Source organism: Aurantibacter crassamenti, assembly GCF_016811105.1.
GTDB lineage: Bacteria > Bacteroidota > Bacteroidia > Flavobacteriales > Flavobacteriaceae > Aurantibacter_A > Aurantibacter_A crassamenti.
Genome location: NZ_JAFBGM010000001.1, coordinates 2299526 through 2530211, shown reverse-complemented (window position 1 = coordinate 2530211; position 230686 = coordinate 2299526). Strand labels below are relative to the sequence as shown.

The window sequence follows — 230686 nt, the reverse complement described above, 5'->3', positions numbered from 1 at the left end:
GGTATACCAGTAAAGTCCATGATTTTCAGCGAATGCATTTGGGACGATTCCGTCAGGCAATTGTTCTGTAAATAACAACTTGTAGTACGTAGGTGCAAACAACGTTGAAGATTGTCCTTTTATACCTCGAGTCATATCTAATAAATACTTGCCTAAATCTTGATTTGTAGTATGAACACTTCCTTCAGGATACCCATGATTACCATAAAATGGAAGAGGTCTGTTATTATCAATGTATGGAATTGCCATGCGGTCAAAATCTACCTCAACTACATCATAAGTGGACGAACTCATTTGTAAAGGAGCGAAAATATTTTCTTTAACATACTCATCGAATGACTGATTTACTGTGGATTCTATTACAAAACCCATTAAGGCCGTTGCTACATTTGAGTAAGTCCACGTGGTTCCTGGCGTTATGTCTAAATAGTTAGAATCTCCATAAAAGAAACCATCTTCCATAAAATATTCAGCTAAATAATCAATAAGTGGTATGGGATTCGAAATTTCTAATCCAATGCCATTAAGTAGAATATCGGCTCCAGTTCCCGAAACATCTTGGTTTGGCAATACTGTGTAGTTCCCTATTGTATAATTTTCAGGATTATCTAAAATGCCTGAAGTGTGTGTAACAAGATGCCTAACCAAAATAATGGCTTCGGGTCGTTGTAAATTGACAATATTTACAGGTAATACCTCATTAATTGGCGTATCAAGTGTAAAATAACCTTGTTCAATAGCTTTCGCTGTTGCTGCGCCAACAAAAGTTTTACTTAAAGATGCAATACCATTATGGGTTTCATTGGTGTACAATTTTTGGTTTTGTATATCTGCAAATCCAAAACCATTTTGAAAGGTAATGGCATCATTTTTAACTATTGTCACTGCAAATCCGGGTATATTTTCTGCGTGAATAAGCGATTCAAAATAAGTAGTCAACTCTGATGATGTCATCGTGTTTGATGGTTCAGGAAGTAAGACCATGTCATTATCATCACTTGAACAGGAGGTCAATGCGATAAGTAAGCTAATTAAAATTAATCCGATAATTCTAGATACTGTTGTCATAATTCTTTTGTTTTTTTGATTGATGTTATTTTTAATTATTCTGATGCAAATATTCGGTGGAATCTGCTGCTAATCGTTCGCAATTATTATTCGGAACTTTTTTAACCCCTATTATCAATAAATAAAGACAAAGCGAAAATTCTCCGATATCCGCGGGTATGGTTAAGTAGGATGACAGAACTTCACTCTTCTCTGGAAAAATGAAATAGATGCCAAAAGCAGTTAAATAACCTAAGCAGCCTATCATTAGGAATACGCCAATAAATTTTGGAAATAGTCCAGACTTAAAGGTTAAATACCCTAATGGTAGTAACCAAATTCCAAAAAATATTTGTGCGATATGATAACCATGACTATGAAGGGTTAAATAGAACAAAACTTGATTTTGAATTTGTACTGAATTGAATCCTTCGCTGTTTATTAAAAGTAAAGGGGCGTAATGGTTTAGCATATTTATGCACATGATTGCTACTGCCACCGAAACACATAAGACCATAATTTGTGCAAGCCATTTGTTCGCCTTCTTCAATATTCGATACAGTAATACGGGTAATAAAAAGTATGCGGATTGCATTAACAAATCGCTTACAAACCCCAATCGATATAGTAATTCATTTTGTGAAATATTTATTATGGTTTGAGCTCCATCGTTAAAATCTACTAACCTAATTCTAACATACTTCTCTGCGAAAATTCCACATACGATAACTATAAGGTATAGTATACCTGCTACTCTTGCTGTTAATTTGATTGATTGCATGATGAATAAACTCCTAAGTTTTACTTGTATTCAATTGGGAAAGTGCTGTTATCTAATTCTTCCCAAAGCGCCATATCTCTCTTTTTTGCCTTGGTAAGCGGATTTGTTTTCCACTTTTTAGCCAGCAGAATATTCATGTTGAAATAGCGATTATACATGTCCGTTCCATTGCCCATATCAACCATTCCATAGTGATAGCGGAAATCAAATAACAATCTAGATTTCTTCAATTGAAATTCATACCCCAAACCAAATTGAAACCCAGCATCCCATCTACTATACGTACCTGGGTCCGACCCAAAATTCATCTTTGTTTTACCGCCAGACATAGTTTCATTAGCCTCGTTTTTTATTCGTCCATGAATATTATAACTAACCACAGGGCCCACATTTAAATAGAGGTTACACAGATGTAATCGAGCTAAAACAGGCAAGTCTATTGTATTAAAGCGGATGCGAGTTTCTTGACCTGTAAGTGGATTATTGTTCTCTAGCTTAGTCCCTTTCATAACAAAATATAGTTCTGGGACTAGAGAAAAATACTCGTTGACCCCCATTTGAAATGATGCTCCTGCTTGAAGCCCCCAGTACCCATCTTTAAAATCTTTTAAAGCTTTGTTATTGTTTCCAAAATTCATGGTTGTTGGCGTGTAGTTGATGACTACATCTAAATAAGTCTCTTGAGCTATTGTGCTAAAAGTCACTAGCAAAAATGTAATGCATAAAAATGTTTGTTTTTTCATCTTGTTTGATTGTTTAAAAAATTAATGATGGGCCAAAGATGAAAATGAAGATGGGGCCAAGCGCCCGTATTTATGTATCAGAACTTCTAAATGAAATTTCGAACTTTTTAAAGCTTATTAAGCGGGTTCTTTGATTAAGATTATTGCGTATTATTATTTAAAAGAATCACTAAATTGTAATTTCTTTAGTAAGCGTAAAATTTGATACTAACAGCCAACACAAAAAGAAACATCCTTAGAGTTATTCCATTCGGAATCATCTGGTTGGTCTTTGGGGCATTATTTTTATGGATAGAATATGCCGCATTAGACAACCAGAAAAACATAGCAGATACTGCCATACAAATGAAAACCGATGTTGTTGTTTTTGCGTTGATTGGTATCACCTTTGTAGGGTTTTTGGTGGGATTTATAGAATTGATTTATTTGAACCGACTTTTCGAGAAGCAAAGTTTTTTGGTAAAAATTATTTCTAAATTTTTAATCTACTCGTTATTTTTTGTGGTGGTTATTCTTATAACTTTTCCTATTGCAGCAAGCTTAGAATTAAACACATCTATTTTTGACAATCGTGTTTGGAATAGGTACGGAGCGTTCTTTTTTAGTATCACTAACGCAAGTACCATTATACAGCTTTCCTTCTCCCTGTTAGTCTCTTTGTTATATGCAGAAATAAGTGAAAATATAGGGCAAAATGTTTTGCTGAATTTCTTTACCGGTAAATACCACAAGCCCGTAACGGAGAATCGAATTTTTATGTTTGCAGACATGAAGTCTTCAACTACCATTGCTGAAGAATTAGGACATATTAAGTACTTTGAATTATTACGCTCGTACTATTTTGACCTATCCAATGCAATTGTCAAAAATCAAGGTGAAGTGTATCAATATATTGGAGATGAAATTGTTATCTCATGGAAGCTAAAAAATGGATTAAAAAACAACCAATGCCTTCATTGTTTTTATGACATGAAATCAGATTTAAAAGCACTAAAAAATAAATACCTGAAAAAATTTGGAGTCTTTCCTGATTTTAAAGCCGCTTTGCATTTTGGTGAAGTTACAACTGGTGAAATTGGCGCTTTGAAAAAGGAAATATTTTTTACTGGAGATGTATTAAATACTACAGCGAGAATTCAGGGTCTTTGTCAAGATTATGGAGTAGACTTACTGCTATCTAAAACCCTAATGGATCGACTCTATTTAAATGATACATTTACCGTAGAACCGATGGGAAAACCGCAGCTCAAAGGAAAAATTGATAGCTTAGAATTAGTAACAACTACTTTTAATAGGACTTAAAATTGAAGTAATAGAAAGCCATGTAACTTAACCCTCAATTTTTTTCAATATGTTGGTCAATTTCATTAGTATATATGTTGTTTGCACTCATTTAGACTGTTTTTGTAATTCACCTAAAAAGCTATTTATTTAATTAATCATTGAAGTTGTAAAAAATCACACTTTTTACTTTTCAACACTGTATTCTTTGCATAACGATTGTTAAGCAAATATGACATTAAAGATGAAGTATTCGTTCTGAATTATATTTTAGAACTTTTTAGAAGCATAAAAATTTGGTTAAACGTTCGCCTTCACCCATTGCTTTGGGGTCATGCCAGTTTCTTTTTTAAAAAAAGTATTAAAAACGGTTTTTGAGTTAAAGCCACTATCATAAGCTAGCCCAAGCAGGGTAATGTTTTTATTTTCAGGGGTTATCGCTAGGCGCTGGAATTCTTTTATGCGATATTGATTGACAAAATCATTGAAGTTTTTTCCAAAATGATTGTTCAGAAGCCATGATAATTTATTAGGATGTAGTTCTATACACCCTGCCAAGGCTTTTAGGCTCAGTTCAGGATTTAGGAAGGGCTTGTCCTCATCCATTTCGGTATTAAGATGCTTTATAAAAGTTGATAGTTCTTCTTTTTCGAAAGGGCTAGTGTTTAATTGATTTTTTTTAATTGATTTTATTTCGAAATCTTTAGCATTGCTGAAGACAGCTGATTCGATCTCTTTATATTCGTCATATCCGCTCAAGGGTTTCACAAAGGGATCATTTGTAAAATTTATATATTGCCCTGTACGAAGCTTTGCATGGTTTTTTAGGTTTTTTAGGGCTTTCTGATGGTTTCCATTATAAATGGTCAAGTAAAACGACCACGGTAAATGAGTGCCTGTTGATTGAAAATTATCGTAATCAAAATTTACTATACTATTTTTATAGTAATCTGTGCCATTGACCAAATCAAATAATTGGGCGCATAGTTGCGGTCTTTCCAGTTGTGGGCTCCGATCCATATGTTCACGGAAGGCAACTTGATCGTTTTTCTGAATCAGACAAGCTGTCTTCAATTCAATCGATAGAATAAAATTAGGGTCGATTTTTAATGAGGTATCAAGAAATCTAATTGCTTTTTCATAATGCCCCAGCAGGTAATATATATTTCCTTTTGTATAATAGTGATTTGGAGACAATGGGTTGATTTCTAATGCTTTATTAATGGCTTCTTTTGCCAAGTTGAATTGACCCAAGGCGGAATAAATTTCTGAAATTGCCTCCAAGGCTTCCGTAAATTTTGGGTTGCTTTCTAGGCTTTTTTGCAAATGGGCCAAACCTTCTTCATATTTCCAATTGCCCCAAAAACTTATTGTTGCATTACCAAAATGACCAGTTGCCGATTCAGGATTTAGTGCTATTCCTTTATTCAAATACTTTGCTGCATTTGCCAATCCCTCTGAATGATCTATAAATTGCCAACTCCCAAGAATACCATAGCACCAACCTATTCCAATATAGGCATCGGCAAATAAAGGGTCAAATTCTACACTTTTTTTGTAAAAGGAAATAGCGGTGTTAATGTCTTCTAAATTCCAAGTTAACTGGTGTGACCGACCTTTAAGAAATAACTTATAAGCCTCAATGTTTTTAGTTGGTTTTGAAACCAAATGTTCTTGAAGTTCAAAATGTCCGAAATTCTCGCGAATCTTATCCGCAATTAACAGGCTTATTTCATCTTGTAGTTCGAAAATATCGGAAAGATTGCGGTCAAAATTCTCTGACCAAATATGAAATCCATTATCTGTACGAATTAATTGTGCTGTAATGCGAACACGCTCATTTATAATTCTTGCGCTACCTTCAAGCAAAGTTTCTACCCCCAACTCATTTCCTATTTTTCGGGCATCAAGAGGTTTATTTTTATAGAAAAAAGAAGAAGTTCGTGCGGTAACTTTTAACCCATCAATTTTGGTGAGCGCATTGATTATTTCCTCTGTAATTCCATCAGAAAAATATTCATTCTCCTCTTTTCCGATGTTTAAAAATGGAAGTACTGCTATAGATTTAGAATTAAACGACGTTCGCAAAAGCTTAAATTCTGTTATAATTTAATAAGGGGAGACGCTTTAAAAATACAAAAAATAAGAAAAAATGAAGCCAAATTGAAGTCTAGAAATAAATTAACTAGTTCAAACGCTTTAATTGGTTGCCAAAATCAAAAAGAAGAAATAAAACTGGATTAGTCTTGCTACCTAATTTTTCTGCCAAAATCTTAAAAGCCCTAGTTATATGACCCTCAACAGTTTTAATTGACACATTAAGATGTTCAGATATTTCTGTATGGGTAAGTCCATCTTTCTTATTTAATAGAAAAATACGTTTGCATTTTGGTGGTAGCATCTCAATTTCATTATCTACCAAATGCATTAACCTCTCAAGTTCTTCATGATTGTTCTCTACTATAATATCTATAGCTTCAATGTATTTTTTTTCTAAATAAACTACGGGCTTATTCTTTCTATACTGATTGATAAATTCGTTGTAAACCGATTTATAGATATAATTCTTAATTGATAATCCTGGGTTAATCTTTTTCCTTTTTTCCCAAATAGAAACAAAAACACTCTGAACAATGTCTTCGGCATTCGCATGATCATGAGTTAAAGTATAAGCATATGTGCACAAAACTGGGTAATAGCAATCCATTAAATATTCAAATGCTTTGCCATTACCTGCACGAAGCTCACTTGAAAGCCAAAAATCGTTTTCGTAGTTTTTATCCAAATTGAATATTTATTAAGAACTTTTATAAACATATATAAAAAAAAGTTAAAAATAATAGAGGGGTTCATAAAATTTAAACGTAATACATAATATATACGTAAAATGAGTCAGCCCGAAATCGATACAATTATTGTTAAATTCCTTAATAGGGAGGCGGATATTCATGAATTAGAGTCGCTCGACTCAACACTTAAAAACAAGCGTAATATTCAGGTTTTTCAAAACTTGGTAAAAACATATTACATAACTGAACGATGCATGCATAACTACGATGTTGATAAAGCCAAAAAATTAATTAAGAATAGATTGAAGGTTAGTAAGCGTCAAAAACGTTTGAATGCAATCAAAAAAATATCAATAGCGGCTTCAGTTTTAATTCTATTGGGCACTTCTTTTTTTGTTATTTGGAACCAATCAGAATTAACAATTGAAACTACCGAAAAAGTAACCGAACATCAGCTTAAATCTGGTGCGAATAAAGCCGTACTTACTTTAGAGGATGGTAATCAAATAGCGCTCGAAAAAGGTAAAGACTTCACTACAAACAAAATACAATCAAATGGTGAAGAAATAGTTTATAAAACTGAAGACAAAGATGAGAGTTTAGTAAAAGAAACCTTGTACAACTATCTCACAATACCACGCGGAGGTCAATTCTTTGTGCAATTGTCTGATGGTTCTAAAGTATGGCTGAATTCAGACACAAAATTGAAGTATCCCGTGAAATTTCAAGTTGGCCAAACAAGAGAAGTAGAACTTGTTTATGGAGAAGCTTATTTTGAGGTCTCACCACATTCTGAACACCAAGGTGCTAAGTTTCTTGTTTTATCTAAGTCGCAAAAAATCGAAGTCTTAGGCACCAAATTTAACTTAAAAGCCTACGACGGCGAAAATTCAATTTCAACTACTTTGGTTGAAGGAAAAGTTAATGTTAGTGCAGGAAATAGCAGTAAAATTTTAATACCAAACCAACAATCAAGGTTCAGTTTAAATACTGATTCAATACAAGTTGTTGATGTAGATGTCTCTGAAGAAATTTCATGGATTGACGGAATTTTCACTTTTAATGAAATGCCGTTAGACGAAATGATGCGCGTATTATCAAGATGGTATGATGCAGAAGTTTTCTTTAAAACTATGGAACATAAAAGCTTTGTTTTCACTGGAAAATTAGAGCGAACAAAATCTGTCAGGGAAATCTTAGAACTAATCGAAGCGACCAGTGAAGGTCAAATATCTTTTGAAGTCAAAAACAAAACAATAATAATAGAATAATAAAAGGAAAAGGCTAGCACCTTCCACAGCAATAGCCTTTTTCCAAACTAGATTAATTAAAACTATGTCTAACTAAACCACTCAAATTTATGGAATTTAAATTAACGGGGGAACAATCCAAGCATTGTGTAAAAGTCCTCTTAAAGTTTATTATGAAAAGTTTTCTTCTTTTATGCTGTACTGTCACTTTTGCATTTAGCCCAAAATGGGGCATAGCGCAAAATGCAAATATTAAAATTAAAGAAGATGTAAAGCTAAATGTAAAACAGGCCTTTCGGCTTATTAACAAACAAACGGACTATAAATTTATTTATAGGCATGACTTAATTAAAATGGCACCAAACCTCGAGTTAAAGAAAGGGGTTATTAAGGCTAGCGCATTGCTAGAGAGATACTTATCGCCTATTGATTTTACTTATGAGTTTACCAATAAAGGCACCATAATTGTCAAAAAAGCACCTGTAGTTGCACCTATAAATTCAGAAAGTCAAATTGCCCAAATGCAAATTAGCGGTACCATTACTGATGAGAGTGGTATTCCACTCGCTGGAGCTACTGTTTTAGAATCAGGCACTACTAATGGGGTCTCGGCTGATTTTGATGGTAATTACGTAATTACCCCTATTGGCGATTCGCCAGTATTAGAAATCACCTACATAGGTTATGCAACGCAAACGGTGAGTGTTAATGGCCGAGCTACTATCAACATTGTTTTAGTTGAAGATACCAATGAATTGGATGAGGTAGTTGTTACTGCCTTGGGTATCAAAAAAGATGCTAAAGCACTTGGTTACTCAGTTACCAAAGTAGATAATGACCGTATACTTGCAAGTGGTACACCTGTAAATGCTTTACAATCATTATACGGTACTGCGGCTGGGGTAACAGTCGCTGGAACAGCCACTGGGCCTTCTGGTGGATTTAAAATAAATATTCGAAATGCTGTTTCCTTTGATGAAAGTTCTACAACAAGACCTTTAATAGTTGTTGATGGAATTCCAATTTTTGATGAAAATTCTAACATCGGCTATAATGACCGTACTGACCGTGATAATGGTACAGGAATTAATGATATAAATCCTGATGATATAGAATCGATGGATATCTTAAAAGGAGCAAAAGCTTCTGTACTATATGGTAGCGAAGGTGCAAATGGTGTTATTTTAATAACGACAAAAAGTGGTTCAAGAAGTCGTGGACTTGGTATTTCAGCATCTCTAACAACTTCAATAGAAAACAGTGCATTTGCTGCTGAAATTCAAGACCAATATGGTTCTGGTCGAAGTGCAAGTGTTAGCGCTACAGATGATCAAGGATATTATATTAACGAAAAGGGCGAAAGAGCATTAGATATCACAGGTGCAGCATTTGGACCCAAATTTGATCCAAATGTAAATCTTAGATGGTGGGATGGATCAATACGACCATGGCAGGCCAATCGTCGATCAGTTAATGATCAATTGTTTCAAACAGGAATACAACGAACAGCGAATGTTGCTGTTAGTTCTGGTGGTGAACGAGGTTCTGTACGATTTTCGTATACAAACATGAATTATACCCCAATAATACCAGGAGGTAAGTACGATAAAAATAGTTTTAGCTTTAACGCATCATATGATTTAAATGATTTTGTTTCCTTGAAATATGTAGGCAACTATTATGTTACTGGAAACTTAAATGCAGCATATGCAGGTTCTTTAGATGCGCAAGGGTCACGTTCAGGATTAGGAGCATATTCTAGAGATATTGATGTTGATTTGATTAGAAGTGCCTTAGTGACTGACAATGGGTACAACTACTTTCAAGATGAAGATAGAAGACAGAATTTTATTTCTGGTGGACGAGCATCTGTAGCTGGATCGCTTTGGGATTGGACACAAAATGAATCGAATTTTGATCGTATTCACGGAATTCAATCACTAACATTAGATTTCAAATTAAATAAAGTTTTTAGCGCACAGATTTTAGCCGGACTTGATAATACAACTGAAAGAAGCACCTTTAAAGGGAAACTACAAGATCCGAGTTTAATTGGCCCGAACAGTGGCTCTGTGTTTAGAGATGTTAATCGTATTATTCGTAAAACATATGGTCAAGCAACCTTAAACTTTAATACTGGATTTAATGATTTTAACTTTTCAGGATTTGTCGGAGGTGTAATTCGCGATAATTATTTAGAAGAAAGAGGTCATGAGAAAATTGGTGGAATGGTGATTCCTAACTTTTTCTCATTCACCAACTTGCCATCAGGTGTTAACCCGTCAGCTATAGTAGACAATGGTCGTGATAAATTATACGGTTTATTAGGATCGATGCAACTTGACTGGAAAGATCAAATATTTGTTGAAGTACAGGCTCGTAATGACTGGTCTTCAATACTTCCACCAGATAACAATAGCTATTTTTATCCTGGTGCTAGTGCTACTTGGATAGCCTCTAATTCGTTGAACTTACCTTCAGCTATTAAATTTTTAAAGCTAAGAACTTCATGGGCTGATGTAGGTAGACCTGGCCCATTATACTTTGGTAACGTAAACTTAGGTGTTTCGCAATCGGGTAATGGTTTTATTTTATCGCCACCGAATGATTTACCACCAATTGACATTAATGATAATTTCAGACAAAATTTAGAGCCTGAAAATAAACGTGAATTTGAAGTAGGTCTTGAGGGTTATTTCTTTGAAAATCAAAGATTAGGTCTTGACTTCTCAGTTTATCGTGCCAATACGTACAACCAAATAATGAGAATTACTGCTCCTCCAGGCCTTGGTGTAAATACCATTCGTTTGAATGCTGGCGATGTACAGAACACGGGTTGGGAACTTGGTCTAAAGACTAAACCTGTTCTTACCGATAATATCGAATGGAACCTAAATATGACTTTTGCAGCAAGTAAAACTAAAGTTATAAAACTTGATGACGAGCTTACTTCAATGGAATTATTCGGAATTGCAGGAGGCTTAAGCGCCATAGCACAAGTGGGTGGTGAATATGGTCTTATAGTTCAACAACAAGGTGTACAAAACTATATCAATCCATCTGATGATAACGATCCAAACAATGGTGAACTTATTGTAGACGCAAATGGGCAGCGATATGCCTATTCTAGAGCAAGCAATCGAGTAGTCGGAAAAATTTTGCCTGACCTTACAGGTGGCGTATTCAACAGATTCAGGTATAAAAACTTTAGTCTGGTTGCTAATATTGATTATTCATTTGGGGCCACCTTTATCAATGAAGCTGAGACCTATATGATGGCTGCTGGTGTTTTAACAGAAAGCTTACCATATAGAGACGCTGAGAGTGGTGGTATTGCTTATTTCTTAAATGACGAAGGTGCTAAAGTTGCGGGTGTAAACCCTGGTAATGGCCCAACATATAATGATGGTGTTCTATTAGACGGCGTTAGACCTGATGGCACCGCAAATAGTCAAGTTTCTTCAGCTGAAGATTACTATGCATCATCATACTTTTCTAATGGATTTTTCCCTGAAGATCGAATTTTCAAAAGCGATTATATAGCCCTTAGAAATGTGTCTTTAGAATACAGAATTCCTGAGATTTCTAAAAAGATAGGCTTAACTGATATTGTACTTTCGGTATTTGCCAACAATTTAGCTTATCTGTATAAAGCAGCACCGAATACGATTCCAGAATCTTCAAACGGTACAGGTTGGGGTGATGGTGCTTTTGGAACGACTGCACTACCTGCACAACGTTCATTCGGACTTTCAGTAAGGGCTAAACTTTAACTAAAAAAAATACTATAATGAGAAATTTAATATTCAAATTGATCTTATCGTGCATGATTCTGCTGAGTTCAGTAGGTTGTGAAGACGAATTAACCAAATTATACCAAGACCCAGATGGGTTTTCGAAAACTCAGGCCGATGAAGCTGGTGTGAGTATTATAGCTGGGTATTTTACCTCGCAATTAACTAGAGGGTTTTTATTGCGTGGTGACTATGGATCACATTATCACCAATTAAGAAGTGGTTCACGTGTTATGGGTAGTGGGGTTCAACTTTACTACACAACTAATACTCAAGGGGTTGCTTATACTTTACAGAATGTTGAAAATGATTGGGGTTCTAACGGTTTTAATCAATCTGTGTTTAACCAATTAAATAGTAATTGGGTTAAACAAATACTTTGGGGTCAAAAAGAATTCAACAATATTCCTGAAGCTGAGCGTACAGATCTTGATGTACTTTTTATGCGATTATTGCATGTACTTAAAGCTTACGCGTATCAAAGAGGTATTGACGGCTATGATGAAGTTCCATATTTCGAAACGGGATCTGCCGGTGCATTAGAAGGAGAAAAAGCAGACTTTTTAGGTCAAGAAGAAATTTACCCTAAAATTATCGCAGAACTTGGTGAAATTGAAACCTACCTATCTACAGTTGAATTAAGTGCTAGTGACCAAACTGTTTTTCAGTCTCAAGATGTAATTTTTGACGGAAATTTAATGCAATGGCGAAAGTATATTAATTCACTTCGTCTTCGTTGGGCAATGACCGTGAGCGAGAGATTGCCTGAGTTGACAACCGCGACCATTAATGAATTATCAGGTAAGCCTTTATTTGTAGAAGCCAACGATGTAGCCGGTCTGGCAGATATCGCAATTGTTGAACCCAGCCGCTTGCAAGGGGAATTAGGAATTACGCGTTCATTTCGCGAACGTGGCGATGAAAGTCGTGCACCAAAACGTTATTTAGATGATATTATGAACTGTGTTCCTGTTGAAAAAAGTATTGTTGTAGAAGGTGCAACATTGCTTTATTTTGAAGCTGGATCTGATTGTAGTGAAGGTTTAGAAAATGGAACGGTTGACCCAAGAATTGCATATTTATTTTCAAAAGATATTTTAGGAAGATATGTAGGCGCTGGTACGGGTTACGATAATGGATCTGACCCAAATAGTTATTTTAATAAAACTATGAGAGCTTATTATATTACGCATCCCATTATGACAGATGTAAGTGTAACTGAGATTTCTTTCGGTACAGAGGCAGATGAACAAATCATTCAATTAAGTGAAGAATTGCAAAGTACACTTAATGGTAGAGAAGCTTTTCTATTAAATGCGTTTAGAGATTACATAGGTAATTATAGAGATACGAATTACACAATCGGAACAAATAGTAACCTGATTTCAGAATTTAATACTCGACCGCAATATAATTTTGATATTAGGTACCCTACCCTACATGCAGTTGAAACAGAACTTTCTTTGGCAGAAGCAGCCGTTAGAGGTTTTGGAAATGCTGGGTCGGCTCGCCAACATTATGCAAGAGCAATCGAATTATCATGTCAGTATTGGTACAGTATTAATGTAGATAATAAATATTCAAAACAAACAGTACCATCTTTTCCTAGTAATATGGATCAATCGAGAATCGATCGTGATAGGCCTTCTCAAGAGTATAATGCAGGGGCTTATGCACAATTCGAAGCACAACGTTTTGACGGACTTTCTGCTGAAGGTAAAGTGAATGCTATATTCAATCAGTTACAATTGCATTATAATATGTTCAATTTTGAAACACCATGGACAGCTGCTCGTAGATTGGTAAACTATCTCGGTGACAACCCGGGTTCACCGTATGAAATTTTTCAATGGAAAGAAAGATTTTTGTATAACCCAAACATTCAAGCTACTGACCCAGAAGCATGGGCAAGAATTAGCCAACATGACAATCCTGATATACCAGTTTGGTTCACAGGTCGTGATACTAAATGGAAAAACGTATTGGAATAAAATCTTTAAAAACTAAAAAATATTATAAGACATGAAAAATATATTCTTTTTAATGGCCCTTACGTTGCTATTATCATGCAGTAAAGATAATGAAGGTTCAATTTTTGGCGTTGCAAGTGCCGATAATGAAAATCAACTTACAGGTATTACTGTAAAATTATATACTGAAGAAGCCGCTCTAATTTCTACAACTTCAACCGATGCAGAAGGTAGCTTCTTTTTTAACGGACTTGAATCTGGCAATTACTATATTGGAGCTACAACAGTAATTCGAGACACAATATGGGATACCGGTAATACACCACAGATAGTTTATGTAGGTGATGAAATTGCTAAGGAGGTCGCTCTAACGCTTAACAAAAAAGAGTAATAAGTCAATTAAACTTTTGAGTTAGTTTAGTTCGAAATGGTCGGTCTTTAAAGGCCGGCCATTACTTTTTTATAAGGCATTTTTCGTTCAATTTAATAGCAAGCAAATAGATATACTTTTTTAATGCAGTAGAATTTGAGATATTCACCATATTCAATTGGGATAGAATATTTGTACATTATTCATCGCGAATAGTAAGATAACAAGATTGACGAAACTTTTACTAAATAAACTTATTTGTTAACGATGCTTCTCCAAATTATTTCGCAGATACAGTTGATTCCCGCACTATCAATTCATTGCGAATAATTATAGTTTCAGATACTATATTTTCGTCATTATTCTCAATTTGTTTGATAAGCAATCGTGCAGAAGCTTGGCCCATTTCAAAAGCATGATCATCTATAGTTGTTAAAGCAGGATTAATAATATTAGAAATTGGAGTATTACTAAATCCAATGACAGCAATATCTGAAGGAACTAATACTTTTCTGATTAGGGCTGTTTGAATAAAGCTTGCTGCTGATAAATCATTAGCACAAAAAACCCCATCAGGTCTTGATTTCATATCTAACAATTGATTAGCAAATTCATGCCCCTCCTCTTTGCTCAAAATATTCCCATATAAAATCAAGTCTTCATCTATCGTTATGTTGTTTTCTAGCAATGCAGCTTTATACCCCTCTAGCCGAGCTTTAAATATTGATGAATTTAAATTCCCAGCAATATGTGCAATTTTTTTACAGCCAATTTTAGCTAGATGGTCACAGGCCTTAAATGCGGCATCATAGTCATTAATTAAAACCTTACTAGCCCCTAAATCGTCACGCACGCGATCAAATAACACCAAAGGTATAGCAGAATTCGCCAATTGTCGATAATGATTAACATTAGATGTTTCCAAAGCTAAACATGCAATGATACCATCAGCCTTATTAGACATTAATATTTCAACGCTTTCTACTTCCTTTTTGTACGAATCTTTAGTTTGGAAAATTGACACGTAATATCCAGCTTCATTTGCAACTTCTTCAATTCCACTAATCGCAGATGAATGAAAATATCGATCTATTCTAGGTACTATTACCCCTATATGATTGGTTTTTCTTCTTCTTAAATTTGAAGCAACAGAATTGGGAATATACCCTAGATTTAAAGCTGTTTTTTTTATTTTTTCACGCGTCTCCTCCCCAATGCTATGATGATCCTTTAATGCTCTTGAAATAGTTGATGTAGAGACATTCAAGATTTTGGCGAGCTCTATCATCGTAATACGATTCTTCCTCATAACGTAAAAGTATTAAAAATTTACATTGCATTTTAACACAAACGTATGCGTATATATACACATTAATCCTGATTTTAGCTATTTCGAAATAGATAATGCAAATAATAATTACGCTATACAAACACCTATAAACCCTATAAATAAAGGAATAAATACATACTTGTACAATTTATGTTAAAAATATTGAATTAAAAAAGTTACGCAATCGTTTGTGTATATATTTTGTTTTTAATAGATTTAGTCCAACTTATTAATAGAAACGTAGTCGTAGTGTTTGAATTATAGTTTATGTATTTCATTATGAAACATATTTTTTGAAATGTTCATACAGTAATAAACTACCAGAAAATTAAAAGTGAATAACTAAACAAAGTGCCGCCAACTAAATGAAAAATCAAACCAGAAGAAATTTTATCAAATTATCAGCTTTAAGTACAGGCTTTTTAGGACTTTCAGCACATGGTGTTTTGGGTCAAGATGAAGTACAGAAAAGAATTGCAAGCCTTAGTGACATCCCCCAAGCTATTGGTAATTCTGTAATTGGTTTAAAACACGACCCCATAAAGCAGGTACGCATTGGTATCATAGGTGTTGGCAATAGAGGGTTTGGCCATGTGAAAAATATAAATTCACTACAGCCTAATGCGAAAATAGTAGCCATTGCCGATGTACGGGAAAGCAGAGCTAAAAGAGCACTAAAACTTTTAAATGAATTAAACAAAAAAGAAGAGGGTATTGATCTGTATTTCGGAAATGAAGAAATATGGAAAGATATGGTAAAACGAAATGACCTTGATTTAATAGTCGTTGCCACCCCACCTACCGAACATGCACGCATGGCAGTTTATGCAATGGAGCAAAATAAACATGTTGTATCTGAAGTGCCAATAGCACTGACTATCAAAGAATCATGGGATATAATTAACACAGCTGAAAAAACGCAACGTCATTGTATGATGCTTGAAAATTGCTGCTATGGAGAAGAAGAACTTTGGGTTCTAAACATGGTTAAAAACAACGTTTTTGGTTCGTTAACCCATGCTGAAGGAGCCTACATTCATTCGTTGTTGCAAAAATTATTTGTAAAAAGTGATGATCCAAAATCTAGAGCTTATTACAAACAATGGCGATTAAGATTACATGCAGAAATGAATGGTAACCTGTACCCTACGCATGGTTTAGGACCTATTGCCAATTATATGGATATAGGTAATGGAGATCGTTTTGATTTTCTTGTTTCTATGGACTCTTCAGAGGAGTCATTACATCAATACGCTACCCAATCTTCACCAGATAATGATTTCTATAATCAAAAAAACTTTTCTCATGGTGACATGAACAGTTCAATGATTAAAACGGCGAAAGGGCGTTCTATCTTGCTTCAGCATGATGTTGTTTCCCCCCGCCCCTATAGCCGTATTAATGCCTTATCAGGAAGCAAAGCATATCATGAAGGTTATCCTAGCCGCTTATCTATGTACGATGAAGACCGTGGACATGATTGGCTTAATGATGAGAAGTTTAAAGCGATGCAAAAAAAATATGAGCACCCAATTTGGAGTAAAATGAAAAAAGAGGCTCAAGAGCAAGGAGGCCACGGCGGTATGGATTATATCATGTTCTATCGTTTAATTAACAATCTAAACAATGGGTACCCTATGGACATGAATGTTTATAACGGAGTAGACTGGTCTGCAATTTTACCCCTCACAAAATTATCGGTTGAACTAGGGAGCATCCCGATTAAATTTCCTGATTTCACCAGAGGTAATTGGAAAGAAGAAAGAGCATCAGCCTTTTTTCAAAACATATAAAACAAAACCAAAAAATAAATGCTTAAAGTATGAAGATTGTAATTTCAAATGACAAAAACGAATTGGGTTTAAGTGCAGCAAAAAGGGGTGCAGAATTGATTCGAAAAGCTATTGAAAAAGATGGAGAAGCAAATATAATTGTAGCCACAGGTGCATCACAGTTTGAGATGCTTTCTGTACTTGTAAATGAAGACCTAGACTGGACAAAAGTAACAGGGTTTCATCTTGATGAATATGTAGGCATGTCAGATACTCATAAGGCATCTTTCAGAAAATATTTAAAAGAAAGATTTGTTGATTTAGTTCCGCTTAAAAAATTCTATTACATCAATGGTGATGTTGAAAACCCATTAGACGAATGCACTAGAATTGACAAAATTATTTCAGATGTGAAAATTCATGTTGCATTTGTTGGCATTGGCGAAAATGGACATTTAGCATTTAACGATCCACCGGCAAATTTTGACAGAGAAGAAGCCTATTTCGTAGCTAATTTAGATAAGGCGTGTAGAGAACAACAACTTGGTGAAGGTTGGTTTGACACTTTAGAAGATGTTCCAAAACAAGCCATTAGTATGTCTGTAAAACAAGTGTTGAAATCTGAAGCGATAATTGCGAGTGTACCTGATAGCCGAAAGGCGATGGCTATAAAAAATTCAGTCGAGTCAGAAATCACTCCAGACGTACCAGCTACAGCATTGAAATTACATGACAAAACTTGGTTGTACTTAGATAAGGCTTCTGCATCACTTTTAAGTGAGTCTCAGCAGACTATTATTTAAAGGTGGAATTTGGCGAAACAGAATGAATAAAATACACAAACTAAAAATATGGATAATGAACTTAACTGGTTAGACACTTTAGTAAGTGCTAGATATTTTTACGAAGATGGAGATGATATTCCAATACATTACATATAGTTGATGAATTCACTTTCAAAAAGTTTTCCGCATAATTCAGCGTTACTAAATATCGGTTTTAATTCATCACAATAAATGGATAAAACAATAAAAGATTTGATCAGTTTTTCAATGCAGCGAAAATAGTTTCCCAAAAGAAAATATATAAATAGCCCCTAGCAACACTGCACTGAAAAACGTCATTCAAAATAACTTTTTTTTCCAAACAAATAAATAACTAACTCATAACAAAGAAACTATGGAAATTAAATTAAACCAAGTGCTTGTTCGCGAACAAAACAAGCTGCTAATTAACATGATGAGAATCTTTCTCTTTATGTGTGTTACAACAGTTTTTAGTTTTACACCAAATTCGGTTGTTTTTGAAAACAATATACAACAACAGGTTAACGGTACTGTACTTGATCAAAACGGACAACCTTTGCCTGGTGCTAATATTCTTGAAAAAGGAACAACCAACGGTACACAGACAGATTTTGATGGAAATTTTTCAATTCAAATAGGAAGTCAAAACGCTACACTTATGGTCTCTTATCTGGGTTTTGTGACTAAAGAAATTGAAGTATCCAATCAATCTCACTTAGATATAACTTTAGAAGAAGATGCAAATAATCTAGATGAAGTTGTTGTGGTTGGATACGGTACAATGAAAAAAAGTGACCTTACTGGATCTGTGGCAAATGTAAGCTCAGAAACTTACCAAGATCAACATATGACACAGATTACTGATATGTTGCAAGGTACTGTTGCCGGTTTAAACATGAGTCAATCATCAAGTGCTTCAGGCGAAGGATCAATTGAAGTAAGGGGTGCTAATTCATTGAATGCATCAACCCAACCAATGATTGTTGTTGATGGTTCTATTTACAACGGAAGCATTCGTGATATAAATCCGGCTGATGTAAAATCAATTGATATTTTGAAAGATGCAAGTTCTGCCGCAGTTTACGGATCTCGAGCATCTTCAGGTGTAATTTTAATTACGACAAAAGGTGGTACTAAAGGAAAAACAACTATCAATTTCACATCACAACTTGGCGTTGTTAGCGCAACCAATAAATTTGCTTCAAACAATGCAGAAGAATACTTATCATTTCGTCAAGATGTAAAGCGAGCATTAGACACAAGCTCTCCTGCTTACTATTATGACAACCCAAACCAATTACCTGATGGTGTAGGCATTGATCAATGGAGAAATGCAAGTAATAATCCAAATGCTGATAATACAAGAGAATGGTTAACCAGGTTAACATTTTTTCCTGTTGAAATGGAAAATTATATCAATGGAAATTCAATTGATTGGTATGATAAAACAATACGTAGTGGTGCAATTCAACAGAAATATGATTTGAGTATAAATGGTGGAACTGATGAGGTCACCTATTTTTGGTCTATGGGGTACCAAGAAAATGAAGGTATTCTTTTGGGTGATGACTATTCTGCAATTACAACAAGATTGAACTTGAATTTTAAACCTACCAAATGGATGGATATTGGGATGAATACCCAATTTACAAATAGGGACGAAGGAGCTGTTTCTGTAGATCAAAATAGTGGTTCAAATGTAAATTTATCTAACATGCTTCGCATGAGTCCTTATGGTTCTGAGTATAATGAAGATGGTACTATTAAAAGATATCCTAATGATTTTACCATTGAGAATCCTTTACTTAACTATTATGGGCAACAACGCACGAATAAAATTAACTCGTTGTTTAGTACATTGTATACTAATATTCAATTACCCTTCGGTATTAAATATAAATTATCATTCCAACCAAGATTTGAATCATATGGAGATTATAATTTTTGGTCTTCTGAAACAATACCAGGTGGTCAAAGTGGATTTGGTACGAGAGAAGAGTATTCTTCATACAATTGGATATTCGACAATATACTAACTTGGAAAAAAGAATTCGGTAAGCATTCTTTTGATTTAACATTACTGCAAAGTGCAGAACAAAATAAATCTTCATTCTCTTATTTACAAAATGAACAGTTCACACCCAATGAAAATCTCGGATTTCATGGTCTTCAGTATGGTGTAAACCCTGCAGTAAGTACAGATGATAGAGAATCAACTGCAGATGCCTCAATGGCACGTTTAAATTATGTTTTTAATGACAAATATCTTTTAACAGCCTCTGTGAGAAGAGATGGGTATTCTGCATTTGGACAGGAAAATCCAAGAGCTGTTTTTCCTGCGGTAGCTTTAGCATGGAAAGTTTCAGATGAAGGTTTTTTCAATATTGATGCTGTGAATCAAATGAAGCTAAGAGCTTCTTGGGGAATAAATGGTAACCGTGATATCGATATATATGGTTCATTGGCACAAACTGAATCTGATATTTATTATGATGGTACTAATACTCAGGTAGGTGTATTCAATAGTACTTTAGCTAATCGTTCGCTACGATGGGAGAAAACAGAATCACTCAATTTCGGTCTTGATTTAAGCTTATATCAAAACAGAATAACTTTTGCAGCAGATGTATATTCTATGTCAACAGTTGACCTTTTGATGGAGCGAAAATTACCTGAAATTACAGGGTATGAATCAATCTTAGCAAACCTTGGTGAGTTACAAAATACGGGGGTAGAATTTACATTAAATACGGTAAATGTTAGCAATGAGAATTTAACTTGGAAAACGAATCTGACCTTCGCACTTAACCGTAACAAGATCAAAAAGTTATTTAGCAACTTTGATGAAGATGGTGTTGAATTACCAGATTATACCAATCAATGGTTCCCAGGGCATGCTATAGATGCGGTATGGGATTATAAAACTTTAGGTATTTGGCAAGTTGATGAAGCTGCTGCCGCTGCCGCTGTAGGATTAGAACCTGGTGATTGGAAAGCAGAAGATGTAGACGGTGACAATATTTATGAAGAATTAAAAGATAAACAGTTCATTGGTAACACAGAGCCTCGTTTTAGAATGGGAATGAGAAATCAGTTTAATTTCTTAAAGAACTTTACTGCTTCAGTTTTTCTAAGAGGTGAATTCGGACAAATAGATGCTTTTTCTTATGCGTTACGTCAAGGCGGAAGTGATACCTATGACAGAAGAAACGAAGTGAACATTCCATATTGGACCCCAGAAAATCCAATAAATGATTATCCTCGACTTATCGCTAATAATACAGTTTATGGCGGTGGCTTACAAATCTACAAGAAGAGCTCTTTTATTAGAATTCAAGATGTAACCTTATCATACAACGTTCCTTCTGATTTTATGGATCGTTACGGTATTTCTAGTGCTAGACTTTTCTTTTCCGGACACAATCTAGCTTATTTTTCAAAATGGCCTGGTTGGGATCCTGAATCTCTAAACAATCCAATGACAAAGACTTTTTCATTAGGATTTAGTTTAACATTATAATAACCTTAAATAATCTTGAAGATGAAAAAAATACAAAAACAACTCGCAATATTAGGTTTGGTTATGTTAGTCATGATTACATCATGTTCTAAAGACTGGTTAGATCCACAACCAAAATCTTTTTTCAGCCCTGAAAATGTTTATGTTGATAAAGATGGCTTTGAATCAATGCTTTTTACCTTGAGAAAAGCATTAAAATCTGAAAATACTGGATATTTAAATTCTATAGCTGCTGAGTATTCAGCATCTGATTTGGCATCACCTTGGTCTCAGTTAGATTTTCACAAACTAACACCCAATCAATCGCAATACTATCCTTTCTTAGATTTTTTTACTGAGACATTTGGACATATTAAAAATGCAAATGTTGCGATATCTAGAATCGATGATATTGAATGGGTCAATCAAGAAGATCGAAATGTAATTTTAGCCGAAGCTTTATGGCACAAATCATATTGGTACTATCGTCTAGTACATACATATGGAGATGTACCGTTTGTAAATGAGGAAATCACAGGCGAAAAACTAGATTTTCAATCAACAAGCAGGTTGACCATTTTAGCAAAATTGCAGGAAGACTTAGAGTTTGCTGCGCAATGGTTACCAGCAAGTGTAGGGCCTGGTGATATTTCTCAAGGTGCGGCAAATTATTTATTGACAAAAGTTTATTTAGCAAGTAACGAATTCGACAAGGCTCTTGCCACAATAAACAAGGTAATTGAAGGACCTTACTCATTAATGGAAAGTAGATTTGGTGTTGATGTAGCTGATACAAAACGTAACCTAATCTGGGATCTTCACCGCCCTAAAAACTTCAACACTCCTGAAAACAGAGAAACAATTCTTGCAGTAGTTGATCGCTATGAAGCTCCGTCTGATGCAAGGTCTGATGGATTATTTACAATGCGTAATTACAACGCACAATGGTTTCAACCAGCGGTTTTAGATAGTCAAGGTGCTCCTGGAATGACTACTGACGGTACTGGTAAAGTTATGTATGATTCATTAGGTAGAGGTAACTGTAATGTTCGCCTTACACATCATTACCAATATAAATTATGGAATTATGGTGGACAGACTTGGGATAACACGCAAGATTTAAGACGTGCTGATATTAACTGGACAGATAAGGATGAATTACTATACAACAACCCTGCTTCGGTAGATTTCGGAAAACCTGTGAATGAAGCATATTTTGCTCAAGAACTGGATACTTTTAAATACATATATGCAATGCCATATTATATTATGCATGTTCCACAAGATGACCCAACTGCAAGACCGATGGGTGGAAATGGAGATTGGTATTTATTCAGATTGGCTGGGGCTTACTTACTTAGAGCTGAGGCGTATTACTGGAAAGATGATTTTGCAAATGCTGCAAATGATATTAACAAAGTAAGGGCAAGAGCCAACGCTTTACCTATAACATCAAGTGATGTTACGCTTGATTTCATTTTTGATGAACGAGCTAGAGAACTTTTTGCTGAAGCACCAAGACACTCAGAATTAGTTCGGGCATCTTATATACTTGCGCAACTGAATAGAGATGGTTATAGCCTTAGTACGTTTGGAGATAAGAATTACTATTATGACCGTGTTATGAGGTATAATAAAACCTATGAAAAGAAAGTAACTTTATTAGGCAACACAGCTGGTATGGAACCATTTCATGCCCTCTGGCCAGTACCTTCTAAAATTATAACAGCTAATACACTAGGTGTTATCAACCAAAATTATGGTTATGATGGCTATGCTGGTAACGTTCCCCCATTAGAAATAATTGAATAATTATAATGAATGGAGTAAAATGAATATTCCTTAAATGGAAATTGACCAAAATTCGAAAATCAAATAGAATGATGGTTACTAAACTATTTTAAAGTAGTTGATTGAGTTAATTGAGTTGTAAAGGGGTGCTAAATTTTTAGCACCCTTTTATTTTTTAATAAGTGCAACTAATACTGCTTTTAATATTAGATTGTAATAATTTTTGAACGCAGATAATGCCTTATATCTTATTTCACTATTTACAAAAGCAACATTAATAGTTTAATTCTATATTAAACAAAATCCATTTCTTCCAGCCTATTCAAACCATTATATCAATGAAATGAAAATGGCTAAAAATACCTAAAACAGCCACCTAGGTTCCTGTTTCTCTTTGAAACGCAAATTACTTTTGCATAAGTATTTTAGATAAAACTCACTAAATTTTGAATACATATTTAATGTACCTTCATCATAAAAACAGTTAAGATGAATTTAAGGGATGGCGTAAAAAACGCTGACAATAAAACATCGTTAGAAAGCAATAGGTTATCCAATTTTGTAAAGGATAAAAGCAAATCTTTGGTGGACAGATTAGAGTGTTTTGAAGATATTATTAGCTTAGAAGTTGGCGATACCGGACTCTCAAGAGCTAAATCCTTTGAAAGAGAATTCAACATAAGACAACTATTCATTAAATATGAAGGTGACAACCCCACGGGTACACAAAAAGATCGAATTGCTTTTGCACAAATTTATGATGCATTAAGACGTGAGTTTAATACTGTTTCACTAGCAACCTGTGGTAATTATGGTGTTGCTATAGCACTAGCTTCTAATTTAGGCGGTATACATTGTAAAATATATATTCCTGAAAGTTATCATACTGATAGGGTATTAGAAATGGAATTACTAGGTGCTGAAATTATTAGGCTGCCAGGCAGTTATGAAGATGTAGTTAAATCAAGTAGCGTATTAGCACAAAAACATGATTGGTATGATGCCAACCCTGGCGGGGCAAATACGCCGCTTCAAATTTCTGCTTATGCTCAGATTGCCTATGAGATTTATGAAGATTTAGGCGATGCACCAAAATATTGTGCAGCGCCAGTTTCTAACGGTACTTTGTTTGCTGGTATTTACAGAGGGTTTGCAAGTCTTTATAAAAAAGGCAAGACCTCAAGAATACCTAAAATGATAGCTGCGTCGTCTACTAGAAAAAACCCTATTATACAGTCTTTTGTGCAAGGATTAGACCATTGTAAAGATCTAAAACCAGAAATTATAAAAGAAACTAAGTACAACGAACCACTAATTAATTGGCACAGTTTTGATGGTGAAGAGGCACTTTATGCAATTCGAGAATCCAAAGGCGAAGCTTATAACGTAAGTGATAAAAAAATGAAGGAAATGACATCCTTCTTATTAAAAAAAGAGGGGTTCAAAATTCTTCCAGCGTCAACTGCAGGACTAATCGGCTTATTAGATATGCATGAAAAAATGAATTTTGAACCAGACCGTTTTGTGGCGGTTTTAACAGCAAAAAATTAAAAGTAAATGAAGAAAAAAATAGATGGTAAAGCACTGGTATTTTGTGAAGGTGCTTTTAATACGCCAAATGGAAAAACTGCACATGGCTTAGTTAGGTTCACTGAACGATATCAAATTGTTGGTGTTATAGATAGTACCTATGCTGGAAAAGATGCCGGAAAAGTTTTAGATGGTAAAAACAATGGAACTCCAATTTTCAAAGGAATTGAATCTGCTATTAAAGAACTTAAAGAAACAGGTAGTATGCCTAAAACATTAGTTGTGGGTTTGGCTCCAGATGGTGGTCGATTACCAAACGAAGCTAAGGCTACATTAGAAAAAGTGTTGCGCTTGGGTTGGAATATTGACAGTGGTCTTCATGACTTTATAAGCAATGACAAAAAGTTAATGACTATTGCCGATGAAAATAACTGTCGTGTGCGCGATATTCGAAAAACACCAGATAGAGATACACTTCATTTTTTCTCAGGAGAAATTGAAAAAGTAGATTGTTTAAAACTGGCAGTTTTAGGAACAGACTCTGCTATCGGAAAACGCACTACTGCTTGGCTTATTGTCAAAGGGTTTAGAGACCATAATTATAGTGCTCAAATGATTGGCACGGGTCAAACAGCTTGGATGCAAGGTGCAAAATACAGTATGGTTATGGACAGTTGTATCAATGATTTTGTTTCAGGTGAAATTGAGCACGCAGTTGTTAGTGCCTATAAAAATGAAAAACCAGATGTTGTTGTAATTGAAGGACAAGGAAGCTTAATGAATCCGGCATACCCCGGAGGTTTTGAGATTTTGGCAGCAGGTCGCCCAGACTTCGTGGTATTGCAACACGCTCCAAAACGTATAGAATATGATGGGTTTCCAGGTTACAAATTACACACATTAAAAAAACAGATTAGTGCAATTGAGATGATTTCTGGAAAGAAAGTAATTGCCATAACAGTAAACCATGAAGGAATGACTAAAGATGAAATACTACCGGCTTGTGCAGAGATTACAAAGCAAACAGGGTTGCCAGCTTTTGATGTACTTGCAAATGGTGTAGATGGTTTAATTAAAGTTCTCGAAAAGCAACTGAATATTTATAAAAAGTAAGCATGAGAATTACAAAAGTGTCTTACGAACGGTTAAACTTGAAGCTTTCAGAACCTTATACTATAGCTTATGAAACCATTTCAAAGACCACTAATTTTATTTTAAAAATAGAAACTGATTCCTCATTAGTTGGCTATGGTTGTGCTGCACCTGATATAGAAGTGACACAAGAAACAGCCGCGGATGTTGAACAAGCCATTAACCAAACTATAATTCCTTATTTGATAAATGAAAACCCATTTCATTATGCTAGAATAATTGATGACCTTAGGGGATTACTCAAAGTAAAATCTTCAGCCATTGCAATGGTCGATTTGGCACTTTTAGACTTGGTAGCCAAAAAATGCGATGTGCCTTTATATCAATTTTTGGGCGGCTACCGAACTGAAATTGCAACTAGTATTACTATCGGTATTCTTCCCTTGGATAAAACTTTAGAACAAGCCTCAGATTTTATAGCAAGAGGATTTTCGATTATAAAGGTGAAAGGTGGATTAAGCCTAGAAGAAGACATTCAAAAGATGATTCGGTTACGCGAAAATCATCCTAAATTAATTCTTCGCTTTGATGGTAATCAAGGATATAGTGTTGAAGATTCTTTGGCATTTGTAAAGGCTACAGAAAATGTCGGAATTGAAATTTTCGAACAACCTACAAAAGTGGGTAAAGATGAACGAATGGGCGAAGTGACCAATCAAGTAGCCATTCCTGTTATGGCAGATGAAAGCTTAAAAACCCTCAAAGATGCTTTTCGTTTAGCCCAAAACGAACGTTTAGATATGGTCAATATTAAACTACAAAAAGTTGGAGGAATACTTGAAGGAATGCATATCAACTCAGTTGCTAAATCAGCAAAGCTAGAAGCTATGGTAGGGTGTATTGATGAATGCGGATTAGGTATTTCTGCTGGGTTACATTTTGCCTTATCAAGACCCAATATTAAATATGCGGATCTTGATGGACATTTAGACATAGAAGAAGATCCTTTCAAGAAACTATTTCGACTTGAGAAAGGAATATTATACCCTAGTGAATATCCTGGGTTAGGTAAAATCACCTTATAATTTTGGAAGTAGCAGTTATTTATTTAGGATTCCTAATTACGGCGTATGCCGTTATTGCGAATGACGTTATTCAGACCTTAGGAACATTTATTGCATCTAACCATAAAACCAAATGGTGGTATTTATGGACTTTTGCATCATTTATTCTTGTAATTACCTTGTGTTACGGTTGGTTCAACAATGCAGGTGATGTATCGTATGGCAGATTAGATAATATTCCACTACCAGAGCATATACCGTGGTGGTATCTACTTGCTCCCCTATCACTACTAATTATAACCCGCTTCGGAATACCCGTAAGTACTACGTTTATGATTTTGAGTGTTTTTTCTTCAGGACAAGTTATTGAGAAAATGATTTTAAAGTCTGTTTTAGGGTATTCCCTAGCTTTTACATCAGCATTAATTCTCTATTACTTTATAGCCAAACGTTTTGAATCAAAAGCTTCTTTACGGCTGATGGATAAGAAAAAACAAAAGCCATATTGGATCATAGCGCAGTGGTTTTCAACGGGCTTCTTGTGGTCACAATGGCTTATACAAGATTTTGCCAATATTTTTGTTTTTCTTCCACGAAGGCTAAACTTGCAAGAATTAATAGTGTCAATTGGTGCTATTTTACTAATAATGGCATACATTTTCAATAAAAGAGGTGGAAAAATTCAAGGTATCATAAATCAAAAATCAAATATTCAGCATATTCGATCAGCCACTTTAATTGATTTATGTTACGGTTTACTCCTTTACTTTTTAGGAACTTTGAGTTCTATACCAATGAGCACCACGTGGACCTTTATTGGTATTTTAGCTGGAAGAGAAATAGCTATTAATTATTTACTGGATAGAGATAAATTAAAAATATCGTATGCACATATACTCAAAGACTTCGGTAAAGTAAATATGGGTTTGATTGTCAGCGTTATTATTGCATATGCAATACAATATTTTAAATAAGTATCTTCTTTAAGTAAGACCCTTAGTATTTAATTTTATGCCCTTTTTTTAATAAAAATCTTACTAAAGTTAGCAGCTGTTTTATGGCACACTTAAATATCCGTTAAATACTTAAATAAGATTCGTTTTTTTACCTAAAAACCTACTAAATACGCTTTTTTCACGTTATTTTTGAAAGGGTTTCTTTATTTCAATTTTAAACTGAATTTTTTAAGGTTGAAATAAAATTTTACGGCCTAAAAGTATTTAAATAAACACCGTTTTAATGATCAAATTTTTGTTCCCTAAATTTAATTTACTTCCAATAAAATTAAAATTTAAAGTAGCATTCTTCCTTCTGGCACTAGTGGTATCATTTTCTTCTTGTAATTCAACATCTTTTGAAGAACCATTTATTAGTTTAGAAAATTATCAAATAGAAGAAGGTTTTGATTTACAAGTCATTGCATCAGAGCCATTTTTGGAAGCACCAGTTGCAATCGATTTTGATAATTCTGGTCGTATGTGGGCTGTTGAATTAAAGGGGTATATGCCCAACCTTGAAGGCACCGGAGATCATTTACCTAGTGGAAGTATTACTATTTTAGAAGACTTAGATAATGATGGAGTTACTGATCACTCAAAAGTATTTTTAGATAGTCTTGTTTTACCACGTGCTATTGCACATGTGTATGACGGTTTGTTATATGCAGTACCGCCAAATCTATGGTTTGTCGAAATTAAAGATGATAAACCCGAAAACAGAATATTGGTTGATTCTGTATATTCTGAAGGTGGTAATGTAGAACATCAACCAAATGGGTTAATGATGCATACTGACAATTGGATTTATAGTGCTAAATCTAATTACAGATACCAAAGAAAAAACGGGAAATGGTTAAAAGAGTCTACCACATTACGTGGCCAATGGGGAATCACTAAAGACAATTTTGGAAGATTATATTACAACAACAATTCAACCCAATTAATTGGTGATTATGTACTTCCGAATACTATAATTCAAAATGAATATTTTAAACCTAAAGCTGCTTTAAACCATTCGCTAACACCCAATCAAAGAGTATATCCATTACATGCTACTTCTGTAAATAGAGGTTACCAAAAGGGTATTTTAAATAAAGACAGTATTTTAATAAATGTTACATCGGCATGTGGCCCACTTATTTATAGAGGTGGCTTATTTGGAGATGAGTACAAAGAAAATGCTTTTGTACCTGTACCAGAAGGGAACCTTATAAAACGGCTTAAGCTTTCTTTTGACTCATTAAAAACAACAGCAACACCTGTGTGGGAAAACAAAGAATTTATTGCTTCAACAGATGAAGGATTTCGCCCAGTTAACATGTTTAATGGCCCTGATGGTAATATGTATATTGTTGATATGCATAGAGGCATTATTCAAGACAAAGCTTTTTTAACCCCCTATCTCCACGATCACATGGCAGCTAAAAAATTAGATACCATTGTGGGAATGGGTCGAATATTAAAAGTTACAAGCAAAAGTAATCCGGCTAAGAAAATAAAAGCAATTGATAAATTATCAATTGCAGAATTAGTTGATTTATTAGAAGGTTCAAATGGTTGGTTGCGCGACAGAGCACAACAGTTATTAGTTTTTAAGAATGAAAAAGAGGCAATACCGCGCTTAGAAGAAATACTGAAAAATAAAGAAAACTCAATAGCACAAATTCATGCCATGTATACTTTGGCAGGCATGGATGCTTTAGACTTTGACACTTTAAATAGTATACTTACTTCAAACAATGACAGCTCAGTTATTAGTCATGCATTAGTCTTAATCGAAAATTATGCATCTGCTAATCATGTAAATTCTATGATTAAAATAGTTGACGAATTACGTCAAAAGAACAACCCACAAATTGATTTGTACATAGCATTAACTGCTGGAAAATGGATAGAGTTCGATGAAGAACATTTTTTTTCAATCGTATTAGAATTAACAAATTCGTATGAAGAAAATGATATTTATCAGGAGGCCATTGTAAGTAGTTTAGGTAATTCGGAAAGGAAATTTTTAGCGTACGCAGAAACTAATAAAATTAATGATTCTACTGCCTTAATTGACTTGTTAGACGGTACGCTAACCAATATTAGTAAAAATAAAAAGAACTCAATTTACACCAGTACTTCTGTGGGTACTGATTCTAGAACTGCCGGTTATAAGATATTTAGGAATTATTGTGCTACTTGTCATGGAGTTGATGGCGAAGGTATTGATGGTCTAGCACCACCATTAAAAAACTCGGAGTATGTTACCGAATCGTCTAAAAAGCTAGCTCTAATAATTCTTCATGGTCTCGCAGGACCAATACATGTAAATGGTAAGCTATATGAACTTAATAACACAATGCCTGGCTTAGCTAACAACCGAGATTTCACAGATAAAGATATTCGGAATATTATAAGTTATATGAATAATGCTTTCCCAAGTACATCTAAGAGAATAAAGGTTGAAGACATAAAAGAACTTCGGAATCAAAAGCCAAAAAACGGTGTGTTTAGCGAAAAGGAATTATTGGAAATTGAAGATTAAAAAAATAACAACTAATTTACTTTAATTCAGTTTCAAAATTGTTTTCTATTTTTTTAGTTCATTCTATGAACCTATTATTATTCTTAATAGGATTATTCACTTTATACTATCTTCAGAAAAATCTATATTTTTATAGATAACTACCGACTAATATTTAAACTTTCTGAGTACCATTATTCCAAAGATGTAATTCATTTGCTTTGCTGTAGAATTCGTTTTTAAGATGACTATTGTTTTTTAAGTTCATCCTAAAAAACGCAATCGGAAAAGAAAATTGTTTGCGCAGAAAACTTTTGCTTGCACTACTCCCCTACTTACTAAATTTGATTTTCAACTACTTTTAAATTTTAATAGTAACTTATAGAAGTAAATTAATTACTATAAGAAATATTCACTGCAAATATTTATGAGTAAAAAGAACTTCATTTTAAAATCTAGTATTTCAGGACTCCTTCTTGTTTTTCTGATGGTGATTTTTGCTTCAAATAATAAAATAGAAACCTACGAAGCACTGCCGAAACTAAACAGCAACTGTCCGCCTGGTTTTAAAAAAAATGTAAATAATGAGTGCATTGCGCAGAATTTATACATGCAATACAATTCATCAAATAATAAAGGTGTTGGAGGGTTGCAAACGGGACTTCCAAAAATACGTGATGGATTTTCGCCACAAGAAATTGACTTAGGTCGATATTTATTTTTTGACCCCATTCTGTCTGGTGACGGTACTATGTCTTGTGCAAGTTGCCATGACCCATCCAAAGGTTTTAGTGACGGACAGAAAACAAGCACCGGAAATAATAAACAAAAATTAAAGCGTGCAGCTCCTTCACTTTGGAATGTAGCTTATTTAAAAAACCTATTTTGGGATGGTCGGGCTACCACCTTAGAGGAGCAAATGCAAGAACCGTTATTTTCTAAAATAGAAATGAATAATTCGCCAGAAAATCTTGTGCAAATTATAAACTCTATCGAAGAATACAGAAATATGTTTACTGAAGCTTACCCTAAAAAAGATGAAAATTCATTTATTGAGCTAAATGAAATTTATAAAGCTCTTGCTGCATTTCAATCCTCATTAATTTCTTTAAACAGTAAGTATGACCGTTATGCTCATGGTTATCATGAAGCTTTAAATAAAAATGAAATTGAAGGTATGAATGTCTTTCGCTCATTTGTAGCGAGATGCGCAGAGTGTCACACTCCACCACTATTTACTAACCAGCAGTTTGCAGTTATTGGTTCTCCCGAACCAAATGGTCTACCCCTAGATCCAGGTGCCCAAATACCATTTAATGATAGTACGCTTAGAGGGGCCTTTAAAGTTCCTAGTTTAAGAAACATCGAAAAAACTGCTCCATATATGCATTCAGGTAATTTTGCAACGCTACGAGAAACGGTTGAATTTTACACAAAAGGTCGTGGTCATGCTGTACCCAAAAATGAAAATCTAATAATTCATTGGCATATTTGGGAGCCTGAATTAAGTGATTATGAATTAGATCGTCTTGTTGACTTTTTAAAATCCTTGACCGACGAAACTTTTACACCAAAAATTCCTGAGACATTACCTTCAGGATTAAACCCTTCTGTTTAACAAAAAACGTACACATGAAATCTACCGTCTTAAAATTTATCAGTGCAATTGTCATATTGGCAATTGGTGTTTTTTTAGGGAAATCGCTTTTCTCATCTGTTTCTGAAACAACAGCACCTTTACCATCTACAATGACTTACAGAAACGCAGGTTTATCAAGTGATACTACTCAAATTGCGCAAAGCAAAACCTTCACTGGTGAGATTTTAGAAGTTAAAAACGGAAGCTCAATTCAAGAAGCAGTTACAAAAGCAAAACCAGGAGATTTAATTCGTGTTTTTCCTGGCACCTATTCTGAAAATGTATTTATTGATAAAGATGATATTAGTTTACAAGGTGTGGTTATCAAAGGTGAGTGGCCTACACTAAATGGCAAAAAAGAAATTAACGACGCCATACTTTATTCAGGAAACGGCATTTTAATAGAGAATTTTAAAATTGTCAATTACAAAGGAAATGCCATTATGGGGCAAGCCGGAAATAATTTTGTGATTCGTAATAACTGGATAATTGATACGGGTGTCTACGGCATATTTCCGCAATATGGTAAAAACGGACTTATAGAACATAATGTATTAAGTAAAATTGCAGATGCTGCTATTTATGTAGGCATGTGCGATAATGTTGATGTTTTACACAATGAAGTATTTGATAATGTTGCGGGTATCGAAATTGAGAATTCTAGGCATTGTTTAGTTGAAAATAATTATGCGCATAACAATACTGGTGGTCTTCTGGCTTTTGTAACTCCAGGGCTTCCAATAAAAACAACCTTTGATGTTATCTTAAGAAACAACTTTGTAGTAAATAATAATCACGAAAATTTTGGAGCTCCAGGTTCAACTGTTTCCGGTATTCCAGCAGGAACAGGTATTTTAATAATGGCTGCTGATGATGTGATTGTTGAAAATAACATTATTACAGGCAACAACAATACAGGTATTACAATTGTTGATTTAGCCACGGGTGACCCCAAAGCAAATGATCCTAATTCTGAAGGAAATCCTGATCGGGTGACCATTTTAGATAACATCATGTTTGAAAATGGTAATGATCCCACAGGAGAAATTAAAGCTATTATGCTTACTCAATTGGACACTAAAGGCCCTGATATTTTTGCGTATGGTGGCGGTACCGGAAGTACAATTAGAGACAAAAACAGATACCGAACTTTTGGCCTTGATGGTTATGGTATAGCACAAATAACCGACACAAAAGATATACCCACAATGATGACGCCATCTCCTGTTCCCCCTAGATCAGTTTCCAAACAAGAACTTGGCGAATTAACCTATTATGGAGTATGTGCTGGGTGTCACGCCTTTGGTACTCGACTGATTGGACCACCTACTGAAATCATTCAAGCCATTCATAATGACAACCCACAAGGTATTGTAGACTATATTACAAAGCCTAAGAATTTGCGTGATGATTATCCTGAAATGCCTCCACAAGATTACTTATCAAATGAAGCGAAAATGGCTGTGGCAGAATACATCTTGTCAATCAAACAATAGGAATTAAATTATAGCGCAGATTAAATTATTCAAAGACTATCTTTATACGATACTTGGATGATTATATTTAAGGAAATGTGATAATTAAAATGGCAATGGAAGTATTAGAAAAACAACGTGAATTTTTCGCTAGTCAAAAAACGAAGGATGTTGCCTTTCGTAAAAAAACTTTACAGCGACTACAGAAAGAAATTACGCTACGTGAGGATGCTATTGCCGAAGCTATTTACAAAGATTTTAAAAAGCCAAAATTTGAAACCTTAGCAGCCGAAACACAATTTGTTTTGGCTGAACTAAGAACAACTATTAAAAAAATTAAATATTGGGCAAGTCCGGAAAGAAAATCAGCAAGCCTATTGAACTGGCCATCTTCTGATTGGATTTATAAAGAGCCCTACGGTGCCGTACTTGTAATAGCACCTTGGAACTATCCGTTTCAACTTGCATTTGCGCCACTAATAAGTGCTATAGCCGCAGGCAACACTGTTGTATTGAAACCTTCTGAAGCTACGCCTCATACATCTGCAATTACAGCAGAAATAATTAATACTGTTTTTGAACCTGAACATGCTACAGTTATTGAAGGTGGTGTGGAAGTATCACAACGGCTATTAAATGAACAATGGGATTATATATTCTTTACAGGAAGTTCACGCGTAGGTCAAATTGTATATGAGAGCGCCGCAAAACACTTAACACCAGTAACACTTGAATTGGGAGGAAAAAATCCGACTATAATTGATGAAACAGCCGCTATAAATTTAGCAGCTAAACGCATCGTTTGGGGTAAGTTTTTGAATGCCGGACAAACGTGTATTGCTACGGATTATATTTTGGTTCACACAAATGTAAAAGCAAAACTCATTGAGGCATTAAAACAGCATATCACAAAATGTTACGGAGAAAATATTCAAGAATCATCTGATTACGCACGTACGGTTAACGCAGAGCACTACAATAACCTTAAGACAATGTTAGAAGGCCAAGAGATACTTTTTGGTGGTGAATGCAATGACAAAGACAACTACCTCGCTCCTACTTTAGTAAACGAACCAAGTCTAGATTCTAAATTGATGCACGGTGAAATATTCGGTCCGATTCTTCCAATAATTGCGTACGAAACTGAGGCTGATATTCGCAAACATATACTGAATTATGGCAAACCTTTGGCCACTTATGTTTTCTCAAAACGAAAGAAATTTCAAGAGAAAATATTGAATAGCTATAGTTTTGGCGGTGGTGCTATTAATGATACCGTAATTCAAATAACAAATAAAAATTTACCTTTTGGTGGGGTTGGTGCAAGTGGAATCGGTGCTTACCACGGTAGATTGTCATTTGATATGTTTTCACACCAAAAAGCAATCATAAAGAAAGCCAATTGGTTTGATGCTCCATTACGTTATCCTCCTTACAATTTACCAATGCAGCTAGTAAAGAAGATAAAACATCTCTTTTAAATCAGTAACTAAAAATTAGTTTCTAATCAATCAATCCAAATGTTCTAGGAAGCCAAAGTGAAATTTCAGGAAAATAGGTGATTAACATTAGTACGAACACCATCACACCTAATAGTGGTAATAGTGGTTTAATAACTTTTGTCACCGGCACTTTTGCCACACCACTACCCACAAAGAGTAAGGTTCCTACAGGCGGAGTACAAACACCAATACACAAATTCAAAACGATTATCATTCCAAATTGAACTGGGTGCATACCTAAAGCCATTGCAACTGGTAAAAATATTGGTGTAAAAATTAAGACTGCTGGAGTCATATCCATAAAAGTACCTACGATCAATAAAATAATGTTTATCATTAAGAAAATGATAATTGGGTTACTCACATTATCCAATAAGGCAGAGGTCAGCATTTGCGGAATTCCTTCAAAAGAAAATAACCATGACATTGCCATTGAAGTAGCAATTAAAAACATAACAATTGCCGTTGTTCTAGCACTTCGTAAAAGAACAGGTTTAAAGTCACTAAACTTAAGTTCTCTATTAATAAAGCCTAATAGCATCGCATAGACTACGGCTATAGCAGCTGCTTCTGTTGCTGTAAAAACACCTATTACTATACCACCAACAACAATAATTAATAAGGTTAAACTTAAAATTGCTCTTCTGAAATCTAAAAACAATTGCTTAAAACTTACTCTATCTGCTTTAGGTAAACCCTTTCGAATAGCATAGATATAAACCATTATCATTAGTGCCAACCCTACTAAAAGCCCAGGAATGTAGCCCGCTATAAAAAGCGCTGCTACAGATGCTGTACCCCCACTGGCAAGTGCAAATATGATTAACACATTACTCGGTGGTATTAATAAACCTGTTGTTGATGAGCTAATATTAACGGCTGCACTAAACTCTCTTGGGTAGCCTTCACTTTCCATCTTTTCGGTTAAGGTACTTCCTATTGCTGATGCTGCTGCAACTGCAGAACCTGAAATTGCTCCAAATAACATAGCAGCAATAATATTTACAAATGCCAATCCGCCAGGTAAACTACCAATGAGCGATTTTGCAAAGTCTATGAGTCGTTTTGCTATGCCACCCGTATTCATGAGTTCACCTGCCAATATGAAGAAAGGTATTGCTAGTAATGCAAAATTATCTATACCCGTAGTCATTCGTTGCGCAGCGGTTGTAGTAGCTGGTAAAAATGCAATATTCAAAACCAATGTAATGGTAGTTGAAATACCAATTGCATATGCCACAGGAACGCCGTAAGCCAATAATCCTATAAAACTTAGAAAAAGAACAAGTATGCTAATAGTTTCGATGCTCATATTAAAAGTTTAATTTCTTGATATTATAGATGGAAAAAAATAAAATCATTATACCTGAGATAGGTACAATTGCATAAACGATGCCTAATGGAAGTTGAAGCGCTGATGAAACTTGCCCTAAACTCAAGGTGGTGTATACCAAATTTCCACCGCCAACAATCATAATAATGAATGCAAAAAGTGCCATTAATATTTGAATGATTTTCTTTCTGCCGTTTCGCTTTTCCTCAGTCAGTTTTGACAATAGAAAATCCATTGAGAGGTGACCTTCTTTTTGTCCATTAATATATGCTGCACCTAAAACAGTTAGCCATATTAATGCGAAACGTGCAAATTCTTCTGTGAATGAACTCGATTGCCCTACCACATAACGTGACACTACTTGCCAGACTACGTCAATGACCAATAGCCCAAATATCACTACCAATAGGGTTTCTATAATTTTGTTCAACAAATGATACGTCTTCTCCATTAGTTGGAATTTATTTTATCTATGATTGGTTTCAATTTCGGGTTTTGCATCAAACGTTCCATTACAGGTTTAGACTTCTCTACAAAAGGTGCTTTATCAGGATAAATAAATTCTACCCCAGCCTCTTTTAACATTTTCATATTTTCTTCAACAGTTTCTGCCCAATATACTTTTTGCTTGGCAACACTTTCTTTTGCTGCAGCTTCTAACCATCCTTTTTCTTCGTCTGATAATAAATCCCAAAATTTAGTGCCTATAATTACAACATCAGGTACCATGGTATGCTCATCAAAAATATAATACTTACATACCTCAAAATGATTGGAACTTACAAATGAAGGAATATTGTTCTCTGCACCGTCTACAACATTTTGTTGTAATGCAGTGTACAATTCACCAAAAGACATTGGCGTAGCAGAAGCCCCTAAGGAATTTGCCATGCTTACTGACATTTGATCATTTTGTACGCGTACTTTTAAGCCATCTAAATCATCTGGCGAATGTACTGGTCTATCTTTGGTGTAAAAACTTCTAGCACCAGCATCATAAAAACAAATGCCGCGTAACAAATATTCAGAGCCACCTTCTAATAACTGTTTACCTACCTCACCTTCTAGATTACGAAACAAATGATCACTATCTCTAAATAGGTAAGGAATAACAGTTATTTGATACTCTGGCGCAAAATTTGAAAGTGCAGAAGCACTAACCTTAGTCATGGCAATACTCCCAATTTGTAAAAGCTCTAAGGCTTCACGTTCAGAACCTAACTGACCATCAGGAAATATTTTTATCTGCAACTTGCCATCAGACTTTTCATTTAATGCTTCTTGCATGGCCACAATACCTTTGTGCACGGGATGTGACATGGGTAATGAGTGCGCAAAATAAAGCAGTTTTGAATCTTTTGTAGATGAACAAGATTGAAATGTTGATGCTGCTACAACAAGCAGCATCAACGAAAACAATTTTCTAAATTCAATAATTTTTAAAAATTTAGCCACGGACTATTTATTTTTAAGGCGTTTGATTAATGCTAGCGTACTTTTTACTGTTTCTTCCAGTTGCGCAAAATCACCTGCTGCAAGTACATCTTTACTAATTAGCTGAGAACCCATACCAACACAGGTTACACCCGCATCAAACCATCCTTTGAGATTAGATTCTTCAGTTGAAACTCCACCAGTTGGCATAACACTCGTCCATGGTTGAGGCCCCTTAATTGCTTTTACAAAACCAGGACCATAAGTAGAACCCGGAAATAATTTTACAATTTCACAACCCAATTCTTCAGCATTATTTATTTCTGTTAATGAACCACACCCTGGTGACCATAAAACTTTTCTGCGATTACAAACTACTGCAATATCTTCTCTTAAAGAAGGTGTTACAATAAAATTTGCTCCCATTTGCATAAATAATGAAGCAGCTGCTGCATCGGTAATTGAACCTACGCCCATAATCATTCCGGGAAGTTCTTTAATTGCATATTTGTTTAACTCTAGAAAAACTTCATATGCAAAATCACCTCTAGCAGTGAATTCTAACAAACGTGCACCACCATCATAACAAGCTTTAAGCACCTTTTTGCCTAATTCAATATCGGGATGATAAAACAAAGGCACCATGCCTGTTTCTTTCATTACCGTTGCTACTTCTATTCTTGAGTATTGTGCCATTAACTATTGTTTTTTATATAATATTATCTTGCTACTCTTCCGGAAGCATCGCCACCCATTAATTTTTCAACTTCTGAAACAGTTGCCAAATTAGCATCACCTTGAATTGTGTGTTTCAAACATGAAGCTGCAACTGCAAAATCTAATGCGTTTTGATCATCTTCAGGATATTTAAGTAATCCGTAAATCAATCCACCCATAAATGAATCACCACCACCTACTCTATCAACTATATGTGTAATTTGATATTCGCGTGATTTCAACATTTTCTCTCCATCATAAAGAACCCCTGCCCATGTATTATGTGATGCAGAAATTGATCCTCTTAAAGTAGTAATTACTTTTTTAGCATTCGGGAATTTTTTCATCATTTGTTGACAAACTGAAAGAAAAGCTTCAGCCTTTACATGTTCACCTTGTGTAGTAATATCAAGTCCTTCTGGTTTTATGCCAAAGTGCTTTTCTGCATCTTCTTCATTTCCGAGAATTATATCACAATACGATGTAAGCTCAGTCATTATTCCTTCTGGCTCAACCCCGTAATTCCATAATTTAGCGCGGTAATTCAAATCGGTAGAAATAGTAACGCCCATTTTACGGGCTACTTTTACTGCCTCAAGACAAGCATCTGCAGCACCTTGAGAAATTGCAGGTGTAATACCTGTCCAGTGAAACCACTCAACACCTTCAAAGGCTTTTTCCCAATCAATCATGCCTTTTTCAATTTCAGCAATTGCAGAATGATCACGATCATAAACAACTTTACTACCACGAGTAACTGCACCTGTTTCTAAGAAATAGATGCCTAAACGATCACCACCATAAATAATTTTATCTGTGCCAACGCCTCTTTTACGCATTTCCATTAATGCACATTCTCCAATATCATTTTTAGGCAATCGAGTTACAAAATCTACAGGCACACCATAATTAGCTAATGATACTGCAACATTGCTTTCACCACCACCATATACTACATCAAAACTATTTGCTTGTGAAAACCTTAAAAAACCAGGAGGTGATAATCTTAACATTATCTCACCAAAAGTCACTACTTTTTTCATTCTTAATTAATTCTAGTTATAAACTTTATTACAATATCGGAAATAGTAAGTTATAAAAAACTTTCTTATATAGAAGCATGAATACCATGCTCTAATCCTCTTAACTCTGCCAATCCTCTCAATCTTCCAATACCTGAATAACCAGGATTGGTTTTCTTATGAAGATCATCTAGCATTTGGTGACCATGATCTGGACGCATCGGAATTGAAGCATCTGCCCTTCCTTCACTAACTCTTCTTTTCTGCTCGGTTAGAATTGCTTTTACAACACCGAACATATCAACATCACCTTCTAAGTGATTTGCTTCATAGAAATTACCTTGTTCATCACGTTGCGTACTTCTTAAATGTAAAAAATGTACGCGATCCGCAAATCTATTGAAGATCTGAACAAGATTATTATCAGCTCTTACCCCTAAAGATCCCGTACAAAAGGTAATACCATTTGCAATATTTGGTACTTGTTCAAAAAGGTATGCATAATCTTCTTCAGTGCTTACAACTCTTGGAAGCCCCAAAATTGGATATGGTGGATCATCAGGATGAATACACATCACCACTTTGTTCTCAGCTGCTACAGGCACAATATCTTTTAAGAAAGACACTAAATTCTCTCTTAATTTTTGTGCATCTATTTCTGCATACGTATCTAATATTTGTTGAAATTGGTCAAGTGTATACCCTTCTTCAGCGCCTGGCAAACCAGCAATTATATTTTTTACGAGTACTGTTTTATCATCTTCAGATAAAGAATCAAAATACAATTTAGCTTTTTGCTGTTGATCTTCTGTATAGCTATTTTCTGCTCCAGGTCTTTTTAATAAATGCAACTCAAAAGCTGCAAAAGCAATAACATCAAAACGCAAAGCTTTAGACCCATCTTCAACTTCATAATCTAATGAGGTTCTTGTCCAATCTAAAACTGGCATAAAGTTGTAGCATACGATATGAATACCACAGCTAGCCAAGTTGCGTATGCTAGTTTTATAATTTTCAATATATATTTGAAAATTACCAGATTGGGTTTTTATATTCTCGTGTACCGGAATACTTTCAACTACGCTCCATTCAAGGCCGGCAGATTCAATTATACTTTTACGTTCTTTAATTGCTTCAACTGTCCAAATTTCTCCATTTGGAATCTGATGAAGTGCAGAAACAACACCTGTTGCACCTGCTTGTACTATATCATTTAAGGAGACTGGATCATTAGGACCATACCATCTCCATGTTTGTTGCATCTTCATGTGTACTTTCTATTAAATTATACTCCGCTAAAAGCGCTAAACCCTCCATCAATTGGTACAATAGTACCTGTTACAAATGATGCGGCATCACTCATTAACCAGTGAATAGCACCGTTTAATTCATCAGCATCACCAAAACGTTTCATAGGAGTGTTTGCTATAATTGTATTTCCTCTATCCGTGTAGCTTCCATCCTCGTTTGTCAATAAAGCACGGTTTTGATTTCCAATAAAAAAACCAGGGGCAATAGCATTTACTCTTACGCTACCTTCAAATTTAAGTGCCATTTCTGTAGCCATCCATTTTGTGAAAATATCTATCGCAGCTTTAGATGCCGAATAGCCTACTACTCTAGTTACCGCCTGTGTAGCAGTCATTGATGATATATTTATGATACTTCCTGAGCGCTGATTTGCCATTACTTCACCAAAAACCATTGAAGGTAAAACTGAACCATTTAGGTTCAATTCTGACACCTTTTTAAAATCGTCCATTTTTAAATCAAAAATAGTTTGATCAACACCAATGGTTGCACCTGGCATGTTTCCGCCAGCAGCATTAATCAACACATCTATTTTCCCCCATTTATCAAGAATTTCAGATTTTGCTTTTCCTAGATGCTCTTGATCTAAAACACTGCCTGCTATTCCAATAACATCTGAGCTTATTTCCTTTAATTCGCCTACTCTTTTTTCAACGCTTTCAGGAAACAAATCAAGAATTACAACCTTCGCTCCTTGGGCCAATAAATAGGCTGCCATATTACCACCCAAAGCACCTGCACCACCTGTAATAACTATGATTTTACCAGAAATATCAAATAAGTTAATCTTCTCCATTCTATACAATAAATTATATTTAAATACCTTTTTCTACTTTCAATCCAACATATATTGAATAGACCATTTTAAGTTAATCAACCTTGTATCAGATGCTTAAAATTTATTACCAAAAAATGTTGATTTAAAATCAACAATTATCAAAAAAGTACATTTTTCGTTAACGTTAACGCAAATATAGATATCTTTTCAAGAATCAAAAGTAAAACTGCTATTTTATACAATAAAAGCGAAGTCTGTTGCGAATTCTATGTTTTAGGCCGTTAAAATACTAACAAAAATGAAGTCTGTTTATTTGGCACCGAGTGTACCTTAATAGTACCGCCATGTAAATGCATAATCTGTTTAGACAGACTCAAACCTATACCTGTACCCGTATCTTTGGTCGTGAAAAATGGAACAAAAATTTCATCAATCAACTCTGGTTCAATTCCAGGACCGTTATCAAGAATTTGAATATACTTTTCACCGCCCGTTGAAAGCGCAGCAATTATTTTTATTATTCCATTTTCTTGTCCCTTTAAAGATTGAAGGGCATTTTTTGAAAGGTTGATTAATATTTGTAGAATTTGTTTTTCATCAATATAAAATTCTAAATCTAATGGATTTACGATGATTTCAAATTTCACTTTTGAATCATCATTTTCTTGATCCATCAATACTTTAATTTTATCTAAAAGTCGATCTGCTTTTATAAGTGCTTTATCAGGTTTCGGCAAACTAAGAAAGCTTCGGTATGACTGAACAAATTCCATTAAATCTCCACCCTGTTGTTTAATAACTTCTAAGCCCTTAGTTGTGTTTTTAATATGACTTTCTTCTATATTCTCTATGGGTATTAATCCCTTATCTGTTTTATAATATTTTAAAATGGATTCAGAAATAGAAGTTATTGGGGTAATCGTATTCATTATTTCATGAGTAAGCACACGAATTAATTTTACCCAAGAATCTGTTTCTTTTTCATCAAGTTCTTTATCAATATCTTGAACAACCACTAACAAAAGATCTTGTTTTTCGAAAGAAATAGCAGTTGATTTTAAAGCTAACTGCTTCTTCTCTCTCTCATTAGTTAACTGTACCAATTTTCTTTCAAAGGGCTTTAAATCATTAAATAGTTCATACAAATCTTCATCTACCTGCCTTAATTGTTTTATATGATTTAGTGGGGTATAATTGAATAACTTCTCAATGGTAGCATTAGCGAATAATATATGCCCCTTATCATTTATCGTTAAAATACCAATATCTGCTTGTTTAATTATTTCTTGATAATATTGTTCTTGCGCTTGCTTTTTTAAATGAATTTCTTGAATCATCTCGTTTAACATATTTAAACTATGATTCAATTCTTCTAACGATTTTACGCTCAACTTTTCGGGAAAACGAAGCGTGAAATCTTCGTTCTTAATAGCATCAAAAAAATAAGCAATCTTTCTATTGGTCTGATTTACATAATGAATTAAAGAAGTAGTTAATAGAATTAAAATGAATACAGCTACCCCACATAAAATATATTGCTCATTAAAGAAGAAAAAACCAAACCCAAGTCCCGCAACTGGTATTAACAGAATACGTAAAATCAACTGTAAATAAATATGCCTACTTACCATCTATAAAATTCAATTAAGGTTCAATTTACTTGTTTAATTTAGTTTGGATTTAAAAAAGCTATTCATACAACAAATAGTATTTGACATCTTTTATTTTAGCTTTTTCATTTTATTATATAATGTTTGTCTAGAAATACCTAATTGCTCGGCGGCAGCACTATAGTTGCCATCATTTTGGTCAAGTGCATTAGTTATCATTTGCAGTTCCATTTCTTCTAAAGTCATTTGTCCTTTTTCAACTGGCATTTGCGACTTTGTATTGAGTAAAAAATCAATTGGTTTTAAAACTAGGCCTTCCGATAGAATCACAGCCCTTTCAACCGTATGTAATAATTCGCGAACATTACCTGGCCATGGATATGTCAATAATTTTTCTTGAGCATCTTGATTAATTCGCAGGCCTTGTTTGCCATATTTAGAAGCAAACTTTTGCAAATAAAAATCAGTTAATACCAGAATATCTTGTTCTCGTTCGCGAAGTGGCGGCACCTCAACAGCTATTGTATTTATACGATATAACAAATCTTCCCGAAAAAGCCCATCAGCAACCATTTTATCTAAATTCTCATTTGTAGCACAAACAAGACGAATATCAACAGCAATTGGTTTATTTGAACCAACGCGCACAATTGTTTTATTCTGTATGGCAGAAAGTAATTTCGCTTGGGTTTGAAGTGACAGGTTACCAATTTCATCTAAAAATAAAGTACCTCCATTTGCAGCTTCAAACTTTCCAGCCCGGTCATCTTTCGCATCAGTAAAAGAACCTTTTATATGTCCGAATAGTTCACTTTCAAAAAGATTTTCAGAAATAGAACCCATATCAACTGCAATAAAAACTTCGTTTTTTCGCAATGACAAATTATGTAATTCTCTAGCTATCAATTCTTTTCCTGTTCCGTTCTCACCAGTTACTAAAACATTTACATCTGTTTTAGCCACCTTACCAACCAATTTCAATACGGTGTTTAAAGCCTTAGAATTACCAATAATATAATTCTTTTGCTGATTGATTACTTGCTTAAGATTATCCTCTTTCTGTTTTAGCTTATTAACCTCTTTACGTGATTTTCGCAATTCATAAGCCGACTTAACTGTTGCCAAAAGTTTATCATTGTTCCATGGTTTCAACACAAAATCAGCAGCTCCCTCTTTTAATGCTTTTACAGCTAAATCAACAGCACCATATGCAGTCATCATAATAACAGATATCTCAGGTGCTTTCTTTCTAATTTCTCGCAACCAATAAAGTCCTTCATTACCTGTATTAACTCCAGCCGAAAAATTCATATCAAGTAATACTATGTCAAAATCAGGTAAATCTTTAAATGAGGGTAATTGATTAGGGTTTGAAATTGTTTCAACGGTTTGATACTCAAACTGCAAAAGTATCTCAAGAGCACTCAATACACTTTTGTTGTCGTCTACAACTAAAATCTTGGCATTTAACATATTTCACAGTTTAGTAAAAAGCTCCCAAAAAACATTCCAATTAAATTCAATCAATTATAAAATTGTATTGAGACTCCTATTAATGGGAGTCAACGTATTTTTAAAACTACAATTAGTAATTTACTTTTTGAGCAATGTGTCCAATTTTTTGACAATACTTGTAAAACTATTTTACAGTGTAAAACGATTCATTTTTTAAAATTAATCGCAACCAACTGATATTCAGATTGTTAATTTTATGGCACATGAATAGCTAATAGATTGGCATATCAATATATTATGAATTTGAAATTTTCAATACTACTTACATTGCTGGTCCTTATTGGATCACGAGTTGCTGCCCAAGAAAAATGGACACTAGACGAATGTATTGCTTACGCTTTAACTCATAATTTACAACTCAATGATTTTAATTATACAGAGCAATCTGGTAAAGAAACCTATCGGCAATCAGTTCGAAATCTACTACCAAATATAAACGCAGGTACTAGTTATAATATCAGTTTTGGTAGAGCTGAAGATCCAAATACAGGAACATTCGTTACCCAAGATTTCTTTTCTAACAATTATTCTTTAGAATCATCAATTGATCTTTTTCAGGGCTTTCAAAAATTAAATTCAATTAAAGCCTCTAAATTTTTGTATAAAGCAACACAACAAGATGCATTGCAACAAAAATACTTACTTGCCTTTCGGGTAATGCAAGTGTTCTATGACATTCAATTTTATGAAGGTTTAGTGGCCATTGCTAATGAACAATTAGACGTTTCGCAATCAAATTTTGATTTAGTTAATAAGCAAATTGAACTTGGTCTAAAAGCCGGTGCTGATCGTTATGAAGCAGAATCATTATTACTTACTGATAAATTGAATCTTACACAAAGCGAGAATCAGTTAAAGGCTGCTAAGTTGCTCTTAATTCAAGAAATGAATATTGAAAACACAAGTGAAATTGAAATTCAATCAGTGCTGCAAAAAGAGACTATTGAACAACAAAATACCGTGCAGACAGATTCTGTTTATGCAACTGCTAAAGAATTTTTTCCAATGATCAAAGCACAAGAATTACGTGCTATGGCTGCAAAAAAGCAGGTTGCAATTGCTCGTGGTAGATTATATCCGTCATTATCAGCTTTTGCCGGAACGGGTACTGGTTATTTTGAAACAACCAGAGATACTTTAGGTAACACCCTACCCTTTCGTGAGCAGTTTAGAGATAACACTTCTCAATATGTTGGTTTAAATTTAAGCGTACCTATTAGTAATGGTTGGTCTGCAAGATCAAGAGTAAAACAAGCCAAAATAGAACGTCTGCGTAGCGAGAATAATCTAGAAATTCAAGAACAAGAACTTTTTCAAACCATTCAACAATTAGTTCAAGAATATGAAGCCTTACAAATAGAAGTTGATCAGAGTACAAAAAAAATGGAAGCGCAGCAACTGGCATTTACTATTGCTCAGAAACGTTATGAAAAAGGGATGATAAATGCAATTGAACTTTTTACCGCTAAAAATCTATTTGCAAGTGCTCAAAACGAAAATTTACAAGTACGATTAAGGTCAGAAATCAATCAAAGTACACTCGATTTTTATAATGGGTTACCCGTATTTAATATTAATTAAAAAGCAGCATGAAGTGTATTAGCATTTCAAAATCTATCAAGCGATAGTAAACAACGAACAAAGAAAAAATGGACATACAACTAGAAAAGAAAAAAGGATTACGCCCAAAACATTACGGATATATTGCGCTTGGCATTTTAATACTTTTTGTGGGATATCAATTGCTATTCGCTACATCGGTGTCAACCTTTAGAACTGAAAAAGATAAGCTATCAATAGCTGATGTTACGCAGGGTAAATTTGATGACTACATTACTATAAATGGTAATGTTGCTCCTATTGCTACTATTTATATGGATGCATACGAAGGTGGCCGAGTTGATGAAAAATTGATAGAAGAAGGTGCGATGGTCAAAAAGGGTGATATCATTTTAAAGCTTGATAACATTGGCCTTTACGAGCAGATTTTAAACAGTGAAAGTAATATGGCCTTGAAGGAAAATAATTTACGTTCTACAAGACTTGAATTTGATTCACGACAAATAAATGGAAGAAAATCTTTAGCAACGGCCAGTACGGAGTTGCAACGATTGAAAAGAAATTTTGAACAAAACCAAGCGCTGTTTGAAGATGAATTGATTTCAAAAGAAGAATATCAACTCTCTAAAGAAAACTATGAACTTTCTCAAAAACAATATGAAATAGTAAAAGTACAGACCGAAAATGACGATGAATTAAGAGAGACTTCATTACCTGTTTTAGAAGCTGATTTAAATCGGATGCATAAAACATTGGGTATGGTTTACCAACGTTTAGATCATCTTAACGTACGTGCTCCTGCAGATGGACAACTGGGTTTTCTTGATGCCGAAATTGGCCAAAATATAACGCAAGGTCAGCGCATCGGACAAATTAATGTACTTACCGATTACAAAATTGAAGCTAGTATTGATGAACATTATATTGATCGCGTACAACGCGATTTAGTTGCAGTACTAGAGCGTAATGGCAATGCGTTCCCGTTACGATTGCGAAAAGTATACCCCGAAGTACGTAACGGAAAATTTAAAGTGGATTTAGTTTTTACAGAAGAAAAACCAGAAACCATTAGATCTGGGCAAAGCTATAATATCAAATTACAATTAGGTGAATCAAACGATGCCTTATTGTTGCCAAAAGGCAGCTTTTTTCAAAGTACGGGTGGTCAATGGATTTTTGTGGTAAACGCCGACGGTGATGAAGCATTAAAACGAAACATACGTATCGGAAAACAAAACTCTAGATACTATGAAGTGTTAGAAGGCCTGCGGGCTGGTGAAAAAGTAATAACCAGTAATTACGATAGTTTTGGAGAAGCAGAAAAAATAGTTTTAAAATAAAACTGTTACGAAAACGAAATACAATAGTCTTTTATAACAACAATCAATTAGAAAACAAGATATGATACAAATACAAAACTTAAAGAAAAGTTTTAGAACTGAAGAAGTAGAAACCTTGGCACTAAATAATGTAAACTTTAAAGTTGAAGATGGTGAATTTGCGGCAATTATGGGACCCTCTGGTTGTGGTAAATCTACGCTGCTGAACATTATCGGTATGCTTGACAACCCTACTGAAGGCAGCTACCAATTTGCTGGTCATGAGGTGGGCGGACTTAAAGAACGCCAACGTACCGAACTGCGAAAAGGAAACTTAGGTTTCGTTTTTCAGAGTTTTAACCTTATTGACGAGCTAACGGTTTTCGAAAATGTAGAATTACCGTTGATTTACCTTAAAATGGGAAAAAGTGAACGTCGCGAAAAAGTGATGAAAGTACTCGAACGTATGAAGATCGCACACCGAGAAAAACATTTTCCACATCAATTATCTGGTGGTCAGCAACAACGAGTTGCCATCGCAAGAGCCGTAGTAACAAATCCAAAATTAATTCTTGCGGATGAACCAACGGGTAACTTAGATTCAAAAAACGGAATTGAAGTAATGAATCTTTTAACAGAATTAAATCAAGAAGGTACTACAATTGTTATGGTAACCCACTCAGATCGAGATTCACATTACGCACACAGAGTCATCAATTTATTCGATGGCCAAATTGTTACTGAAAATAAAAATAGAGCTATCGGGGCAACCATTTAAAAGCAAATTCTCGAAGAAAAAGGAGTTTATTCATCAATCAAGGTCCCCTAATCAAGGACAACATTGCAGTTATCAATCAAAAAACGAGAGTCATGTTAAAAAATAACATCAAAATAGCTTGGAGAAATCTATCTAAGAATAAGCAACAAACTATTATTAATCTGCTAGGATTAACATTAGGTACAGTTAGTTGCCTTACTATTCTACTTTATGTTTTTGCACAGTTTGGTTTTGATGTTCATTTTACGGATGCAGCATCTATTTATAGAGTAGAAACCATTATTGAACGTGACGGTCACGAAAATTTTGATTCTGCAACCACCTCACCTCCAATTGCTTTTGCCATGAAAGAAGATTTTGGCGAAGTTGAAGAAGTAACAAGAATTGTACTTACCGATGTTTTCTATAGCAATTTAATACGAGCATCAGAAAGTAATGATGCCTTTTATGAGCCTAGAAGTTACATGGCAGATTCTACATTTTTTAAAATGTTTGATTATAAGTTTTTAAAAGGCAATAGTAAAACTGCACTTAACGGACCGAATGCTTTGGTACTTTCATCGCAATTGGCAAATAAAATGTTTGGTAATTATGATGTATTGGATAAAACGGTGGTTTGGGGTACAGGTGAAGATGCACAAATACTGACTGTAAAAGGTGTTTTTGATGAGAAATCTGACAAAACACACCTTAACCCAAATTACATTGTTAGTATGAGCACTCCCGGTATGGGAACTTTTGTACAAACTTTTGATGATTTCGCAACCAACAATTTTGTATACAGTTACATAAAACTTACCAACAAAGGCAACCCTATTAGTCTTCAAAATAAGTTACCAGAATTCATTCAAAAACGAGGAGGTAAAAATCTTTCTGATGCTGGTATGGATAATAAGATACTCTCACTTATTAACCTAACCGATATTCATTTATATTCTAATGGACGAAAAAACCAAATTGATAAAGTATCGAATATTAAGTACCTGTATTTTTTATTGACTTTAGCATTTTTTATTCAACTTGTAGCTTGTATCAACTTCATAAACCTAAGTACAGCACGTGCAAGTAAAAGATCAAAAGAAATTGGGGTTCGCAAAGTAGTAGGTGCAGGTAAAAATGCACTAATGCGACAGTTCTTAAGCGAATCAATTTTGCTATCAATTTTCGCAATGATAATTAGTATACCCATTGCTATTTTTCTTTTACCATTTGTCAACGATCTTACGCAAGAATCTTTGAGCTATCTTAATTTGTTAAACTGGAAAATCGGTTTCATTTTATTTGGATTAGGAATTTTCACGGGTCTTGTCGCTGGTATATATCCCGCAATTATATTATCCTCAATAAAACCCGTAAAAGCATTAAAAGGTTCAAATTTATTAAACTCTGGGAATGGCAATTTTAGAAAGACTTTGGTTGTTTTTCAGTTTGTTGTTTCAATAGGTTTAGTCGCAACAGTTATTGTTATTACCCAACAATTTCAATATACCCAGAGTAAAAATCTAGGCTTTCAAAAAAATAATTTATTAGCGTTACGCATTGGCACCAATGAAGCATCGAGTAAGTTTGAATCTATTAAAGCTGCTTTTTTAAATATCCCAGGTGTTCTTAATGTATCTAGCGGAAATTATGCGCCATCAGAAATTGTACTAGCGGATAACGGTTTATACTTACCTGGTGGCAGTAGAGAAAAAAATATTATTGTAAAACGCAATGGTGTAAGCGATGGTTATTTTAAAACAATGGGAATTCCATTTTTAAAAGGAAGAGATTTCCGTGAAGGGGATACAACCAACCAAATTATAGTGAATGAAGCTACCATTAAAGCTTTTAATATAAAAAGAGAAGAAGTCTTAAACTCAAAACTTGTACAAAGTTACGGTGATGAAACGTATGAGATGGAGATAATTGGTCTTGTTTCAGACTTTCATTATGCCACTTTAAAAGATGAAATTGCCCCATTATTTTTACATAAAGAAAATGAACCCAACTGGTTGTTTATAAAAACTGAAACCGACAACTATGAACAACTACTTTCAAATTTAGAATCACAGTGGAAATCAACTGTCAATAATATTCCCTTCGACTATAGATTTGTAGACAAAGAAGTTGAGAAACTATATGACGAAGAAAAGCGCTTGGGTCAAATTTCTATAGTCTTTACAATACTTGCAATTTTAATCAGTTGTCTCGGACTCTTCGGTCTTATCTCCTATGTGGCCGAACAAAAGAAGAAAGAAATTGGCATTCGAAAAGTATTAGGTGCCAGCATTCATTCAGTAGTGCACTTACTCACTAAAGATTTTATAAAATTAGTATGTATGGCTTTTTTAATTGCTACGCCTATTTCCTATTTATTAATTGAACGTTGGCTTGAAGATTTTACCTATCGTATCGATATTCAATGGTGGGTATTTGGGTTAGCAGGTGGCTTTGCTATAGTTATCACATTACTTACTGTAGGATTACAATCTTTAAAATCTGCAGTAGCCAACCCAGTTAAAAGTTTACGTTCAGAATGAAAAAATAACAGCATCAAATTGTCCGCCTCTAGCGGATCAAAAAACGAGAATCATGTTTAAAAATCATCTAAAAATAGCTTGGCGAAGTCTAAAAAACCAACCCTTTTTTACAGGCCTAAATATATTCGGCCTTGCTATTGGTTTGACGGGGGCATTACTTATCACAATATATATTTACGACGAATTCAGTTATGATAAAATGTTTACTGATGCAAATCGTATTCACCGTATTAATGCTGACGTAAAATTTGGTGGTGAAGCTCGTGAATTTGCCGAAGTTTCTGCACCTATGGCAGCAGCAATCAAAAATGATATTCCCCAAGTTGAAATGACAACCCGTTTTAGGAATAGGTATAGTATGCTAATTCGTAAAAGTGATGTGACAGACAATGTAAAAGAATCGAATGCAACCTTTGTTGATGATACGTTCTTCACGATGTTTGATTTAAGTTTACTTCACGGAGATGTAAAAACGGCTTTAAAAGAACCAAACACAATGGTTTTAACCAAAACTGCCGCAGAAAAACATTTTAGTCTTAATAATGCTATCGGGCAAAAAATGATTTTAAGCAATACCGATACCTACACAGTAACTGGTATTATTGAAGATTTACCTAAAAATTCCTTTTTAAAAGACCATCATATTTTTATGGCGATGTCTGGTTGGGAAGAATCTAGAGATGATGAATGGGGAAGTCATGATTTTCCAACTTTTGTAAAACTCATACCTTCTGCAAAAATAGAAGACGTACAAATTGGCATAGACAAAATGTTTGAGCAATATGTGATTCCGTATGCACAAGAAACTTTTCCGGGCATAACCGCAGAGCAGTTTTTGGCTTCCGGAAATTACCTTCGCTACAATACAATTCCGCTTACCGATATTCATTTAAAGTCACATAGATACCCAGAATTTAGTGAAAATGGTGATATACAAGACGTATATATCTTATCATTTTTAGCCTTGTTTCTAATGGTGTTGGCCTGCGTTAATTTTATGAATCTTTCCACGGCGTATTCTTTAAAAAGAGCCAAAGAAGTTGGCGTTCGTAAAACCTTAGGTTCGGGTAAAAGAGAATTGGTGCAGCAGTTTTTATCAGAATCTGGCCTTATCACTTTTTTCTCCCTACTCTTTGCTGTGGTAATTTCATTTATTGCTATGCCATTTTTTAATCAATTGGCAGATAAAGAAATGTCGATTCCTTTTCTTAATCCAGTTTTTTGGATGGTATTGCTTTCGGCTACATTACTAATCGGTTTACTTGCCGGTATTTACCCTGCTTTTTTCATGTCACGTTTTATGCCAGTCAAAGTTTTAAAAGGTGGTGGCAATAAATCGGCAGGCGGTTCTGGTTTAAGAAGCTCATTAGTCGTTTTTCAATTTGCCATTTCTATATTCTTAATCATAAGTACAATAGTGGTTTTTCAACAATTAGATTTTATCCAAAATAAAGATTTAGGATACTCTAAAGAAAAGATTGTACTAGTTGACAATGTATATTCGGCAGGTGATAAAGCCAAAAATTTTAAAGAAGAAATTCAACAATTGGCATTCGTAGAAAATGCAACCCTAACTGGTTATTTACCAACCGAATCTTACAGAAGAGACAATTCATATTTTCTAGAAGGTAAGATGGAACAAGAACATGCCATTCAAATGCAAAGCTGGACGGTGGACTATGACTATCTCAAAACCATGAATTTAAAATTAGTTGCTGGGCGAGATTTTGACCAGTCTATTGTAACAGATTCGTTAGGATTGATTGTAAATGAAGCTGCATTGAAAATCATGAATGTTAGCCCTGAAGAAGCAATCGGATTACGAATTACTAGACCAACAGATGATGATGGAGTAGTCTTTACTACAATTGTAGGCGTGGTCAAAGATTTCCATTTCGAAACCTTGAAAAAAAACATAAGAGGTTTAAGCATGCAAATAGGTGAATCAAGAGGTTCACTAGCCATTAAATTGCAGATAGATAATTTATCAACCTCTTTGGCTCAAATAGAAAATATTTGGAACAAACTTGCCCCAGGTCAGCCCTTTGACTACACTTTTATGGACGAGGCTTTTAATACAACGTATAAGGCAGAAAAAAAATTAGGACAAATATTTATCGTGTTCACTATTCTTTCAATTCTTATCGCATGTCTTGGTTTATTTGGGTTGGCAGCATTTAACGCCGAGAAACGAAAAAAAGAAATAGGTGTTAGAAAAGTGCTCGGTGCATCAGTAGGTCAAATCTCATATAGATTAACCGTAGACTTTTTAAAACTAGTTTTTATTGGAATTTTAATTTCAATTCCACTTGGGTGGTTCGCCATGGATAGATGGCTACAAGATTTTTCATATCGAATTGAAATCGCCTGGTGGGTTTTTGGTCTTGCCGCGTTAATGGCAATTGGCATAGCCATAGCAACAGTTAGTTATCAAAGCATAAAAGCAGCTATAGTTAACCCAGTGAAAAGTTTACGTTCAGAGTGAAAAAATAACAGCATCAACTTGTCCGCTTCTAGTGGATTAAAAAAACTAGAATCATGTTCAAAAACTATCTAAAAATCGCCTGGCGAAATTTTAAAAAAGGAAGATTGTATTCCATTATTAATTTATCTGGTTTGACCATTGGGATGACCTCTTTTATTCTAATAGCTCTTTTTGTGCAGTATGAACTCAGTTATGATAAGCAACACGAAAATGTAGATGATATTTATAGGGTTATTAGCAAACAACCGGGCAATGAATTTAAAGGCACCGATTTGTTTTCTGGTACGCCTTTGCCGTTAGGCACGGCCATGGTTAGTGATTTTCCGGAAGTAGAGGCTAAAACAGGTATTGATTTGCGTTCGAATCTGTTAAACAGAGGCGAAGAGGTATTTAACGAGAAAGGTATTTTCGCAGACAGAGGCTTTTTTGATGTTTTTACTGTTAAGCTGATTTCAGGGGTGGGAAAATCCGCCTTAGAGGATCCTTTGAATGTTCTACTTACCGAAAGCTTGGCTAAAAAGTTTTTTGGAAGTGAATCTCCCTTAAACCAAACCATAACTTTTAATCGTAGTGCCGAGTTTACGATTAAAGGAGTCATTGCTGACCCTCCCAAAAATCAACATTTTAACTACTCTTATATTGCTTCAATAAGTGCCGCTCCGTCATACTTAAAAAATAGTAATGCATGGGGAAATAATGCCGCAGTAACTTACGTGAAATTGGCCCAAGGAACTGATTTTAGAGAATTGGAAGCTAAGCTATTAGTTTATCGAAAGCATCCCAAAGAAGCCTATGCAAAGGAAGGGCTAAAACCACCTATTTATAAACTTCAGCCTTTAAAAGATATTCATCTATACTCCAAAGTTAATTTTGAACTGACGCCGAATGGAGATATGAAATACGTTTATCTCTACAGCCTGATCGCTTTTGTTATCTTATTATTGGCGTCTATTAATTATATGAACTTGACCACAGTACGGTCGGCGCAAAGAGCAAGAGAAATTGGCATGACCAAGGTTTTAGGAGCCAATAGACAACATCTTATAGCTCAGTTCTTAGGCGAATCATTTCTTTTTACCATTTTTAGTTTTTTACTCGCCTTGGGGTTGGCCTTTCTACTTTTACCTGAATTTGGTCAGTTGCTAGACAAGAACATTCCGTTCGACATAGTAGGTAATAAGTGGTTACTACCTGGTATGTTTTGTATGGCTATTATAGTAGGAAGTCTTTCCGGTCTTTACCCAGCAGTTTTCCTTTCAAGTGTTTCACCGATTAAAGCTTTTAAGGGCAACTTTTTAAAAAATAAAGGAAGAAATGCCAGACTTAGAAACGGTTTGGTAGTAGGACAATTTACTACAGCAACTGTTTTAGCAATAGGCAGTTTAATCATATACCAACAACTTCAATTTACGCAAAACAAAAACTTAGGTTACGATAAAGAACATATTGTTCACGTAACCTATTCGACCAATGAAATTGCCGAGAATGAAGCTGTTATAAGAAACGAACTGCTTAAAAATTCTAGGATAAATAAGGTTTCCATAAGTTCTCAAATACCTCTTGATTTTGATAATCAAGGGCCCATTTATAACTGGGAGGGCAATACCAACAAGGAACAGCTCGGAATTTATAGAGCTTTTGTAGATTATGATTTCATAGATGTTTTAGGTATGGAGATCGTTGAGGGCAGAGCGTTTTCTGAAGATTTTGCAACAGATGAAAAAGAGGCCTATATCATTAACGAGACGGCGGCCAAGTCTTTAGGTTGGAAAACATCAGTAGGAAAAGAGTTTGATGATGGACACATAATTGGGGTTGTTAAAGATTTTCATATTCAAAAATTCGATCTGGCTATTGAACCTCTTTATATGCGAATGAGGCCTCAATGGGCCAAAACTTTTGGTGAGGTAATTATGACTATTAACCCCAATAATTTTGAAGAAACAAAAAAGTATATCATTTCAGTAATGAATGAGGCGGTGCCATTGGTGCCTTTTGACGTTAAATTTTTGGATGATACGTATGCCCAACTTTATAATAGTGAAGTAAGATTGGGCAGTACATTTAACATTTTTACAATGCTGGCACTTTTTATAGCAAGTATCGGTATGTTTGGTTTGGTATCGCATAGTGTTATTCAACGAACCAAAGAAATAGGCATAAGAAAAGTATTGGGTTCTTCTACTGTTGCCATAGTGTTACTCGTTTCCAAAGATTTTTTAAAATTGGTGGTTATTGCATTGCTTGTTGCTTTTCCTATAGCGTATTATTTTATGAATGACTGGCTTCAAGGTTTCGCTTACCGAATAGAGATAGATTGGTGGGTGTTCGTATTAGTAGGTTTTATTTCATTAATAATCGCTATGGTTACTATCAGTTTTCAAAGTATAAAAGCAGCAAAAGCCAACCCCGTAAAAAGTTTGCGAACGGAGTAAATCATTTATCAGCTAAAAACACGCATCATGTTTAAAAACTATTTCAAAATCGCATTTAGAAATGCTATTAGGCAGAAGAGCTATAGCATTATCAATATTTCTAGTCTTGCTATTGGGTTAACCTGTGTGATTTTGATTGCTTTATTTATTACTGATGAATTAGGCTACGACCGTTTCTTCAAAGATGCTGACCAAGTATATCGCGTTAATATAAATGGGAAGATGGGTGATGGCGAATTTTATAATGGCTACACACCACCACCAGCAGGAGAAACACTTGTTGCTAATTTCCCTGAGATTGAGAGCTATACCCGAATTTATAGACCCGGCGTTGATGTTATTGAATATTCCAATGGTACAGAAAAGCAAACATTTAATGAAAATAATGTCTATGCTGTAGATGCAAATTTTCTAGATATCTTAAGTTATCCATTGCTAAAAGGCAATCCACAAACTTGCCTTTCAGAATTAAACAGTATTGTTATTACAAATCAAATCGCACAAAAATATTTTGGCGATGTTGACCCTATGGGAAAAATTCTTTTCTACGGAAAAGAAAGAAAGCCTTTAAAAGTCACAGGTGTTTTGCAAGATATGACTGAATTACAAACTTCAGTAACTTTTGATATACTAATGCCTGTTAAAAATTTTGGAAGTGTCACTTACTTTAACTGGAGTTGGGTTTGGCTGCAAATGGCAACCTACGTGAAATTGACAGAAAAAGCTGCTTCAAATCCGAGAACAGTGGCTCATTTAGAATCTCAATTTCCTGAATTCATTAGAGTACACGCCGCAAATGCTTTTGATCGAATTGGACAGCCCTATGAAGAGTTTTTAGAAAATGGAAATAAATGGGACTTACACTTACAAGCATTGACAGATATTCATTTGCATTCAGGTGAAATAGAATCTGCAATTACCGAACAAAACAGCATCAATAATTTATACATATTTGGTGTTATTGCATTTTTTATAATCGTTTTAGCTTCTGTTAATTTTGTGAATTTAGCGACGGCTCAGGCATCAAAAAGAAGTAAAGAAATTGGCATCCGTAAAGTGTTAGGTTCGCCTAGAATTCAGCTTGTAAAACAATTTCTTGTTGAAGCTATGTTCTATACAATTATTGCTACAATTTTAGCAATTTTAATCGTTTGGTTTATTTTACCAGTATTTAATCAGTTAGCAGGTAAAACACTTCCTTTTGAAACGATATTTCAAAATGGAATCTGGTTATTTATTCTTTGTCTTAGTTTATTAACTGCCCTTTTGGCGGGTATATATCCCGCTTTTTATTTAACTTCCTTCAAGGCGGTTCATGTGCTAAAAGGGGTGGCAGGCACATCAACTAATAAAGGTGGATTTATTGGAAATGGACTCGTAGTTTTTCAGTTTACCATTGCTATAATTATGATTATTGCCACTGGAGTTATTTATCTGCAATTGAACTATGCGCAAAATCGAGACTTAGGGTATGATAAAGAAAATTTATTAGTTGTTCAAAATACCGAAAAACTTGAGGGTAGTGAAGAAACCTTTAGATCAGAACTTGAAGGGTTATCAGAAGTAAATAGTGCTTCAATTTCTTCAGGTATGATTACTAAAGATGCTTTTGGAGATTTTTACTTTCCAGAAACAATTAATTCGGACGATACTATTGCAAAAGATATTATTTTACAATCTTACTTGGTTGATGAACATTTTATGTCAACTTTAGATTTAAAACTTACTGAAGGAAGAGGTTTTGAGCCCAAATTCAATGATTCTTTATCTGTAATTATTAATGAAGCTGCGGCCAAAGAAATAGGATGGCAAAACCCCATCGGTAGTATGATTCAATACCCAGGCGGCAAAATGGAATCTTACAAGGTGGTTGGTGTTTTAAAGGATTTTAACTTGGAATCGCTACATAGCCATATTCAACCCTTTGCACTATTCTCAAACGCATCGAAAAGTTATTCAACAGGTGTTTCTTATATCACCATAAAAATAAAATCTAAAAACGTTGCAAAACTTATAGCAAATATTGAAAGCAAATGGACTAGCTACCAGCCCAATATCCCATTCGAGTATGCTTTTTTAGATGATGATTTAAACGCCGCTTATGATTCAGACCAAAGGCAGGCAAACCTATTTAGTGTATTCGCATTCTTAACCATTTTTATTGCTTGTATGGGCCTTTTAGGGCTAATTGCTTTCACAGCACAGCAGAAAACAAAAGAAATAGGCATACGAAAAGTATTGGGTGCAACTATTACTGAAATCGTAAGCTTACTAGCAAGCGACTTTATAAAAGTGCTTGTAATTGCCATGCTAATTGCTTCCCCAATTGCTTGGTATTTTATGGATAAGTGGTTGCAAGATTTTGCATATAAAATTGAAATGCCTTGGTGGTTGTTTTTATTGTCAGGGATTATTGCATTAACAATTGCTATGTTAACTATTGGTTTTCAATCTTTAAAATCAGCAATGGCTAACCCAACAAAAAGTTTACGCTCAGAATGAATAAATAACAGCATCAACTTGTCCGCCTCTGGTGGATCAAAAAACACGCATCATGTTTAAAAACTATATAAAAATCACGTTTAGGAACTTGTTAAAGAACAAGACCTATTCCCTTCTCAATATTGGTGGACTGGCTTTGGGTCTTGCCATCACCATTCTAATAGGGTTATGGATCTATGATGAAACAAGTTACAATACAAATTTTAAGAACCATCAGTACATTGCGCAAATATTGGTTAATAAAACAAACAATGGCGAAACCCGTACCCGATATACCTTACCCTATCCGTTGGCTGATGAATTACGAAATACCTACGCAGATGATTTTGAACATGTAGTTATGGGTTGCTTCCCAGGGGACAATATTTTATCCGTAGAAGAAAAAAACCTGAACGAATACGGTGCCTTTATGGAGAAAGACGCCCTTCGGATGTTCTCATTAAATATGCTAAAGGGAAATCATGATGCCCTAAACGACCCAAATTCCATTGTAATTTCTGAATCTACAGCCAAAGCATTCTTCGGCTATGAAGATCCTATGGGCAAAACCATTAAGGTAAATAACGACAAATACGTGACCATAAAAGGTGTTTTTGAAGAGCTACCCAGCAATTCAAATATTTTTGACGCCCTTAGTGCTTTTTCAGAACCAAAGAAACTCCAATTTATAGCTCCTTGGGATCTTTACGTTGCCTCAAACGATTGGGTGAAAACGGCACGAGACAGAAAATTATGGGACAACAATTCCTATCAAATATATGTGCAAATATCCGATCGGTCTTCTATGCAAGACGTTAATGATAAAATAGAGAATATACTTTATAATCATGTTCCTGATTACAGCAAACAAAGTAAACCGCAAATCTTTCTTCATCCTATGAAAGATTGGCATTTAAAATCCAGTTTTAAAAACGGGGTATCTGTTGGCGGGGCTATTCAATATGTTCGAATGTTCGGTATCATCGGAATTTTTGTACTGTTATTGGCCTGCATTAATTTCATGAATCTTTCTACCGCTAGAGCTCAAAAAAGAGCCAAAGAAGTAGGTATACGAAAAACCGTAGGGTCAAACAAAAAGCAATTGGTTGGGCAGTTTATGTTTGAATCGTTTATAGTAACTCTTAGTGCCTTTTTACTAGCCATTGCACTTGTTGCGTTGGTTTTGCCGTTGTTCAATCAATTGGCCGACAAAAACATAATTTTCCCACTCTTTAATCCTATATTTTGGTCCATTGGTTTGGGGTTGGTCATGGTTACAAGCATATTGGCAGGAAGCTACCCAGCACTCTACCTGTCATCATTCCGCCCGATAACTGTATTAAAGGGAACGCTTCGTACAGGATCATCAACAATGTCGTTTCGCAAAGCACTTGTCATAATTCAATTTACAGTTTCCATTATTCTGATAGTGGGCACTGTAGTGGTTAATCGGCAGATTCAACATGCCAAAAATCTACCAATAGGCTATGATAAGAACGAACTTATCATGATAGAAAAAAGTACTGAAGATTTTGATGGCAAGTACAATTCACTACGTGAAGCATTGAAAAAAACAGGAGCAGTTACCGAAATGACAGAATCTTCAAGCCCACTAACAGATGTCTGGCACAGTAACGGCGGATATGAATGGGAAGGAAAGGATTCTAATTTTATAACCAATATTAATAGTAATTACGTGTCGCACGATTTTGGAAAAACCGTAGGATGGGAAATGGCTCAGGGGCGCGATTTTTCAAGGGATTTTGCTTCGGACTCCTCTGCGTACATCTTGAACGAAGCTGCCGTAAAATATATGAACCTGCTAGACCCAATTGGGAAAACCATACGATGGTCTGATGGGGAGCATAAAATCATAGGTGTGGTCAAAAACCTGATAACAGAATCGCCCTTTGAACCGGTGAAGCAATGTATATATACTATACAATACGATGAAACCAATTTAATCAATCTAAAATTAGCACCGGGCAAAAGTGTTACGGAATCGTTGGCTCAAATAGAATCGGTTTTTCAAAAATTTGCGCCTAGTGTTCCGTTTGATTATCAATTTGTTGATACCGCCTTCGGAAACAAATTTAAAGCTGAAGAACGTATGAGAAAATTATCGGGAATATTCTCATTTTTGGCACTTCTTATAAGCTGCTTAGGGTTGTTTGGTCTGGCTATATTTATGGCGGAACAACGCACCAAAGAAATCGGAATCAGAAAAGTGTTGGGGGCATCCATTTCAAGTCTATTTAAAATGCTCTCCAAAGAATTTGCAATATTGATATTGGTTTCAGGGCTTATATCGATTCCTGTTTCTTATTATTTTATGGAACAATGGTTGGAAAACTATACCAACCGTATTGTTATACCTTGGTGGGTATTTGCTGCCGCTATTATGGGTGTATTACTAATTGCACTTTTAACCATCAGTTTTCAAGCTGTTAAAGCTGCTAATGTTGACCCAATAAAAAGTTTAAGGAAAGAATAATACAACTTTAACTAACTGATATTTACGTGACTGTAACGATTCGTAAATAAAATAGTCTTTGTAAATATATTGTACATGTACTGTCAAAAAATTTTACACTATAAAAAACTAAATTCACCACAATCTACTGTAAAATAACTACTTAGTAGTATGGCATGAAATTAGTCGCTATTAAATAGTAGTAATCATCAACTAGTAGTAATCATCAACCTGTCCGCCTCGGGTGGATCAGAAAACGAACAATCATGTTTAAAAACTATTTAAAAATTGCCTGGCGAAATCTCTGGAAAAACAAAGGCTATTCAATAATTAATATTGGTGGGCTCGCATTAGGTATGGCGGTAACATTAATTATTGGACTATGGATTCAAGATGAGTTGAACTATAACAGCTACTTCAGTAAAAAATCGAAAATAGCTCAAGTATATCAATCGCAAACTTTTAATGGTGAAACTGGCACCGGGCCTGCAATACCACGACCTTTAGAAAAAGCTTTTAGAGACGGTTATTCAGATAATTTTAAACATCTGGTTATGTCATCTTGGTCCATTTCTAGATACTTAGGCTATAAGGAAAAACAGATTTCTAAAAATGGAAATTTTATGCAGCCAGAGGGGCCTGAACTTTTTGATTTAAAAATAGTAAAAGGTGAAAAAGACGGTTTACGAGATATTAACTCTATAATGCTTTCTGAATCTATTGCAACTGCAATTTTTGAAAATGAAGACCCTATTGGTAAAGACATAGAAATCAATAATCAATATCATGTCACGGTTACAGCTGTATATGAAGATATACCAATAAACAATACTTTTCACGACACAGATTATTTAATGCCATGGGACAATTTATTGGCGCATCAAGAGTGGATGCGCAATGCCGAAGATCAATGGGGAAATAATTCGTTTCAAATGTTTGTTGAAATTCCGGAAAACACCACAATGGATAAAGTGACTCAAACCATTGTAAATGTCAAAAAAGAATTGAATGAAGACACTGCCGAATTCAATCCACAATTGTTTCTTCACCCAATGAAAGACTGGCACTTACGCGGTAGTTTCGAAAACGGAAAGCAAGTTGGTGGTCGTATAAAATATGTCTGGCTTTTTGGTATTATAGGCTTGTTTGTGTTATTACTTGCTTGTATAAACTTTATGAATTTGAGCACAGCGCGTTCTGAAAAACGAGCAAAAGAAGTTGGTATTCGAAAATCTATTGGGTCTCAAAGAAACCAGCTAATCTATCAATTTTTAAGTGAATCTTTTTTAGTCGTTCTATTCGCGTTTTTTATTGCAATTGTCATTGTTTTACTTTCATTAAATGGATTTAATGATTTATCGAAAAAAGAAATATCATTTCCTTGGAGCAATGGCCTTTTTTGGATGAGCTCCCTCCTATTTATCGCATTCACTTCTTTAATTGCCGGTAGTTACCCAGCACTTTATTTATCATCTTTTAAACCTGTTGATGTTTTAAAAGGAACATTTAAAGCTGGCAAATATGCAGGGCTGCCAAGAAAAATACTCGTAGTTGTGCAGTTTACAGTCTCAGTTGCTTTTATTATCGGAACCGTAATAGTAATGCAGCAGATAAATCATGCGAAAAATAGACCTGTTGGTTATGATAAAGAAGGTTTAGTGCAGATCCCCACTTTTAGTGAAGATTTTGCTGGTAAATATGAATTAATGCGAAGCGAATTTTTAGCCTCAAATGCTGTTATAGAAATGTCTGCATCTAGTAGCCCGACTACTCAAATTTGGTCGAATCGTGGAGGCTTCAATTGGGAAGGGAAACCTGAAGGTTTTCAAGAAGATTTAGCATGGACAGAGGTTTCATACGACTACGCAAAAACTTTGAACATGAAAATTGTTGATGGTCGAGATTTCTCAAGAGAATTCGCATCAGATACAAATGCTTTACTCATCAATCAGACTGCAGTAAAATATATGGGGCTGAAAGATCCTATTGGCAAATTTTTAATCGATGACGATGAAGAAGACCCAAACCCACCTTTAAAAATTATTGGTGTTGTCGAAGATATGATTACGCAATCGCCTTACGAGCCAGTAAAACAAGGTGTTTATGTCTTTGCTAAAAATGGTTCTAGCTATTACAACTTGCGTTTAAACCCTGAGCAAAGTGCTACTCAAAATTTATCGACAATTGAGAGCGTATTTAAACAACATTTTCCAGATTTACCATTTGAGTATGATTTTATCGATGATGAATATGGAGAGAAGTTTGCCGCCGAAGAACGTATTGGCACATTATCCGGAGTTTTCACAGCCTTGGCAATACTTATTAGTTGTCTAGGATTATTTGGGCTAACATCATTTGTTGCTGAGCAACGCACCAAAGAAATTGGAGTGCGAAAAGTGTTAGGAGCATCTGTCTTTAATGTTTGGAACATGCTTTCAAAAGACTTTTTAAAATTGGTAATTATTTCATGTTTTATAGCTATTCCCATTTCGTACTATGTAATGAACGGATGGCTGCAAGACTATCCGTATCACGTATTACTCGAATGGTGGATTTTTGCACTAGCAGTTATTGGTGCAATGGCAATAACAATACTAACGGTAAGTTTCCAAGCTATAAAAGCCGCAAATGCAAACCCGGTTAAAAGTTTACGAACGGAGTAAGTAAACATGAAAATACTACTACGAAAATGAAAATTTCATTTCCTCTTTCCCCACCAGATATAAAATCCAGTTATAGGGAGAGAAGCAGCAATCAATGATGCTAAAAAGGCTAATAGCCTACCTGGAAATCCTAAAACTGAGCCAAAATGAATATCATACGCTAAGCTATTCACTTTTGTAAATATACTGGCCTTTTCACTAAGTCCATATTCAAAATTGCCTTGTAAGTTTCTACCCGTATATTGATCAAAATAAAAATGATTAACGGAACTATCCTTTTGGCTTTTATCTATTATAGAAACATGTATGGGATCTTTAGGTTTATGTGGATTACTAATTCGAATGTAATGTTGAGGAAAATCTTTTCTAAATCGTACGCCTAGCTGCTCCATAATTTGAAACCCATTGTGCAAGTTGTTTGTTTTTAGATTTACATTAGAAGTTGGAATGTCATACGTAATGGATTGTTCATTGCTCAATGAGCGAAACGTATTTTTCACAACTTTAAATCCCCAAAAAAGTCCAGTTCCTATAATAAAAATTAATATCAGACTAGCATAAAAACCCATTACATTGTGAAAATTATAATTGAGTGCTTTCGGTCGCGCTTTCCAATTAATAGTTAAACCATTTTTAATTCGTGAAAGTTTTGAAGGCCACCAAAGCGCAATCCCAGATAGCACCATAATGAAAAATAAAAGCGTTCCCCAATGCACAATTTCGCGGCCTATATCTCCCAACAATAAATTCCGATGTAATTTTTTCAAATTATTTAACCACCCCGTATTCATATCTTGTAGATGAATAAGTTTACCAGTATACGGATTAACATTAGCAATATAATAGGTGCCAGGTGCGTAAAGTAATACTTGAGTGGCAAGTGATGGTCCTCGATAATAAACTGTTCTAAAATCGCCCTTTGGCAAAGCGTTGTTAACAGATTCCACAATTTTAGTTACTGAAACAAAAGGAATATTTTGAGGATTAATTTTCTCTTTATAAATTATAGTTGAAATCTCCGGTGCCCAACTATATAAAGCTCCACTAAATGCAATTATAAAAAACAAAACACCTAAGGGCAGCCCTAACCATAGATGTATTTTTCTAATCCAAATTTTCATATTTTAAAGGAAGTCAAATGTGGTGTTAATCTTATCGATATAAATATAATTTTATTTATCAATAATTAGTACTTCTACCTTTACTAATAGCCCAATACCAAATATCCCAAGTGAAATTAATTTAATTAAAAAGTGTATTGCGTTTTTAGGTAAATTCAATCAACAAAATAGAAGTTTGGTGGCTGAAATTACTTTTTAGAATACGAAGGAATATTGTCAAAATATTATACAAATTATGTAAAATATTTTGACACAAAATAAAATAACCCGACACATAAATTTAAGTAGTTAATTGAATTTCAGCACTTTAAATATATGGCACGAAAATCGTCCTATAATTTCCAGTATCGCGCATTTTAATTAATAAAAATGAGAACCATGTTCAGAAATCATCTAAAAATCGCATTACGGTTCTTTTTAAAGAACAAACTTTTTACGGCTATTAATGTATTTGGACTTTCAATAGGTATTACAGCCTTTATTTTGTTGATTCAATACATTTCCTTTGAAAAAAGTTATGATGATTTTATTACTGATGTAGATGATTTATACCGTGTAACCTTAACTACAAATTTAGGAGATAATGGTTTTGTAACCTCTGCTACAAATCATCCCACAGTGGGCGCTGCAATGGTTGCCGATTTTCCAGAGGTTGATAGTTACGCCCGCTTAATGGATAAACCTATTCCGTTAGGAGGAACAGTGCATTTTTCTTATACTAACCCATTAGGCGAAGAAATAAAAACCTCAGCAAAAGATGATTATATCTATTTTGCTAACAATGAAATAATCAACCTTTTTGATATTTCATTAATACAAGGTGATGCTTTAACTGCACTTACTGAACCTAATTCAATAATTCTGACCAAGAAAATAGCACAACGTTTTTTCGGTAATGAAGATCCAATCGGTAAGCTTTTAGAAATCAACGATAATTTCGCATTACAAGTTTCGGGTGTTTTTGAAGAAAGACCAGAAAATACTCATTTACCTATGGGTATGATTATCTCCTTTAATATTTTCGGTCAGGAGGGCGATTTTGCAAATAGTTGGGTATGGCCTGAATTTTACAATTATGTAAAATTAAAACCAGGCATGGATCCAAGTACTGTTAATGCAAAATTCCCATCCTTTGTAAAAAAATATTTGGGTGATATAATGAACGAACATGGTTTTGAAGCTAGAATGGCATTACAACCCGTTAAAGACATTCATTTAAAATCAAATTTACTAAAAGAAATATCACCAAACGGAAGTAACGGTACCTTATACTTTTTATTACTTGTGGCGGGTTTTATCATCGCTATAGCAATGATAAATTTTATTAATTTATCGACAGCAAAATCAATGGAGCGCGCTAAAGAAGTCGGACTTAAAAAAGTTGTTGGCGCGAATAGAACTACACTTATAAATCAATTTCTATATGAATCGTTGATAATTAATTTCTTCGCAATAATTGTATCATTTGTTTTAATAAATGTATTAATTTCTTCTTTTAATTCTTTAATCGGATTTGAAGTTTTAAATTTTGGAATGTGGGCTAAATGGCAAGTCTGGTTATCCTTGTTCGGAATTTTTCTTGTAGGTGGAATTTTAGCTGGTCTCTACCCCGCTTTTGTTTTATCGGGTTTTGAACCTATTGAAGTCTTAAGAGGAAAATTTCACAAAACCACAAAAGGAAATGCTTTACAAAAAGGATTGGTAATTGCGCAATTTGCAATATCAATTGCACTTATATCAGGCACGTACATTGTGTACAATCAATTTTCTTTTATGCAAAATCAAGACCTCGGATTCAATTCCAGTCAAAACTTAGTACTTGCTGCGCCAACATATAAAGATTCTACAACACAACATAAAATCGAAACTTTTAAACGCGAGTTAATTCAAAATCCTCAGGTTAACAATGCTGCATTATCTGATGAAGTTCCTGGCAGTGCCATAATTCAAGGGAATACTATACGACAAGCGCATGAACAAATAGAACAAGGTGTAAATGCCAATTTTGTTACCATAGATCAAGATTTCATTAAAACTTATGCTATTAATCTTTTGGCGGGTAGAGATTTTGTTAAAGAAGATGCGACAACAATGTATTCTCGTAATGGACCCATAGCCAATGGACACCGCGTACTGATCAATCGTTCCGCAGCTAAATCTTTAGGTTTTATGAATCCTGAACATGCAATAGATCAAAAGATGATTTATAAATTTGGGCCAATAGATCGCACAGCCGAAATAATAGGTGTAGTTGAAGATCATCATCAACAATCTTTACAAAAAGCATACGACCCCATCGTTTTTATGAATTTTAAAGGCTTTGGTGCATCGTATATTACAGTAAATCTTGCTGGTGATAACATTAGAGAAACTTCAAATCAAATAGAAAGTACGTTCAAAGAATTTTTTCCAGATGATATTTACAATTCATTTTTTATCGACGATTATTTCAATCGACAATATCAAGCGGATTCAAAATTCGGTACAATCTGTCTAATATTTTCAATTCTCGCAATATTTATAGCTGCTTTGGGTCTGTTCGGTCTAGGGTCACATATGGCAATGCAAAAAACAAAGGAAATAAGTGTGCGAAAAGTTATGGGGGCAACAGTGATTCAAGCACTTTCAATAATCCCCAAAAAATTACTCAGCTTAGTTCTCATATCTGGCCTTATTGCACTCCCCATTATTTACTTAATTACCATTAATTGGCTAGACAACTATGCTTTTAAGATTGACCTAAATATTTGGATGTTTCTTGTGCCCTTACTCATTGTTTTATTTGTTGCGGCCATTTCAATTATTTCACAATCTTTAAAATCAGCATTAATAAATCCTGCTGAAGCATTACGAAATGAATAATATGCTAAAGAATCACTTTAAAATAGCCTTCAGAAATCTCTTAAAAAGAAAAGGCTATGCTACAATTAATATTGTTGGTCTATCGCTTGGCCTGTGGTGTACGTTATTGATTGGGTTGTGGATTGTTGATGAATTAGACAAAGATGGTTTTCATACCAATGGAGACCGAATTAGTCAAGTAATGAGCACTTTTGTTTCTGAAGATGGTATAGGCGATTCATGGAATGGTACAGGTTACCCTGTTGGCGAAGCGCTTTTAGATAACGTACCTGAGATTGAAAAAGTTGTTCGAACTACTTGGCAACGTGACGTTGTAACAAACTTTGGCGAAAAAACCATAAACGCAAAAGTAATTGGCGCTGATGTAGGATTTTTTGAATTGTTTTCATTTCCGTTAAAAGAAGGTGACGTAAAAAATTGTTTGACCGATTTAAAAAATATTGTGCTATCTGTAGAAAAGGCACAGCTTCTTTTTCCTGATGGAAATGCATTAGGTAAAACGGTAAATCTCATTTTAGATGAAACAGAAGAACCCTTTATGGTTACTGCTGTTTTTGAATCGCTACCTGAAAATTCCACTATTCAATTTGAAGCCGTAGTTCCGTTAGATACTTTTTTGCCAATGAATAATAAAAGTTGGGGTAACACGTGGGTACAAACCTATATTTTGAATAAAAAAAACGCCGATTTAACTGAACTAAGTAAAAAGATAAAAGACATTCCTAATACAATTGGTGGTGATGCTAATAGAACTTTATCATTACAACTATTAAAGGATAGATATCTCTATTCTAAATTTGAAAATGGATCTCCTATTGGCGGGCGAATAGACAATGTAATTTTGTTTGGAATTATAGCAGTTTTCACCTTACTAATCGCTTGTTTCAATTTTATTAATTTAACCACGGCGTGGGCCATAAAACGTTCCAAAGAGGTTGGAATAAAAAAGGTTTTAGGAGCTGGTAAACTTTCTTTGTTAACCCAGTTTTTTGTTGAATCTATTGTCTTGGTTTTTATTTCAGTACTGGTCGCTCTTATGCTTTCTTATATTTCAATACCATTCTTTAACGTTATTACAGAAAAGTCGCTTGCATTAGATTTTACTGAACCACGTTTTTATGGTATTTTGAGTACCATCGCATTAGCTACAATACTACTTTCCGGAATTTATCCTGCATACAGTATGGCTTCTTTTAAAAGCACAAATGCACTCCATGAAAAACTGCAGGGCAAAGGTGCTGAATCAGCATTACGCAAAGGTTTGGTAGTTTTCCAATTCATTTTATGCATGGCCATGATTTCGGGAACATTGGTTGTATATCTTCAACTTGATTTCATTCAAAATAAAAATTTAGGTCTTAACAAAGAGAACATCATTTTTATGCCTTTGGATGGACAAACCATATTGCAATCAAAAACCATCAAAGAAGAACTCGCTAGTTTCTCAGGAATAAAAAATGTTAGTGCTGCAGGAACTAATTTTATAGATATGGGTGGTTCAACACAAGATCCAACATGGGAAGGTCGACCAGCAAACGATCCTATAAAATCATTTTCAATTCTAGACTTAGATTTTGAACTTTTAGAAATGCTCAATATTCAGGTTGTAGAAGGTCGTAGTTTTTCAAAAACATTCGCCACTGATACACTTAATTATATGATTAACGAAGCTGCCTTAAAACTTATGAACTTGGATGACCCAATAGGAAAATCGATGCAGTTTTGGGGTGATGAAGGCGGCAAAATTGTGGGTGTCGTAAAAGACTTTCATTTCAACTCTTTGCATAACCAAATTGCACCAATGATCTTACGTTGCAGACCCAATGAAACATGGTTGCTGTATATAAAAACAACAGCAGGTAACACTCAAGATGCTATTGCTCATATGCAGAAAACACATCAAAAATTCAGTGACCTGCCATTTTCATATCATTTTTTAGATGAGGCAATTGAAAATGGATATCGAGAAGAGCAAAAAATACAACAACTGTCTACCATTTTTACAACCTTAGCTATTATCATCTCATGTTTAGGACTTTTCGGGCTGGCTATGTTCACTGCCAATCAAAGAATCAAAGAAATTGCTGTACGCAAAGTTTTAGGGGCAAATATTGCAGGGTTGTTCAAATTACTCTCTAAAGATTTTATAAAATTAGTTGGTCTAGCGTTATTAATTGCAGTGCCTATTTCATGGTACGTAATGCAGCATTGGATACAAAACTTTGCTTTTCACATCACCATTCAATGGTGGATGTTTCTTTCAGCAGGTGTACTTCTGCTAGCTATTGCATTAGTAACTGTTAGTTATCAGACCCTAAAAGTTGCCACCACAAATCCTTCAAAAAGCTTACGAACGGAATGATTTAATTTTATAATCTAATATCTTAACTTAATAAAATGCTACTACAATTAAACAACATTTTCAAATGGGTACAACAAGGTGGACAACGTGTTTTCCTTTTAAAGGATATTAACCTTCAAGTTGAAGAAGGTGAATTTATTTCTATTATGGGACCTTCTGGTTCAGGAAAATCTACTTTGCTCAATGTTATCGGAATGCTCGATGGTTTTGATGAAGGTGAATATAATTTTTTCGATGAACCCGTACATCAACTCAAAGAGAAGCATCGCGCCAACTTATATAAGCAATATATCGGTTTCGTATTTCAAGCCTATCATTTAATAGATGAACTAACTGTTTATGAAAACTTAGAGATGCCCCTATTATACAAAAAACTTAAAGGTTCAGAACGAAAAGCTATGGTAGCTGATATGCTAGACCGTTTTAATATTGTTGGTAAGAAAGATTTGTTTCCAAGTCAATTAAGTGGTGGCCAGCAGCAACTAGTTGGTGTGGCCCGTGCGTTAATATCTAAACCCAAACTTATTTTGGCTGACGAACCAACCGGCAATTTAAATTCGCAACAAGGCATAGAAATTATGGAACTCTTTAAAGAATTAAACGAGGAAGGTGTTACCATAATTCAAGTTACACATTCTGAAAAAAATGCCCAATATGGTAAACGTATTATCAATTTACTAGATGGTCGTAAAATTTAAAAGCGATTTATACCTGGTATGCGCAGTTTCTTTTGGTATTTCGTAAGATTACCTAATAGAAAATCATTAATACAGATAACTGCCAGTTTTTCTATATTCTCGAAATCATTTATCTCATTTCGTTAATATCAATAGTATTCGTTTGAAAGGTGATTTCTTACCTATCTATAAACTAGGTATTGAATAGTTGCCCTTTGTATACAACAGAATGCATCGTATTTTCTATTTATAGCAATCTTATTTAACAAATAATGAAATTGTTAAGCTTCAAGTACAATAATTATTTTGTGCATGAGGCTATGGAATGGATTATTTCAATACAACCAAACCATAAAAAATTAAGAAATTAATATCTACATCGCATTCCCTATTTTTTTAACAATAATATTTTAATTTTCTTTTACTTTTTTTTAACAGCATTTTTTTATGTCTAAAAGTACTTTGAACCCCGTGTACGTTAACGATACGCAACGTGTACGTTAACGAACACCCTATAAGTATTCTTGACAAACAATAATTTTTTGCTGCAATTATAGCTCATTATCTAAAAATTATGTTAATTTTATCTGATTGATGCATTTCTAAACTGCATATTTTATCAAATTATTAACGAAAAAAAACGAAATGAAGAGCACAAACAAAAGCCCATGAACACTTTTAAATTAAGTAAGATATTACATCACTTTATTTTATTACATTTTAAATTGATTTCGTCTTCAACTAATGAAACCAATATTTAACTCAAAAATTAATTCACTTAACAACTATTTAATATGAAAAAATTATTTCTAAAAAGACAATTGCCTAAGGCAAGAAGTTTTTTACTACTGTTCGTATGTTGTGCAGTAGGCATGACTTCTGTCCATGCCGATATTGGAATAAATGAATACATTACTTCTATCGAAGAATTACAGACAACAATAACAGGTACTGTTACCGATGAAAACAATTCTCCACTACCAGGTGCCAGTGTTGTAGTTAGAGGTACAACTACTGGAGCTGTAACTGATTTTGATGGAAATTATTCGATTAGTGCTAGCTCTGATGCGGTTTTACTCGTTAGTTATGTTGGTTATCAAACTGCTCAAGTTGCTGTCAATGGAAAATCAATTGTTAATGTTGGTTTAGAGGTTGATGCAAGCCAACTAGACGAGGTAGTAGTTGTAGGTTATGGTACTCAGAAGAAAGGGTCTGTAACAGGCTCTATCGCAACAATTGGTGCCGATGCCATTGAAAAAATTGCTACTTCAAGTAGTATTGATGCAATTAAAGGGCAAGTAGCTGGTGTTGATATTCAGGCTAATGGTGGAAGACCTGGTGAAAACTCTACAGTTCGTATTCGTGGTCGTCGTTCGATTTCAGCATCAAATGATCCTCTTTACGTAATTGACGGAATTCCACAAATAAGTGGTACGTCAGCAGTTGCTGATATCAACCCGCAAGATATTGAATCAATGAACGTACTAAAAGATGCTGCTGCCACAGCCATCTATGGTTCAAGAGGTTCGAATGGTGTAATTTTAATTACAACCAAAAGAGGTCGTGTAGGCGACACCAAAGTCACTTATAGTTCGCACTATGGTGTTACTTCGGCAACTCGATTAGTAGATATGATGAATGGTGAAGAATTTGCTGCATTAAAACGTGAATCTAGAAGAAGAGGTGCAAACGAAGGCGATCCTGCGTGGAGTGGCACAATTCCTGCAGATGATCAAGTTTTTGAAGACCCAATTGAATTAGAATCTTTAGCATTAGGTCGTAGTACTGATTATTTAGATTTAGTATTGAATAATGGTTGGCAAACCAACCACCAAGTAAGTGTTAGCGGGGGATCTGAGAAAACTAATTTCAATAGTTCTGTTGGTTATTTTAATGAACAAGGTATCATTAGCAATATGGACTTTGAACGTTTTACCGGAAGATTAAACTTGGATCATAAAATTAGTGATGTATTTAAAATAGGAATGTCTTTTACTATTTCACATTCTATTCAAAATTATGGATCAAATGCAGTAATGGGCGAATCTTTGTCAAACAACCCATTAGGAACGACACATGATGCTGAAGGTAATCTTAAATTGTTACCTACTAATGATGGTATTCGAACCAACCCTTTAAGCGAATTAGTAGATGGTGCTTTTGCTGATGAACGAAAAGTGACCCGTATATTCGCCCCTGTTTACTTAAATATAAATATTGCGAAAGGTTTAAAATGGACAACCAATTTTGGACCTGACATTCGCTACTATAGAAGAGGTGAGTTCAGAGGTAGTAAAACAAATGACAATCGTGGTGGACCAGGTGATGCAGAAATAGAAAATATTCAAAACTTTGGATATACTTTAGAGAATATTTTGAATTATAACACTTCCATAAATGACAAACATAATTTTGGAATGACCTTACTTCAAAGTATTCAAAGTTCAAGAGAAGAACGTTCGAAGTCAGAAGTTTCTAATCTTCCGTATGAATCGCAACAATTTTACAACTTAGGTACTGCTTCAGTAAAAGGTCCAATTACTTCTAGATTAGAAGAATCAACCCTTGCATCATTCATGGGTAGATTGAATTATGATTTTGATGGTAAGTATTTATTTCAAGCTTCATTAAGAGCTGATGGATCTTCAAGATTGGCAAAAGGATCTCAATGGGATTATTTTCCAGGAGTTTCAGCTGGTTGGAGAATTTCTAAAGAAGACTTCTTGGTTGATTCAAATTTCATATCTGACTTAAAACTAAGAGTTTCTTATGGTGAAGTTGGTAACCAAGCTATAGACCCTTACAAAACTCAAGGTGCACTTGGTGGTTCAGATTATGCATTTGGTGAAAGTCCTGCTTTAGGATTTTACTTGCAAGATATACCAAATGATGCTTTGAAATGGGAAGTTTCAAAAACAATTGATGTTGGTTTTGATTACGGTTTCTTAAATAACAGGGTATCCGGTTCCTTTGACTATTTCTCAACTAAAACTAGTGACCTTCTTTTAAGTGCAGGTATACCATCAACATCAGGCTATGAAAGTGCTTTATTAAATGTGGGTAACACTGCAACTAAAGGTGTTGAATTTGGCATCAACGGTGACATTGTAAGCACTGATAACTTTAATTGGAATGTTGGTTTTAACATTGCAAGCTATAAAGAGGAAATTGTGGCACTAAATAAGTTGGATGAAAATGGCAACCCTGCCGATGATATTGGTAACCGATGGTTTATTGGTCAACCATTAAACGTTTTCTATGATTATGAGAAAATTGGAATCTATCAGACTAGTGAAGCAGCTTTAGCAGCTAGTGCTGAAGATAAGGTGCCAGGTGAAATAAAATTAAAAGATCAAGATGGTGGTGGTGTAATTACTGATGAAGACAGAGTTATTTTAGGATCAGATATTCCTGATTACTACGGGGGTATTACTAATACTTTCAATTATAAAGGATGGGATTTAAGTTTCTTCTTCTATTTCCGTCAAGGTCAAATGATCAGGTCGCGTTTTCATGATAGTAATAATGGTTTATTTGGACGATATAATAACCTAGATGTAGATTTTTGGACACCTGATAATCCAACAAATGCCAATCCAAGACCAAATGAGAATCAAGAAAGTCCAAGAAACGCATCTACTTTATCGTATTTTGATGGTAGCTATGTAAAACTTAGAAACTTACAATTAGGTTATAATTTTCCGAGTAAGTTAACAGAGAAATTGAATATTTCTAATTTAAGATTGTATGTTGCTGGTCAAAACCTATGGTTTTTATCTGATTATGAAACCTTCGATCCAGAAGTTTCTGAAGATGATGATGATGGTGGTAATGGTGTTTCTAGTAGTACCGTTCCAAGTAACAAAATGTTCTCCGTAGGGCTGAACGTGACTTTTTAAAAATTGTATTGTTAAACAAGATAAATTAAATATTATGAATATAAAAAAATATACATTCTTGCTGTTAGCACTGCTATTTATAACGCAGTCGTGTGAGAAGTTTTTAGAAGAAGAACTTATTTCTGATGTAGCGGCAGGAAACCATTATTCGACCTCAGAAGGGTTAGATGATGCCGTTGATGCAACTTACGCATGGTTAAAAGGTTTCTATGGTCCCGAAAGAGGATTCACCATGACAACTTTTGGTACCGATATTTTCACCAACGGAGCAGATGGAAGCCATAAAAGAGTAAATTTATATGATGGTTCCTTTAATGCATCACATAGTTACGTGAATGAGTGCTGGAGAGATTGGTATAGAGGTATTAACCAAGCAAATGGAGTTATCAATAGAGCTCCAGATGTAGAAATGGATGAAGCATTAAAAACACTTCGCATTGCTGAAGTACGTTGGTTGCGCGCATTTTATTATTTTGATTTGGTTAGAACTTATGGTGACGTGCATTTAACATTAGAAGAAACCGTTGGAGTTGAGACGGAAGCTAATAAAACAGCAGCAGCAGAGGTTTATTCTCAAGCAATTATACCGGATTTAGAATTTGCAATTGCCAACCTTCCAAATGTAGCGGAAGAATATGGTAGGGCTACAAAAGCAGCTGCCGAAATGCTATTAGGAAAAGTGTTACTAAGACGCAGTTATACATCATATGCAGGTGCAGATGATGCTTCAAGAGCTGAAACATTATTTGGAAATGTAATTAATAATTACGGATTTGAGTTATTACCTGATTACGGTGACTTATGGGACATCAACAATCAAGAAAACTCAGAAATCATTTGGAATTTGACAATTTCAAAAGCAGCAGTTGATGATGGTACAGATGATGAAGGTCATAGAGGACATTTATATTTCTTGATGGAATATGATGTTCGTAGAGGTATGTCTAGAGATATTGCAAATGGTAGACCTTGGAAACGATTTCGACCAACACCATTCTTTTTAGGACTTATAGACAGAACTATCGATACCCGATATGATAAAGGCTTTAAGCACGTATTCTATGCAAATAAAGAAGTCAGTGATGAAAGAGGAAATCTAGCTGTAGGCGATACGGCGTTATATATTCCTGGACCAGGAAAGGATATCGAATGGCCGCAAGCGCGAAAAGATGCAGCGCCATACGTGGTATATACTGCTGATGAAGACTATTCAGAGCGTGTATTTCCTTCTATGAACAAGTGGATTGATGATACTAGACCTGATCGTCAAAAAACACAAGGGCAAAGAGATGTTGTTCTTATGAGATTGGCAGATGCTTATTTGTTAAGAGCAGAGGCAAAACTTAAGCAGAGTAATCCAGGTGGTGCTGCGGATGATATAAATGTGGTGCGCGCAAGAGCTGCTGTTCCAGGTCAAGAAGCTGCTATGCAGATTACGGGAGCCGATGTTACATTAGACTTTTTACTAGATGAACGCGCTAGAGAAATGTACGGTGAACATGCACGATGGTGGGATCTTACAAGAACTGGAAAATTAGTAGAGCGAGTTAAATTACACAACATACAAGCTGCAGGAAACATACAAGAATATCATAATGTTCGTCCAATTGGACAAAACCAAATTGATAGAACTGTAGGTGGCTATCAGCAAAACCCAGGTTACCCTCAATAATAAAGTATTTGTTTGAGTTAGTTTTTTTGACCCTCTCATTTTTTTAAATGAGAGGGTTTTTAATTATAGTAGTTTTAAGAATAGAAATAAATTTTAGAAGCAAAAGAAACCAATTAACAAATAATGAATATTTGTCTTTTATATAAATACAATTAAGTTAGGGTAAAAAAATAGGGACTATTTGTCTTTGTAATAGCGGATTGTAGAAAAATAAAGCTATTTCTTAGGCCTATTTAGAAGAAGGTACGTTCTCTTTGACTACTATTTCTACTGGAATATCTAAATTTAAGGCAGCAGCATCTCCTTTTGTTAAAAAATCAAACAAGCCTTTTATAGCGGCGTAACCCTGATTTCTTGGTTGTTGATGTATTAAAAAATTTATCTTGTCTTTTTTTAAATACTTTAAATTGGATTTGTTTACATCGAAACCAACAATTGAGGTATTAGTTACATTATAGGTTTCAAAAATCTCAGGTAGTAAATGCGATTTAGAATTCGTAACAAAAATTCCTTTAGGACCTTCAGAATCAAACCAAATTTTCATTTCTTCAGTGACTTCAAACTCATTAACCATAGAATAATTAATAGTTTTTATCGGTACTTGTATCCCCTTTTTATCAAAATATGCTCTAAAACCAGATTCTCTTTGTTTATTATTCGCATGAATACCGCGATCATTTAGCATATTAACAACAAAGTATTGTCCAGTTTCACCAACCAATCCATGTAGCAGTCTACCTGCCACCATTCCCGCTTTAATCGAATCTTGTCGAATGAAATTTGCAGGACTATCTAAATCCATTTCAGTATCAATAAATACTAATGGAACTTTCTTAGCATTTGCTTTTTGAAGTAAAACATTGCTCTCCTCTTTAAAAAATGCAACTGTCACTAATGCATCATAATCATCGAGCACAATTTTATCAGCCTGGTTTCTAAAAGATGTTGAGTCAAAAAATAAAAATTCGTCAACAACTACACCAAGCTCATTTAACTCATTTACAGCTTTTGTAATTCCCTTTTTTGGTAGCTTCCAATAGTTCCAATTATGCTTAGCCTCAGGAAATAGTACTGCAATTTTTATTTTTTTTAATGAGGCAAGTTTTAACCGGCTGGCCGTAGTATTTCTAACATAGCCAGTTTCTTTGATAATCTCAAGTACTCTTCTTTCTGTTTCTTTTGATACACCTGTTCTATTATGTAATACACGATCAACGGTGCCAATAGACACATTTGCCAACTTGGCTATTCTTTTGATACTCATAACAGAATCTTATAAAGTTAAAATTCAAACCGAAAGATTAGTTCACCTGAAAGTCAGGTGAACTAATATCTTACTCTTATTAATCTAATGTTTCAACGGAGATATTTTTAAACTGAATACTCATATCTCTATTCGGATGCAACTGTATACCGATTGGGCCTTCAAGATTAGCATCTTTTAGGGTATAAGTCATCACCTTAACTCCGTTAAGCCACGCAGTGTAGGTGTTACCTTCAGCTGTTGCTTTCATCGTATTCCAATCATCCATTTTCAATAATTCCTTTATCCCCTCTGCTTCTACCGGGTAACTTAATTTAGGAACATATGGTGAACCTGTCATGTCTCTTTTTAAAGATCCTGATTCTCCTATTTGAATTTGTGCATTCTTTTCATCATCACCTCGCATAAAAATACCTGAATCAACTGTACCCTCTCCAAATTTAAAATCTAGTTGAACACTAAAATTTTTATATGAATTCTTAGTCCATAATATTGACCCCGTTTTTTCTGGGTCACTTTTAGCCCAAAGGTTTGAATCTTCTATCAACCAAAACACATTATTATCTGGCACTACCCACTGACTTAGATCAGTACCATCAAAAAGAATTTCTTTCTTAGAATCTGTATTTTGTCCAAAACAATTCGTTGTCAAAATCAAGGCTAAGACAACCAAAAAAATAGGTTTCATATTCATGTTCTTATTATTTTAGTTATTAAAATCATCAAATGATTCATTGATTCGCTCACTAGAAAGTTCAGAACCATTATGCACTATTATGCGATACGAAAAAGTAGTTGATTCACCTTTAGCTAATTTAAAATTCAAAACCTCTTTTCCTTCAGAAAAAACTTCTTGACCTAAAGTATTTGCAGCAAAAAGACCGTAATCACGTGCATGCCAATATGTAGGGTAACCAACGTTCTTTTTATTATCTAAAATTGTAATTGACACAGGGTCACCATCAATGTTACTTTCAAGTTTTACCCATTTGTTACGAGTACCCCAAACATCATTTCCGGTTTGACCTTCACTAGCAAAGTAATTACCATTTACACCTTCATTATTTAGTGCTTTTACTTCTGTGACATTTCCTTCAGCATCTGTATATGCCGCAGGTTTATCTGTTGGTAATTCAAGTTCACGCGCCACTCGAATCGCAATCATACCTTCTTTATTATCTTTAAAAGACACATCTTCAAGTGCTTTCAAAGTAGAAGAACGATCTATGATTCTTGTATCTCCATCTTCAGAAAAATGGAATTCCGTAATCTCTTCTAATAGATCAACATCCTTTGGTGAACGCCATACAGCTCTAATTTTCAAACTCCCAGTTGCATCATCACTTCCTATTATTTCTTGATGAATAATGCTACCATATTTATGCTTGTCTTCATCAGGGATTGCATACGAATTATTCCAAAAATCTAAACCATTTACATCACCATAATTAAACCACAAACCAGCATGATGTGGGTGATCAACTCGTTCATTTGGTCTGGGCGCATAAGGAAAACCTCTCGTAATTGTTTTACCACTTTTTGTAATAACAGGATACAAAATAGGTTTTGGTGTCTGCCCATCATAAACGTAGCTTGTAAATAATTCTCCGTCGATTTTTACATCCACTTTTTTATTGGCCTCGTCTGTACTAAAACTCACCTTTGATGATTCTTGCATAACTTCTTTTGCTTCAGTTTCTTCTGAGGTACTGTTTTTTTTCTCTTTACAAGAAACTAATACCAATAAAACAACTGTACAGTTTAATAGGATACTCTTTGAAAATTTCAACATAGTTATAATTTAATATTTAAACACTTTACCACCTGCTAATACATTTTGAGTTGCTTCATCAAACGTAGCTTTTAAACCTGTTCTCAATGCGGCCGTTGTCATTATATTTGCAATAGAATGATTGTAACCCGCTTCAATTGGCCCGTTTGTTGTTTTTCTACTACGCACACATTCCATCCAATTCAGCATATGAAGTGAGGTCATATTATCAGCACCCGTATTTGCAGATGTTACAACTTTAGGCGCATTTTCAGAAAGATTAAATCCTTTTAATCGGTTTGGTTGCATATCCATAGCCTTGGCATACTTTTCTGTTAACCCACCATTATCACTTACTTTATTGGTATCTAAATTTAATTCACCTGCATTTGAATAATATATTTCTTTTGTACCACCAGCAGAATTTGTGAAACGAGAAGAATAGGTTACTTGAAAACCTGAACTTAAATCATCAGAAGGACCATAATCAAAAACGGCTGACATGGTATCAAAATTCTTTCTTCCATCTTTCCATAAGTAAATACCACCGTTGGCAGCAACACTTCTTGGGTGATTATACCCTGAGAACCAGTGAACCGTATCTATTTGATGTGACATCCATTGTCCTGGTATACCTGAAGAATACGGCCAAAATAATCGATATTCTAAATACTTTCTGGGATCCCAAGCGGCCTCAGGTCTGTTCATTTGATAGCGTTTCCAATCAACATCAGATTCTTTAATCTCTTTCGTCAATTTTGGCAAACGCCATCTACCTGGTTGATTCACATTCCAGGTCATTTCAACCATAACGATATCACCAAACTTACCAGATTTTATATAATCATTTGCAGTGTGATAGTTTGCACCACTTCTTCTTTGTGATCCAATTTGAAAAACTATACCTGAATCTTTTACAGCTTTCATACCTACTCGGGCATCGTCCATAGTTTCTGCAAAAGGCTTTTCACAATACACATCTTTTTTTGCAGTAGCAGCTTGAACTGTATGTAAGGCATGTTGAAAATCTGCTGTGGAAATAAGAACAGCGTCAATCTTGTTCTTATCATACATTTCTTCATTATTCTTCCACTGGGCAATTTTATCACCTGTCAATTCTTTAATAAAAGCTGCGCCTTCATCACGTCTTCTATTCCAAATATCAGATACACCTACAATCTCGAAGTTTTGTGCCTTACTATGTCCATTAAATGCAGGTAGTAATGCGCCTTTAGCTCTATTTGAAAAACCAGCTATACCCACTCTAACACGGTCATTTGCGCCAATTATTTTATTATAACTCTTGGCGGTCATAGCATTGGTTCCTAAAATAATTCCACTTGATGCAAGTGTACTTTTCTTAATAAAATTTCGCCTTGCCTTATCCATTCTTATATTTATTTATTAGTACTCTCTAATCTTTATATTTTTAAACGAAACCTCATCACCATGATCTTGTAACAAAATCAAACCTTCAGGTATACGTCCGAAATTTTCCCATTTTTCGTACTTACTTCTTTCTACAAGGGCTTTGAACATTTGACTGAAACGATCAAACTCAACAACTTTAACTTGGTTTAACCAATGCTCAACATGGCCACCTTTCACAACAATTCTTGCATTGTTCCACTTCCCAATTCCTTTAAAGTTTTTACCTCTTGAACTATCACTATTTTCTGCACGAATTAAATCATATAAAGAGCCAACTGTTCTGTTTCCGTTTTTTCCTTGTTTCGCGTCTGGGTGAACTTTATCATCTAACACTTGAAATTCCATACCAATTGCAGACCCTTCACCTTTATTTAATTCAGAATCTACAAAATACTTAATACCACTATTAGCACCTTTGGTCATTTTAAAATCAACACTTAATTCAAAATCACTAAAAGAATCTGTAGTAACAATATCACCACCATTTCTAGATTCAGCACCGCCAGAAGAAAGAACAGTAAGTATACCATCATTCATCTCCCAACCTTTTTCTGGAAACTTATCAAGCTTTGCTCCTCTCCATCCATTAGTAGTTTTACCATCCCAAAGAAAACGCCAGCCGGTACGTACTTCATTTTCTGTAAGTTTATTTGATAAATAACTAAATTCAGGAACATCAGAATCAACCGCGTTTCTTGAATTCTCTAAATCAGTTGTTTTGATTTTAATGTTTTTCCACTTAACAATTTTTCCTTCTAGTTCTTTATGATCACCAATTCCATGAACTTGAAATGCAATAATACCTTCAGCAGTTGTATCATCAACCAAATTAGCACATTGAACATTATTTACCCAAGTGCGAATAGTATTACCAATTGCCTCAATACGGTAATGATTCCATTGACCTGGAACAAAAGCTTGCTGACCTTTTTTATTACGTGACAACGGATAAAGCCATCCATTTCTAGCTTCGTCATAAATTCCACCAGCCCATTTTCTTGAACTAGTTTCAATTTCACATTGATAACCGTGTACTCGCCCATCCATAATATCAGGAGAACTAATACTTCTAAATTGAACACCAGAATTCAAACCGTTTTCTACAAAAACATCAAACTCTAAAATAAAATCTGAATATTTCTTTTTGGTAGCCATGAAACTATTTGGCGTACCCATTTTTGATGTGCCTATTAGTTCCTTGTTTTTTATTTCATATGGAGCAGTTCCATTCAATTGCTCAAAATTCTTCAAGTCTTTTCCATTGAATAACATTTCCCAATTGTCTTGAGCAGAACATGAAAATCCGATTAGTAGTGCAAAAACCAAATTCAAAGTTGCATTTTTAATCATAAGTACTTCTTTTTAAGTTAGTTAGTTGTATTTTTTCGTTTCTTAAGTAGAAAAAAGGTTGTTAAAAATATTTTACGTTAACGTTAACGAATGTAAAAAATATTTTTAACTTGTACCCAATTATTCTGGTTAAATTAATAACGAAGTAAGTTAATTCAATTACCGTCACTATTATAATAAATGGAGAAAGCGATATTTTTTTTAGTTATCGCAGTTGGACTCATTTAAATAGCAAGGCAATCATGACTTTTTCATAAAAAAACAATCAATTTGATACACGCTAATTTTTTATTAGAGAATAAATATTCAGAAGAGCTTTACCATAATTTTGCAAAAAAAATGCCAATAATTGATTATCACAATCATTTACCTCCTGAACAATTGGCGACAAACCATGGTTTTGACAATATAACACAAGCATGGATAAATGGTGACCATTACAAATGGCGCGCCATGCGAACCTTAGGCATAAACGAAAAGTATATTACCGGAAATGCTACTGACGCTGAAAAATTTGAAAAGTGGGCCTATGCTGTACCCTACACAATGAGGAATCCCCTATTCCACTGGACACACTTAGAACTCTCTGCATACTTTGGTATAGATGAGTTATTATCTCCTAAAAGTTCAAATAGAATTTTTGAAGAAACTCAAGCAAAATTACAAACGCAAGAATACAGTTCGCGAGGTCTAATTTCTAAAATGAATGTTGAATTTCTTTGTACAACCGAAGATCCTACGGACAACTTAGAACACCATAAAAGTCTTGCTAAGAGTGATTTTACCACCAAAGTGAGCACTGCATTTAGACCTGATAAATCGATATTAATTCAAAACGAAGGCTATAATGATTATATAAATAGTCTAAGCGTTGCTGCTGATAGTACTATTTCAACTTTTAATGAATTATGTGAAGCACTTAAAAACCGTATTGCATATTTTCATGAAAATGGATGTAGATTATGTGATCACGGATTGAATCAATTATATAAGATTGATTATACTGAATCTGAGGTTGCTGCCATCTTTAGCAAAAAAAGAGAAGGAAAAGTAATAGGTTTTCAAGATGCGCAAAAGTTTCAGATGGCACTACTACAGTTTCTTTCTGAAACGTATCATGAATTCGGATGGGTACAACAGTTTCACTTAGGTGCATTACGTAATAACAACAGTCGAATGCATCAAATTCTAGGTCCGGATACAGGCTGGGATTCCATTGGAGACTTCAAACAAGCCGAGGGTCTATCGTCATTTCTTAATGGCCTTGATGCTACTGACCAATTAACTAAAACTATTATCTACAATCTTAACCCTGCCGATAATGAAATTATGGCCACTATGATTGGCAACTATAATGATGGTAGTGTTAAAGGTAAGGTGCAATGGGGTTCAGGTTGGTGGTTCTTAGACCAAAAGAATGGAATGATTGACCAATTAGATGCACTTTCAAACATGGGCATACTAAGTACTTTTGTTGGTATGCTTACAGATTCAAGAAGCTTTCTTTCTTTTCCACGTCATGAATATTTTAGAAGAATACTCTGCAACCTTTTCGGTAAGGAAATTCAAAGTGGAGAATTACCTAACGATATGGAATGGATTGGTAAAATGGTTGAAGATATCTGTTACAACAACGCTAAAGAATATTTCAAGTTTTAATACGCACATCAACTCAATTAATCAACTGATATACCTGTTTTTTCCTTTTTTGTTTTACAAATCTAATCTGTAACTCTTAAAAGGCATTAAACAGGTATATTTCTATTATTTCTGATGTTAATCGTAAAACTTTAAACAAGTTCTTAATCTATAAATCAAAAAGGATATTATATTTGCCCTCTCTATCAAAATAGGCGCACGTGGCGGAATTGGTAGACGCGCCAGCTTGAGGGGCTGGTGGCCACTAGGCCGTGGAAGTTCGAGTCTTCTCGTGCGCACAAAAAGCCATTCGTACTGTACGGATGGCTTTCTTTATTCATATTAATTACTTGAAAAATCACAGAGAATACGGTGCTTTCACACATAAAAAAAACACTTGTAGGTGGCTTCCTTTTATCTAAACATCTATTTCCTTTAAAATAATGTGGACAGTAAAATTAATTCTTAAATAATAATTACACTTGAATCTATTGCTCCGTTAAAAGTCTATTAATTAACTCAAAAACTTTATTATTATCCCAATCTGCTATTGCTGTTTGATGTATAACAATATTTCCTTTTTTATCAAGAAGATAAGTTCCTGAAGGTTTCAATAATTTAATAGGACTTGGCTCGTCAATTATCTGGTATGTAATCGGAAAGGTATATCCCTTTTTAGCCATAAATTCATTTGGCAACGATTGTTCTTCATCCGTAATGATATAAAAATCAACTTGACCTTTGTATCGATCATAAAGTTTTTGAATATCATCTAACTGTGCCCTTGATGGCAAATGCCAGGTAGTCCAAAAATTAATAAATACTACTTTACCTTCTGATTTTTTAAAATTAAAAAAATCCCAATTCGCATCTTTTAACTTCCAATTGTAATTATCAATTTTACCTTGCTTATTAACACTGATTATTGTTGGTGAAGTGGCAAACCATTTGTTCAACAGTTCTTTACTGAAATCACCCAAGGGTGTTACAAAAAATGACAATACTAGGCCTATCAATAGAACATTAAGTACCGTCTTTTTCTTTATCATTAGATGTGGAGGATTTACTCAAAACTAAAAAACTCCTGACTAATATCAGGAGTTTTATTTTTTATCTACCGTAATTATGCTGCGCTTTCACGTTTAATAACGTTTAGTGCAGAACCTTCTCTGTACCAACCTATTTGCGCCGCATTATATGTATGATTTACAAGAATAGTGTCAGAACTACCATCGGCATGCGCAACTTCTATAGTTAACGGTTTACCAGGGGCGAAATCAGCGATGTCAACAAAATTGAAAGTATCGTCTTCTTGTATTAAATCATAATCACTTTCAGTAGCAAAGGTTAAACCTAACATACCTTGCTTTTTCAAGTTTGTTTCATGAATACGAGCAAAAGATTTAACTATTACTGCCGCTACACCCAAATGACGAGGCTCCATAGCTGCGTGTTCACGCGATGAACCTTCACCATAGTTATGGTCACCAACAACTACTGTTTTTATACCAGATGCTTTATATGCACGCTGCGTATCTGGCACACCACCATATTCACCGTCAATTTGATTTTTCACCAAATTAGTTTGCTTATTGAATGCATTAACAGCGCCAATCAAACAGTTATTTGAAATGTTATCTAAGTGACCTCTATAACGTAACCATGGTCCGGCCATAGAAATATGATCCGTAGTACATTTTCCGAAAGCTTTGATAAGCAATTTAGCTCCTTTTAATTCTTCATCTCTGATAGGCACAAAGGGCTCTAATAATTGCAAACGTTCTGAACTATCAGCTACAACTACTTCAACACCTGAACCATCTTCATCTGGTGCTAAGAAACCTGCGTCTTCAACTTCAAAACCTTTTGGTGGTAACTCCCACCCTGTAGGCTCATCAAATTTAACCTCTTGACCGTTTTCATTAATTAAGGTATCAGTAACTGGGTTAAAATCTAATCGACCTGCAATTGCAATAGCTGCTGTCAATTCAGGTGAGGCAACAAAAGCATGCGTATTTGGGTTACCATCAGCTCTTTTAGCAAAGTTTCTGTTGAAAGAATGTACAATACTATTCTTTGGCGCGTTCTTTGGATCACTATATCTTGCCCATTGCCCAATACATGGACCACAAGCATTAGTGAATATTTTCGCATCTAATTTTTCGAAAACCTCTATAATACCATCACGAGCTGCCGTGAAACGTACTTGCTCTGAACCTGGGTTAATACCCAATTCAGCTTTCATTTTTAGTCCTTTATCTAAAGCTTGTTGCGCTATTGAAGAAGCACGAGACAAATCTTCATAAGAAGAGTTGGTACAAGACCCTATTAAACCCCACTCTACTTGCAATGGCCACTCATTTTTAGTGGCTTTTGCTGTCATATCAGATCCAGCAGCAGTAGACAAATCTGGCGTAAACGGACCATTTAATAACGGAGTTAATTTAGAAAGGTCAATATCAATAACCTGATCAAAGTAATTTTCTGGATTAGCATATACTTCATCATCTGCAGTTAAATATTCTTTAACAACATTTGCTGCATCAGCTACATCAGAACGGTCAGTGGCACGTAAATAACGCTCCATAGACTCATCATAACCGAAGGTTGAAGTTGTAGCTCCTATTTCAGCACCCATGTTACAAATGGTACCTTTTCCGGTACATGAAAGTGATTTAGCACCAGAACCAAAATATTCTACAATTGCCCCTGTACCTCCTTTGGCAGTAAGTATTTCAGCAACTTTTAATATTACATCTTTAGGAGCCGTCCATCCTGAAATAGTTCCAGTCAAACGAACACCAATTAATTTCGGGAATTTTAATTCCCAAGCCATACCTGCCATTACATCAACAGCATCAGCACCACCAACACCAATAGCAACCATACCTAATCCACCAGCATTTACTGTATGTGAATCAGTACCAATCATCATTCCTCCAGGAAAAGCATAATTTTCCAATACAACTTGGTGAATAATACCGGCACCTGGTTTCCAAAAACCTATTCCATATTTATTAGAAACAGATTCTAAAAAATCAAAAACCTCAGCACTTGTGCTATTTGCCATCTTTAAATCTGCAGCTGCACCACTTTTTGCTTGTATCAAGTGATCACAATGTACAGTTGTTGGCACAGCAACTTTTTTCTTTCCTGCCTGCATAAATTGCAATAAAGCCATTTGAGCAGTAGCATCTTGACATGCAATTCGATCTGGCGCAAAATCAACGTAGTCTTTTCCTCTTGAAAAGGCCGTTGTGGGGTTACCATCCCATAAATGAGAATATAAAATCTTTTCTGAAAGGGTTAACGGTTTGCCTACGATTTCGCGAGCTTTATCAACGCGCTCCGCCATACTAGCATATACCCCTTTAATCATGTCGATATCGAATGCCATTATCTTGTTGTTTTGAATTTGTGTAATTATGTAAAATTAAGAAAATCTACAAGTTTTGAGAAATTTTATCTCTTGTAAATTTTTGTTTATTGTTAACGGAAAAATTAGACTAAAATTCTATGAATATCACTTTTTTACGGTAAAATATTAACAAAAAACTACATTAGCTTAGTGATAATATCTTCTTCCGATATCCCCTCTGCCTCTGCTTTATAGTTTTTAATAATTCTATGTCTGAGAATACCGTGCGCTACTGCCTGTACATCTTCAATATCTGGTGAAAATTTTCCTGAAATCGCAGCATGTGCTTTTGCTCCCATTATTAAACTTTGTGAAGCTCTAGGCCCTGCTCCCCAATCTAGATATTGCTTTACAAAATCTGTAGCATTAGGTTCTTTAGGCCGTGTTGCTGTCACTAAAGTAACCGCATAGTCAATTACATTATCTGGCACTGGTATGCGTCGCACCAATTGCTGTACCTGAATAATCTCTTCTGCATTAAATAAAGCGTTCACATCTTTTGAAATATCTGAAGTTGTATTCTTTACTACTTGTATTTCTTCTGATTTAGAAGGATATTTCAACTCAATAGCAAACATGAAGCGGTCTAATTGTGCCTCAGGAAGCGGATAAGTACCTTCTTGCTCTATCGGGTTCTGTGTTGCTAGTACAAAATATGGTAATTCTAATTGATGTTGTTGACCTGCAATGGTCACCGAACGTTCTTGCATCGCTTCTAATAGCGCAGCTTGCGTTTTTGGAGGGGTTCGGTTAATTTCATCTGCCAATATTATATTAGCGAAAATTGGCCCCTTAATAAACTTGAAATTTCGATTCTGATCTAATACCTCACTACCTAAAATATCACTAGGCATTAAATCTGGTGTAAATTGTATTCGTTTGAAATCTAAACCTAGGGTTTTAGCAATAGTATTAACCATTAAGGTTTTCGCTAAACCCGGAACACCTATCAACAGCGAGTGCCCACCTGTATAGATGGATAATAAAATTTGATCTATAACTGAATCTTGACCAACAATAACTTTTGCAATCTCATTCTTGAGCGCAATATGCCTTTTAACCAAGTTTTGAACCGCAGTTACATCTGACATGCTATTCTGCTTTTAGCCAATTATTCTCAAACTCACATTCTCTACTGGCGCCATTAACACTGATGTAGGTATCTTCAATGTGCTCGTCCATCCATTTTTTAATGGCTTTGTATTGTTTTTCTGTTTTGGCTAACTGCTGAATTTTCATATAATCTTTAGAAAAATCTGCTGTATGTTCATCATAACGATTCGTAATCTGCAATAATTTGTACTTTGAAGCACCACCTCTAGGGTCCTTTTCAAAAATAGGATTAGAAATTTCATTATCCTTTAAGTTCCGTACCTGATTGTACAAAGTAGGATCCATTTTTGTTAATTCAAAACGAGAATCAAAGTTGATTGGGTTTCTCAATAAACCACCATCAAATTTTGTTTCTTTTTCATCTGAGAAATTCTGCGCAGCTTGAGCAAAAGTATATTTCCCTTCCATAATATGTTTTCTTATGGTATCAAGCTCGGTCTTCGCTTTATTTAAAGATTCTTCTGAAATTTCAGGAATCATTATTATATGTCTAACATCTCGCTCTTGCCCCCTAATCTTCTCAACAAATGCTATATGATATCCAAATTGGGTTTCGAATGGTTCTGAAATTTCACCTTCTCTTAAACTAAACACCACATCTTTAAAGTGCTTATCAAATCCTGATTCTTTAGTAATAACTCCAAGAAGTCCACCTTGTGATTTTGAAGGTCCTTGTGAATATAATATTGCTTTTACATTGAAGCTGGCATCGTTATCCTCAATATCTGCTTTTATTGCGTTTAATTTATCAATAGTCCGCTGCTTTTCTTCTTCAGTTGCTTCTGGTTGTTTTGTAATTTGTGAGATTTCCATCTCCGCGCCAAATACAGGTCGTTCATCTTCAGGTATCTTGCTGAAAAACTGACGTACTTCTTCTGGAGTAATTTCTATGCCTTCAACAATACTTTGTTGCATTTTACCAGAAAGCATTTGAAGTTTATTTATTTTTTGAATTTCTAGTCTCAAACTTGCTTCATCATCTTTTCTATAAAACTTAAGCACTTTTTCCATAGAACCTACTTGCTGCACTAAGCCTTGTAATTGACGATCACTGGTAGCAGCTACTTCATCATCTGAAACTAGAAGACTATCTTGTACTGCTTGATGCGCATACAAGCGATCTTCCATTAACTTACCTAAAAGTCCACATTTTGTAATATCTTCAGTAGAAACACCCTGTGTTTTAAGATCTATTAATGCTTTTTCAACATCTGAATCTAAAATTACATAGTCTCCAATTACTGACGATATGCCATCCAATTTTATTCTATCAAATGGTATAGAATCTTTCTCTACCATACTTACATCAAGTGAATCAGTAGCAACCTCTACTATTTCTGTTGATGGTTCTGTTACACTATCATTAGTTTCTTGGCTAGTTACCAACCCCGTTGATAATACTAATACAATTGCTAAAATGAATTTACTCGCTTTTCGCATAGACTTCAAATTCTTTATCTTTAATGGCTTCATCGATGATTTCGGTTTCAAGCTTTCGTGCATATTCTAATTTTCGTCGATTTAAAAGTACCTGTCTTAAAGTGGGTTCAACAAAAGAAAGCGGGGCAATATCATTACTATTGCGCACCTCAATAATCATTGCCAAATATACCCCCTTTGCGTCCTCTAGCTCGACAAATTGTGATTTTTTTAGGTATTTATCCTCATTTTCATGATTCAATGGTGGTATCTCATTTATCACTTTTGAGGCTCCTATCCATAATGAATCATTAAAATTCATCTTCTTAAAATGAACTGCAATTGAATCTAGATACCTTCTGTCATTGTCCGTGAAATTTTTAAGACTACTACTTACTTTCTTTTTATCTGAGAATTCTTTTGGCAATTCTACATACCGCAGTTTAACAACACGTTCTTTAAGCTTGAAATTTTCTTTTTCGTTATCGTAAAAAATACTCAGTTGCTCTTTACTTATTACAGTATCTGTACCCTTCCATACTAAAGCATCTTTGTAAGCCCTAGTATATAAATCTGCCCTGTAATCATTAACCAGAGCATCAAACCCAACAAGCTTTTCTTCTGATAGATTAATTTTTGCTTTATCAAGCAAAAGTTGTTTAGCAGCCCAATTATTAATGAAGTTTGAAACAATTGTGGCACTATCTTGTGCGTTTATATCATCATGTAAAAGTGGACTAACGTCTTCTACATATAAATAATTTTCACCAACACGTGCCAATATACCACCTGCTTCATGATCCTTTAGCCCACAAGCCACTGGAAGCAGCAATAAAAAGCCAAATACAAGTGCTAAAATGGTAATTCTAATATACGTTGCTACAATTTGCATGTGGCAAAAATAAGAAATACATTTTGCCAAGCAACCTACAAAAGTTTACTTAACAGATTTTTAGGTAGCTAGCATTCAAATTTATTACTTTAGTCACCTAATAAATTGTGAGATTGTTTTATCAAACCCTTATTTTATTTGGTCAAAACAAGGAGTCTACAATTAATCATTTAATAAAACAGAATTTGAAAAAAATAAAATTGATTTGGGATTTTAGAGGTGCCGATGCTCATAAAACTGCTGAACACCATGAAATACATTTGAAAGACTATGTGGCGCTTGAAAAAACAAACCTAAATATTACCGGCTATCAGCAACTAACTGAAATGCATAGTATTGCTTTTATGGTTGTTTCTGAAAATGAAATGATAACAGTTCGTGATGCCCTTAAGCCACATAGAGGCGAACTTTATAATAATCAGTCATGAACTTTAAATTTTTATTTTGCAGAAAATTATTACTACCATTCTTAGCTGTGTTGGTACTATATTCATGCAAAAATCAAGAGAATCAAATTAGGGTCAACCCTATGGATTATGTTCTCAATTCTGAGAATTCAAAAATTAAAAATGTATTAGATAGTGTTGCACAATTTGAAGTTCAAATTAGATATACCCATATTGACAGAAAAGATGATACTGTATATTTCACAGATTATGATTTTCAGGTAGATAGTTTAAATTATTTCTACCCAGCCAGTACAGTAAAATTTCCGGCAACCGTTGCTACACTAGAGAAATTAAAGGAAAACGATTCTATTAACCGAAATACTAGATTTTATATTGAAGGTGATTCTGTTGAAACCACATTTACAAAAGCAATCACTGAAATTTTTGCCGTCAGCAATAATTCGGCTAATAATCGCTTAATTGAATTTTTAGGGCAAGACGATTTGAATAAGAGAATGCGAAATAGAGGTATTGCACCCATTCGTATTGCACACCGTTTGGGTTTTGATTATGATGATACTGCGACTAGACCTTTAGTTATTTATCTGAATGACAGCACCACTGCAAACTATACGGGTACAATTAATGCCACGCCTAAGCCGCTTAACATTAATAGAATTCAAAAAGGTATTGGTTTTTACGAAGAGGATTCACTTATGCATGAACCCTTCAATTTCAAGCTAAAAAACTATTATCCGATTCAAACGCAACATGCACTTTTAAAAAGAATAATTTTTCCAGAGAAATTTGCACGGGAACAACGTTTCAATCTTAGTCAAGAACAGCGTGATTTTCTTCTAACTGCAATGTCTAAAACACCAAGGCAGGCGGGTTATGATAGTGATTCATTTTATGACGGATATAATAAATTTTTTATGTTTGGAGATACTAAAGAGAATATTCCTGAGCATATAAAAATCTATAATAAAATTGGAGGGGCATATGGCACTTTAACAGATAGTGCTTATATAATTGATTCTAAAAATAAAGTCGAATTCATGCTTACCGCTACTATACTGGTAAATAAGAATGGCATTTTCAATGATGATGATTATGAGTATGAAACCATCGGAATTCCTTTTTTAGCTGAATTAGGAAGGCAATTTTACAGCTATGAATTAACACATAAAGAAAATTCAAAACAATGAATCAAGTCTTACCGTAAGAAACCAGTATTTATTTTAATTCAAAAGCACACAATGATAAATTATAACCCAAAAAGTATACGAGCATTTATTGGCGCAAAGAATTACTCAGAATCTCGAGCGTTTTACAAAGACCTTGGTTTTGAAGAAATTGTATTGAGTTCAAATATGTGCCTTATTAAAGTAAATGATGCGCTTAGCTTCTATTTGCAGGACGCTTATGTGAAAAATTGGATTAATAACTCCATGTTATTCTTAGAAGTTGATGATGTAGAAAAGTGCAAAGTAGACTTATTGTCAAGAGGATTAACAGAAAAATACGCTACCGTTCGCTTTACTGAAATAAAAGAAGAAGACTGGGGTAAAGAAATTTTTATGCATGATCCGTCTGGCGTGCTCTGGCATTTCGGACAGTTCAATACTACAAAGTGAATTTTATCTTTTTCTGTTCAGAAACAATTTATCCAATAAAATATACCCAATTCGCCAATTTTAAATGTTGACAACAGATAAATCGAATAACTATCTTTGCTATTAACTTTACACAATACATTGTTGTCTGAATTATGAGCGAACCCAAATTAACCCGTATTAATAAGTACCTCAGCGAAGTAGGCTATTGTTCACGTCGGGCAGCCGACAAATTAATTGAACAAGGTCGTGTATCTATAAATGGTAGTGTTCCTGAAATGGGAACTAAAATTTCTGAGGGCGATGAAGTACGCGTTGATGGAGAATTAATTTCAGATTCGAATGAAAAACCTGTGTACCTTGCCTTTAATAAGCCCATTGGTATTGTTTGCACAACAGATAACAGAGTTGAAAAGGATAACATAATTGATTTCATTAATTATCCGAAACGCATTTTTCCTATTGGTAGATTAGATAAACCTAGCGAAGGTCTTATTTTCATGACTAACGATGGCGATATAGTGAATAAAATTCTACGCGCTAGAAATCATCATGAGAAGGAATATATTGTGATGGTTGACAAACCAGTTACTGAACATTTTCTTCGTAAAATGCGTAACGGGGTGCCAATATTAGATACGGTCACTAGAAAATGTGAGGTTGAAAAAGTAAACAATAATACCTTCAAAATTGTTCTAACACAAGGTCTTAATCGGCAAATACGTCGAATGTGTGAGTTTCTTGATTACCGCGTGAAAAAGTTACAGCGCGTTCGTATTATGAATGTGCAATTAGATGTGCCACTAGGCAAATATCGTGACCTTACTAAAGCTGAAATTGATGAGATTAATAGGCTGGTATCTGATTCTTATAAAACCCATGATAACTAGAATACTTCAAAGTAGTACTAATGCATCTTAGTTAAGAACCAACCTCCAACTATTTTAGCTTACGAAAAGGCTTTCCTTTTAATTGTTTCTAAAATGTTGAAAAAGGAAAAATTTTAACAGCAAATCCTCTTAATATTCACTAACTTAGGTACATATGTTGCGCTTTGTATTTAAAATTCGTCGCAAATGTTTTTTTAATTCAATACAATTATGATGAAAAAGACACAAAAATTAGTTTCAAAAAGTCGTGTATTTAATGTGCTAGTTGTAGTTCTTATGTTATTAGTTATAGGAAGCCCTAACGCATTTGCATTTCAGTCAGAAATTCAAAATGAAGAGGCTTCATTCAAAGAATACAAAGGTAAAATACTAGACAGTAATTCTAAAAAACCGCTGGTGTTTGCTACTATAGCGCTAATTGACAGTAATGTGAGTACTATAAGCAATTCTGAAGGAGAGTTTTCTTTAAAGATTCCTGAATCTGTAGCAGATGGCAAAGTACTTGTTTCATTTTTGGGTTATGCATCTCAAACATTATCGCTGAGTGAATTAAAAGCAAACGGCAATAAGATTTTATTAAATATATCAATTACTGAACTTTCAGAAGTAAATATAGAAGTGCCAAAAGATGCTGAAAATTTGGTGCGCGAAACACTTAAAAGAAAAGGCGAAAATTATTTTGAAGACCCTACGTTAATGACTGCCTTTTATAGAGAAACCATTAAAAAACGTAAAAGAAATGTTTCATTATCTGAAGCCGTAGTAAATATTTACAAAACCCCTTACACTAGTAGTCGCCGAGATGCCGTGCAATTATACAAAGCACGTAAAAGCACTGATTATGAGAAGTTAGATACCTTAACTCTTAAATTACAAGGAGGTCCTTTTAACACCCTATTTGTAGATGTGATGAAATACCCCGAGTATATTTTTACGGATGAGACCATTTCAGACTATGTTTATTCGTTTGATGGTTCTACCCGAGTCAATGATAAGTTAATTTACATTATAGATTTTAAACAACGAGAAGACCTGAAACACCCTTTATATAAAGGAAAATTGTATATAAACGCAGAAAACAAAATTCTTACTAGTGCCATCTACACCTTAAATATTACTGATAAAGATGAGGCATCAAGGCTTTTTGTGCGCAAAAAACCTAAAAACGCAAAAGTATGGCCTACTGAAGTAGCTTATAGGGTTGACTATCGTGAAAAAAAAAATAAATGGTATTATGGTTATAGTAATGTGATGTTAGAATTTAAAATTGATTGGGATAGAAAACTATTTAATTCAGTATATAGCATGACATGTGAAATGGCCGTTACCAACTGGAAGAAAAATCTTGATGGCAGTCTGCCAAAAGGAAAAGATAGAATAAGATCATCAATTATTCTTATTGATGAAGCTATCGGATTTTCTGATCCTGATTTCTGGGGTGCTCACAACATTATTGAACCAGAAAAATCAATTGAGTCGGCAATCAAAAAAATTCAGAGACAGCTTAAGCGTGCTAAACCTAGCGGAGGCACTGGTCTTTAATTTCAAAAATATCATAACCAAAATAAAAAGGGTGTTGCTTAAAAATAAGCAACACCCTTTTTATTTTGAAGCATCTAAAGTATTAATTCGCTACCTCACTAATAAACTTCAGACGGTACAATCGTAATTCTTCGTCTTCATAATCACCATCAAATTCTTCCATGGCATCATCTAAATCATCAGACTCTGCTTCAAGAAAGTATTCATGTATTTCTTCTTGTTGATCTTCATCTAGAACTTCATCTACCCAATAGGCCAAATTCAGTTTTGTGCCACTAAATACAATCTGCTCCATCTCCTTAATAAGTTCCGGAATTTCTAATCCTTTTGCTGATGCAATATCACTCAAGGGTAATTTGCGGTCAACATTCTGAATGATATACAGTTTCAGAGCTGAATTAGCACCAGTACTCTTTACAACTAAATCATCAGGCCTAATAACATCATTCTCTTCAACGTATTCCGAAATATATTGAATAAATGGCTTACCATATTTTTTAGCTTTGCCCTCACCTACCCCATGAATATTTAAGAGCTCTTCAATTGTTATGGGGTATTTCAGCGCCATATCATCTAATGAAGGATCTTGAAATACTACAAAAGGTGGTACTCCTAATTTATCTGCTTGTGCTTTTCGCAACGACTTTAGCTGTTTTAATAATTTTTCATCGGTAGCACCTGTGCTTTTCTCTGCACCTACAATATCTTTAGTGTCAGTTTCTTCATAAGCATGGTCATGCGTCATCATAAATGATTCTGGCTTCTTTAAAAAAGCTTGGCCCAAATCCGTTATATTTAAAATACCATATTGCTCTATTTCTTTCTTCAATAATTTCGCAACTAACACCTGACGAATTAACGCCATCCAGAACCCTTTGTCTTTATTAGCACCGGCTCCAAATATCTCTTTCTCATTAGCCTTATGTGATTTGATAAGCGCATTCACATTACCCAAAAGAGTATTTACTACTTCTTTGGATTTGAATTTTTCATTGGTCTCTTGAACAGCAGTAATTAATTTAATCACCTCATCCTTAGCTTCTTGCCTAGGTTTTGGATTCCGAGCATTGTCATCCATATCAGCCCCATCACCATTTACCTCATCAAACTCTTCACCAAAATAATGCAGCATGAATTTTCTACGTGACATAGATGTTTCAGCATAGGCTACAACCTCTTGTAAAAGTGCATTTCCAATTTCTTGTTCAGCCACTGGTTTATTAGACATGAATTTTTCTAATTTTTCAATGTCTTTATAAGCATAGAATGCTAAGCAATGCCCCTCACCGTCATCACGACCAGCCCTACCTGTTTCTTGATAATAACTTTCAATACTCTTAGGTATGTCATGGTGAATTACAAAACGTACATCTGGCTTATCTATACCCATTCCAAAGGCAATAGTTGCAACCACTACATCAACATCTTGCATCAAGAACATATCTTGGTATTTAGATCGCGTTTTAGCATCAAAACCAGCATGATACGGAACAGCACTAACACCATTCACCTGAAGCACCTGAGCTAATTCTTCTACTCGTTTACGACTTAAACAATATATAATACCAGACTTACCAGCATTCTTTTTTACAAATCGAATAATATCTGAATCTACTTGAGAGGTTTTTGGGCGTACCTCATAATATAAATTAGGCCTATTAAATGAAGCTTTAAAAACTTTAGCATCTGTTATTCCTAAATTTTTAATTATATCTTCTTGTACTTTAGGTGTTGCAGTAGCCGTTAAACCTATTATTGGTATATTTTCACCTAACCGACTTACAATTGACCTTAAGTTTCGGTATTCTGGTCTAAAATCATGACCCCATTCAGAAATACAATGAGCCTCATCAACAGCTACAAAAGAAACTTTTACAGACTGAAAGAATTCAACATTCTCGTCTTTAGTTAATGATTCTGGCGCAACATAAAGCAGTTTGGTTACTCCATTAACAATATCTTCTTTTACTTGTTTTATTTCAGTTTTGTTCAAAGATGAGTTGAGTACATGAGCAATGCCATGTTCAGACGAAATACCACGAATGGCATCTACTTGATTTTTCATCAAAGCAATTAATGGCGATACAACAATTGCAGTACCCTCTTGCATTAATGCTGGCAACTGATAGCAAAGTGATTTACCACCACCTGTTGGCATTATCACAAATGTATTATTACCTTGAACTATATTTTGGATTACGCCTTCTTGTAGTCCTTTAAACTTATTGAAGCCAAAGTACTTTTTTAAGGGTGCATGTATATTTATTTCCTTCAAAACGGGGTTTTAGTTTTACAATTTAGTAACGCAATTCTTACTGATTGAAAAGTATAGTTTGAGAAGATTGGTGTCATTTTTAGTTAGCTAGCACATATAATATCAATTGATTATAACAATTATCACAGTATACGCTTAGATTACTTAATTTTGTATTCATATAAATATAAAACATTCTTTTAAAAATGTTTACATATTATGAGAGTTTTATTAATTAGTGAAACGAACACCTACTTTATTCTTGAGTAATACAGAACAAATTTTACAATTAGCAAAGAAAACGATTTTTGATGAAGCGGCAGCTATTCAAAATCTAGCAAATTTATTAGACAATGATTTTACTAAAATAGTTGAGTGCATTATTGCATCAAAAGGTCGTGTAATAGTATCGGGTATTGGAAAAAGTGCAATTGTGGCGAGCAAAATAGTTGCAACCTTGAATTCTACTGGTACTCCGGCAATTTTTATGCATGCAGCTGATGCTATACATGGCGACTTAGGCACCATTCAAGAAAACGATGTAGTTATTTGTATTTCAAAAAGTGGAAATACCCCTGAAATTAAAATGTTGGTACCGCTAATAAAACGAGGAAGCAATATTTTAGTAGGCATGACCGGTAAAACGGATTCATTTTTAGCAAATCATTCAGATTTTGTTTTGAACACGTATGTAGAAAAAGAAGCTTGCCCAAATAATTTGGCCCCAACTACTAGCACAACAGCACAAATGGTAATGGGAGATGCACTTGCCATTTGTCTATTAGACATAAAAGGGTTTGATAGTGCTGATTTCGCTAAATATCATCCTGGGGGCTCACTTGGTAAGAAATTATACTTGAGAGTTTTAGATATTTCAAAAAACAATCAAAAACCGATGGTTGCACACGATGCGGATATTAAAGATGTAATTATTGAAATATCTGAAAAAATGCTTGGCGCAGCTGCAGTTCTTCAAGACAATAAGGTTGTTGGTATAATTACAGATGGTGATATCAGACGCATGCTTAATAAATTTGATAGCATAAATGGATTACAAGCCAAAGACATCATGACATCAAATCCGAAAACAATATCAACGCAAGTATTAGCAGTTGAAGCACTTAAAATAATGCAAGAAAAAGGCATCTCACAATTATTGGCTGTAGATGGCATAAAATATTCAGGCGTTGTACATTTGCACAACTTAATCAACGAAGGCATCCTATAATGGCAAAGAAAAATACAAAATCTCCAGATGAAATGTCATTTTTAGATCATCTAGAGGAATTACGCTGGCATTTAATTCGTTCAGTTTTAGCAATTGTCATTATTGCTAGTGTCGCACTTTTAATGAGTGATTTTTTGTTTGACACCATTCTTTTTGGACCTAAAAGCATGGATTTTCCGACATACAGATTTTTATGCAAAATGGGTAATTTTGTAGGTATTGAATCTGATTTTTGTGCTGATGAATTACCCTTTATTATTCAAAGTCGTGAAATGTCAGGGCAATTTTCTGCTTATATCTGGACCTCAATCTGGGTTGGTTTTATAGTAGGGTTTCCGTATTTACTGTACGAAATGTGGAAGTTTATAAGCCCAGGCCTGCACCCAAATGAGCGTAAACATTCTAGAGGTTTCATTTTTACCGCTTCCCTCCTCTTTTTTACCGGGGCATTATTTGGTTATTATTTAGTGGCACCACTTTCTATTAATTTCTTAGGAACTTTTACCGTAAGTTCTCAAGTAAGTAACAATATAGATTTAGCGTCTTTCATTTCTACCGTTAGAACATCTGTAGTTGCTTGCGGATTAATTTTTGAGCTACCGATTATTGTTTATTTTTTAACTAAAGTAGGACTAGTTACTCCTGAAATATTAAAAAAATATCGCAAAATCTCATTGGTAGTTGTATTGATTATTGCCGCTGTAGTTACTCCTCCAGATGTTGTCAGTCAAATATTAGTAGCTCTACCAATATTGGTTTTATATCAAATTAGTATCTACATTTCTAGAAGAGTATTGAAGAATGAGGCTAAGAGAGAGGCGAAATTAGCCGCTAAGCGTGCCAAAAAAAGTTAAAAAACATAGTGTTTCGAGATAAAGTCGAAGTATATGTTTTAGATTTGAAATCATGAAGTTAAGAGCTGAAAATATCATGAAGACCTATAGTGGCCGAAGGGTTGTTAAAGGTATTTCTTTGGAAGTAAATCAAGGGGAAATTGTTGGATTACTAGGGCCAAATGGTGCTGGTAAAACTACTTCGTTCTACATGATTGTTGGTCTAATTAAACCCAACGGCGGAAAGATATTTTTAGATGACATGGAAATTACCAACTTCGCCATGTATAAACGTGCGCAAAATGGAATTGGTTATTTGGCGCAAGAAGCTTCGGTTTTTAGAAAACTGAGTATCGAAAAAAACATTATGAGTGTGCTTCAATTAACTAAAATGAGCAAGAAAGAGCAGCTCATGAAGATGGAAGCACTAATTGAAGAATTTAGCCTAGGTCATATACGCAAAAGCCGAGGTGATTTACTTTCAGGTGGTGAACGTCGAAGAACAGAAATTGCACGTGCTCTTGCTACAGACCCAAAGTTTATATTACTAGACGAACCTTTTGCTGGGGTTGACCCTGTTGCTGTTGAAGACATTCAAACCATTGTGGCTCAATTAAAAGATAAGAACATTGGTATATTAATCACAGATCATAATGTACAAGAAACCTTAGCCATCACTGAGCGCTCATACCTAATGTTTGAAGGTGGAATATTAAAATCTGGCGAACCCGAAGAACTCGCAGCCGATGAAATGGTGCGTAAAGTTTATCTCGGTAAAAACTTTGAACTACGTAAAAAGAAGGTTATTACTTAATTCGCCAACTAATTAAAACTTCGAAGCCTGCTTAATCATTTTATAAAGCACAGGTGGATTCAATTTTGAGCCGTCTTCAATTTTAATATGACGCATCTCTTTACCTGTACCCTCTAATAAATTGTTGGGATCATCAATATTATCAAATTCAAAAAAGCCCAAGTTTACGTGCTTTTTAGTGAATTGTAAATAACAGAAATCTTTTTCTGTTGCATAAACCGGTCGACTCCATTTAAAGTTTTCCGCCACTTCGGGGTTGGCTTTTGCAATTAACTCTCTAAGTGTACCGAGCATTTCTTTTTGCTCACTTGAAGCACCAGCAATATAATCCGTTACTTCTTTAATTTTATTCATGGTCGTTAGGTTGTATCGTATAAATTTACGAATTCTCGCTCTCCTACCCTAATAAACAGCCTATTTTGGCAGTCTCAGCGGTCTTATTTAAAATGGAACTTAATAGCCTGTGGTAACTAAATCAGCTTTCTGCAACCCAAATTGAAGTCAATGTGTTTGCTATTAATCAATTAGCATTCTTTGATTGCATATTTGCCACAATAGAACTTAAAATGTAGAAAATGATAATTAATGGCACTGCTATATATTTCATTGTAACTAAAAGAACAATGCTAATTATAATAAAAATGTATCGTAAGGCATTTTCTTTAAACCCCCACTTTTTGAATTTAAGCGCAAATAATTCAATATTAGAGTTTAAAAGATACGCGCTTAGTAGTGTTAAGCCGAGTAAGAACCATTCATTTAAAATTATATCGTTTAAAAATTCATTCGAATGGAAAATCATAATTAAGGGCAATGAGATAATTAATAGTGCATTTGCAGGTGTCGGCAACCCTATAAAACTATCTTGCTGGTTTTCATCTATATTAAATTTTGCCAATCTATATGCAGATGCCATGGTAATTAAAAATCCGAAAAAAGGTATTATTGAAACTTCCATGCTTGATGTACTTGCAGTTATATTCCAGCCACCTGTTTCAGCCATTCTTAACAGCTGATACATCACTATACCAGGCACAAGACCGCTTGTAATCATATCTGCCAATGAATCTAATTGTACTCCCAGTTCACTGCGCACATCTAAAAGTCTAGCTGCTAATCCATCAAAAAAATCAAAAAATATACCTAGAAACACAAAGATTGCTGCAATTTCAAGCTGATTATTAACTGCAAAAACACAGGCAATACATCCGCAGAAAACATTAAGTAGTGTAATAAAATTAGGAATATGCCTTTTCATATACTAGACCATTTTGGTAAAAATAATACAAATTACATTGCTTTTACCTAGTGCCATATTTTATTCGGATATTTGTACCCTACACCCAGATAAATCATTAATGCAGAAAGGTTTTCTTCTTGTTTTCATACTATTTTTTGGAGCTATTGCTTTTGCTCAGCAAGTAGAACTTTCGCCAGCTTCAAAAATAAGTGTTTTAACCTGTGGCCCTGGCGAGATATTATATACTGCTTTTGGCCATAGTGCTATACGTGTTCAAGACCCAGCTCAGAAAATTGATGTGGTCTATAATTACGGTGTTTTTGATGCTAGCGGAACACAATTCTACTATGAATTTTCGCAAGGAAGGATGGATTATTTGTTAGCCCGAAACTATTTTACCGATTTTCTATATGAATACAAAACGGAAGGTAGATGGGTAAAAGAACAAGAATTACATATTGATTTAGCAGAGCGAAACGCGTTGTTTCTGTTTTTAGAAAATAATGCGAGACCCGAAAATAGAGTCTATAAATATGATTATCTATTAAACAATTGTGCAACCAAAATATGGGACGTTCAAAAAGAAGTGTTTGGTGACAAACTTATTTATAACGAGCAATATATAGACACTACATATACTTTTAGAGAGCTCATGCGTCATAATTTACAGACCAATTCATGGGGGCAATTTGGTATTGATCTTGCCTTAGGCTCTGCAATAGATAGAAAAGCAACTCCGCTAGAGCATATGTTTTTACCCAAATATGTCAGCAAACAATTAAAAAGCACAAAATTAAATGGTCAACTCTTATGCCCTAACGAAACTGAATTAATAAGTGCTGTTGAACAAGATTCAGAAAGCAACTTTTTCTTGACACCACTTTTTTGGTTCGTTTTTGTTCTTATCATTACTATTTTAATAACCTATAAAGATTTCAAGAATAATAAGCGCAGCCGTTGGTTTGATTTTATCTTATTTTTTGTAATCGGCTTGCATGGTTTGCTCATTTTTTATCTTTGGTTTTTAACAGACCACATATGGACAGTCAATAATTTCAATATACTATGGCTATTTCCGCTAAACAGTTTTGCAGCCTTTTTTCTGCTTAAAAAAACGCCGCCAAATTGGCTTTTAAAATACCTAACATTCTTATTATTCTTAATTGTAATCATGCTAGTCTTGTGGATATTTAAGCTACAATCATTCTCAGTATTAATCATTCCTCTTTTACTAGTATTAATCACTCGTTATCTGTTTTTATACAACAGATTCTCTTTTAAACAATAAACCAAATGAATCTTGCAACAATAGAACGTATTTCCAAATCATACGGCGAATTGGTCTTGTTTGAAGACTTATCCTTCGGAATAAATAAGGATCAGAAAATTGCTCTAATTGCCAAAAATGGCACTGGAAAAACATCAATACTTAAAATTTTAGCAGGACTAGATTCAGCTGATTCTGGACAAGTAAATTTCAGAAAAGATATTAGAGTTTCATTTTTACAACAAGAGCCAGATCTTGATGCTAATCTAACTGTAGAGCAGGCAATTTTTGCATCTGACAATGAAGTTCTAAAAGTTATTGAGCGCTATGAAAAAGCACTTCAAAATCCTGAAAATGCAGATCTTTATCAGGCTGCCTTTGAAGACATGGAACGCTACCAAGCTTGGGATTTTGAAACACTATACAAACAAATTTTATTTAAACTAAAATTGGATGATTTATCTGCTAAAGTTGGAAAGCTTTCTGGCGGACAAAAGAAAAGACTTGCACTTGCAAATGCCCTTATTAACAAACCTGATTTATTAATTTTAGATGAGCCTACCAATCACCTTGATCTTGAAATGATTGAATGGTTAGAAGAATACTTTGCAAAAGAGAATCTATCACTATTTATGGTCACACACGATCGCTATTTCTTAGAACGTGTTTGTAATGAAATTATAGAATTAGATAACGGGCAACTTTATCCTTATAAAGGAAATTATAGTTACTACCTTGAAAAAAAGGAGGCGCGCATAGAGCAAGAAGATGTTGAACTACATAAATCTAAAAGACTTTTCAAAAAAGAGCTTGATTGGATGCGTCGTCAACCCAAAGCACGTACCACAAAATCAAAATCACGTATTGATGATTTTTCTGAGATCAAGGCACGAGCAGGCAAAAGAAGAGATGAGCATGAGGTGCAATTAGAAATTAATATGGACCGTATGGGGAATAAGATTTTGGAACTGCACAAGATTTCAAAATCATACCCCGGTAAAACTATTTTAAACCAATTTGACTATAATTTTCAGCGCGGTGATCGCATTGGTATTATTGGTAAAAACGGAACAGGAAAATCAACTTTTCTAAATATAATAACTGGTAAAGATCAACCAGATGCCGGTAAAGTTGTTACAGGTGACACACTTAAATTTGGTTACTACACGCAAAGCGGAATAGAAATAAAAGAAGGCCAAAAGGTGATTGATGTTATCAGAGATTTTGGTGATTTCATTCCTCTAAAAAAAGGAAAACAAATTTCGGCACAACAACTTCTAGAGCGCTTTCTTTTTGATAGAAAAAAGCAATATGATTTTGTTGCCAAATTAAGTGGTGGTGAAAGAAAGCGTTTGTATTTATGTACGGTGTTGATTCAGAATCCTAATTTTTTAATATTAGATGAACCTACTAATGACCTTGATATTGTAACGCTCAATATTCTCGAAAACTTTTTATTAGATTTTCCAGGATGTTTAATTGTTGTTTCGCATGATCGATATTTTATGGACAAAATTGTAGACCACCTTTTTGTATTTCAGGGCGAAGGTGAAATTCTTGATTTTCCGGGTAACTATTCAGATTATCGTGATTATGAAAATAGTTTACTACTTGCAGACCGTGCACAAAAGGATGCTGACAAGCAGGAAGCCAAAGAGAAAAAATCTTGGAAAAAAGAAGACCAAAGTAGTAAACTAACCTACTCTCAACAGAAAGAATATAACAAGCTTGAAAAAGAAATTCAACAACTTGAAAGTAAAAAAGAAAAGATTCAGCATCGTTTTACAACAGAAACCATAGAAGGTGAATTAATTGAAAAACTTTCTAATGAGTTAAAACAGGTAATAGATTCTATTGAACAAAAAACTGAACGCTGGTTTGAACTATCAGCAATTGTTGAAGGCTAATTAACATGTCACTATTTTTTAATCGTTTAAAATTCTTAGCGTCTGCAACCAATCAACATGGGTTGCACTCCCCTTTTGTTTTTAATTATATTACTAAATGTATCTATCATAAAAAGACATACAAACAATCAAAAACAATAGATGTCTTACTAAAAAGCATTGCTTATTTTAACTATCAAAATATACAAGTTATTGGCAATACTATAGTGAGGGACTTGATACGTCAAAAATTCAAAAACTGTAATTTTGATGAAAATAAAATTGACTTGATGTATGCTGATGAATTAACACCTAAGGTATTTAATGTCTTTTTATCCGAAGAAAAAACACATAATAATTCAATGCTTTTAATCAATAGCATTAACAAAAATAAAAATACATTAAAGCAATGGCAGCAAATTGTAGCTGCTGAAAAGGCGACCGTAACAATTGACTTTTTTAGTTGTGGTGTTGTATTTAAACGAAAAGAACAAGTTAAAGAACATTTTAAAATTAGACTTTAAACAAGTAATTTTAGAAATATGGACAAATCAATTTATTATATAGCAGGAGGTTTATTTGCAATTTATCTTTTTATATCTATGCGAAATAGAAATCGTTCAAAAGAACGAAAGTCTAAAAAATTCATGGAAGGCAATACCCGTAGCGACAGAAAAAAAGAAGAATAAAAAAGTTGAAATAGATTTTAATCGAATTCATAGCATTTAAACTTTTAGCATGAAAATTTATACTAAGACCGGTGACAAAGGACAAACCTCATTATATGGTGGTACGCGTGTTTCAAAACACAATCTTAGAATTGATGCACTCGGTTGTGTAGATGAGTTAAACTCTTGGCTAGGTCTACTTAAAGACCAAGAAATAGATGCAAATTATAAAGTTGATTTATTAAACATTCAACATAAACTATTCATAATAGGTGCCATTTTGGCAACTGATCCTGAAAAAGCAATTTTAAAATCTGGCGAAGAGCGTTTGAATATTAATAAAATAGACGCAGCGGATGTTAGTTTTTTAGAAAATGAAATAGACCTTATGAATGAAGTGCTTCCTGAAATGACGCATTTTATACTTCCTGGCGGTCATACTACGGTATCATATTGCCATATTGCTCGTACAGTTTGTCGGCGAGCAGAACGCAGCGCATCTACTTTAAATGAGCATCAAACCATTGATAGTAAAGTGCTTTCTTATTTAAATCGATTATCTGATTATTTGTTTGTCTTGGCACGAAAATTGTCACTTAGTCTTAATGTGGATGAAATAAAATGGATGCCCGCCAAAAAAGGCTAATAATTCCCTAATTTCTCCGTTATCAAATTATTAACGTCGGAATAATTGTACAATCTGAACAAAATAAGTCCAAAATAGCTTGTAGGTGTCAGTAATAAAATTATTTTTGCAAAAATTTAAAAATCAAACTACTACCATGTATTGGACATTAGAATTAGCATCTTATTTAAGTGATGCACCCTGGCCCGCAACAAAAGACGAACTAATAGATTACTCTATTAGAACCGGAGCTCCTCTAGAAGTAGTGGAGAATCTACAATCAATGGAAGAAGAAGGTGGAGAAATTTACGAATCTATTGAAGAGATTTGGCCAGACTACCCTACCGAAGAAGACTACCTCTGGAACGAGGATGAATATTAAAATATAGACCTAATGTGTCGTAAAAGTCTCTTCGGAGGCTTTTTTTTTATGTAATTTTGTCAGCTATTAAAGATCTTTTCTAAGAAAATCAGAACTGGAATACCATTTGCTTTACTGATAACAATAATTTTTCAAGAAATCACTTGTAATTTTAAGTGGTTTAGAAATAACATGAACATATTATGAGTTTTATCAATTCTATCATAAAAACGTTTGTTGGCGACAAGTCTAAGAAAGATGTCAAAGAACTTCAGCCACTCCTCAATAAAATAAAATCATTTGAACAAGCCCTTGAAGGTCTTAGTATTGATGAGCTTCGGAATAAAACGTCAGAATTCAAGAATAAAATAAAAGAAAGCTACGCGACAGAAACGAGCAAAATTGAAGCGCTTAAAGAAGAAGTACAAGCTTCAAAAGATATTGACAAAAATGAAGATATCTATGCTGAAATAGATAAGCTAAAAGATGAAATCTATGCGATTTCTGAAAATACCTTAAATGAAATTCTACCTGAAGCCTTTGCCGTTGTAAAAGAAACTGCAAAGCGTTTTGTAGCTAATGAAACCTTAACTGTTATAGCCTCTGAGAGAGATAGAGAACTTTCAGCAACTAAAGATTACGTAACCTTAGACGGCGATAGTGCCCTTTGGAAAAACTCTTGGAATGCCGCTGGTAAAGAAGTTACCTGGGATATGATTCATTATGATGTGCAATTGATTGGTGGTATTGCAATGCACCAAGGTAAAATTGCCGAGATGCATACGGGTGAAGGTAAAACCTTAGTTGCTACTTTGCCATTATACTTAAATGCTCTTTCCGGCAATGGTACACATTTAGTTACAGTGAATGATTATCTCGCCAAACGTGATAGTGCTTGGATGGCGCCTATTTTTGAATTTCACGGACTTACTGTTGATTGTATAGATTACCACAGACCTAATTCTGATGGTAGACGTGCTGCTTATAATGCAGATATTACATATGGTACTAACAATGAATTTGGATTTGACTACCTACGTGACAATATGGCTCATACGCCAAAAGATTTGGTTCAACGTCCACAAAATTTTGCAATTGTAGATGAGGTAGATTCAGTTTTAGTAGATGATGCCCGTACACCATTAATTATTTCAGGTCCAGTACCTGAAGGTGAACGCCATGAATTCAATGAATTAAAACCGAAAATTTCTGATATCGTTCAGAAACAAAAACAATATTTAACTGGCGTTCTTGCTGAAGCTAAAAAGAAAATTTCTGAAGGTGACACCAAAGAAGGTGGTTTCCTTTTATTACGTGTGCATAGAGGTCTTCCGAAAAACAAAGCGCTTATAAAGTACTTGAGTGAAGAAGGTATAAAGCAATTATTGCAAAAAACCGAAAACTACTATATGCAAGATAACAACCGAGAAATGCCGGTTGTTGATGAAGAATTGTTATTCGTAATTGAAGAGAAAAACAATCAAATTGAACTTACTGATAAGGGTATTGAATATATTTCTGGTGATAAAGAAAATAAAGATTTCTTCGTTATGCCTGATATTGGTGGTGAAATAGCAAAGATTGAAAATCAGAATCTTGATATTGAAGAAGAAGCCGAGCTCAAAGATGAATTGTTTAGAGAATTTGGTGTAAAAAGTGAGCGCATTCATACTATGCGTCAATTATTAAAAGCCTATACCCTATTCGAAAAAGATGTTGAGTATGTAGTGATGGATAACAAGGTGATGATTGTAGACGAACAAACCGGTCGTATTATGGATGGTCGTCGGTATTCAGACGGACTTCACCAAGCCATTGAAGCAAAAGAAAATGTAAAAATTGAGGCCTTAACTCAAACCTTTGCTACGGTTACGTTACAGAATTATTTTAGAATGTATCGAAAGCTGTCAGGTATGACAGGTACTGCCATTACAGAAGCTGGTGAATTTTGGGAAATCTACAAGTTAGATGTGATGGAAATCCCAACAAACAGACCTATCGCTCGTGATGATAGACACGATTTAATTTATAAAACGAAGCGTGAAAAATACAATGCTATTATTGATGAGGTTACCAAACTTTCGCAACAAGGCAGGCCGGTACTAATTGGTACAACTTCAGTTGAGATTTCTGAATTGCTTTCACGTATGTTGCATATCAGAAAGGTTGAGCATAATGTTTTGAACGCCAAATTGCATAAAAAAGAAGCCGATGTTGTTGCCGAAGCTGGTAATGCAGGTATTGTTACAATAGCTACTAACATGGCAGGTAGAGGTACCGATATTAAATTATCAAACCAAGTAAAAGAAGCAGGTGGTTTAGCAATTGTAGGTACTGAAAGACATGATTCAAGACGTGTTGATAGACAGTTACGTGGTCGTTCAGGTCGTCAAGGTGATCCAGGAAGCTCACAGTTTTACGTGTCATTAGAAGATAACTTGATGCGCCTTTTTGGTTCTGACCGTGTTGCTAAAATGATGGATAAAATGGGACTTGAAGATGGTGAAGTAATTCAGCATTCAATGATGACCAAATCTATTGAACGTGCACAGAAAAAAGTTGAAGAAAACAATTTTGGTGTTCGTAAGCGATTACTTGAGTATGATGATGTAATGAACGCACAACGTGAAGTTGTATACAAAAGAAGACGTCATGCGCTTCAAGGTGAACGTCTTAAAGTAGACATTGCCAATATGGTATATGATACCTGTGAAGTAATTGCTGAAACAAATAAAAATGCAAGCGACTTTAAAAACTTTGAGTTCGAACTTATAAAGTACTTCTCAATTACTTCGCCAATTTCTGAAGATGAGTTTTCAAAATTAGGCTTTCAAGAAATTACTAATGCTGTATACAAATCAGCTTACAATCATTATCAAAGTAAGATTGAACGTAATGCTGCAACAGCATACCCAGTAATTAAAAAAGTTTATGAAGACAATGCGAATAAATTTGAACGTATTGTAGTTCCCTTTACTGATGGAATTAAAACTTTAAATGTTGTTACCAACCTTCAAGACGCATATGATAGTGAAGGCAAAGAATTAGTGACAGATTTTGAGAAAAACATCAGTTTAGCCATTATTGATGATTCTTGGAAAACACATTTACGTAAAATGGACGAATTGAAACAATCAGTTCAATTAGCAGTTCATGAGCAAAAGGATCCATTATTGATTTATAAGTTTGAAGCTTTTGAGTTGTTTAAAGCAATGATTGAGAAGGTAAATAAAGAAGTTGTTTCTTTCTTATTTAAGGGGGAATTACCAAGTGGTAACCCAAATGAAATTCAAGAGGCGCGACAAGTGCAACGTCCTAAAGAAAATATACAAACATCTAAAGCAGATATACCGAATAGCGACGAATTAGCTGCACTTAATAGAGCGGCTGGACAAAGTCAAGGTCAGCGCCCTCAAGTCACAGAAACCATTATTCGTGATACACGAAAAATAGGACGAAATGAACGAGTCACTATTAAAAACATAATGTCTGGTGAAAACAAGACCCTAAAATATAAACAAGCTGAAGTCTTAATTGAAAAAGGCGAATGGGTTTTGACAGAAGAGTAAATAATACATAATGTAGTAACTAAGGCGATGTAATACATCGCCTTTTTTTATGCTCAAAAATTAAAACAAATCATATTCAATCAAAATTCTATATATTTAAGTGAAACTTTAAAATATTGAAAATGACAACAAGCCGTAGAAAATTTATCACTTCAATAAGTATGTTAGCCGCAAGTTCGGCCATGCCTATTCACGCATTTGATTTTGGAAAAGAAGAAAAATTAAAAGTAGTATTGGTCGGAACAGGAGTACGTGGTTCAGGTTTTTGGGGGAAAAGATTGGTTGATGAGTATTCAGATTTGTTGGAATTTGTAGGATTGTGTGATATCAACCCTGGAAGGTTAGAGTATGCCAAAGAATTTATTGGTGTTAAATGCAAAACTTATTCAGATTTTGAGAAAATGATCAACAAATCTAAGCCTGATTTAGTTATTGTAACGACCAAAGATTCAACGCACCACGAATATATCATAAAAGGTCTAGAAATGGGTTGTGATGTACTCACAGAAAAGCCCTTGACTACAGATGAGACAAAATGTCAAGCAATATTAGACGCTGAACGAAAATCTGATAAAAAACTAATTGTCGGATTTAATTATAGATGGAGTCCGTACGCAACGAAAATAAAAGAATTGTTACAGAATAATAGTATTGGCGAATTGACTTCGGTTGATTTTCATTGGTATTTGAATACTTATCACGGTGCCTCATACTTTAGAAGATGGCATGGTCAAATGGAAAGTGGTGGGTCACTTTGGGTACATAAATCAACGCATCATTTCGATTTATTGAACTGGTGGATCGATTCAGACCCAGAAGAGGTTTTTGCTTATGGTGATTTAGAACATTATGGTAAAAACGGGCCCTTTCGTGGTTCAAATTGCAGAAGTTGTGAACACAAAACTAAATGCGATTACCATTGGGATATAACCAAAGATGAACATGCGATGAAACTTTATGCCAACAATGAAGAGCATGACGGATATATTCGTGACAACTGTCTATTTAGAGAGGAAATAGATATTTACGATAAAATGTCGGCCCAAGTTAAATACAAAGACAATACGGTACTTAATTATTCATTGACCACTTATTCACCAATCGAAGGTTGGAGAGTAGCGTTCAACGGTACTGAAGGTCGAATTGAAGCCTGGCTTGATATTCCTTATACCAAAAAAGTCTCAGTTGATCAAGAAGAATTGCATAAGGCAGAAATGAAACAATCAGGTGAAGAAATGTTTGACCTTGAACCTATTATTGTTCATAAAAATCGTCAAGATTTTGAAACTATTGAAGTGAAGACATCAAGAGCCGGTCATGGTGGTGGCGACAAAAAATTGCAAGATTCAATGTTCAGAAATACCGGAGTTGAAGACGAATTCGATAGACCCGCCGGAATTAGAGATGGCGCTATGTCAATATTAATTGGTATCGCTGCAAGACGCAGTATTGAAGAAAAAAAACCTATTAAAATTGGCGATTTAACAGATTTAGTTCCAGAAGAAAAGAGATTATCATGAAGTATCAAATAGTATTGGTCTTCCTTGCTATTTGTTTTTCTTCTTCTAATTTTTATGGTCAATCTGAATTGCCTAGAATAATTGTTAGCACCGATATTGGTGGTGATGATCCTGACGATTTTCAGTCAATGGTTCATCTTCTAATATATGCTGACAAATTTGACATTCAAGGTTTAATTAGTTCACCTCCAAGTATAGGTAGAAAAAAAGATATCCTTGAGGCCATAGATGCTTATGAGAAAGATTTTGAAGCATTACAGAAACATTCTAAAAATTATGTAGCGCCAGAAATCTTAAGAAATCGCACTAAACAAGGAGCTTTAGACCCACAAACCCATGAGATTCCGCAAGAAGTATCCGAAGGAGCTAAGTACATTATAGAAAAGGCTATGGAAAATGAAACCAGCCCACTTTGGATATTGGTTTGGGGATCTATTACTGACGTGGCTCAAGCCGTACATCAAAATCCAGATATAAAAAAGAGAATTAGAGTATATTCTATTGGATCGTGGAACACAAGACAAGACCCAAAAGCGAGAGATTATCTTTATAAAAACCATGACGACTTATGGTGGATTGAAAATGACCATACGTTTAGAGGAATGTACCAAGGTGGATATCAAGATGATACTTACGGAAACATTTCTTTTGTCTCTACCGCTATAAAAAACCATGGTGCTTTAGGTAATCTTTTCTATCAAAAGAAAAAAGATATTAAAATGGGAGATACACCTTCTGTGCTCTATTTTTTATCAGGAGATATTAATGACCCATCCGATTCAAGTTGGGGTGGTTCATTTATTAAAAATTCTCATGGCTCTAATTATTGGGTAGACAACCCAGTAGATTCTCTTAAAACTGGGAATCATATTGGAGCCAAAACCGTTAGTAAACACAGAAAACTATTTTTAGATGATTGGAAAAAAAGAATGTTGTCGCTAACTGATAATCCATAGAAAGATGTTGACGCTCAATGTAATTAACTGTAATAAGTCTTGAAAAGAATGGAAAACATAGTTAGTTTTACTTCTTTAATTTGCATGCAACCATCGTAATCGTAGTTGTTGATTGGAAAAATTGCCCAAAAGAAACATATTTGTGCTATGGATAAAAAAGATATAATCATACAAAGTCAGCGTGCAAATCAGACTAGATTGATTATCCGTGTTTGTTATTTCAGCTCATTTTTTGCACTTATTTTTGGCACTCTTTGTTATTATGCACTGAATATTACTGAAGTCATACCTTTTGTTTTCTGGATATTTGGCACACTAAATCTTTTAAATGTAGTACTGTTCTCCGTTCATAAAAAGTTAGTTCTCACGTATAATATTACGTCAATAATGACCCTAGCGGGGGCAACTTTAATAACATTATATAGTGGTGGCATCAATAGTCCATTTATTTTTGTTTTAGCGCTAATAGTAGTCGCTGGTTATGTTTCTACCAAATCATATGGCAGTTTATATCTAAACCTCAACTTACTAATTATTTTGCTTATTTATTCTCAAAGTATTGTTGATTACAGTTTTACAACAAATGTTATACCTGAGCAATCAAGAAGCTTATTTGCTCTTGTTAGTGTTTTATTCTCTGTTTATTTAATAGGTGGTGTCTTTGGCAAAAACCTACTACACGCACATCATAATCTTTATAAAACTAAAAGAGAAATAGAAAGCCGAATTCATGAAAAAGAAACGCTTCTAAAAGAAATTCATCATAGAGTTAAAAACAATTTACAAACCGTTTCAAGCCTACTAAGTTTACAATCAAGAAACATAGAAGACCCTAAAATGAAAAGTATGATTAAAAGCAGCCAAAACCGTGTCATATCAATGGCCATGGTTCATGAAATGCTATACATGCGTGATGACTTATCAAAAATAGAATACAAATCTTATGTTACAGAATTAAGCGAATACTTAATTCGATCACTAAAAGGTACTGATAATAATATCAAATTGAATTTGAATATAGAAGATGTAAAGCTAGGTATTGACACTGCAATTCCTCTAGGCTTATTAATAAATGAGGCTATTACAAATTCTTTGAAGTATGGAATAAAAGATGATGCTGAGGGAGAAATAAATATTGAACTGAAAAAGGAAAAACTGAACGATTATGTATTAAATATAGGTGATGACGGTATAGGCATGTCTCAGGAAATTAACTATAAAAACACGAAATCACTCGGACTTAAATTAATCAACAACCTTACACGCCAATTAAGAGGAACTATTGAACGAGATCAATCGAAAAAAGGAACTAATTATATTATTCGTTTTAAAGAACTTGGTCAAAAAATACATGCCGTTGTTTAAAATATGTTCGGCATCTTCAACTAAAAAGCCATTTAAAACTAAAAAAACTCTGTTTTTTGTTAAAAACAGAGTTCACTAATATCTTTCGAGTTAGTTAGTTTTACTATTTTTTTACACGAACCTTTATAGGTTTCATCTGAGTTTTCTTCTTTTGAATAACAGTGAAAGCACCTAAAACTAAAGCGGTTACTGAAAGTGTTGTTACTAGTATCATCATCATATTTTAGATTAGTGCTAAACCAACTTAATTGATGGCCTCACATACTTTTATTAGTTCAATTATTATGCCAACTTTGGCTTATTGTTGCTATTTTTAAAACAAAGCCATTTTACACTTAGGCCTTCAAACTATACAAACGCTTAGCTTCTATATTATTGTTACCACTTATCTTAATCTTTTCACAATTGAGATAATAAAAAGTGCTACTATCCAAAAGAATACCCACTTTATTATGTTGCGCTTTATTTTCACTATTCCTATTATTTTTAGCTAGGGCTAACACTCCGATAATTATTACAAATACTATTGTGATTATTGCCTTCATGATTAGGGTTCACCTATTATGCTATACTGCTTTGTTTTTATAAATTTAGCTCCAATAAAAAGAGGTTAAACAATTAAAACGTCAAAAGCCATGTAATTTCGCTATCATGAAATAAATCAGGTTATTTCTTAAATCCATTATTAGTAACCTCAACTGAATCTATGGCACTACGTTTAATTTATTTAAGTATTAAGCTTGCTTAGCTCTGTTTCTCTTAGTTGTAAAAGACAAAGCCTTTTTAACTCTACTATTGCTTCTTCTGTACAAACGTGCAACTTCAGTATTCTTTTCAGCAGTAACCTCTTTTACTGTTGTCTCTGATGTTATAGTCATTTCTATAGCTTCAGTAGTAGTATCAATTGATGTTGCTTGAGCTTGTGCTGCTACTCCGATAAAAAGAACAAAAATTAAAGATGCGATAGTTTTCATGACTGTTTGCTTTATATATATAAAACCCACAGACCCCATTTTTAGGGGGATTGGTTCGCTCAACGAGACCAAATACTCGTTATCTGACAATTATTCAGATTAACTGTAAAAAAGTCCCGATAACGGTATGAAGTACCCAAAACACCTTACCGAAAAAAAATGTTTTTAAACGAGGTATTTGTACAATCAGGTGCATTCAAATTCCGTAAATATGTAGTTTTGATTGAAAATATTCGATTTATAGCTTGTTGTATCGTTTGAAATCGGCTGCATAGGTCTAGATTTTTCCGGCAATTCAATAATCCCTTGTATAAATATCAACTCAATTTAAATGAAGATATCTATCCATATCTGCCAAAAATGGCATCATTACTATAAATCTCTTGATTGTACTATTTTCTAAAGAATAACCTCTAACCTCTTATTTTTAAAGAATAGGGTAAAATTTTTGTAGTTAGAAATTATTTGATAAGCTCAAATAATAAATGGAAGAACCTATAATATTCTTAAGCCTGTTTAGCTCTGTTTCTTTTAGTTGTAAAAGACAAAGCCTTTTTAACTCTACTATTACTTCTTCTGTATAAACGAGCAACTTCAGAATTCTTTTCAGCAGTAACCTCTTTTATTGTAGTTTCTGTTGCTACAGTCATTTCAATTGCTTCAATAGTTGTTTCAACTGTTGTTGCTTGAGCTTGTGCCGCTACTCCGATAAAAAGAACAAAAATTAAAGTTGCGATAGTTTTCATGACTGTTTGTTTTATATATATAAAACCCACAGACCCCGTTTTCAGGGAGATTGGTTCGTTCAACGAGACCAAATACTCGTTATCTGACAACTATTCAGATTAACTGTAAAAAAGTCTCGATAACGGTATGAAGCACTAAAAACACCTTACCGAAATAAAGTGTTTTTAATCCGTAAAATAGTATTATCAATTGCCTTAAAATTTACAAAAAGTAAGGTTTCATCAAAAACAATGTCATCAACTATAGCTATTGCAGCTTAAAGCTTATTTTTATCGATATGAACAAAGTATTTGATATTGAAAGGCTTGATCATGTTGCCATAAGAGTAAAAGATATGGCGGCTTCAATAGCCTGGTATAAAAAAGTATTAGGCCTAAAATCATACAAACTACCTAAATGGGGAGAATATCCAGTATTCCTATTATCTGGTAATGCCGGAATTGCTTTATTCCCAGCGGATGCTGAAGACAATCAAAAGCATGTAAAACCTGTGAATCTAAGAATTGACCATTTTGCCTTTCATGTTAACAATGAAAATCTTAAAAAGGCTATACAGCACTACGAATCTTTAAATCTTGAATATCACTTTAAGGATCATTACTATTATCATTCTATATATACCGATGATTTAGACGGACATACAGTTGAGCTTACATCGTTAATAGAAGAAAATTCATTTTTAAGTTAATTAAGCTTGTTTAGCTCTGTTTCTTTTAGTTGTAAAAGACAAAGCCTTTTTAACTCTACTATTACTTCTTCTGTATAAACGAGCAACTTCAGTATTCTTTTCAGCAGTAACCTCTTTTACTGTAGTTTCTGATGCTATAGTCATTTCAATTGCTTCAGTAGTTGTTTCAACTGTTGTTGCTTGAGCTTGTGCTGCTACTCCGATAAAAAGAACAAAAATTAAAGTTGCGATAGTTTTCATGACTGTTTGTTTTATATATATAAAACCCACAGACCCCGTTTTCAGGGAGATTGGTTCGTTCAACGAGACCAAATACTCGTTATCTGACAACTATTCAGATTAACTGTAAAAAAGTCTCGATAACGGTATGAAGCACTAAAAACACCTTACCGAAATAAAGTGCATTTCAACTTACTTAAAAAGGAAAACTATTTGTAGAATACTATGAAAAGCCTAATAAATTACCTCTTGGAGATGATTTTTCAAATATGCATATATAGCAAGACAATCATCAGTCGATAGAAGAACGTTAGCAGCTCCGGCATTTGCGATTGCTTGTTTTTCATTTTTAGCACCCACTAGTACTGAGGTGACACCTTTTTGCTGAATGGTCCAAGCAATTGCTATTTGAGCTACTGTACTGCTATGTTTTTCGGCTATGCCGTCTAAAAGGGACAATAATCCTTGAATAGATGACCATATATCTTCACGATAATAATCATAGAAACGCCCTCTATTATCGCCTTTCTCAAACTTTGGTAATTCTCTAAATTTACCTGTCAGAAGACCACCAGCCAAGGTACCGTATGAGATAATACCCATTAACTTTTTTTCACAAAAGGGCATAATATCATTTTCTATTTTTCTATTTAACATCGAATAATTAGGCTGTAAACAAACGATATCAGTCATTTGCTGTGCCTGCTCTATTAATTCAATAGAAAAATTTGAGACTGCCAAGTATCTGAATTTACCTTGTTGTTTATGCTTTAGCAATGCATTTATTGATTCTTCTAAAGGTGTATTGACATCTGGCCAATGTATATAATACAAATCAATACAATCTGTTTTTAATCGCTTTAAAGACTCTTCAATGTCCTTTTTAATATTCTTAGGGCTCAAATCTCTTAAATATTCAGTCTCAGTTCGTATCACGCCTGCTTTCGTAGCCACAATAACTTTATCTCTCTTGCCTTCAATAGCCTTAGCTACAACTGTTTCTGCATGTCCTGCGCCATAGGCAGGTGCTGTGTCAATAAAATTAACTCCTGAATCTATTGAGGCTTCTATGGCTCTTATTGACTCATTATCATCAACGGTTCCCCAAAAATCATTACCCATAGCCCAGGTACCTAAAGCAATTGATGAAACTTCTAAGTCTGTATTTGGTATTTTGGTGTATTTCATAATTGATATTTAAAGTTCGTGATTCATAATTAATTTAGGCACCTTCTTTGCGCAGCACCTCTAAAGGTGGACTTTTGATAACACTGCTACTGTTGAACAGGCCTATAAATAATACCAATAATGCAATTGCTGGTAGTATTACCAAAAATGGAATTATTGAAGGAACAAATGGAGTGTCAAAGACAAAATAAGCAAGCAACTGGCTACTAATTAGAGACAAAAGTATACCCACGCCTGCACCTAAAATGCCTAAATAAATATATTCTAAAGCCGTAATAGTAAGAATCTGACGGCTTTTAGCTCCAAGAGTTCTTAGGAGTACGTTTTCCTTTATACGTTGATATTTACTAGTTCTTACAGCACCTATTAGCACAATGATACCCGTTAGAATACTGAAAAATGCCATAAAATTGATAACCCATGTGATTTTATCTAAAATACCTTCAACTAAGTTTATCATTTGACGCAAATCTAGAATTGAAACTGTTGGAAATTTTCTAACTAAATCTTGTTGCAATTCTGCGGATGCTTGTGCATCGGGTACTTTGGTTGACAACACATGAAACTGAGGTGCATTTTCTAACACCTCTGTAGGAAATACTATTGAAAAATTCAATTGCATTCTTGCCCAATCAACCTCTCTAATACTCGCCACAATTGTTTTCATTAAAACCCCCTGTACATTAAAGGTCATTTTATCACCTACTTCTACTTTAGCATTACGTGCGACATTATCTGCTAAAGAAATAGGTATGAGGTTATCTATTTTGCTTTCATTCGTCCATTCACCAGATAAAAGTGTTTCTGAAGCAATGAGTGAATCTCGATAGGTAACCCTAAACTCGTGGTTTAGAACCCAATGATTTATTTCAGAGAGTGTATCCTTACGAATATCATTTGCTGCACGGCCGTTAATATCATGTACGCGCATTGTAACAATCGGAATATTATCGATAATTGGCAATCCTTTTACTGAAATTCTATCAATGACAGCATCCTTCTCATCAGTTTGAATATCTAATAATATAATATTCGGAGCCTTAGAACCAGCTTCTACACTTGCCTTCGCTAAAAGAAAGTCTTTAGTAAAATACAAATTGCTTATTAAAAAAGTACCAACACCAATTGCTAATACCATAACCATAGTTTGGCTATTCGTTCGATAAAGGTTCCTTAAACTTTGCTTCGCATTGAAACTCCAATTTACCGGAAAATATGTCTTTATTGTCCACATTAAGAGTTTCGCAATTCCTGCTAGAATAGAAAAAGTTACAACTACTCCTAATACAAAGCCAGATGCCAATTTAAAGCTATCTAAAAGCCAAAATGAAAAAAGATAAACAAAACAGACAATTGCTATTCCAATCAAAATAGTAGCTCTTTTCGATTTCTCAGAAGTATCTTCTTGTGCTCTTAGCACTTGTAGTGGTGAAATATACCAAGTGCTCATTAAAGCAGATAGCGCAAACAAGACTGCCATAAAAAGACCTAAAAATACACCCATTATAATAGGTTGTATTGCCCATGTTATTTGGACTTCAAATGGAAGAAACCCCTGTAATAACATCGGAAAAGACCATTGTAAAGCCAGACCTAGAAGCGTACCGATGATACCTCCTAAAAGTCCAATACCAGCAATCTGAATCAGATAAATAAGAAAAGCTTGTTTTCTAGTAGCGCCAATACATTTTAAAACTGCAACAGATTGTAATTTTTCTTTAATATAAATATGTACCGAACTGGCTATACCAATGCAACCAAGCAGTAAGGCAATGAAAGCTACCAAATTCAAAAACTTAGCAACATTTTCATATCTACGCCCTAATTGCCTTGCCGTAGATAAATGCGTATCAAGATCAGCATTCTCGGCATCAAGAATAGGATCAATAACCTCATCAAACTTTTTTAAATCTAAATCTGGATCTGCTACAAAATAGTAGTTATATCGAATTCGGCTACCTTTTTGAACAAGCCCTGTTTGTTCAATATATTTAAGAGGAATGAATACGGGTGGAGCAATAGTGGTGGTTAGACCAGTACTTCCAGGAGAAGAGCTCAAACTGCCTGAAATGGGTAAAGTCAGATTACCTACTTTTATTGAATCACCTACTTTTAGTTTAAATTGTAGCATTAAAGTTGCATCAACAAGAGCGCCCCCAGATTGCTGATATTCTTCAGATGCTGATTGCGGTTCTGTTAGCAATTCGCCATAAAAAGGAAAACCTCCTTCAACACCCCTCACTAATACTAGTTTAGTGGCTTCAGTATTAGAAAAAGTTGCCATTGACGGAAAACTAATCTCACGCCCATTAGCACCCCCTAACGAATCAACAATACCTAAAACTCTTTCATTTAGCTCATTATTACTGTCTATACGGTAATCTGCCCCCATCAAAGCTCTAGATTGAAGCGAAATATTGAATTTTAAATTTTCACTAAACGATTGAATTGAAACTACAGCCGCTATACCCAATATTATTGAAGCCATAAATAATAGAAGTCGCCTACTACTAGCTTTACAATCACGCCAAGCCATTTTCACCAACCAATAGTTACTGGCATTCACCTTTCTTTTGGGGTAACTCATGCTTGTATTTTACTTTCGTTGGATACTATTTTTCCGCCTCTTAATTTCAATATATGCTGTGTTCGTTGTGCTAATTCTAAATCATGTGTAACGATCACCAAAGTAGTATTTGCTTCTTGATTTAAATCGAATATTAACTGCGTTACCTTTGCTCCTGTTTCTTCATCAAGATTACCAGTAGGTTCATCTGCAAATAATATAGAAGGTTTGCTTGAAAAAGCTCGTGCAAGAGCAACACGTTGTTGTTCGCCACCTGATAATTGGGTCGGGTAATGATGAAATCTATCGGCTAGACCCACTTTATCTAATAATTCCATTCCAATTTTGGTTGTATTCTTAGCACCTTGTAACTCGAGTGGAACCGTTACATTTTCTAAAGCAGTTAAAGTTGGAAGCAACTGAAAGTTTTGAAAAATAAAACCTACCTCATTATTTCGAAGAATTGCACGCTCATCTTCATTCAAACTAGTTAAAGGGGTACCACACAATTCAACCTCTCCAGAACTTGGGCTATCAAGTCCGGCACATAAGCCAAGCAATGTTGTTTTACCACTGCCTGATGGGCCTACAATTGAGAAAGTTTCGCCTGCTTCAATTGAGAATGAAATGTCTTCTAAAACGGTCAGTTGACTTGTTCCGCTGTTATAGGTTTTTCTTAGATTACTAACGTTTAATATCTTTGCCATAAAGTTTTCAGGAATTTTCTTTTTCAGAGAGGACAAAATAAGCAAATCATTTCCATTTATGAAGCCGACAACTATGCACAAACTATTAAAGTTTCGTTATTTTTTATCCTTTTTCATACTATTTTCATGTGGCGAATCCTCAGAGAAAAAATCTAATACTGCAAATGAATCAGAAAATTCAGAACAAAAAGAGATTATTACAACTAATGACGACAAAACAATTTTGTTTTTTGGTGATAGTTTAACAGCCGGAATGGGACTAGATCCGGAAAATGCTTTTCCGGCATTAATTCAAGAAAAATTAGATTCTTTAGGTTATGGTTATTCCGTAATAAATTCTGGTTTGAGTGGTGAAACAACCACTAGTGGAAAAAATAGATTAGATTGGGTTTTAAACCAAAATACTGACATTTTTATACTTGAATTAGGAGCCAATGATGGTCTTAGAGGAATTCCACTCTCTGAAACTCGAAAAAATCTGCAAGATATCATAGATGCTGTTCATGAGAAAAACCCAGAAACTCAAATTATTATGGCTGGTATGCAGATTCCCCCTAATATGGGGCCTGAATACACCGAAGAGTTTAAAAAAATATTTCCGGAGTTGGCAGAAAAAAACAATCTGCTTTTAATTCCCTTTCTTCTAGAAGGAGTTGCTGGTGACCCAAATTTAAATCAAGCAGACGGTATTCATCCAACTATTGAGGGTCATAAAATTGTATCTAGCAATACTTGGCAAGTTTTGAAAGATATACTAAAGTAACAACCAACATATTAAACTAAAAACTTTTATAATTATAACGATTAAATGCAAATTATATGTGTTTAATGACTAATTATAATATTGATAAAAAACGAGAGTATATAGCTTCATCGTCTTGACTATTAATTTATAATGAACAACAATTTCAATATTTAAATGCACAAATTATTGATTTTCAATTATATATAAAATAATTTTAATTAATACTATTTCTGTTTTTTAGAATATCTTTATAGGAAATTACACGGAGTTATTTATCGAAAAAACTACCTATTAGTTGTTAAATGAAAAATTCTTCGATAATTTTGAAAAAAACATTGAATTACATTTTTAAATCAAAGACTATGAAAATTAACTTTATTACAAGAATTCTTGCTCTTGTTCTTCTGGGCTCATTTATTGTTGTTCCAGTTGCATGTAGCAGTGATGATGGCGGAGGTGATACTCCGAAAGAAGAAGTAACTCCTGTTGCTGACCCAACAAATTCAAGCACAACAATTGTTACAACTTCGCCAATTGTAGCTAATGGTTCAACAGCTTCTGCTGTAACAGTTACAATTGCGGATACAAAAGGTGTTAAATTCACAAAGAGTGCTGGCACAGTAGCTTTGTCGAGCACAGGTTCTGCAACCATTTCTGCTGTTACTGATAATGCAGACGGTACTTATTCAGCAACTGTAACAAATACAACCGTAGAGGATGTTACAATTTCAGGCACATTAGATGGTACTGCTATAACGGATACTGCTGAAATTACATTTTCTGCACCTCCTGTAGTGGACCCAACAAATGAAAATACAACTATAGACGCTACAGGAACGACAATCGTAGATGGCATATCAACTTCTACAGTTACGGTGCAATTAGCTGACACTAATGGTAATAAGTTTAAGTCAAGTGGTGGCGTCGTTGTCCTAACATCAACGGGTTCTGCCGATATATCTGCTGTTAGTGACAACGAAGATGGTACGTATACTGCAACAGTAACCAATAATGTAGAACAGACTGTAACTATTTCAGGTACTTTAGATGGGGTAGATATTACCAGTACCACCGATATAACATTCAATCCTGATGACTCTAATCCTGCACAAGAAGCGCCACAATCAACTGTGCCGTTAGGACCATCAATGGTACGAATTAATTGTGGTGGCCCAGAACTTACTTACGATGGCATAACTTTTATAGCGGACAATTATTTTAGTGAAGGAACTATAACCTACAGCAATGACCTATTGACTGAGATAAATAACACTGAAATGGATGAACTTTTTCTTACAGAAAGAGTGCCAGCTAACGGTCCATCACAAAAAGGACCAATGGTTTATAGAATTCCAGTAAATAACGGCACCTATACAATTAAACTATATTTTGCAGAAATTTACTGGGGTGTTGAAAATCCACTTGGAAAACAAGGTGGTAATGGAAGCAGAATATTTAATGCGACCATCGAAGACACCAAAATATTTACCGGTTATGACTTGCATAAAGATATAGGTGCTGCGGAACCGGATACACGTATGTACGATGTTGAAGTTACGGATGGAGAATTAACAATCTCTTTTGAAGCTACTGTAGATAAACCGAAAATATCAGCTATAGAAGTTTTAGGAAATGGTACTATAGGTTCTTGATCAATGATTTCAAATATGAAAAAAGCCTGTCAATTTATATTGACAGGCTTTTTTGTATCTTAATACAAGTAAGGTATAAATTCAATTGCGACTATTTATTTAAAGAAATTAGTTATGAAAAATATAAATGTATTCTTCCTATTGCTGTTTGTTGGTATCTCAACTAGCTGCCAATCTAAATCTGATAAAAAAAGCAATACTGATACTGGTAAAGATATTAGTCAACTTTCAAATTCAATTACTCAAGACTTAAGCTCTTATGAAACGGCATATTTTGCTAGTGGGTGCTTTTGGTGTGTTGAGGCAATTTTTGAAAGTGTGAAAGGTGTAAAAGAAGTTATTTCAGGTTATTCTGGTGGGACAGAAAAAAACCCAACATACGAACAAGTAGGCGGCGGATTAAGTTCACACGCTGAAGCAGTTGAAGTTTATTATGACCCAAAAATAATATCTTATACAGGCTTAGTTCAAGTGTTTTTTGGATCACATGACCCTACTACTTTAAATCGCCAAGGACCAGATCGTGGGCGTCAATATAGATCAATTGCATTTTACAAAAATGACGCTGAAAATAAAATACTTACCGACTATATTGCTCTTTTAACAAGTGAAAATGTTTATGATGGTAACACTATTACGACAGAGGTTACTCCCTTTAAAAAATTTTACAAAGCTGAAGATTACCATCAGGACTATGAACGAAACAATCCGAATAACTCCTATATCAAAAATGTTTCTGTTCCACGATTAAATCGTTTTAAAGCAAACTTTGGTGACTATTTAAAAACTGAAGCTACGCATTAGTCTATTACGACTAGAAATTATTTTCACATAGCGACCTATAAGTAGGTCGCTTTTTTATTTGTAAATTAGGTGCTTGTTCAAACTAACTTATCAAAATTATAATATGACGACAAGAAGAAACTTCATTAAAAAAACCTCCGCCGGAACAGCTGCTGTAACTTTAGGAGGACTTATTTTCCCTAAAAACAGTTATGCTAATATTCTAGGTGCAAATGACCATATTAATTGTGCAGTAATCGGTGTTCGTAGTCGTGCAAAAGCACATGTAATTGCAATAAATGCAGACCCAAACGCTAAAATAATTTACAGTTGTGATGTTGATGATGTCATCCTTGAAGAGCATAATGCTTGGTGCCAGAAGAATATCGGTTATGTACCTAAGGTTGAAAAAGACTTCCGAAAAGTTTTAGAAGATAAAGATGTAGATGCCGTTTTCATTGCTACCCCCGAACATTGGCATGCTCCTATGGCAATTATGGCATTGCAAGCCGGTAAGCATGTTTATGTTGAAAAACCATGTAGTCATAACCCTTATGAAAATGATTTACTTGTTGCCGCTCAAAAAAAATATGGTAAAAAGGTGCAAATGGGTAACCAACAGCGTTCTGCCAAAACTTCAATCTCAGCCGTCAATGATATTCGAAAAGGAATAATCGGAGAAGTTTACAAAGGTGAAGCCTATTATTCTAGCAATAGAGGGTCAATCGGAATCGGTAAAAAAATCGCTGTGCCTAAAACCTTAGATTGGGATTTATGGCAAGGACCAGCTCCTAGAAAAGATTATAAAGACAATATTCATCCATACAACTGGCATTGGTTCAAAAATTGGGGTACTGGTGAAATGCATAATAATGGCACACATGAGGTAGATATATGTCGTTGGGCCTTAGGTGTAGACTTACCTGAAAGTGTAACTTCATTCGGAGGAAAGTATACTTTTGATGATGATTGGGAATTTGTTGACAATCAGCAAGTAACATTTAAATATGCGGGAGATAAATTTATTACTTGGACAGGTCATAGTCGAGGTTTAATTAAACCTAAGCAACCAGGAAGAGGTATTACTATTTACGGAAGCAAAGGTTCAATAATGCTAGATCGAAACTTCTACCAACTTTATGGTCTTGATGGTGAACTTATAAAAGAAGAATTAGAAGGATCACAAAGTGCTACAACAAATACACAGGGTATCGGTGGTTTAGATGTTAATCATATTAGCAACTTCTTTGCTGGTATTCGTTCTGATGAATCTTTACGTGCTGAAATTAAAGATGCAAGTATTTCTACAATGCTTTGTCATTTAGGTAATATGGCGCAAGATGCTGGGGAAACTTTAAAAGTAGATACGGCAACTGGTAAAATTTTGAACAATGAAAATGCCATGAAAAACTGGAAACGAGAATATGCCAAGGGTTGGGAACCCAAATTGTAATTAATGAAAAGAAGGCAATTTATGATTAGAAGTGGTTTAGCCACTGTAGCTTTAACCACTTCTAATTTAGCTTTAGGACAAGTTTTTAAAGAAAGTCCAAACGATACGCTGAATATTGGTATTATCGGCATAGGTAATCGTGGTACTGGTTTGATTCAATTTATCAATCAAATACCAAATTTTAATGTAACAGCCTGTTGTGATATTATCCCAACAAGATTAGAAAAAGCCATTCAAAATGTTGATGGTTCACCAGAAGCATATAAGGATTATCGTAAACTTTTTGATTATGCTGATGTTGACGCCATACTAGTGGCAACACCCTTAAACTCACATTCAAAGATAGCAATAGATGCATTAGCAGCAGCTAAACATGTCTATTGTGAAAAAACTATGGCCAAAGGCTATGAAGGCATTTCTAATTTAATTGGAAAAGTCAATGATTCAGATAGAATTTTTCAAACGGGCCATCAATATCATAGTTCCCAATTATATGTGCAAGTAGTTGAATTAATTAAAAGCGGTAAAATTGGCAAGATTAAAGCCTTTGAATGCCAATATAACATAAATGGTGATTGGCGTAAACCGGTTTCAGAACCTGGCTTAGAGCGTTTAATTAATTGGAGGATGTATCGTGAATTTTCTGGGGGCCTTACAGCCGGACCGTGTTCGCATCAAATCGACTTTGTGAATTGGGTGTTAGATGCGGTACCACAAAATGTTATAGGAGTTGGTGGTAACGATTATTGGAAAGATGGTAGAGAAATATTTGATAACATCCATTTAACATATAGCTACCCTAACGGAGTTAAGGCTAAATTTAAATGTCTCAACTGTAATGCAAAAGATGATTATAAAATAAAGGTAATAGGAGACAAAGGCACTATTATTCTTGACTATGAAAAAGCGTGGTTTTATCCCGAAGGAAAATATAATAAAGAACTTGTCAATGTAGATGGTGATTCTAACGAAACTGTTAATTGGGATGAAGAAAAAGACACTCGAATTGAAGTCACCCAGGAAGACCCTAGTAAACAAGCTTTAATTGATTTTCGAAATAATGTAGTAGAAAACAAGATGCCTACTTCAAATGTAAATACTGGTGCTAAAACTGCAATTGCAGTTCAAATGGCTTTAGATGCTATGCAGAAAGAAGAAATAATAAATTGGAATACTACACTTGGTGTTTGAATGTGGATATTCAACAGCTAATTATTGTAAAATTACTTCACTGTATTTTGAAGTAATTTGAATTTTTTTGTCATCATTCATATTTAAATGATGGCCTTTATTTTGAACTACTCCATTATTTTCAGTTTTACTTAAACTCAAACTGCTGGGTTTAGTTAATTTCGAATTTTCACTTTTAACATTTATACTAAATGAAGTATTCGGCAATTGCAAAATTAATTCAGCATTTTGAAGTGCTACATCTATATTTTTAAAATTATTAGAGATTGATTCGATGTGTATCGGTCCGAAATTATTAGTTGCTTTTAGCGACTGTAACAAATGGTTAATTGTGATCTCTGAGGATGTTGAATTTAAATTTAAGTTTCCGACTTCATTCAATAAAACCTGCTCAGAATAATTGGACTCTAATTCACCCACATTCCAGTATTGAACGCTTATTGGGGAGTAAGACGCAATAATCGTAGTATCCTCACCATCTATAGTTTTTGCTTGCAATCTTGCATGGGATAGGGTGGCATTTAAGTTCTTAGTATTCTCAGCTAGCTTAACTTCTCCATGCTTTATGTTCATTTTCAACTTAACTGATTTAGGCATCTTAATTTTAATCGTTTTTTTGATTTTAAAATTACCTTCTCCTCTATTTTTTCTAAAGTTAAAAATGTTTGAACTTCCAGTACTCATACTGTCATTGTGAATAAACATATTTTGAGTTGAACCCCTTTGTCTGCTTATTTCTGCTCTTTGTTTTGCTCTTTCATTTCTTTGAACATGTAATTCTTGTCGTTGTTCTTGCAACTCCTGTCGTTGCTCAGCTCGTTCCTCCAACCTCTCTGCTCTTGCCTCTATTCTTTCTGCATGTTCAATACGGCGTTGCTGCAATCTTTCTGCACGTTCTTCCATTCGTTTCCCCCACTCTTCAATCTTCTTTTCATAATCCTTATCAAAGCCTTTGGAAAATTCTTTTTGCCATTTTTTCATGTATACTTCACCATCCTTTTTATAAGCTTCATGATCAAACTTATGAAAATTAGCATTTGGTAATGGTGGCATTTCTTCAAACTCAATCAGCTCAATTATTTCTGATACTTCAGGCATTTCTGGCATTTCAAAATGAAAATTGAGATTTGAAAATAAATTAGAATTAAATGCCATGTTACCTTCAGAGGTTACTTCTATTTTTTGGCTATTACCCATAATCATTATGGGATTATTTTCAAAATATCGTTCAGCCTCATCTTCTGAAATCTCAGATAATTCGATAGTAGCTTCAATAACAACTTCATTTTTACCCCAAGTTTCAAATTCAATATCAGCATGACTTGTATTGATTTCTATTACCGCATCATTGCTAACATTAAAAGACTCTTTATACGTCTTACTTTGATTTTGACCATATACTCCTAGGCTGATGAAACATAAGAGTAAGGTCGTGATTTTATAAAATATTGACTTGTTCATTTTTTGATGATTTTAATTCGTTTAACTTAATTTTTAATCTTTTTAATAGTTGTAATCGCAACTGTAAATTTTCAATTAATGCGTTTATTGTTTGATCATTTGGGCCAATTTCATTCAGTTCAATATTTAATTTTTCATAATCCACATTTAACACCTCTAATTGATTTAAATAACTATCAATCAAATCTTTATTATCTTCTGTTAATTCTAATTTTGAAATTTCAAGATTGATAGTTGAAACATAATAATTCTCTACTTGCTTTAAATCAGGTGATAAATCTCCTAACGAGTATACTCCATCCTTTTTAATTGGATCACCCTTTTCTACTACCTTAGTATCTACTGAATTTGCTTCATTTTTATTGATAAAGAAAAAAGTTGTCCCAACTAGTATTACAATCGAAGCTGCCACTTTCCAAAGTAAAAAAGTAGCTTTTTTAGCTATCGGAAGTTCATTCTCTAAGCGCTCTAAAAAACGTTTTTCATGACCTGAACGCATTTTATCTGTTGTTTCTGAATGATCATTCTTAAAAATCTCTCTTAAATCTTTTGACATATTTAAACTATTTTAATAATGCTCTTAAATAGCCTTTTCCACGTAATAAACGTGTTCTACAGGCCGACTCAGAAAGATTCAATATTTGCGCAATTTCTGAATGGTCATATCCTTCAACCAAAAATAGTCTGACCACATATTTATATTTTTCTGGCAACTCATCCATCTTATTCTTCACTTCATGTACAGTTACGGCATCAGGTACAGACCAATCTTCATCTTCTACAATCTTTAAATGTGTCTCGTCCATTTCAACACGAATCTCTTTCTTAGCTTTAATAAAATCAAGACTTCTATTAATAACAATTCTCTTAAGCCAAGCACCAAAAGTAACCTCACCACTATACTGTTCTATTTTTTGAAAGGCTTTTATAAAAGACTCTTGAACAACATCTTCAGCATCATCATTATTTTTCAATAAACCTAAAGCAACATAAAACATAGCATCACAATACTGCTTATATAGTTTTAATTGGGCTTTACGATCGTTGGCTTTACACCTTTCTACCAAATCAATTTGAAACATTCGGTTGGTTTCGAGTACTAATTATTGTTATTGTTTTCTTAAAGACGATTAAAAAATCAGGTTGTTGCAAAAAACATTTATTTTTATGTTGCCTTAAATAAAATAGATTGAAACAAGTTACAATAAGCACGCCTTTTATTACACTAATCGTTCTCGACTATGGCGCTCGTATTCAAAAGTTGCTGGTTAAGGATAAGTTTGGAAAATCAACCAATGCAGTTGTTGGTTATGATTTTGCTGCTAATTATTTAGAGGACACTTCATGTTTAGGAGCCTCAATTGGCAGATATGCCGGAAGAATTTCTAATGCTAGTTTTGAACTAGATCGTGAAAAATTTGATCTTTTTGTTCAGCATGGTGTACATCTGCATGGTGGAAAAGAAGGGTTTCATAAAAAATATTGGAAATTTGAATCTGTTGATTACGGTAATGAGCCTGAAGTGACATTATCTTATTTAAGCAAACATTTAGAAGAAGGTTATCCGGGAAATTTAAAAACCACTGTCACATACAAATTGATAAACAATGCACTGTATATAACTTATAGTGCTGTAACCGATAGAACCACCGTAGTAAATCTTACGAATCATTCTTATTTTAAACTTGATGACGCTAAAAGCATTGACCAACATTATTTAAAATTGAATTGCCCTGATTATTTAGAAACGCAAGATAATTTATTACCTACCGGAAAATTGTTGCCAGTAAAGGGCACTGATTATAATTTTTTGGATGTAAAACCTATTGCTGATAAGAAACTTGACACGACATTTACGGTCGGTCTAAATAGCCAAATGGTCGCCAATTTATATTCAAAAAAATCGGGAATTTCTATGGAAGTTTCTACAAATCAACCGGGTGTTGTTGTGTACACGCCTTCGCATTTTTCTGGAATATGTTTTGAGACTCAAAATTTTCCGGATGCTCCAAATAAGAAGCATTTTCCAAATAGCATTCTTAGGCCTGGTGAGAACTATTCAAACAAAAGTAAATTCAAATTTGATTTAATATAAAAACCCCGTATTTGAAAAAATACAGGGTTTCATTCATTATCTTAAAAAATTACTATTCATCTAGTAGCAAATTCAATTTTACTGTAATATTATCTCTAGTCGCTTTACTGTATGGGCAAATTTCATGTGCAGCATTTACTAAATCTTCGCCTTTTTTCTTATCTACAGTTGGCAAGTAAGCGTCTAAAACCGCTCCAAGAAAAAAACCTTCTTCTTCTTTATTGAATGAAATAGTAGCAGTTACACTAAAATCACCTAAATCTTTTACCCCGTGACTTGGTGCAATTGCCTCAATGGCTCCTGCAAAACAGGTGGCATATGCTGCAGCAAATAATTGTTCCGGATTTGTTTTTTCATTGTCTGCATTACCATCTGCATCAGGCATTTCAATTCCAAAATCTATTGGCCCTTCTTCAGATTTTACATGACCTGATCTTCCACCTTTATTTGTTGCTTTTGTTTTAAAAATAGTTTTCATATAATCTTTATTTTATTTGACTCATTATAATACTTACATGATCAAATTACGAAAATTCAGTATTAAAATTATGTGAAATCTTGGGTAATTAAAATTAAATGCTAGTTGTGAAAATGGTTTAGTAATTTTATAGAAAATCTAAAGAAAAGAAATATGAAAATTTTTAAATGGTTAGCGGCCTTAGTGGTAGTAATATTATTAGTTCTATTTGTTGGTATGCCATATATGCAACAACAAACGAAAAAACATAGCCCTGAAAAAATCAGTAGTTTTCAACAAAACGGATTAGATCTTGAAGTTAAATATTCAAGTCCTTCAAAAAAAGGGCGTGTGATTTTTGGTGAGCTTGTACCGTATGACCTTGTATGGAGAACCGGTGCTAATGAGCCCACAACCTTCACCACAAAAACAGATATTAAAATTATTGACAAAAAACTAAATGCGGGTACTTATTCACTTTGGACAATACCAGGCGAACAATCATGGAAAGTTATGTTCAATGAAGAAATTCCTGATTGGGGTGTAACCGTTTTAAGTGGAGGAAAAGAAACAACCCGTGATGAGGCAGCTGATTTTATTCGAGTAGAAATTCCAGTTAAAAAATTATCTGAACCTGTAGAAAATTTCACCATTGATTTTGAAAATTCAAAGCAATTAAACCTTATACTTTCGTGGGATGACACCCAAATAGTTGTACCAATCAATAAGTAATTTTGAGTATTGACAGCAATAAAAGCGATTTGAGAATTTCGGAAATCAAAGCTATTCGAAAAGCTAAGATTCCCGTAGAAAATCTTTTTGAAGGTATTAAAATTAACGAAAAAACGGCACTAGGTCGGGCGATTACTTTAGCAGAAAGTAACAACCAAAACCATAGAATTGCTGCTCAAGATTTAATTGAACGCTGTCTTACAATCAAATCTTCTTCAATAAGGGTAGGCATTACTGGTGTACCAGGGGTTGGTAAAAGCACCTTTATTGAGACCTTAGGAAAAAACCTTACGGTCTTAGGAAATAAAGTTGCCGTTCTAGCGGTTGACCCCACTAGCACAAAAAACAAGGGAAGCATTCTAGGAGATAAAACAAGAATGCAACAGTTGTCACTAGACCCAAATGCTTTTATCAGACCATCGCCTGCTGGCGAATCTTTAGGTGGAGTTGCACAAAAAACAAAAGAAGCTATAATAATCTGTGAAGCAGCTGGGTATGACATTATTTTAGTTGAAACTGTTGGCGTGGGTCAAAGTGAAGTTGCTGTTCATAATATGGTCGATTTTTTTCTGGTGCTAAAATTGAGCGGCGCTGGCGATGAACTTCAAGGTATAAAAAGAGGTATTCTTGAATTGGCAGATGCAGTAGTAATAAATAAAGCTGATGGCAATAATATAACCGCAGCAAATATGGCCGTAAAAGAATTCACTAGAGCCTTACACTTAAACCCTGCTAAAGAAAATGGATGGGTAACAAAAGTAATAGCTTGTTCAGCGATAGAGAATTCTGGTATTCAAGAAATATGGACAATGATAACCAACTACATTAAAAACAATCGTGAATCTGGCTACTTTGATGAACACAGAAATGAGCAAAATAAATTTTGGTTAATTCAAACTATTGAAAACCGCTTAATTGAAAATTTTTATCAAGATAAAGCTATTCAAAGTGAACTAGAGAATCAATTGAAAAAGGTTTCACAGGGTAGAACTTCACCTTTTAATGCGGCAGAAAAACTCTTAAACCTAGCCAAGAAACATACAGATTAAAGCAATTTCATCTAGCCAATTTGGCTTGAACAGAAAGTAACAATTTTGCAAATATCCATCCGAATAAAGTACCGAAAAACATTCCTGTAATTACATCAAATGGAAAATGCACTCCAATATATATTCTACTGTATGCAACTAATGAAGCCCATAATAAGATAAAGATTGCCATAGGCAATCGATTCTTTTTCAATATTAAAGAAAAGAAAATTGCAATAGCATAAGAATTTGCTGCATGAGCTGAATAATAACCATATAGCCCTCTATGCTCACATGAATCTTGAACTTGACGCATTAACACATTTACATCTGTATCAAAACATGGGCGTAGGCGTTGAAATCCGTATTTAAAAAAATTAGCCAACTGATCAACGCAAAGTATCATGAGCGCAACTGCAATTAGAACATAGATCGTATTTTTTATACCAAACTGACGATAAGAAAAAAACAGTAATAAAAAGTAAATAGGAATTGAATTCCATTTGTGGGTAACAAAAACCCAAAAGCCATCCCAAGTTGTATTTCCAAGGCTATTGAGAAATAGAAAAAACTCTTTATCTAATTGCAGAATAGATTCCATATGACAATTTAATCTTCATAGCGTGCAACTTCCCTATCATAAAAATCGGTTGCACCATCTATTAACGATTGCATTTCCTCTTTTAAGTCAGCCTCATCTTCCTTAGAAAATTCTTCAAACCATTCAACTTCATCATTCTCAAGATTTATTATAAATCGAGGATACTCTGTATGTACAATATAAATTGCGTTCGGAAAATCAGTGTTATCGCCTAATATATATTTCGGTAAGTCCATTTAAAATATTTTAAAAATAATAACCAATGACCACATAAAATGTTTTCAGAAACCTATTCTAAAATTAATTTTTTAGTCAAATAATTGAATCGAATATACAACATAATAGCAGATGCTGTCAGGCCCGATAAAAGTCCTATCCATATTCCAACACTTGCAAGTTCAGTGTGTAAACCTAAATAATAGCACAACGGAAAACCTATTCCCCAGTAGGCAAAAAGGGTAATCCACGTTGGAATTTTCACATCTTGTAATCCACGTAAAGCCCCTAAGACTACTACCTGAATTCCATCTGAAATTTGAAACACCGCAGCTACTAATAGTAATTGTGCTGTTAAAGCAATCACTTCTGTATTATCTGCTAAATTTTCTAAATCACTCTGATCTAAGTATAAGGTTGGAAACCAATTTTTACCAATCAGAAATAAAATAGCAAAAATAACCTCTAAAATGAATGTTAGTAAAAATATAGAAAAAGCAATTCGCCTTAATTCTTTAAAATTACCAAGACCCTTTTGATTACCCACACGAATCATTGCCGCAACACTTAAACCCATGCCTACCATAAAAGTCATACTCGCCAAATTCAAGGCTATTTGGTTGGCCGCTTGAGGATTTTTACCCAATACGCCACTCAACCATATAGCAGCCGTGAAAATAACAACCTCAAAAAACATTTGTAAAGCCGAAGGGAAACCAAGATTAATAATTTTCTTCATTACTCTCTTTTCAATCTTCTTAAAATTGAAACCGGTAACGTAGTCATGAAATCTCTTTTTATTTTTAAGCATTAACCATATGAATAAAATCATTACAATTCGTGAAACCAACGTACCAATTGCAGCACCAATTATACCCATTTTTGGAAAACCAAAGGTGCCAAAAATCAATAGGTAGTTTAGAATTATATTCAAAATATTGGCAATAACCGCAGCGTACATTGGGTACTTGGTTTGAGAAAGACCTTCTGAAAACTGTTTAAAAGCCTGAAAAATAACTAGAGGCACTAATGATAATGCCACCAAATCTAGATACGGCATTGCAAGGTCAACCACTTCGGGCGGTTGATTCATATAATACAACACTGGCTTACAAAGTATAATCACTCCAAAAAGTGACAAACCTATTAATGTGCATAAAATTAAGCCATGCTTAAATGCACTCTTTGCTTCCCCTTTTTTTCCTGCACCATCTGCTTCCGCAACTAATGGCGTAATTGCTGTTGAAAAACCAATGCCAAATGACATTCCTATAAATACAAAACTACTACCCAGAGAAACAGCTGCAAGTTCAGCTGTGCCTAATTGCCCTACCATCACATTATCAGCAAACTGTACCAAGGTGTGACCTATTAACCCTAAAATTACAGGATAAGCTAATTTTAAATTGTATTTGAATTCTTTAAAATATTGTTGCAAAAAAATAGAATTTAGAGCCGCGAAGTTAATTGTTATTTAACTATAAAAACATGTATCCTTTTATAATACTAACCTACAATTTTTACTAATCATTTTTCTTAGACTCTTCCCAATACACATCCATTTCTTGTAGGCTCATTTCACTTAATGTTTTATTTAACTCTTTTGCTTTTGCCTCTAAAAATTGAAATCGCTTAATGAATTTTTTATTCGTGCGCTCTAATGCATTTTCCGGATTTATTTTTAAAAAACGTGCATAGTTGACCATTGAAAACATAACGTCGCCAAACTCTGCTTCCATTTTCTCTGTGTTTCCAACTTTTACTTCATCAGTAAACTCTTGAAGTTCTTCTTGCAATTTCTCAAACACTTGCTCAGGTTCTTCCCAATCAAAACCAACACCAGCCACTTTGTCTTGTATTCTATTCGCTTTTACAAGTGAAGGCAAACCTCGGGGAACACCTTCTAAGACACTTTTCTTACCTTCCTTCAATTTAATTTGCTCCCAATTTCGCTTAACATCCTCTTCATCATTTACTGTCACATCACCATAAATATGTGGGTGCCTATTAATTAATTTATCACATATGTTATTTGCTACATCCGCAATATCAAAATCATTTGTTTCAGACCCGATTTTCGCATAGAAAATAATGTGCAATAATACATCACCAAGCTCTTTTTTCACCTCCTCTAAATCATTATCTAAAATGGCATCACCCAATTCATACGTTTCTTCTATAGTTAGATGTCGTAAACTTTGCATGGTTTGTTTTTTGTCCCATGGGCATTGCTCACGCAGCTCATCCATTATAGTTAATAAGCTATCGAAGGCTACTAATTGTTCTTTTCTACTGTTCATTTTAAAGCGTTTGAGCAAAAGTACAAATACAGAAACAGACAGTGTCCGTATTATTTACTACTTTAGAGGTCGTTCAAAATTGAAAATAATTTTATATAAACTACCATTAATTAACCAAAATCAACAAATGAAAACTCGACTACCAATAGCTTTTATTGCTATTTTTTTAATTACAATTAATCTCTCAGCACAAAACTTATCGGAAAAAGCAACTACATTTTTAGAATCACTATCTGATGATTTACGCTCAAAAGCATCATTTTCTTTGGATGACGAAGAACGGTATAATATGAAATATGTACCAATTTCGAGGAAAGGACCTCGTTTTCATGACTTTAATGAAACTCAAAAAGCAGCAGCAATTGATTTACTTAAATCTTCATTGAGTGAAGAAGGTTATCGAAAATCAAAAGATATAATGTCACTTGAAAAGGTGCTTCGTATTATAGAAGACGACGACAATGATATAATGCCAGATGGTAGACCACGAAGAGACCCATTAAATTATCACTTCTTAATTTTTGGTGACCCTGCTTCTGGAACCCCATGGGGATGGAAATTCGAAGGACATCATCTTTCGCTAAATTTCACTTCAACAGATGGTAAAATCACCTCTGCAACTCCTATTTTTTTCGGCACTAACCCAGGCCTGATTAAAATAACAGGGCACAAAGAAAAAGAGGTACTTAAAAAGGAAACCGCTTTGAGTTTCAAATTAGTGAATTCACTATCGTCAGCACAATTGAAAAAAGCAAAGTTCGCTGATATAGCACCCGAAGAAATTATTACCACCACCATTCGAAAGGTTGAAAACTTTGAGCAAAAAGGAATTTTTTATAACGACTTCACAGCTGATCAAAAAGATACTTTTAATGAATTGCTCGATTTGTACATGAACAATTATGAAAAGAATTTTTCGGAAGAATATCGTGCGAAAATAAAAAAGGCCGGAATTGAAAATTTATCATTCTCTTGGGCAGGAAGTTTAGAACCAGGAACCCCGAATTACTGGTGTATTCAAGGTCCAGTTTTAATAATCGAATATGACAACACACAAACAGATTCAAATCATGTACATACTGTTGTTCGAGATCCGACCAACGATTACGGAGAAGATACTTTAAAGAAACATTACGAAAAAGGACATCATAAAAAATAGACTAAAATTATATGAAATATAGAAGGTTCGGAAGAACAAACTGGCAAGTAAGTGAAATTGGATACGGAATGTGGGGTATGGCCGGATGGACAGAATCTGACGATGCACAATCTGCAAAATCATTAGACTTGGCTGTTGAAAATGGTGTCAACTTTTTTGATACTGCATGGGGATATGGAGAAGGACATAGTGAAGAGTTATTAGGACAATTAGTTAGACGACATCCAAATAAAAAAATATATACTGCGAGTAAAATTCCACCAAAGAATTTTCAATGGCCAGCAAAACCAGAATATTCTTTTGACGACTCATACCCTACCGCTCATATTATTGAGTACACTGAGAAAACACTCAAAAATTTAAATCTTGAGCAAATAGATTTAATGCAATTTCATACGTGGGATGACGGCTGGAGCAATCGTGAAGAATGGCAGCGAGCAATTGAAGATTTAAAAGCTTCTGGCAAAATAGCTGCAATGGGTATCAGTGTAAACCGCTGGGAACCTACAAATGGAATTATCGCCTTAAAAACTGGATTAATTGATTCGGTTCAGGTTATTTACAACATATTTGACCAAGCACCAGAAGATGAACTTTTTCCGCTATGCGAAAAAATGGATATAGCGACCATTGCGCGTGTTCCATTTGATGAAGGTACACTTACCGGAAATATCACCAAAGAAAGCACATGGCCTGAAGGTGATTGGCGCGGCACTTATTTTGTGCCCGAAAATTTGATTCCGAGTGTAGAACATGCAGATAAATTAAGACCGCTTATACCAGAGCATATGACCATGGCTGAGATGGCGCTGCGATTTATAACCATGAATAAAAATGTGGGCACCATTATACCTGGCATGCGTAAAGAACGAAACGTTTTAGCCAATACTGCTACAAGTGATGGTCAAGGCATTTCAAAAGAATTATATAATGAATTAAGATCACATCGTTGGGACCGTGTTCCAACATCTTGGTCGCAATAAATCAAATATGACAACACGTAGAACCTTTATTAAAAATGCTGGTCTAGCAACTGCAGGCGCTTTAGTGCTTCCCTCTTGCGGATTTGCCTCAGTCAATCAACAGAAATACGGAGTTCAATTATATACTTTTAGGGATGCTATGGCTGCTGATGCTCTAGGTACTTTAAAACAAATTGCTGACATTGGTATTAAAGAAATAGAATCCGCTCGTAGCGCAAAAGGTCATTATTACGGACTTTCACCTGCCGATATGAAAAAGGCTTGTGAAGATTTAGGTATGAGCTTAAAAAGTGGTCATGTTGCCTTAGATGACAACTTTCAAAAAACTATGGAAGAAGCCCTTGCCGCGGGACAACCTTATTTAATTTGTTCTTCTTTGCCGAGTAAAGGCCAAACTATTGATAATTACAAACGTGTTGCAGAAGCTTTTAATAAGGCGGGTGAAGATTGTAAAAAACTTGGATTGAAATTTGGTTATCACAATCATGAATACGAATTTGAATCAGAAAATGGTGAAGTGCTGTATGATGTTCTCATGGATAATACTGATCCTGACTTAGTACATATGGAACTTGATTTGGGATGGGTAATTGTTGCAAAAAAAGACCCGCTTAATTATTTTAAAAAGTACCCAGGTCGTTTTCCGCTTTGGCATTTAAAAGACATGAATATGGCTGAAAAAGAAAGTACAGAATTCGGAAAAGGCGGTTTAGATATTGTAAGTATGTTGCAAAATAAAAAAGCCTCAGGTGTGAAACATATTTTTATTGAACAAGAAGAATACGCAAGTACACCGCTTGAAAGTATGAAAGAAAATATGACGTATTTAGCTAATTTATAAAAGACTCTAATGAAACATTTATATCTGTTCGCAGCACTTGCACTTTCAATTACTTCTTGTAAAGCACAAAATATTATTACTGAAGGTGCTAAACTCACTTTAGTTTCTGAGGAATTTGAGTTTACTGAAGGGCCAGCTGTGGCTAAAAATGGAGATGTCTATTTTACCGATCAACCTAATGATCGTATTGTTAAATGGAATGCTGCAGATAATACAGTTTCTGATTGGATGACACCATCTGGCCGTTCAAATGGTCTTTATTTTGATGCTAAGGGCAATTTGCTTTCTTGCGCTGATAATAAAAACGAACTGTGGCAAATAGATTCTGAAAAAAATGTTACTGTTTTGGTAGATAATTTTGAAGGTAAAAAATTAGGTGGCCCTAATGATCTTTGGGTAGATACTAAAGGTGGTATTTATTTTACAGACCCTTTTTATAAAAGACCTTGGTGGGATTATACAGAACCAGAAATAAATGCCAGAAGAGTTTACTACGTTAATCCACAAAATAAGGAAGTGAAAATTGTTGCTGAAAATTTTGTTATGCCCAATGGCATTGTTGGTACAGCGGATGGTAAAACCTTATATATTGCTGATATTGGTGACAAAAAAACCTACTCTTTTACTATTAATGAGGATGGAAGTCTTACCAACAGAAAGCTTTTTACTGAACTCGGTTCAGACGGAATGACAATAGATAGTCAAGAAAATGTTTATTTAACTGGTGATGGTGTAACAGTTTTTGATAAAACTGGAAAACAAATTAATCATATTTCTGTACCAGAAAAATGGACAGCCAATGTGACTTTTGGTGGGCCTAAGCAGAATATATTATTCATCACTGCAATGGATTCTGTTTACACTCTAGAAATGGCAGTGAATGGTATCGCAAAATAATTAGTGAAATTTTGTCCTAAATAATCGAATGTAAACGTCTTTAAAATAACCTGTATAGTATTTAAAAGAAAATTATAAACATTTAAACCATTACCAAACATGAGCTGGAAAAATCTATTTGACGAAAAAGAAACTGCTAATGCCATTGAACGTATAAATAACCTTACTCCTGAAACTAAAGGGCAATGGGGTAAAATGACCGTGGCACAAATGATGGCCCATTGTAATGTTGCTTACGAAATAGCATATACAGACAAACACCCGAAACCAAATGCATTCGCAAAATTTATGGTTAAGTTATTCGTGAAAAATACGGTTGTAGGGCCTAAACCGTATAAAAAGAATACGATGACATCGCCAATTTTTAAAATGACAACTGAAAAAGATTTTGAATTAGAAAAGAATCGATTGATAAAACATTTAAATAAAACACAGCAACTGGGCGCTGCGCATTTTAACGGACTTGACAATCCTGCTTTTGGAGAGTTAACAGACAAAGAGTGGAATACATTATTCTCTAAACATTTGGATCACCACCTTACACAGTTTGGTGTTTAATACATTGTAGTATTTAGAATACTTTAATTATAAAAAAAGCAGAACAAAGATATCTTTGTTCTGCTTTTTATTGAGTAGTACTATTTTCTATGTATAATATTTATTAATGCTTTAGCAGCTCTTTTTTAAAGCTATAATTTTCTTTTTCCTCAGTAGATTTATTTCATAATTCTACTTACAACTATATAACTTTTCTACTTGACAATTCTACAAATATAGCAGCTTCAATGTCAGTACTAATTCCATTACTAGTTAATGCATTTAACAAATACTTCTTCGCCTGCAATAACATCCAAATTTACCATTGCTAAATCAGTGTTCTGATGTGCCTCAGGTGTTTCTGCAATGATATAATCGGAAATTAAATCAGTACTCTTATTACATGACATCGTTAAAACCATGATCGAAAAAGCAAGGAGAAATGTTTTGAATTTGAATTGAGGCGTCTTCATAAGTAGATTGTTTTTTAGGGCGTAATAGGATCTCTATTAATAACAGATATGAGATTGAATTGTTGCGAGATACTATATTTACTAGACAAACTACCTGTTAATCGATTAACGTATTCGTTCATCAGCATTTTACTCCGATGTATAGATGAACGGCTCTTTTAAGTTAAATTAATATCGATAAAGTGTAATTTCAGTTGAAAACAGTGTATTTAAAAGTAGTAGAAAAGAGACGTATTACCTTATAGTATGCATATTACATTGCTTAGATATCAATACTATAAGATATGTCAAGAGGTTTAAAAGAATAATTTAACGTTGTGTACAAAAAGCAAAAAAGCCTTCTATTTAATAGAAAGCTTTAACCCTATCGTTCTTAGGTGAATCTAGAAAGACTATCCTAATTCTTCTTTTACCAAATAGTAAAATGCAGGACGACTTTTCATTCGAATACCGGACATCTTACCGGCAACACTATTAATTGCACCCATCGCTTTTTCTTTGTCAGTTACACCTAATTTTTTCTCTACAAAATTTCTTCTAACTGTTTCAAGTTCTGAGGTATCAGTTCCAGAAACTAAAGTAGCATCTTTATTATCTACCATTGATTTCAAACTGTTTACGTATCCATCTAAAATATCATTATCGATATTAGAAACGCCGCATTCAGACAACTGGCTAACCGCAGTTGCCTTTAATTTTGCTAATTTTTCACTTAAATCACTCATTGTTTTTGATTTTTTTAATGCTAATGATTTTTAACCAATGTAAGAACAAAGTTGTTCTACACATCTTAGCTCTAAGTTATGTAATTCTTCACTAAAAAATACCCTCAAAAAACGATATTTTATCGATACCACTGCATTTCACAACGATTTAACTAAAATTAGATATCTTGAGTTCTAATATTTTTTATGAAATTAATAGTGCCATTCTAGCATCTTTTTAAATACCTTTAAAAACAGTATTTAAACCTAATAATCAAACCAACTACGAAATTATGACAGCTTATCTTTTTGAATTTATTGGTACTGCAATGCTTATCCTTTTAGGTAATGGTATTGTAGCCAATGTTAACTTAAAAAACACCTATGGGAATACAGCTGGTTGGGTGGGAATTACAATTGGCTGGGCAATGGCAGTTTTTGTTGGTGTATTTGTAGCAGCTGATACTAGTGGAGCACACCTAAACCCAGCCGTAACAATTGCTCTTGCAACTGCAGGAAAATTTGGATGGGGGTTAGCACCTGGCTATATTATCGCCCAAATTTTAGGCGCAATGACTGGGACTACATTAGTATGGCTAAGCTATAAGAAACAATATGAAACGAGTGAAGACCCAAGTGCAATTCTAAGTACGTTCGCAACCACACCTGCTATAAAAAACGCTTTTTGGAATTTCTTAAGTGAGTTAATAGCAACCTTTGCATTCATTTTAGCCATATTTTATATTGCCGGTGGTACTGTTGGTGAGGACAACATTAAACTTGGCTCTTTAGACGCACTTCCTGTAGCTTTATTGGTCTTGGCGATTGGTATGAGCCTAGGCGGCACTACAGGTTATGCTATTAACCCAGCACGTGATTTGGGCCCTCGAATTATGCATGCAATTCTACCTATTGCTAATAAAGGTGAAAGTGCCTGGTGGTATGCATGGATACCAGTAGCTGGACCTATTTGCGGAGGTCTCCTAGCTGCTGCAGTCTATATGGCTGTTGGTATTTAATAGGTTTCAACAATATTTAAAATTCAACGCGCTAACTTTATCACCCTTATTTTATTTAGACTATAACTATGAAGTACTTAATTATTTTGTTTGTTTTAATAGGATGTACCACTTATGGCCAAGATGCTACACGATTTGCAAGTGATGTAGCTGCAATCCAAAAAAAATATGATACTCTTTTAGATTCTTCAAAAGAAACATACGTTTTTACAGGAAGTTCAAGTATACGTATGTGGAAAGACTTATCTAGTAGATTTCCGAAAAATCAAATTGTAAACTCTGGTTTTGGAGGATCTCAAGCAAGTGATTTATTAGTTTACCTAGACCAGCTTGTATTAAATTACAAACCTAAAAAAGTATTTATTTACGAAGGCGATAATGATATTTCAGCAAAAAAAACATCCAAAGAAATTATTGCAACTACAACAGAAATTATTAATAAAATACGCCTAAAAAACCCAAATACTCAAGTAGTTTTAATAGCTGCTAAGCCAAGTATTTCGCGATGGAACTTAAAAAGAGACTACAAAAAATTAAATCGAAAATTCAAAAAATTAAGTAGAAAAGACCCACTTACTGACTTTGCCGATGTATGGAAACCAATGATTTACAAAAAAAATGTACTACAAGATATATTTATTGAAGATGGTCTACATATGAATGCTAAAGGCTATAATCTTTGGTATGAAGTTATTAAAAACCACTTACCTTAGCTACCAATAAAATCACAAACTAAACTTTTACATATTTTATGAAATCAGTACTTATCAAATTATTCTTGACTTGCTGTTTGACAACTACAATTATATCATGCACGCAAGAAAAAAAGAAACGAGTTTTAAATTTTCCTGATACTAATTTAGCTGCTGAAAATCTCATACCAAAGCCGTTACAAATGATTCCCACCAACGGCGGATTTGCTTTAGATAAATTCACTGCGATTTATACTTCTCAAAATGCAACAGGTTATGAAGAAGTTGGTCAGTTTTTAGCAAAAAAAATTAAGGCAAAAACAGATCTTGATGTACAAGTAAATGTCGATGAGATACCCGGAAGAGAAGGCGTTATTTATATTAATCAAAGTGATAGTCTAGAATTAGAAACTCCTGAAGCATACCAAATTTACATTACTTCTGATTCTGTTATTTTAAATTCAAACTCAGCTGCAGGTGCTTTTAGAGGCATTCAAACACTTAGACAATTAATACCTGAGGTTAGTTCTGATACCTTAGCTGAATATCCTGTTTGGACGATTCCTACTGGTAAAATTGTAGACAGTCCTAATTTCGAATACAGAGGTAGTATGCTTGATGTTGCGCGTCACTTTTTCAGTGTTGAAGAAGTAAAAAAGTATATAGATATACTCGCCTACTACAAATACAATGTTTTGCATTTGCATTTAACTGATGATCAAGGTTGGCGAATAGAAATTAAATCATGGCCTAAATTAACAGAGGTTGGTGGTAGCACCGAAGTTGGTGGTGAAAGCGGTGGATTTTATACGCAAGAAGAATACAAAGAAATTGTTGCCTACGCAGCAGAACATCATATTACCATAGTGCCTGAGGTTGATATGCCTGGGCATACAAATGCTGCCTCAGTATCATATCCTTTTCTTAACGGAAACGGTAAAACTCCTAAATTATATGAAGGTACACATGTTGGCTTCAGCACTTTTGATACAAGAAAAGATACTGTATATGCCTTTATTAATGATGTAGTTCGTGAAATAACTGAATTGTCACCTGGCCCCTATTTTCATGTTGGTGGTGATGAAAGTCATGTTACAAAAAAGAAAGATTATATCTATTTTATGGATAAGGTTGTTGATATTGTTAAGCAGTATAATAAGATTCCGATTGGCTGGGATGAATTAGCTACTGCCAACGTAGATTCAACTTCAATTGCGCAATACTGGGGGTCTAAAGAAAATGCTGAAATTGCTGTTAAGAAAGGAATGAAGATTATAATGTCACCAGCAAAAAAAGCATATTTAGATATGGAGTATGATACCGAATCTAAATTTGGTTTGCATTGGGCTGCTTACATACCTACAGATTCTGCCTACGTATGGTCACCAGAAGCATATGATGGTATTCCTTTAGAGAATATTTTAGGTGTTGAAGCTCCGTTGTGGTCCGAAACTATTAGTGATATCAGTGAAGCTGAATATTTAGCATTTCCGCGTGCAATTGGTTATTCTGAATTAAGTTGGTCTACAGAAGAAAATCGAAATTGGGAAAACTATAAAGTACGTTTAGCAAATCAAGCACCATATTTAGAGCGCATGAATGTGCAATATTATCCTTCACCTTTAATTGATTGGAAGAAGAGTAAAAATACCTTTGAAGAAATTAAAAAGGACTAAAACTTCAATATAAATTGTAGAATAAAAAAGCCTAACAGTAGTGTTAGGCTTTTTATTTGCTTGATATTTTAAATATTATTCTTCTTCAGAACCTTCCTCTTCACCTTTATCTGAAAAATCAGTAATTCCATTTTCATGAAGAATATTATACCATTGTACTACCTTTTTAATATCGCTAGAATAAACGCGATCTTCATCATAGTTAGGCAACACTTCAAAGAAATATTCTTCTAGTTTTAGTTTGTCTGATTTATGCGGAATTGCAGTTTTACCACCTTTTTCTTTTACTTGAATTTTAAGAAAGACCTCGCGTAAAGGCAATTCTTCTTCTAAAGTATATATAGCTATTTCAGAAAGTACACTCACATTATTTCGAAGACCGACTGTGATCCTTTTACCATCTAGTAATGATTCTGCTACAAAACCAGCACGGGTTTGTGTAATCAACTTATATAATCCGGGTTTACCGGCAATCGACAAAATTTTATCTAAACTCATTTATTCTTTATTTCTGGCCTAACCTTACTTTTTTCAGGCAGGCAAATATGTAACATATCTAGCGAATTAAAAACTGTTTTAACGTCCTTTTTTCATAGCAGGAAATTTCATGCGATAATCAATATTGATATTTCCTTTAGAAATGTTGGTCAAACGCTTTTTTAATAAGCGTTTTTTTAATGAAGATAATTTATCAGTAAATAATATTCCTTCTATATGATCGTATTCATGTTGAATTACACGAGCACGAAGGCCATCATAAGTTTCTGTTTTTGCTTTAAAATTTTCATCCAAATAAGAAATAGTTATGGTATCTTTTCTTGTCACATCTTCACGTACATCTGGAATACTAAGGCAACCTTCATTGAAGGTGAAATCTTCTCCAAATTCTTCTTCAATTACCGCATTAATAAAAACTTTCTTAAAGCCAGATAATGCTTTTTGTTCTTCTTCGCTTAGACTGTCATCATCTGCAAAAGCACTAGTATCAACAATAAAAAGGCGAATAGCAATTCCTATTTGCGGAGCGGCTAAACCTACACCACTTGCATTATACATGGTCTCCCACATATTTTCAATTAGCCCTGCTAAATTCGGATAATTCTTATCGATCTCTTTGCATTCTTTTTTCAAAACAGGATCGCCATAAGCAACAATAGGTAACATCATCTACATTCTATTTAAATACGCCTGCAAAATAAGTGTTGCACTTATTTCATCTACTAAGGCTTTATTTTGTCTTTTCTTTTTACCCATTCCGCCTGCAATCATTGAAGACATCGCCATTTTTGAAGTGAATCGTTCATCTTGACGTATAATAGGAATTTTGGGTAATTTCTTAGTTAACTTTTCAATAAAAGATTTTATTTCAACCTCAGATTCAGAGGGCTCATTATTCATTTGCTTAGGCTCGCCTATTACTATTTGTTCAACCGTTTCTTTTTGAATATAGCTTTCTAGAAACTGCAACAACTCTTTTGTAAGAACTGTTGTTAAGCCTGAGGCAATTAGTTGCAACTCATCTGTAACTGCAATGCCTGTTCTTTTCCTTCCGTAATCCAAGGCTATAATTCTACCCAAACAAAGCTATTTAATATTCTGAATCATCAATTTCGTTCAAATTACTATTAAACTGAAATTTTCAGCAAAAATAACCCTTAATATGTTATATGTATAAATTTGGTTAACGAATTCATCTTTGAGCGTGTATATTTGCCATCTTGAACATTGTTTCTAATGCATATTAATAGTACGTATATTGAAATTTTGTTAAAAATCAAGGCAAAACTATTAGAAGCCTTTTTAAAATTATCAAAAACAGAATTACATTTAAGATGACAGAATTAAAACAAACTATAGAAAAAGCCTGGGACAACAGAGAACTTTTAAAAGAAACTGCAACCCAAGATGCTATTAGATCGGTAATTGACCTTTTAGATGCTGGTGAATTGCGTTGTGCTGAACCAACTGAAAATGGATGGCAAATAAACGAATGGGTTAAAAAAGGTGTAGTTCTTTATTTTCCTATTCAAAAAATGGAAACTTTAGAAGTCGGTATTTTCGAATACCACGATAAAATTCCGTTAAAGCGCGGATATAAAGAAAAAGGAATACGTGTTGTACCACATGCTGTCGCAAGACATGGTGCTTATATTTCTGCTGGTACAATATTGATGCCTAGCTATGTGAATATTGGCGCATATGTAGATGAAGGTACTATGGTTGACACTTGGGCAACTGTAGGTAGTTGTGCTCAAATTGGTAAAAATGTTCACTTGAGCGGCGGTGTTGGTATCGGTGGTGTATTAGAACCATTACAAGCGGCACCGGTTATTATTGAAGACAATGCTTTTATCGGCAGTCGTTGCATAGTTGTTGAAGGTGTACGTGTTGAAAGCGAAGCTGTTCTTGGCGCGAATGTTGTACTAACGGCATCTACCAAAATTATTGACGTTACTGGTAATGAACCCGTAGAAATGAAAGGTAGAGTACCTGCAAGATCCGTTGTTATACCTGGTAGTTATACCAAAAAATTTCCAGCTGGAGATTTTCAAGTACCATGTGCATTAATTATAGGAACAAGAAAAGAAAGTACCAATAAAAAAACATCCTTGAATGATGCACTTCGTGAATATGATGTTGCGGTTTAATTAAATTGTTATTGAGCTATGTGATTTGAGATATTTATTTTGACAAACGTCTTGTTTGATTAATAATAAACGTTAAAAATTCAAATCACATAGTTCAAAACAATACTCCAAATTGAAGGAAAATTCCAACTTAAAATATAATTTTTTGCTTTTTTTACAGTTAGTAATGAAGACCACCCTATGATAAGTAACCTACAGAATTGTATTTATGGTGCTTCAAAGGCAAAAAATATCAGCACTCGTTATCACATATAACGAAATTGGATATATTGAAAATTGCATAAAATCGGTTGAATTTGCTGATGAAATTATCGTTGTAGATTCGTATAGTACTGATGGTACGTACGAATATCTTTTATCACATCCGAAGGTAAAAGTCATACAACATCCTTTCAAAAACTACACCGCACAAAAGGCTTACACGCTAGAACAAGCTTCAAATGACTGGGTTATTTTTATTGATGCAGATGAAGTAGTTACAGAACAATTGCAAAACGAAATTATTGAAACTGTTAATGGACCTAAAAACCATGCTGCATATTGGTTCAGAAGAAAATTTATGTTTCAAGAAAAACGGTTACGCTTTAGTGGCTGGCAAACTGATAAAAATTATAGGCTTTTTAGAAAAAGTAAAGTGAAATTCGCTCAAAGAAGAATTGTACATGAAACTCTTGAGGTAAATGGCACATCGGGCATACTTAAAGAAAAACTCACACATTACTGTTACCGAAATTTCAACAACTATAAAGGAAAAATGCTTTGTTATGGTCGTTTAAAAGCCAAAGAAGCATTAGCACAAAACAAACAATTTAGTGTAAGTTTATTACTCATTAAACCCACATTTGTTTTCTTGTATAATTATATCTTTCGACTAGGTGTGCTTGACGGAATAAAGGGTCTTAAAGTTTGTTATCTTAATGCACTTGGTGATTGGGAGAGATACCTAGAATTAAGACGTTTAGAACAACAAGAACAAAAAATACCACATCTCAATACCGCACCGCAAAGAGGAAATTAATAATTCAAATGTAGTAGCCTTTTCTTCCGAAAATTGCAACTTTATTACTATAACTTTATCGGTTTCTCATTTTATATGATTATTTACGTATAACAATCTTCATTTCACTATTTTAATTATAGCTTTGTAGTAAATTACTTCAATTTGGTAATTGTTATGAATAACAGCAAAGTGAAAATTTCTGCAGTAGTCATTGCTTTTAATGAGATTGGATACATTGAGAGATGTATTGAATCTGTTGAATTTGCAGATGAAATCATTGTTGTTGATTCTTTCAGCACAGATGGCACTTATGAATACCTTCAAAAAAAATCAAAGGTACAAGTAATTCAAAATCCTTTTGCGAACTTCACATCACAAAAGTCTTTTGCTTTAAAACAAGCAACAAATGATTGGGTACTTTTTTTAGATGCTGATGAAGTTATTTCGAAAGCACTTAGAACTGAAATTAGGAAGACTGTTGAAAGTAATACTGACCATGCAGCTTTTTGGTTTTACAGAAAATTTATGTTCGAAGATAAATTACTTCGATTTAGTGGTTGGCAAACCGATAAGAATTACAGACTTTTTAGAAAAAGTAAAGCCAAATTCTCAGATCGGAAAATTGTACATGAGACCTTAGTGGTAAATGGTAAATCAGGAATTTTTAAGGAAAAACTGACCCATTATTGCTATAAAAATTATGAAGATTACAAAGCAAAAATGCTGAAGTACGGCAAATTGAAAGCAAAAGAAGATTTCTTTACTGAGAAAAACTTTAATTATTTATCTCTTTTCGCAAAGCCAATGTGGAAGTTTTTTAATCATTTCATTTTGCGTTTAGGCTTTCTTGACGGACGAAAAGGAATCATTATATGCTATCTAAACGCCCTTGGCGATTTGGAGCGTTACCGTGAATTAAAAAGACTTGAAAAGAAAAATGAAATGGCTTATTTCTTAACAATGCCATGATAGGTCCATACACTTTTGTTCTGCCTAACTTCTTTTCTAATTACCATATTTCTAGCAATGGCCTCTGGCGTTCGATAACTTCGTTCATGATCTAGGTGAATACATACAGCACTATATCGCAATTGTTTTGATTTTATTCCGAAATTCGACAAGCGTTCTCCAAATTCTCGATCTTCTCCCCCATACTGCATTCTTTCATCAAAGCCATTTACATTCAAAATATCATTTTTCCAACCCGATGCATTATGACCGTTCCAACTTGCTTTTGTTGGCGTAAATGTGTTGAATAATTTGGATATAAAACCACTAGAGGTAAGCTTATTATTTTTGAATGTATTCGGTATTCCCTTTTTCTTTAGCCAATTGATATCAAAACAATTTTGCTTTAGAATATCTTCTTCTTCAATTGCTAATGAAATATTCATTGGCAGCATATAATAACCACCAGAGATAAAATGCCCAGGGTCTTTATTCAAATAATGTACCTGCACAAAATCTTCTCGCGGTATACAATCACCGTCGGTCATAATAATATATTCTGCACTACACGCGGTGATTGCCTTATTAAGAATTCTGCATTTTTGAAAACCATCATCTTCTTGCCAAACATGTTTGATATCATAAGACACCTTCTCTGACATCGTATTTATCAAATCTATGGTTTCTTGACCTGAGCCATCATCAGCAATTACAACCTCAAAGTCTTTATAAGTCTGACAATCAAAACCCCAAAGAACTTTTTGCAACCAATCTGGTTTTTTGTATGTACTTATAATAACACTTACGGTGTTCATAAATAGAATTTTGACCTATTGTTTTTACAAATGTAGTTTTTTGCATTTCATCTCCAATGAAGTTTATAATTTATCATGTTTTAAATTTAAAAAAATATTGAATTATTTGTATTAACTGCAGCTTTTGTAATCAAAGTACACGTATTTTTGGATGCTATAAACAGTATATTTACCCATGGCTCAAATGAAATTTTTAGTTATTCAACAAAAAATGATAGGAGATGTATTGGCCAGTACTGTAATTTGTGAGCGAATAAAATCGGTTTATCCTGATAGTATTGTTCATTTTGTAGCCAATCATAATACTTTGGCCGTTTTAGAAAACAATCCATTTATTGATAAAGTAATAGTATTTGAGCAGAAATATCGTTCTAATAAATCAGAGTTACTCAAATTTCTTAAATCAATTCGTAAGGAAGTATACCATGGCGTAATCGATGCTTATGGAAAAACAGAGAGTAATTTAATTTCACTATTTGCTAAATCAAAATTTAAGGTTTCACATACAAAATGGTATACCAAATGGATTTACTCTGATACCGTTCAAGAAAGCCTTAATACAAATGAAAAAGCACCCCTAGCCATTCATAATAGGTTACAATTATTAAATCCTATTCTGGGTGAAACCAATGAATTGGAATATTTTCCAAAAATACACCTAACGGATAAAGAGATTGAAATTGCACAATTAGAAGTGAACAACCTTAAAGAATTTGACAATCAAAAAATAATAATGATTGGAATTTTAGGCAGTAGCGCTCTGAAAACCTATCCTGAAAAGTATATGGCTGAAGTTCTAGATTACATTTGCACTCAAACTGATGCTAGATTACTCTTTAATTATATTCCCAATCAAAAAACAGAAGTGCTTGCCGTTTATCAAAAATGTAAAAAAGAAACCCAAGCTCGTATAGCAATAGATTTTTATGCTGAATCATTAAGAGGATTTCTAGCAATATTAGCTCAATGTACTGCATTAATTGGGAATGAAGGCGGAGCTGTAAATATGGCAAAAGCGCTTGGCATACCAACTTTTTGTATGTTTAGTCCCTTTATAATCAAAGGGGCTTGGCACAGCAAAAATTCAATTCAACATGTTGGTATTCATTTAAAAGATTATAAACCAGAATTATTTGAAGGCTTACAAAAGAAAGATATTAAAAAAAATATCGAAACATTGTATACATCTTTTGAGCCCAAAATATTTAAAACAGTACTTTCAAATTTTATTATCAAGAACACAAATTTTCAAAAAGAAGTTTCAGAATAAAAATGACAAGCACCCGTTACGATATCGCCATAATTATAATTAATTACAACTCGTCAGAGTATACAATTAATTGCATTGAGTCTGTTTTAAACAATACATCAACGCAACTCTCTTATCAAATTGTGGTTGTTGATAATGCTTCTGAAAAAGAAGATTTTGAAACATTGAAATCGTCAGTCTATTTGTTGAATTCTGATAAAATTAATATACATCGAAGTCGGATAAATACTGGGTTTGGTGGTGGAAATATGTTTGGTGTACAATTCGCAAATGCCGATTATTACCTTTTTTTAAACAACGACACACTTTTAACTTCTAACTGTATTTCAGAATGTTATGCGTTTTTAAAAAATACTCCAGATGCAGCCGTATGTGGCCCTCAAATAAATAATGAGAAGAATGAGAAGCAAATCAGTTTTGATCATTTTACCTCTTTTTGGCGTGAAGTATTAGGCAAGCAATTTGTTGAAATGGTATTTTCAAAACCTAATAGAAGAAAAGTATATTCTGAACCCATTTCGGTTGATTATGTGAACGGAAGTTTTATGCTTTTTAAAGCTGATGATTTTAATTTAGTTGGTGGCTTTGACACCAACTTGTTTTTATATTTTGAAGAAAGTGATATTTGCTATAGATTAAAGCAAAATGGCAAAAAAACTTACTTTATTCCCAATGCATCATATATACATTATCAAGGCAAAAGCATCGATAAAACAGGAATACCCATTGCTACTAAAATTGAATTAAAGACTTCAATGTTTTATGTTATCCGAAAAAATTATGGCTATTTGCATTATCAAATGCTTCGCTGTTTTTTTGTTGTTAGATACGGATTAACATCTATAATAAAACCAAAATATTTCAAACTTTTTACAAGAATATTAATTGGACTTCCGTTAGGTAAATCAATAAAACATAATCAGATAATTCAGTAATGACTGACGAAATTAACAAAGCTATTGAAGTACTTCAAAATGGAGGCCTTCTACTCTACCCTACCGATACCGTATGGGGCATTGGTTGTGATGCCACCAATGAAGAAGCTGTGAAAAAAGTTTATGCGCTTAAAAAAAGAATGGATTCAAAAGCACTTATTTGTTTAGTCGCCAATGATTTCATGTTAGAAAGACATATTACCAATGTACCTGAAGTTGCCTGGGATATTATCGACCTTGCTGAAAAACCAACAACAATTATATTTGATAAGCCTAAGGGTATTGCTAAAAACCTAATTGCTGAAGATGATTCTTTAGCTATCCGAATTGCATCTGATAAGTTTTGTCAATACTTGATTAACAAATTTAAAAAACCTATTGTTTCTACTTCTGCTAATGTTTCTGGATCTCCAACCCCTAAATCATTTGATGAAATAAGTGAGTATATTTTAAAAGGAGTTGACTATGTGGTAAATTTGAACCGCGATAAAAAAAATGGCCCTCCTTCATCAATTATAAAATTGGCTAATGATGGTACCGTTAAAGTAATTCGCAATTAATTGAATATTCTTTATAATAAGAATAATACAACTATGCTTTATAGAAAATATGACTCAAGAACTTTCATATTCTCTAATGCAATGAAAAACATATGAGTTTACCACAATTTAAAGAAGCACTACAAAACCCAATTTTTAAGATAATTGCAGAAGCTGCAACCGAACTTGAATTAGATTGTTATGTGATTGGTGGATTTGTACGAGACTATCTATTACAAAGAGGAAGTCCTAAAGACATTGACATTGTGGCTGTTGGTAGCGGTATTGAACTTGCCCAAAAAGTAGCGTCAAAATTAGATGGTAAACCGCAAGTTTCTATTTTTAAAAACTTCGGTACTGCAATGGTAAAACACCATGATGTTGAAGTTGAATTTGTAGGCGCTAGAAAAGAAAGTTATCACAGAGATAGCCGAAAACCAATTGTGGAGAATGGTACTTTAGAAGATGATCAAAAGCGACGAGATTTCACTATTAACGCACTGGCATTATCATTAAATAAAAATAATTACGGAGAATTATCAGATCCATTTAATGGAGTTTCCGATTTAGAAAAATGCATCATAAAAACGCCTCTTGAACCAGGAATTACATACTCTGATGACCCATTACGCATGATGAGAGCAATTCGATTTGCTACTCAACTAAACTTTAAAATTGAAGGGCAATCGTTACGGGCAATTTCGGAGAATAAAGAGCGATTAAAAATAATTTCTAATGAGCGAATTGTTGATGAACTTCATAAAATATTATTGAGTAAAAAACCTTCTCAAGGTTTTAGTCTATTGCATAAAACGGAATTATTAGCTTACATTTTACCTGAATTGGTAGCGTTACAAGGTATTGAAGAAATAGAAGGTCAACGGCACAAAGACAATTTCTGGCACACCTTAGAGGTGGTAGATAACATTTGTGAAACGACCGATAATTTATGGTTACGATGGTCTGCATTACTTCATGACATTGGAAAAGCGCCAACCAAAAAGTTTCATAAAAAAATTGGATGGACATTTCATGGGCATGAGTTTATTGGATCTAAAATGGTCTACAAAATTTTCAAGCGGTTGCGCATGCCGCTGAATGACAAAATGAAGTTTGTTCAGAAAATGGTACGCATGAGTTCAAGACCTATTGTGCTGGCTGAAGAATTTGCTACAGACTCCGCAGTACGCAGGTTAGTATTTGACGCAGGTGATAATGTTGAGGATTTAATGACCTTATGTGAAGCTGATATCACAACTAAAAATACTCGAAAGCAAAAAAAATACAAAAGTAATTTTGAGCTTGTGCGTCAAAAAATTATAGAAGTTGAAAATAGAGATCAAATTAGAAATTTTCAGCCTCCTGTCTCTGGTGAAGAAATAATGAAAACGTTCGGTTTAAAGCCATCCAAAGAAATAGGTATAATTAAAGAAGCAATAAAAGAAGCTATACTTGAAGGTGAAATTCCGAATGAGCATCAGGCCGCAATAGAATTTATGCTATTAAAAGGCAAGGAGTTAGGGCTTAAAGTATTTTAAATTCGTTCCCTATAGCCCACACATTCTACTGGCTATACCCCTATTAATCGACTATTTACAACATTTAATTTAAGAGAGCATATCGTAAGTTTATATTTACAAAGCAAACTATAGGTGTTAACCTATGATTTGATATTCAATTAGTTGGGCGAACAATTAATCAAGAACTTATTTAAGAATTGAGAAATCTAATCAATCTCATAGCACTAGTCACTTGCCTTACTTTATGGTCTAATTCTTTGTACTCTCAACAGAGTACAGGTTGGACGGTGAAGAGTGCTAACGTATGGGAATCTTTGAGTTCTGATGGCCTAGTACGCATAGAGGCCAGTGTCGGTGGCGGTACATCTATTGAAGGTTTAGAAGTCATGGGCTGTACAGGATCTGCTACGTATAGTGACGCGGCTATTTTTGGTAGTACTTCATTAGAGATTGAAGTTGACGGCGGAACCCTCGATACGGTTCAATTTTCCTTTTTTGACACAGATGATAATCAAGTATATATCATTGCCCCCATACTTCATGTTGATAGAGTGGGCGCTGCCGCGTTATTAGGGGCTTCGACCGGTGTATTTACAATGACTAATGGCACATGGACTGAACTTAGTTCAAATGGGACTATTTTTGAATCTAACGCTAATACCTTCAACGCAAATAGAAGTGCTCTACTTAATTTAGGTGCTGATGAATGTGGCTCTGGTACAAATCCAGCTAGAGCTGGTGGAAGTTTGCAAATAAATTCTCCAGTACAATCCATCAATATGAGCGCTACATTAAGCGGCGGATTAATTGCTGGGAATGAAGTGGTGGAATTTGTTCTATCAAATCTAATTATTGCAGAACCATCTTTAGAGACAACCAAAACTGTTGTAGAAAATTTTAGCACGCCGATTGCTACAGGTGATACTGTTGATTACGTAATCACTGTTGAAAACACAGGTAATGTACCTGTTGACAATATTACGCTAAATGATAATTTAACTGATGTTGATGGGAATGCATTGTCCATTGGAACAATCACTTATACTGGAGCCACATTAAGTTCTGCCGAAGGACATCTTGAAGTTGATGAAATAGCTACCTATACTGTAACATATTCTTTAAATCAACCAGAAATAGATTCCGGTGGAATAATAAACCAAGTAACAGCATCGGGTACCGCACTTTTCGGATCCGAAATTGTCACAGATATCTCTGATGATGGTGATGATACAGATTTAAATATAGAAGACGATCCTACAGAAAGCTTTTTTCCTGCACCCGAAGATGATAGTACTTCGGTGGATGAAGATTCTAATATAAATATACTCGTTACAGCAAATGATGATTTCAGCGGAAATGGCCCATCAAGCACGACTATTGTAATTGCTACAAACCCTTCAAATGGAACTGCTTCTGTTAATGATAATGGCTCATCTACCAATCCTATAGACGACTTTATAGAATATACGCCAGCTGCCGATTTCAATGGCACCGACACTTTTACTTATATAATTACTGATACAAAAGGGTATGCTGCTGATGCTACGGTTACCATAACGGTAAATCCTATTGCGGATGCTGTGGATGATTCGTTTACTGTTGATGAAGATACTGTTCTCAGTGAAGATGTTTCTACTTCCGATACCCACACTACTGCTACAACTTATGCACTAAATACTGATGCTACAAATGGAACCGTATTAATGGCTACCGACGGAACTTTTACCTATACGCCTGATGCTGATTTCAACGGAACGGATTCTTTTACTTATGATGTTACCGACATTAATAGTTTGACTGAAACGGCGACGGTAACGATTACTGTTAACCCTATTGCGGATGCAGTCGATGATACTTTTAGTACTGATGAAGATACTGTCCTCAACGAATTTGTTTCGACTTCCGATACACATACTACCGCGACGACTTATGTATTAAATACAGATGCAAGTAATGGAACTGTCACTTTAAATAGTGACGGAACTTTTACCTATACGCCAAATGCTGATTTTAACGGAACGGATTCTTTTACCTATGATGTTACGGATATTAATGCTGATACGGAAACGGCTACAGTTACCATAACGGTAAATCCAATTGCAGATGCAGTTGATGATTCGTTTAGTACTGATGAAGATACGGTCTTAAATGAAGATGTTTCGACTTCCGATACCCACACTAATGCTACCACTTATGCTTTAAATACTGATGCCACCAATGGCACAGTAGTAATGGCTTCTGACGGAACCTTTACCTATACACCTGATGCTGACTTTAACGGAACGGATTCTTTTACTTATGATGTTACTGATATCAATGCTTTAACAGAAACTGCTACGGTAACGATTACTGTTAATCCGATTGCGGATGCTGTGGATGATACTTTTAGTACTGATGAAGATACGGTGCTTAGTGAAGATGTTTCTACTTCCGATACACATAGTACCGCGACGACTTATGCTCTAAATGCAGATGCCACCAATGGTGCAGTTGTAATGGCTGCTGACGGGACTTTTACCTATACGCCTGATGCTGATTTTAATGGAACGGATTCTTTTACTTACGATGTTACTGATATCAATGCTTTAACAGAAACGGCTACGGTTAGCATTACAGTTAATCCTATTGCGGATGCTGTTGATGATTCGTTTACTGTCGATGAAGATACGGTCTTAAATGAAGATGTTTCTACTAACGATACACATACTACCGCGACGACTTATGCACTAAATACAGATGCCAGCAATGGTACTGTGGTGATCGCTTCTGACGGAACTTTCACCTATACGCCAAATGCTGATTTTAACGGAACGGATTCCTTTACTTATGATGTTACTGATATTAACTCTTTAACAGAAACAGCTACAGTTACCATCACTGTTAATCCGATTGCGGATGCTGTTGATGATTCGTTTACTGTCGATGAAGATACGGTCTTAAATGAAGATGTGTCTACTTCCGATACCCATACCACGGCTACTACCTATGCTCTAAAAACAGATGCTAGTAATGGTACTGTGGTGATGGCCACCGACGGAACTTTTACCTATACCCCTGATGCGGATTTTAATGGAACGGATTCCTTTACCTATGATGTAACGGATATTAATGGTGCTACTGAAACAGCTACGGTTACTATTACCGTCAATCCGATTGCGGATGCTGTTGATGATTCGTTTACTGTCGATGAAGATACTGCACTAAGTGAAGATGTTTCTACTTCCGATACACATACCACGGCTACTACCTATGCTCTAAATACTGATGCCACCAATGGTGCAGTTGTAATGGCTGCAGATGGAACTTTTACTTATACGCCAAATGCTGATTTTAACGGAACGGATTCCTTTACTTATGATGTTACTGATATTAACTCTTTAACAGAAACAGCTACAGTTACCATCACTGTTAATCCGATTGCGGATGCTGTTGATGATTCGTTTACTGTCGATGAAGATACGGTCTTAAATGAAGATGTGTCTACTTCCGATACCCATACCACGGCTACTACCTATGCTCTAAAAACAGATGCTAGTAATGGTACTGTGGTGATGGCCACCGACGGAACTTTTACCTATACCCCTGACGCTGATTTTAATGGAACAGATTCGTTTACCTATGATGTTACTGACATCAATGCTTTAACGGAAACGGCTACAGTTACCATTACTGTTAATCCTATTGCGGATGCGGTTGATGATACTTTTAGTGTCAATGAAGATACCGTGCTTAGTGAGGATGTTTCTACTTCCGATACCCACACTACTGCTACATCTTATGTTTTAAATACAGATGCTAGTAATGGTACTGTGGTGATGGCTGCCAATGGAACTTTTACCTATACCCCTGACGCTGATTTTAATGGAACAGATTCTTTTACCTATGATGTAACTGATATTAATAGTTTAACGGAAACGGCTACCGTTACTATTACGGTAAATCCTATCGCAGATGCGGTGGATGATGCTTTTAGTGTGGATGAAGATACTGTTCTAAACGATGATGTTTCTACTTCCGATTCCCACACTACTGCTACCTCTTATGCATTAAATACTGATGCTTCAAACGGAGCTGTAATCATGGCTTCTGACGGAACCTTTACCTATACACCTGATGCTGATTTTAACGGAACGGATTCTTTTACTTACGATGTTACTGATATCAATGCTTTAACAGAAACGGCTACGGTAACCATAACTGTAAATCCAATTGCAGATGCAGTGGATGATTCGTTTACTGTCGATGAAGATACCATCCTCAACGAAGATGTTTCAACTTCCGATACACATACTGCAGCTACAACCTATGCTTTAAATACTGATGCCACCAATGGCACAGTAGTAATGGCTTCTGACGGAACCTTTACCTATACACTTGATGCTGACTTTAACGGAACGGATTCTTTTACCTATGATGTTACGGATATTAATGCTGATACGGAAACGGCTACAGTTACCATAACGGTAAATCCAATTGCAGATGCAGTTGATGATTCGTTTAGTACTGATGAAGATACGGTGCTTAGTGAAGATGTTTCTACTTCCGATACACATACCACCGCTACCACTTATGCTTTAAATACTAATGCTTCAAACGGAGCTGTAATCATGGCTTCTGACGGAACCTTTACCTATACACCTGATGCTGACTTTAACGGAACGGATTCTTTTACCTATGATGTTACGGATATTAATGCTGATACGGAAACGGCTACAGTTACCATAACGGTAAATCCTATTGCGGATGCAGTGGATGATACTTTTAGTACTGATGAAGATACGGTCTTAAATGAAGATGTTTCGACTTCCGATACCCACACTAATGCTACCACTTATGCTTTAAATACTGATGCCACCAATGGCACAGTAGTAATGGCTTCTGACGGAACCTTTACCTATACACCTGATGCTGACTTTAACGGAACGGATTCTTTTACTTATGATGTTACTGATATCAATGCTTTAACAGAAACGGCTACGGTTACTATCACAGTTAATCCTATTGCGGATGCTGTTGATGATTCGTTTACTGTCGATGAAGATACTGTACTCAGTGAAGATGTTTCTACTTCTGATACACATACCACGGCTACGACTTATGCTCTAAATGCAGATGCTACAAATGGAACGGTGGTGATGGCTGCTGACGGAACTTTTACCTATACCCCTGATGCGGATTTTAATGGAACGGATTCCTTTACCTATGATGTAACGGATATTAATGGTGCTACTGAAACAGCTACGGTTACTATTACCGTCAATCCGATTGCGGATGCTGTTGATGATTCGTTTACTGTCGATGAAGATACTGTACTCAGTGAAGATGTTTCTACTTCTGATACACATACCACGGCTACGACTTATGCTCTAAATGCAGATGCTACAAATGGAACGGTGGTGATGGCTGCTGACGGAACTTTTACCTATACCCCTGATGCTGATTTTAATGGTACGGATTCCTTTACTCATGATGTTACTGATATTAATGCTGCTACTGAAACGGCCACGGTTACCATCACCGTTAATCCTATTGCGGATGCAGTTGATGATACTTTTAGTGTGGATGAAGATATGGTTCTCAACGAAGATGTTTCGACTTCCGATACCCATACCACGGCTACTACCTATGCTCTAAAAACAGATGCTAGTAATGGTACTGTGGTGATGGCCACCGACGGAACTTTTACCTATACCCCTGACGCTGATTTTAATGGAACAGATTCGTTTACCTATGATGTTACTGACATCAATGCTTTAACGGAAACGGCTACAGTTACCATTACTGTTAATCCGATTGCGGATGCTGTGGATGATACTTTTAGTACTGATGAAGATACGGTGCTTAGTGAAGATGTTTCTACTTCCGATACACATACCACCGCTACCACTTATGCTTTAAATACTGATGCTACAAATGGAACGGTGGTGATGGCTGCTGACGGAACTTTTACCTATACCCCTGTTGCTGATTTCAATGGAACGGATTCCTTTACTTATGATGTTGAAGATATTAATGGACTAACAGAAATTGCTTCAGTTTCTATAACCATTAACCCAATTTCGGAAGCAGTTAACGACACTTATACTGTTGACGAAGATACCGTCTTAAATGAAGATGTATCTACAAATGACACACATTCAACGGTCGCAACATACACCCTAAATACCAATGTCACAAATGGCAATGTAATTATCGCTGCGAACGGAACATTTAACTACACGCCCAATGCAGATTATAACGGAACAGATTCGTTTACGTATAATGTTACTGACATAAATAGTTTGACTGAAACGGCTACTGTAACCATTACCGTAAGTCCGATTGCAGATACAGTGGATGATACTTTCTCAACAAATGAAGATACAACCTTAAATGAAGATGTATCTACAAATGACTTACATACTACGGCTACCATTTATGTTTTAAATACAGATGCAGCTAATGGAACTGCAGTAATACAAAACGATGGAACATTTTCTTATTCTCCGAATCCGAATTTTACTGGAAATGATTTCTTTACCTACGATGTTACGGACATTAATGGCTTGATTGAAACTGCAACAGTCAACATAACTGTTATCCCTGTAAATAATGGTTCTCCACTTGTGCCCGTCCTTAATATTAATCCAATTACAACTGATAATATTATAAATGAAGCTGAAGCCACAACTATTATTTTGGTAAGTGGCATGGTTACCGGGGATTTTAATGCTGGTGACATTGTAACCTTAACAGTTAATGAAGTTCAATTTACACAAAGTGTTGATGCTTCCGGAGCTTTTGAAATATTAATTTCAGGTAATGAATTGGTCTTAGATAGTGATTCAATTATTGCTGGTATACTTTCAACCTCAGACACCTTTGGAAATACAGGTACAGCTACCACCCAACACCAATATGATGTTCTAATTAATGCACCTGTAGTAAATAGCTTTACGACACCTGATAGCTCTCCTATAATAACTGGCTTCGGTAGCGCCAATGAAATATTAACTATCCAGATTGACTTTAATCAAGATTCCGTTTTTGATGTCACCTATAATGTAACCACCGATTCTTCAGGTAATTGGCAAGTAGATACTAGTGCAGCGATTCCTGAAACTGGCACATATAGCGATATGCCCTCTGGTACAATACTCGATATTACAGCGACAGACCAAGCAGGAAATGAAGGTGCTGGTAGAGTTATTATTGAATATGTGGTTGACCTCGACACTGATAATGATGGATTACTTGATACGGAAGAAGAAATAATTGGAACAGACCCAAACAATCCTGATACCGATGGAGACAGAATAAATGATGGACAAGAGGTTCTTGATGGCACTGACCCACTAGACCCTTGCGATTCTTTTGGTGGCACTCCTCCTCCAGACGCGCCGTGCGATATTTATATTGAAAACGACATGGTAAATCCAAGTGATTTAATGAATGGAAAATTTGAAATAATCAATGTTCATTTATTTCCTGAAAATTCAGTTGAGATTCATAATCGATGGGGACAACTCGTATGGCAAACCGAAACTTATGACAACGTAAACAATGCCTTTGATGGAAATTCAAAAGGACAAATTGCAATTCCTCAGAATAAAAAACTTCCATCTGGCGTGTACTTTTATCGTATTAATTATGTCTCAAATAATGAAGACAAAGTATTAAAAGGTTATTTATATATAAATAGATGATGAATTATCTGAAATCATATAACCTAAAAATAAGTAGACTAGTCTTTTTGACTGTACTTCTGTTCGGCGTATGGGTAAATCTTACGGCGCAACAAGATGCGCAATACACCCAATACATGTACAATACAATGGCGGTAAATCCTGCATACGCAGGAACTAGAGGGCCAATTGGAATTTCTCTTTTACACCGATCTCAATGGATTGGAACTGATGGCGGACCAAATACACAAACTTTAAACATCAATGGGCCAGTTAATGAAAAAGTGGGAATTGGACTTTCAGTTGTTCATGATGAAATAGGAAATAACACAAATCAAAACACACAATTTGACGCCGTTTTTTCATACACTATTGCAACATCAGAAAGCAAAAATCTTTCGTTTGGATTAAAGGCTGGGGGCCATTTTCTAAATATAGATTTCAACAAGCTAAGAAATTACAATGCCAGTGCCACACCGGTTACAAGTAGTTCACTCTATAAAAAGTTTTCACCAAATATTGGAGCAGGTGTTTATTATCACACACCTAAATTCTATGCGGGCTTATCAATTCCTAACTTACTAGAAACTGAACATTTTGATAATTCGAGTACCAGTAGAACTGCAATCGCACATCAAAAAATGAATTGGTATCTAATATCGGGTTATGTCTTTGATTTAAGTACAAGCCTAAAATTTAAACCCGCAATCTTAATAAAAGGTATTGACGGTGGCCTTTTTCAAACTGATGTTTCTGCTAATTTTTTAATCAATGATAAATTTACATTGGGTGCTGCATATAGATTAGATTCTGCTTTGAGTGCTCTTTTTGGTTTTCAAATGACTAAACAATTCATGCTTGGTTTAGCCTATGACAGAGAGGTTTCACAGTTAGGTGGAACTCGTTTTAATGATGGTTCCTTCGAAATTTTCCTTCGCTATGAATTTATCAAAAATGGTAAAATTGATTTAACCCCTAGATTTTTCTAAAAAGCCATGGACATGAAATCAATACGAACATATCATATTTTATTCTTAATCTTCTTTATACACGCCTTGGGCTCATCCCAAGAAAAAAAGAGAAAGGCTACGAATGACAATTTTGATGCATATGCTTATATGGTTCCGATTGAATCTTATGAAAGCCTATTGAAAAAAGGTTACAATGAATCAATCATCTATAAAAAACTAGGTAACCAAAATTTTTTAAGTGCTAACTATGATGTAGCAACCTACTGGTATGAAAAATTAGTAAACCTTAATGAAACTGATATAGAACCTGATTATTTATATCGATACTCTTTATCCTTAAAATCAATTAAGAAATATGAAGAAGCTAACCTTTGGATGGAGAAATTTAGAAAAGCAAAAAACCAAGATTTAAGAGCCGGCCTATATGCATTGAATACTGATTATTTAAAAGATATTACCATACCAACGGATCAATATACCATTGAAAATTTTAGCTCAATTAACTCCTCTGAATCTGACTTCGCCCCTTCTTATCTTTTAGAAAACATAGTGTTCGCTACCACTAGAGATTTAGAATCTGAAGCAGACTATAATGACTTAGTTTATTCCAATTTATATAAAGCTGAGTTCACTGAAAATAAAGAAAGTGTTAGCTTAAAAAAGTTCTCAGAAAACATCAATACAAAGGCGAACGAATCTTCAACTGCCTTTAGTACAGATGGTAAAACTGTGTACTTCACGAGAAACAATTTTGAAAAAAACAACTTCAAAAGAGATAAGAACGGAATAAGTCGATTAAAAATTTACACTGCATCATTTGAAGCTGACGCTTGGACAAATGAAATAGAATTACCTTTTAATAGTACCGATTATTCAGTTGCTCACCCTTCACTCAATAGTACTGGTACAAAATTATATTTTGTTTCAGACATGCCTGGCGGTAAAGGAGCTTCTGACATTTATGTGGTTGACGTACTAGCAGATGGCAGTTATGGAATTCCTCAAAATCTTGGTGCTCCGATTAATACAGAAGGAAAAGAAACTTTCCCGTTTATCTCAGAATCTGAAACTTTATATTTTGCTTCGGATGGGCATCCTGGTCTTGGCGGTCTTGATTTGTTCAAAGTAAGTTTAAAGGATAAAAAGAGCATACATAATTTAGGAAGTCCGATCAATAGCTCTGAAGATGATTTTTCAATTGTTATGGATGCCGCTGAAGAAAACGGTTTCTTTGCATCAAATCGAAATGGTGGCCAAGGTAGTGATGATATATATCGTTTAGCACTCCGAAAAAATGAATGTTTTACATTTATTAATGGTATCGCGGTAGATAAAGATTCTGACACGCCGTTGGCAGAAACCAACATAATTGCATATAACAATGACGGAGAAGAAATTGCTCAAAGTCAAACAACCTCTGATGGTACTTATACCATTCGAATTCCTTGCCAAGAAAAGCAATATCAATTAACAGGTACTAAAGAAGGTTACGAAGATGGCAGCTTATTTATGCTAACATCACCAGAAGAAAAACAAATTAATGCTACTCAATTAAAGCTTGAAGAGTCTAGCAAAGTAGCTAATGTGGGATCAGATTTAGTTAAAATTCTGAAATTGACCCCTATATATTTTGATTTGAATAGTTCGTATATAAGAACTGATGCTTACGCTGAATTAGATAAAGTAATTGATTATATGCTACGCAGACCAGAAGTCATAATTGAAGTTGGCTCTCATACTGATAGTCGTGAGCAAGATAATTACAACCTTTGGTTATCTGAACGTAGAGCAAAGCGCACCGTGGAATATATTCTCTCAAAAGGTATTTCAACTGACCGAATTACAGGCAAAGGCTATGGTGAAACTCAATTAACCAACCATTGTCGAAACGGAATGCCCTGTTCTGATAAAGACCACCAATTGAATAGAAGATCTGAGTTTATTGTTATAGAAAAATAATAAAACACTTCCTTTCAGGTCAAATTTTAAAATGCATTTTAGGCGGATTAAATGCTATACGCTAAAAGGAGATTTTGATATAAAGTTTCATTTCTGCACCAACTTACCGACGAAAGAATTGTAATTTTGTAGTCCTCAATAGTTGAAATGCAACAGAGTTTTCGAAGAACAGCTAAAATATCTTTGGTCCTTGTTTATTTGGTCATTATTGCTGGTGCAGTAGTTCGAATGACAGGTAGTGGAATGGGTTGCCCTGATTGGCCCAAGTGTTTCGGCCATTACATACCCCCTACTGAAATTTCAGAGATTGAATGGCATCCTGAAATTGAAATTAAAAAGGGTCAAATAATTATTGTTGATGAAACACTTCAGGTTTCAAAACATAATTTTAGAACAACCTCATCCTTTGATAAAAACAATTGGGAAGCCTATACTAAACATGAATACGCTGAATTCAACGCCACACATACCTGGATCGAATATGTCAATAGATTATTTGGTGCATTAGCCGGATTTGGAACTTTAATTTTAGCGCTTCTTTCTTTACGGTATTGGAAAACAAACAAAACATTAACTATAATTTCTTGGCTTACTGTTTTTGCTATGGGCTTTCAAGGTTGGTTAGGTGCCACCGTTGTTTATTCCGTTTTAGAGCCCGTAAAAATCACCATTCATATGATGATGGCCTTGGTAATCGTATTTTTATTAATCTACCTCGTTTATAAATCTAAGGATAGAAAATTCGTAAATACCAAAAAAAACAATATCGGCGTATTAGTTAGTATAGCTTTATTTCTTACGTTAATTCAGATTGTTCTCGGCACGCAAGTAAGACAATTTGTAGATGAGCAAATTGACCTTATAGGCTACGATGCGAAAGAACTTTGGTTGCAAAATGTTACAGTGCAGTTCTATATACACCGAACATTTTCTGTTTTAGTTGTTTTGCTAAATGTTTACCTCTTGTATCGCATACGATCTAAAAATTTAGGTTTTGATAAAATTAATTGGATAATTTCTCTAATAGGATTAGAGGTTTTAACAGGAATTCTTATGTATTATATGGATTTCCCTTTTTCTACGCAGGCATTACATTTGGTTTTGGCAAGTATTCTTTGTGGAGTTCAATATTATTTGCTGTTGGAAGTATTTAATGCCAATAAAAGTCATAAATCTTCGTAACTTTGCGAACTTCCCTAAACGGAAAATTGATGATTTACAAGATCAGAATTATATTAGATACAGCTGAAGATATCTTTAGAGATATTGAAATTGATGAGGACAATTCACTTGAAGAATTGCACAATGCCATAACCCAAGCTTTTGGCTTTTTGGGTAATGAAATGGCCTCATTTTACACCTGTGATGAAGAATGGAATCAAGATGAAGAAATTGCGCTTTTTGACATGAGTGACAGTGGTTCTGATGTTCGATTAATGAATGAAACCTTTTTAGAAGATTTCTTAAGCGAAAATAATCCGAAATTGATTTATGTTTACGATTTTATGAGCATGTGGACCTTCTTTGTTGAATTAGCTGATATTGTTGAAAAGGAAGATGGCCGAACATACCCAAACCTATTGTTCACTTTTGGTGAAGTACCAGATTCTCCGCCAGAGAAAAATTTTAAATCTGATCCTACGGAGTTAGATGAAGAATATTTAGGCAATTATGACGACTTAGATTTTGATGAGAATTGGAATTAATAAATTGCCAATTACAACTGAAAATTACCACATATAATTCACCTTAAATAACTCAGAATTAGAAATGATAAATCTCTATCCTACTCAAATTGAAAGTCTATCATTGCATCGTGTGGGCAATAAAAACAAAAGCGAGAGTTTATTTCTTTCTGATGAAGCATTCACACTTAATGATGAAATAGCCGGACTTTTAAAAGAATATTTCTTTAAGCCTTTTCGTGAAAAAGAAGAGAACTATTTCAAATTAGCTAATGAAGTAGATATCGAATTCAATGAGATTTACAAACTGGCTAACGAGATTTTTGAAAATCCAGATTCAATACATAGTTGCTCAAAGAAAATTGCTAAGTTTCTATACGATCAAGGGGATCATCCACATATTAAAAGTGGTGAATTATACGTAAGTTATTTGCACGATGTCATTCTTGACAATAAAAAAACCGATGCCATTGGTATTTTTAAAAGTGAATTGAAGCAAGATTTTTTACAGTTTGATGAAAAGAGTAACAATCTTGATTTACTTATAGAACAAGGTATAAACATTAATAAATTAGATAAGGGCTGCATTATTTTCAATGCGGATAAAGAAGAAGGTTATAAAGTTTTATCAGTTGATAGTAACCGTTATGACACCAAATATTGGTTAGAAAATTTCTTAGGCTTAGTGCCCTTAACCGATGATAATTTCTTGACAAAAAACTATCTTAAATTCTGTCAAAATTTTGCGAAAGATGTGGTTTTACCTGCCGAAGACAAACAGCAGGAAGTTTTGTTTATGAACAAAGCGGTAAACCATTTTGCCAAAAATGATTCGTTTGAAGAAACTAACTTTTTGAATGAGGTAATGGATAATCCTGAATTAATACCTGAATTCAAACATTATAAAGTTGAAAAAGGACCTAAGTATAGTATTGAAGATGTTTCCAATTTTGACATTGCCAATAAAGCTGTTTCTGTCGCTAGAAAAAAAATAAAAAGTGTAATTAATTTAGATACTAATATTCAGATTAAATTGGACTTTGTAAATCCTGAATCAGCAGAAAAATTTGTTGAAAAAGGCTGGGATGAAGAAAGACAAATGTATTACTATCTAGTGTATTTTAATAAGGAGAATAATTAGAAAATATTAAGCTTAATTGCCCAATCAAAAGACGTAACACACTTAATTACAAGTGTTTATAGTTTAATATTATTCTCTATTATCTGTTTTACACTCACATCTTCATAATTTCGTCTTACAAAGTTTAAAGCAAGATCCAATACCTCGCCCATGGTCTGACATTTGCTAAAGTTAGAATCAGAAGTAAGTTCTTCTATTTGCTCTTTTAGCATTGAAATATTCTCATCTGTAGATATAAGATCTGCTTTACAAATGACTCTTAATTTCTTAATTCTATTCCCTGAACTCAAAATACGTTTGGCAACCATAGAACGTTCTTCCAATTTGTATTGATCTACAGAATCTCTAAGCAACTTATTCCGTACAAGTTCAACCATTTGAAAATTCTCTTTAAAAAACTGAGGTCGATATACTTTTAGTTTACCTTCAAAACATTGCTGATCAAAATCTATTGCTCTAATTTTATAAACAACATGATCAAAATCATGGGTTGGCACAATCACGTAATTGTAAGAACGCATATCACCCAATAAACGAATCATACAGCGTTCATTAAACTTAACAAACTCTTTTGCCAGTTGAGACTTCTCTGGTTCTGAGCAAGTTGGCAACATATTTTTAATAAACTCATCGCCTGGTATTCCTGCAATATGTTCCTCAATTAAGGTGTCCTTATATACCAAAAAGTTAAGGTTATAAGGTGATAACATATGCTCTAATTCCAAACCATAAATACGAGATGCATCGGTTTTTTTTATGTAGAAATACGTGAAATTATCATTAAGAATATTTCTAATTTTAATACGAAACGGCTTAGAATTTCCGAACGTACAAAAGTCAACTGCATCAACATTTAAATATTGGTTGATATTATTACTACCATCAGAATGTAAAATAGAGTATACTTTTTTTAGACTATCATCTATTTCTTTTCTTTCAAACTCAGAATAATATACCCGAATCCATAAAGTATCTTGTTCATTCTTGTCGTATAACACTACTGATCCTGAAAAACGTAAGAGATCTTCATAAAAAATAGGTATCTCTATTTTTCGACTATAATGCTCTAAATAACCATCTAACTCCTTACTAACAGGGTAGGCAGGTTTCTTTTTTGACATCAATTTTTCGTCAGACATACTTTTATTTCTTATGGGATTGTAACAAATTTAGGCTTTCTTCGTCAACTATTAAGAACGATTGTAAAGCCATTATATTTTGGAAAAAATTCTCACTGTACAAAACCTTACTAAAAAATTTGGACATCTAACTGCTGTAAACGACCTTTCATTCACTATTGAAAAGGGTAATGTTTACGGTATTTTAGGACCCAATGGAAGCGGAAAATCAACCACCCTAGGCATTGTACTAAATGTGGTAAATAGAACTAAAGGAGAATTTTCATGGTTTAATGGTAATACCTCAACCCATGAAGCCTTAAAAAAAGTTGGTGCTATTATTGAACGCCCAAACTTTTACCCTTATATGACAGCAGCTCAAAATTTAAAATTGGTATGCAAAATAAAGGAAGTTTCTACTGATAAAGTTGATGAAAAACTAGAATTGGTTGGTTTGTTAGATCGAAAAAATAGCAAATTTAAAACCTATTCCTTAGGTATGAAACAGCGATTAGCAATTGCTTCTGCCCTATTAAACGATCCGGAAATTTTGATTTTAGATGAACCTACAAATGGGTTAGACCCACAAGGCATTCATCAAATTAGAGAGATTATTAAAAAAATTGCCGCACAGGGCACCACCATACTACTTGCCTCTCACCTTTTAGATGAAGTTGAAAAAGTTTGTAGTCATGTGGTAATTCTTCGAAAAGGAGTAAAATTGTATTCAGGACGCGTTGATGGTATGTTGGCGAGTCATGGATTTTTTGAATTGAAATCAAAAGATAATGGTGCGTTGGAAGCTTATCTAAAAACCAATGCTAGTTTTGGAGAAATTAAACTAGAAAACGGTTTATTAACCGCATTTCTAAAAGAAGAATTAGACCCTGGAACTTTAAATAAACTGCTTTTAGATAAAGGAATCATTCTCTCACATTTGGTCAAAAGAAAAGAAAGCCTAGAAGAACAATTCTTAGAATTAACAAAAAATCAATCAAATTAATCAACTGACCGCATGATACGTTTACTTCAAATAGAGTTTATAAAACTTTGGAATAACAGAGCTAGCAAAATTTTAGTTTTTTCCTATTTTATATTACTCACTTCAATAGCATTAGTAGCTGCTATTAAATTCGATATTGGCCCAATAAACTTTCACCTTGCAGAACAGGGCATATTTAATTTTCCATACATATGGCACTTTAACACTTTTATTACGGCTTTCTTTAAACTATTCTTAGCTATAGTCATTGTTTCAATGATGGCAAATGAATACAGTAATAAAACCATCAAACAGAACCTTATTGATGGACTTTCTAAAAAAGAATTTATTCTATCTAAGTTTTTAACAGTTGTTACTTTCGCTCTTATTTCAACAGTATTTGTATTTGTAGTCTCACTAATTCTAGGGATTGTTTATTCTGATTTTAATGAGTTATCAATTATATTTTCTGATTTAGAATTCTTATTGGCCTTCTTTGTAAAATTAATGGGCTTTTTTGCCTTTTGTATGTTTGCCGGCATACTAGTAAAACGCTCTGCCTTTGCATTGGGATTTTTAATTCTATGGCAAATTTTTGAAGGTTTTGTTAGAGCAATTTTACGATGGAAGATTTTTGAAGGTCATACAGAAACTGACGCCGTTATGGGGTTATTTCCACTAAATGCTATGTGGAATCTTATCGACGAACCTTTTTCTAGACTAAGCGCGGTACAGTCTTTAGGGGACCAAATAGGCGAAGATTTTAGATTTGATTATGCGGTACATTGGTATGAAATACTTATTGTTTTGGGTTGGACAGCTATTTTTGTATATCTGTCATATGCACTTTTAAAAAGGCGTGATTTATAGTACCTTATGCGTTCGAGAGAACGTGAAATGAAAAAGATTTGCTTCATAATTATATCGCTTGTTTTTGCCATAAGTTATGGCCAGGACGAGACAACCAATTGGTATTTCGGTAAGAATGCTGGCTTACGTTTTAACAAAGATGGTAGTGTTACTGAACTAACCAACGGTAAAATAAATACCGAAGAAGGCTGTGCAAGTATTTCTGACAAAGCTGGAGTTTTACTTTTTTATACCGATGGTATTACTGTTTATGATCGAAACCATTCGGTTATGCAAAATGGTACGGGTTTATACGGAGACCCTTCTAGTACGCAATCCGCCATTATAGTTCCTGCACCCGCAAGTGACGATGTGTTTTTTATTTTTACAGTAGATACATCCATTGAAGAAGATGATCCAAACTTCGGTTTCAATTATTCAATTGTTGATATTTCTGAGAATAATGGTATTGGTGCTGTCACAGCTAAAAATATTAATTTATTGCAAACTTGTTCTGAGAAAATTACAGCTGTAGTTAAAAACTGTTCTGAAGAATCTGTTTGGGTAATGACGTTATCAACAGTTGATGGTATTAATGGTCTTTCTGATACTTTTCATGCTTTTGAGGTTAATGATCAAGGGGTAAATCAAACATCAGTAAAAAGCACATTCAGCACAACGTTTGGTGATCAAAGAGGGTATTTAAAATTATCTTCTGATGGTAAAAAAATGGCAAGTGCTAATGAATTAGATGGTCTCTACTTGTATGATTTTAATGCTGAAACTGGTGTTGTTTCAAATCCTGAAAAAATAAGTATTTCTGGACATTACAAAAACCCATATAGTGTGGAATTCTCTCCAAACAATCAATATTTATATGTGCATACGCATTCAGATGCTCCTGCTATGGAAACTAATCACAACTCAAATTTACTTCAATATGATCTTTTTAGTAGTAATATCTCACAATCAAAAGTTGTGCTTCATCAAAGCAACAATTATAGAGGTGCACTACAATTAGGGGCGAATGGAAAAATTTATAGAACCTTAACAAAATCATACATTGAAGGAACTCAGTATTTAGGTGTTATTGATAAACCAAACCTGAAAGGAGAAGCAGCCGATTACCAGCACAATGCAATTTATTTAAATGGTGGAATTGCAATGCAAGGCTTACCCCCTTTTATTCAATCTTTCTTTGCAAAAAAAGGACTTATCAAAACTGCTGATGGAACCACAAGTACCTCTGCTACTTTTTGTGATGGAAAAGAATTAGTTCTAGAAGCGGATGAATTACCTGGCGCCACTTATTACTGGGAGCACGATGGTGTTCCGTTAATGAATGAAAATAATAATATCTTAAGAATCGAGACATTAAATCAATCGCACGCGGGGCAATATCGACTGATAATTTCTCAAGCAGATGCAACGCAATGTGACATTTTAGGGGAAGCCCAAATTCAAATTAATGAACCCCCAATTGCCAATAATTACAGTCTAACACAATGTGATATTGACGATGAAAATGCAAATGCCAGTTCAGATGGTTTTACCTATTTCAATCTCGATCAGACTCGAAATGAGATTAGTCCAAATCAAGAAAATTTGGTCACCTTTTATAGAACTTTAGCTGATCTGGAAAATAACTTTCCAATAGAAATAACATATGAATTTAGAAACGAAACTGTTACGAATCAGACTATTTATGCAAAAGTTACCGATAGCTATGGATGTACCAATGAAGCTGAGTTAGCGCTAGAGGTAAGTCCTTCACCTTCTGATTTATCAACCGGTGCTATATATTATTCGTGTACCATTGACCCATCCGCTACAACCGCAGAAGGCTCTTTTGACCTCGTGAATATTAAAAATGCAAATTATGAAAGTTTTGATGTTGTTTTTTATAATTCCAAAATTGATGCATCCTTAGAGATAAACCCAATTCTAGAAAATATTTATACTTCAACTTCTTCTATAATTTATGCACGTATTGAAGCAACGAACCAATGTTTAGGCGTAGAAGCAATAGAATTGGTTGTAAACCCTACGCCTGTTATTAACATTGATCCTGAATATTTAGTTTGTACAAATGATCCTAACTTGCTTTTAGAAGCTGAAACTGGATTTGATATTTATGCATGGTATAAAATTGATGAAAGTAACAATGAAACTTTAATATCAAATGCTATAACAGTTGCCATTGTTGAACCGGGAAATTATCGATTAGAATTAGGCTGGAGTTATGTTAATGGAACGGAAATTTGCACCAACAGCAGTGACTTTAAAGTATTGCCTTCGAATAATGCCATAATTTCAGAAGTAGAAATAGAAGACCTACAAGAAAATAATAAACTCACTATTATAGCCATTGGTGATGGGGATTATGAATTTGCTATTGGTGATAAAAATGGACCATACACTGATTCTCCCGAATTTGATAATGTAGCTCCGGGTAAGGCAAAAATTTATGTTCGAGATAAAAATGGTTGTGGAATAACAGAAGAAGAAGTTTCAGTAATTGGATTTCAAAAATTTTTCACACCCAACGGAGATGGGGTTAATGAAAAATGGAATTTAATTGGAATTCCTTTTGATGATGAAGTTTCATTATCTATTTATGATCGATATGGTAAATTACTTCACCAAGTCAATAGATACGCAAATGAAGGTTGGGATGGCACTTTTAATAACCAACCACTACCAGCAGCTGACTATTGGTTTAGAGTCAACCTAGAAGCAGGTCGTGTTTATCAAGGCCACTTTACTTTGAAAAGATAATAGATAAAAATCCCTTTTGAAATCAATTAAAACCGAAGTCTTTTGTAATTTTAAACGATGAAGTTTAATTTAGTTTCACTGTTCAAACCTACAGGTGATCAACCGCAGGCTATCAGACAATTGGTTAGTGGTTTAAACACAGACGAACAGTATCAAACATTGCTTGGGGTCACTGGTTCAGGTAAGACATTTACGGTAGCAAACGTAATTAAAGATGTTCAGCGGCCAACTTTAGTTTTGGCTCACAATAAAACACTAGCCGCCCAATTGTATTCTGAATTCAAGCAGTTTTTTCCAGATAATGCTGTAGAATATTTTGTTTCATATTATGATTATTACCAGCCAGAAGCTTTCATACCTACCACTGGATTGTACATCGAAAAAGACCTTTCTATCAATGAGGATATTGAAAAATTAAGGTTAAGTACAACATCTTCTTTATTATCGGGTAGGCGCGATGTAATTGTCGTTGCATCTGTTTCTTGTTTGTATGGAATTGGTAATCCGGTGGAGTTTCAAAAAAATGTAATTACTATTGAAAAAGATCAGGTAATTGCGAGAACTAAATTTCTGCACCAATTGGTACAAGGACTTTATTCAAGAACAACGGCAGATTTTAAAAATGGCAATTTTAGAGTTAAAGGTGATGTTGTTGATGTATTTCCTGGCTATGCTGACCATGCGTTCAGAATTCATTTTTTTGGTGATGAAGTTGAAGAAATAGAAGCCTTCGACCCCTTTAACAACACAATTATTGAGACCTATGAAACACTAAATATTTACCCTGCCAATATGTTTGTAACATCACAAGACGTGTTGCAAAATGCCATTCATCAAATTCAAGATGATATGGTTGCTCAAGTTGCTTACTTCAAAGAAATAGGAAAACACCTAGAAGCAAAACGTCTTGAAGAACGAACAAGTTTTGATCTTGAAATGATTCGCGAACTTGGTTACTGCTCTGGTATTGAAAACTATTCTAGATATCTTGACGGTAGAGAGGCTGGTACACGCCCCTTTTGTTTAATAGACTATTTTCCTGATGACTATTTAATGGTAATTGATGAAAGTCACGTAACTATTCCGCAAGTTCATGCCATGTATGGTGGTGACCGTTCTAGAAAAGAAAATTTAGTAGAATACGGATTTCGACTACCTGCAGCAATGGATAATCGGCCTTTAAAATTTGAAGAGTTTGAAGCGCTACAAAACCAAATAATATATGTTAGTGCTACCCCGGCTGATTATGAACTGCAATTAAGTCAAGGGGTATACGTAGAACAAGTTATTCGACCAACAGGACTACTAGATCCCATTATTGATATACGGCCAAGCTTAAATCAAATTGATGATTTAGTAGAGGAAATTCAAACACGGGTAGAAAAAGACGAGCGTACTTTAGTTACAACACTTACCAAAAGAATGGCTGAAGAGTTAGCAAAATATTTAACACGAATAGATGTACGTTGCCGCTATATACATAGTGACGTAGACACACTTGAACGTGTAGAGATTATGCAAGACCTACGAAAAGGTATTTTTGATGTACTTATTGGTGTAAACCTTTTACGTGAAGGTTTAGATTTACCTGAAGTATCGTTAGTGGCTATTTTAGACGCCGACAAAGAAGGATTCCTACGAAGTGCACGTTCGCTTACTCAAACTGTAGGAAGAGCTGCTAGACATCTTAATGGGCGTGCAATCATGTATGCGGACAAAATAACCGCTAGCATGCAAAAAACTATTGATGAAACAAATTATAGAAGGGAAAAACAAATAGCCTATAACACTAAACACAATCTTAAACCAAGAGCATTAAATAAAAGTCTTGATAGTGTGCTTTCTAAAAATTCCGTTTCAACTTATCATTTTGAGAAAGAAGAAATGCGAGCTGCAGAACCAGATATGGATTATTTGACCAAAGATCAAATTGAAAAAATGATTCGCTCAAAAAGAAAAGAAATGGAGAAAGCTGCTAAAGAGTTAGATTTTATGCATGCGGCAAAACTGCGTGACGAAATTAAAATGCTTCAAGAAAAATAGAGCATAAAACTTTAAATTATTACTTCCTTAATTTCATAAAATATCACTTACAAAAAGCGTCATTTTTTATAAGAATTTAAAGTGTCGAAAACTTTAAAAGCAACAAATCTTTAAGCCTTTTTAAATTAGTATTTGCTTTAGAATTATAGCCAGCATTATTATTTCATTCAGTACGTTTTACTAACAATATGCACATTTGTAGTACTTGCCTTACTTTAAAAGTAAGATCTTAAATACACTTTAAACTTAATTGCGATTAAACATCTGATTTTCAAATATTTATGAAATATTTTTAGATAAGCCTAAAACAATAAATTTTTCAAATTATTAATCAAAATCGAATGTGAAAGTAAAATTTTTTATATCCAATAAAAGCAACTTATATATTCACTTTACCAGATGCAAAAAGCACTTAAATTACTGGTAAAGAAATCATTAACTATCCTATATAACTTGTGCTCTAAACGACTCATTACAAAACTTGTTTTTGTGCCCAACATTACCCATTAGAATATCAACAAATAGAAAGATATCCATAAGCATAAAAGATAAAAATTAGCACCTACCCTACTGACTGTTTTTGATTATTTCTATATTCAACTTTATAAAATTTTCACATTTGTATTTGCAACTTTAAAATCTAATAAAATTGATTGCTAGATTTTTAAAAATAAAAAAGCGTCCCTTTTTTAGAGACGCTTTTCAAACTAACCAACCAACATGTAGTATGTAATAATACTACAAATCTATTTTACTTTAGAGAAATAAGTCTTTTTGCTTTTGGCAAAGCTTCCGCTTTCTTCGGAAACACAAACTTTAATATTCCATCTTCGTAATTCGCTTCTATTTTTTCCTCATCAATTGTTTCTGGTAAAGTAAATGACCTTTTAAAGGAAGTAAAGCTAAATTCTTTTCTTGTGTAATTTTCTTTTGAAATATCCTTTTCGGTATTTACATCAGATGAAACAGTTAGCACCTTATTATCGACTTCAATATTAAAATCTTCCTTCTTTCTTCCAGGAACAGACAATTCCAATTCATAATCTTTTTCGTTTTCTTTAATATTTACCGCTGGTAGGTTGACATTCATATTCTCTAATCCACCAAACCAATCTGGTTTTAATATTTCATTCATTAATGACGGAAATACGATATTGTTTCTTCTTACTATGCTCATGATATATTTTTTTATTTGTTAAACTTCAATTGCGCTTTTGAATAAACAAATTATATACCAAGCCTAAAAAGATGTCATTTTGACACTTTTAGCTATTCAAAACATGACATTGTGTCTATTTTATAAGTGTTTTCTAATTGTAATGTGCCTTGAAGATATTTATAAGCACTTTTGGAGGTACAATTTTATTAGGATATTGATGCATTATAGATAATACTTGTTGAATTGCAGATGGCGGCAACCCCATACCTAATCCGATATTATGTAATCGACTAACCTCAACTTCATCCTGCTCTTCGTCAACATTCATCAAGAGCACTAATCTGTGAAACTGAAGAATACGATCGGCTTGAGATTTAGGTATAACATGTTTACTGCTTTTTTTAAGTAATGAATCAAAGGTCTCACGCTCTATACCTAATTGTGCTGCTACACTTAAAAGAAAGCTGAATTCAGGCTCCTTTATTGTTTTATCAATCTGGGCAAAAGCAATCATTTCTGATAAAATACTAAGTTTTTCTTCGTAAGAACTCATATTATATGTGGATGATATTTGATTTACCTATATAAATAACAGAAATAAAGGTGCTTTCGTATAAATAATTGGCCTAAAAACGGATAAATACTACTGCTATGTTTTACTTTGCACTATCAATAAAATAGGATAATGACAAACAACGATGTTTTAAAGAAATTAAGAGTTGCACTCCGACTTCGTGATGATGATATTATTGAAATTCTTCAATTAGTAGATTTTAAGATTTCAAAAAGTGAATTAGGTGCTTTATTTAGAAATGAAGACCACCCAAATTATCGCGAATGTGGGGATCAAATTTTGCGTAATTTTTTAAACGGATTGGTGTTGCACTTACGCGGTACAAAAGAAAATCCTTTAATTCCGGGGGAAGTATTATTAAAGGCTAAACCGAAAAGTAAAGCCCAGACAGTTCAACCAAGAACAAAAATAAATCCTAAAAAGCAGTCTGACCTCAGTTACGTCAAATATAAGAACAAGAAAAAATCCTGATGGAGTAGATCTCAATCAGGATTTTTTTTTTAAAGAATTAATACGGTTCTATAATGCAGCTACACGCACTGCTACTGTATACAATTTACCTTCTTGTATCTCATCAACTTCTACCTTTTTGTAGTTTAAGCGATTTTTTACAAATGTTTCAAGATTCTTATTTTTAGTATCTACTGACATTACAACAATTTCACCATCCTCATTTAACGTAAATCGCACTTGTGCTTTCTGATTAACAGCGTTATCACTTAATGTGTTAACATTAAGAATTTCAGAAATTTGTGCAGATAAACTTTTTGATGGTTCGTTGCTGATTACTTCGTTTGCAAAAATACTTCCTGTGAAAAGTAGCATTGCAGCTACCATAACTAAACTTAATTTTCTCATGACTTTTGTTTTTCCTGACGATTATCAGGTGATTAATAATTGATTGATGAAATGATGAATAAAACCACCTAAGTGGCTTCTATTTAAAAGACGGAACTAGAATAAAATTGTTACAATCTTTTTACGTTTTAACAATTTTTAAGACTAAAATTATAGTCCAAAACTAAATCTGAACAATGCTAAAAACATAGGTATTTATTGACCTAAACACGAAATTTTACTCTTAAATTTTTGGACATAAAAAAAGGCCGTGAATTAACACAGCCTTTTAATTTTTATATGTTTTGAAGTATTATGCTAACACTTCTTTTACTTTATCAGCAGCTTCTTGAAACTGTACCGCTGAATGAACAGCTAGACCTGAATTGTCAATTATCTCTTTAGCTAATTCAGCGTTCGTACCTTGTAATCTTACAATTATTGGCACTTGTATAGCATCACCCATATTTTTATAAGCATCAACAACACCTTGTGCTACACGATCACAACGTACAATACCACCGAAGATATTTATTAATATTGCTTTAACAGCAGGATCCTTTAAGATGATCCTAAAAGCTTCTTCTACTCTTTTTGCATCTGCAGTACCACCAACGTCTAAAAAGTTAGCTGGCTCACCACCTGCCATCTTAATTAAATCCATTGTAGCCATTGCTAAGCCAGCACCGTTAACCATACAGCCAACATTACCATCTAAATCAACATAGCTCAAACCTACTTCACCAGCTTCAACTTCAATTGGATTCTCTTCACGCAAATCACGCATTTCAGCATATTGTTTTCTACGGAATAAGGCATTATCATCAATAGTTACTTTAGCATCTACTGCCATTATCAAATCATCTGATGTTTTCAACACCGGATTGATTTCAAACATACTTGAATCACTTTCTACATATGCCTTGTACAAACTTGAAACAAATTTGGTCATTTCTTTAAACGCCGTACCTGATAGTCCAAGATTGAAAGCAATTTTTCTAGCTTGAAATGGCAAGATGCCTGTAGCTGGATCAATTTCTTCAGTATAAATTAAATGTGGTGTGCTTTCTGCAACCTCTTCAATATCCATTCCACCCTCTGTAGAATACATAATCATGTTTCGTCCTGTACCTCTATTTAGTAAAACCGACATATAAAATTCGCTGGTTTCACTTTCACCTGGGTAATACACATCTTCAGCAACCAATACCTGGTGTACTTTTTTACCTTCAGCAGATGTCTGCGGCGTAATCAAGTTCATACCAATTATTTGGCCTGCAATCTCTTCAACTTCTTTCAAGTTCTTAGCAAGTTTCACACCGCCTCCTTTACCACGACCACCTGCATGTACTTGGGCCTTAATAACATGCCAACCAGTACCGGTTTCCTCAGTAAGTTTTTTTGCAGCTTCTACTGCTTCATTAGCGCTTTGGGCAACTATACCACGTTGTATACGTACTCCAAAACTGGCTAAAATCTCTTTTCCTTGATATTCGTGAAGATTCATTGATTAAAGGTATATAAGTTCAAATGCAAAAATAGGAAACGACAGGCGAATTACAAGCGAGTTGACCTAAAAAGGGTTGTAATACCAACTAATTTTTAAAATCTTCAAAATCTAGTGGATCAAAATTTTTGAAATGACCATTTAATTCAATTGCTTTTTTGGTGCGACCAACTGCATTAAGCACTGAAATAGTTGCCATTAAATGGCCTTTAATAAACGAAAGTCGCTCACTTTCTTTTGCTAGCTGAAGCAATTGAAACTCTTGTTCAAAAGAAAGTCCCATTTTATGAGCCAGAATATAACTATTGAATTTTTCTAGAGGAATTGGCGTAAAAGGCACATCCATTAACCCATATAATTCTTCAATTTTTTCCAACACCCGTTTTTTCGACAAATCAGTGCCATCATTGATAGTATCTAAAAAACGGACATTACCACCTGCATACAATTTTCCTGACATTTGTCTTTCAAATGATTCTATTTTGAAAACCTGTCGCGCTACACATTTCACATCCATTTCTCCATTCTCATAGGCTGTCACAACTTCAACCAATTGCACTTCAGTACCATACGCAACACTGTCATGTATATAAACAGGAATACCAAAAGTAATAGCCTCATTACGGCAATCTTGTATTAACTGCTTATAACGATCTTCAAAAATATGTAAGGGTACAGTTTCACCCGGAAAAAACACAGATTGTAACGGGAATAAAGGAAGTTTCATTTGTTTCTATTAAGTGTTTAAAAATACGATTCATCATGCAATGACACAAAATAAATAATCTATATTGTTACATTTGTAACTTTTTGTTGTATTTTTTATCATGAGGATATTATTTTTTGCGCAATCGCGTTTAACATCCTAGATTTGCGCTAAATACAAACTTAACATGAAGAATGCTGATTTATTAAAAATTGCAAAAACATTCGGAGATCCCGTATATGTATATGACTCTGAAAAAATCACTAGTCAATTCAATAGACTTACAAATGCTTTTAGTAATGTAAAGCACCTGCGGCTAAATTATGCAGCTAAGGCTTTGTCAAATTTGAGCATTCTCAAATTATTGAATTCATTAGGTAGTGGTTTAGATACAGTTTCTATACAAGAAGTAAATCTTGGATTATTAGCAGGTTTTAAACCTGAATCTATCATTTTCACTCCAAATGGTGTTTCATTAGAAGAAATAGAAGAAGCATCTGCTTTAGGTGTTCAAATTAATATAGACAACCTTTCTATCTTAGAACAGTTCGGAAATAAGCATCCTGACGTTCCTGTTTGTGTGCGTATAAATCCGCATGTAATGGCTGGTGGAAATTCAAATATTTCTGTAGGTCATATCGATTCGAAATTCGGAATTAGTATTCACCAAATTCCACATTTACTTCGTATTGTTGAAGTTACCAAAATGAATATCAACGGAATTCACATGCATACAGGCAGTGATATTCTTGATATTGATGTATTCTTATATGCTTCAGAAATATTATTCGAAAATGCTAAGAATTTCAAGAATCTCGATTTTATCGATTTCGGTAGTGGTTTTAAAGTGCCTTACAAATCAGGAGATATTGAGACTAACGTTGAAGAATTAGGAAAAAAACTAGGTAAACGTTTTAATCAATTCTGTACTGAATATGGTAAAGATTTGACGCTTGCCTTTGAACCTGGAAAATTCTTGGTAAGCGAAGCTGGACATTTTCTTGCAAAAGTTAATGTAGTAAAACAAACTACATCTACTGTTTTTGCAAGCATCGATTCAGGATTTAATCATTTGATTCGCCCAATGCTTTATGGTGCTAACCACTCAATTATAAATATTTCAAATAGCAATGGTCGTGAACGATATTATTCTGTAGTTGGTTATATCTGTGAAACAGACACTTTCGGAAATAACGTAAGAATTAATGAAATTTCTGAAGGCGATATTCTTTGTTTTAAAAATGCAGGTGCCTATTGTTTTACAATGGCTAGTAATTATAATTCTAGATTTCGCCCGCCAGAAGTACTTTGGCATGAGGGGAAAGCGCATCTCATTAGAGAGCGTGAAACCTTTGATGACCTTATCAAAAATCAAGTAGATGTGAAAAATCTATTTGAAAAGAAAAAGGAAAAAGCAGGAGTTTAAAAAAACGAAAAGCGGTCATTTAAAATGGCCGCTTTTTTTTGGTATCTAGCTTTATGATATTGCAAATTATGCCAATGCTTTACATGACAGTTCAATGCGAATAATTACCCGATGTTCATTACCTAGCAAACACTTTCATTAAATAAAAAAACATTATTCTTTTGTTCTTCTAAAAACCTAATCTTTTCAATTGTCAACTCTGAATTGAAAAACAAAGCTCAGGTTATTATTCTCTGGAAGAATGTTATTTAAAATAAACACGATGAAAAATCGTTAGTTTTGGTATAGAAATTGGACTAAGTTCAAGTAGAAAAATTAGATATGACCCCATCATCTCAAAATACTTATAAAATAATAGCATTTTTCGCTTTCATTTTATTCACTTTAAATACAAACGCTCAAGAAGTTGAATGGTTGACTTGGAGTGAAGCTGCTGAAATGGCTGCGACAGATAAAAAGCCTAAAAAAGTTTTTGTTGACATTTATACAGATTGGTGTGGATGGTGTAAAAAAATGGATAAAGATACTTTTCAAAATGAAGAGGTTGCTGAATACATGTCTAAAAACTACTACATGGTTAAATTAGACGGCGAAGGAAAAGAAGAGATAGAATACAAGGGGAAGACTTTTAAATTTGTGCCTTCCGGTAGAAATGGATATCACGAATTTGCTGCTGCATTAATGCAAGGTAAAATGAGCTACCCGACTACTGTATTTTTAGACGAAGAAATGAATATGCTTTCACCAGTACCTGGTTACCAAAAGCCAAAACCCTTTTTGGAAATCGCAAAATACTTTGGCGAGAATATTTACAAAAATAAAGACTGGAAAGAGTACACTGCCAGCAAGTAACAACGTATTACTAATCAGTATTTTACGCGACTAAACTAACGTTGATCTTTAAACATATTATTAGTTAATCGCATCGTTTTTCGCATTCCTGAATATCTTGATAAATGTATTAGGAACTAGGCATCAATATAAGTCTTATTTTCATACTTATATAGTATTTACAATCTACACGAACGTATTCACCCATATGTATCATCATATTTTTTATTGAAATTAACTAGATTTAAAGGTCAATTATGTTGATTTCTACCCAATAATTTTAGGTTTTATAAGTAACAAGCTGATCTTCATTTTATTACTGATACTATTTTAATGTTGATCTTTAACGCTGCATTGTTTATCGTAAATGTCGATTAATAATCGTTTTACAGCTCGTGATTTGAATGTTATTTAGACTATTGTAGATCTATAGATCATACTTATATAGTGAATATAGTGTTTCGCATTTCATGCAAAATATATTGAGTTTTGATGTTCTTCAAAATTGCAACATAACACATTCTATTTCATGTAATTATGAAAATTCTTCAAACTCCTTTCCTTATAATAAAGCAACATTTAGCAATTGTCTGATCTCTATTTATTTATCGCATTTCTATTGAAGTAGATCTTTAATGCTTCAAAAATAAAGGGCGAATCCATAGAATTAAACACACAGTTTTTAAATAAAATATTCTGCAAATTCTAGATTTATTTATCAAAGATCTGATCTTTATAAACTTAACACAACCAACCTCATGTAGATCTTTAACTTCATGTTTTGTGTTTTTGGTGGATAATTAGAAGATTTAAGACTATTCTAATAAACCAATGTTTTACTTCTTAATATGAGCATACAAAATTGAATTAATGCTTAATTATCAATAATTATTTATTGTTTATCGATAATTTTTTGTTTCTTTACGTTAATAAACAGATATCAATTATGAACAGTTCGCAAAAAATTAAAGATCTTAAGCTTATCACATTTCTTTTGGGAATTTTTAGGATTGGATTCTTTCTACTTGCTTTTTCATTAAGCATATGGGCCATCATAGGCATCTTGGTTTTAGTTACCAATACATTTACAAATAACATGAGCTTTCCTGTAATGTTTTCATTGGTTAATGAAGGTGCATTTCATGTTTCCTCTGAATTGGAAAACGGAATGTTCGTTATCAAAGATGCAATGGGCATTATGTCATCTGACACATTACCAAAAAGTTTTATTGCACTACATGGTCTGTTTACACTTTCTATAAACATTTGTATTCTTTTTTCTATTCGACAAATAGTTCATATTTTGGAATCAGCAAAAACCGGAAATTTTCTTGTTGTTAAGAATGCTATTCGACTAAGATGGATAGCGATTTTAGGATTAATTATTTTATTCTTCGATAGATTGTCGACCTTAAGTTCAGCAACATATTTTAGTTCCAAATTAGAATACAGTGGTCTAGAATTTAATGCATTCAATGTTTTTTCTTTAATGGAGTTCGACACACTTTTCATCTATCTTTTCTTATTAGTAATAGCAGAAGCCTTTCGATTAGGAGCGCAATTAAAAGAAGAAAACGACTTAACAATATAAAGGCATGGCCATAATCATAAACCTCGATGTGATGCTTGCAAAGCGAAAAATGTCACTCACCGAACTCTCAGAAAGGGTCGGTATTACCATGTCTAACCTATCGATCTTAAAAAAAGGAAAAGCAAAAGCTGTACGATTCACGACGCTTGAAGCTATCTGCGAGGTTTTAGAATGTCAACCTGGTGATATTTTGGAGTTTCAAAACGATAAGAATTAAAAATCACGCTCGCTTTGCAACCGTTGCAAATTGCAAATAAAACATATCCATCGCTGTAAAGAAAAATGGTATATTATAAAGATATGGCTTTAGTGACCGGGTGCGATTGACGCCTTCATGACTAACAATTTGATACCCTAAATCTTCATACATTTTTGCAATACTACTTTTGGTAAAAAAACGTAAATGGGTTTTATCAAAAATGCCATGCCCTTCGTATTCAAATTTCTTTTGTAGAATTATTTTCTTAAAAGCATCATGATATCGAATATTAGGAATGGAGCTGATAACTACTCCCCTATCCGTTAGCTTCGTTCTAAGAATAGAAAGTACGGTATAAGGATCTACCAAATGCTCTAAAACATCATTGCAGTAAATGGCATCAAAATAATTATCAGGAAGTTCTTCAATAAAATTTTCACAAGGACCAATAAAAACCTTATCCAACTTTTTTTCAGCTTCTTTACCTGGGTCCTGCATTAATTCAATGCCCCAAGCTTCAAGATTTTCCTTTTCCTTGATATGATTAGCAAAAGACCCTTCACCGCAACCAATATCTAATATAGTTTTACAACCCTCTGGGAGGTAGGCCAACATTTCAGGTCTTCCATGTTTGTAATAGTCGTCAGCCTTGTTGTCGTAATCCATTTTATTTAAAGTGAGTTACCCACAATTTTATGGGTTGTTTTTTACGCACTAAAAAGTACCACTTCTTATGGAAATACTACTAAAAAATACGGAAGAAAGTTAAAATTTGACTATCTACTATAGTTCGGTGACTCTTTAGTAATGGTAACATCATGCGGATGACTTTCGTTAATACCACTTGCTGTGATTTTAACAAAGCGTCCTGTTTCTTGTAATGTAGCGACATCTTTCGCACCACAATACCCCATTCCTGCTCGTAAACCTCCAATAAACTGATGAATACTTTCATAAAGCTCACCTTTATAGGGAACACGACCAACAATACCTTCAGGAACTAACTTCTTAATATCATCTTCAACATCTTGAAAGTAACGATCCTTACTACCTTTTTTCATGGCTTCAACTGAACCCATACCACGGTATGTTTTGAATTTTCGTCCTTCGTAAATAATAGTTTCACCAGGTGATTCTTGTGTTCCTGCTAATAACGAACCTAACATCACTGTATCTGCCCCCGCTGCTATTGCTTTAGGAATATCTCCTGTATATCGAATTCCACCATCTGCAATAACTGGCACACCACTCCCTTTTATAGCAGCCGCTACTTCTAAAACAGCTGAAAATTGAGGAAAACCAACTCCAGCTACAACCCGTGTCGTACATATTGACCCCGGACCGATTCCCACCTTTACAGCATCAGCACCTGCTTCTACCAAATATTTAGCGGCAGCACCAGTAGCAATATTACCAACAACAACATCTAATTCTGGAAATCGCTTCTTAACTTCTTTTAAAACACTCACTACACCTTTGGTATGCCCGTGAGCGGTATCTATAATCACAGCATCCACACCAGCATTCACCAATGCTTCTGCTCTTTCTACAGCATCACCTGTCACACCAATTGCAGCAGCAACTCTTAGACGACCAAAGCTATCTTTGTTCGCCATTGGCTTTTGTGTTAGCTTGGTAATGTCTCTAAATGTAATTAACCCAATTAGCTTGTAATTATCATCTACTACCGGAAGTTTTTCAATTTTACTTTCTTGAAGAATATCTTCTGCTTGGGCTAACGAAGTTCCTTCACTTGTAGTGACCAAATTTTTAGAAGTCATCACTTCAGAAATTGGTCTTTCATTATTTTTTTCAAAACGTAAATCACGATTAGTAACAATACCAATTAAGACACCATCAGCATCTACAATAGGTATACCACCTATACTAAACTCTTTCATTGCAGCCTTTGCATCTTTTACTTTTGATTCAAGAGGTAAAGTAACTGGATCCAATATCATACCACTTTCAGCACGCTTTACTTTACGCACTTTCATGGCCTGCTGCTCAATTGACATGTTCTTATGCAGCACACCAATACCACCTTCTTGTGCCATTGCTATTGCCATTCTAGATTCCGTAACGGTATCCATAGCAGCTGAAACCACAGGAACGTTGATGGTAATGTTACGAGTAAATTTTGTTTTGATATCTACTTCTCTAGGAAGTACTTCGGAATAGGCAGGCACTAATAATACGTCATCGTATGTAAGTCCTTCTCCTACTATTTTGTTTTGGTGGGCGTTCATTGCAATTACAGATTAATTGCGTGCAAATATAGTGTATTTTACGCCAGTTTCCACACTGTTTATCAAACTTTGAACTATTGACCCTTTCTGAGCGTTTGCGTCAAAACTAAGAGCGCAGAGACCGCAAAAGTGGCGGTCATTAAAATACCTGAACAAATAACTACATATTTCATCCAAAGTATACCTGACCACAGCAGGTAGATGCCACCAAAAGTTAAAATAACTGAAAGAAAAGGCTCTATTGTTAAAAATAATTTTAGTTTTTTTGATGCTTTTGTTATCCATACTAAACCCCCAAGTAAAAAGAAAATTAAAGACATTGAGAGTATATGGGTGTGCACAATAGTTAGCATTTGTCGCTCACTTTTTTTGAATTTCATTTCGGCAGCTTCTTCATTATCTTCATTGCCCAAATAATTTTCTTCAATACCAGCCGGACGATTGCTATCCGTTTCTGAAATAAATAAAAGTCCTGTAAAAAAGCCAATAGAAAGCACGACTACAAAGCAGGCAATAAAGATTTTAATTTCTTTTGGAAAGGTCAGCAGTAATCCGTTAAACTGCATTATAGAATTTTCTTTTCTTGTAGAATACCAACGGTTTGCAATAAATTATCAATTGCAGTAGTCATTGAACGTACCGATATCGTAGCCCCAGAAATTCCGTCAATATTGGTTTTAAAATCTACGCGATCACTTCCGGTTTTACCAAAAAACTGTTTCAACCATCTTTTGCTTCCTATTTCACCGCCATATTCTTCGCGATAAATTAAAACTTTAGAATGCACAATTTCAAGATTATTATTAAATAGCACTAAATAATCAAATTTAGCAGTTTTACTAGAAGCTTGATCCACAAAAACATACCCCAATAAGGCATCGTTTTTATAAACTGCATTCAAGTTACTCTCTGTTATTTTTGAAGGTAGTTCAGCATTTAAACCGCTATCTACATTAATGGATTCAAAAGACACTTCGGTAACCTCAAAAGTTTTTTCTACCTCTTTCACTACCCTCTTTTCCATTTTCTTTGGAAGACCAAAGCCAAGCAGTAAAAAAGTTACTACAAATAGTAAACTGTATGTGGTCTTTTGTGAACGCATCAAACAAATATAGTTATTTGGAATTAATCTTAATAAAAGAAAATGATTTTTTGATAAAAATTAGTTCAACTCTACTAAATTTAGGATACGCGTGCCTTAAAACCAAACACCAATTCCAAAATTCAACATATCCTTGGTGTCAACATCAGAAGCATTTGATCGAAATTGATAGTCTGCTTTAACCACTACCCCAGGTGCTATATGATAATTCAAACCTGTTGTAACATCAGTTCGTTCATAGGCCTTATTTGCGATTAAAGCACCATCAGTATCTGCATGAGTATTGAATTTTTCAAAACGTGTAAAAGCAAATAATCGTTGCTTTTTTGTTAGTGGTAAAAGATTGTAAGCGGCTTCAACATAATAACCTTGAAGAGCACTACCCAAATCTTTACCAGTAAGTGCATTGTACTTATCCGTATCAGATAAAGATGCATGTATAAATTGGCCTCTGGCTGTAAATCTTTGATACGCATACCGCGCATCTAAACCAATCATACTAATACCAATATTAGCACCTTCAATGTCTTCAATTTCATCTGCTGCTTGGGTTTTTCCAAAATATCCTGAAAGTCCGACACGCAAACCAGGTATACCATAGTAATCTAATTTAGTTGAAAAGGTAGGACTATTAACTGTTGATTGTATACCCTTTTGTCGTCCACTACGTAACCCATTTGATCCTTTCAAAAATCCTGAGATACCACCAGCACCATCTGCTTCAGTAGACTTAAAACCATTAAAAACATAAACTTGATAACCAAGAGAAATTTCATTAAACCTACCTGTCGCGCCAATACCTAATTCACGCCATGTTGTTGGAACGATAACATTGTCTGTTGCAGGTCTTTCTGTACCATTAAATGTAGTAGGCTCGTGAAACTCGTTTACAATGCCCATTGGCACTAACATTAATCCACCACGTAAACTTATATTATTTCCAACATTGTAATTAACAAATGCCTGTTCTATAAAAACCTCATTAACGTGCTCTAATTCAACTTCAGTAACAAATTGGGTTTTATCATTAAATCTATAGCCAAATAGTAAAACCATTCTTTGCACATCTAACTCTCCGTTATCACCTTCCGGTTGATTGTAAAGCATTTCAGCATAAGCACTAACCGTAACAGCCGAACCATAATTACCTGACAAAATTCGCTGTGCCGCATTTAATTGCGTTTGCGGAATGAATGTGATTGAATCTGTTTGTGTTTGAGTAAAACCCAAAAACACTGTAAGGCAGAAAAAAGTAGTTAGAAGTTGTATTTTTTTTGACATTGCACTTAATATTTAATTTAGGCGGCAAAAATAAGGTCAAAATTGTGTTTACGAAAATTATTTTTAATAAATCTAAATAAGTTTAAGTGTGAAACAAAAAAATCACCTTCTTAATAGAAGGTGATTTTTAGAAATACTATTCTGATTTTAGTTACGCCTCACAGCTAGCACAATCTTTCTTTTGTTTGAACTTCTGCGCCGCATTCATACTATGCTGATAGTAAAGTGATTTTAAGCCTAACTTCCAAGCCGTTACATGAATTTTATTAATTTCTTTCACCGGCATATCAGGGTGAACAATTATATTTACTGATTGCCCTTGATCTATATGGTTTTGACGGTTTGCCGCTTGATAAATGATATCCATCTGATCAATCTCTGAATATGTTTTAAAAACATCTTTCTCCAATTCAGAAAGAAATTCTAAATGTTGTACAGAGCCATCACGTTCACGAATACTTCTCCAAACCTCTGTTACATTCTGACCTTTTTCTTCCAACAATTCTACCAAAAACGGATTCTTAATTGTTGTCTTTATTTTAGCAATATCTTTCACATAGATATTTGACCAAATTGGCTCAATACCCTGTGATACCTGACCTAAAATAAAAGCTGAAGATGTTGTAGGCGCTACTGCATTTAACGTAGCATTACGTCTTCCGTATCCTTTTAAAACAGCTGGCTCACCAAATTTAACTGCTAATTCTTCAGAAGCTTTGTACGATTTAGTTTTGATATTTCTAAATATCTCACTATTTAAATCATAAGCTTCTTTACTGTTAAACGGTTGCATTTTAGATTGCAATAATGAATGCCATCCTAAAACACCTAAACCTAAAGCACGGTTTTCTTTTGCAAAATTATACGCACGTTCCATAAACAAGAACGTTTGTTTGTCTTCACGACTATCTGAATCGCGGTATACTTCTAATTTCTCAAGAAACTCAGTTATTACAGCGTCTAAGAAATAGACCATAGTCTCTACTGCATCGGTGTCTTTCCATTTGTCATAATGCATTACGTTCACTGAGGAAAGCACACAAACAAAAGACCAATTATCATTTGAAGGCAGCATTATTTCAGTACAAAGGTTACTGGCATAAACTGTATGTTGATTATCTCTGTAAACATCAGCTGCGCCATTATTGGCATTATCTTTAAAGAATATATACGGATAGCCCATTTCACCTCTACGTTGCAAAACTTTAGCCCAGATAGCACGTTTATCGCTGTCGCCATCTATCATAGTTTGCATCCAATCATTGGTAACGGTTACACCATGCGTTAATTCTTGAATAGGATTACCCTCTGTACCAATCTCTAAAAATTCAGAAATATCTGGATGCTCTACTGGCAAGTACGGAGAAAAACGACCACGGCGTACAGAACCTTGGCTTACAACATCAACCATTGATTCAAAAAGTTGCATTATATGTACTGCCCCCGATGCTTGACCATTGTTTTTCACCTCTGCACCGCGATGTCTTATCTTTCCAAAATAACCAGAGGTTCCTCCGCCCATTTTAGACATCATTCCTACTTCTGATTGGGTGTATAAAATATTACCCATATCATCATCAATGTGTGATCCAAAGCAGCTAATTGGCAAACCTCTTTCTTTACCAAAGTTTGACCATACTGGTGATGCTAATGAAAAATAGCCATCTGACATATAGCCAAAAAACTTATCTGAAAAGCCAGGCATTTCTAAAAGCTGTTCTGCTCTATCTGCTATTTCACGAATACGCTGCTCAGCAGTCACACCGTCAGTTAAATAACCTGAATTTAAAAAGTTTCGGCTATGCTCGGTTAACCATTCAAAACCTGAGTCTGCATTTTCTTTATGCTTTTTAAGGGTTTCTTTTCTAGCGTTAACTAGCTGATCGCTGTCAGATATCTTAGTTGTTTGTGTTTCGTGGGTAGTGTTTAATTCGTTCATTTAAAAAAGATCGTCGCTGGTTATACTTTGTGTTCTTTTGCTATAGTTAATAGATCGTTTTACGAAAAAATCGCCATGTTTAGTGCCAATAATTTCATCATCAAACCATTCAGTTTGAGCCAATAAGGTTTCGTCTACTTCAAATACTTTTTCAATTCCAATACTCTCAAGTGAGCTATTGAAACGGTTTTTTATAAATTCATTTACAACAGCTTTTGGCAAGAAATCAAGCTCTCCATCTTCAAAAATCCAATCTACAATTGAACTCTCAGCTGTAAACGCCTCTTTGCACATTTGCTGAATAGTTGATTCATATTCTGCATCAAACCACTCTGGGTTTTCATCTTTAATTATCTTGATAATATCAATACCAAAATCACCGTGAATCTGTTCTTCTTTTGATGTGGCTTCTACCACATTTGAAATGCCTTTCAACATATTCTTATGCTTGTTAAAAGCCATAATTATTAAGAACTGAGAAAACAATGAAACGTGCTCAATAAAAACTGAAAACAACAAAATTGATTCTGAGTATTCTTTGTTATCCTCGCTTTTAGCATTTTTTAATGCAGTTTCTAAATACTGCACTCGTTTCATAATAACTGGTTTCTTCTTCAGCTTTTTAAATTCTGCATTCAAGCCTAATATTTCAAGTAAATGCGAATAAGCATCTGCATGGCGAACTTCACTTTCTGCAAAGGTTGCACCTACTGAACCAATTTCTGGTTTTGGCATTTTATGATATATGTCTCCCCAAAAACTTTTTACTGCTACTTCTATTTGAGAAATAGCTAGCATTGTGTTTTTTATTGCACTACGTTCGGTCTCATTCAAACGTGTTTTAAAATCTTGAATATCACTTGTGAAATTAAATTCTGAATGAATCCAATACGAATGACGTATTGCCGGAACGTATTCATACAATTCAGGATACTCGTATGGTTTTAAATTTATACGCTTCTCAAAAATATTCGATTTACGTTTTTGCGCTTGCTCATTTCTGTACAAAATATACCCTTTGGCAACGTCAAAAAAACCGCCTTCCATCAGTTTATTCTCAACAAAATCTTGTACTTCTTCAACAGTTGGCACATAGCTTTCATCCAAACCTTTCCTTTCTAAAAGCGATGCATAAACGTTGTTCGAAATACGAGTTGCATCAGCTAATCCACCATGTTCAACAGCAGTCATAGCTTTTAAAATGGCGTCAGTAATCTTGTGTAACTGAAAGGATTTCTTTGTAAAATCCCTTTTGATAAGGTGGGTAATTTCCATGGATATAAATCGGATTATTAATGGTGTACTTAGCGTGATGTAAAGTTCAATTTTTATTCCCTTCACTTTTCCTTAACATGAACTTGGTTTTCCACATGTTTATTAACATAATGAAGTATTGAAAGAAATAATACTTTTCATACATCTGAATACCAGTATTTTAAAAAAAATAACAACAAGTAAATATAAATTCTATTTTTTTTATTTTTTTTTACTAAAAAATTTTGCTGTTAATATTTTATTGTAATACACATGAACAAATCTTTGATTACCAAAGAAGTAAAAACCCTACACGATGCTTCTAAAATAAAGGTAAATTATTGTTTGAAACTGATGATAAAGTAAATTTAATAACAGTACAAATTGTAATAACTCTAAAAGAGCATTTACAAATTCTATAATCATGAAAAATAAAATCATTCTACTCTTTTTTTATTGTACCAACATTCTATTTCACTCAAGATAATATGGCGCAAATAAAATCTATACTTATTGAACAATTGGAAAATACACATAACAAACAAAGTTGGTTTGTTCCTGTTCAAAAAGCAGTGGAAAATTTAACTACAGCTCAAGCGCTAATTGGAAAGACAAAAAGGCAAACCATTCTATATCTGAATTAGGTTCACATTTAATTTTCTGGAACCAAGGACAATTATTAGCATTCAAAGAAGATTCTTTACCCTATTTTACAAATGATAATGAAATTACTTTCAATATATTAAAGAATCAAGACTGGTTAAATGCAATCAAAATATTAGATAGCATTCAAACTACTTGGGTACAAGTGATTAAACATGCGTCTGAAGAACAACTAGAAAAATGGAGTGCTGAAATTGCCAATTTGTGCGCACATAATGCATATCATACAGGTCAAATTGTATATATAAGAAAACAAAATGATTGGTGGGAATAAGGTACTAAAAAGTTAAATCTTCGGACAACGACTACAATTCGTCTTACCTTTTTTCTTATACTTTTTACAGCATTTCTTCTTTTTATCGCCCGAACAACCGCCGCAATCAGCGGATATCATTACACAAGGACTCATTAGAACTACTGGACTCATTATTTTTATTAAATCTAAATAATGACAAACCTACAAAAAAAAAGATTCCGACAAAACGGAATCTTTTTAAAATTTTCATAATAACTTATAAATGCTATTATTCTGCAGCTGTAGCGCTACTCACAATTGTATTGATATCTCTATCAAACATATAATGACCAGATTTATCATCACCAATAATGTTCAATTTATCTAATAAGGTACGTGCAACGGCTTCTTCTTCTAATTGCTCAGTAACATACCATTGCATAAAGTTATGTACGTTGTAATCTTTCTTATCTAAACATTCGAAAATCACATGATTGATTTGCTCGGTTACAAACATTTCGCTTTTAAGAAAAACTTCAAATAGCTCATTTAGTGACTTATACTCTGGTGTTGGCTGCTCTAACGCTGGCACAACTACCTTACCACTACGTTCATTTATAAATTTCACCAACTTAATCATATGAACGCGCTCTTCTTCAGATTGATTATAAAAAAATTCTGCAATTCCATTATAACCATTTGCATCAGCCCATGAAGCCATCGCTAAATAATGCATAGATGCTCCAGCTTCGTACTTCACTTGATCATTTAATAACTTCTCAATAGATTTATTCATGGGTATCTGTTTTTTTACAAAGTTAATCAGCTTTAGTGCGTATTCAAATTATTGACTAGTATATTTCATGTGTACCAGCGAAATTCATACAACGTAACATTCATATTTAAAATGAATTAATACACTATATAAAGTGTTCGACATAATCTGAGATAAATAAAAGTTGCTTTTAATGCCACTGATAGGCAAAGTACATACTTTGCTTATCACCAGTAGTTCTTATTGCATGAGGCACATTGGAAGGCACAAAATAAACGTCCCCTTTTTTACCAGAATACAACTGATTACCAATTTCCATTTCAGTTTCACCATCAATCATTAATATAATCTCGGTTGCAAAATGCGTGTGCGGTTCATGACTCTTAATTCCTGCATTTAAACTGGTAACATGCATTTCATAATATGGACACATAGCGGTAGATCGACGAAAATAATTTCGAAGACCGCCCTTATCATGTGGTTCAAACTTTAAATCGTCAAAATCGATAATTTGTGAACCACCATCCTTTTTACCACGTCTTAAATCTACTTTGTTTTTCGCCACATAATCCATTGTATAAAATATTGCATTGGGCGATACTGCACTTAAAGTTATCTTATCTTGTGGCAATAAAATAAACACGCTATTCGGGCCAATAGTCTTTTTCTTTCCTTGTACTGAAACTTCTACCTCGCCTTCTTTTATAATAAAGATTTGTTCATTACTTGAATTTTTAATCGTCATCTTTTGAGAAGCATTGGTAAGGTTTACTGTTTTTAATTCAGCTTTACTATAATGACTAGTTTCTCCTTTTAATATAACGGTATCAGCATTTGAATTCGGAAATTCATATAATCCTTCTGCAACAGTTTGCGGAACAACATCATTCCATAACCATGTTAAAGATTGCGGTAAAATTGCACCTCCATGATTTCCGTTGTGCGCTCCTTTACCCGGTTCAAATTTATAATTGTAGTCCATATATTTTAATGACGATTCCATCTGAAGGTTCGCCAACCACCAATTGCCATGTTCATTATTTAAATCGCCATCACCGTCTTGCAAAAAGATCTTAATATCCTTTTTGTCGGTTTTGCGAATCATGGATGGATAACTATGACCTCCTCTAATATTAGTAAAGCTACCGATGTGACTCAATACTTTTTGAAACTGTTCTGGAAAAAACCAAGCAGCTGAAAATGCACAAATACCACCTGATGATATGCCACCAATCGCGCGCATTTTTGGGTCGTCTGAAATGGAATAATTCTTTTTAAGTTCTGGAATCATTTCCTCCAATAGAAATCTACCATAGGTATCAGAAACATCATCATATTCAAAACTTCGGTTCGAAGATCTCCATGGACTTTCTACCGCAACTGAATCCAATGAGTGACCTGGATTAATAAACAGTCCAATAGTTACAGGCATTTTTTCTTGGGCAATTAAATTATCAAATACGGTTGGCACTCTAAAATGACCGTCTTCTTGCACATAGGTATGACCATCTTGAAAAACCATTAATGCTGCTGGGTCTTTAGCATTATATTGTTCGGGCACATACACATAATAATCACGAATGGTATTGGAAAATATCGTGCTTTTAAAAGTGTGCTGTGTTAATTTTCCTTTCGGGATATTCTCGTAAGTATCAGATTGTGGCCCTTGTTTGTATTCCTCTTGAGAAAAACCCATTACCGAAATAAATAATACAAATAGTAAGACATAACTATATAGCGGTTGTATAATGAGTGAGTTTAAACTATTATCTAATCTTGCTTGCATGGTATTTAGTATTTAGCTGGTTTAGTGTGTTCGTGGTTATTTTTATAAAAAATAATATTATTAAAGGTTGTTCTCCAATAAAAACACTCCGTTTTTATTAGCTATAATTATGTCTGGTTTTTGATCATGGTTCATATCTTCAATTGCAATGTTCAATCCCGCTCCCGAATCGGAATCTATAAAATGCTCTTTAAAATAAGGTTTTATATTAGGTGTAAATTCTATCCAAAATAAAAGCGGTGCATCAGCATCACCGGCATCATTGCCGTTATGTGCTAAATATCGTTTACCAGTTAAAAAATCTTCAGTACCATCGCCATTGAGGTCTACCATAATCGAAGAATGTGTTTGTGCTGTAGTTGTGCTCATTAAATGGGTGACAAATTCATCCCCTTGCTTTTCATGCCACCAAACACCAAGTTTGTGCGCCGAAGCACTCACAACATCATTAAGACCATCACCGTTTACATCTAAAACCTGCATATGAGAACAGGGTTCACTTATTTCGGTCGCATGAAATTTCCAATTTCCTGATTCTAAATCCGTTGTTCCTTCAAACCAACCTTCTGCAACAACTACATCTTCTATACCATCATCATTAATGTCACCGTATCCAATTCCATGTGAAAACTTTTTAGTAGCTGGAACATTTTCAGCACTTAGCGGAAAACGTTTCCATTCCGTTTCTCCGGCGCTTAACGGCGCTTGCAACCAAACTATTTGATTTTTATCAACATCACCACATAAAATATCTAAACGACCATCACCGTCTATATCAATAAAGCCTGGTGATTCATTTGCAATCCCCATTCCATTTGCAATAATATGTTTTTGCCAAACACCTGATTTATTTTGTGGATTTTCAAACCAAAAAGCGGGCTTGCCGGGGTAGTCAATTATGATAACATCATCCCAACCGTCTAAATTAACGTCCATCGCATGGTTTAAAAAAGATTCACAATATTCTTCGCGGGGATTAAAAGTACGCGACGGAGCCATTTCATGACGCTGCCATGTTGGTGCCTCAAACCAATAATAACCGGCAATAATATCTATAGCACCATCTTTATTCAAATCAGCTGTTGCAACGCCCTCTGAAATAAAATCTCTACTGATAACTGTCTTTTTGAAATCTTTTGAGGTTTCCAATTGTGCATAAGAAATTGACAAACTAAAACACAACAGAAAAATAAAAAAGAGTCGGTGATTACTAGTATTATATAATTTCATATTCTTTTAAATATTTAACTTCTTATTGATTTAATAAGGAATCTATTTGCCTTTGATACTGTTTAGACTCGGTAGAATTCTCTTTTGTTTTTTTATTACGAAAAGTCTCTAGAGCTTTTCTTGATGTTTCTGTTTTAATTTCGTCAATTCTTTGGGGAAGTAGAATTGAGTACTTACAGCAGTTGTTTCTCGTGAATTTACTGCTGAACTAAAAATAAAGAAATATTTATGGTATACCTGTAAATAGAAATATTCTTTTTGTTTAACTACTTCAAATGGAAGGTGTAAAGTAGTATTTACTTAGTCATGGTAGGTAGAAAAAAGCTCAGTAGCTTTATTAAAAGCTGCTTCAAAAACCATCCAATTTACACCAGAATCTACTTTATTAGTAGTAAAATAGGAAAGCATATTTTCTGTAGGCATATTACCTGTTAATTCATCTTTTGCCATTGGGCAACCACCAAAACCTTGAATAGCTCCATCAAATCTTCGACAACCTGAAGTATAGGCAGCATCAACTTTTTCCATCCATTTTGTTGGGGTCGTATGTAAATGCGCTCCAAATTCTACATCAGGATATTTAGGAATTAGATTCGAAAAAAGATATTCTATATTCTCTGGTGTTGATGAGCCAATGGTATCTGACAATGACAATATTTTTACGCCCATTGCAGCAAGTTTCTCCGTCCATTCACCAACAACATCAACATTCCACGGGTCACCGTAAGGGTTTCCAAATCCCATAGAAATATAGGTTATTACCTTTTTGTTTGCGGCATCTGCAATGTTCAAAATCTCATCTAAAGTTTTAACCGATTGCGCAATTGTCTTATGTGTATTTCGCATCTGAAAATTCTCAGAGATTGAAAATGGAAATCCTAAATAATCAACTTGCTCATGAACAACGGCATCTTGCGCTCCTCTCACATTTGCAACAATTACAGAAAACTTACTATTGGTTTCAGAAAAGTCGAGTTTTGAAAGTACTTCTGCTGTATCTACCATTTGCGGAATTGCTTTTGGCGATACAAAACTGCCAATATCTATTGTATCAAAACCACATTTTAGCAATGACTGCAAGTACACAACTTTCGCATCTGTTGGAATAAAAGTCTTAATGCCTTGCATTGCATCTCTTGGGCATTCTATGATTTTGACTTTTTGCGACATTTGTATCTTGTAAATTATTACAACTACTTGTTAGAATGAATACCAAAAATTAAAATTTGGTGTGTGAATATGTAATACTTATGAATCAAATAAACGGTGAATATGAATTGGCCTATTGAACAAAATTAGCACTATTTATCTGATAACAATATGTAAACGCCAATCGCAATAAATACGTATATCTGCATCCATTTTAAGATGTATCCTGTTTTTGAATTTCTTTTTACATACTCAGCAATTGCTGATGCCAAAATTGCAATCAAACAAAATAGTATAGCCGATACAAACATAAAAAGCAACCCTAAAACATAGAACTGTATCGCAGTACTTAAAGTATCACTAAACAAAAATCCTGGAAAAAACGCCAAAAAGAATATGGCAACTTTAGGATTTAGAACGTTCATAAAAAAACCTTGTTTAAACAATTGAAATAGACTTTTTTCAGGAACACTTTTGTCATTTAAATCTATTGCATCACTATTCTTATAAACTTGATACGCCAAATAGAACAGATAACAAGCACCGAATAATTTGATGATGAAAAATAATGAATCATGCTGTTTTATTATTGCGGATACACCAAATGCCAATAATGTTGTGTGCACCAAACAACCTGATATAAGACCTGCCACTGTAGCTAACCCGTATTTTTTACCGTTGACAATGCTCTGCATTAATACATAAATATTATCAGGGCCGGGCGAAATTGCTAAAACAGCAGTAGCCATCATAAAACCAACTAAAATTTCAAAATTCATTAAGAGGTAGTTATCCGATCGAAAATTACAAATATCTTTTTGGGTTTCTATTTTTCTTTATCTTTCGAGTAAAATAAAAACAAATGAAAAAATACGGATTATCGCTTGTTATGATGCTCGGCATATTAGCATGCGGATTTACAACTAAGGAAGCTGAAAAAGCTGAAAAAACAGTAATTATGGAAACTGCAAAAACTCAAGATAGTGTATTAAGACACGTTGTGCTTTTTAAATTCAAAGACGACACTTCAGCTGAAAACATAAAAAAGGTGGTTGATGCTTTTTCTGCATTGCCTTCAAAAATACCTCAAATAGTAGGGTATGAATGGGGAATAAATAATAGTCCGGAAGGCTTAAACAAAGGATTAACACATGGGTTTTTACTGACTTTCAATTCTGAAGCTGATCGTGACATCTATCTACCACACCCTGAACATAAGGCTTTTGGTGCCATTTTAGGCCCACATTTAGAAGATGTAACTGTTTTTGATTACTGGAGTAAATCAAATTAAAAATTTCGCGGTGGTAAATTAAGTTTTACTGCCGCTAACTTTTTTCAAGTATTGCTTTATTGATTTTTTTAATTAAAGCCGGCCCCTCATAAACAAAGCCTGTCCATAATTGAATAAGCACCGCACCTGCCTCTAATTTTTCGAGCGCATCTTCAGCAGAATGTATGCCTCCTACCCCAATAATCGGGAAAGACTTATTACTTTTTTCTGATAAAAAACGAATTACCTCAGTACTTCTTTTCGTCAAAGGTTTTCCACTCAAACCTCCTTTTTCTTCGGTATAAATTAAATCAGATTGTAACCCTTCGCGTGAAATAGTAGTATTGGTAGCAATTACGCCATCAATCTTAGTTTCATTAACGATATCAATAATATCTAACAGTTGATCATCAGTAAGATCTGGCGCAATTTTTAAAAGAATAGGTTTTCCGTTGTCGTTATTTTTATCACCACGTTTTGTGTTGGCAATTTTTAATTCTTTCAACAAAGCCGTAAGTGGTTCTTTGTCTTGTAAAGCCCGCAAACCAGGTGTATTTGGTGAACTCACGTTAACTACAAAATAATCAACATGGTCAAATAACGCATCAAAACAAATTAAGTAGTCTTTTGTTGCTTCCTCATTAGGTGTAACCTTGTTCTTACCAATGTTACCACCTATTAATACTTTATGTTTCTTCTTAAGCTTCTCAACCGCCTCAAGAACTCCCTCATTGTTGAAACCCATTCTATTTATAATAGCTTGGTCTGCCTTTAATCGAAAAAGCCTTTGTTTGGGATTGCCAGGCTGCGCTTTTGGCGTTAAGGTGCCAATCTCTACAAAGCCAAAACCGAAATTTGCAAGTTCATTATACAAAACCGCATTTTTATCAAATCCTGCTGCTAAACCAACAGGGTTTTTAAATTTTAATCCGAATACTTCACGTTCTAAGCGTTTGTCAGAAATAGCATAAAGCGATCTAAATATGCTACCAAAACCTATAGATGATGAAAACTTAATTAGATTAAATGAAATGTGGTGTACCCGTTCTGGATCTAATAGAAAAAGTAATGGGCGAACAAGTGATTTGTACATATTTTGCTGTAATATACTGGCAAAAATACAAACTATTACCGTTCAAATTTGGATAGAAAGTAGATTAAAATGAACTATTTTTTTTCTTCTAGAGGTCCATCATAAATAACTGGGGTCACCTCAATTGGTCTTCTGTACGCTTCATGACATAATGAAAGGTAAAAATCATATTGTCGTTGATTAAAAGTCGCTAATAATTTTTCATCAATAGACCAAGATTCAAGTACTACTTTGTCTTGTAAAGCTTTGTATTTTTCTGCTAAAGTCAATAGTTCTTCTGGCGTGCTTTGCGGATGTTCTGCTAAAAGCTTTATCATTTCGTCTTCAATTCCCTTGTAGGTTATTGAATATTTTGCTCGTAACTCTTCCATCAACTGTTTCTGCTCTTCATTCAATTGAAAAATAACAGTAACAGATTCTGCAGTTTTTCCACCAATATCTAAGGTACAATCAACGGTTTGCGCTTGACCATAACCGATGACGAATAAAAAAATAACAAAAACTTTTAAATGCTTGAAATAAACCATACAGATTTGGGCTTAGTAGGTTATACAACTTACTAATAAACAGTATTTTTACTAAAAAATTATATTAATGAAGCAGATTATTGACCGCTTTTTGCGATATGCAATGATTGACTCGCAAAGCAACCCCAATTCAAAAACCACCCCAAGTACCGAAAAACAATGGCATATCGCCGAAGAACTTGTTTTTGATTTACAAGAAATAGGCCTTTCAGATGTGACTATTGACAACAACGCCTACATTATGGCCACTTTGCCGAGTAATGTAGACTATGAGGTGCCTACCATCGGATTTATTTCTCATTTTGATACCTCTCCAGATTTTACTGGAAAAGATGTAAATCCACAAATAATTGAGAATTATGACGGAAAAGACATTGTTCTTAATGCCGAAAAGAATATTATTCTTTCTCCGGATTATTTTGAGGATTTGCTTCAATACAAAGGACAAACTTTAATAACAACTGATGGCACTACCCTTTTGGGGGCCGATGATAAAGCAGGAATTACCGAAATAATTACTGCAATGAGCTACTTGGTGAAAAATCCTGAAGTAAAACACGGTAAAATTAGAATTGGATTTACGCCTGATGAAGAAATTGGCCGTGGCGCCCATAAATTTGATGTTGAAAAATTTGGAGCGGAATGGGCCTATACTATGGATGGAAGCCAAATTGGCGAACTCGAATATGAAAACTTTAATGCCGCAGGTGCAAAAATCATTATTGAAGGTAGAAGTGTGCACCCTGGCTATGCTAAAGGTAAAATGGTTAATGCCATTAGTATTGCCAATGAATTCATGTCTATTCTTCCACCTGAAGAAACACCTCAGCATACTACAGGCCGAGAAGGCTTTTTTCATGTGCATTCGCTAAAAGGTGAAATTGAAAACGCTGAATTTCAGTTGATTATTAGAGATCACGATAAAGAAAAGTTTGAAGAACGAAAACAATTACTACAGGTCATTACTGATAATTTAAATGCAATTCACAACAATTGTATTACACTAGAAATGAACGACCAATACTACAATATGCGCGAAAAGATAGAACCTGTTTTGCATATTGTTGATATTGCAAAAGAAGCTATGGAAGCTGTTGGTGTTACCCCAATTATTAAACCCATACGCGGCGGAACTGATGGATCTCAATTGAGTTATATGGGATTACCTTGCCCTAATATTTTTGCAGGGGGCCATAATTTTCATGGTAAATTTGAATATGTACCCGTACATAGTATGGTAAAAGCCACTGAAGTTATTGTTAGAATTTGTGAATTTACTGCGCTGAAATCAAAAGAATAAAATGTTATGTGATGGATTATTCAGAAAAAGTTGAAGCCTATTACAACCAAGAACATCAGTTTGCCAAAGGCATTCAAATTTTAAGAGAAATAGCTCTTAAAGCGAATGCTGAAGAATTTTTTAAATGGCAAGCTCCAGTTTATGGTATAGATGGTAAAAATGTTTTCTGGATTGCTCGATTCAAAAATCATTTTGGTATTGGTTTTTTCAATGGAGTGTTTCTATCAGACCCCAAGAAAGTTTTAATTAACGTCCAAAAAGGAACAAAGGCAATGCGCCACTGGCATTTTAAATCTGTAGAAGAAATTGATGAAATAGCTGTTCTCAATTATATTAAAGAATCAATAGAAAATCAAAAAAAAGGCTTGGTATTAGCGCCAGTGAAAAAGAAGAAAGCAAAGATTATCATCCCCAAATTACTTAAAGATGCACTTGTAAAAAATACTGTGGCAAATAAAAATTTTAAATCGTTAACGCCATATAAGCAAAAGGAATACACCGAATATATAGCGCAGGCAAAACAGGAAAAAACAAAGCTGTCTCGGCTTGAAAAAATTATTCCTATGTTGGAGGCTGGTAAAGGTTTGAACGACCGGTATCGGTGATTTTTTAGACTTGTGAATGCTTTTATGTCACAACCTAAAAATTGGCAACTACAAACCGAAAAAAAATTGCAAGTACTTACAGCCATTGTTTTTCATTCGTTTTTTTAATCTACTTTATTATTTGCCCCAATTATTATAAAGTAGTTCACCAATTTCTGCTGAAAATTCAAATCCTGCATTTGTTGAATTAAGTGGTTTTGAATCATCTACGTTTGTACATTTTAGTCCGATAACATATTCACTTTTAGATGTTTTTATATAAGCAACATCTCCTCGATAACCTGGTGTATATCCTGCTTTGCCATACAATTCAATTCCAGCGTAAATTGGTTTGTATTTTTCGAATGCTTCCATAGTTGTCACCTCTTCTACAAATGGACTCCAAGGCAGGTGCCGCGCCAATCCATTATCTTCATAATGTTTTAACATAATGCTTTTGCATAAATCTGCAGCTTTTTTTGAATAACCATATTTTTCTGGTCGAGCTAATATTTGAGCTGCAGTTGCTAATGACTTTGCTGAAGTCGAAATCCAATCTCCTTTAAAAACTTCTCCTTTTACTTTGGTATCATTAATACCTACTTTTTTCAAAAATTTGTCAACCGATGCTATTCCTCCAACTTCCCTTAATAATATATTGGTTGCAACATTATCAGAAATAGACATCATTAAGTATGCAACAAACGATAGTGAAACTTGATTACCTGAATATTCAAAACGTAACACACCTGAACCTAAAACTTTGTCTTCTTCTGTTAGTGTTATTAGGCTTGTTGGGTCTAAAGTGCCACTAATAACTTGTTCGGCATAAGTAAGTAAAATGTAAATTTTTGCTTCGCTTGCAGCATTATGAATACTACTTGCATCAATATCTATGATCTGGCCAGTTGTAATATTTTCAGCGTATAAATGAGCTTCGCCGTCGAAGTTTTCAATCAACTCATTTAATTGACTTTCAAGGCTGAGATTCTCTTTAACCTTAGAATTACAAGATAGAAGTAATATAAATAAAGCTACTATTGATATTCTAAATGATTTAATTTTCATTAATGGTGGTTATTCTGTTGATTAGTTTTGTCAAAATGTTTGCCAACGTTCAGTATAAGAAAAATTGGGCGTTTGGTAAGCATCTAACTTTCGGTTTAGCACGAAGCTATATTTTTAATTTTATTTTAAAATTACTGTTGTCTAAAATACAAATTAAAAATTTGGCGACTTTCTAAAAATGCCCAAACCATAGTGTTAGCAATGACTTGCCCTATTTTTTACATACATTGTTAGCCAACGTATTTTTTGATTATCATTGCCGAACAATGTCCTCCAAATCCAAAACTATTACTTAAAGCATAATTAACTTTTTTCGAAGACGTTTCTCCTAAAGACAGGTTTAATTCCATGGGAATATTTTCATCAATTTTTGTTGTATTGATTGTTGGTGGTATCAAATCTGTTTTCACGGATAGACAAGTCGATATTGCTTCTATGGCACCAGTTCCGCCTAATAAATGTCCAGTCATAGATTTAGACGCACTAATTTGTACTTTTTCAATACTTGATTTAAACAGTCTTTCGATTGCCTTAATTTCAGATAAATCTCCTAAACCAGTTGACGTTGCGTGTGCATTTATATAATCAATTTCATTTGGTGTGATTTCTGCTTCTTTTATTCCGTTTTGCATTGCTAAATATGCTCCAAGCCCTTCGGGATGTGTTCCAGTTATATGATAAGCGTCTGAACTTTCTCCACCCCCAACAATTTCTGCATAAATTTTCGCATTTCTTTTCAATGCCGTATCAAGACTTTCTATAATTAAAGCCCCTGCACCTTCTCCAACGACAAAACCATCTCTGTTTGTGTCGAATGGTTTTGAAGCGGAACTGAAATTTTCATTGTTGGTGGACATTGCTTTCATAGCGTTAAATCCTCCAATTGATGATTCTGTTATTGGTGCTTCTGAACCACCAGCGATAATAACATCTGCTTTTCCTAACCTGATATAATTAAAGGATTGAATAATGCTTTGTGTTGATGAAGCACAAGCTGTAACAGGGCAATAATTTACACCTCTGAGTCCGTGGTTAATTGAAATTATACCAGACAAACCATTGGATATTATTTTTGGAATAAAAAACGGATTAAAACGAGGGTTGAAATTCCCATTTGTATAATCAATTATTTCTTTTTCAAAAGTTTCAAAGCCACCAATTCCACTCGAAAAAATTACACCAATTCTGTTAGTGTCTAATTTTGAAAAATCGAGATTAGCATCTTTGATTGCTTCTTCTGCCGAGATTAGTCCATATTGACTAAACCTATCAAGTTTTCTAGCTTCCTTACGGTCAAAATAATCTAAAGCATCATAGTCTTTTATTTCACAAGCGAATTGAGTTTTGAAATTGCTTGCATCAAAACGTGTTATTTTATTTGCACCTGAAATTCCTTTCAATAGATTTTCCCAATACTGTTTTACATTTTTTCCAATAGGTGTAATTGCTCCTAGTCCTGTTATTACTACTCTTTTCATATTTATATATCTGTACCATATACCTTACGGTATATGAATGATTAAATTTTTTTACTTCTGTTTTAATTGTAAAATTTCTGTTTCTAGATGTTCTATGTTATTTAATAAAATCTCTGGTTTATTCAATGTTTTTGCCAATAAAATGCTACCCTCAATTATAGCAATCATTCGATACGAAAATAGCTCGATGTCTATTTCTTTGAGTTCGTTTTTATTCACTCCTTCAATTAAAATTGCAACAATTGTTTTGTGCCAATTATGAATTGTTTTTACAACTTCTTTTTTTAATAATTCATTGCCATCATCAGTATCAACAGCAGTATTTAAGATTGCACAACCTCCATTCTTAAAAATTGGTTTAAATGATGTTTTATAATGATTTAGAAATGCAATTAATTTATTTACTGAATTATCTTCTTTCTCTATTTTGTCAATTATTTGACGAGTCTGAAATTTATAATTGAATTTAAAAGCTTCTAAAGCGACTTCGTTTTTATCTTTGAAATTGCCATAAATACTACCCTTTGTCAATCCAGTAGCATTGGTTAAATCGGACAAATACGTTCCTGTATATCCCTTTTTATTGAATATAGAAGCTGTTTTTTCAATTATTAATTGTCTTGTTTTTTCTGACCTTATCATTTCGCTAATATACTCTACGGTATATGAGTTTCCAAATTTTTATATTGATTTTGATTTTTTTCTATGATTTTAGTTGGTTGCTTGTTATGTTGGCTAACGGATTTGTGTATGATACGTAGCGTGTAAAAAGACACTAACTTTTCGGATTAGACACGAGCCCAATTTTTATTTTTCTATTTATCTTTTAATTTCTAATATTTAAAAATAAAAATTTAGTTGACTTCGTAAATAAGTAAAAACCTTTGGAAAAGCCTGAATTAACTATGTTTTATATACGTTATTGTGGGTAGTTTTTATTCGTTCAACTATTTCCGATGTCACTTTACTAAAATTAGAATTCACTTCATTTTTAAATTCACTATTAGCATTATTTTCGTCAATATTGTTTGCTCCCCATTTATAAATTTCAATAACTATCGGAATTAAATCAATTCCTTTTTCTGTTAACGAATACAGATATGAAGATTTATTATTCCTATCAATTTCTTTTTTTACAATATCATTTTCAAGTAGTCGATTTAATCGGTCAGCAAGAATATTTGTAGATATTTTTTCAACTGTTACTAACTCGTTAAAGTGTCTGTTGTTAAAGAAAATAAAATCTCTTAAAATTAGTAAAGTCCATTTGTCTCCAAAAATGTCAAGCGATAAGCTAATTGGACAGTCCGACCTTCTTTCAATCTGTTTCATAAGCAAATATATAAAAATGTACTTGCAAAATAAAAGTACTTTTATATATTTGCACTTGTAATTCGCAAGCACTATTAATAGTTTAAAATTAAATTATGTCATACACAACAATGGTTTCGATTAATGGAACTATACAAGAAGTATTCAATGCTATTTCACAACACGTCCAAAAATGGTGGGGAAATACAGATAATTCAGTTTCTTCAGTTGGTGATGAATTCACTACAAGTTTTGATAGTACTTATTGGAAGTTTAAAATCTCCGAATTTGAACCTAATAGAAAAATTGTATGGAAATGTATTGAGGCTAAACATATTCACAATGGTTATGATGGAATTGAAAAAGAGTGGGAAGGAACTCTTGTTGAATGGGTTTTGGAAGAAAAAGGTCAAAAGGAAACAATTCTAAATTTCGCACATAATGGATTAGTTCCTGAGTTAAACTGTTATGAAATTTGTTTTCCGGCTTGGGAAAGATTTGTAACTCAAAGTTTAAAGCGTTTTGTTGAAACTGGAATAGGAATGCCTCATCTTTCTTAAATTAACCACAACGGTTTAGCTATTAATAGTACGGGAGCGAACCAGTGTTTGCTTTCCCCAACGCACTTAGCGAAATCTTTTTGTTTTATTTTTTTCTATTTAAAAACCAAATCCAAAAGATTTGGCGGCCTAGCAAATAACTCCAAGCCAATAAATTTAGCACTTTATGCCCTATTTGCTATAGCCATTGTTAGGCACAGTTTTATTCGCTCAATTGTTTTATCATTTTCTTTGAATAATCAATCTGACGTTGATTTTCGCTTGTTGCGACCTCTATTACTTTTGTGAAATAATTAACTGCCTTCTCGTTATTTTCTTTCGCTTTATAGTATTGTGCTAATCCAAAATACCCTCCTAAATAATTTGGAAATTCTGTTTTAACCAATTCAAATATTTTTAGTGCTTTTTCGGATTCTTTTTTCATATACCTAAAACCCAAAGAGACCAAATCATTTTCTACAATATCATATTTTGTAGTGTTAGATTTTAGTTGATTAAATTTATTCGTACTGTTTTCTATTCCATTCTCTTCAATGTCTTTTTCAAGTAATACATCAGCTGGAATAGGAAGTTTACCATCAGAATAATAGCTTGCTAAAAAATGCGCTTTGCGTCCTAGTCCACCATAATCTGTGGTATTTGTATAAATTACTACTGCAATTTTCTCTGAAGGAATCCTTAAAGAATAATTTAGAAATCCTGTAGTGCTGCCACCGTGCATTAAATATTTTCTATTATTTTTTATATCAATCTGCCACCCGAAACCATAGCCCTTTCCATCAGTTTTACCATTTTCATCCCAATTTGAAAAAGCATCGTTTCTTAAATCTGTTTTCACAAGTGTTTCATCATATAAACTACTATCCCAATGCACATAATCATTTACAGACGAATAAATTCCGCCATCGCCTTGGATGGCTGACCATATATTTTGGTCTTTATTTTCATATATCGTGTCATTGAATTTATACCCATATGCACGATTTTTAATCTGTAAGTCTTTTAAGTAAACGGTACTATTAGCCATACCTGTTTTTTCAAAAATCTCCTTATCCATAAATTCTTTAAAGGATTTGCCCGAAACCCGTTCTATTATCATTGCCAAAACAGCATAGCCTGAATTACTGTATTTGAAGTTGGAATTCGCTGGAAATAAGAGGCTATCCTGTTTAATTAGAAGGTTGAGCACCTCTTTATCTACAAGTTGCTTTTCGGCATCTTTTGGGTATAGTTTGGAATAATCTTGTAAACCTGACCTGTGCGACATTAAATTTTTAATCGTAATTTCTTTCCCATATTCCGGGAATTCAGGAAGTACTTCGGTTAACCTAGTGTCATAACTTAACTTTCCTTGATTTATTAAAACTAAAATTCCCATTGCGGTAAACTGCTTTGTAACCGAGGCAAGTCTATAATTCGTTTCACAATTGGCAAGGATTTTATTTTCTAAATCAGCATATCCAAAACTTTGACAATCTCTTATTTTGCCATCTTTTACGACAATGAAACTCGCGCTTGGCTTCTCCCCGATATAATCTTGGAATAGAAAATTTATTAAATCTTGTTTAGTTTCCTTCTTTTCTACGAGTTTTTCAGATGACTTGCACCCACAGAAAATTATTAAAAAGACTATTATTAAATGTGAGTGCTTCATTTTTTTTTAATTGTACCTAATGCCTAAGCTAAACGTAGTGCGGAGGCAAGGAAACTTTTCGTTTCCGCCTGCACATGTAGCCAAAGCTTTTTGTTTTGTTTTTATCTTTTTTATTTTAAAAGCCAAATCCAAAAGATTTGGCGGACTTGGTTTAAAGCACTAGACTTTGGGTTAAGAACCAAAACCCGTATTAATTATAGCCAATGTTGTAGGTAGTTTTATATTTCTTTATCCATAATCACAATGTTTTTCCCTTCTATTTGATATCTGTCAATTTCATTCCATCCTTTTCTTATATATAGTGATTCTGCAGTATGAGTAAATAGATAAATCTTCTCAAATCCTTTCTTTTTAGCTTCTAATTCAATTTCATCTAATAATTTACTGCCGAGACCTTTTCCTCTTATTTTAGGTTCAGTAAACATCAAAGCAATCCAAGGGGAATAATTTTCATATTTTTTAATTCGGCTTTGGATTCCAACTTTATGATAAAGTCCACCAGTACCTATAAGTTTTTTTTCATCAGTCATTATAGTCTGAAAAATAACATTTTGATTTGTACTTTCAGTCAGACTTTTTGTTGTTTTTATTTTTGAGATTTTCCACTCGCTTAAATACCAATCAGAAATTTGATTTATAGCTTCAGTTTCATTCGGGCTTATATTTCTATATTCAATTTTCATTTTTGATAATTACCTACAACGGTTTAGCTATGAACAGTACGGGAGCAAACTAGCGTTTGCTTTCCGCTATGCACATAGCAAAATCTTTTTGTTTTGATTTATTTTTTCTTGTCCAGAGCAAAATCCAAAAGATTTTGCGGACTTCATAAAAATACGCAAACCTTTCGATTAAGCCCGAAGCCCGTATTGTTTATAGGTTTTGTTGTAAGTAGTTTTTATTCCACCCACATTGCTAGATGATACTTTTTAGTCCATTTTCCATCAACTTTCTCCAAAATATAGGAATCTCCTCCGCTCCCTTGCTCCAATCGGATATATGCTAAGCTTTTATTTTCATTAAAAACTGGTTTACTGATTTTTAAGAAACTGTAATTTTCAGTCCCTTTGTTTAGACTATCTACTAATTTCCAAATAGAATCCTCTGGGACTTTATTTTCTACAATGGTTTTATAGTCAAATATTTTATATCCGTAATCAGACAGTCTATTTAGATTCAATTTTTTGTTGTCAATAAATTGGTTTTTAATAAACATTGTGTCCATCACTTTCAGAGAATCGGCAATATATCTTGTTAGGCTTATAGTTTTTCTTGAATTGGTTGGGTCAATTGGCAGAAAAGGTGGAACCATATAACTATAATTAGAAATTAATTGACTTTTGGATTCGATTATTTTTAAATCCATTGTGTCCGAGAGAATTTCATTCAAAAATTCAATCTTAAATTCATTGGATATGCGGATAGGTTTCTTTTCAACTTTTTTACAGAAGATAAGAAATAGTCCTAATAATAATATGTGAAATTTTACTTTTTTCAAATTACTTACAACGTCCCATGTATGAGTAGTAGCGTATAAAACCCACCATAGAAACTATTTAGACGAAAGATACTAAAATGCACTGACCTTTCGGATAGCAGAAAGGAGCTATTACTTATACATTATGTTATCTACAGGTTTTTCTTTTCCGTTCAAATTAGAAATCAGGAAAAAAGGTCAGATCAATTTTCTCTGATTGAATATCCTTTTCTACTCCTTTGACTATTTTAATAGCACTTTTTACAGAATCTGTATTTATTAATTTGACTCCGTTTGAAATTTCCAATTCTTTTTGTCTTTCATTTAAAGTCAAGTGAAGTGGTTTTATAACTATTAAATAGTTTAATAGTGAATGATTTAAAAGAGAAGAACTACTTTGAAATTCTCTCAAAGAGAATATTCTATCAATAGGTGCTAATCGATTATCAATTATGATATTAAAAGGCTCTTTTAGATTTGAAATCATTTGAGTGGTTTCCTGCAATACACCTTGAATATCTTCTAGTGAAATATTTGAATGAAAATGAGTTAGAGCTGCAAGCTTATTTTCAACGAGCCAACCTGTCTTAAAGTTTTTATTTTTCATAATCACTTCTTGTTTTAATCCAATTAAAGACGTTTTTCACTATAAAGAATAAAATTAAAACGACACAAATAATACTAAGCGTCATTTTAGTAGACGTAAAAATACTGGCTATCGAAACTTCAGATGTACTGATTTTTGGAAAAAGGGACATTAACAAAAGCTGAGAAATATTTTCAAAAACATCTGAAATAGCCAAAAACAAAGGCAGAATAATATACCATTTCACTTTTTTTACTAAAGCAGCAAGCAGTAAACAATAGCCAATGCCAGAAATTGTTGTATACAAAAAATCAACACCCAGCATTTCGGAATAAAAAGCTCTTCCTTCTTCACCTAGTTGTTGATACAGATTGCTTAGGTATTCAAAATTATAAGAGAATAATTGGTCTGGATTTTTTACACCGTTCGAATAACTTAGGAATTCGGGTAGGTATTTAAGAATTAAAATGGCTTGTAAAACAAACCCTAAAATGATTATAGGAAACGCAATTTTGTATTGTCCTTTTTTGTAAAGAACGTGAAGTATTTTTTTCATTGAAAATCGATTATGTGAGTTAATACACAAAACTAGATTCTCAATCTTCTTTTTCTGTTATCAATTGTTATCACTTACATTTTTCTGAGATTAGACTTAATTCTACTCAATGAAATGGGCGTAATTCCTAAATAAGATGCAATATGTTTTTGCGATATGTGTAATTCTATGTTGGGGTAATGTTTTATGAAGTTTAAATACTTATCTCTTCCTTTTACTTGTAAAAGACAGTTATCCCTATTGTTTTGTCTTTTAATCTCACCCTCTTTTATTGTTTTTCCAATTTCAGACAGGAAATTGTTGTTAGAAAAAAAAGATTTTAATTCATTTGAATTAAATAAGATGAGTTCGGTTTTGCACATTGCTTGGTAGTAATGCAGAGATCTACCATTTAAAGTTCGAAGCGTAGATGTACTCATAAACTTTCCTTCCTCATAAAAGGCAATGCTTTTTTCGTTTCCGTCATCATCAATTATATAGGCTCTGATTATTCCCTTCTCTATAAAAACCTCTTTCTCAAAAAAAGCATTTTGTTGAATTAAAGAGTCTTCTTTTTTCAAGACTTTAAGTTCGGCCATAGTTTTAATGATATCCCATTCCTCAGGAATCATTTTGTCAAAAGGGTTAATATATTCTTTAAATTTCTCCAACTTGTAGATAACAATTCGCTAAACGTACCTCGTTAGCTATTTACAAACAATTATAGCATCGGCAACTTATAACCATTTTGATAATTTGCTTTTAAAAATTTATTGGCTTCCTCTTCTTTAAATTGGTTGGCTTCGGTATCCCAATAAATACGATTTCCTGTTTTATAGGCTACGTTACCCATGTGTGAAACTAAGGCAGCATCATAACCTACTTTTATGGGTGCATTGAGCTTAGAAGCGTCTCTAGACTTTACAGCCTCAATAAAATTAATGGTGTGTAAATCAAGTCCGCTCGCGTTGCCTTTGTCTTTTAAAATCGCTTCCATTTTTGGCGTTTTTTCTTTACCCCATCCATTAAATTGGCCTTCTGGTATTACTTCCCAACCACTACGATCAACAACTAAAGTACCATTGTTTCCTATAAATGAAATACCGTGATCTCGGCCATAATTACCGCCATCAATACCCGTAGCATGTTCCCATAAAATAGAAAAGTCATCGTATTCAAAAACGGTTTGTAAGGTATCTGGTGTTTCAGAGGCATCATCAGGGTAGGCAAATTTACCTCCCAAGGCCATTACTGATTTTGGTCTGCCTGCTTTCATTCCATACAGCGCATAATCAATTAGGTGTACACCCCAATCAGTCATTAATCCGCCCGCATAATCCCAAAACCATCTGAAATTAAAATGAAAACGATTTGCATTAAAAGCTCTTTGCGGTGCTGGCCCCAACCACATGTCATAATCAACACCTTCGGGCACTGCAGAATCAGCAACTATCGGTACGGGTTTCATCCAACCTTGATAAGCCCAAGCTTTGGCCAAACGAATATTACCCAATTTACCTGAATGCACATATTCTATAGCGTCTACAAAATGAGGTTGACTGCGTTGCCACTGCCCTATTTGAACCATGCGATCGCTTGACCCTACATAATTCAACATGATATCTGCCTCTTGCACTGAATTGGCAATCGGTTTTTCACAATAGGCATCTTTACCAGCTTGTAACGCATCTGTTAGCATTAGACAATGCCAATGATCCGGTGTGCCAATGATGACTACATCAACATCTTTATCTTCTAAAAGCAAACGGTAATCTTTATACCATTTTGGTTTTTTGACACCTGCTTTTTCTAAGTCTGCAGTTCGCGCTTCAAGTACATTTTTATCAACATCACAAAGGGCAACAACTTCTACTTCACTAATTTTTAGCATTGAAGTTAGATCTGAAAAGCCCATGCCTTTACAACCGATTAAGCCAACTTGAATTTTATCATTGGCACTTACTCTTTTACGCATGCTTGCCAATAATTCCATCGGAAACATAAATGCAGCTCCGCTGCCTGCTAGAGCCAGTGAACTTTTCTTTAAAAAATTTCTTCTATTGTGATTCATCTACTTGTAGTTTTGTATTCAGAATTGAATTGATATCAATATTTTCAATCTGCTAAAATTCTCATTGAAGATAAGAATTTTAAGCATAAAAAAAGCGTCAACCAATGGTTGACGCTTCTATACATAAAACTAAAGTCTATTTATTTTTTCTCTACTGGCGATACATTTAATTTCTTGCTCATTTCTAGTGAAATTGCCGAACGATCAAATTTTAATTTACCTGCCATAGTTTCTAAAATGCATGAAAAATCTTTATCGTTCAATTCTAAAACTTTGCCATGAAGGCCACTTTTAGTAATGACGCGATCCCCACGTTTTAATTCTGCTGCAAACTTTTTTTCATCTTTTTGACGCTTCATTTGCGGTCGTATCATAAAAAAATATGCAACGGCAAAAATTAGAATCATCGGCAAAAACTGCCCTAAATTCTCCATAATATAGTGTTCTCGTGTTTGTTAATATTAGTTTGCTGTTGGTCCTGTTGGTGCAGCACCTTTAGGCGTAACAAAAGCCTTAATTCTCAATAACTCTGAGCCTTTTTCTGTGTTCGCTTTAACCGTAATTGTTTTAGTGACTTGGTTTTGACCAGATCCATTAAACTTCACCACTAATTCTCCTGTTTCACCGGGTGCAATAGGATCTTTTGGTGGATTTGGCACTGTACAACCACAGCTACTTGTAGCATCTGTAATTATTAATGGTGCATTACCTGTGTTCTTGAAAACAAATGCTGTTTCTTGCGGATCATTTTGATTAATGGTTCCAAAATCATGTTCAGCTTTTTCAAACTCCATTACCGGAACTTGTTTTGCTGCTTGATCACGTTCTGCAGCATCAGCTACATTTTCAGTGTTGATTTTCGCTGTGGCATTGTTTTCTTTACAAGAAACGAAAGTCAAAGCTCCTATTAAACCAAATACTAGAAATACTCTTTTCATCACTCTACTTTTTTGACTGTTAATTATTTAGTTATATAAAATCATACGATTTACATATAAAACGTAAAATTACAGAAATATTTTATAAAAGGCCTCTGCCCATCTTTTTTAGTTTGCCATCTACCTTATATTCTTTTACCAATTTATCTAGAATACCATTTATAAAAATGCTACTCTTTGGTGTTGAATATTCTTTGGCTATTTCTAAAAATTCATTGATGGTTACTTTTTCGGGTATCGAAGAAAAATTCAACAATTCGCATATTGCCATTTTTAAAAGAATGGAATCAATTTCTGCAATTCTGTCTTTGTCCCAATTCGGAGTTTTGCCTTCAATCTCTTTTTCCAATTCAGCATCTGTTAAAAGTGTTTTGGTTAAAAGTTTGAGCGCAAAATCCATATCTGCATCATCCTTTAAAAGGGGTGGTAAAAAGAAAGACTCTAATTGATCTTCTTTTGCCTTTTTTAATTGCTTTACGATAAATGTATTTACAATCGGAATATCATCAACCCAGGTAAGTTTATCATCCTCAAAATAATCATAAATCTTTTCGTTAGGCGCAATTACATTCTTGTAGAGTTCTAAAATTACATTACGATCAACATCGTATGAATCTTTTGGCGAACGCATGTAACTTGCATAGGTATCGCTTTCAACAATCTCTTTATAAAGCAACTTTACATATTCTTCATTAAGATACCAGTTCTTTAATTTTCGATTTTCTAACTCGCCTTGCAGTGATTTATTACCGGCAATTTGCTGTAACAATCTGTTATTTACGAATTTATTTTTGTTTGGGTAGTTGTCTTTGGTATTCTCTAAATAACTCTTATTTGAGAGCTTTACCTGATTATCTGTCATTTGCTGAATTTCAGCTAATAGACTTAACAGCAATAAGTATAGATTGTACATATTCTCTATACTAGTTCTGAGAAATTTTTGCTGTTTCTCAAGGGAATCATCTTTTGATTGTATCAAGGCGTAGATACATTGCATAACCTTGACCCTTATATGTCTTCTTGTAAGCATTTAAAAGAACTTTTGTGATTTGGTATTAATTCTTGGCAAAAATAGGAATCTAATTCTATCTTACTACTATATATTCGTGGATCTTATACTTTTAATAACATAGGTTTACACCCCAAACTAGTATATTTGCCCCCTAAAATCTGATCTTTCAGATTTAGTACCAACAAATGAAAGAACTCAAACATCTAAACAAATACTTTCGAAAATACTGGTTCAAGCTATTGGTAGGCATCATTATTACTATCATTGCTAGAATTTTTTCATTGGTTTTGCCTTCATATGTAAACAAGGCTTTTAAGGTTATAGACAACCTAGTAGCCAAAAGTATTGGCAAAGAAGAGGCAACCGATTTATTAACTCAGTATATTTTAATAATTATTGGTACAGCGATCTTATCAGGTATTTTCACCTTTTTAATGCGTCAGACGATTATTAATGTTTCACGATATATAGAATACGATCTTAAAAATGAGATTTTTGATCATTATCAGTTCTTAAACCTTGATTTCTACAAAAAGAACAGAACTGGTGATTTGATGAACCGGATTAGTGAAGATGTCGGTCAAGTTCGCTTGTACGCTGGCCCAGCTGTGATGTATGGCATTAATGCGCTTACTTTATTCGGATGTCTTATTCCACTAATGTTCATTAAGGCCCCTACCCTCGCGCTTTATACCGTATTGCCTTTTCCTATTCTTTCGTTTTTGATTTATAAAATCAGTAAGATTATTCATAAAAGAAGTACCAAAGTACAAGAGTTTCTTTCTACACTTTCAACGTTTACCCAAGAATCTTTTTCTGGTATTTCTGTTATTAAAGCCTACGGTTTAGAGCCGCAAACGCATGAAGAGGTTATCTCACTTGCGAATGAAGGAAAAGATAAAAGTATGAACCTGGCTAAAGTAAATGCTTGGTTTTTTCCGTTAATGGTGCTTTTAATAGGTGTGAGTAATCTTTTTGTTATTTATATAGGAGGATTGCAATACATCGCCGGTGAAATTGGCATTGGACTTATTGCAGAATTTATTCTTTATGTAAATATGCTTACTTGGCCTGTTGCTATTGTAGGATGGTTAACATCAATAGTGCAACGTGCAGAAGCTTCTCAAAAAAGAATTAATGAATTTTTAAAAGAAGAACCAAAAATCTTAAATGAAGTTGCTGAAGAAAATACCATCAACGGCAAAATAGAATTTAGAAATGTTTCTTTTACGTATGACGACACCAATATTACGGCTCTAAAAAATATTTCTTTTACCATTAAAAAAGGCGACACCGTTGCTATTCTCGGCAAAACAGGATCAGGTAAATCTACAATTCTAGATCTTATTGCAAGATTATATGATGTTACTGAGGGCGAAATTCTAGTTGATGATATTCCGATAAAAGAATTAAACTTAAAGAGTTTACGTCAATCAATTGGTGCTGTACCACAAGATGCTTTTTTGTTTTCTGATAGTATTAAAGAGAATATCAAATTTGGTAAAGAAAATGCCACTGAAGAAGAGGTTATAAAAGTTGCTAAAAATGCAGTAGTTCATGAAAATATTATGGGCTTTACCAAACAATATGAAACAGTTTTAGGTGAACGCGGTATTACTTTAAGCGGTGGTCAAAAACAACGGGTTTCAATTGCAAGAGCATTACTGAAAAATCCGGAAATATATTTATTTGACGATTGTCTTTCTGCAGTTGATACCGAAACTGAAGAAGAGATATTAAGTAATTTAGAAAAAGCTTCAAGCAACAGAACTACCCTGATAGTAAGCCATAGAGTGTCTTCGGCAAAAAATGCAGATAAGGTTTTAATACTCGATGACGGAAAACTTTTACAAGAAGGTACGCATGAAGATTTAAACGTGTCAGAAGGGTACTACAAAGAGCTGTACCTTACCCAACTTTCCGATAAAGAAAACTAATAAATTGTTGCCTTATCGACATTTTTTTTCCATTTTTGGTAGTACAAACACTATATACCATTTAAAATGAGCGAGAAAGACATGTTGGATCAGGAAGAGATTCATTCTAAAGTTTTACGCGCCGGACGACGAACCTATTTCTTTGATGTTAGAAGTACGAAAGCTGGCGATTATTATCTTACAATAACGGAAAGTAAAAAATTCACCCATGATGATGGGACATTCCATTATAAAAAACATAAAATTTATCTGTATAAAGAAGACTTCACAGCCTTTAGAGATAATGTTGAAGAAATGATGGATTTTATTATCAATGAAAAAGGTACTGAAGTAATTTCAGAACGACATAATAGAGATTTCAAAAAAGAAGATGTCAGTGAAAATGTAAGTGCTGTTGAAAACACAGAAGCACAAAACACAGAGAGCTTTACCGATGTAAGCTTTGATGACATTTAAAATTTAAGTCATTTACAGTACAGAATTAAACGACCCAATTGGGTCGTTTTTCATTTCAGTTTTATGCTAATCTTTATAGCTACTGACAGAAGTTTATTTTCACTTACCTACTATTTTCAAAATCAATTAGCTCAATTTCACATAGGCCCAATTAAAAACAAATAAGGCAAGAACAGCTGATAATGAAACTTCGATTCCGAAGCTAAAACTTAGTACTGCAAAAAGCAATAAATAATAAATTGGGAAGACTATTAAAGATAGTGCGAAGCGCAAAGTAGCCGTAAATTCCGGCTCCCATACTTTCGGTTTTAGCCACAATTTCCACAGCAAAATAACAGGCAAATTTACCAATACAAATAATGGAAATAGCAACTTTCCAAATAGACTTTTTCCGCCACTAAATTGTTTACTTCCTTGTGCACTATTAAGATTACTATTCAATTTATTTGTCTGAATAGGATTGAGAAAATCGGCATTATTAGCTGAAAGTTTTTCTATAGTTTCTTCATAATTATCTTCTGCAATATGGGTGGTCAAACTTTGTAGCGCCTGAGATACATTTTGTTTTATATTCTCAATAGATTCTCGCTCATTTTTTTCAATTAAAACATCTTGTAATGCAATAGGTTTTCCAAAATATATAGCCACCTTATCTGGGAAACCTTCACCTTTTAAATAATTTAAACCTACGGGTACCAATTGAATATCTAAATCTGCTTGTAATTCTAATGCTCTAAACAAAATACGTGTAAACCCTTTACTTAATGGCCGAACGCGTCTTTGAAGATTATGATTTGCCTCCGGAAACATCAAAAGCGATTCATTATGAACTAGAAGTTTTGCGCACTTTTCAAAAACTGCATCGTTATACTTTAATGAATCTCTACCATCTCTAATTCTATAAATAGGAATCATTCTCACCACCTCAAAAAGTGATTTGAAAATAGATGTTTTAAAAACATCAGACCGTGTGAGAAAATAAGGTTTTCTATTGCAATCAACCGCTATCAATAACGGATCTAATAGTGCATTTTGGTGGTTGGGTAAAAACAGCACTGGCTTATCAATGGGTACATTTTCAAGGCCTTTTAATTTTATCTTTCCATAATAAAGATGTAAACTAGTACGTATCCAAAACTTCAAAAGTTTATAAATAATATTCTTCAAGCTAATGTTTCTTTTTTAATTGGTTTATACCCCCAAATAGCGGCAAGTATTAGTCCGGAAATTAAATGCCAAATTCCCCAAAAAGCTGCCAAAAGTGCCATACCCCCTAGGCCTTCAAAAAAAGTAAAAATCAATAACAATCCCAAACCTGAATTCTGAATTCCTGTTTCAATGGTTATCGTTCTTGTATTCACATTTGACAGACCCATTATTTTAGCGAATGAAAAGCCCGTTAAAAATGCCACCAAATTGTGTAAAAGCACAATCCAGAAAACATAAAATATGTACTCCGTAAAAATATCAAGGTTACTATAAAATGCGAGCAGCACTAAAACAATAAAAATAATTACTGAAGTAATTTTAAGCACTTTCGCCAGCTTTTTAGCCAGCGCTTTTTGATACTGATTTACAAGCATCCCAACAATAAGCGGAATACCGAGTAGCAGCGAAACTAATTTGAACATTTCAAATGGTGAAACTGAAATTTCTTTTAAAACAGTTGCAGTAGGTTCATACAAACCACCCCAAAACTGCAAGTTTAATGGTGTCATTACAATGGCAAGCAAAGTTGCAACAGCGGTAAGACTTATAGAAAGTGCAGTGTTTCCTTTTGCTAAATGTGTAATAAAATTAGAAATATTTCCACCAGGGCAAGCCGCAACCATAAACATACCAAGAGCAATACTTGGTGTGGGTGCAACAAAATAAACTATTAAAAAAGTAACTGCCGGAAGTAAAATAAATTGACTAATTATTCCTGTAAATACAGGACGTGGACTTTTAACTAAAGTTTTAAAATCACTGGGAGAAATTTCAAGCGCAATGCCAAACATCACCAAAGCCAAAGCACAGTTTAACAGCCAAATATTTTCGGAATTAAAATTAATATGAACAGTATCTAAAAGCGTATTCGTCAAAAAGTGTCTTCAATTTTGGTGAAAACGCTTTCAAGGCTGTCAACGCTTATCGTCTTCATTAATTCTAAAACGAAAGATAAGATTTTCTTACCAAACCATTATTCTAGCACAAATGTAAAGCGTCATTGTAAATACAAATTTCTCGCATTTTGTTTTCTTGCCCTTATAGGTTTTGAAATTGATTTATGTATAGTTTTTAAAATCAAGCAATTCGCTTTACTTTTATTCTATTCCTAAAAAAGTTTATGTCTTACGAACTTTCTTTTTACGAATACAAAATTTAAAAAAATAAACAATGTCTAGAACACCAAGTAATATGTTACCCTTAGGTACTACTGCTCCTGATTTCAATTTACTTGATACGGTGAGCGATAAGCGCTTAAGCCTTCAAGATATTAAAGGCAAAAAAGGAACGGTAATACTATTCATTTGTAATCATTGTCCTTTTGTGATCCATGTAAACCCTGAAATAGCAAAATTAGGCGAACTATATAAAGACAAAGGAATTGGCTTTATTGCTATATCAAGTAATGATGTTGAAAATTACCCACAAGATGCGCCACATCTAATGAAAGAGGTTGCTCAAAAACAGTTTTATTCTTTTCCATATTTATATGATGAAACACAAGAAGTTGCAAAGGCCTATGATGCCGCATGTACTCCTGATTTTTATTTGTTTGATGAAAATTTAAAATTGGTGTATCGCGGTCAATTGGATGATTCAAGACCTGGAAATGGAAAACCGCTAACAGGCGCGGATTTACGAAATGCGATGGAATCTCTTCTAAATGACGGTAGTATAATATCCAATCAAAAACCAAGTATTGGTTGCAATATAAAATGGAAAACTAATTCATGAAAATTGACAAAGAAGAGGCATTAAAGAAGTTAGCTACACTCGATTCTAAGTTTTTAAATGTTTTTGAACATGGTAGCCTATCAGTTGAAGTTTACCAACCTGAAAAAGTGGACCTTCAAAAACCACATACTCGTGATGAGGTCTACATTATTATTTCAGGAAGTGGCACCTTTTTTAATGACGGTAAACGCAGCTCTTTTAAAACTGGTGATTTCTTATTTGTAAAAGCCGGACTAGAACACCGATTTGAAAATTTCACAGAAGACTTCTCAACTTGGGTAATCTTTTATGGCCCTGAAGGTGGCGAAAATGAAATTTAATCGGCGCATAAAATCAATACCAACCTTCTCTTTTAATTAGATTTTCTATGTGAGAATAATGATGCCTGCCATGCCAAGCATATTTGCAAATATTCTCTTGTACGGTTACTTCAGTATTATTTTCTGGATGCGTATAACAATACTGCATTTCAACACTAGATAAACTCCGCAACAAATAAACAATTTTAGCGTGCAACGCACTTAAATAAGTTAATGACAATTGAATTGGTGCTGTATTTGCATCAATAAGTTTACTCCACTCTTTTTCTTCATAGGCTTTTATCACCGCTTTATTTTCTGTCAGTGCCCATTTAAAACGTGTATAACTGTGATGATGACTATCGGCAATGTGGTGTACAAGTTGTCGTACCGTCCACCCTTCTGGTCTATACGGTGTGTTCAATTGATCTTCTGTCAAACCTTCTACCAATTCAGCTAACTTCTTAGGGTATTCAGCTAATTCTGTAATGCAAGAATCCACAAAGGCATCAGTTAAATTATCCTGTAATTTAAATGTACCAATAGGGTATTTAAGTTTTTCTAAATCATTTTTATCCATAGCATAAAAATAGGAAACTTTAATACATTTTTAACCCTGTTGAACTGTATACTACTATATAATCTACTAACTTTATAGAGTTATTTAATGTTTAATTTAAACGATACACAATGGCAATATTACGATTGGGCGATATAGCCCCTGATTTTACTACTGATAGTTCAGACGGTACAATAAATCTTTATGATTATTTAGGTGATGGCTGGGGAATACTTTTTTCTCACCCTGCAGATTTCACTCCGGTATGTACCACCGAATTAGGTACTGCAGCAAAGTTTAAAGGTGAATTTGATAAACGAAACGTAAAAATGCTTGCGTTAAGTGTTGATGGAGCTGCTTCACATAAAGAGTGGATTAAAGATATAAATGAAGTGCAGAATACAACAGTTAATTTTCCGATTCTAGCAGATGAAGACAAGAAAATTGCAACGCTTTATGATATGATTCATCCTAATGCTGATAATAACTTAACAGTACGTTCGGTTTTCATCATTGCACCTGACAAGACTGTAAAACTTATGTTGACATACCCTGCTTCTACAGGTAGAAACTTTTATGAATTATTGCGAGTTGTTGATTCATTACAATTAACGGCGAACCATAAAGTAGCTACTCCTGCAAACTGGAAAAATGGAGAAGACGTGGTGGTTAGCCCAGCAATAGCAACAGAAGATGCTAAAAAAATGTTTACAAAAGGTGTTGAAGAAATAAAACCTTATTTACGAATGACCCCTGATCCAACAGCATAAATTTAAGATGTATATATTAATCAGCAAAGCGATTATTATTCACCGCAACCTTTGTAAGTAGATACGTCTATAAAAAGTATGAATAATGATTATATGAATTACTGATAAGTATTGTGCAGTTAACGAAAAAATTACGTTAAAACGCTTTATTTTAATTATTTAACATTATATTTGCGCTTTAATTAATTATTTAATTTTTTTGTATTATGAGTAAAGGAACAGTAAAATTCTTCAATGATTCCAAAGGTTATGGTTTTATCACTGAAGATGGTTCAAGCGAAGATCACTTTGTACACATTTCTGGTTTAATCGATGAAATTCGTGAAGGTGACGTTGTAGAATTTGAACTACAACAAGGTAAAAAAGGATTAAACGCCGTAAATGTGAAGGTTGTTGACTAGGTACGAATAAACTTTTTTATATAAGCCCCAACTTCTGTTGGGGCTTTTTTTACATCCTAATTTTAATATATCTACCCCCTCGAAATCTTTTTGATAAATATTCACGTAAGTAAAGCAACCTTTTAAAGATAATTACATCTAGAGGTTAAAAAGAATAGTAATTACACCCCCCTATTATCAATAAAACAGCTTATGATTTCATTTTTTGGTATCCTTTTTATACTCTTAGCGGTGAACTTAGTATTAATAATTTTAAGCACTGGCCGGGCTAAATCGAAATAATTTTCGATTTATAATCACTTTTTTTAAAGCCTTATTTTGAGCTTCTTGGGATAATACCCTCCAATTGTAACCCTTCTATTTTCTTTTTTATAAATCAACTAAGCATCACTTATTGATTCATATTGTTGCGCCCAAAACTTAGAATAAAAAAACTTCCACCCTTTAAAAGAATAGAAGTTTATACTTTATTTCTGCGGATGAATTTTAACCTACACCCATTAATTCTACGTCAAAAATTAGCGTTGCGTTTGGAGGAATAACTCCACCTGCACCTGCAGCACCATAACCCAAACTTGAAGGAATAACAAAACGAGCTTTGTCACCTACTTGTAACAAACTAATACCTTCATCCCAACCTGGAATTACTTGACCAACACCTAATTGAAAATCAATTGGCTTACTTCTTTTATATGAAGAATCAAAAACCTGACCATCTAATAAAGAACCTTCATAGTGTACAGATACGTTTTGACCTTTTTCAGCTTTAGCACCACTACCTTTTTGAATCATCTTATAACGCAATCCGCTTTCAGTTTCATCAAAGCCAGCCGCTACTTTATCTAGTTCTTTTGCTTGTGCTTCTTTCTCTTTACTGATTCGTTCTTCTTTTGACTTTTCAAAATTTTGAAAAGCAGAAAGTCCATCAAACTTTTCAGCTTCAGCTCCTACTCTTATTATTTCTAGAGTTTCAATACTATCACCTTGCGCAATTGCATCAACAACTTCTTGACCCGCCTCAACATGACCAAATACAGTATGCTTGTTATCTAACCATGGGGTTGGTACATGTGTGATAAAAAATTGACTTCCGTTAGTACCAGGACCAGCATTTGCCATTGAAAGTACGCCGGGTGCAGCATGATTTAATTCTGGATGAAATTCATCATCAAATTGAAAACCTGGATTTCCACTTCCTGTTCCTTGAGGGCAACCACCTTGAATCATAAAATCAGGAATTACTCTGTGAAAACTAAGTCCATCATAATATGGTGTTCCTTCAGATTTGGCTGAATTCTTTTGCTTACCTTCTGCTAAGGCAATAAAATTACCTACTGTGCCAGGTGTTTTATCATGGGTCAATTTTACTAAAATCTCGCCTTTCGAAGTATTGAACTTCGCATAGATTCCGTCTTGCATTTTACTTGTTTTAAATGAGCGGCAAAGATACTAAATAGTGAAGGAATGTATTGAATGTCAATTAGCCCTTAATTTTCTTGCTAGGTATTACGCCATACTTATCAACTAAGTACACTAAACTAGCCATAGTAGCTGCACCCATTTGTAGCTCTCTTTTATTTACATGCTCAAAAGTATCATTAGCAGCATGGTGATGATCGAAATAGCGTTGCAAGTCGGGCCTTAAACCTGCCAAAAGTATTTCTGAATTTTTCAACGGATCAATATCTGCCCCACTTTCACCTCTAACAAACATGTGAATTAAATAAGGTTCAAAAAGATCCTCCCACCCCTTAATCATTTCAAAATTAGCATCTGAGCAATCAAATGAAAATCCTCTTGGTGTAAATCCGCCCGCATCACTTTCCAAAGCAAAAACATGATTTTCCTTTTTAGTAGTAGCTACTTTAGCATATTCATTACCACCTCGCAAACCATTTTCTTCATTCATAAACAGAACAACTCGAATAGTTCGTAAAGGTTTATAACCTGTTTCTTTTAATAAACGAAGTACATCCATACTTTGAACGCAACCAGCACCATCATCATGAGAGCCATCACCTAAATCCCACGAATCTAAATGCCCGCCAACAACCATTATTTCATTAGGATATTTACTACCTGTAATCTCACCAATTACATTGTAAGATTTAACATCTTCTAATTGCACACAATTTTGCTTGAAATAGAATTTAATATCAGCATTCAACTTTAAAGTTGTACTAAGTAAATTAGCCCCTTTTGTACTAATTGCCGCTGCCGGAATTCTATCTTTAACAGGAATTTCACCGTAGCTCATTGCACCTGTATGTGGCAAATCATCTAAGCGAGAACTCATTGATCGTACAATAATACCCACAGCACCATATTTACTAGCTTCTGCTGCACCTATATATCGTTGATCTACACAACCAGCATAAGCATCAAACGTACTAATCAACTTTTGATCAAATGGACGATTAAAAAAAACAATTTTCCCTTCAATCTTTTCGCGTCCTAAAGATGCAAGTTCTTCAACACCTTGCACTTCAATGAGGTTTGCTTTTAAACCTCCAGGTTTTGTTGCCACAGATCCGCCAAGCGCACAGATGGGCACATTGGTACTGGTACCTGGTGTACTTTCAAAATAGGCAAACTCTGGTGTACCTCTAACCCATTTAGGAACCATAACAGGTTGCAACCATACACGATCAAGACCGAGTAAATCTAATTGTGCTTTTGTATAATCTACTGCTTGCTGTGCCTGCATTGAACCAGACAGCCGACCCCCTATTTGATTTGAAAGATGATTTAACCAATCATAAGCTTTGCCATTAGTCAATGACACATCGTATATTTTTCTTAATTGTGCTTCATCTGCCGTTTGAGCAAATGACACCATGCTTACTAAAAAAAATAATATGTAAATCTTTCTCATCAATTTTCGTTTTCTAATTCTTGTTTATAGCATTCAATGTTCGCTTTCACTTTATCTTCTAATTCTGGCTCTGCAATATCATTATATGTTGTTAATACTTCTAGTAAAATAGAAGCTACAATTACTCGAGAAGATTTTTTATTATCAGCAGGAATTACATACCAAGGTGCATGCGGTTTTGAAGTACGATTAATTGCATCTTCATAACAGTCTTGATAGTTATTCCAAAGTTTTCTTTCTTTTAAATCTCCAGCAGAAAACTTCCAATTTTTTCTTTTTAGATGCAGTCGTCTTAATAATCTTTGTCGTTGTTCTTCTTTTGAAAGATGTAAAAAGAATTTAAAAATTAAAGTGCCATTTTCTGCAATGTGTTTTTCAAAACTATTGATTTGATCAAATCTTTTATCCCAAAAATCATCATTAATATCTTCAACAGCATCAATGCCCGGAATATTTTCACCCATAATATATTCTGGATGTACTCTTGTCACCAATACATTTTCATAATGTGTTCTATTGAATACACCAAATTTTCCGCGAGCTGGCAATGCAATATAATGACGCCATAGATAATCATGTTTTAATTCAAGTTCTGTAGGAACTTTAAAACTATACACCTGAACACCTCGAACATTAAAGTCTTTAAAAACTTCGCGAATAAGACTGTCTTTTCCTGAAGTATCCATTCCTTGAAGACAAACTAAAACACTGTATTTACCATGTGCATATAAAGTGTCTTGAAAATCACCCAACTTTTCTCGAACTTTCTCTAGCTTTTTTTTAAGCTCTTTCTCATTTGCCCCTAAATCAGTAGCTGTAGGTGTATTTTGAAGACTTACCTTTTTTTCTACTTTATAGGCTGATATATCTACCTTTTTCATGGGTTGAATATAAATTATTTAATCGACGAACGGTACATTATGTTAAAAAAATTGGTAGTTAAACTTTATTAAAAACCACTTTATCCAATATATGGCTTAGGCTATGTTGACTATCGAAAAAAGTAGGTTTCAATACCTATCTATGTCTAACTTTGTAATGTAAAAGTCCCAATTTTACGACCAAAATTCAAGTATTATGAAAACACATTACATAGTGTTTTATAGCCTACTCATAACACTCTTCTCATCTTTTGAGATTCGTGAAGAATGCCAATATGCAGAATCTAATATGGGCTTTATTCAAACCCAAACTCGAAAAGCGATTACGGCTACAACTGTGAATCAATCGCATTATATTGCCTATAAAGCTTTAAAAGAGATGCAAAAGACGGAAAACTTAGTTGAAGACTGTGGTTGCACTGATGCATTTGATTTTATAAAATCAGCTACAGAAAATTTAAAAATGGCTACCCGTGCCACTACACTTGAAGAAACAAGAAAATTATTAAATATTTCTTTAGAAAATACTATTGCTGGAGCGAAAGCAATTGCAGAGTATATTGAAATCAACGGTTCATACGGAACTGATGTATTAGCTATGAATACGGTAGAGTCTAATAACACTATCAATAAACCTACGGGCGCAATTAGCTATGAACGTTTAAAAGAAAAAATAGATATATCACTTATAAGCTATGAAGCATCATTGCAAACGGTTGTGGAAACAATTGAGTGTAAAGAAGCTTATGCATTTGCAAAAAGAATTTATGACCATTGCGAAACAGAGCTTCTAAAAGACAACCTTTCTGAAGGTAAAAAATATTATAACCTTAGAACAAAAGCTATTACAAAAGAAGCTCTTGATCTAATTGGCGAATGTTCAAAATAAATTATTTGCTCGCAAACGATTTAACATCAGCGTCAGAAACTTCAGAATTTCCGAGAATTATTAATCGCTCAACAACATTTCTTAGTTCTCTAATATTACCTGTCCAGTCATAGCTTTTTAACAACTTTACTGCTTTATCAGAGAATTTCTTTGGAGCATTACCATGTTCTGATGCAATTTTCTTTGCAAAATGCTCAATAAGAATAGGAATATCATCTCGTCTATCATTTAATGAAGGTACTTTGATTAAAATTACAGCCAAACGATGGTAAAGATCCTCACGAAAATTTCCTTCCGAAATCTCCTTTTTTAAATCTTTATTTGTTGCTGCCACAACACGAACGTCAACTTTAATATCTTTATCAGTACCTACTCTAGAGATTTTATTTTCTTGAAGTGCTCTTAAAACCTTGGCTTGTGCTGAAAGACTCATGTCTCCTATTTCATCTAAAAAAATAGTACCCTTATTTGCTGCTTCAAACTTACCAGCGCGATCTTTTACTGCAGATGTAAATGCGCCCTTAACATGACCGAACAATTCACTCTCAATTAGTTCAGAAGGAATTGCAGCACAATTCACTTCAATAAATGGTGCACTACTACGCTGACTTTTCTCATGAACCCAATGTGCAACCAGTTCTTTTCCGGTTCCGTTTGAACCGGTAATCAAAACTCTTGCGTCAGTTGGCGCCACCTTTTCAATAATATCTTTTATAGCTGAAATCTCATCGCTATCACCTACCATTTCATAATTCTTACTAACCTTCTTTTTAAGAATTTTATTAGCTACTACTAACTCTTTACGATCTAATGCATTTCTAACCGCAGTTAATAGTCTATTTAAATCTGGTGGTTTTGAAATGTAGTCAAACGCTCCAGATCGCATTGTGCCAACTGCTGTTTCTAAATCGCCATGACCAGAAATCATAATAAACGGAATTTCAGGTTTTATCTTCTTAGCAGCCTCAAGCACTTCTACGCCGTCCATTTTTGGCATTTTTATATCGCAAAGCACCAAATCGTAATCGTTGTCTTTTATTGATTCAATTCCTCTTAAACCATCTTCTGCCTCTTCAACAATATAGGAGTCATTTTCTTCTGAAAGTATTTTAACCAACACCCTACGGATGGCTGCTTCATCTTCAACTACCAATATTCTTGACATAATTATTTTTTTTAAAGTCCTATTCTAAATCCGGCCCTAAAATAAAAACTAGGGTCGTCGTTTAATGTAAAAATATCATTTCTATCCTTATCTCTCAAAACTCCGGCTTGAAATAAAGTATGTCCCATGTAACTGTAGACCGACATGATTTTAGATAAATTATGCTGATAACCAATTGTTGCCAAAGCTGCGGATGAAGAAATAGATGATGCAAAACCAGCATCTGGTAAAATTGTACTGTTCTGTAAATTTACAAAATAGCCATCTAGAATAAACTCTGTTTGAATTAACTGTTTATCGTTGATGTGATATTTCATTCCTGTTTTAGGCGCCCCAATTACATAGGTCCATTTTGGATGAAACCGTTTTTCATAATACAAAAATGGTAATGGAATTCTGGGTGTTACTGTAGAATTATAAGATATACCAATAACAAGACGCGTTGGCTTATCTATATTTTGCCGATCTCTAAACCCGCCTATTGTCGCATTAAATGAAAAATCACCATTCTCTAAAGGATTTGTCAAAGTAGATGCCAAGCGCGGTGTTAGCACCCCAATTAGCCGCCATTCATTGTTATAGCGATGCACATAGGCCAAGTTGAAATCAATTATATGAAAAAAATTAAGGCCTTCTTCACTTAGCTTTATATCATTGCGTTGTAAGTCATATGCCAACCGATTGTATTCACTACCTATAATAAGGTTATGAGAATCTTTTAGTTTTATTGGAACATTAGCAACTAACTTTATACGAGATAACTCTGCACCAGCGTCATTTCTTGGCATGAACATATATTCGGCACGAAAAACATCTGGAGTTTGTGCTATGCAAAAAGCTGACATAAATAGAAATGCAATAAAAATTTCTAACCTCAAACATCGTATCCTCATCGCCTTAATTTGCATTTATTTTCCATCTTAATACTAAGATGTATTAATGATTATAGATGTGTACGTCTCGCTGAGGAAACGGAATTGAAATATTATTTTTTCTAAACTTATCGTCTATTGCAAAACGTATGGCACTCTTAATCTTTGGATCTCCGAAACTGTCATTGATATAAAAGTTGATTGTAAACATCAAGGCAGAGTCTCCGAAATCTTCAAAAATTACAAACGGTTTCGGGTTTCTTAAAACTCCATGTTGGTCTCTTACCACTTCTTCAAGTATTTTAGATACAAGTCTGACATCACTACCATAGGCTACACCAACTCTAACGTATTCTCTTGTCGTTTTATGATTCTGTGTGTAATTATAAATACTATCCGTTAAAAATATATGATTCGGAATAACAACCACTTTATCATCGCGAGTTAAGGCACGAGTAGTTCTCAAACGAATTTCAAATACCCTACCAACCTTACCATCAACCTCAATAATATCTCCAACGTGAAGTGATTGATCCATTATCATCATAATACCTGATATAATATCTTGAAAGAGATATTGCAATGCAAAACCAAGACCTACAAAAAGTGCTGCTGATGCAGTTAATAACACAGTAAGATCAACACCAGAAGAACTTAACACTGTAACAACTACAAGAATGTATAATAAATATCTAAGGAAATTGAAAATACTAACAAACTTGTTTTTGTCTTCTTCCGGAAGTTTTTTAGTTACAAATTTGTTGATAAATTTTAAAAGTAGTGACACCAAAATAATTACCAAAACAATGGCAATTAATGTACCAATGGTGATATGAATATCCTTCGTATTTATAACCTGATAGGTCATAAAAAGCTTGAATGCCAAAGCAATACTTTCTAAACTATCCATTTTAATATTTTAACCATTTCCACAATTCTCTGTAGGTTGGCTTTTTACCATACATTAAAATACCAACTCTATATATTTTTGCCGCTAACCAGACAATACCAACAAATGTAACAATTAACAAGATGATCGAAGTTAATACTTGCCAAATTGGTACGCCACCCTCACCTATTCCTCCTGGCAAACGCATGAGCATCACAATTGGTGAGGTTAATGGAAATAATGAAAAACCAACCGCAATTGGACCATGCGGATTACTAAACACCGAAAAGAACCCGACATAAATAGCCAACATTAAGGGTAAAATAATTGGAAAAATAAACTGCTGTGTATCGGTCTCGCTATCAACTGCAGCACCGATTGCTGCATAAATAGAACTATATATTAAATACCCTAATATAAAATAGATTACAAAAAAAGTAAGCAACATTGCCCAAGGTATATCATATAATTCTTGTGCATACAATTGCATCGTTTTATCTAAAGTAGGCACTTGTGGTGCCATTTCGCCAGTCATACCATTTGTAATGTCGCTTGTTGCACTTAACGCTGACGGGTCAATATCAAAAATGGAAAAGGCAACTAACATTAATAACGATGCGGAAACTATCCAAATTGCAAATTGAGTTACCCCTGCTAATGATGTGCCTATTATTTTACCCAACATTAAATGAAAAGGTTTTACCGATGAAATTATTACTTCAATAATTCTACTGGTTTTCTCCTCTATAACACTTCGCATAACA

At 34.1% G+C, this 230686-nt stretch carries 194 protein-coding genes and 1 tRNA gene (2 of these 195 cut by a window edge); 102 read left to right on the top strand and 93 right to left on the bottom strand.

The window, feature by feature from the left end; translation table 11 throughout:
• The 3 genes in view from JQC67_RS10415 to JQC67_RS10405 are tightly spaced (at most 31 nt apart) and all read right to left on the bottom strand, a layout consistent with a single transcriptional unit that may run on beyond the window.
• Nucleotides 1-1068, bottom strand: the 5' portion of a protein-coding gene (locus JQC67_RS10415; RefSeq protein WP_203252746.1) for a serine hydrolase domain-containing protein. 192 nt of this gene lie to the left of the window's left edge; only the first 1068 of its 1260 coding nucleotides appear in the window; the start codon lies at nt 1066-1068; the stop codon falls past the left edge of the window.
• A 31-nt stretch (nt 1069-1099) separates the two neighbouring features.
• On the bottom strand, nt 1100-1828 hold the full coding sequence (locus JQC67_RS10410) for a DUF4386 domain-containing protein (RefSeq protein WP_203252745.1): 729 nt from the start codon (nt 1826-1828) through the stop codon (nt 1100-1102).
• A gap of 20 nt (nt 1829-1848) precedes the next feature.
• Nucleotides 1849-2571, bottom strand: coding sequence for a porin family protein (locus JQC67_RS10405; RefSeq protein ID WP_203252744.1), 723 nt, complete (start codon nt 2569-2571; stop codon nt 1849-1851).
• 201 nt (nt 2572-2772) lie between these two features.
• Here JQC67_RS10405 and JQC67_RS10400 point away from each other — a divergent pair, with 201 nt between their 5' ends.
• Entirely contained in the window at nt 2773-3873 is a 1101-nt protein-coding gene (locus JQC67_RS10400) for an adenylate/guanylate cyclase domain-containing protein (protein ID WP_203252743.1), read from the top strand.
• Nucleotides 3874-4152: 279 nt separating this feature from the next.
• Here the strand turns inward: JQC67_RS10400 and JQC67_RS10395 are convergent, their stop codons facing one another.
• Entirely contained in the window at nt 4153-5940 is a 1788-nt protein-coding gene (locus JQC67_RS10395) for a tetratricopeptide repeat protein (protein ID WP_203252742.1), read from the bottom strand.
• A 97-nt stretch (nt 5941-6037) separates the two neighbouring features.
• Nucleotides 6038-6637 carry an RNA polymerase sigma factor gene (locus tag JQC67_RS10390; protein WP_238934577.1) on the bottom strand — a complete coding sequence of 200 codons (600 nt, stop codon included), beginning with the start codon at nt 6635-6637 and terminating at the stop codon, nt 6038-6040.
• A gap of 102 nt (nt 6638-6739) precedes the next feature.
• Between JQC67_RS10390 and JQC67_RS10385 the strand changes: the two genes are divergently transcribed.
• From JQC67_RS10385 to JQC67_RS10370, 4 genes are all read left to right on the top strand, one after another.
• Nucleotides 6740-7912 (top strand): FecR family protein, encoded by a 1173-nt coding sequence (locus JQC67_RS10385; RefSeq protein ID WP_203252741.1) that lies wholly within the window; start codon nt 6740-6742, stop codon nt 7910-7912.
• A gap of 152 nt (nt 7913-8064) precedes the next feature.
• A complete protein-coding gene (locus tag JQC67_RS10380; RefSeq protein ID WP_203252740.1) occupies nt 8065-11664 on the top strand; it encodes a SusC/RagA family TonB-linked outer membrane protein in 3600 nt (1199 codons plus the stop codon).
• Between the two features lie 17 nt (nt 11665-11681).
• A complete protein-coding gene (locus tag JQC67_RS10375) occupies nt 11682-13676 on the top strand; it encodes a SusD/RagB family nutrient-binding outer membrane lipoprotein (RefSeq protein WP_203252739.1) in 1995 nt (664 codons plus the stop codon).
• Nucleotides 13677-13707: 31 nt separating this feature from the next.
• Nucleotides 13708-14046 carry an SdrD B-like domain-containing protein gene (locus JQC67_RS10370; protein ID WP_203252738.1) on the top strand — a complete coding sequence of 113 codons (339 nt, stop codon included), beginning with the start codon at nt 13708-13710 and terminating at the stop codon, nt 14044-14046.
• Between the two features lie 259 nt (nt 14047-14305).
• On the opposite strand, the gene JQC67_RS10365 is transcribed toward JQC67_RS10370, so the two are convergent.
• Nucleotides 14306-15334, bottom strand: coding sequence for a LacI family DNA-binding transcriptional regulator (locus JQC67_RS10365; protein ID WP_203252737.1), 1029 nt, complete (start codon nt 15332-15334; stop codon nt 14306-14308).
• A 386-nt stretch (nt 15335-15720) separates the two neighbouring features.
• On the opposite strand from JQC67_RS10365, the gene JQC67_RS10360 reads away from it, so the two are divergent.
• The 12 genes from JQC67_RS10360 (at nt 15721) to JQC67_RS10305 (ending at nt 35011) form a co-directional block, all read left to right on the top strand.
• Complete coding sequence (locus JQC67_RS10360; RefSeq protein ID WP_203252736.1) at nt 15721-17148, top strand: Gfo/Idh/MocA family protein; 1428 nt, start codon at nt 15721-15723, stop codon at nt 17146-17148.
• A gap of 29 nt (nt 17149-17177) precedes the next feature.
• Entirely contained in the window at nt 17178-17930 is a 753-nt protein-coding gene (locus JQC67_RS10355; RefSeq protein WP_203252735.1) for a glucosamine-6-phosphate deaminase, read from the top strand.
• Nucleotides 17931-18306: 376 nt separating this feature from the next.
• Nucleotides 18307-21453 carry a SusC/RagA family TonB-linked outer membrane protein gene (locus tag JQC67_RS10350; protein WP_203252734.1) on the top strand — a complete coding sequence of 1049 codons (3147 nt, stop codon included), beginning with the start codon at nt 18307-18309 and terminating at the stop codon, nt 21451-21453.
• Nucleotides 21454-21474: 21 nt separating this feature from the next.
• Nucleotides 21475-23244, top strand: a complete 1770-nt coding sequence (locus JQC67_RS10345; protein ID WP_203252733.1) for a RagB/SusD family nutrient uptake outer membrane protein — start codon at nt 21475-21477, stop codon at nt 23242-23244.
• A gap of 468 nt (nt 23245-23712) precedes the next feature.
• A complete protein-coding gene (locus tag JQC67_RS10340) occupies nt 23713-24774 on the top strand; it encodes a pyridoxal-phosphate dependent enzyme (protein ID WP_203252732.1) in 1062 nt (353 codons plus the stop codon).
• Between the two features lie 6 nt (nt 24775-24780).
• The gene (locus tag JQC67_RS10335; RefSeq protein ID WP_203252731.1) at nt 24781-25866 is read left to right on the top strand and encodes a DUF1611 domain-containing protein; all 1086 of its coding nucleotides are present in this window, start codon (nt 24781-24783) and stop codon (nt 25864-25866) included.
• A 2-nt stretch (nt 25867-25868) separates the two neighbouring features.
• The gene (locus JQC67_RS10330; RefSeq protein WP_203252730.1) at nt 25869-26930 is read left to right on the top strand and encodes a mandelate racemase/muconate lactonizing enzyme family protein; all 1062 of its coding nucleotides are present in this window, start codon (nt 25869-25871) and stop codon (nt 26928-26930) included.
• 2 nt (nt 26931-26932) lie between these two features.
• Nucleotides 26933-27883 (top strand): hypothetical protein, encoded by a 951-nt coding sequence (locus tag JQC67_RS10325; protein ID WP_203252729.1) that lies wholly within the window; start codon nt 26933-26935, stop codon nt 27881-27883.
• A 265-nt stretch (nt 27884-28148) separates the two neighbouring features.
• Nucleotides 28149-30437, top strand: coding sequence for a DUF7133 domain-containing protein (locus tag JQC67_RS10320; protein ID WP_203252728.1), 2289 nt, complete (start codon nt 28149-28151; stop codon nt 30435-30437).
• 406 nt (nt 30438-30843) lie between these two features.
• Nucleotides 30844-32034, top strand: coding sequence for a cytochrome-c peroxidase (locus JQC67_RS10315; protein WP_203252727.1), 1191 nt, complete (start codon nt 30844-30846; stop codon nt 32032-32034).
• A 14-nt stretch (nt 32035-32048) separates the two neighbouring features.
• Nucleotides 32049-33551, top strand: a complete 1503-nt coding sequence (locus JQC67_RS10310; RefSeq protein ID WP_203252726.1) for a parallel beta-helix domain-containing protein — start codon at nt 32049-32051, stop codon at nt 33549-33551.
• A 95-nt stretch (nt 33552-33646) separates the two neighbouring features.
• Nucleotides 33647-35011, top strand: coding sequence for an aldehyde dehydrogenase (locus JQC67_RS10305; RefSeq protein ID WP_203252725.1), 1365 nt, complete (start codon nt 33647-33649; stop codon nt 35009-35011).
• 22 nt (nt 35012-35033) lie between these two features.
• On the opposite strand, the gene JQC67_RS10300 is transcribed toward JQC67_RS10305, so the two are convergent.
• The 9 genes from JQC67_RS10300 to JQC67_RS10260 all read right to left on the bottom strand — a co-directional run bounded on the left by JQC67_RS10300 (nt 35034) and on the right by JQC67_RS10260 (nt 44710).
• The gene (locus JQC67_RS10300) at nt 35034-36344 is read right to left on the bottom strand and encodes a TRAP transporter large permease (protein ID WP_203252724.1); all 1311 of its coding nucleotides are present in this window, start codon (nt 36342-36344) and stop codon (nt 35034-35036) included.
• A 1-nt stretch (nt 36345) separates the two neighbouring features.
• Nucleotides 36346-36816: a TRAP transporter small permease gene (locus tag JQC67_RS10295; RefSeq protein ID WP_203252723.1), complete on the bottom strand. Its 471-nt coding sequence runs from the start codon at nt 36814-36816 to the stop codon at nt 36346-36348.
• Nucleotides 36816-37820, bottom strand: coding sequence for a TRAP transporter substrate-binding protein (locus JQC67_RS10290; protein ID WP_317198367.1), 1005 nt, complete (start codon nt 37818-37820; stop codon nt 36816-36818). Before JQC67_RS10290 ends, JQC67_RS10295 begins: the two co-directional genes overlap by 1 nt.
• Nucleotides 37821-37823: 3 nt before the next feature.
• Nucleotides 37824-38495: a bifunctional 4-hydroxy-2-oxoglutarate aldolase/2-dehydro-3-deoxy-phosphogluconate aldolase gene (locus JQC67_RS10285; protein WP_203252722.1), complete on the bottom strand. Its 672-nt coding sequence runs from the start codon at nt 38493-38495 to the stop codon at nt 37824-37826.
• A gap of 23 nt (nt 38496-38518) precedes the next feature.
• Nucleotides 38519-39559, bottom strand: a complete 1041-nt coding sequence (locus JQC67_RS10280; RefSeq protein WP_203252721.1) for a sugar kinase — start codon at nt 39557-39559, stop codon at nt 38519-38521.
• Nucleotides 39560-39624: 65 nt separating this feature from the next.
• Entirely contained in the window at nt 39625-40800 is a 1176-nt protein-coding gene (gene uxuA / locus JQC67_RS10275) for a mannonate dehydratase (RefSeq protein WP_203253244.1), read from the bottom strand.
• 23 nt (nt 40801-40823) lie between these two features.
• A complete protein-coding gene (locus JQC67_RS10270; RefSeq protein ID WP_203252720.1) occupies nt 40824-41645 on the bottom strand; it encodes an SDR family oxidoreductase in 822 nt (273 codons plus the stop codon).
• A gap of 263 nt (nt 41646-41908) precedes the next feature.
• On the bottom strand, nt 41909-43258 hold the full coding sequence (locus JQC67_RS10265; RefSeq protein ID WP_203252719.1) for a sensor histidine kinase: 1350 nt from the start codon (nt 43256-43258) through the stop codon (nt 41909-41911).
• 90 nt (nt 43259-43348) lie between these two features.
• The gene (locus JQC67_RS10260) at nt 43349-44710 is read right to left on the bottom strand and encodes a sigma-54-dependent transcriptional regulator (protein WP_203252718.1); all 1362 of its coding nucleotides are present in this window, start codon (nt 44708-44710) and stop codon (nt 43349-43351) included.
• Nucleotides 44711-44989: 279 nt separating this feature from the next.
• On the opposite strand from JQC67_RS10260, the gene JQC67_RS10255 reads away from it, so the two are divergent.
• The 9 genes from JQC67_RS10255 to JQC67_RS10215 all read left to right on the top strand — a co-directional run bounded on the left by JQC67_RS10255 (nt 44990) and on the right by JQC67_RS10215 (nt 63468).
• Nucleotides 44990-46333, top strand: a complete 1344-nt coding sequence (locus JQC67_RS10255; protein WP_203252717.1) for a TolC family protein — start codon at nt 44990-44992, stop codon at nt 46331-46333.
• Nucleotides 46334-46401: 68 nt separating this feature from the next.
• Entirely contained in the window at nt 46402-47652 is a 1251-nt protein-coding gene (locus tag JQC67_RS10250; RefSeq protein WP_203252716.1) for an efflux RND transporter periplasmic adaptor subunit, read from the top strand.
• Nucleotides 47653-47713: 61 nt separating this feature from the next.
• Nucleotides 47714-48409 (top strand): ABC transporter ATP-binding protein, encoded by a 696-nt coding sequence (locus JQC67_RS10245; RefSeq protein WP_203252715.1) that lies wholly within the window; start codon nt 47714-47716, stop codon nt 48407-48409.
• 92 nt (nt 48410-48501) lie between these two features.
• Nucleotides 48502-50931 carry an ABC transporter permease gene (locus tag JQC67_RS10240; protein WP_203252714.1) on the top strand — a complete coding sequence of 810 codons (2430 nt, stop codon included), beginning with the start codon at nt 48502-48504 and terminating at the stop codon, nt 50929-50931.
• A gap of 52 nt (nt 50932-50983) precedes the next feature.
• Nucleotides 50984-53416: an FtsX-like permease family protein gene (locus tag JQC67_RS10235; protein WP_203252713.1), complete on the top strand. Its 2433-nt coding sequence runs from the start codon at nt 50984-50986 to the stop codon at nt 53414-53416.
• A 53-nt stretch (nt 53417-53469) separates the two neighbouring features.
• Nucleotides 53470-55851 carry an ABC transporter permease gene (locus tag JQC67_RS10230; RefSeq protein ID WP_203252712.1) on the top strand — a complete coding sequence of 794 codons (2382 nt, stop codon included), beginning with the start codon at nt 53470-53472 and terminating at the stop codon, nt 55849-55851.
• Between the two features lie 27 nt (nt 55852-55878).
• Nucleotides 55879-58353 (top strand): ABC transporter permease, encoded by a 2475-nt coding sequence (locus tag JQC67_RS10225; RefSeq protein ID WP_203252711.1) that lies wholly within the window; start codon nt 55879-55881, stop codon nt 58351-58353.
• A 52-nt stretch (nt 58354-58405) separates the two neighbouring features.
• Complete coding sequence (locus JQC67_RS10220) at nt 58406-60826, top strand: ABC transporter permease (protein WP_203252710.1); 2421 nt, start codon at nt 58406-58408, stop codon at nt 60824-60826.
• 245 nt (nt 60827-61071) lie between these two features.
• On the top strand, nt 61072-63468 hold the full coding sequence (locus JQC67_RS10215; RefSeq protein WP_203252709.1) for an ABC transporter permease: 2397 nt from the start codon (nt 61072-61074) through the stop codon (nt 63466-63468).
• 35 nt (nt 63469-63503) lie between these two features.
• Here the strand turns inward: JQC67_RS10215 and JQC67_RS10210 are convergent, their stop codons facing one another.
• Complete coding sequence (locus JQC67_RS10210) at nt 63504-64589, bottom strand: PepSY-associated TM helix domain-containing protein (protein WP_203252708.1); 1086 nt, start codon at nt 64587-64589, stop codon at nt 63504-63506.
• Between the two features lie 369 nt (nt 64590-64958).
• Between JQC67_RS10210 and JQC67_RS10205 the strand changes: the two genes are divergently transcribed.
• The 5 genes from JQC67_RS10205 (at nt 64959) to JQC67_RS10185 (ending at nt 76061) form a co-directional block, all read left to right on the top strand.
• Entirely contained in the window at nt 64959-67451 is a 2493-nt protein-coding gene (locus tag JQC67_RS10205; protein ID WP_203252707.1) for an ABC transporter permease, read from the top strand.
• A complete protein-coding gene (locus JQC67_RS10200) occupies nt 67444-69813 on the top strand; it encodes an ABC transporter permease (RefSeq protein ID WP_203252706.1) in 2370 nt (789 codons plus the stop codon). The genes JQC67_RS10205 and JQC67_RS10200 overlap by 8 nt, the downstream gene beginning before the upstream one ends.
• A gap of 35 nt (nt 69814-69848) precedes the next feature.
• Nucleotides 69849-70511, top strand: coding sequence for an ABC transporter ATP-binding protein (locus tag JQC67_RS10195; protein ID WP_203252705.1), 663 nt, complete (start codon nt 69849-69851; stop codon nt 70509-70511).
• 773 nt (nt 70512-71284) lie between these two features.
• A complete protein-coding gene (locus JQC67_RS10190; RefSeq protein ID WP_203252704.1) occupies nt 71285-74389 on the top strand; it encodes a SusC/RagA family TonB-linked outer membrane protein in 3105 nt (1034 codons plus the stop codon).
• Between the two features lie 34 nt (nt 74390-74423).
• Entirely contained in the window at nt 74424-76061 is a 1638-nt protein-coding gene (locus JQC67_RS10185) for a RagB/SusD family nutrient uptake outer membrane protein (RefSeq protein WP_203252703.1), read from the top strand.
• 229 nt (nt 76062-76290) lie between these two features.
• On the opposite strand, the gene JQC67_RS10180 is transcribed toward JQC67_RS10185, so the two are convergent.
• The 5 genes from JQC67_RS10180 to JQC67_RS10160 form a co-directional block, all read right to left on the bottom strand.
• Entirely contained in the window at nt 76291-77325 is a 1035-nt protein-coding gene (locus JQC67_RS10180) for a LacI family DNA-binding transcriptional regulator (RefSeq protein ID WP_203252702.1), read from the bottom strand.
• A gap of 79 nt (nt 77326-77404) precedes the next feature.
• Entirely contained in the window at nt 77405-78013 is a 609-nt protein-coding gene (locus tag JQC67_RS10175) for a 3-keto-disaccharide hydrolase (RefSeq protein WP_203252701.1), read from the bottom strand.
• An 18-nt stretch (nt 78014-78031) separates the two neighbouring features.
• Nucleotides 78032-79117 carry a DUF6807 domain-containing protein gene (locus JQC67_RS10170; protein WP_203252700.1) on the bottom strand — a complete coding sequence of 362 codons (1086 nt, stop codon included), beginning with the start codon at nt 79115-79117 and terminating at the stop codon, nt 78032-78034.
• A 9-nt stretch (nt 79118-79126) separates the two neighbouring features.
• Nucleotides 79127-80485 carry a Gfo/Idh/MocA family protein gene (locus JQC67_RS10165; protein WP_203252699.1) on the bottom strand — a complete coding sequence of 453 codons (1359 nt, stop codon included), beginning with the start codon at nt 80483-80485 and terminating at the stop codon, nt 79127-79129.
• A gap of 15 nt (nt 80486-80500) precedes the next feature.
• Entirely contained in the window at nt 80501-81877 is a 1377-nt protein-coding gene (locus JQC67_RS10160; protein ID WP_203252698.1) for a 3-keto-disaccharide hydrolase, read from the bottom strand.
• Nucleotides 81878-82147: 270 nt separating this feature from the next.
• On the opposite strand from JQC67_RS10160, the gene uxaC reads away from it, so the two are divergent.
• Together uxaC and JQC67_RS10150 are read left to right on the top strand one after the other, a co-directional pair.
• Nucleotides 82148-83536 (top strand): glucuronate isomerase, encoded by a 1389-nt coding sequence (uxaC, locus tag JQC67_RS10155; RefSeq protein WP_238934575.1) that lies wholly within the window; start codon nt 82148-82150, stop codon nt 83534-83536.
• A 194-nt stretch (nt 83537-83730) separates the two neighbouring features.
• Nucleotides 83731-83814, top strand: a tRNA-Leu gene (locus tag JQC67_RS10150).
• A 189-nt stretch (nt 83815-84003) separates the two neighbouring features.
• Here JQC67_RS10150 and JQC67_RS10145 read toward each other — a convergent pair.
• From JQC67_RS10145 to JQC67_RS10125, 5 genes are all read right to left on the bottom strand, one after another.
• Entirely contained in the window at nt 84004-84564 is a 561-nt protein-coding gene (locus JQC67_RS10145) for a TlpA family protein disulfide reductase (RefSeq protein ID WP_203252697.1), read from the bottom strand.
• A gap of 74 nt (nt 84565-84638) precedes the next feature.
• A complete protein-coding gene (locus tag JQC67_RS10140) occupies nt 84639-86912 on the bottom strand; it encodes an aconitate hydratase (RefSeq protein ID WP_203252696.1) in 2274 nt (757 codons plus the stop codon).
• Between the two features lie 158 nt (nt 86913-87070).
• Nucleotides 87071-88024: an AAA family ATPase gene (locus JQC67_RS10135; protein WP_203252695.1), complete on the bottom strand. Its 954-nt coding sequence runs from the start codon at nt 88022-88024 to the stop codon at nt 87071-87073.
• Nucleotide 88025: 1 nt separating this feature from the next.
• Nucleotides 88026-89486 (bottom strand): peptidylprolyl isomerase, encoded by a 1461-nt coding sequence (locus JQC67_RS10130; RefSeq protein WP_203252694.1) that lies wholly within the window; start codon nt 89484-89486, stop codon nt 88026-88028.
• Nucleotides 89470-90357 (bottom strand): peptidyl-prolyl cis-trans isomerase, encoded by an 888-nt coding sequence (locus JQC67_RS10125; protein ID WP_203252693.1) that lies wholly within the window; start codon nt 90355-90357, stop codon nt 89470-89472. Before JQC67_RS10125 ends, JQC67_RS10130 begins: the two co-directional genes overlap by 17 nt.
• Before the next feature lie 185 nt (nt 90358-90542).
• Here JQC67_RS10125 and JQC67_RS10120 point away from each other — a divergent pair, with 185 nt between their 5' ends.
• The 5 genes from JQC67_RS10120 to JQC67_RS10100 all read left to right on the top strand — a co-directional run bounded on the left by JQC67_RS10120 (nt 90543) and on the right by JQC67_RS10100 (nt 94794).
• Nucleotides 90543-90785 carry a hypothetical protein gene (locus tag JQC67_RS10120; protein WP_203252692.1) on the top strand — a complete coding sequence of 81 codons (243 nt, stop codon included), beginning with the start codon at nt 90543-90545 and terminating at the stop codon, nt 90783-90785.
• Between the two features lie 101 nt (nt 90786-90886).
• Nucleotides 90887-91954: a serine hydrolase gene (locus JQC67_RS10115; RefSeq protein ID WP_238934568.1), complete on the top strand. Its 1068-nt coding sequence runs from the start codon at nt 90887-90889 to the stop codon at nt 91952-91954.
• Between the two features lie 51 nt (nt 91955-92005).
• Nucleotides 92006-92383: a VOC family protein gene (locus tag JQC67_RS10110; RefSeq protein WP_203252690.1), complete on the top strand. Its 378-nt coding sequence runs from the start codon at nt 92006-92008 to the stop codon at nt 92381-92383.
• Nucleotides 92384-92517: 134 nt separating this feature from the next.
• Nucleotides 92518-93252 carry a 23S rRNA pseudouridine(2604) synthase RluF gene (gene rluF, locus JQC67_RS10105; protein ID WP_203252689.1) on the top strand — a complete coding sequence of 245 codons (735 nt, stop codon included), beginning with the start codon at nt 92518-92520 and terminating at the stop codon, nt 93250-93252.
• A gap of 210 nt (nt 93253-93462) precedes the next feature.
• Entirely contained in the window at nt 93463-94794 is a 1332-nt protein-coding gene (locus JQC67_RS10100; RefSeq protein ID WP_238934566.1) for a carboxypeptidase-like regulatory domain-containing protein, read from the top strand.
• 82 nt (nt 94795-94876) lie between these two features.
• Here JQC67_RS10100 and JQC67_RS10095 read toward each other — a convergent pair whose 3' ends face one another.
• Nucleotides 94877-97069, bottom strand: a complete 2193-nt coding sequence (locus JQC67_RS10095; RefSeq protein WP_203252688.1) for a RecQ family ATP-dependent DNA helicase — start codon at nt 97067-97069, stop codon at nt 94877-94879.
• Nucleotides 97070-97310: 241 nt separating this feature from the next.
• Here JQC67_RS10095 and JQC67_RS10090 point away from each other — a divergent pair, with 241 nt between their 5' ends.
• The 3 genes from JQC67_RS10090 to lptB are packed head-to-tail and all read left to right on the top strand — an operon-like array spanning nt 97311 to nt 99923.
• Nucleotides 97311-98276, top strand: a complete 966-nt coding sequence (locus JQC67_RS10090) for a KpsF/GutQ family sugar-phosphate isomerase (protein ID WP_203253241.1) — start codon at nt 97311-97313, stop codon at nt 98274-98276.
• Nucleotides 98276-99130, top strand: a complete 855-nt coding sequence (gene tatC, locus JQC67_RS10085) for a twin-arginine translocase subunit TatC (RefSeq protein WP_203252687.1) — start codon at nt 98276-98278, stop codon at nt 99128-99130. The genes JQC67_RS10090 and tatC overlap by 1 nt, the downstream gene beginning before the upstream one ends.
• A gap of 52 nt (nt 99131-99182) precedes the next feature.
• Nucleotides 99183-99923, top strand: coding sequence for an LPS export ABC transporter ATP-binding protein (gene lptB / locus JQC67_RS10080; RefSeq protein ID WP_203252686.1), 741 nt, complete (start codon nt 99183-99185; stop codon nt 99921-99923).
• A gap of 12 nt (nt 99924-99935) precedes the next feature.
• On the opposite strand, the gene JQC67_RS10075 is transcribed toward lptB, so the two are convergent.
• Together JQC67_RS10075 and JQC67_RS10070 are read right to left on the bottom strand one after the other, a co-directional pair.
• Nucleotides 99936-100277 (bottom strand): DUF1801 domain-containing protein, encoded by a 342-nt coding sequence (locus JQC67_RS10075; RefSeq protein WP_203252685.1) that lies wholly within the window; start codon nt 100275-100277, stop codon nt 99936-99938.
• Between the two features lie 166 nt (nt 100278-100443).
• Nucleotides 100444-101181 (bottom strand): CDP-alcohol phosphatidyltransferase family protein, encoded by a 738-nt coding sequence (locus tag JQC67_RS10070; RefSeq protein WP_203252684.1) that lies wholly within the window; start codon nt 101179-101181, stop codon nt 100444-100446.
• 13 nt (nt 101182-101194) lie between these two features.
• Here JQC67_RS10070 and JQC67_RS10065 point away from each other — a divergent pair, with 13 nt between their 5' ends.
• From JQC67_RS10065 to JQC67_RS10020, 10 genes are all read left to right on the top strand, one after another.
• Nucleotides 101195-102451 carry a lipoprotein N-acyltransferase Lnb domain-containing protein gene (locus tag JQC67_RS10065; protein ID WP_238934564.1) on the top strand — a complete coding sequence of 419 codons (1257 nt, stop codon included), beginning with the start codon at nt 101195-101197 and terminating at the stop codon, nt 102449-102451.
• Between the two features lie 5 nt (nt 102452-102456).
• On the top strand, nt 102457-104337 hold the full coding sequence (locus tag JQC67_RS10060; RefSeq protein ID WP_203252682.1) for an ABC-F family ATP-binding cassette domain-containing protein: 1881 nt from the start codon (nt 102457-102459) through the stop codon (nt 104335-104337).
• 5 nt (nt 104338-104342) lie between these two features.
• On the top strand, nt 104343-104840 hold the full coding sequence (locus JQC67_RS10055) for a hypothetical protein (RefSeq protein WP_203252681.1): 498 nt from the start codon (nt 104343-104345) through the stop codon (nt 104838-104840).
• An 18-nt stretch (nt 104841-104858) separates the two neighbouring features.
• A complete protein-coding gene (locus tag JQC67_RS10050; RefSeq protein WP_203252680.1) occupies nt 104859-105005 on the top strand; it encodes a hypothetical protein in 147 nt (48 codons plus the stop codon).
• Between the two features lie 49 nt (nt 105006-105054).
• A complete protein-coding gene (locus tag JQC67_RS10045; RefSeq protein ID WP_203252679.1) occupies nt 105055-105630 on the top strand; it encodes a cob(I)yrinic acid a,c-diamide adenosyltransferase in 576 nt (191 codons plus the stop codon).
• A 136-nt stretch (nt 105631-105766) separates the two neighbouring features.
• Entirely contained in the window at nt 105767-105991 is a 225-nt protein-coding gene (locus JQC67_RS10040; protein ID WP_013994285.1) for a DUF2795 domain-containing protein, read from the top strand.
• Nucleotides 105992-106173: 182 nt separating this feature from the next.
• Nucleotides 106174-109539, top strand: coding sequence for a preprotein translocase subunit SecA (gene secA / locus JQC67_RS10035; RefSeq protein WP_203252678.1), 3366 nt, complete (start codon nt 106174-106176; stop codon nt 109537-109539).
• Nucleotides 109540-109661: 122 nt separating this feature from the next.
• Complete coding sequence (locus tag JQC67_RS10030; RefSeq protein ID WP_203252677.1) at nt 109662-111059, top strand: Gfo/Idh/MocA family oxidoreductase; 1398 nt, start codon at nt 109662-109664, stop codon at nt 111057-111059.
• Entirely contained in the window at nt 111056-112015 is a 960-nt protein-coding gene (locus JQC67_RS10025) for a DUF1593 domain-containing protein (RefSeq protein ID WP_203252676.1), read from the top strand. Before JQC67_RS10030 ends, JQC67_RS10025 begins: the two co-directional genes overlap by 4 nt.
• Before the next feature lie 147 nt (nt 112016-112162).
• Complete coding sequence (locus tag JQC67_RS10020; RefSeq protein WP_203252675.1) at nt 112163-113380, top strand: sensor histidine kinase; 1218 nt, start codon at nt 112163-112165, stop codon at nt 113378-113380.
• 734 nt (nt 113381-114114) lie between these two features.
• Here JQC67_RS10020 and JQC67_RS10015 read toward each other — a convergent pair.
• Together JQC67_RS10015 and JQC67_RS10010 are read right to left on the bottom strand one after the other, a co-directional pair.
• Complete coding sequence (locus JQC67_RS10015; RefSeq protein WP_203252674.1) at nt 114115-114354, bottom strand: hypothetical protein; 240 nt, start codon at nt 114352-114354, stop codon at nt 114115-114117.
• A 506-nt stretch (nt 114355-114860) separates the two neighbouring features.
• A complete protein-coding gene (locus JQC67_RS10010; RefSeq protein WP_203252673.1) occupies nt 114861-115100 on the bottom strand; it encodes a hypothetical protein in 240 nt (79 codons plus the stop codon).
• A 278-nt stretch (nt 115101-115378) separates the two neighbouring features.
• Here JQC67_RS10010 and JQC67_RS10005 point away from each other — a divergent pair, with 278 nt between their 5' ends.
• Nucleotides 115379-115789 carry a VOC family protein gene (locus tag JQC67_RS10005; RefSeq protein WP_203252672.1) on the top strand — a complete coding sequence of 137 codons (411 nt, stop codon included), beginning with the start codon at nt 115379-115381 and terminating at the stop codon, nt 115787-115789.
• Here the strand turns inward: JQC67_RS10005 and JQC67_RS10000 are convergent, their stop codons facing one another.
• The 4 genes from JQC67_RS10000 to JQC67_RS09985 form a co-directional block, all read right to left on the bottom strand.
• On the bottom strand, nt 115790-116029 hold the full coding sequence (locus tag JQC67_RS10000; RefSeq protein ID WP_203252671.1) for a hypothetical protein: 240 nt from the start codon (nt 116027-116029) through the stop codon (nt 115790-115792).
• A 213-nt stretch (nt 116030-116242) separates the two neighbouring features.
• The gene (locus JQC67_RS09995; RefSeq protein ID WP_203252670.1) at nt 116243-117196 is read right to left on the bottom strand and encodes an aldo/keto reductase; all 954 of its coding nucleotides are present in this window, start codon (nt 117194-117196) and stop codon (nt 116243-116245) included.
• Between the two features lie 34 nt (nt 117197-117230).
• Entirely contained in the window at nt 117231-119783 is a 2553-nt protein-coding gene (locus JQC67_RS09990; RefSeq protein ID WP_238934562.1) for an ABC transporter permease, read from the bottom strand.
• Entirely contained in the window at nt 119780-120469 is a 690-nt protein-coding gene (locus JQC67_RS09985; RefSeq protein WP_203252669.1) for an ABC transporter ATP-binding protein, read from the bottom strand. Before JQC67_RS09985 ends, JQC67_RS09990 begins: the two co-directional genes overlap by 4 nt.
• Nucleotides 120470-120542: 73 nt before the next feature.
• On the opposite strand from JQC67_RS09985, the gene JQC67_RS09980 reads away from it, so the two are divergent.
• The 5 genes from JQC67_RS09980 to JQC67_RS09960 all read left to right on the top strand — a co-directional run bounded on the left by JQC67_RS09980 (nt 120543) and on the right by JQC67_RS09960 (nt 126293).
• A complete protein-coding gene (locus JQC67_RS09980; RefSeq protein WP_203252668.1) occupies nt 120543-121232 on the top strand; it encodes an arylesterase in 690 nt (229 codons plus the stop codon).
• A gap of 344 nt (nt 121233-121576) precedes the next feature.
• A complete protein-coding gene (locus tag JQC67_RS09975; RefSeq protein WP_203252667.1) occupies nt 121577-122866 on the top strand; it encodes an invasin domain 3-containing protein in 1290 nt (429 codons plus the stop codon).
• A 114-nt stretch (nt 122867-122980) separates the two neighbouring features.
• Nucleotides 122981-123670 carry a peptide-methionine (S)-S-oxide reductase MsrA gene (gene msrA, locus JQC67_RS09970; RefSeq protein ID WP_203252666.1) on the top strand — a complete coding sequence of 230 codons (690 nt, stop codon included), beginning with the start codon at nt 122981-122983 and terminating at the stop codon, nt 123668-123670.
• A gap of 103 nt (nt 123671-123773) precedes the next feature.
• On the top strand, nt 123774-125102 hold the full coding sequence (locus JQC67_RS09965) for a Gfo/Idh/MocA family protein (RefSeq protein WP_203252665.1): 1329 nt from the start codon (nt 123774-123776) through the stop codon (nt 125100-125102).
• A 3-nt stretch (nt 125103-125105) separates the two neighbouring features.
• Nucleotides 125106-126293 carry a Gfo/Idh/MocA family protein gene (locus tag JQC67_RS09960; protein WP_203252664.1) on the top strand — a complete coding sequence of 396 codons (1188 nt, stop codon included), beginning with the start codon at nt 125106-125108 and terminating at the stop codon, nt 126291-126293.
• A 21-nt stretch (nt 126294-126314) separates the two neighbouring features.
• Here JQC67_RS09960 and JQC67_RS09955 read toward each other — a convergent pair whose 3' ends face one another.
• Genes JQC67_RS09955 through JQC67_RS09945 form a run of 3 tightly spaced genes read right to left on the bottom strand, consistent with a single transcriptional unit; the run spans nt 126315 to nt 128836 of the window.
• Nucleotides 126315-127754, bottom strand: a complete 1440-nt coding sequence (locus JQC67_RS09955; RefSeq protein ID WP_203252663.1) for a hypothetical protein — start codon at nt 127752-127754, stop codon at nt 126315-126317.
• Nucleotides 127732-128310 (bottom strand): hypothetical protein, encoded by a 579-nt coding sequence (locus JQC67_RS09950; protein WP_203252662.1) that lies wholly within the window; start codon nt 128308-128310, stop codon nt 127732-127734. Before JQC67_RS09950 ends, JQC67_RS09955 begins: the two co-directional genes overlap by 23 nt.
• A 7-nt stretch (nt 128311-128317) precedes the next feature.
• A complete protein-coding gene (locus JQC67_RS09945; protein ID WP_203252661.1) occupies nt 128318-128836 on the bottom strand; it encodes an RNA polymerase sigma factor in 519 nt (172 codons plus the stop codon).
• A gap of 107 nt (nt 128837-128943) precedes the next feature.
• Between JQC67_RS09945 and JQC67_RS09940 the strand changes: the two genes are divergently transcribed.
• The gene (locus JQC67_RS09940; RefSeq protein ID WP_203252660.1) at nt 128944-129849 is read left to right on the top strand and encodes an aldose epimerase family protein; all 906 of its coding nucleotides are present in this window, start codon (nt 128944-128946) and stop codon (nt 129847-129849) included.
• Between the two features lie 52 nt (nt 129850-129901).
• Here JQC67_RS09940 and JQC67_RS09935 read toward each other — a convergent pair whose 3' ends face one another.
• Nucleotides 129902-130327, bottom strand: a complete 426-nt coding sequence (locus JQC67_RS09935; protein ID WP_203252659.1) for an Ohr family peroxiredoxin — start codon at nt 130325-130327, stop codon at nt 129902-129904.
• 153 nt (nt 130328-130480) lie between these two features.
• On the opposite strand from JQC67_RS09935, the gene JQC67_RS09930 reads away from it, so the two are divergent.
• Both JQC67_RS09930 and meaB read left to right on the top strand, forming a co-directional pair.
• On the top strand, nt 130481-131038 hold the full coding sequence (locus tag JQC67_RS09930; protein ID WP_203252658.1) for a DUF2911 domain-containing protein: 558 nt from the start codon (nt 130481-130483) through the stop codon (nt 131036-131038).
• 29 nt (nt 131039-131067) lie between these two features.
• Nucleotides 131068-132087, top strand: coding sequence for a methylmalonyl Co-A mutase-associated GTPase MeaB (gene meaB, locus JQC67_RS09925; RefSeq protein WP_238934560.1), 1020 nt, complete (start codon nt 131068-131070; stop codon nt 132085-132087).
• 7 nt (nt 132088-132094) lie between these two features.
• Here the strand turns inward: meaB and JQC67_RS09920 are convergent, their stop codons facing one another.
• The 4 genes from JQC67_RS09920 to mazG form a co-directional block, all read right to left on the bottom strand.
• Complete coding sequence (locus JQC67_RS09920; RefSeq protein ID WP_203252656.1) at nt 132095-132667, bottom strand: phosphatase PAP2 family protein; 573 nt, start codon at nt 132665-132667, stop codon at nt 132095-132097.
• Nucleotides 132668-132675: 8 nt separating this feature from the next.
• Nucleotides 132676-132903: a hypothetical protein gene (locus JQC67_RS09915; RefSeq protein WP_203252655.1), complete on the bottom strand. Its 228-nt coding sequence runs from the start codon at nt 132901-132903 to the stop codon at nt 132676-132678.
• A gap of 53 nt (nt 132904-132956) precedes the next feature.
• Nucleotides 132957-134327, bottom strand: a complete 1371-nt coding sequence (locus JQC67_RS09910; RefSeq protein ID WP_203253239.1) for an MATE family efflux transporter — start codon at nt 134325-134327, stop codon at nt 132957-132959.
• Nucleotides 134328-134406: 79 nt separating this feature from the next.
• A complete protein-coding gene (gene mazG, locus JQC67_RS09905; RefSeq protein ID WP_203252654.1) occupies nt 134407-135183 on the bottom strand; it encodes a nucleoside triphosphate pyrophosphohydrolase in 777 nt (258 codons plus the stop codon).
• A gap of 127 nt (nt 135184-135310) precedes the next feature.
• Between mazG and JQC67_RS09900 the strand changes: the two genes are divergently transcribed.
• The 5 genes from JQC67_RS09900 to JQC67_RS09880 all read left to right on the top strand — a co-directional run bounded on the left by JQC67_RS09900 (nt 135311) and on the right by JQC67_RS09880 (nt 139621).
• The gene (locus tag JQC67_RS09900) at nt 135311-136342 is read left to right on the top strand and encodes a DUF3500 domain-containing protein (RefSeq protein WP_203252653.1); all 1032 of its coding nucleotides are present in this window, start codon (nt 135311-135313) and stop codon (nt 136340-136342) included.
• An 11-nt stretch (nt 136343-136353) separates the two neighbouring features.
• Nucleotides 136354-137325 (top strand): aldo/keto reductase, encoded by a 972-nt coding sequence (locus JQC67_RS09895; RefSeq protein WP_203252652.1) that lies wholly within the window; start codon nt 136354-136356, stop codon nt 137323-137325.
• A 7-nt stretch (nt 137326-137332) separates the two neighbouring features.
• Nucleotides 137333-138166 carry a sugar phosphate isomerase/epimerase family protein gene (locus JQC67_RS09890; protein ID WP_203252651.1) on the top strand — a complete coding sequence of 278 codons (834 nt, stop codon included), beginning with the start codon at nt 137333-137335 and terminating at the stop codon, nt 138164-138166.
• 9 nt (nt 138167-138175) lie between these two features.
• Nucleotides 138176-139063: an SMP-30/gluconolactonase/LRE family protein gene (locus JQC67_RS09885; RefSeq protein ID WP_203252650.1), complete on the top strand. Its 888-nt coding sequence runs from the start codon at nt 138176-138178 to the stop codon at nt 139061-139063.
• Nucleotides 139064-139162: 99 nt separating this feature from the next.
• Nucleotides 139163-139621, top strand: coding sequence for a DUF1569 domain-containing protein (locus JQC67_RS09880; protein ID WP_203252649.1), 459 nt, complete (start codon nt 139163-139165; stop codon nt 139619-139621).
• 248 nt (nt 139622-139869) lie between these two features.
• On the opposite strand, the gene JQC67_RS09875 is transcribed toward JQC67_RS09880, so the two are convergent.
• Together JQC67_RS09875 and JQC67_RS09870 are read right to left on the bottom strand one after the other, a co-directional pair.
• Nucleotides 139870-140073, bottom strand: coding sequence for a hypothetical protein (locus JQC67_RS09875; RefSeq protein WP_203252648.1), 204 nt, complete (start codon nt 140071-140073; stop codon nt 139870-139872).
• Nucleotides 140074-140465: 392 nt separating this feature from the next.
• Nucleotides 140466-140798, bottom strand: coding sequence for a DUF2853 family protein (locus JQC67_RS09870; RefSeq protein WP_203252647.1), 333 nt, complete (start codon nt 140796-140798; stop codon nt 140466-140468).
• Nucleotides 140799-141070: 272 nt separating this feature from the next.
• Between JQC67_RS09870 and JQC67_RS09865 the strand changes: the two genes are divergently transcribed.
• The 3 genes from JQC67_RS09865 (at nt 141071) to JQC67_RS09855 (ending at nt 144164) form a co-directional block, all read left to right on the top strand.
• Nucleotides 141071-141796 carry an MIP/aquaporin family protein gene (locus JQC67_RS09865; protein WP_203252646.1) on the top strand — a complete coding sequence of 242 codons (726 nt, stop codon included), beginning with the start codon at nt 141071-141073 and terminating at the stop codon, nt 141794-141796.
• 68 nt (nt 141797-141864) lie between these two features.
• On the top strand, nt 141865-142509 hold the full coding sequence (locus tag JQC67_RS09860; protein ID WP_203252645.1) for an SGNH/GDSL hydrolase family protein: 645 nt from the start codon (nt 141865-141867) through the stop codon (nt 142507-142509).
• A 38-nt stretch (nt 142510-142547) separates the two neighbouring features.
• A complete protein-coding gene (locus JQC67_RS09855) occupies nt 142548-144164 on the top strand; it encodes a family 20 glycosylhydrolase (RefSeq protein ID WP_203252644.1) in 1617 nt (538 codons plus the stop codon).
• Nucleotides 144165-144239: 75 nt separating this feature from the next.
• On the opposite strand, the gene JQC67_RS09850 is transcribed toward JQC67_RS09855, so the two are convergent.
• From JQC67_RS09850 to ruvX, 3 genes are all read right to left on the bottom strand, one after another.
• Nucleotides 144240-144662, bottom strand: coding sequence for a DUF5606 family protein (locus JQC67_RS09850; RefSeq protein ID WP_203252643.1), 423 nt, complete (start codon nt 144660-144662; stop codon nt 144240-144242).
• 78 nt (nt 144663-144740) lie between these two features.
• Nucleotides 144741-145331, bottom strand: a complete 591-nt coding sequence (gene def, locus JQC67_RS09845) for a peptide deformylase (protein ID WP_203252642.1) — start codon at nt 145329-145331, stop codon at nt 144741-144743.
• A complete protein-coding gene (ruvX, locus tag JQC67_RS09840; RefSeq protein WP_203252641.1) occupies nt 145332-145742 on the bottom strand; it encodes a Holliday junction resolvase RuvX in 411 nt (136 codons plus the stop codon).
• Between the two features lie 254 nt (nt 145743-145996).
• On the opposite strand from ruvX, the gene JQC67_RS09835 reads away from it, so the two are divergent.
• The 3 genes from JQC67_RS09835 (at nt 145997) to JQC67_RS09825 (ending at nt 148781) form a co-directional block, all read left to right on the top strand.
• Nucleotides 145997-146812: a 2,3,4,5-tetrahydropyridine-2,6-dicarboxylate N-succinyltransferase gene (locus JQC67_RS09835; RefSeq protein ID WP_203252640.1), complete on the top strand. Its 816-nt coding sequence runs from the start codon at nt 145997-145999 to the stop codon at nt 146810-146812.
• Between the two features lie 208 nt (nt 146813-147020).
• Complete coding sequence (locus JQC67_RS09830) at nt 147021-147830, top strand: glycosyltransferase family 2 protein (protein ID WP_203252639.1); 810 nt, start codon at nt 147021-147023, stop codon at nt 147828-147830.
• A gap of 156 nt (nt 147831-147986) precedes the next feature.
• Nucleotides 147987-148781, top strand: a complete 795-nt coding sequence (locus JQC67_RS09825) for a glycosyltransferase family 2 protein (RefSeq protein WP_203252638.1) — start codon at nt 147987-147989, stop codon at nt 148779-148781.
• Here the strand turns inward: JQC67_RS09825 and JQC67_RS09820 are convergent.
• Nucleotides 148760-149575, bottom strand: a complete 816-nt coding sequence (locus tag JQC67_RS09820) for a glycosyltransferase family 2 protein (RefSeq protein ID WP_203252637.1) — start codon at nt 149573-149575, stop codon at nt 148760-148762. The genes JQC67_RS09825 and JQC67_RS09820 overlap by 22 nt on opposite strands.
• A gap of 184 nt (nt 149576-149759) precedes the next feature.
• Here JQC67_RS09820 and JQC67_RS09815 point away from each other — a divergent pair, with 184 nt between their 5' ends.
• From JQC67_RS09815 to JQC67_RS09770, 10 genes are all read left to right on the top strand, one after another.
• Nucleotides 149760-150845, top strand: a complete 1086-nt coding sequence (locus JQC67_RS09815; RefSeq protein WP_203252636.1) for a glycosyltransferase family 9 protein — start codon at nt 149760-149762, stop codon at nt 150843-150845.
• A 2-nt stretch (nt 150846-150847) separates the two neighbouring features.
• Nucleotides 150848-151780: a glycosyltransferase family 2 protein gene (locus JQC67_RS09810; RefSeq protein ID WP_203252635.1), complete on the top strand. Its 933-nt coding sequence runs from the start codon at nt 150848-150850 to the stop codon at nt 151778-151780.
• On the top strand, nt 151780-152340 hold the full coding sequence (locus JQC67_RS09805) for an L-threonylcarbamoyladenylate synthase (RefSeq protein ID WP_203252634.1): 561 nt from the start codon (nt 151780-151782) through the stop codon (nt 152338-152340). The genes JQC67_RS09810 and JQC67_RS09805 overlap by 1 nt, the downstream gene beginning before the upstream one ends.
• A gap of 92 nt (nt 152341-152432) precedes the next feature.
• Nucleotides 152433-153857: a CCA tRNA nucleotidyltransferase gene (locus JQC67_RS09800; protein ID WP_203252633.1), complete on the top strand. Its 1425-nt coding sequence runs from the start codon at nt 152433-152435 to the stop codon at nt 153855-153857.
• 179 nt (nt 153858-154036) lie between these two features.
• Nucleotides 154037-161524 carry an Ig-like domain-containing protein gene (locus JQC67_RS09795; protein ID WP_203252632.1) on the top strand — a complete coding sequence of 2496 codons (7488 nt, stop codon included), beginning with the start codon at nt 154037-154039 and terminating at the stop codon, nt 161522-161524.
• Nucleotides 161521-162492, top strand: coding sequence for a PorP/SprF family type IX secretion system membrane protein (locus JQC67_RS09790; RefSeq protein ID WP_203252631.1), 972 nt, complete (start codon nt 161521-161523; stop codon nt 162490-162492). Before JQC67_RS09795 ends, JQC67_RS09790 begins: the two co-directional genes overlap by 4 nt.
• Before the next feature lie 12 nt (nt 162493-162504).
• Nucleotides 162505-164433, top strand: coding sequence for an OmpA family protein (locus JQC67_RS09785; protein WP_203252630.1), 1929 nt, complete (start codon nt 162505-162507; stop codon nt 164431-164433).
• A gap of 147 nt (nt 164434-164580) precedes the next feature.
• Nucleotides 164581-165615 carry a COX15/CtaA family protein gene (locus tag JQC67_RS09780; RefSeq protein WP_203252629.1) on the top strand — a complete coding sequence of 345 codons (1035 nt, stop codon included), beginning with the start codon at nt 164581-164583 and terminating at the stop codon, nt 165613-165615.
• Between the two features lie 29 nt (nt 165616-165644).
• Complete coding sequence (locus tag JQC67_RS09775; protein ID WP_203252628.1) at nt 165645-166139, top strand: IS1096 element passenger TnpR family protein; 495 nt, start codon at nt 165645-165647, stop codon at nt 166137-166139.
• Between the two features lie 64 nt (nt 166140-166203).
• Nucleotides 166204-167259 (top strand): nucleoid-associated protein, encoded by a 1056-nt coding sequence (locus tag JQC67_RS09770; protein ID WP_203252627.1) that lies wholly within the window; start codon nt 166204-166206, stop codon nt 167257-167259.
• A gap of 56 nt (nt 167260-167315) precedes the next feature.
• Here JQC67_RS09770 and JQC67_RS09765 read toward each other — a convergent pair whose 3' ends face one another.
• Complete coding sequence (locus tag JQC67_RS09765; RefSeq protein ID WP_203252626.1) at nt 167316-168398, bottom strand: hypothetical protein; 1083 nt, start codon at nt 168396-168398, stop codon at nt 167316-167318.
• Nucleotides 168399-168477: 79 nt separating this feature from the next.
• Between JQC67_RS09765 and JQC67_RS09760 the strand changes: the two genes are divergently transcribed.
• Genes JQC67_RS09760 through uvrB form a run of 4 tightly spaced genes read left to right on the top strand, consistent with a single transcriptional unit; the run spans nt 168478 to nt 175029 of the window.
• Nucleotides 168478-169380: an ABC transporter ATP-binding protein gene (locus JQC67_RS09760; protein WP_203252625.1), complete on the top strand. Its 903-nt coding sequence runs from the start codon at nt 168478-168480 to the stop codon at nt 169378-169380.
• 12 nt (nt 169381-169392) lie between these two features.
• Nucleotides 169393-170229 (top strand): ABC transporter permease, encoded by an 837-nt coding sequence (locus JQC67_RS09755; RefSeq protein ID WP_203252624.1) that lies wholly within the window; start codon nt 169393-169395, stop codon nt 170227-170229.
• 27 nt (nt 170230-170256) lie between these two features.
• Nucleotides 170257-172986, top strand: coding sequence for a T9SS type B sorting domain-containing protein (locus JQC67_RS09750; protein WP_203252623.1), 2730 nt, complete (start codon nt 170257-170259; stop codon nt 172984-172986).
• A gap of 57 nt (nt 172987-173043) precedes the next feature.
• Entirely contained in the window at nt 173044-175029 is a 1986-nt protein-coding gene (uvrB, locus tag JQC67_RS09745; RefSeq protein WP_203252622.1) for an excinuclease ABC subunit UvrB, read from the top strand.
• Between the two features lie 751 nt (nt 175030-175780).
• Here uvrB and JQC67_RS09740 read toward each other — a convergent pair.
• Both JQC67_RS09740 and JQC67_RS09735 read right to left on the bottom strand, forming a co-directional pair.
• Nucleotides 175781-176206, bottom strand: coding sequence for an Hsp20/alpha crystallin family protein (locus JQC67_RS09740; protein WP_203252621.1), 426 nt, complete (start codon nt 176204-176206; stop codon nt 175781-175783).
• A 133-nt stretch (nt 176207-176339) separates the two neighbouring features.
• The gene (locus JQC67_RS09735; RefSeq protein ID WP_203252620.1) at nt 176340-176741 is read right to left on the bottom strand and encodes a TerB family tellurite resistance protein; all 402 of its coding nucleotides are present in this window, start codon (nt 176739-176741) and stop codon (nt 176340-176342) included.
• 132 nt (nt 176742-176873) lie between these two features.
• Between JQC67_RS09735 and JQC67_RS09730 the strand changes: the two genes are divergently transcribed.
• Entirely contained in the window at nt 176874-177233 is a 360-nt protein-coding gene (locus JQC67_RS09730) for a DUF1456 family protein (protein WP_203252619.1), read from the top strand.
• A gap of 48 nt (nt 177234-177281) precedes the next feature.
• Here JQC67_RS09730 and JQC67_RS09725 read toward each other — a convergent pair whose 3' ends face one another.
• The 3 genes from JQC67_RS09725 to JQC67_RS09715 form a co-directional block, all read right to left on the bottom strand.
• On the bottom strand, nt 177282-177620 hold the full coding sequence (locus JQC67_RS09725; protein WP_203252618.1) for a hypothetical protein: 339 nt from the start codon (nt 177618-177620) through the stop codon (nt 177282-177284).
• Nucleotides 177621-177912: 292 nt separating this feature from the next.
• Nucleotides 177913-179106 carry an ADP-forming succinate--CoA ligase subunit beta gene (sucC, locus tag JQC67_RS09720; protein ID WP_203252617.1) on the bottom strand — a complete coding sequence of 398 codons (1194 nt, stop codon included), beginning with the start codon at nt 179104-179106 and terminating at the stop codon, nt 177913-177915.
• 88 nt (nt 179107-179194) lie between these two features.
• Nucleotides 179195-179833 (bottom strand): LON peptidase substrate-binding domain-containing protein, encoded by a 639-nt coding sequence (locus tag JQC67_RS09715; protein WP_203252616.1) that lies wholly within the window; start codon nt 179831-179833, stop codon nt 179195-179197.
• A 166-nt stretch (nt 179834-179999) separates the two neighbouring features.
• On the opposite strand from JQC67_RS09715, the gene lysA reads away from it, so the two are divergent.
• The 4 genes from lysA to JQC67_RS09695 all read left to right on the top strand — a co-directional run bounded on the left by lysA (nt 180000) and on the right by JQC67_RS09695 (nt 183877).
• A complete protein-coding gene (gene lysA, locus JQC67_RS09710; RefSeq protein ID WP_203252615.1) occupies nt 180000-181238 on the top strand; it encodes a diaminopimelate decarboxylase in 1239 nt (412 codons plus the stop codon).
• Between the two features lie 321 nt (nt 181239-181559).
• Nucleotides 181560-182090, top strand: coding sequence for a thioredoxin family protein (locus JQC67_RS09705; protein WP_203252614.1), 531 nt, complete (start codon nt 181560-181562; stop codon nt 182088-182090).
• 925 nt (nt 182091-183015) lie between these two features.
• The gene (locus tag JQC67_RS09700; protein ID WP_203252613.1) at nt 183016-183660 is read left to right on the top strand and encodes a DUF2975 domain-containing protein; all 645 of its coding nucleotides are present in this window, start codon (nt 183016-183018) and stop codon (nt 183658-183660) included.
• Nucleotides 183661-183664: 4 nt separating this feature from the next.
• A complete protein-coding gene (locus tag JQC67_RS09695) occupies nt 183665-183877 on the top strand; it encodes a helix-turn-helix domain-containing protein (RefSeq protein WP_203252612.1) in 213 nt (70 codons plus the stop codon).
• Nucleotides 183878-183880: 3 nt separating this feature from the next.
• Here JQC67_RS09695 and JQC67_RS09690 read toward each other — a convergent pair whose 3' ends face one another.
• From JQC67_RS09690 to JQC67_RS09660, 7 genes are all read right to left on the bottom strand, one after another.
• Nucleotides 183881-184525 carry a class I SAM-dependent methyltransferase gene (locus JQC67_RS09690; RefSeq protein WP_203252611.1) on the bottom strand — a complete coding sequence of 215 codons (645 nt, stop codon included), beginning with the start codon at nt 184523-184525 and terminating at the stop codon, nt 183881-183883.
• A 110-nt stretch (nt 184526-184635) separates the two neighbouring features.
• Nucleotides 184636-186108, bottom strand: coding sequence for an IMP dehydrogenase (gene guaB / locus JQC67_RS09685; protein WP_203252610.1), 1473 nt, complete (start codon nt 186106-186108; stop codon nt 184636-184638).
• A gap of 74 nt (nt 186109-186182) precedes the next feature.
• Nucleotides 186183-186674 (bottom strand): hypothetical protein, encoded by a 492-nt coding sequence (locus JQC67_RS09680; protein ID WP_203252609.1) that lies wholly within the window; start codon nt 186672-186674, stop codon nt 186183-186185.
• Complete coding sequence (locus tag JQC67_RS09675; RefSeq protein ID WP_238934556.1) at nt 186674-187132, bottom strand: FMN-binding protein; 459 nt, start codon at nt 187130-187132, stop codon at nt 186674-186676. The genes JQC67_RS09680 and JQC67_RS09675 overlap by 1 nt, the downstream gene beginning before the upstream one ends.
• Nucleotides 187133-187306: 174 nt before the next feature.
• The gene (locus JQC67_RS09670; protein ID WP_203252607.1) at nt 187307-188491 is read right to left on the bottom strand and encodes a hypothetical protein; all 1185 of its coding nucleotides are present in this window, start codon (nt 188489-188491) and stop codon (nt 187307-187309) included.
• A 151-nt stretch (nt 188492-188642) separates the two neighbouring features.
• Complete coding sequence (locus JQC67_RS09665) at nt 188643-190430, bottom strand: ribonucleoside-diphosphate reductase subunit alpha (RefSeq protein ID WP_203252606.1); 1788 nt, start codon at nt 190428-190430, stop codon at nt 188643-188645.
• Complete coding sequence (locus JQC67_RS09660; RefSeq protein WP_203252605.1) at nt 190431-191705, bottom strand: ribonucleotide-diphosphate reductase subunit beta; 1275 nt, start codon at nt 191703-191705, stop codon at nt 190431-190433.
• Nucleotides 191706-192231: 526 nt separating this feature from the next.
• Here JQC67_RS09660 and JQC67_RS09655 point away from each other — a divergent pair.
• Complete coding sequence (locus JQC67_RS09655; protein WP_203252604.1) at nt 192232-192621, top strand: DinB family protein; 390 nt, start codon at nt 192232-192234, stop codon at nt 192619-192621.
• A 250-nt stretch (nt 192622-192871) separates the two neighbouring features.
• Here JQC67_RS09655 and JQC67_RS09650 read toward each other — a convergent pair whose 3' ends face one another.
• The 5 genes from JQC67_RS09650 to JQC67_RS09630 all read right to left on the bottom strand — a co-directional run bounded on the left by JQC67_RS09650 (nt 192872) and on the right by JQC67_RS09630 (nt 198301).
• Nucleotides 192872-193378: a ferritin gene (locus JQC67_RS09650; protein ID WP_203252603.1), complete on the bottom strand. Its 507-nt coding sequence runs from the start codon at nt 193376-193378 to the stop codon at nt 192872-192874.
• A 169-nt stretch (nt 193379-193547) separates the two neighbouring features.
• Nucleotides 193548-195143, bottom strand: coding sequence for a cupin domain-containing protein (locus JQC67_RS09645; protein WP_203252602.1), 1596 nt, complete (start codon nt 195141-195143; stop codon nt 193548-193550).
• A gap of 60 nt (nt 195144-195203) precedes the next feature.
• Nucleotides 195204-196373, bottom strand: a complete 1170-nt coding sequence (locus JQC67_RS09640; protein ID WP_203252601.1) for an FG-GAP repeat domain-containing protein — start codon at nt 196371-196373, stop codon at nt 195204-195206.
• Nucleotides 196374-196673: 300 nt separating this feature from the next.
• Nucleotides 196674-197543, bottom strand: a complete 870-nt coding sequence (locus JQC67_RS09635; protein WP_203252600.1) for a hydroxymethylglutaryl-CoA lyase — start codon at nt 197541-197543, stop codon at nt 196674-196676.
• 131 nt (nt 197544-197674) lie between these two features.
• Entirely contained in the window at nt 197675-198301 is a 627-nt protein-coding gene (locus JQC67_RS09630; protein WP_203252599.1) for a LysE family translocator, read from the bottom strand.
• 83 nt (nt 198302-198384) lie between these two features.
• Between JQC67_RS09630 and JQC67_RS09625 the strand changes: the two genes are divergently transcribed.
• The gene (locus JQC67_RS09625; protein WP_203252598.1) at nt 198385-198813 is read left to right on the top strand and encodes a Dabb family protein; all 429 of its coding nucleotides are present in this window, start codon (nt 198385-198387) and stop codon (nt 198811-198813) included.
• Between the two features lie 34 nt (nt 198814-198847).
• Here the strand turns inward: JQC67_RS09625 and JQC67_RS09620 are convergent, their stop codons facing one another.
• Both JQC67_RS09620 and JQC67_RS09615 read right to left on the bottom strand, forming a co-directional pair.
• Nucleotides 198848-199885: a quinone-dependent dihydroorotate dehydrogenase gene (locus JQC67_RS09620; protein WP_203252597.1), complete on the bottom strand. Its 1038-nt coding sequence runs from the start codon at nt 199883-199885 to the stop codon at nt 198848-198850.
• A gap of 74 nt (nt 199886-199959) precedes the next feature.
• Nucleotides 199960-200412, bottom strand: a complete 453-nt coding sequence (locus JQC67_RS09615) for a hypothetical protein (protein WP_203252596.1) — start codon at nt 200410-200412, stop codon at nt 199960-199962.
• A gap of 67 nt (nt 200413-200479) precedes the next feature.
• On the opposite strand from JQC67_RS09615, the gene pepT reads away from it, so the two are divergent.
• Together pepT and JQC67_RS09605 are read left to right on the top strand one after the other, a co-directional pair.
• Nucleotides 200480-201712, top strand: a complete 1233-nt coding sequence (gene pepT, locus JQC67_RS09610) for a peptidase T (protein WP_203252595.1) — start codon at nt 200480-200482, stop codon at nt 201710-201712.
• An 11-nt stretch (nt 201713-201723) separates the two neighbouring features.
• Entirely contained in the window at nt 201724-202317 is a 594-nt protein-coding gene (locus JQC67_RS09605; protein ID WP_203252594.1) for a YdeI/OmpD-associated family protein, read from the top strand.
• A 117-nt stretch (nt 202318-202434) separates the two neighbouring features.
• On the opposite strand, the gene JQC67_RS09600 is transcribed toward JQC67_RS09605, so the two are convergent.
• From JQC67_RS09600 to JQC67_RS09585, 4 genes are all read right to left on the bottom strand, one after another.
• Nucleotides 202435-203364, bottom strand: coding sequence for a serine hydrolase (locus JQC67_RS09600; RefSeq protein ID WP_203252593.1), 930 nt, complete (start codon nt 203362-203364; stop codon nt 202435-202437).
• A gap of 230 nt (nt 203365-203594) precedes the next feature.
• The gene (gene fabF / locus JQC67_RS09595) at nt 203595-204842 is read right to left on the bottom strand and encodes a beta-ketoacyl-ACP synthase II (RefSeq protein WP_203252592.1); all 1248 of its coding nucleotides are present in this window, start codon (nt 204840-204842) and stop codon (nt 203595-203597) included.
• A gap of 51 nt (nt 204843-204893) precedes the next feature.
• Nucleotides 204894-205484 (bottom strand): TetR/AcrR family transcriptional regulator, encoded by a 591-nt coding sequence (locus JQC67_RS09590; protein ID WP_203252591.1) that lies wholly within the window; start codon nt 205482-205484, stop codon nt 204894-204896.
• Between the two features lie 261 nt (nt 205485-205745).
• A complete protein-coding gene (locus tag JQC67_RS09585) occupies nt 205746-206174 on the bottom strand; it encodes a winged helix-turn-helix transcriptional regulator (protein WP_203252590.1) in 429 nt (142 codons plus the stop codon).
• Between the two features lie 95 nt (nt 206175-206269).
• On the opposite strand from JQC67_RS09585, the gene JQC67_RS09580 reads away from it, so the two are divergent.
• A complete protein-coding gene (locus JQC67_RS09580) occupies nt 206270-206713 on the top strand; it encodes an SRPBCC family protein (RefSeq protein ID WP_203252589.1) in 444 nt (147 codons plus the stop codon).
• Nucleotides 206714-206915: 202 nt separating this feature from the next.
• Here the strand turns inward: JQC67_RS09580 and JQC67_RS09575 are convergent, their stop codons facing one another.
• From JQC67_RS09575 to nusB, 10 genes are all read right to left on the bottom strand, one after another.
• A complete protein-coding gene (locus tag JQC67_RS09575) occupies nt 206916-208367 on the bottom strand; it encodes a serine hydrolase domain-containing protein (RefSeq protein WP_203252588.1) in 1452 nt (483 codons plus the stop codon).
• Nucleotides 208368-208585: 218 nt separating this feature from the next.
• The gene (locus tag JQC67_RS09570; protein ID WP_203252587.1) at nt 208586-209050 is read right to left on the bottom strand and encodes a GNAT family N-acetyltransferase; all 465 of its coding nucleotides are present in this window, start codon (nt 209048-209050) and stop codon (nt 208586-208588) included.
• 215 nt (nt 209051-209265) lie between these two features.
• Nucleotides 209266-209757 carry a hypothetical protein gene (locus JQC67_RS09565; protein ID WP_203252586.1) on the bottom strand — a complete coding sequence of 164 codons (492 nt, stop codon included), beginning with the start codon at nt 209755-209757 and terminating at the stop codon, nt 209266-209268.
• 265 nt (nt 209758-210022) lie between these two features.
• Nucleotides 210023-210451, bottom strand: a complete 429-nt coding sequence (locus tag JQC67_RS09560; RefSeq protein ID WP_048643041.1) for a hypothetical protein — start codon at nt 210449-210451, stop codon at nt 210023-210025.
• Nucleotides 210441-210986, bottom strand: coding sequence for a hypothetical protein (locus JQC67_RS09555; protein ID WP_203252585.1), 546 nt, complete (start codon nt 210984-210986; stop codon nt 210441-210443). Before JQC67_RS09555 ends, JQC67_RS09560 begins: the two co-directional genes overlap by 11 nt.
• 74 nt (nt 210987-211060) lie before the next feature.
• Entirely contained in the window at nt 211061-211636 is a 576-nt protein-coding gene (locus JQC67_RS09550) for a Crp/Fnr family transcriptional regulator (RefSeq protein WP_203252584.1), read from the bottom strand.
• 50 nt (nt 211637-211686) lie between these two features.
• Nucleotides 211687-213036 carry a Gfo/Idh/MocA family protein gene (locus tag JQC67_RS09545; RefSeq protein ID WP_203252583.1) on the bottom strand — a complete coding sequence of 450 codons (1350 nt, stop codon included), beginning with the start codon at nt 213034-213036 and terminating at the stop codon, nt 211687-211689.
• Between the two features lie 140 nt (nt 213037-213176).
• Nucleotides 213177-213470 (bottom strand): preprotein translocase subunit YajC, encoded by a 294-nt coding sequence (yajC, locus tag JQC67_RS09540; protein ID WP_203252582.1) that lies wholly within the window; start codon nt 213468-213470, stop codon nt 213177-213179.
• 27 nt (nt 213471-213497) lie between these two features.
• Complete coding sequence (locus JQC67_RS09535) at nt 213498-213974, bottom strand: DUF1573 domain-containing protein (RefSeq protein WP_203252581.1); 477 nt, start codon at nt 213972-213974, stop codon at nt 213498-213500.
• Between the two features lie 82 nt (nt 213975-214056).
• The gene (gene nusB / locus JQC67_RS09530; RefSeq protein ID WP_203252580.1) at nt 214057-215004 is read right to left on the bottom strand and encodes a transcription antitermination factor NusB; all 948 of its coding nucleotides are present in this window, start codon (nt 215002-215004) and stop codon (nt 214057-214059) included.
• 167 nt (nt 215005-215171) lie between these two features.
• On the opposite strand from nusB, the gene JQC67_RS09525 reads away from it, so the two are divergent.
• Both JQC67_RS09525 and JQC67_RS09520 read left to right on the top strand, forming a co-directional pair.
• On the top strand, nt 215172-216923 hold the full coding sequence (locus JQC67_RS09525; RefSeq protein ID WP_203252579.1) for an ABC transporter ATP-binding protein: 1752 nt from the start codon (nt 215172-215174) through the stop codon (nt 216921-216923).
• Nucleotides 216924-216989: 66 nt separating this feature from the next.
• A complete protein-coding gene (locus JQC67_RS09520) occupies nt 216990-217379 on the top strand; it encodes a PUR family DNA/RNA-binding protein (protein ID WP_203252578.1) in 390 nt (129 codons plus the stop codon).
• Nucleotides 217380-217505: 126 nt separating this feature from the next.
• Here JQC67_RS09520 and JQC67_RS09515 read toward each other — a convergent pair whose 3' ends face one another.
• Nucleotides 217506-218546 (bottom strand): lysophospholipid acyltransferase family protein, encoded by a 1041-nt coding sequence (locus JQC67_RS09515; RefSeq protein ID WP_203252577.1) that lies wholly within the window; start codon nt 218544-218546, stop codon nt 217506-217508.
• A complete protein-coding gene (locus JQC67_RS09510) occupies nt 218543-219463 on the bottom strand; it encodes a bile acid:sodium symporter family protein (RefSeq protein ID WP_238934554.1) in 921 nt (306 codons plus the stop codon). Before JQC67_RS09510 ends, JQC67_RS09515 begins: the two co-directional genes overlap by 4 nt.
• 295 nt (nt 219464-219758) lie before the next feature.
• On the opposite strand from JQC67_RS09510, the gene JQC67_RS09505 reads away from it, so the two are divergent.
• Nucleotides 219759-220322, top strand: a complete 564-nt coding sequence (locus JQC67_RS09505) for a thioredoxin family protein (protein WP_203252576.1) — start codon at nt 219759-219761, stop codon at nt 220320-220322.
• The gene (locus JQC67_RS09500) at nt 220319-220642 is read left to right on the top strand and encodes a cupin domain-containing protein (protein ID WP_203252575.1); all 324 of its coding nucleotides are present in this window, start codon (nt 220319-220321) and stop codon (nt 220640-220642) included. Before JQC67_RS09505 ends, JQC67_RS09500 begins: the two co-directional genes overlap by 4 nt.
• Before the next feature lie 13 nt (nt 220643-220655).
• On the opposite strand, the gene JQC67_RS09495 is transcribed toward JQC67_RS09500, so the two are convergent.
• Nucleotides 220656-221201 (bottom strand): YfiT family bacillithiol transferase, encoded by a 546-nt coding sequence (locus JQC67_RS09495; RefSeq protein WP_203252574.1) that lies wholly within the window; start codon nt 221199-221201, stop codon nt 220656-220658.
• Nucleotides 221202-221311: 110 nt separating this feature from the next.
• On the opposite strand from JQC67_RS09495, the gene JQC67_RS09490 reads away from it, so the two are divergent.
• Together JQC67_RS09490 and JQC67_RS09485 are read left to right on the top strand one after the other, a co-directional pair.
• Complete coding sequence (locus JQC67_RS09490; RefSeq protein WP_203252573.1) at nt 221312-221950, top strand: peroxiredoxin; 639 nt, start codon at nt 221312-221314, stop codon at nt 221948-221950.
• 206 nt (nt 221951-222156) lie between these two features.
• Entirely contained in the window at nt 222157-222351 is a 195-nt protein-coding gene (locus JQC67_RS09485) for a cold-shock protein (RefSeq protein WP_013994176.1), read from the top strand.
• A gap of 486 nt (nt 222352-222837) precedes the next feature.
• Here JQC67_RS09485 and JQC67_RS09480 read toward each other — a convergent pair whose 3' ends face one another.
• From JQC67_RS09480 to JQC67_RS09470, 3 genes are all read right to left on the bottom strand, one after another.
• Nucleotides 222838-223770, bottom strand: coding sequence for a peptidylprolyl isomerase (locus JQC67_RS09480; protein ID WP_203252572.1), 933 nt, complete (start codon nt 223768-223770; stop codon nt 222838-222840).
• A 61-nt stretch (nt 223771-223831) separates the two neighbouring features.
• Nucleotides 223832-225226: a M28 family peptidase gene (locus JQC67_RS09475; RefSeq protein WP_203252571.1), complete on the bottom strand. Its 1395-nt coding sequence runs from the start codon at nt 225224-225226 to the stop codon at nt 223832-223834.
• A complete protein-coding gene (locus tag JQC67_RS09470; protein WP_203252570.1) occupies nt 225226-226107 on the bottom strand; it encodes a PPK2 family polyphosphate kinase in 882 nt (293 codons plus the stop codon). The genes JQC67_RS09475 and JQC67_RS09470 overlap by 1 nt, the downstream gene beginning before the upstream one ends.
• A gap of 196 nt (nt 226108-226303) precedes the next feature.
• Between JQC67_RS09470 and JQC67_RS09465 the strand changes: the two genes are divergently transcribed.
• On the top strand, nt 226304-226996 hold the full coding sequence (locus JQC67_RS09465) for a hypothetical protein (RefSeq protein ID WP_203252569.1): 693 nt from the start codon (nt 226304-226306) through the stop codon (nt 226994-226996).
• 1 nt (nt 226997) lies between these two features.
• Here the strand turns inward: JQC67_RS09465 and JQC67_RS09460 are convergent, their stop codons facing one another.
• From JQC67_RS09460 to JQC67_RS09445, 4 genes are all read right to left on the bottom strand, one after another.
• Nucleotides 226998-228161, bottom strand: a complete 1164-nt coding sequence (locus tag JQC67_RS09460; protein WP_203252568.1) for a sigma-54-dependent transcriptional regulator — start codon at nt 228159-228161, stop codon at nt 226998-227000.
• 11 nt (nt 228162-228172) lie between these two features.
• On the bottom strand, nt 228173-229006 hold the full coding sequence (locus tag JQC67_RS09455; RefSeq protein WP_203252567.1) for a DUF6268 family outer membrane beta-barrel protein: 834 nt from the start codon (nt 229004-229006) through the stop codon (nt 228173-228175).
• A gap of 91 nt (nt 229007-229097) precedes the next feature.
• Complete coding sequence (locus JQC67_RS09450; RefSeq protein WP_203252566.1) at nt 229098-229943, bottom strand: mechanosensitive ion channel family protein; 846 nt, start codon at nt 229941-229943, stop codon at nt 229098-229100.
• A gap of 1 nt (nt 229944) precedes the next feature.
• A protein-coding gene (locus tag JQC67_RS09445; RefSeq protein ID WP_203252565.1) for an ABC transporter permease crosses the window boundary here: on the bottom strand, nt 229945-230686 show its 3' portion. 599 nt of this gene lie beyond the right edge of the window; only the last 742 of its 1341 coding nucleotides appear in the window; its start codon lies off the right edge, out of view — the gene reads right to left on this strand; its stop codon occupies nt 229945-229947.

What these genes read in the sequence shown, in the direction of transcription:
- JQC67_RS10410 (WP_203252745.1), bottom strand. Translation starts at nt 1,828, where the DNA reads ATGCAATCAATCAAATTAACAGCAAGAGTAGCAGGTATACTATACCTT.
- JQC67_RS10405 (WP_203252744.1), bottom strand. Translation starts at nt 2,571, where the DNA reads ATGAAAAAACAAACATTTTTATGCATTACATTTTTGCTAGTGACTTTT.
- JQC67_RS10385 (WP_203252741.1), top strand. Translation starts at nt 6,740, where the DNA reads ATGAGTCAGCCCGAAATCGATACAATTATTGTTAAATTCCTTAATAGG.
- JQC67_RS10380 (WP_203252740.1), top strand. Translation starts at nt 8,065, where the DNA reads ATGAAAAGTTTTCTTCTTTTATGCTGTACTGTCACTTTTGCATTTAGC.
- JQC67_RS10375 (WP_203252739.1), top strand. Translation starts at nt 11,682, where the DNA reads ATGAGAAATTTAATATTCAAATTGATCTTATCGTGCATGATTCTGCTG.
- JQC67_RS10370 (WP_203252738.1), top strand. Translation starts at nt 13,708, where the DNA reads ATGAAAAATATATTCTTTTTAATGGCCCTTACGTTGCTATTATCATGC.
- JQC67_RS10365 (WP_203252737.1), bottom strand. Translation starts at nt 15,334, where the DNA reads ATGAGGAAGAATCGTATTACGATGATAGAGCTCGCCAAAATCTTGAAT.
- JQC67_RS10360 (WP_203252736.1), top strand. Translation starts at nt 15,721, where the DNA reads ATGAAAAATCAAACCAGAAGAAATTTTATCAAATTATCAGCTTTAAGT.
- JQC67_RS10355 (WP_203252735.1), top strand. Translation starts at nt 17,178, where the DNA reads ATGAAGATTGTAATTTCAAATGACAAAAACGAATTGGGTTTAAGTGCA.
- JQC67_RS10350 (WP_203252734.1), top strand. Translation starts at nt 18,307, where the DNA reads ATGGAAATTAAATTAAACCAAGTGCTTGTTCGCGAACAAAACAAGCTG.
- JQC67_RS10345 (WP_203252733.1), top strand. Translation starts at nt 21,475, where the DNA reads ATGAAAAAAATACAAAAACAACTCGCAATATTAGGTTTGGTTATGTTA.
- JQC67_RS10340 (WP_203252732.1), top strand. Translation starts at nt 23,713, where the DNA reads ATGAATTTAAGGGATGGCGTAAAAAACGCTGACAATAAAACATCGTTA.
- JQC67_RS10335 (WP_203252731.1), top strand. Translation starts at nt 24,781, where the DNA reads ATGAAGAAAAAAATAGATGGTAAAGCACTGGTATTTTGTGAAGGTGCT.
- JQC67_RS10330 (WP_203252730.1), top strand. Translation starts at nt 25,869, where the DNA reads ATGAGAATTACAAAAGTGTCTTACGAACGGTTAAACTTGAAGCTTTCA.
- JQC67_RS10320 (WP_203252728.1), top strand. Translation starts at nt 28,149, where the DNA reads ATGATCAAATTTTTGTTCCCTAAATTTAATTTACTTCCAATAAAATTA.
- JQC67_RS10315 (WP_203252727.1), top strand. Translation starts at nt 30,844, where the DNA reads ATGAGTAAAAAGAACTTCATTTTAAAATCTAGTATTTCAGGACTCCTT.
- JQC67_RS10310 (WP_203252726.1), top strand. Translation starts at nt 32,049, where the DNA reads ATGAAATCTACCGTCTTAAAATTTATCAGTGCAATTGTCATATTGGCA.
- JQC67_RS10305 (WP_203252725.1), top strand. Translation starts at nt 33,647, where the DNA reads ATGGAAGTATTAGAAAAACAACGTGAATTTTTCGCTAGTCAAAAAACG.
- JQC67_RS10300 (WP_203252724.1), bottom strand. Translation starts at nt 36,344, where the DNA reads ATGAGCATCGAAACTATTAGCATACTTGTTCTTTTTCTAAGTTTTATA.
- JQC67_RS10295 (WP_203252723.1), bottom strand. Translation starts at nt 36,816, where the DNA reads ATGGAGAAGACGTATCATTTGTTGAACAAAATTATAGAAACCCTATTG.
- JQC67_RS10285 (WP_203252722.1), bottom strand. Translation starts at nt 38,495, where the DNA reads ATGGCACAATACTCAAGAATAGAAGTAGCAACGGTAATGAAAGAAACA.
- JQC67_RS10280 (WP_203252721.1), bottom strand. Translation starts at nt 39,559, where the DNA reads ATGAAAAAAGTAGTGACTTTTGGTGAGATAATGTTAAGATTATCACCT.
- uxuA (WP_203253244.1), bottom strand. Translation starts at nt 40,800, where the DNA reads ATGCAACAAACATGGAGATGGTATGGTCCTAATGATCCAGTCTCCTTA.
- JQC67_RS10270 (WP_203252720.1), bottom strand. Translation starts at nt 41,645, where the DNA reads ATGGAGAAGATTAACTTATTTGATATTTCTGGTAAAATCATAGTTATT.
- JQC67_RS10265 (WP_203252719.1), bottom strand. Translation starts at nt 43,258, where the DNA reads ATGGTAAGTAGGCATATTTATTTACAGTTGATTTTACGTATTCTGTTA.
- JQC67_RS10260 (WP_203252718.1), bottom strand. Translation starts at nt 44,710, where the DNA reads ATGTTAAATGCCAAGATTTTAGTTGTAGACGACAACAAAAGTGTATTG.
- JQC67_RS10255 (WP_203252717.1), top strand. Translation starts at nt 44,990, where the DNA reads ATGAATTTGAAATTTTCAATACTACTTACATTGCTGGTCCTTATTGGA.
- JQC67_RS10250 (WP_203252716.1), top strand. Translation starts at nt 46,402, where the DNA reads ATGGACATACAACTAGAAAAGAAAAAAGGATTACGCCCAAAACATTAC.
- JQC67_RS10245 (WP_203252715.1), top strand. Translation starts at nt 47,714, where the DNA reads ATGATACAAATACAAAACTTAAAGAAAAGTTTTAGAACTGAAGAAGTA.
- JQC67_RS10240 (WP_203252714.1), top strand. Translation starts at nt 48,502, where the DNA reads ATGTTAAAAAATAACATCAAAATAGCTTGGAGAAATCTATCTAAGAAT.
- JQC67_RS10235 (WP_203252713.1), top strand. Translation starts at nt 50,984, where the DNA reads ATGTTTAAAAATCATCTAAAAATAGCTTGGCGAAGTCTAAAAAACCAA.
- JQC67_RS10230 (WP_203252712.1), top strand. Translation starts at nt 53,470, where the DNA reads ATGTTCAAAAACTATCTAAAAATCGCCTGGCGAAATTTTAAAAAAGGA.
- JQC67_RS10225 (WP_203252711.1), top strand. Translation starts at nt 55,879, where the DNA reads ATGTTTAAAAACTATTTCAAAATCGCATTTAGAAATGCTATTAGGCAG.
- JQC67_RS10220 (WP_203252710.1), top strand. Translation starts at nt 58,406, where the DNA reads ATGTTTAAAAACTATATAAAAATCACGTTTAGGAACTTGTTAAAGAAC.
- JQC67_RS10215 (WP_203252709.1), top strand. Translation starts at nt 61,072, where the DNA reads ATGTTTAAAAACTATTTAAAAATTGCCTGGCGAAATCTCTGGAAAAAC.
- JQC67_RS10210 (WP_203252708.1), bottom strand. Translation starts at nt 64,589, where the DNA reads ATGAAAATTTGGATTAGAAAAATACATCTATGGTTAGGGCTGCCCTTA.
- JQC67_RS10205 (WP_203252707.1), top strand. Translation starts at nt 64,959, where the DNA reads ATGAGAACCATGTTCAGAAATCATCTAAAAATCGCATTACGGTTCTTT.
- JQC67_RS10200 (WP_203252706.1), top strand. Translation starts at nt 67,444, where the DNA reads ATGAATAATATGCTAAAGAATCACTTTAAAATAGCCTTCAGAAATCTC.
- JQC67_RS10195 (WP_203252705.1), top strand. Translation starts at nt 69,849, where the DNA reads ATGCTACTACAATTAAACAACATTTTCAAATGGGTACAACAAGGTGGA.
- JQC67_RS10190 (WP_203252704.1), top strand. Translation starts at nt 71,285, where the DNA reads ATGAAAAAATTATTTCTAAAAAGACAATTGCCTAAGGCAAGAAGTTTT.
- JQC67_RS10185 (WP_203252703.1), top strand. Translation starts at nt 74,424, where the DNA reads ATGAATATAAAAAAATATACATTCTTGCTGTTAGCACTGCTATTTATA.
- JQC67_RS10180 (WP_203252702.1), bottom strand. Translation starts at nt 77,325, where the DNA reads ATGAGTATCAAAAGAATAGCCAAGTTGGCAAATGTGTCTATTGGCACC.
- JQC67_RS10175 (WP_203252701.1), bottom strand. Translation starts at nt 78,013, where the DNA reads ATGAAACCTATTTTTTTGGTTGTCTTAGCCTTGATTTTGACAACGAAT.
- JQC67_RS10170 (WP_203252700.1), bottom strand. Translation starts at nt 79,117, where the DNA reads ATGTTGAAATTTTCAAAGAGTATCCTATTAAACTGTACAGTTGTTTTA.
- JQC67_RS10165 (WP_203252699.1), bottom strand. Translation starts at nt 80,485, where the DNA reads ATGGATAAGGCAAGGCGAAATTTTATTAAGAAAAGTACACTTGCATCA.
- JQC67_RS10160 (WP_203252698.1), bottom strand. Translation starts at nt 81,877, where the DNA reads ATGATTAAAAATGCAACTTTGAATTTGGTTTTTGCACTACTAATCGGA.
- JQC67_RS10145 (WP_203252697.1), bottom strand. Translation starts at nt 84,564, where the DNA reads ATGATAAAGAAAAAGACGGTACTTAATGTTCTATTGATAGGCCTAGTA.
- JQC67_RS10140 (WP_203252696.1), bottom strand. Translation starts at nt 86,912, where the DNA reads ATGGCATTCGATATCGACATGATTAAAGGGGTATATGCTAGTATGGCG.
- JQC67_RS10135 (WP_203252695.1), bottom strand. Translation starts at nt 88,024, where the DNA reads ATGTCAGATGTAACTGCGGTTCAAAACTTGGTTAAAAGGCATATTGCG.
- JQC67_RS10130 (WP_203252694.1), bottom strand. Translation starts at nt 89,486, where the DNA reads ATGCGAAAAGCGAGTAAATTCATTTTAGCAATTGTATTAGTATTATCA.
- JQC67_RS10125 (WP_203252693.1), bottom strand. Translation starts at nt 90,357, where the DNA reads ATGCAAATTGTAGCAACGTATATTAGAATTACCATTTTAGCACTTGTA.
- JQC67_RS10115 (WP_238934568.1), top strand. Translation starts at nt 90,887, where the DNA reads ATGGATTATGTTCTCAATTCTGAGAATTCAAAAATTAAAAATGTATTA.
- JQC67_RS10110 (WP_203252690.1), top strand. Translation starts at nt 92,006, where the DNA reads ATGATAAATTATAACCCAAAAAGTATACGAGCATTTATTGGCGCAAAG.
- rluF (WP_203252689.1), top strand. Translation starts at nt 92,518, where the DNA reads ATGAGCGAACCCAAATTAACCCGTATTAATAAGTACCTCAGCGAAGTA.
- JQC67_RS10100 (WP_238934566.1), top strand. Translation starts at nt 93,463, where the DNA reads ATGATGAAAAAGACACAAAAATTAGTTTCAAAAAGTCGTGTATTTAAT.
- tatC (WP_203252687.1), top strand. Translation starts at nt 98,276, where the DNA reads ATGGCAAAGAAAAATACAAAATCTCCAGATGAAATGTCATTTTTAGAT.
- lptB (WP_203252686.1), top strand. Translation starts at nt 99,183, where the DNA reads ATGAAGTTAAGAGCTGAAAATATCATGAAGACCTATAGTGGCCGAAGG.
- JQC67_RS10075 (WP_203252685.1), bottom strand. Translation starts at nt 100,277, where the DNA reads ATGAATAAAATTAAAGAAGTAACGGATTATATTGCTGGTGCTTCAAGT.
- JQC67_RS10070 (WP_203252684.1), bottom strand. Translation starts at nt 101,181, where the DNA reads ATGAAAAGGCATATTCCTAATTTTATTACACTACTTAATGTTTTCTGC.
- JQC67_RS10060 (WP_203252682.1), top strand. Translation starts at nt 102,457, where the DNA reads ATGAATCTTGCAACAATAGAACGTATTTCCAAATCATACGGCGAATTG.
- JQC67_RS10055 (WP_203252681.1), top strand. Translation starts at nt 104,343, where the DNA reads ATGTCACTATTTTTTAATCGTTTAAAATTCTTAGCGTCTGCAACCAAT.
- JQC67_RS10050 (WP_203252680.1), top strand. Translation starts at nt 104,859, where the DNA reads ATGGACAAATCAATTTATTATATAGCAGGAGGTTTATTTGCAATTTAT.
- JQC67_RS10045 (WP_203252679.1), top strand. Translation starts at nt 105,055, where the DNA reads ATGAAAATTTATACTAAGACCGGTGACAAAGGACAAACCTCATTATAT.
- JQC67_RS10040 (WP_013994285.1), top strand. Translation starts at nt 105,767, where the DNA reads ATGTATTGGACATTAGAATTAGCATCTTATTTAAGTGATGCACCCTGG.
- secA (WP_203252678.1), top strand. Translation starts at nt 106,174, where the DNA reads ATGAGTTTTATCAATTCTATCATAAAAACGTTTGTTGGCGACAAGTCT.
- JQC67_RS10030 (WP_203252677.1), top strand. Translation starts at nt 109,662, where the DNA reads ATGACAACAAGCCGTAGAAAATTTATCACTTCAATAAGTATGTTAGCC.
- JQC67_RS10025 (WP_203252676.1), top strand. Translation starts at nt 111,056, where the DNA reads ATGAAGTATCAAATAGTATTGGTCTTCCTTGCTATTTGTTTTTCTTCT.
- JQC67_RS10020 (WP_203252675.1), top strand. Translation starts at nt 112,163, where the DNA reads ATGGATAAAAAAGATATAATCATACAAAGTCAGCGTGCAAATCAGACT.
- JQC67_RS10015 (WP_203252674.1), bottom strand. Translation starts at nt 114,354, where the DNA reads ATGAAAACTATCGCATCTTTAATTTTTGTTCTTTTTATCGGAGTAGCA.
- JQC67_RS10010 (WP_203252673.1), bottom strand. Translation starts at nt 115,100, where the DNA reads ATGAAAACTATCGCAACTTTAATTTTTGTTCTTTTTATCGGAGTAGCG.
- JQC67_RS10005 (WP_203252672.1), top strand. Translation starts at nt 115,379, where the DNA reads ATGAACAAAGTATTTGATATTGAAAGGCTTGATCATGTTGCCATAAGA.
- JQC67_RS10000 (WP_203252671.1), bottom strand. Translation starts at nt 116,029, where the DNA reads ATGAAAACTATCGCAACTTTAATTTTTGTTCTTTTTATCGGAGTAGCA.
- JQC67_RS09995 (WP_203252670.1), bottom strand. Translation starts at nt 117,196, where the DNA reads ATGAAATACACCAAAATACCAAATACAGACTTAGAAGTTTCATCAATT.
- JQC67_RS09990 (WP_238934562.1), bottom strand. Translation starts at nt 119,783, where the DNA reads ATGAGTTACCCCAAAAGAAAGGTGAATGCCAGTAACTATTGGTTGGTG.
- JQC67_RS09985 (WP_203252669.1), bottom strand. Translation starts at nt 120,469, where the DNA reads ATGGCAAAGATATTAAACGTTAGTAATCTAAGAAAAACCTATAACAGC.
- JQC67_RS09980 (WP_203252668.1), top strand. Translation starts at nt 120,543, where the DNA reads ATGCACAAACTATTAAAGTTTCGTTATTTTTTATCCTTTTTCATACTA.
- JQC67_RS09975 (WP_203252667.1), top strand. Translation starts at nt 121,577, where the DNA reads ATGAAAATTAACTTTATTACAAGAATTCTTGCTCTTGTTCTTCTGGGC.
- msrA (WP_203252666.1), top strand. Translation starts at nt 122,981, where the DNA reads ATGAAAAATATAAATGTATTCTTCCTATTGCTGTTTGTTGGTATCTCA.
- JQC67_RS09965 (WP_203252665.1), top strand. Translation starts at nt 123,774, where the DNA reads ATGACGACAAGAAGAAACTTCATTAAAAAAACCTCCGCCGGAACAGCT.
- JQC67_RS09960 (WP_203252664.1), top strand. Translation starts at nt 125,106, where the DNA reads ATGAAAAGAAGGCAATTTATGATTAGAAGTGGTTTAGCCACTGTAGCT.
- JQC67_RS09955 (WP_203252663.1), bottom strand. Translation starts at nt 127,754, where the DNA reads ATGAACAAGTCAATATTTTATAAAATCACGACCTTACTCTTATGTTTC.
- JQC67_RS09950 (WP_203252662.1), bottom strand. Translation starts at nt 128,310, where the DNA reads ATGTCAAAAGATTTAAGAGAGATTTTTAAGAATGATCATTCAGAAACA.
- JQC67_RS09945 (WP_203252661.1), bottom strand. Translation starts at nt 128,836, where the DNA reads ATGTTTCAAATTGATTTGGTAGAAAGGTGTAAAGCCAACGATCGTAAA.
- JQC67_RS09935 (WP_203252659.1), bottom strand. Translation starts at nt 130,327, where the DNA reads ATGAAAACTATTTTTAAAACAAAAGCAACAAATAAAGGTGGAAGATCA.
- JQC67_RS09930 (WP_203252658.1), top strand. Translation starts at nt 130,481, where the DNA reads ATGAAAATTTTTAAATGGTTAGCGGCCTTAGTGGTAGTAATATTATTA.
- JQC67_RS09920 (WP_203252656.1), bottom strand. Translation starts at nt 132,667, where the DNA reads ATGGAATCTATTCTGCAATTAGATAAAGAGTTTTTTCTATTTCTCAAT.
- JQC67_RS09915 (WP_203252655.1), bottom strand. Translation starts at nt 132,903, where the DNA reads ATGGACTTACCGAAATATATATTAGGCGATAACACTGATTTTCCGAAC.
- mazG (WP_203252654.1), bottom strand. Translation starts at nt 135,183, where the DNA reads ATGAACAGTAGAAAAGAACAATTAGTAGCCTTCGATAGCTTATTAACT.
- JQC67_RS09900 (WP_203252653.1), top strand. Translation starts at nt 135,311, where the DNA reads ATGAAAACTCGACTACCAATAGCTTTTATTGCTATTTTTTTAATTACA.
- JQC67_RS09895 (WP_203252652.1), top strand. Translation starts at nt 136,354, where the DNA reads ATGAAATATAGAAGGTTCGGAAGAACAAACTGGCAAGTAAGTGAAATT.
- JQC67_RS09890 (WP_203252651.1), top strand. Translation starts at nt 137,333, where the DNA reads ATGACAACACGTAGAACCTTTATTAAAAATGCTGGTCTAGCAACTGCA.
- JQC67_RS09885 (WP_203252650.1), top strand. Translation starts at nt 138,176, where the DNA reads ATGAAACATTTATATCTGTTCGCAGCACTTGCACTTTCAATTACTTCT.
- JQC67_RS09880 (WP_203252649.1), top strand. Translation starts at nt 139,163, where the DNA reads ATGAGCTGGAAAAATCTATTTGACGAAAAAGAAACTGCTAATGCCATT.
- JQC67_RS09875 (WP_203252648.1), bottom strand. Translation starts at nt 140,073, where the DNA reads ATGAAGACGCCTCAATTCAAATTCAAAACATTTCTCCTTGCTTTTTCG.
- JQC67_RS09870 (WP_203252647.1), bottom strand. Translation starts at nt 140,798, where the DNA reads ATGAGTGATTTAAGTGAAAAATTAGCAAAATTAAAGGCAACTGCGGTT.
- JQC67_RS09865 (WP_203252646.1), top strand. Translation starts at nt 141,071, where the DNA reads ATGACAGCTTATCTTTTTGAATTTATTGGTACTGCAATGCTTATCCTT.
- JQC67_RS09860 (WP_203252645.1), top strand. Translation starts at nt 141,865, where the DNA reads ATGAAGTACTTAATTATTTTGTTTGTTTTAATAGGATGTACCACTTAT.
- JQC67_RS09855 (WP_203252644.1), top strand. Translation starts at nt 142,548, where the DNA reads ATGAAATCAGTACTTATCAAATTATTCTTGACTTGCTGTTTGACAACT.
- JQC67_RS09850 (WP_203252643.1), bottom strand. Translation starts at nt 144,662, where the DNA reads ATGAGTTTAGATAAAATTTTGTCGATTGCCGGTAAACCCGGATTATAT.
- def (WP_203252642.1), bottom strand. Translation starts at nt 145,331, where the DNA reads ATGATGTTACCTATTGTTGCTTATGGCGATCCTGTTTTGAAAAAAGAA.
- JQC67_RS09835 (WP_203252640.1), top strand. Translation starts at nt 145,997, where the DNA reads ATGACAGAATTAAAACAAACTATAGAAAAAGCCTGGGACAACAGAGAA.
- JQC67_RS09830 (WP_203252639.1), top strand. Translation starts at nt 147,021, where the DNA reads ATGGTGCTTCAAAGGCAAAAAATATCAGCACTCGTTATCACATATAAC.
- JQC67_RS09825 (WP_203252638.1), top strand. Translation starts at nt 147,987, where the DNA reads ATGAATAACAGCAAAGTGAAAATTTCTGCAGTAGTCATTGCTTTTAAT.
- JQC67_RS09820 (WP_203252637.1), bottom strand. Translation starts at nt 149,575, where the DNA reads ATGAACACCGTAAGTGTTATTATAAGTACATACAAAAAACCAGATTGG.
- JQC67_RS09815 (WP_203252636.1), top strand. Translation starts at nt 149,760, where the DNA reads ATGAAATTTTTAGTTATTCAACAAAAAATGATAGGAGATGTATTGGCC.
- JQC67_RS09810 (WP_203252635.1), top strand. Translation starts at nt 150,848, where the DNA reads ATGACAAGCACCCGTTACGATATCGCCATAATTATAATTAATTACAAC.
- JQC67_RS09805 (WP_203252634.1), top strand. Translation starts at nt 151,780, where the DNA reads ATGACTGACGAAATTAACAAAGCTATTGAAGTACTTCAAAATGGAGGC.
- JQC67_RS09800 (WP_203252633.1), top strand. Translation starts at nt 152,433, where the DNA reads ATGAGTTTACCACAATTTAAAGAAGCACTACAAAACCCAATTTTTAAG.
- JQC67_RS09790 (WP_203252631.1), top strand. Translation starts at nt 161,521, where the DNA reads ATGATGAATTATCTGAAATCATATAACCTAAAAATAAGTAGACTAGTC.
- JQC67_RS09785 (WP_203252630.1), top strand. Translation starts at nt 162,505, where the DNA reads ATGAAATCAATACGAACATATCATATTTTATTCTTAATCTTCTTTATA.
- JQC67_RS09780 (WP_203252629.1), top strand. Translation starts at nt 164,581, where the DNA reads ATGCAACAGAGTTTTCGAAGAACAGCTAAAATATCTTTGGTCCTTGTT.
- JQC67_RS09775 (WP_203252628.1), top strand. Translation starts at nt 165,645, where the DNA reads ATGATTTACAAGATCAGAATTATATTAGATACAGCTGAAGATATCTTT.
- JQC67_RS09770 (WP_203252627.1), top strand. Translation starts at nt 166,204, where the DNA reads ATGATAAATCTCTATCCTACTCAAATTGAAAGTCTATCATTGCATCGT.
- JQC67_RS09765 (WP_203252626.1), bottom strand. Translation starts at nt 168,398, where the DNA reads ATGTCTGACGAAAAATTGATGTCAAAAAAGAAACCTGCCTACCCTGTT.
- JQC67_RS09755 (WP_203252624.1), top strand. Translation starts at nt 169,393, where the DNA reads ATGATACGTTTACTTCAAATAGAGTTTATAAAACTTTGGAATAACAGA.
- JQC67_RS09750 (WP_203252623.1), top strand. Translation starts at nt 170,257, where the DNA reads ATGAAAAAGATTTGCTTCATAATTATATCGCTTGTTTTTGCCATAAGT.
- uvrB (WP_203252622.1), top strand. Translation starts at nt 173,044, where the DNA reads ATGAAGTTTAATTTAGTTTCACTGTTCAAACCTACAGGTGATCAACCG.
- JQC67_RS09740 (WP_203252621.1), bottom strand. Translation starts at nt 176,206, where the DNA reads ATGAGCATAGTAAGAAGAAACAATATCGTATTTCCGTCATTAATGAAT.
- JQC67_RS09735 (WP_203252620.1), bottom strand. Translation starts at nt 176,741, where the DNA reads ATGAGTTCTTACGAAGAAAAACTTAGTATTTTATCAGAAATGATTGCT.
- JQC67_RS09730 (WP_203252619.1), top strand. Translation starts at nt 176,874, where the DNA reads ATGACAAACAACGATGTTTTAAAGAAATTAAGAGTTGCACTCCGACTT.
- JQC67_RS09725 (WP_203252618.1), bottom strand. Translation starts at nt 177,620, where the DNA reads ATGAGAAAATTAAGTTTAGTTATGGTAGCTGCAATGCTACTTTTCACA.
- sucC (WP_203252617.1), bottom strand. Translation starts at nt 179,106, where the DNA reads ATGAATCTTCACGAATATCAAGGAAAAGAGATTTTAGCCAGTTTTGGA.
- JQC67_RS09715 (WP_203252616.1), bottom strand. Translation starts at nt 179,833, where the DNA reads ATGAAACTTCCTTTATTCCCGTTACAATCTGTGTTTTTTCCGGGTGAA.
- lysA (WP_203252615.1), top strand. Translation starts at nt 180,000, where the DNA reads ATGAAGAATGCTGATTTATTAAAAATTGCAAAAACATTCGGAGATCCC.
- JQC67_RS09705 (WP_203252614.1), top strand. Translation starts at nt 181,560, where the DNA reads ATGACCCCATCATCTCAAAATACTTATAAAATAATAGCATTTTTCGCT.
- JQC67_RS09700 (WP_203252613.1), top strand. Translation starts at nt 183,016, where the DNA reads ATGAACAGTTCGCAAAAAATTAAAGATCTTAAGCTTATCACATTTCTT.
- JQC67_RS09695 (WP_203252612.1), top strand. Translation starts at nt 183,665, where the DNA reads ATGGCCATAATCATAAACCTCGATGTGATGCTTGCAAAGCGAAAAATG.
- JQC67_RS09690 (WP_203252611.1), bottom strand. Translation starts at nt 184,525, where the DNA reads ATGGATTACGACAACAAGGCTGACGACTATTACAAACATGGAAGACCT.
- guaB (WP_203252610.1), bottom strand. Translation starts at nt 186,108, where the DNA reads ATGAACGCCCACCAAAACAAAATAGTAGGAGAAGGACTTACATACGAT.
- JQC67_RS09680 (WP_203252609.1), bottom strand. Translation starts at nt 186,674, where the DNA reads ATGCAGTTTAACGGATTACTGCTGACCTTTCCAAAAGAAATTAAAATC.
- JQC67_RS09675 (WP_238934556.1), bottom strand. Translation starts at nt 187,132, where the DNA reads ATGGAAAAGAGGGTAGTGAAAGAGGTAGAAAAAACTTTTGAGGTTACC.
- JQC67_RS09670 (WP_203252607.1), bottom strand. Translation starts at nt 188,491, where the DNA reads ATGTCAAAAAAAATACAACTTCTAACTACTTTTTTCTGCCTTACAGTG.
- JQC67_RS09665 (WP_203252606.1), bottom strand. Translation starts at nt 190,430, where the DNA reads ATGAACGAATTAAACACTACCCACGAAACACAAACAACTAAGATATCT.
- JQC67_RS09660 (WP_203252605.1), bottom strand. Translation starts at nt 191,705, where the DNA reads ATGGAAATTACCCACCTTATCAAAAGGGATTTTACAAAGAAATCCTTT.
- JQC67_RS09650 (WP_203252603.1), bottom strand. Translation starts at nt 193,378, where the DNA reads ATGAATAAATCTATTGAGAAGTTATTAAATGATCAAGTGAAGTACGAA.
- JQC67_RS09645 (WP_203252602.1), bottom strand. Translation starts at nt 195,143, where the DNA reads ATGCAAGCAAGATTAGATAATAGTTTAAACTCACTCATTATACAACCG.
- JQC67_RS09640 (WP_203252601.1), bottom strand. Translation starts at nt 196,373, where the DNA reads ATGAAATTATATAATACTAGTAATCACCGACTCTTTTTTATTTTTCTG.
- JQC67_RS09635 (WP_203252600.1), bottom strand. Translation starts at nt 197,543, where the DNA reads ATGTCGCAAAAAGTCAAAATCATAGAATGCCCAAGAGATGCAATGCAA.
- JQC67_RS09630 (WP_203252599.1), bottom strand. Translation starts at nt 198,301, where the DNA reads ATGAATTTTGAAATTTTAGTTGGTTTTATGATGGCTACTGCTGTTTTA.
- JQC67_RS09625 (WP_203252598.1), top strand. Translation starts at nt 198,385, where the DNA reads ATGAAAAAATACGGATTATCGCTTGTTATGATGCTCGGCATATTAGCA.
- JQC67_RS09620 (WP_203252597.1), bottom strand. Translation starts at nt 199,885, where the DNA reads ATGTACAAATCACTTGTTCGCCCATTACTTTTTCTATTAGATCCAGAA.
- JQC67_RS09615 (WP_203252596.1), bottom strand. Translation starts at nt 200,412, where the DNA reads ATGGTTTATTTCAAGCATTTAAAAGTTTTTGTTATTTTTTTATTCGTC.
- pepT (WP_203252595.1), top strand. Translation starts at nt 200,480, where the DNA reads ATGAAGCAGATTATTGACCGCTTTTTGCGATATGCAATGATTGACTCG.
- JQC67_RS09605 (WP_203252594.1), top strand. Translation starts at nt 201,724, where the DNA reads ATGGATTATTCAGAAAAAGTTGAAGCCTATTACAACCAAGAACATCAG.
- JQC67_RS09600 (WP_203252593.1), bottom strand. Translation starts at nt 203,364, where the DNA reads ATGAAAATTAAATCATTTAGAATATCAATAGTAGCTTTATTTATATTA.
- fabF (WP_203252592.1), bottom strand. Translation starts at nt 204,842, where the DNA reads ATGAAAAGAGTAGTAATAACAGGACTAGGAGCAATTACACCTATTGGA.
- JQC67_RS09590 (WP_203252591.1), bottom strand. Translation starts at nt 205,484, where the DNA reads ATGATAAGGTCAGAAAAAACAAGACAATTAATAATTGAAAAAACAGCT.
- JQC67_RS09585 (WP_203252590.1), bottom strand. Translation starts at nt 206,174, where the DNA reads ATGAAACAGATTGAAAGAAGGTCGGACTGTCCAATTAGCTTATCGCTT.
- JQC67_RS09580 (WP_203252589.1), top strand. Translation starts at nt 206,270, where the DNA reads ATGTCATACACAACAATGGTTTCGATTAATGGAACTATACAAGAAGTA.
- JQC67_RS09575 (WP_203252588.1), bottom strand. Translation starts at nt 208,367, where the DNA reads ATGAAGCACTCACATTTAATAATAGTCTTTTTAATAATTTTCTGTGGG.
- JQC67_RS09570 (WP_203252587.1), bottom strand. Translation starts at nt 209,050, where the DNA reads ATGAAAATTGAATATAGAAATATAAGCCCGAATGAAACTGAAGCTATA.
- JQC67_RS09560 (WP_048643041.1), bottom strand. Translation starts at nt 210,451, where the DNA reads ATGAAAAATAAAAACTTTAAGACAGGTTGGCTCGTTGAAAATAAGCTT.
- JQC67_RS09555 (WP_203252585.1), bottom strand. Translation starts at nt 210,986, where the DNA reads ATGAAAAAAATACTTCACGTTCTTTACAAAAAAGGACAATACAAAATT.
- JQC67_RS09545 (WP_203252583.1), bottom strand. Translation starts at nt 213,036, where the DNA reads ATGAATCACAATAGAAGAAATTTTTTAAAGAAAAGTTCACTGGCTCTA.
- yajC (WP_203252582.1), bottom strand. Translation starts at nt 213,470, where the DNA reads ATGGAGAATTTAGGGCAGTTTTTGCCGATGATTCTAATTTTTGCCGTT.
- JQC67_RS09535 (WP_203252581.1), bottom strand. Translation starts at nt 213,974, where the DNA reads ATGAAAAGAGTATTTCTAGTATTTGGTTTAATAGGAGCTTTGACTTTC.
- nusB (WP_203252580.1), bottom strand. Translation starts at nt 215,004, where the DNA reads ATGCTTACAAGAAGACATATAAGGGTCAAGGTTATGCAATGTATCTAC.
- JQC67_RS09525 (WP_203252579.1), top strand. Translation starts at nt 215,172, where the DNA reads ATGAAAGAACTCAAACATCTAAACAAATACTTTCGAAAATACTGGTTC.
- JQC67_RS09520 (WP_203252578.1), top strand. Translation starts at nt 216,990, where the DNA reads ATGAGCGAGAAAGACATGTTGGATCAGGAAGAGATTCATTCTAAAGTT.
- JQC67_RS09505 (WP_203252576.1), top strand. Translation starts at nt 219,759, where the DNA reads ATGTCTAGAACACCAAGTAATATGTTACCCTTAGGTACTACTGCTCCT.
- JQC67_RS09500 (WP_203252575.1), top strand. Translation starts at nt 220,319, where the DNA reads ATGAAAATTGACAAAGAAGAGGCATTAAAGAAGTTAGCTACACTCGAT.
- JQC67_RS09495 (WP_203252574.1), bottom strand. Translation starts at nt 221,201, where the DNA reads ATGGATAAAAATGATTTAGAAAAACTTAAATACCCTATTGGTACATTT.
- JQC67_RS09490 (WP_203252573.1), top strand. Translation starts at nt 221,312, where the DNA reads ATGGCAATATTACGATTGGGCGATATAGCCCCTGATTTTACTACTGAT.
- JQC67_RS09485 (WP_013994176.1), top strand. Translation starts at nt 222,157, where the DNA reads ATGAGTAAAGGAACAGTAAAATTCTTCAATGATTCCAAAGGTTATGGT.
- JQC67_RS09480 (WP_203252572.1), bottom strand. Translation starts at nt 223,770, where the DNA reads ATGCAAGACGGAATCTATGCGAAGTTCAATACTTCGAAAGGCGAGATT.
- JQC67_RS09475 (WP_203252571.1), bottom strand. Translation starts at nt 225,226, where the DNA reads ATGAGAAAGATTTACATATTATTTTTTTTAGTAAGCATGGTGTCATTT.
- JQC67_RS09470 (WP_203252570.1), bottom strand. Translation starts at nt 226,107, where the DNA reads ATGAAAAAGGTAGATATATCAGCCTATAAAGTAGAAAAAAAGGTAAGT.
- JQC67_RS09465 (WP_203252569.1), top strand. Translation starts at nt 226,304, where the DNA reads ATGAAAACACATTACATAGTGTTTTATAGCCTACTCATAACACTCTTC.
- JQC67_RS09460 (WP_203252568.1), bottom strand. Translation starts at nt 228,161, where the DNA reads ATGTCAAGAATATTGGTAGTTGAAGATGAAGCAGCCATCCGTAGGGTG.
- JQC67_RS09455 (WP_203252567.1), bottom strand. Translation starts at nt 229,006, where the DNA reads ATGTCAGCTTTTTGCATAGCACAAACTCCAGATGTTTTTCGTGCCGAA.
- JQC67_RS09450 (WP_203252566.1), bottom strand. Translation starts at nt 229,943, where the DNA reads ATGGATAGTTTAGAAAGTATTGCTTTGGCATTCAAGCTTTTTATGACC.